Source organism: Xanthomonas euroxanthea, from assembly GCF_900476395.1.
Classification (GTDB): domain Bacteria; phylum Pseudomonadota; class Gammaproteobacteria; order Xanthomonadales; family Xanthomonadaceae; genus Xanthomonas; species Xanthomonas euroxanthea.
Genome location: NZ_UIHB01000004.1, coordinates 230,687 through 432,399 on the forward strand (window position 1 = coordinate 230,687; position 201,713 = coordinate 432,399).

The following is a 201,713-nucleotide window of genomic DNA, read 5'->3' on the forward strand; positions in this document are numbered from 1 at the left end:
AAACAATGCGTGATCAATCTGCCGACCGCCGAGCTGCTCGACACCGTGATCGGCATTGGCAACAGCAGCGGTGCCCAGATGGACAAGTTCGACCACTTCGGGCTGACTGCCGTCCCCGGCCAGCAGGTCGCGGCGCCAGCCATCGCCGAGTGCTACGCCAGTTTCGAATGCCGCCTGCACGACGGGCGGCAGATCAACCGCCACGCCCTCTTCGTCTGGGAAGTGGTGAGCGCGCAGGTGGCCAGGCGGCCTGCGCTGCCCAGGACGGTGCATTACCGCGGCGATGGCCGCTTCATGCTGTCTGGCAAAGAAGTCTCGCGGCGGCGCCTGTTCGCACCTGAAATGCTCTGATGACAGCGATGCGCATGTTCATTGCGCCACCTTGCCCTGCCGCACGCTGACCCTGCCCTGCCGTACTTCGAAGGTGAACGCGAACGACAGCGTCACCGGTACCGGTTCCTCGCTGATCGCGCCGCTGCAGTCGTCAAGCGCCGCCGGCTGCGCCACGCCGGCGGCAAACGTGCACAGTGCGGCCGGCACGAACCGCCATTGCTGCACCGTGGCACGCACTGCCTGCAGCAGATCAGCGTTGTCCGGCAGCAGACCGGCCGCGCATTCGTCGCGATCGGACATGGGGTCGACGCGCTGCACCGCGCCGTCGGCGGCCAGGATCACATGCGCGCATACGGTGGTCGGCGGCAGTGTCTGCCGTGGCGAGTCGGCCGGCAGCACCGGCGCATCGCTGCGCAGTGCGCGCGGCATCCGGAAACGCTGTGCCGGCGCCAGTGTGTAAGACCGGATGGAGCCGCCGCCGTCACCGCCCGACTGCGCGCTCAGCATGCGCTGGTCCACCGAATCTTCGCGCTGGCTGCGCTGCTGTTCCTGCACGCCCTGCGTTGCACATGCGCCGAGCGACAGCGCCAGGGCTGCAGTGCATATCGGAGTAAATCGCATCACGGCTTCTCCTGCATTGCGCAGCCTGCCGAGGCACAACCGGCAAGACGGCTGGACGCTGGTGCATCCGGGCGCGCGGCGCCGGCATCGGCAGCCGTGGACGTTTGCTCCGGCGCATCCAGTTCGAACTTCACCGGCACGCGCACCGTGGAAGCAATCGCCCTGCCATGTGCAGACGCAGGTGTCAGCCGCCAATGACGCGCTGCCTCCAGCACCGCTTGATCGAACACACCGGCCGGCGTGCTCTGCACGATGGCGATGTGCTGCGGTACGCCGCCAGGGTCGACCTCAATCTGCAGTTCGACAAAGCCCTCGATACCGCCGTCGACCGCGGCTGCCGGATACCTCGGCGGTTGCATCGTGGAAAAATCCACCGCGTTGCCCGCCGCCGGCGCCGGGTGTGCCGGCAACGCAATGCGCGCCGGCTGCACGGCCCAGGCAGCGGTGCTGATCGTCGCCGCCAGCAGCAGCACCATCACCACGCGCCAGCGCGCATGCCCGGCAGCTGCGGGTAAACCGCGCAGTGCCGCGATCCGTTGCGCCAACGGAGGCGACGCAGCCCAATGACAGACCAGTTGCGTGCAACCGGCACCAAGCTGGGTCTTGAGCATGGCCGTGGCGTAACTGCGGCGCTTGCCCGGATGTTGCGCCAGCACGGCCGCATCGCAGGCCAGTTCCTGGTCCAGCCGGAACGCACGCCAGGCCAGATGCATCAGCGGGTTGAACCAGCCGATGCAGAGCATCAGCGCTGCCAGCAGATTCGCATGCAGATCGCCGCGCCGCAGATGCATGCGCTCATGCGCCAGGATCAGCGCGCGCTCATCGGCGTCGTAGCGCACGCTGAAATCGGCCGGTACCACGATGCGCGGACGCCAGAGTCCCAGCGATGCAGGAAGGCCGACATCGTGCGTGGCCGACCAGAGCCGGTGGTCGAGCCGGTGCAACGGCCCCAGGCGGCGCAGGAAACGCCGTTGCCGCGTCCACACTCCGAACGCCATCACCACCGCGCCGCCCAGCCACGCTGCCGCCAGCCAGCTTGCCCACGCCTGGCCTTGGCCCTGCACGCTGGAGAGCGCCGGCAGGGCAGTCAGCGCCGGTAACCTCGGCACCGCCACGCCGAGAGACGGGCCTGGCAACACGGCCGCCACCAGGGCCAGCGGGACGCAGGACCAGATCGCATACGCCGCGGTGGCACCCGACAGCTTGCGCAGCGGGCGACGCAGGAACAGGCAGACCAGCAGCGCGACGGTGATGTACAGCGTTGCGCGCGACACCAGGACCCAGGCCTCAGGGTTCATCGTCCAGCTCCTTGATCAGTTGTTTCAGCTCCGCGATATCGGACGCGCTGAGTTTTCCGCGCTCGCTGAAATGCGCCACCAGTGGCGCCACCCGCCCACCGAACAGGCGTTGCAGCAACCCCTCGCTCTGTTGCTGCACCCACTGCTCGCGCGCCAGCACCGGCGAGTAGAGATAGCGCCGCCCTTCTTTCACCGCGCGGATGGCGCCCTTGCCAAGCAGGCGGTTGAGCAGGGTCTTCACCGTCGGCTCGGCCCAGTTGCTGTGGGCAGCCAGCGCGGCGACCACGTCGTCGGCGCTGCGCGGCGCCGCATCCCAGAGCACCTGCATCACCACTGCTTCGGCTTCGCTGATCGGCATGCGATTACATCCGTAATTTTTACCGATTACGCATGTAAAACTTTGACCTGTCAAGCCCGTCCCAACAGCGTTGCGGCAACGGGTGCATCAACCCGGTCTTGTCGGCAGTCCGGGTAACCACCCCGCCATCGCCTCGGCTACCCTGCACCGATGACTGACCATCTGACCGACCTGCCCAGCGCTGTTGCGCACATCCTGCAACGCCTCGACGGCCCGCTACGTGTCGGCGCGCCGCTGGGCATCGGCAAGCCGCACCGGCTATTGAACGCGCTATATGCGCAGCTCAAGCACACGCCCACGCGGCCACTGGCGCTGTATACCGCGTTGTCGCTCAACCCGCCCAAGCCGGGCACGGGGCTGGAGGCGCGCTTTGCGGCCCCGTTCATCGCGCGCCATTTCGGCGAGGATTTCCCGCGTCTTGCCTATGTCGATGACATGCTGCGCGATGCACTGCCGGCGCATGTGCAGGTGGAAGAGTTCTACATGCAGTCCGGCGGGCTGCTGCACTCCACCCAGGCGCAGGCCGATTACACCAGTCTCAACTACACCCACGCTGCTGCCGCAGTGGCGCAGCGTGCACCGAACCTGATCGTGCAGAAAGTGGCGCGCGAACCGGGCGCCACGCGGCTGTCGTTGTCGTGCAACAACGACATCACCCAGGACACGCTGGATGCGGTGCAGGCACTTGGCCTGCCGCGCCCCATGCTGGTGGCGGAAGTGGACACGCAACTGCCGTGGATCGGTGGCACCGCGGCGGTGGAGGAGGCCTTCTTCGACCTGGTCATCGACCTGCCCGGTCCGTCGCCGCGCCTGTTCGGCCTGCCCAGGCAACCGGTGAACAGCGTCGACTACGCCATCGGTCTGTATGCCAGCACGCTGGTCCGCGATGGCGGCACCTTGCAGATCGGCATCGGCACCCTGGCCGATGCGCTGAGCCATGCCTTGGTCTTGCGACACACCGACAACGCCACCTATCGGCGTGTGCTGCATGCGCTGGACCCGGAACTGGAACAACACCCTGCCGTGCGGGCCAGCGGTGGCCTGGCGCCGTTCGAGACCGGCCTGTATGGCTGCAGCGAAATGCTCAATGAAGGTTTCAAGCAGCTGGTGGACTGCGGCGTGATCCGCCGCAAGGTGCACGATGATCTGCCGCTGATGCAGCGCATCGCCGACGGTGGCGCCGACGCGGCCGATCACGCGCGCCTGGCACGCGAAGGCGAGTTTCTGCACGGCGCGTTCTATCTCGGCTCGCCGGATTTTTACCGCTGGCTGCGCGATCTGGACGCGGACACGCGCGATGCCATCGGCATGCGCCGCATCAGCCAGATCAACCAGCTGTATGGCGGCAACGAAACGCTGGAGCGCCTGCAACGCCGCGATGCGCGCTTCTTCAACTCCTGCATGATGGCCACCGCGCTCGGCGCGGCGGTGTCCGACGGGCTGGAAGATGGCCGTGTGGTCTCCGGTGTCGGCGGCCAATACAACTTCGTGGCGATGGCGCATGCCTTGCCGCAGGCGCGCAGCGCGTTGATGCTGCGGGCCACGCGCGATGCCGGTGCGCACGCAGCGAGCAATGTGCGCTGGAACTACGGGCACACCACCATCCCGCGCCATCTGCGCGACCTGTACATCACCGAGTACGGCATCGCCGACCTGCGCCACCAGACCGACCAGGACTGCGTGCTGGCGATGGCCGGCATCTGCGATGCACGCTTCCAGGACGCATTGCTGGCGAGCGCCAAGGCATCGCGCAAGCTACGTGGCGACCCTGCATTGCCTGCGCGTGCACGACGCAACACACCGCAGGCGCTGGAACAGGCGCTGGCGCCGTTCCGTCGCGATGGCAGCCTGCCCGACTACCCGCTCGGCAGCGACTTCAGCGAGGTCGAGCAGCGCGTGCTGCGCGCCCTGACCTGGCTCAAACGCGCAACGGCCGGCAACAGCGCCAAGCTGTTGACCCTCTGCCGCGCACTGCTGTCACGCGATACCGCCGATGCAAGCGGTGCCGCCGCTCTGCAGCGGATGGCACTGGATGCACCACGCAGCAGTGCCGAGCGCGTGCAGGCACGGCTGCTGGCATATGCCTTGCGGAAAACCGCAGTGCACTGAGCCGTCCGTGTCGCGAGACGCGAGGCCATGGCGCGTTTTCCGCAATATGACGCACGACGGCAACACGGCGGAAAGCCTTGCGTCAGATTTGGCCGCGATGATGGCGGGTACCTTCTTTCCGGCCTGGCTGCATGCGCTTGCTCCCCGCTGTTTCGGCGTTGAATCCACGCAATGACCGCAGAACGAAGCCATCGCGCGCGAAGCGAAGCAGCACACGCAGCGCAGCATGCCTTGGCCTGCTGCTGATGGCCGGCGCGACCGCGCACGCCGCTCCCCGCCTCACCGACCTGCAATACATCGGCAGCCATAACAGCTACCACGCCGGCTTCGCCCCCAGCGAAGCGACGCTGCTGCAACAACTGAGTCCGGAGCTGTTCGCGGCGCTGGATTACCGCCATCCGCCGCTGAGGCAACAACTGGACGATGGTGTCCGGCAACTCGAACTGGATGTCTTCGCCGATGCCAACGGCGGCCGCTACGCGCACCCGGCCATCGTCGCGCAGCTCGCCAAGGCCGGCTTGCCACCCGCAGCGCCAAGCGCACCGGCCGGGGTCATGGACAAACCGGGCTTCAAGGTCATGCATGTGCAGGATGTGGACCAGCGCAGTACCTGCCAGCCCTTGATCGCCTGCCTGCAGGAAGTGCGCGCGTGGTCGACGCAGCATCCCGGGCATGTGCCGATCTTCATCCTGCTGGAAACCAAGCAGGCGCCGATGCAACTGGCCTTTCCGACCGTGCAGCCGGAGCCGTTCGATCCGGCGGCGATGGATGCATTGGATGCCGAACTGCGCTCGGTCTTTCGACCCGGCGAGTACCTCAGCCCCGATCAGGTGCGTGGCAGCGCAGCCACGCTCGACGCCGCGGTGCGTGCGCACGGCTGGCCGGCGTTGGACCAGGCGCGCGGCAAGGTGGTGTTCCTGCTGGATCAACGTGCGGCCGGTGCCAGCTACCTGCCCGGGCATCCGTCGCTGCGCGGACGCGTGTGCTTCACCAATGCCGTGCCTGGCCAAGACGATGCCGCGTTCACCGAACTCAACGACGGCCCCGCCGAGACGATCACCCAGCTGGTGAAAGCCGGCTATCTGGTACGCACGCGGACCGACGCAGACCTGAAGGAAGCGCTGCGACACGACACCACCCGCCGCGACCGCATGCTGGCCAGTGGCGCGCAGTTGCTCAGCACCGACTTCCCCGCACACGAGCCGACCGGCAACGGTTATGTGGTGCGTTTCGACGGCGATGCCGTCGCACGCTGCAATCCGCAGCTGGCGCAGGCGCACTGCACGGGCGTCGACCTCAGGCATTGAGTCGCGATCGCGATCGTCGTCGCAATCCCGGCCCCAAGCACAGCGCTGTCGCAAAGGAAGGCGTCGGCGACGCACGCCCGTACCCGCGTCACGAGGGCCGGGCACCCCACGTTCTCCAACCACGCGAGCCAACTGCATGCAGCCCCCCCGCACCATCCATCGCCTGACCTGCGCCATCGCGCTGGCGCTGTCCGCCCCTGCGTTTGCCGAGACGCCGGAGCCTGCCACCACTACGCTGGATTCGGTGAACGTGCAGGCCAAGCACGCCGCCACACCGGGATCGCTCAACGAACAGCGCCTGTCCAGCAGCGTCAACAGCGTGATGAGCAAGCAGCAGATCGATGCGATCCCCTCGGGCGGCATCGCCGATGTGGTCTCGCATATGCCGGGCCTGTCGGCATACAGCGACATGCATCTGGGCCAGGCCACCACCGGCGAAAACGCCTACGTCAGCATTCGCGGCATGGACGCCAGCTACAACGCCTACACGCTCAACGGCTTCGGCATGCCGGAAACCGATTCGTCGACACGTGCGATCTCCTTGAACATGCTGGCGCCGTTCGGCATCCAGTCGGTGCAGGTGTCCAAATCCCCCACGCCCGACATGCCCGGCGATTCGATCGGCGGCGCGATCGACATGCGCACGCCCAATGCCTTCGACTTCGGCCAGGATCTCTACGCCAAGAGCACCGCGCAGGGCCAGTTCAACGCGCTGGCTTCGAAGCTGGGCGGCAAGCACACCGGCGGCACCTTCCAGCAGGAGCTGGCCTGGAAATTCGGCGATGGCCATGCCTTCGGCCTCTACGCATCGGCGTATTACGGCAAGAACAACAACATGGCGCAGGCGCCGGCGCCCAATAGCAAATACCTGCCGGCCGATCCCGCATTGGCCGCTGCAACCGACCTGCGCGATGTCGGGCCGTTGATCAGCACCCGCTACAAGTACAGCCTCTACACCAGCCAGATCGAGCGCTACGGCGGCAATCTCTCGCTGGATTGGCAAGGCGACAACAGCGCGCTGTATGCGCGTGCCATCTACGGCAGCTACGGCGTCACCGGACAACAGGACCAGTCCAGCGCGCGCCTGGAAACCTATCGCAACCAGCCCACCGCGGTGCGCGGCGGCTATTTCAACACGCACGATATCGACGAAAAACTGGCGACGCTGCAGCTGGGAGGCCAGACCACGCTGGAGCGCTTGCGCTTCGACTACGGCAGCTCGGTCGGTCGCGGCACCCGCAGCCGTCCAGACTACGTGTCGGCCAGCCTGTATGGCTTTACGCCCGGCAGCTTCGCCTTCGATCTCAGTAACCCGCGCTATCCCAGCATCGCGCCGAGCACGCCTGCCCTGCAGGACTTCTTCTACAACCTGGATTCCTCGTTGTTGTGGAAGGTGCAGGGGCATGACGCCGGCAGCCACGACAACCGCATCAACGCGCACACCGATATCACCTACCAGGTCGATGGCGATGTGCTGGACAGCGTCAAGCTCGGCCTGTCTGCCGACCACTCCGATCGCGGCGCCTACGATCACCCGTTCTTCCACAAGGACGGCAACTTCGTCACCAACGGGCCGTATTTTGGCGGACCCAATTACGCCTTCCCCACTGCAGGCGGGCCAGCGCTGAGCGCGATCCCGGGCCGCGTCACCTATAACGCCTTCGATGGCCGCTACGCCGGCCCGTTCAAGCTGCTGGACCGCAACTGGATGCTCGCGCAGGCACTGCCCTACAAGTACGTCAACGATCCCAACGGCGCCGGTGTCTATACCGCCAACGACTACAACGCCAACACCACCTCCAGCACCGAGGCGATCTATTCCGGTTATGCGATGGCCGCGCTGCATGTGGGCTCGGTGAGCGTGCTGCCCGGCGTGCGCTACGAGCTGACACGCTATTCGGCACAATCCTGGCAGTCCAGCGGCGACGGCAGCACCGGCAGCTTCGTCGGCACCGGCAGCACCTACGGACAGGTGTTGCCGGGCATCAGCGTCAACTATCGCCCGGATGATCTCACCGTCTACCGCGCCTCGTTGCGCCGCAGTTTCAGCCGCCCGGCATTCGGCCTGATTTCCGGCGAAACGGTGTACACCATCGACGACACCCAGCAGGTGGTGGGCATCTCCAAGCCCAATCCCGACCTGCATCCGAGCAAGGCCGACAACGCCGATCTCTCTGCCGAATTCTACGACCACAGCGGCGGTGTGCTCAGCGCATCGACCTATTACAAGCGCATCACCGGCTTCATCTACACCTCGCAATCGGCCACCAGCAACGACAACACGCTGGGCGGGCTGGTACCGACCGGCACCACCTTCGAAAACGGCGTGCCGGTGACCATGCCGCAGAACGGCGGCACCGCAACCCTCTACGGACTGGAGCTGGCAGCGAACAAACGCCTGCAGGGACTGCCGGGACTGTGGAGCAACGTTGGCGTCAGCGCCAACCTCACGCTGCAGCACAGCCAGGCGGACAGCAAACGCAGCGATCAACCGGAAAAGACCTGGCTGCCGCGTGCACCCGAGCGCATCTACAACCTGGATCTGTTCTACGACGATACGCATCTGCGCACCGACCTGAGCTACAACTACACCGGTCTGCAATTGCTTGGGCTGACCAGCGACCGGCTCAACTATTACCTGCAACCGGTCAAATCGCTGGACTTCACTGCGACCTATCATCTGCCGCACCACGTCGATGTGGGGGTGTCGGCCAAGAACCTGCTCAATGCTGCCACGTTCTACGAAACCCAGGGCAGGTCCAAGCGCTACATGGCCTATGACCCCGGTGCCGACGGCGCCTATGTGCAGACCGGGCGGGTGTACATGCTGACCTTGGGCTACACCTACTGACGGCGGATCGGCAGGCAGCTGCGGCGCGATGTCTGCCGCTGCAGGGACCGGGTTTGCACTTGCTCTCGAATCGATCGCCTGACTGACACCCGGGCGATCGATTGCTGCATCGTGCACGACGAACGCCATCGTCCGGGAAGAAACCCAGCCAGGCGGACACATCGCATCGACAGCTGCGCGGAAGAGAAATCACAGATATCCACGCACGATTCGCATCGAGACCGCGTCGTCAGTCAGTCCCGGTGCAGCCATTTCACACAGACCACGCAGGCGGCTCGGGCAAGGTGCGCACATGCCTCTTTCGGACCTGCTCATGCCACCACGCATCCACGCTCGCGCCTGCTTGCTCGCCCTTGCTCTGGGCACCTCCCTGTCCGCACTGGCGCAAGCGCCGCAGCCCGCCGCCGCACCTGCTGCGGCAGCAACGCCCGCTGCGACCGTCGTGCCGACTGGTCCGCGCTCGGACCTGCATGCGCAGGTGTTGCTGGATCGTGCGCATTTCTCGCCGGGACAGATCGATGGCGAGCGTGGCTCCAATCAACAGCGCGCCGTGTCGGGATTTCAGGCTGCGCACAAGATCAAGGTGACCGGCGAGCTGGATGACGCCACCTGGCAGGCCTTGCAGGCCGACAGCACGCCGGCGCTGGTGCAATACACGCTCACCGATGCCGATGTGGCCGGACCGTTCCAGCCGATTCCGAAGGGACCGGCCGAACAGGCCAAGCTGACGTCACTGGGCTATACCTCTGTGGACGAGGCGCTGGGCGAACGGTTCCATGCCGCGCCGGAGCTGCTGCGCCAACTCAACCCCGGCGTGGACTTGAACAAGGCCGGCGGCGTGATCCAGGTGCCGAACATCGACGGTGTCCCGCCGTTGGCCAAGCCGGCCAAGCTGGTGGTCGACAAGTCCGAATCGACGCTGCGCCTGTTCGATGCCGACGGCAAGGTGTATGCGCAGTTCCCGGTGTCTTCCGGCAGCAAGCACGATCCGCTGCCGATCGGCCGCTGGAAGGTGCTGGGCGTCGCGCGCGATCCGGTGTTCAAGTACAACCCCAAGCTGTTCTGGGACGCGAAGAAGGGGGACCAGAAGGCTACCCTGCCGTCCGGCCCGAACAATCCGGTCGGCCGCGTGTGGATCGATCTGTCCAAACCACATTACGGCCTGCATGGCACGCCGGAACCGGGCCATGTCGGCAAGACCGAATCGCATGGCTGCGTGCGCCTGACCAACTGGGACGTGGTCAACCTGTCCAGCGTGGTTGGCCCGTCCATGCCGGTGGTGATGCAGGAGTAAGCATGAAACTGCTGATGATGCTGGTGGTGGGCGTCTTGCTCGGTGCGGCCGGCTATTGGTGGCTGGAACGCGAGGCCCCGCAGGCAGCGGTGGCACCCACTTCTGCCACTGCGTCTGCGGTGGCAGCGCCGGCCCAAACGGCAAGCACTGGGCTAGCGGCATCCTCCGCTACTGCACCGGCTGCCGCTACACCGGACGTTGCCGCGTCGCCCTCCACCGGAACGGCAGGTGCCGCAGACGCGCCAGCCGTGGCGGCATCCGCGCCCTCGCCTGACGCTGCAAGTGCAGGTAGCGGCTTACTGATTCCGGTGCAAGGCATCAGCAGCGGCCAGCTGCAGAATACGTTTACCGACGCACGCAGCGAAGGCCGCGTGCACGACGCCATCGACATTCTTGCGCCGACCGGCACGCCGGTGATTGCGGTGGCAGACGGTACGGTCGAGAAACTGTTCAACAGCGAACGCGGCGGCCTGACCATTTATCAATTCGACCCGGCCGGCACGTACTGCTACTACTATGCGCACCTGGAGCGCTATGCCGACGGCCTAGCGGAAAAGCAGTCGATCAGGCGTGGCCAGATCATCGGCTATGTCGGCAGCACCGGCAATGCCGATCCTGCCGCGCCGCATCTGCACTTCGAGATCCATCGCCTGGGACCGGAAAAACAATGGTGGAAGGGAGAGGTCTTGAATCCCTATCCCGTGTTGCATGGCGATCAACCCCTGCAGTGATGCACGACGTGGCGATGCAGTCAGAGGCCTGCGCGTGATGCGCAGGCCTTCGCATTCAGATCAACATCCCGCCCGATACCTCGATGCGCTGCGCATTGATCCACCCCGTCCCCGGCGCAAGTAACGCAGCAACCACCGGCCCGATATCGTCCGGCAGTCCTGGCCGTCCCAGCGCCGTGACCGACGACACCATCGCGTTGACCTGTGCGTTATCGCGCACGGTCCCGCCGTTGAAGTCCGTTTCGATCGCACCCGGCGCCAGCGTATTGGCGCGAATGCCACGCGCCCCCAGTTCCTTGGCCAGATAACGGGTGAACACTTCCACGCCGCCTTTCATCATCGCGTAAGCCGATGCACCGGGCAGCGCGAAACGTGCCAGGCCACTGGACACATTGAGGATGCGTCCGCCATCGGCGATCAGCGGCAACAGCGCCTGGGTCAGGAAATACGGCCCCTTGAGATGGAGGTTGACCAGTGCGTCGAACTGCGCCGGCGTGGTGTCGGCGATGGCCGCATGCAACCCGGTGCCCGCGTTGTTGACCAGCGCATCGAACTGCGTGCGGTCCCAACCGGCCAGCACCTGCTTCAACTGCGCGGCGAATGCCGCAAACGACGCGGTGTCGGCAACATCCAGCGGCAATGCCTGCGCGCGGCGGCCGAGCTGGTGGATCTGCGCGACCACCGCAGCCGCCTCATCTGCCTGGCTGCGGTAGGTCAGCACGATATCGCTGCCGTCTGCAGCGAGCGCAAGCGCGGCATTGCGGCCCAGGCCGCGGCTGCCGCCGGTAATCAGGGTGATCGGTGTGGTGGTCGACATGGATGGACTCCGGTGCGTGTTGCATGCGATGTGGAGCGATCAACAAACCAGCCGTGATCGCGAGACGGGCGTGACAGCGCCTGACCGTGCCAAGACTATTGCGCTTGCCGCACCGCATAAATCAGTCCAACCTGATTGCACCGTTCAAGAACCTCGACCAATCGATGGACACCCTGGAGTCGCTGCGCGCCTTCCTGCGCGTGGCTGAGCTCGGCAGCTTTACGCGTGCCGCCGACACGCTGGGGCTACCCAAAGCCAGCGTCTCCACCGCCGTGCAGCGGCTCGAAGCCTCGCTCGGCACGCAACTCCTGCATCGCACGACGCGCCGCGTGCAACTCACCGGCGACGGCACCGCGTTCTACCAGCGCAGCCGCGACCTGCTCGACGACATGGACGAGTTGCAGAGCATGTTTCAGCGCGAACGCAGCCAGCTGCGTGGGCGCCTGCGGGTGGATATGTCCTCCGGCATCGCGCGCACATTCGTGATTCCCGCATTGCCCGGGTTCCTGGCGCAGCACCCGCAGCTGGAAGTGGAAATCAGCGGCACCGACCGGCGCGTGGATGTGGTGCGCGAAGGCTTCGATTGCGTGGTGCGCGTAGGCACGCTCGAAGACACCAACCTGGTCGCACGGCCGCTCGGTGCGTTTCGCATCATTAGCTGCGCCAGTGCCGGCTATCTCGCACGACGGGGCATGCCGCAGCGCCTGGACGATCTGGCACACCACGACCTGGTGCATTACGTGCCGACGCTGGGCCAGCGCTCGCCCGGCTTCGAGTACCACGACGGACACGCCTACCAGCTGCTACCGATGCGCGGGCCGGTCACGGTCAACAACGGCGATGCCTATCTCGCTGCGGCATTGGCGGGCCTGGGCATCATCCAGGCGCCGGCCAGCCCGCTGCGTCCGTATCTGGACAGCGGCGCACTGATCGAAGTGCTTGCCGACCTTGCATCGGAACCGATGCCGGTCACGCTGCTCTACGCGCAGCGTCGCCATCTGCCGCAACGCGTGCGTGCGTTCATGGACTGGGTTGCAGAGGTGATGGCGCCGCATCTGGAGCCGTTGCAGCCCTAGCCCGCCGTGGATGCGATTGCGGCACGTCGGCGCGCGTGCGGAAGCGGCCCTGCAGCACACCAACGCTGGCGGGACAGGCCATCAGCGCCTTGCGCACCAGATCGATTCCACTGAAGCACACCAGTTCCGGCATGCAGCGCAGGCAGTGCAATACGCGCAACAGACCTAGGATCGGCCTGCAGGCTACAGACAAGAAAACAGGCACCTGTTGCGAGGTGCCTGCATCGTTGCAGTGGCAGGCCAGGCGCTGAAAGCGCGCCCGGCCTGGTCAGCGATCAGAACGTGTAGTTGAAGGTCAGCATGCCGTTGCGCGATGCGCCCCATGCGCCATAGCCACCGTTGAACTGCGCGTAGTAGCGCTTGTCGAGCAGGTTGTCGACGTTGAGCTGCACCGAGAACTGCGGCGACAGACGGTAGCGCGCGAAGGCGCTGACCAGTGCGTAGGCGCCTTGCTGGAAGGTGCCGTAGGCCGGGTCCACGTAGTACGAGCGGTTCTGCCAGTTGACGCCGCCGCCCACGGTCAGATCGCTCCACGCACCCTGCGGGGTGTAGCTGTTGAACAGCTTGAGGGTGGTGCGCGGCAGATGCGTGTTGATCGAGGTGCCGTTGTCATCGCGTGCGGTGTAGTGCGAGACGCCGAAGGTGGTGTTCCAACCCTCGGTCACCCGCCCGGACACCTCGAAATCGAAGCCTTCGCTGACCACGCCGTTGGCGGCCTGGTACGCCGATTCACTGCTACCGGGCACGAAGCCGCCGGTGGCCACGCCCAGGTTGTCCTGCTCGATGCGGAACACCGCCAGCGAGGCATTGAGTCTGTCGTCGAACCACGCGGCCTTGACGCCGGCCTCGTAGCCCTTGCCGCTCAACGGATCCAGGTAGCCGCCATTGGCATCGCGCAGCGTCTGCGGATTGAAGATTTCGGTGTAGCTGACGTAGGTCGACCACACGTCGTTGATATCGTAGACCAGGCCGGCGTACGGGGTGACTTCAGTCTGGGTGTCGGAGAACGGCACCAGGCGTTGCGTGGTCGAATCGAAGTTGCGGCCATCGATCTGCCAATCGGTATAGCGCGCACCCACCAGCAGCGTCAGCGGATCGGCCAGCGAGAAGCGTGCAGCCACATAGGCGGCCTTCTGCTTGATGGTGCCGTCGCTCTGCACCGTGCGTGGGCTCCAGTTGGGTTCCGGGTACGCGCCGGTCCAGCCGAAGTAGCTGTCAAGTGCCGCCGGGAAATCGAAGGTGCCGTTATTGACGTACTCGCGGCGGTTGTAGCTGGCGCCGGCGACCAGCTGATGCTCGCGGCCGAACAGCTGGAACGGGCCTTCGGCATAGACGTCGGCACCATCGGCCTTGCGCTCGGTCAGGTAGTTGCCCGAGTACGGCACCACGCCGCCGCCGGTGGCGCGGTCGAACCCGAAGATCGTATAGAACGGATAGAACAGGTGATTGGCCGCTTCGGTCTTCTCGTGGCTCAGATTGGCCTTGAGGGTCCAACCGTTGTCGAAGCTCTGCTGCAGGCTGGCGAAGGTGCGCTGCAGGCGCGTGTCCCAGAACGTCCAGTCGGCTGCCGGGTTGAACGAACGATCGTAGCTCGTGCGGGTGCCATCGCTGTAGAACAGCGGGAAGCCGCCCCAGGTGACATCGTCCGATTCCTTCTTCTGGTACTCGTAACCCACGCTCAGCAAGGTGCTGTCGGTGAGGTCGGCGTCGATGATGGCCGAGCCGATCTTCTTGCGCAGGTTGTAGCGGTCCATGTCCGACTCGCCGTCCTGGTACACGCCGATCACCCGTGCGCGCACGTTGCCGCTGGGGCTGAGCGGCACGGTGACATCGGCCACGCTGCGGGTCTTGTTGAAATCGCCGCCACCCACCGACACTGTGCCGGTGAAGTCGCGGCTGAGCGCATGCTTGCGCACCAGGTTGATCGAGGCCGACGGATTGCCCGAGCCGGTGAGCAGGCCGGTGGCGCCACGCACCACTTCGACGCGGTCGTACAGCGCCACGTCCAGCGCCGAGTCACCGTAGCTCCAGGCCTGCTCCATGTAGGCCGGGATGCCGTCGAACTGGTAGTTGTCGATGTAGAAGCCGCGTGCGTAGAACTCCAGCCGCTCGCTGTCGCTCTGCGCCACCGAGATGCCGGTGACGTTGTTGAGCACGTCGGTGATGCTCTGCAGGTTCTGGTCGTCCATACGGTCGCGGGTGATCACGGTCACCGACTGCGGAATCTCCCGCAATGACAGGTCCATGCGCGTGCCGGCGGTGGTCTTCTCCACCGTGTAGCCCTTGGCCTGTTCCCCCTGCACGATCAGCCGGTCCAGCGTGGTGACCTCGGCATCGGGGGCGGCAGCAGGCGTCTCGGCCAGCACCTGGCCGGCGGCCATGGTGCACAGCGCGGCCAGCAGCGCGCGCGGCAGGACATGGCGGCGCGCGCCCACGGAAGCAAGACGCAATTCGGTACTACGGATCATCGGGGACTCCAACGCAGACGGGCCAGACCACGCGCTGCGAAGACGCCGCGCCGGCAACAGGGGGGGAACGCTGTGCCGGACCACCGGCAGCGCGCCATTTTAATGGGAATGATTCACATTTTAAACAGCCGGATTGACATTTTTTTAGCATCCGCTTGACACAAGCGAGCGCTACCTGGCTGTGGGGCCCGCAGATCGATCTGCATCCCCGCGGTCCGCCATCGCCATAGCGATCCACCAGCGCGGACCCGATCCGGCCGTCCCAAGGAGAGCAGCACGGCCCGTTTCGATGGACTGTCTGTCCAGACCAGGCAACCCCGTGCCGCCACGCATCGGGCACGATCCCAATCCGCCGATGCGGGATGCGCAGTTACAGGCGCTGACAAGGATCCGCGCATCAGCGCTGGCCGACGACGCGCACTGACGCGTGCAATGGGTCCGCTGCACGATGCCCCCCCTTTGCGCACGAGCCCCACAAAAAAAGCCGGCTTTCGCCGGCTTTCTTCAGGCAATACGCAAGGCCTTACAGCGCCTTGGCCGCCGCAACCACATGCTCGGCGGTGATCTTGAAGTACGCGTACAGCTGATCCGCCGGTGCCGAGGCGCCGAAGGTATCGATGCCGACCACGTCGCCATCCAGACCCACGTACTTACGCCAGAAGCCGGTCACGCCCGCTTCCACCGCCACGCGCTTGCGCACCGCATTCGGCAGCACCGACTCGCGATAGGCCGCATCCTGGCGATCGAATACATCGGTCGACGGCATCGACACCACGCGCGTCTTCAGGCCGGCCGCGTCCAGGGTTTGCTTGGCTTCCACCGCCAGCCCGACTTCCGACCCGGTGGCGATCAGGATCACGTCCGGCACGCCGCCTTCGGCCTCGGCCAGCACATAGCCACCGCGTTCGATCAGCTTGAGCTGCTCGTCGCTGCGCGGCTGGTGCTGCAGGTTCTGGCGGCTGAACACCAGGCAGCTCGGGCCGTCCTTGCGGGTGATGGCGGCCTTCCAGCTCACCGCCGATTCCACCGCATCGCCCGGGCGCCACACATCGTTGTTGGGGATGTAGCGCAGCGAGGCCAGGTGCTCCACCGGCTGATGGGTCGGGCCGTCTTCGCCCAGGCCGATCGAGTCGTGCGTGTACACATGGATGGCGTGGGCCGGATTCAGCGCACTCATGCGCACGCCGTTACGCGCGTAATCGCTGAACACCAGGAAGGTGGCGTCGAACGGAATGAAGCCGCCGTGCAGGGCCAGGCCGTTGGCGATGGCGGTCATGCCGAACTCGCGCACGCCGTAGTAGACGTAGTTGGCATTCGGGTCATCGGTGGCCACCGACTTGCTGGCCTTCCACAAGGTCAGGTTGGAATGCGCGAGATCGGCCGAGCCGCCGATCAGTTCCGGCAGCAACGGCGCAAACGCTTCGATCGCCAGCTGCGAGGCCTTGCGCGAGGCGATGGTCTGGCCGTCCTGCTGTGCCTTGGCGATATAGGCATCGGCCTGGGCGATGAAGTCGGCCGGCAGCTCGGCATGCGAGCGGCGGGTCAGCTCGGCAGCTTCGGCCGCATACTGCTTGCCGTACTTGTCGAACAGCTGCTCCCACTCGGCCTGACGCAGCGTGCCGGTGCCGTTGGCGCGCCAGCCAGCATAGATCTCCTCGGGAATCTCGAACGGGCCGTACGGCCATTCCAGCGCCTTGCGTGCGCCCTCGAGTTCTTCCTTGCCCAGCGGTGCGCCATGCGAGGATTCCTTGCCGGCCTTGCTCGGCGCACCGAAGCCGATCTTGGTGCGGCAGCAGATCAGCGTGGGCTTGTCGGTATTGTCCAGCGCAGTCTCGATGGCGGCCTTGATCTTCTCGGCGTCATGTCCGTCCACATCGCGGATCACATGCCAGCCATAGGCCTCGAAACGCTCCGGGGTGTTGTCGCTGAACCAGCCGGCGGTGTTGCCGTCGATGGAGATCTGGTTGTTGTCCCAGAACGCGACCAGCTTGCCCAGGCCCCAGGTACCGGCCAGCGAGGCGGCTTCGTGGGAAATGCCTTCCATCATGCAGCCATCGCCCATGAACACCCAGGTGCGGTGGTCGACGATTTCCAGCTCCGGGCGGTTGTAGCGCTGCGCCAGCAACTTTTCGGCCAGCGCGAACCCGACCGCATTGGCAAAGCCCTGCCCGAGCGGACCGGTGGTGGTCTCCACCCCGGGGGTTTCGCTGCGCTCGGGATGGCCGGCGGTCTTGCTGTGCAGCTGGCGGAACTGCTTGAGCTGCTCGATCGGCAGGTCGTAGCCGGACAGGTGCAGCAGCGCGTACTGCAGCATCGAGCCGTGGCCGTTGGACAGCACGAAACGGTCGCGGTTGAACCACTGCGGGTTGTTCGGGTTGTGCCGGAAGAAATCGTTCCACAGCACTTCGGCAATATCGGCCATGCCCATCGGCATGCCGGGATGGCCGGATTTGGCGGCTTCGACCGCATCGGCGGCGAGAAAACGGATGGCGTTGGCCAGCTGGCGGCGGGTGGGCTGGGTCATGGGCGTCTATGGAAGCGGAGGGGAACACCGCTGGAAGCGGAGACGCTTATTCTCCCACAGAGCGCGTTAGGGGGATGGGGAGTCGGGAATGGAGAATTGGGAATGGGGAATCGGATGCAGTGTTGCAGGTTGGCCGCTATCGCTGCTCGCACCGCAACTCTTCCCCCCGGTGTGGCATGACCTCCCATTACACGTACCGATCGCAACAGCCGGCTTTACCCATTCCCGATTCCCAATTCACTATTCCTCGCCCTTGGCAACCAGGGTCGTCAGCGCCAGATCGCCGGTCACGTTCAACGCCGTCCGGCACATGTCCAGGAAGTGATTGACGCCCAGGATCATGCCGATGCCGACCGGGTTGACCCCGACCATCGCGCAGATCAACGCCACCACCGGCAGCGAGCCGGAGGGCACGCCGGCGGTGCCGATGCCGCCCAGGATGCACACCAGCATCACCATGAACTGCTGGCCCAGGCTCAAGTCCACGTTGAAGAACTGCGCCAGGAAGATCACCGTCACCCCTTCGAACAAGGCGGTGCCGTTCTGGTTGGCGGTCGCGCCCACGGTCAGCACGAAGCGCGACACCCGCGGCGGCAGGCCCATCTCGTCGGCCACGCGCAGGGCGGTCGGCAGGGTGGCGTTGCTGGAGGCGGTGGAGAAGGCCATCATCGTGGCCTCCTGGGTCTGCCGGAAGAAGCCGATCGGCGAGCGCCCGGCGAACTTCACCGCCAGCCCGTAGCTGACCACCATGTGCAGGCCCAGCGCCAGCACCACCACGCCCACGTAAGCGCCCAGACGGATCAACAGATCGAAGCCGAACAGCGCGGCCAGGTTGAACATGAAACAGGCCACCGCATACGGCGCCAGCCGGATCACCAGGCCGATCAGGGTCATCGAGATTTCGAAGATGCCTTCGATGCCGCGCTTGAGCGTGGCCACTTTTTCATCGGCGGTCAGCACCATGCCCACGCCGAACATCACCGCAAAGAACATCAGCGACAGGATCGCACCGTTGCTGGACGCCGCAGCGATCACGTTGCTAGGCACGATCGACAACAGCATGTCCATGCCCTGCGGCTGGGTGCCGGAGCTGGAGATGATTTCGCGGGTGCGCTCGGCGTTCTGCTGGATCAACTGGTTGGCCAGTTGCGGATCCACGCCCGCACCAGGCCTGAGCACATTGACCAACACCAGCCCCAACAACACCGCCACGCCGGACAGCACGATGGTGTAGCCCAGGGTGCGCCACCCCACCCGCCCGAGCGCGCGGATGTCGCCCATTTCGGAAATGCCCATCACCAATGCCGAAAACAGCAACGGCACGATCAGCATGAAGATCAGATTGAGGAAGATCTGCGAGAACGGAGTGGTGACGTACCTGGTCACCATACGCACCCAGTCGGCATCGCTGCCCGCCAGGTAGTAGACCGCCAGACCCAGCAGCAGACCGACGGCGAAGCCAATGCCCATCTTCCAATGCAGGGGCAGGCCCGGGCGGCGCGCGGCGGGGGATGCAGTCATCTGGTCAGGCCTTGATCTGGACACAAGCTCCGGAGCTTAACAAACGCCATCGACGCGGCCACCTACCCGGCCGGCCGCCATGCGCCCGCCCGAGGGTAGGTGTCTCTCACAACATCAGGTGATGCAGGCGTTGGAGCGGGCGAGGCCCCTGCGACCAGCCCGCGGATCAGCCGCGCTGCAAGTGCTCTATCCGCAGTGCCCAGGCCTCATCGGGACGTAACGCGTAAGGCAACGAATCCATAGACCCGGGGCGTATCTAGTCGCGCCGGGATGCGTGAATCAAAAGCCCGATGAGAGTCGAGGGCGCGGTGTCGACGCTTCATGTCGAACGAGGTGCATCCAGCACCGCTCTTCCATGCACACCGACCAACTCGACAGGTCCTTGCCCGCCTACCGTCGCGGGACCTTACGCGGCATGGATGCCGCGTAAGAGCTTACAAGGACGTACTTGCAGCGTGTCCCGCGATGGTGGGCGGGCAAGGGCCCCGCAGCAAACTTGCAGCGGCGAGGGCACCGCACCAGACAATTGGTCGGGGCTCATCTAAAAAGCTGTCTGTCATGCGGCAAGCATCGGACGTGGCGTCGACGCTTCACGTCGAACGAGGTGCATCCAGCACCGCTCTTCCATGCACACCGACCAACTCGACAGGTCCTTGCCTGCCCACCGTCGCGGGACCTTACGCGGCATGGATGCCGCGTAAGAGCCTACAAGGACGTACTTGCGGCGTGTCCCGCGATGGTGGGCGGGCAAGGGCCCCGCAGCAAACTTGCAGCGTCGAGAGCGCGGTGCCCTCACCGCTTGCGGGACACGCCGTGAACCCACCCCTGGGGGACCGTGTGGCGGCATCCATGCCGTCACACGGTCCCGCAACCGGCGAGGACACCGCACCAGGACGTTAGTCGGCTGCTTTATTGAAAGCGTTTCGCTCGGCTTGCAGCGGCAGACGAGACATTTCCATATTTCGTGTCGAAAGCCTGCCTGTTGCTCGGCTTGCGCGGGGAACTGGTCGAACGCAACGTGATTCGAACAGCGAAAGCCATGCCTTGCTTGTAACTGCGCACACCGACCATCTCGACGGGTCCTTGCCCGCCCACCGTCGCGGGACCTTACGCGGCATGGATGCCGCGTAAAAGCTTACAGGGACGTAGTTGCAGCGTGTCCCGCGATGGTGGGCGGGCAAGGGCCCTGCAGCCACGCCGCAGACCAAACGCCTTGCCTTGGAAAACCGCCTTTCTTTAAGTAGCACAGCTTAAAGAACCAGCTGCACCCGCAGTCAGCGTGTCAAAACGAGGCGCAGCACGCTGGCTATCCAGGACCTGTCCACCGCTGCCAATGCAGCGACACCGATCAAGGCGCCGGCGGATACAGCGGCGCCAATACCTCCGGCTCCGCAGCCGTGGCGTGCCGCCAACGCGGTCCCTTGGCGAAGGCCTCGCGCAATGCCGAACGTGCACTGCTCACGTCACCATCGCCGCCCCAGCGGGCGCGCTGCATCTGCGCCACCGCCGCGCGCTGCGCCGGGTCGCTCAACGCGGCCAGCACGCTGTCGATGTCGGAAACGCCGGCCATGCCACATAGCACCGCGGCCACATCGTCCATGCCGCCGGTGTCGAGCGCGCGTCGCAATTCGGCCACACCGTGGGTCACACGCCGGCCGGGCGCAGCTGCATCGCCGGCATTGAGCACCGGCACCCCGTGCGAACCGCCGCGACGCCGTGACAAGGCCCACACCAGGGTGGCAATCCACAGCAGCGCAAAGCCCATCGCCGCAGCGATCCAGCCCCACGGCCGTTGCGTGGCCGCCGGTTGCTGCAGACTCAGCGTGCTGGCCGCAGGCGTGGTCGCCGGGTTACCCGGTGACGGACTGGCTGCCGGCGCGGGCGCCGGCGCCGCAAACGCACCGGTACCAGCCGCCACATCCAGCGTCAGATCCGGCAGCGAGGCCGTCTTGGCCGCCGCCGCGCCCACATCCCACCATGCTACCTGCAAGCCGGGCACCACCAGCGGACCGGCGCGGTTGGGCACGATCGAATAGCGGCGGGTCAGCCGCAGCTGCGGCGAGCCATCCACGAAGCGTTCTTCGTACTGCGCCGGCTCGGCAAACACCTGCGCATCGGGCACGCTCGGGGTCGGCAAATCGGGGAACTGCGCCTGGGTGGCGCCGCGCGCGCTGGCCTCCACCACGATCTGCGCCGCTTCGCCGGCGGTGGCGCGCTGCGGCGTGGTCGTATACCGCAGCTGCAGGCTGCGCAACGGCAACCACGGCTGCGGCGCATTGGCCGGTTGTGCACGGACCTGCAGCGGGATGCTGGCGCTACGCGCGCTCAGCTCGCCATTGCCGCGACCGAAGTAATCGTCGAAGAAGCCCCCGACCGAACGGCCGTTGAAGCGCGCCGACGGCAACACCAGGCGACCGCTGCGCTCGGGCACCAGCAGGTAACGTCGTTCGACCACGTTGTATTGGCGATTGTTGAGCACCTTGACCGAACTAACGTCATCGCCGATGCGCTGCAGCGATGCACCATCGGGCGCTTCCAGATCCAGCTCGCCGGACGCCAGCTGCGTGGCGAAATACAGCCGCACCACCACGCCCACACTTTGCTGCACATAGGGCTGCGGATCGTCCACCTGCGTCTGGACAAACGCATCCTCATTGCCTTGCGCCGCAGCTGCTGCGCCGGGCGCGCTGCTGCCGGCACCGCTTGCCGAAGCGCCCACCTGCAACCGCAACGGTTCGGTGCGCTCGTTACCGACGCGGATCGCCGGTACGATCAGCTCGCCGCTCTTGCGCGGCGTCAGCACCACACCGAACAGCGCGCGCACCGTCACCGACCCATTGGTCACCTGCATCTGCTGGTTGGCGCTCTTGGCCCCCAGGGTGAAATCGTTGCGCAAGGGCGTGTAATCCGGATCGACACCGCGTTGATCGGTTTCGATGTTCAACATCACCACGTCGCCGGCATTGGCGCTGTCGCGGTCCAGCCACGCGCGCGTGACGGCGCCCACCGGTGCACAGGTGAGCAGCATCACGCAGGTCAACATGCCGATCGCCGCGCGGCGCAAATGGTGTGTGCCGATCATCGTCCGTCCCGTTGCCTGCGTTCGTGTTCCAGCCTGAATTTGGTGCGCAACAAACTGCCCGGATCATCCGGCACCCGCCGCAGCCAGGCATCCACCGCCTGGCGCTGTTCGCGTTGCTCCGGCGTCTCGGTCGCCGCCGCTGCGGCGGCCTGCTTGCCATTTGCATCGGCGCTCTTGTCACCGGCCTGCGCCATCGCCTGCTGCATCTTTTGCCGCTGCGCGGCGTCGGCCTGCTGCTGCGCCTTGGCATCGGCCGATTGTGGCGCTGCGTCCTGCTTGCTCTGCTCGCCCTGGCCGTTTTTGGACTGCTGGTTATGCGAGGCTGCGTCCTGCGGTGTCTGCGCAGACGGTTGGTCCTTGCCATCCTGCTTGCCTTGCGAATCCTGCTTGCCTTGACCGTCCTGGCCAGGCGTCGAGTCGTCCTTCGCGTTCTTCCCGGACTGATTCTGGCCGGCGCTGTTCTTGTCGGCCTGCTTCTGGTCCTTGGACTGACCCTTGCCGTCCTGGTCTTTCCCGTCCTTGTTGTTCTGCTGCTGACGCTTGCGCGCCGCATCCACCGCCGCACGATTGGCGATGGCGTCGGGCTGATCCGGGTGTTGCTTGAGCGCGCGATCGTAAGCCGCAATCGCTTCGTCGTACTGGCCCTGCCTGGCCAGCGCATTGCCGAGGTTGTACAGCCCCTCATCGGTGGGCACCTCTTCGAAGGCTTTTTGTGCCGCGGCAAAATCGCCCTTGCGATAGGCCTGCACGCCGGCATCCAGGCGTTGCTGCTGCACCTGGTCGGCGCGTTGCCACAAGGTGCCGTCGGCAGCATGTGCGGGCTGGGCCAGCGGCAACACGCACACCAGGGCCAGGACCGCCACAACCGCACGCCGCCGGAACGCCAGCAGTGTCAGCAGCATCACCGGCAGCAGCAGCCAGTAACCTTCGTCCAGCCAGGTCTTGCCGCCAGTGGATTCGGCGGTTTCATCGGCCAGCGGCTGTTGCGCCGGATCGAGCACGCCCAGCGCACGCAGGTCCGCATCGTCGGCAGTGATACGCGCATAGCGACCACCGCCCTGCCCGGCAAGGTCGCGCAGGCTGCCCTCATCCAGTCGTGTCTGCGCGATCTCACCGGTCATGGTGCGATAGGCGGCGCCGCGCTCGCTCCCCACGCCGAGCGCAGACACGCTGAATCCACGCGAGCGCGCCAGCCGCGCAGAACTCGAGGCCGCACGGTCGGCACTGTCGCTGACCAGCAGGATCTCGCCTTGCTTGAAGCCGGCCTGCAGCAGCAACTGCGTGGCCGCATCGATTGCCGCATCGGCGCGCTTGCCGTCCACCGGCATCACCGATGGCGACAGCGCATCCAGGAACAACGCCACGTTGGCCTTGTCATCGGTCAACGGTGCAACGGTGAAGCTCTCGCCCGCATAGACCAGCAGTGCGACTTCCCCACCGGCCCGCTTGCGCAACAACGTGGCCAACTTGGCACGCGCCTGCAGCAGGCGCGAGGGCGGCAGATCGTTGGCAGTGATGCTGGACGACAGGTCCAGCGCCACCACCAACGGCATGCTGGAGCGATACACCGGCCGCTCGGTCTGCCGCCAGCTCGGCCCGGTCATCGCCAGCACCGCCAGCGTATAGGTCAGCGCAGCCAGCACGAATCCCAGCCATCCACGCCGACTGCCCGACACCAGCAGGGTCGGCAGCAGGTGTGCATCCACACTTTGCCGCCAGACATCGGCATCGCGTCGACGCAGCTGCCACAGCACCGCCGCCGGCACGATCGCCAGCAGCGCCCAGAGCAGACGCGGGCGCAACAGATGCAGCGACTGCAGCCAGCCAGCCAGTTCGGTCAGCGCGTTCATCGCCATCTCCGCGGCAACACGTAGGCGAGCAGCGCAATCATGATCGCAGCGCCCAACGGCCAGTAGTAACGTTCCACGCGCGGCTGCACCGACGGACCGAGCGCCTTGACCGGTTCCAGCCGATCCAGCTCGGCATAGATGCCGGCCAGCTCTTCGGTATCGCGCGCACGGAAGAAGCGCCCACCGGTTTGCGCGGCGATCTTGCGCAAGCCGTCTTCGTCGATATCGTCGTTGCCCGTGGCCGGAATCGGCACACCGAACAACGAATAGCCGCCATTGCCGCCAAAGGCAATCGTGTGCACCCGCACGCCCTGGGCCTTGGCAAGCTCGGCGGCCTTGAGCGGATTGAGCACGCCTGCGGTGTTGACACCATCGGTGAGCAACACCACCACGCGCTGGCCCTGCTTCTGCTCGCGCAGCCGTTTGACCGACAACGCGATCGCATCGCCGATCGCCGTTTCGCGCCCGGCCAATCCCACCACGCTGTCGGCCAGCTGGTCGCGCACGGAGGTCAGGTCGGCGGTCAACGGCGTCAACGCGTACGCCCGCTGACCAAATACCAGCAGACCGACCCGGTCGCCGTCGCGACGATCCAGAAAGTCCGACAACACCGCCTTGGCGGCGGTCAGGCGGTCCACCACCTTGCCGCCGAGCACCATGTCCGGCTCGCTCATGCTGCCGGACAGATCTACCGCCAGCATCATCTGGCGTGCCTCGCGCGGCGGCTGGATCACATCGCCCAATTGTTGCGGGCGCGCCAGCGCAGCGCACAGGAAGAACCAGCCCAGCCACGCCAGCCAGCGCGGCACCCGCAGCACCGGTGCACTCTTAGCCTGCGCAACCGCCTGCAATTGGTCGGGGTAAGGCACGCGCAGTGCAGCCGTATCGGCGCGGCGCTGCGGCCAGAACCACATCAGCAACGGCAGCGGCATCAACCACCATGCCCACGGCCATGCGCAGTGTGCCAGCGCATCCTGCCATTGCGACCACTGCAGCCAGTTCATCGCCGGCCTCGCATCAAACCCAGAAAGCGCTGCCGTGCCAGTGCCTGCACCGTATCCAGATCGGTCACCGTCGGCGTACGTTGAAAACCACCGTCCAGCAGCGCGCGACCCGGTCCCTGCGAAAAGGCCCGCGTCTTACTTTTGCGCCCATCCAGAAACTGCAGCCATGCCTCGCCCTGCAGCCGGTCGGCCTGCGCATCGACGCTGCGCGCTGCGCGCCGCAACAATATCGACAACGCTGCCAGGCGCTGTGCGGAAGTCGTTGCGCGCTGCAGTTCGGCATCGAATGCCGCCAGCCACAGACGCTGCCGCTGACGGCGGCGCCACCACCACCAGCCGACCGTGCCAAGCACCAGCACCACGGCCGTAATCACCAGCCACCAGCCCGGCGCCAGCGGCCACCACGACGGTGACGGCGGCAGATGGACATCGCGCAGCGGCAGCGATTGCGGTGCCATCGTCACAGGCTCCGCGCGGCAGCGCCGCCGCCCAGCCAGGCATCGCTGGCATCGTCGGTGGACAGGCGATGCAGGCGCACGCCGCGTGCCTGCAAGACCGAGGTCAACTGCTCCAGCGGCGCCACGAATTCGGCCTGCCAACGCGCCCGTCCGGCCTGCGTGGACAGATCGATCGCAATACGCTCGCCGCGCACATCGAAGCTCAGTGCTCGGGCCGGTGGCGCCAGCTCCAGGGGGTCGACCAGCACGATCACCACCACCTCATGATGCAGGGCCAGCCCCGACCAGCGCGTGGCAGAAATCCTGCTGGCGCTGCGCGCGTCGGCCAGCACGGTCAGTCGCGCGCCCGGGCGCAGCAGCCGCGCGGCATGGTCCAGTGCCACCTCCAGGCCCGCGTCGCCGGACGGCGGCTGCGCATACCAGCGCGCCAAGGCATCCAGTACCGGCAATACGCCGCGTTGCCCCGAGCGCGGCGCAATCGGCGCCTCGCTGGCAGTGCCGCGCAGGGCGGCGATGCGGTCGCCCTGCCGCTGCGCCAGCCACGCCGCAACCGCACCGGCACGTGCGGCCTGCACCGATTTGTAGCGCACCCGCGTGCCGAAGAAGAGTGCCGGCGAGGTATCGGCCACAATCAGACTCAAGCGTTCGCGCTCGGCCTGAAACAATTTCGTATGCGCACGCCCGGTACGCGCAGTGACGCGCCAGTCGATATGCCGCGCATCGTCACCCGCCACGTACTCGCGCGACTCGGCGTATTCCATCCCGCGCCCGCGCGTTGCCGCGGGCACCGGCCCGACCAGTCCATGGCGGCCACGCCCCGGCTGCCCGCGATGGATCGTGGTGCCGCGCAGCGCGATCAACTCCGCCAGCGTCGGCCGCAGTCCATCGCCGGCGATCGACGACGGCGCGGTGACAGGGGAAGAAGACGGCATCGAAGACATCGGATTCTGGTCAGAGGACGGCATACCTCGGCGACACGCTACCCGATCAGGGCAGCGGAATCTTTTCCAGCAGAGCGGCGACCAGGCGTTCGCCATCCCAGCCTTCGGCAGTGGCCTCGTAGCTGGGCAGCACGCGATGACGCAGCACGTCCGGGGCGATTGCGCGGATATCGTCCGGGGTCACGTAGTCGCGCCCGGCCAGCCATGCACGCGCACGTGCGCAGCGCTCCAGCGCGATCGACCCACGCGGGCTCGCGCCCCAGGCGATCCGCCGCGCCAATGCCGGGTCGTAGCGCTGGGCATCGCGCGACGCGAGCACGATCTCGATCAGGTAGCGCTCCAGCTGCGGAGCCAGATGCACGTCCAGCACGACACGCCGCGCGGCAAAGACATCTTCCAGCGGGATCTTGTCGGGCACCGTTTCGTGCTTTTCCAGGGTATCGCGCGCGGCTTCACGTGCCAGACGCAGGATCTCGGCCTCGGCATCAGCCTGTGGATAGCCGATACGGACATGCATCAGGAAGCGATCCAGCTGCGCCTCGGGCAACGGGAAGGTGCCCTCCTGCTCGATCGGGTTCTGCGTTGCCATCACCAGGAACAGCTGCGGCAGCGCATAGGTGTGCCGCCCGACGGTAACCTGGCGCTCGCCCATCGCTTCCAGCAGCGCCGACTGCACCTTGGCCGGTGCTCGATTGATCTCGTCGGCCAGCAGGATCGGATGGAAGATCGGCCCGGGCATGAACTCGAACCGGCTGTCCTGCGGCCGCCAGATCTCGGTGCCAGTCAGATCGGAAGGCAGCAGATCCGGGGTGAACTGCACCCGCGCGAAATCGGCTTCCAGCCGCGAGGCCAGCGCACGGATCGCGGTGGTCTTGGCCAGACCCGGTGCGCCCTCGACCAGCAAATGGCCATCGGCCAGCAAGGCGATCAGCAACCGTTCGACCAGCGCAGACTGGCCCACGATGCGCTGCGTCAGCGACTCGCGCAGCAAGGTGAATTGACGATGCAACCGGTCCTCGGCGGGCGCGGCAGCGGCTTCTGGGGGCAAGAGCGGCGGTGCGTTCATAGGCCCAGTGTGACCGATTCGAGCGCGATTGGTTCACTGAACGGCTTTGAGTTGTTCACTGAGTGAACCCAAGTATGACGCGCGTCACCCGCATCGCGACTTGGCAGGGAGGCAAGCTAATTGAACCAAAAGCCAGGACAGCAATAAGCTCTCGGGCCTGTTCAAGCTTGAGATCGCAGTAGCTATTTATAGCCGGAGCACGGCAAATCGCGCGCAATGGACAACTACCCACATCCAACACCGAAAAAAAGGCCGCTTTCGCAGCCTTTTATATTTATGCTATCTCAGGGAGTAGCGCTCGCCACACGCAGTACCTTTGGAGTTACGAAAACCAACAATTCGGCCTTCTCCTTGCTTCGCCCACGCTTCTTAAACAAATTTCCAAGGAACGGAATGTCGCCCAAGAATGGAACCTTTGCAATGCTCTCACGATCGGTAAACTCATAAACGCCACCAATGACTACAGTCTCGCCATCCCCAACCAGAACAGCAGTATTAACTTCGCGCCTATTTATTTCAGGGACCGTACCATAGCCCTGAAGCACGATGAACCTGGCAACTTCATCTTTTTTCACATTCATGTTCAAAAACACACGATTATCATTAGTGATCGTAGGTGTAACCTTGAGCTCTAACAACACTTCCTTGAATTGAACATTTGCCTGTGCCTGACCGCCATTGCTCGAGCCACTGATTGTCACATAACCGATTTCACGCCCCTGTTTAATCACGCCCTCACGCTGATTCGCTGTCACGATCCGAGGATTGGAAACAACCTCACCGCGTCCCTCTTCCTGCATTGCCGACAACTCCATGTCGAGAGCAAAGTTCCGCCCCAGCAAGGTGTAAGCAATTGAACCTGCAGTGCTAGTAGTGAATGTCCCAGCAGGCAGATTAAAGTTCAGTCCCGCAGGAACGTTATGTAATCCATCGTTAATAATAGATACATTATTCGTTGTGCTACCGCTGATAACGCTAGTGTTGTCGCCATACTGACGACGCCCGGCGATACCAAAGCGCGCCCCCAAGTCACGGGCAAATGTATCGGTCGCGATCACGATACGGCTCTCGATCAACACCTGATCCACGGGGCGATCGATATGCGAAATCAGCTCGCGCATCTGCGCGACCTTCTTCGGAATATCGCTGATCATCAACGTATTGGTGCGCTCATCGGCAACCAGGCGACCGCGAGGCGACAGGAATCCGTTGTCCTGCTGCCCGCCTTGCCCACCTTGACCACCGCCCTGACCGCCACCAATCCCCTTGGCCTCCGTCAGCGCCTTGAAGATCACCGCTGCGTTGTGGTAATTGATCTGCACGTAATCGGTGATCAGATCCTCGCGATTCTCGATCGCGATGCGGGCGTCTTCCTTGTCCTGCTCGAACTTGGCCAGCTCCGGCTGCGGGGCGACCCACACCACGCCGCCGTCGCGGCGCTTGTCCAGGCCCTTGGCGCGCAGCACGATGTCCAGCGCCTGGTCCCACGGCACGTTCATCAGCCGCAGCGTGACATTGCCCTGCACGGTGTCGGAGGCGACGATATTGAGGTTGGATTCTTCGGCGATCAGCTGCAGCACGGTGCGTACCGGCACGTCCTGGAAGTTGAACGTCACCGGGCGGCCGCTGTAACCGCGCGCAGCGATCTGCGCCGCGGCCTGGGTGACGGCTGCGGCGCTGACGCCACCGACCGCGGGCTGGCCCTTGCGCGGAGTGATTTCGACCACGTATTCGTTGCCGGTCTGGTAGGCCAGCGAATCGAACGCGCCCTTGGTCGACAGCACCAGCTGCGACCCCGAGCCGGACGGCTTGACCTCGACACGTTGCACCGGCGTTGCGAAGTCGGTGACGTTGAGCGGGCGCTGCAGTTCGGCGGGCAACCGCGCGTTGCTGATGTCGACCAGCACGTTGTCGCCCTGCGTACGCAGGTCCGGGCTGGCGCCTTGGCCGTCGAACTGCAGGATCAGACGACCCGTGCCATCCTCGCCCCGTTTGAAATCGATCTTGGACACCGCCAGGCTCGCCGGAGCGGTCTTGGCCGGATCCTGCGCGGGCTGCTTCAGTGCCGCCGCCGCGACCGCGCCACCACTCGCCAGCGCCAGCGCGAACCCCAACGCGCAGGCCCGAAGTGCCACGTGGCGTCGAACCGGACGCAGCCGCTGGGCATTGGAAAACGTCATCGTGCTATCCCCTATCACTTTATTGATCATCCAGCGCGAGCGCGGCCGGCCGTTCAAGCCATCCACCCGCACCGTCCGGCACAAGTTCAATCAGCTCGATGCGGTCTTCGTAGACCCCGGTGACCCGGCCATCGCTCTGTCCCAGATACACACCCGGCCGTACCCGGTAGGTCACCTTGTCCGGTGCCATGACCAGGGCAACCAGGCCCGCGCCGCCACCAATGGTCCCCACCATGTCGAGGGCGTCGAGCGGATAGGCTTCCAGCGGCTCCTTGCGCCGGTTCGGATCCGGACGCGTGCCATTGCCGCCTTCGGCACTGACCCAGGCATCGCTGAACGGGTCGCGCATCGACTGGGCCGCATATTCGAACGTCTCGAACTGCTGCATCACCGGCAATGGCTCCAACGGCGGCGCCGGACGTGCGCGCACCTCGGCAACCCAGGCTTCCAGATTCGGCGCATCGCCCGGGGTGCTGGTCACACCGCGCGTACACGCCGGCAATACAGCCATTAGCGCCACGCAGGACAGGATCTTGAGCAGTCTCATGGTCATTGGCCGCCCTTCTTCGCAGCGTCGGCCGCCGCCTTCTCCTGCTCGGCCATTTCCTCATCGTCCAGATAACGATAGGTCTTGACCGTGCCGGACAGTTCCAGCGCCCCGCGCGGCGTGATGCCGGCCTTGGGATCCTTCGGCTTGAGGTTGATGTCGTGCATGGTCAGGATCACCACGCGCGGCAGCGACGCCACGCCGCTGACGAAGGCACCGAACTGGTGGTAACTGCCCACCATGCGCAAGGCGATCGGCTTTTCGGCGTAGAACTCCTTCGGCGACTCCGGACCCGGCTGGAACAACTCGTTGGACAGGCCGCTGGACAACGCGGTCTGCGAGATGTCGATGATCAGATCCGGCATTTCGGTCTTGCTGGGCAGCTGGCGCAGCATCTGCTGCAGCACCTGCTCCATCTGCGCGAGCTGCTGCTTGAGCGGCTCCAGATTCACCGCACGGCCCTGCTGGGTCTCGAACTCGGTGCGCAGCTGCGTTTCGGTGCCTTCCAGGCTTTCGAGTTCATCGCGCTTGCCGCTGATCAGCAGGAACCAGGCCAGCACCATGATGAACAGGCCGACCACCACGCAGAACACGATGCGTGCCTGCTGCGGCCAGCCGCCGATGTTGTTGAAATCCAGATCGCTGAGCTTGAATGCTTTCTTACTCATGACGCCGCCCCCTCCTGCGGCCGATTGGCTGGCACAGGCGCAGCGGCCGGCGGCGTGGCAGGTGCAGGCGCTGCAGGTGTCGCCGCTGGCGCGCCCGCGGGTGCGGTCCCGGCCGGCGTTGCGCCCGGCGCTTGCGCGTCGACCGGTGCGGTGCCGTTCTTGTCAGCCTCGTTCGGATTGGCCAGCTTGACCTTGAGCGTAAATACGTACGGCAGCGCCGTGGTGTCCGTCGCAGATGCGGCAGGCTGCCCGGTTTTGTCCTGGCTCTTGGCCTCGATGATCGACAGGTCCGGATTGGTCATCCAGCCCGAGCCTTCCAGGTTGCGCATGTAGGCACTGACGCGCGCATTGGACTGCGAGCGACCTTCCAGGGTCAGGATGTCGCCGTCCTGCTTGATGTTGGTCAAGGCCACGCCATCGGGAATGGTGCGCACCAGCGAGTCGAACAGGTGCACCATCTGCGAGCGATTGGCCTGCAGTTCCTCGATCACCTTCTTGCGGGCGAGCAGACGGTCCTTCTTCTTGTCGAGCTCCTTGATCTCTTCGTTCTGCGCCTTGACCTTGTCGATTTCGGTGGTCAGGAACGCATTGCGCTCGGTCTGGCCGCTGATCTGCGCGTCGTAGTAGAACCAGATTAGTGCAGACAGCAGCACTCCGCCCAGCGCGGCGAAGCCCAGCATCGAATAGAACTCGCGCTCGCGCGCCTTCCGGCGCTCGGCGCGCCAGGGCAATAGATTGATTCTTGCCATCAGTCAAAGCTCCTCAGGGCCAGGCCGGTGGCAATCATCAATGCAGGTGCATCCAGCGCCAGCGCATGGGCCTGGACCTTCGGGCCCAGCGTCATCTGCGCAAGCGGGTTGGCGACCACGGTGGTCACGCCGAGCTGCTCTTCCACCATTTCCGGCAAGCGCGACAGCGCCGCGCAACCACCGGCCAGCACGATGCAGTCGACGCGATTGAATTCGCTGCCTGCGTAGAAGAACTGCAGCAAACGGCTGATCTGCTGCACCGTCGCCTCCTTGAACGGCTCCAGCACTTCGACCTCGTAGCTTTCCGGCAAACCGCCCTGACGCTTGGCCAGGCCGGCCTCTTCGTAGGTCAGCCCGTACCGGCGCATCACCTCGTCGGTGAGCTGCTTGCCGCCGAACACCTGCTCGCGGCTATACAGGCTGCGACCGGCGCGCAGCACGCTCAACGTGGTCATGGTCGCGCCGATGTCAACCAGCGCCACCACTGCATCGGCAGCCACCGGCAGCTCGCTGGCGACCAGGGCAAAGGCGTTCTCGACCGCGAAGGCCTCCACGTCCATGACCTTGGCGGTCAGGCCGCCCAGTTCCAACGCAGACTGGCGCAGTTCCACATTCTCCGAACGCGAGGCCGCCAGCAGCACCTGGACCATGTCCGGGCTGTTGGGCATCGGGCCGAGCACCTCGAAGTCGAGATTCACTTCCTCGATCGGGTACGGGATGTAATTGGTGGCTTCCAGTTCGACCTGCGCTTCCAGATCGCTGTCGTCCGGATCGGCCGGCATCGGGATCAGCTTGGTGATCACCGCCGACCCGGCCACCGCGGCTGCTGCATTCTTGGCCTTGCTGCCGGAACGGTTGATGGCGCGGCGGATGGCCTCGCCCACCGCCTCGACTTCGACGATGTTCTTTTCCACGACCGCATTCGGCGGCAACGGCTCTACGGCGTAATGTTCCACGCGGAAACGATTCCCGCTGCGCGACAGCTGCAGGAGCTTGACCGCAGTGGAACTGATATCGACACCAATAAGTGGCGACTGACTCTTGGGTAGAAGCCCCACGGAAACTCCCCTGCCGATGGGCACTTGGACGCAGTCTGCGCCCTCGTATTAATAATCAAATTTTAACAGTAGACAAGCCCTTCACGCGCGAGGCAATGGCCCCGCGACCGTGACCCCAGTGCTGTCTGCTGCGATCCCCAGAGTTCGGCCCCAGCCAAACCCGGCGTCATCTATACTCTGTGACCAAGAAATCTGCAATCGGAATCTCTCTCAACATGCCCCGTATTCGTCGTTGGCTGGGCTGGATCCTGGCCGCGTTCGTGGTGCTCGCCCTGCTTGGCGCTATTGCTGCCGGCGGCTTGTATTACGCCGTTTCCTCCAAGCTGCCGGACGTGCAGTCGCTCAAGCAGGTCGAACTGCAGGAGCCGATGTATGTCTACTCCAGCGATGGCCGCCTGATGGCCGTCTATGGCGAGACCCGGCGCTATCCCATCCAGATGAAGGACGTGCCGCTGCGCCTGAAGCAGGCCTTCCTGGCGACAGAGGATGCGCGCTTCTACGAGCACGGCGGCGTGGATTACAAGGGCATCGCCCGCGCGGTGTGGCTGCTGGCCAGCACCGACGCCAAGCGGGTGCCGGGTGGTTCGACCATCACCCAGCAGGTGGCGCGGCAGTTCTTCCTCAGTTCCGAGTACAGCTACACCCGCAAGCTGGCCGAGATCCTGCTGGCACGCAAGATCGAAAGTGAGCTGAGCAAGGACGAGATCTTCGAGCTGTATCTCAACAAGAGCTTCTTCGGCAACCGCGCCTACGGCGTGGGTGCTGCGGCCGAGTACTACTACGGCAAGAAGATGAGCGAACTGAGCCTGGACGAGATGGCCTCGCTGGCCGGCATCCCCAAGTTCCCGTCCAGCGGCAACCCGATCAGCAATCCGGAGCGTGCCCAGGAACGTCGCGATTACTACGTGCTGCAACGCATGGCCGACCTGGGCTTTGTCAGCCAGGCCGAAGCCGATGCGGCCAAGGCGGTGCCGATGCACGCCAAGCCGCATGAGCCGCCGGTCGAGGTCTACGCCCCGTACGTGGCCGAGCTGGTGCGCCAGGAAATGATCGCCAAGTACGGCGGCGATGTGCTCAACAAGGGTTACCACGTCACCACCACCATCGATGCCACGCTGCAGACCGGCGCCGATGCAGCGGTTGCCGACGGCCTGCGCCTGTACGACCACCGGCATGGCTGGCATGGCGTCGAACAGCATTTCGATGTCCCTGCCGACGCGGATGCAGCGGCACTGGCCAAGCATCTGTCCGGCGTGTTCACCCAGGGCGGCCTGCGCGCGGTGATCGTGGCGCGCACCAATGCCGACGGCGGCGTGACCGTCGTGCAGAGTGACAAGACCGAGCTGACCCTGCCGGCCAGCGCCAGCCGCTGGACCAACAAGACCCCGGCCAAGCTGCTGACGCGCGGCGACCTGACCCGCATCCGTGCCGGCGAAAAGGACGGCGAATGGATCATCGACCAATTGCCGCGCGGCCAGGCCGCACTGGTGTCGCTGGATGCCAACAGCGGCGCGCTGCGCGCGCTGGTCGGCGGTTTCAGCTTCGCCGGCAACAAGTTCAACCGTGCCACCCAGGCACGCCGCCAGCCCGGTTCCAGCTTCAAGCCGTTCGTCTATGCGGCCGCGTTCGAAAAGGGCTTCAACCCCGCCTCGATCGTGCTCGATGCCCCGGTGGTGTTCCGCGACCGCCGCGGCAAGACCTGGTCGCCGCAGAACGACGGCGGCGGCTTCCGCGGCCCGATGCGGCTGCGCGAGGCGTTGGTGCAATCGCGCAACCTGGTGTCGGTGCGCCTGCTGGACGCGATCAGCGTCGATTTCGCACGTAAATACATCAGCCAGTTCGGCTTCCAGGAAGCCGAGCTGCCGCCCAACCTGTCGATGTCACTGGGTACCGCGTCGCTGACGCCATTATCGGTCGCGCGCGGCTATGCGGTGTTCGCCAACGGCGGCTCGCGCGTGGACACCTGGATCGTGGACGAGGTGAAGGACCGCGACGGCAATGTCGTCTTCAAGGAAGTGCCGGCAGTGGCCTGCCGTACCTGCGCGTTGCAGGGCGGCAATGTCGCACCGGTAAGCCAGGTGGTGGACGGTTTCAACTTCGGCGCCCCTGCGCTGCCCAAGTCGATCGAGCCGACCACGGCCACGCCGGCGGAGACCGCCCCGGCAGCCACTGCCGAAACCAAGATCGCGCCGCGCGCCATCGACGAGCGCACTGCCTACCAGCTGGTGTCGATGATGCGCGACGTGGTCCAGCGCGGCACCGGCACCGCGGCCAAGGTGCTGGGGCGCGAGGACGTCGGCGGCAAGACCGGCTCGACCAACGATCACCGTGACGCCTGGTTCTCCGGCTTCGGCGGTCCCTATGCCACCACGGTCTGGGTGGGCCGCGACGACTTCCGCTCGCTCGGCTATCGCGAATACGGCGGCAAGGCCGCATTGCCGATCTGGATCGAGTACATGCGCGTGGCCCTGAAGGACAAGCCGATCGCCGCCAACGACCCGCCCGACGGCATGACCCAGGCCACCATCAATGGCGCGGTGGAATGGGTGAAGAACGAGGACCTGGATCGCCTGCAGGATTACGACTACGGCCTGCAGGAGCAGCAGGACGAGAAGGCGTTCGATATTTTCTGAGTGCCGGGAATCGGGAATCGGGAATCGGGAATCGAGAATGGGGAATCGGAACGGCGCAGGCCGGCCGATTCCCTGGGTTCGGCACGTAGCGGCAGCGATGGTGCAACGCATGCCAGCGCGTGCTTGCGGTCATCGAGCACGGTCCATCGGGCCTGCGCCCTGTGACCTTCGCCACACCGTCATGCCGCTGTTGTAGAGTCGAACCAGGTTCATGAGGGGAGCCCGGTCATGCATCACGCGCGCGAACACGCCGATACGCGAACCCGAGAACGGCGCCACCGCCTGGCGCACGAAGCGGCCCGGTTGATGGCCGAAGGCGGCATCCGCGATTTTCATCAGGCCAAGCTCAAGGCGGCCAGCCGGCTGGGCATCCACGACGACGCATCGCTGCCGCGCAATCGCGAGATCGAAGACGCCCTGCGCGAGCACCAACGCCTGTTCGCCGGACCTGCGCACGGGCTGCGCTTGCGCCGGCGCCGCGAAGCGGCGTTGCGCGCGCTGGAGTTTCTCGGCCCGTTCCAGCCGCGCCTGGCCGGCCCGGTGCTCGATGGCACGGCCGACGCCAATGCGCCGGTGCAGTTGCAGCTGCACAGCGACGATGCCGATGCCGTGCAGCGGTTTCTGGAAGAACACTACATTCCTGCCGAATTGCGGACGCGCCGGCTGCGCCTGGACCGCGAGCGGACTGCCGAGTTTCCGGTCTGGTTGTTCAGTGCCGAGGAACTGACCTTCGACCTGACCGTGCTGCCGTATGACGCCCTGCGCCAGGCGCCATTGTCGCAGCTGGACGAAAAGCCGATGCAGCGCGCCTCGGCCGCCCAGCTGCGTCAGTTGTTGGCAGAAGAGGACGGTAGCGACGCCCTGCCGCGCACGCGCTGATCGCAGCGCGCCATGACGCGTGACCACTGACCACAACGCCAACCCGCAAAAGCAAACGCCCCGCAATGCGGGGCGTTCGTTCAAGCAGAGAACCGCAGGCGTTTAGCGCTTGGCGCTGTCGGTGTAGTCGCGCTTGTCGTAGCCGGTGTAGATCTGGCGCGGACGGCCGATCTTCATTTCCGGGTCGACCTGCTGCTCCAGCCAATGCGACACCCAGCCGGCGGTGCGTGCAATGGCGAACATCACGGTGAACATCTCCACCGGAATATTCAGCGCCTTGTAGATCAGGCCGGAATAGAAGTCGACGTTCGGGTACAGCTTGCGCTGCACGAAATAGTCGTCCTTCAGCGCGGCTTCTTCCAGCTTCACCGCCACTTCCAGCAGCGGATCGTTGACGCCCAGCTCGCCCAGCACCTTGTGGGTCATCTCGCGGATGATCTTGGCGCGTGGGTCGAAGTTCTTGTAGACGCGGTGACCGAAGCCCATCAAACGGAACGAGGAGTTCTTGTCCTTGGCCTTGGCCACGGCGGACTCGACGTTGTCGGCGGTGCCGATCTCTTCCAGCATCTTCAGCACGGCTTCGTTGGCGCCGCCGTGTGCCGGGCCCCACAGCGCGGTGATGCCCGCGGCGACCGAGGCGTACGGATTGGCACCGGTCGAACCGACCAGGCGCACGGTCGAGGTCGAGGCGTTCTGCTCGTGATCGGCATGCAGGATGAACAGCAGATCCAGCGCCTTGGCCACCACCGGATTGATCTCCAGCGGCTCGCTCGGCACTTCGAACATCATGTGCAGGAAGCGGTCGACGTAGTTGAGGTTGTTGCGCGGGTAGCGGATCGGCCAGCCGATCGAATAGCGGTACGCGGCAGCAGCCAGGGTCGGCACCTTGGCGATCAGACGGATGGCGGCCTGACGGCGCTGCTCCGGATCGTTGAGGTCCAGGGTGTCGTGATAGAACGCCGACAGCGAGGCGACCGAACCGGCCAGCATGGCCATCGGATGGGCGTCATGACGGAAGCCACCGAGGAAGTTCTTCAGCGACTCGTGCATCATCGTGTGATGCGTCACTTCGTGGTCGAACTTCTTGAACTCGTCCGCGGTCGGCAGCTCGCCGTTCATCAGCAGGTACGAGACTTCGAGGAAGCTGGACTTCTCGGCCAACTGTTCGATCGGGTAGCCGCGATACAGCAACACGCCGTTGTCGCCATCGATGTAGGTGATGGCCGACTTGCAGCTGGCGGTGGCGGTGAAGCCCGAGTCGTAGGTGAACAGACCGGTTTCTTTGGTCAGCTTTGAGATATCGACGCAATCATTGCCAAGCGTGGGCTTGAGAACCGGCAGAACGACCGACTTGTCGCCGGCGTTGAGCGTGACCTGATCAAGATCGGACACTGTGTACGCTCCTTCAGTGGAAGGCGCCTGTCACCGGATGGGCAGGCACGTGATGGAAGTCCAGGGCATCGCCCCGGATCACGTCATTATCGCACAGCAGCATTTTGGCCGTCGCTTGGACAGAAGTCGTAGACGCCTCTGCCGAAGGCGTGAAAACGAAGTTGCCAAGGCCCCAAAAAACAACGGCCGCGCAATGCGCGGCCGCTGCCGGTACAGCCCGTCCTGCAAGCTCAGCGCGCGTAGCGCTTCTGGAACTTGTCGATCCGGCCGCCGGTGTCGATCACCTTGTGCTTGCCGGTATAGAACGGGTGCGATGCCGAGGAGATATCCACCTTGATCAGCGGGTATTCCTGGCCGTCTTCCCACTTCACGGTCTCTTTCGAGCTCATGGTGGAACGGGTCAGAATCTTGAAATCGGACGTCACGTCGTGGAAGACGACGTCGTTGTAGCTGGGATGAACGTTATCTTTCATGGACTTGGCGCCGGGCTGCCTGGATAAGCCGGGCATTATAGCGGCCTCCAGACGCCCGGCGCAAGATCGCCCTAACCCGCCGCCAGCGCCGCCCCGACCAGACCGTAGAATTGCCGGCGGTCGTACTCCAGCAACAGGTTGGCATTGTCGGGCGCGCCACCCTGCCGGTTCCAGTCCACCAGGGTCATCCCGCGGGTATGCGTACCGGTCAACTCGATATGGACCGGACGCTGCTCCAGCCGCTGGGCACCTTCCGGGTGCAGCGCGAACGCCATCGCCAGTGCATCGGCGGCGTACCAGTACTCGCCGCGGCTGTCTTCGGACCACAGGCGGGTCTTGCGCGAGATTTCCTCGTAGAACCGCGCCTGCGCCGAGTCGGCCGCCAGCCATTGCTCGACATCGCGATGCAGCAGGCCGTGGGCGATGGTGGCTTCCCAGTCGGCCACGTCGAACTGCGGAAAGCCGCGGAACACGATATGCGCCGCTTCCGGGTCGAAGCCGATGTTGAATTCGGCCGCCGCGGTGATGTTGCCGTGCCCGGTCAGCGCCCCGCCCATCACCACCAGCCGCGCCACCCGCTGCGGCAGGGTCGGATCCAGCGTCAGCGCCAGCGCCAGATTGGTCAGCGGACCGAGCGCCACCAGCAGCAGCTCGCCGGCGTATTCGTGCGACAGGCGCAGGATGGCCAGTGCAGCATGCTCGGTCTCGGCAGTACGCCTGGCCGGCGCCAGGCCGACATCGCCGAAACCGTCGATGCCATGCACATGCGCCGCGTCCACCGACGGATGCAGCAGCGGCTGCGGGCAGCCCGCGTAGACCGGCACATCCTCACGCCCGGCAATCTCGCAGACCTTCAAGGCATTGCGCACGGTGTGCTCCAGGCCGACGTTGCCGGCGGCGATGGTCAGGCCAACGACCTCATGCCGGGGGTCGTTGAAGGCCATCAGCAAGGCCAGCGCGTCGTCCACGCCCGGGTCGGTGTCGATCAGCAGCGGTATCTTTTTGGTCATGGGATTGGAGATTCGGGATTCGGGATTCGGGATTCGTCGCCGCATCTTCGCAAGGATCAGCGAGGCGCGCGAATCACCGGGACGCCAAGGCGGCAGCAGCCTTGCCTTTACGATTCCCGATTCCCGATTCCCCAATCCCCGCCACTCAAGCCGCGGCGTAACGCACCGCGCTGCCGATCCAGCGCGCGACCACACGGTCGGCAATCTCCGGCGCGTCGGCCAGCAGCCGCTCGGCAAGCACCTGCACGCGCGGCAGCAACCCGGCATCGCGGGTGAGATCGGCGATGCGGAAGCTGGCCAGGCCGGTCTGGCGGGTGCCCAGCAATTCGCCGGGGCCGCGCAGCTCCAGATCCTTTTCCGCGATCACGAAGCCGTCGTTGGTCTGGCGCATGGTTTCCAGGCGTTGCCGCGCCATCATCGATAGCGGCGCCTGATACAGCAGCACGCAACTGGACGCGGCCGCGCCGCGCCCGACCCGGCCGCGCAACTGGTGCAACTGCGCCAGGCCCAGGCGCTCGGCGTTTTCGATGATCATCAGCGAGGCGTTGGGCACGTCCACGCCGACCTCGATCACCGTGGTGGCGACCAGCAGGTCGGTGCGGCCCTGCTTGAAATCCAGCATGGCTTTCTGTTTTTCGGCCGCTTTCATGCGCCCGTGCACCAGTGCCACACGCACCCCGGGCAATTGCGCGGACAGGGCTTGGAAGGTGACCTCCGCCGCCTGCGCTTCGATCCTTGGCGGGCCGCTGGGCGCGTCCTTGCCGGGCTCCTCGCTTTCTTCGATCAAGGTGCAGACCCAGTAGGCCTGACGCCCTTCGGCGCAGGCGGCGCGGATGCGCTCGACCAGCTCCGGCCGACGCTCGGCACTGAGCACGATGGTCTGTACCGGGGTGCGCCCGGGCGGGAGTTCGTCGATGGCCGAAACATCCAGGTCCGCATAGGTAGACATCGCCAGGGTGCGCGGAATCGGCGTGGCGGTCATCACCAACTGATGCGGCACGCTGCCGGCAGCTGCGCCCTTGTCGCGCAAGGCCAGGCGCTGATGCACGCCGAAGCGGTGCTGCTCGTCGATGATGGCCAGCGCCAGATCGTGGAAGACCACCGCGTCCTGCATCAAGGCATGCGTGCCGACCACCACCTGCGCCTGGCCGGAGGCCACCTCGGCCATCGCCGCGGCGCGCGCCTTGCCGGTGACCTTGCCGGCCAGCCAGACGATGCGCACGCCCAGCGGTTCCAGCCAGCCACGCAGATTGGTGAGGTGCTGCTCGGCCAGCAGCTCGGTCGGCGCGGCCAGTGCGACCTGCTTGCCCTGCTCCACCGCCAGCATCGCCGCCAATGCCGCAACCACGGTCTTGCCGCTGCCGACATCGCCCTGCACCAGCCGCAGCATCGGCGATGGCTTGGCCAGGTCGCGGGCAATCTGTGCGAACACGCGCTGCTGCGCGCCGGTGAGCTGGAACGGCAATGCCGCACGCAGTTGCTGCACCAGGATGCCGTTGCCCGGCAGCAGCGGCGCGCGGAAGCGCTGCAGGGCGATGCGCTGGCGGCGCAGGCTGAGCTGATGCGCCAGCAGTTCTTCGATCGCCAGACGCTGCTGGGCCGGGTGCCCACCGGCGAGCAGTTGCTGCGGGTCGGTGTTCACCGGCGGGCGATGCATGGTCAGCAGCGCGGCGCGCAGCGAGGGCAGTTGTTGGTCCTGCAACCAGTGCGGCGGCAGCAGTTCCAGCGCGGCCTCTTCCGGCAACCGCTCCAGCGCCTGGCCGATGAGCTTGCGCAGCGTGGCCGGGCCCACGCCTTCCAGGACCGGATAGACCGGGTCCAGGCTGTCACCCAGCACGGCATCCTCGCCAGGTGCCAGCACACGGTAGCTGGGATGCACGATTTCCCAGCCATTCTGTCCCGGCTTGGGCGTGCCGAACACCCGCAACCGCGTGCCCGGTGCGAACTGCGCCACCTGCGCGGCGCGGAAATGGAAGAAGCGCAGCACCACGCTGCCGTGCGACTCGTCCGAGACCGCCACGCGCAACACCGGGCGAAAGCGGAAGCCGCGCTCCACCGCGTCCACGCGCACCTCGATCTGCGCCGGCACACCGCTCTGCAACTGCGCGATCGTGGTCAGCCGCGTGCGGTCCTCGTAGCGCAAGGGCAGATGCAGCCACAGATCCTGCAGCGTCAAGATGCCGCGCGCAGCAAATTTCTCGGCCACTTTCGGGCCGACGCCGGGCAGGCTGGCAAGCGAGGCCTGGCCTGCGACGGCCAGGCGCGGGGTGAGGGTCGCTGCGCGCGGCACGGCAGGGCGCTCGGATCAGCCGAGCTGGATCAGTCGAGCACCATCACCGCATCGACCTCGAAGCCGGCGCCCTTGGGCAGGCCGGAGACCTCGATGGTCGAACGCGCGGGGAACGGCGCCTGGAAATACTCCTGCATCACCGCATTGACGGCGGCGAACTGGCCCAGATCGGTGAGGTACAGGCCCAGTCGCACGATCCTGTCGAGCGAGCCACCGGCCGCTTCCGCAACCGCCTTGAGGTTGTCGAACGCGCGGCGTGCCTGCGCGCCGATGTCGCCGGGCACGATCTCGCCGGTGGCCGGGTCCAGCGGGATCTGCCCGGAGAAATACACCGTGTTGCCGGCGCGCACGGCCTGGGAATACGGACCGATGGCGGCAGGCGCCTGATCGGTATGGATGATCTGGGACATGGGAACTCCGTCAACACTGAAAACAAGCGCGCATTGTATCGGCGCATGCGGCAGGGGAGCGACTGGTGAAGGCGCAGGACCGGCTTGGTGACTCAGGTGCGGGCGCCTGACGCGAGCCGGTGGGTTGAAAGCCCCCAAGCCGCGGGGCGAGAAGGCACGGATTGCACGCCACCGGTGCGCCTGCCCGGGAGCGCCCGCATCGCGGGCCGGGCCGTGGCGTGGCGTGGCATGAGGGCTGGGGTGAGGGTACGGAATCGCCCTAGGTGATCGGCGCCGGGTTGAACAGGGCCAGGTCATTGTGCAGGCGATGCTGCTCGGTCCAGGTGCGCTGGCCGCTGGCCACGTCCAGATAGCGCTGGAACAGCTCCCAGCCCAGTTGCTCCAGCGTCTTGGCCCCGGTGGCCACGCCGCCAGCGTCGATATCCATCAGGTCGGACCAGCGCTGCGCCAGCTCGCTGCGGGTGGCGACCTTGATCACCGGTACCATGCCCAGGCCGTACGGGGTGCCGCGCCCGGTCGTGAACACATGCAGGTTCATGCCGGCGGCCACCTGCAGCGTGCCGCAGACAAAATCGCTGGCGGGCGTGGCGCAGTACTGCAATCCACGCCCCTTGACCCGCTCACCGGGCGGCACCACGCCGTTGATCGCCGACGAGCCGGACTTGGCGATCGAGCCCATCGCCTTCTCCACAATGTTGGCCAGCCCGCCCTTCTTGTTGCCCGGCGTGGTATTGGCGCTGCGGTCGGCCTGGCCGCGTGCCAGATAGCCGTCGTACCAGGCCATTTCGCGTACCAGCGCCCTGGCCACGTCCGCATTGGCGGCGCGCGGTACCAACAGATGGATGCCATCGCGCACTTCGGTGTTTTCCGAGAACATCACCGTGGCGCCGGCACGCACCAGCAGGTCGGCGGCCACGCCCAGGCCTGGGTTGGCGGTGACGCCGGAAAACGCGTCGCTGCCGCCGCATTGCATGCCCACCACCAGTTCGCTGGCCGGCACGGCTTCGCGGCGGCGCAGGTCCAGATGGCGCAGCCGTTCCTCGGCCATGGCCATGATCGAACTCACCATGTCGGCAAAGCCCAGGCTGGCTTCCTGCAGGCGATACACGCCACTGTCGTCCTCGGTGGCGTCGTCGGGCAGCAGACGCTCGGGTGCGAGCTTCTCGCAACCTAGGCCCACGATCAGCGCCTGCCCGCCGAAGTTGGGGCTGCGCGCAATATTGCGCAGCGTGCGGATGGGAATGATGGCCTCCGGCGCGGTGATCGCCACGCCACAGCCGTAGACGTGATTGACCGCCACGACATCGTCGACATGTGGATACCTGGGCAGCACCTCGGCGCGGATGCGCTCGACCGCATGCTCAAGCACGCCGACCACGCACTGCACGCTGGTCATGATGCCCAGGATGTTGCGAGTGCCCACGCTGCCATCGCGATTACGGTAGCCCTGGAAGGTGTAGCCCTCCAGCGGCTCGGGCTCCGGCGCCGGATGCAGCGACAGATCCAGCGTGGTCAGCTCGGGGGCCTGCGGCATGTCCAGCAACTGCTCGCTCACCCATGCGCCGCGCAGGATGTCGGCGTTGGCAGTACCGATGACCGCGCCCAGGCGGATCACCGCCGCGCCTTTGCGCAGGTCCACCAGGGCGATCTTGTGGCCCTGCGGAATATGCTCGATGGCAGTGAGACCGTCGGCGAAGGTGGCGCCGGCGGGCGCGCCGCCATCGTTGACGACAATGGCGACATTGTCGCGCGCATGGGCGCGGATGCTGAGCCAGGGCATGGCGTGCTGGGTTGCGGACATCAGGGGGCTACCTTGCAGGACATTGGGGGTGGAGTGCATTAGCGGTCGGGGCTGTCGAACTGGCGCCGGTACTGCAGGATCAACCGGTTTTCATCGACATTGCGCTGGTAGTTGGAGCGAAAGGTGCCGTTGAACCAGATGATGCTGAGGTGCTTGAAGCGCTCGCCCTGGAATTGATAGGTGGTCAGCACGTCGCGCGCCCACTCGCGGCCTTCGCCGGCATAGGTGGCCGGCCGTGCATCGTCGCCGCTGATGTAGCGCGCCATGACGCTGAGGCCGGGGATGCCGATGCTGTCGCCATCGATGCTGTAGCGCAGCTGCCAGCTGCGCTCGCCGCGTTCGAGAAAGTCGTTGATGAAGGTCCAGTTGAAGACGTTGCCATCGGTACCTCCCGGCCAGGGCATCGCGCTGGGTCCGGACAGCTTCTGATAGCCGGCGCCGAATTCATGGCCGCCGCTGCGCCAGGACAGCATGCTGCTGAACATGCGGTTGTCGATCGGGCCGGCGCGCGACTGGCCGACAGCGTCGGTGCGGAAATAGCGCAGATCCACGCGCAGGCGGTCCTTGCCGAACATGTGGGTCTGGATCAGGTTGTAGAGCTGCTGGCGGTAGATGTCCTCCATCAACCCGCCTTGATAACGCAGCTGGGTAGCGGGGGCCAGCGTGTAGGTGGCCGACACCAGATTGAACGCATCCGAATCCGGGGTACCGAGGAAGCGGCGGTTCTTGTTGGTCAGGGTGATCGGCACGCGCGAATCGCCGTCGCGGTACCAGGCGCTGGTAAAGCGGGCCAGCAGCAGGTCGAGCTTCGGGATGTCCTTGGATTCCAGCGTCACGCCCTGAAACGTCTCGGGCATGATGCGGGTGATGCTGGCACGCACCAGCGGCTCGTTGGGAATGAAGCTGCCCCATTTCAATTCGGTCTGCGAGGCGCGCAGCTTGAGCGTGGGCGCCACCCGGACCAGCGCATGCCGGGCGGTGCCGTCGTCGTCGTTGGGCAGCAGGCCGGTGCCGCCTTCGGCGCGTACGCCATCGAGCTTGAAATCGCCGATGCCCAGCAGGTCCAGGCCCGCGCCGACCGGACCGCGGGTGTAGCCGCTCCTGGCATCGACCACGAAGCCCTGCGCCCATTCGGCCCGCTTGCCCTGCCCTTCGCCACTGCGGAAGTCGCGGTTGTAGTAGAAGTTCAGCGCGGTGACCTCGGCGGTGGCGCCCTGCCAGAACCCCTCGTCGGGGTGTTGCGCGCGCGCGCGCCCGGCCGCGCCGACCGCCAGCAGCGCGGCGCCGCTGATTGCCATCATGCGTTTCATTGCTCGGTTCTCCACCTGCGGTGAACGCGCCGCCATGCGCTGCGGCCGGCACTCCGGCAGCAGGCATCGGGACGCCTCAGCGCACCAGGCACGGCCGCTTGTTGTCGAAGGTCCAGTTGGGGATCAGCGCCTGCATGGCGGCCGCATCGTCGCGCACGCCCAGGCCCAGGCTCTGGTAGGTGCGATGCGCGGCCTCCAGCGCGTCCATGTCCAGCTCCACGCCCAGCCCTGGCCTGGCCGGCACCTGGATCTGGCCGCCGGCAATCTGCAACGGAGCGCGGGTGAGGCGCTGGCCGTCCTGCCAGATCCAGTGCGTATCGATGGCGGTGATGCGCCCGGGCGCGGCGGCGGCCACATGGGTGAACATGGCCAGTGAAATGTCGAAGTGGTTGTTGGAATGCGAGCCCCAGGTCAGGCCCCAGTCGCGGCACAGTTGCGCCACCCGCACCGAGCCCTGCAAGGTCCAGAAATGCGGATCGGCCAGCGGGATGTCCACCGACTGCAACTGGATGGCATGGCCCATCTGGCGCCAGTCGGTGGCGATCATGTTGGTGGCGGTGGGCAGGGCGGTGGCACGACGGAACTCGGCCATGACCTCGCGGCCGGAATAGCCCTGCTCGGCACCGCAAGGGTCCTCGGCATAGGCCAGCACGCCATGCATGTCGCGGCACAGCGCGATGGCCTGCTGCAGCGACCACGCCCCATTGGGATCGAGGGTGATGCGCGCCTGCGGAAAGCGCGCGTGCAACGCGTGGATCGCCTCGATCTCGTCCTCGCCGCGCAGCACGCCGCCCTTGAGCTTGAAATCGCGGAAGCCGTACTTCGCATAGGCCGCTTCGGCCAGCTGCACCACCGCCGCAGGCGTCAACGCTTCTTCGTCGCGCAATGCTTCCCACTCATTGCGTGCAGCGCTGCCGTCGCGGTAACTCAGGCCGGTCTTGCGGCGGTCGCCGATGAAGAACAGATAGCCCAGCACGTCCACTGCATCGCGCTGCTGGCCTTCGCCGAGCAGCGCGGCGACCGGCTGGTCCAGGAACTGCCCCAGCAGATCCAGCAGCGCCGCCTCGATGGCGGTCACCGCATGGATGGTGATGCGCAGATCGAAGGTCTGCAGGCCACGCCCGGCGCTGTCGCGGTCGGCAAAGGCGGTGCGCACCTGGTTGAGGATGCGCTGGTAGTCGGCGATGGAGCGGTTGCGGATCAGCGCAGCGGCCTCGTTCAACAAACCGGCGATGGCAGCGCCGCCAGGCACCTCGCCCACGCCGGTGCGTCCGGACGAATCGCGCAACACCAGCACGTTGCGGGTGAAGTACGGCGCATGCGCGCCACTGAGATTGAGCAGCATGCTGTCCTGGCCAGCGACCGGCACCACGCGGATGTCGGTGATGCGCGGTGTGGTGCCGATGTTTGCAGCTGAGGTATGAATGGTCATCAAGAGTCTCCGAAGACGATCAACGCGGTGCGGTGACAGGCGCGGCCGGGCCACCCGGAGGCGCCTTCAGTTCGACGCGCTTGATCTCGCCAACCACGGCCAGATAGGACACCACCGCCAGCAAGGCATTGAGCCCGACGAAGACCAGCGCCCACTCGAAGCTGCCGGTGGTGGAGACGATGTAGCCGATGACAATCGGCGTGGTGATGCCGGCGATGTTGCCGAAGGTGTTGAACAGGCCGCCGGACAGACCGGCGATTTCCTTGGGCGAGGTATCGGCGACCACCGCCCAGCCCAAAGCGCCGATGCCCTTGCCGAAGAAGGCCAGCGCCATCAGCCCCACCACCATCCATTCGGCCTGCACGTAGTTGCAGCCGATCATCGTCACCGACATCAGCATGCCGACCACGATCGGCGTCTTGCGCGAGACGGTAAGCGAATAGCCACGCCGCACCATGCGGTCGGAGACATAACCGCCGAGCACGCCGCCGGCGAAGCCGCACACCGCCGGCAACGAGGCCACGAAGCCGGCTTCCAGGATCGACATGCCGCGTTCTTTCACCAGGTACACCGGGAACCAGGTCAGGAAGAAATAGGTCAGCGTGGTGATGCAGTACTGGCCGATATACACCCCCAGCAGCATGCGGTTGCACAGCAGTTGCTTGGCGTAATGCCATTGCGCGCCCCTGGGCTGGCTGCCTGGCCTGTTGCCCTGCTCCATGTCCACCAGCGCGCCATTGCGCTGGATGTAGTCCAGCTCCTGCGCAGACAGGCGCGGGTGTTCGCGTGGCGCATAGATGGTCTTGCGCCACAGCAACGCCAGCAGCACACCCACGCCGCCCATCACCAGGAAGACATGCTCCCACCCCCAGGCATGCACCAGCCAGCCCATCAGCGGCGCAAACGCCACCGTGGCGAAGTACTGCGCGGAGTTGAAGATGGACGCGGCCAGGCCACGCTCGGCGGTGGGAAACCAGGCCGCGACGATGCGGCTGTTGCCGGGAAACGAGGGTGCTTCGGCAATGCCCACCAGAAAGCGCAGCACGAATAGCGTGGTCACCGCCCAGGCCATCGGCACCCAGCCGATGAAGCCCTGCAGCGCGGTGAACAATGACCAGACCAGCAGCGACAGCCCGTACACGCGGCGCGAGCCGAAGCGATCGAGCAACCAGCCGCCGGGAATCTGCCCGGCCACATACGCCCAGCCGAACGCGGAAAAGATGAAACCCATCTGCAGCGCGTCGATGCCCAGTGCATCCTGGACCGCGGAACCGGCAATGGACAGGGTGGCGCGATCGGCGTAGTTGATCGTGGTCACCACGAACAACATCAGCAGGATCAGGTAACGCCTGCGCGGAACCGCCGCTGCGCCGATTGCCGTGGAACCGACCGTTTTTGAATCGATAGCCATCATCGTTCCTCACCTATGACGATGGAAGCGCACTGCGCTTCGGTACTTCGAGTGGGCCTGCGATTGGCGTGCCGGACCCTCCTCCGGCACGCCTCAGGCAACGTTGCGAGCGGGGCGGTCAGTCGTGGCCCAGTGCGCCGTCCACGCGCCGCCACAGGCCCAGCGGATTGCCGTGCGCCACGGCCGCCGGCAACAGCGCCGCCGGCAAATCCTGGTAGCAGACCGGTCGCAGGAAGCGGTCGATCGCCAGCGTGCCCACCGAGGTGCTGCGGCTGTCGGACGTGGCCGGGAACGGGCCGCCATGCACCATCGCGTGGCAGACCTCCACGCCGGTGGGCCAGTCGTTGACCAGGATGCGGCCGGCCTTGCGCTCCAGCACCGGCAGCAGCGCGGCCGCCAGCTCGGTATCGCCGTCGTCCATGTGCAAGGTGGCGGTGAGCTGGCCCTCCAGTTGTTCGCTCAATGCGCGCAACTGGGTGATGTCCTTGCAGCGCACCAGCAGCGACGAGGCGCCAAACACCTCGGCCTGCAGCGCTTCGTCGGCCAGGAAGGCATCGGCATCGGTACCGAACAACGCCGCCGGGCAACGCCCCGTGTCCGCCGCCGCGCCACGCGCCAGCGTGGCCACTCGCGGATGCGCACCCAACCGTTGCACGCCTTGCGCGTACGCCTGGCCGATGCCTGCGGTGAGCATCGGCGCCGGTGAGACTTCCTGCAGCGTTTGCGTTGCGGAGGCGATGAAGGCATCCAGCGCCGGCGAATCGATTGCCAGCAGCAGGCCGGGATTGGTGCAGAACTGTCCCGCACCCAGGGTGAGCGAGCCGACGAACGCCTTGCCCAGGTCGGACGCGCGTGCCTGCAGCGCCTGCGGCAACAGATACACCGGGTTGATCGCGCTCATCTCCGCATAGACCGGAATCGGTTCGCGACGTGCGGTGGCGATCTGCACCAGCGCCATGCCGCCGGCACGCGAGCCGGTGAAGCCCACCGCCTTGATGCGCGCATCGGCCACCAGCTGCGCGCCAATCTCGATTCCCGCATCGAACAGCAGCGAGAACACCCCTTCCGGCAGGCCGCACTGCGCCACCGCGGCCTGGATCGCGCGGCCGACCAGTTCGGAAGTGCCTGGATGCGCGCCATGCGCCTTGACCACCACCGGGCAGCCGGCCGCCAGGGCCGAAGCGGTATCGCCGCCGGCCACCGAGAACGCCAGCGGAAAGTTGCTGGCGCCGAACACCGCCACCGGCCCCAGCGCGATATGGCGCTGGCGCAGGTCCGCGCGCGGCAACGGCGTGCGCTGCGGCATGGCGGGGTCGATGCGGGCCTGCAGCCAGCTGCCTTCGCGCACCACGTTGGCAAATAACCGCAACTGCCCAACGGTGCGTCCGCGTTCACCTTCCAGGCGTGCGCGTGGCAGGCCGCTTTCGCGCATCGCGCGTTCGATCAGCGTATCGCCCAGCGCCAGGATCTGCTCGGCGATGGTCTCCAGAAAGCCGGCGCGCGCTTCCAGCGATGTGTCGCGATAGATATCGAAGGCCGCGTGCGCCAGCGCACAGGCCTGTTCCAGATCCTGCACGCTTACCGAGCCGAACGCTGGCTGCAACGACGCGCCGCTGGCCGCATCCACGCCATGGAATGGCGCACCGGTGCCTTGCACACAGCGCTGCCCGATCAGCGATTCACCCTGGATGGCATGCATCAGCGGCGCCCTCCGATCAGTTGCTTGAGATGCGCAAATTCGGCCTCGGTCAGGTCGGCCAAGGGCGAGCGCACCGGCCCGGCCGGGCGGCCCACCGCACGCATGCCGGCCTTGACGATGGACACCGCATAGCCGGCACGCCGGTTGCGCAACACCGTGTACGGCAGTACGAAGTCGTTGAGCTCGCGGTAGATGGTGGCGTGGTCGCGGGCGCGCACTGCGGCATAGAACGCCAGCGCCCATTCGGGGAGGAAGTTGAAGATGGCCGACGAATAGGTGGTGACGCCCATTTCCAGATACGGCAGTGCAAAGGTTTCGGCGGTGGGCAGGCCGCCCACGTACAGCAGCCGGTCGCCCAGCCGTGCGTAGATGCGGGTCATGCGATCCACGTCGCCGATGCCGTCCTTGTAGCCCACCAGGTTGGGGCAGCGTTCGGCCACGCGCGCCAGGGTCACATCGTCGAGCCTGGCGTTGGCGCGGCCGTAGACGATCACGCCCAGTGAGGTCGCCTTGCAGACGCGTTCGACATGCTCGGCCACGCCGTCGGCATCGCACTCGGTCAGGTATGGCGGAAACAGCAGGATGCCGTCGGCGTCGCTGCGTTCGGCCGCCTGCGCCATTTCGATCGCGATCGCGGTGCCGTAGCCGGCCGGCGCGATCACCGGCATGCGCCCGGCGGTCTGGGTCACCGCGGCACGCACGGCGCGGTTGACCTCGTCCAGGGTCAGCGAAAACAGCTCGCCGGTCCCGCCTGCGGCGAACAGGCCGGCCGCCGGGTGGGAGGACAGCCAGTCCAGGTTGGCGCGATAGGCCGGCTCGTCAAACGCCAGATCGGCATCGAAATGGGTGACCGGAAACGACAGCAACCCGGCGCCAAGCGCCTGGGCCATTTCGGACGGGGTATATCTGCTGCTCATCGGACAAACGCTCCTAGGCGGGGGATGGGCTGATCCTAGGAACGCAGATCATTGCTGGTCCAAACCAAATTACGTATTGTTTGATATTTAAATTGAATCAATCGCGGCATGGATGGTGCGAAAGTGCTGCAAATCGCTGCTTTGCAACGATTTTTCGTAGCCGTCATCGCGGTGGATGCTAGCGTTCGTTTCAACCGCCTGCGGCGCCTGTGCCGTATTCATCCCGGCCCCGCGCGTCGCGATGTTGCACGTGCAGCATCGATTCGCCCCCACTCCCCACCCAAAGGGACTGCCACCATGTTCGACCTGCCCCAGTTGCGCTGCTTCGTCGCGGTGGCCGACGAACTGCACTTCCGTCGCGCGGCCGAGCGCCTGAACATGACCCAGCCGCCATTGAGCCGCCAGATCCAGCTGCTGGAGCACAGCGTCGGTACCGCATTGCTGGAGCGCAACAGCCGGCATGTGCGGCTCACCCAGGCCGGGCGCAGCCTGCTGGCCGAAGCGCGCGCGATCCTGCGCATGGCCGAGAACGCCGGCCTGCGCGCACGCCGGATCGGCACCGGCGATGCCGGCAGCGTATCGGTGGGCTTCACCGCCGGCGCCAGCTACCGCTTCCTGCCCGAAGCCATCGCGCGCTGGCGCAGGCAGGCACCGGATGTGGACCTGCAGCTCAAGGAAATGGTCAGCCTGGCGCAGCTGGATGCGCTGGACGCAGGGCGGCTGGACATCGGCCTGCTACGCCCGCCGATCCAGCGCCCCGGCCTGCACAGTCGTTGCGTGGCGCGCGAGCCGTTGATCGCCGCGCTGCCCGAGGACTCGCCGCTGGCACAGCGGAGCAGCTTGTGCCTGCAGGACTTCGATGGGCAGCCGCTGGTCAACTACGCCCCGGACGAGGCGCGCTACTTCTACGACCTGCTGGCGCAGCTGTTCGGCAGCCGCGGCATCGCGCCACGCTCGGTGCAATACGTCAGCCAGATCCACTCGGTGCTGGCGCTGGTGCGCGGCGGCATGGGCATGGCGCTGGTACCCGAGGGGGCCAGCGGCCTGCGCTATGCCGGCATCGTGTACCTGCCGCTGCGCGATGAGGCGCCTGCCACGCCGGTGGAATTGCATCTGGTATGGAAGCAGGACAACGACAATCCGGCGCTGCGCCGATTGATTGCCTGAGCACGGCGAACCTGCGCCTGCGCGATTCAAGCAGGACTGCTCGCCGTAGTCACACAGCGACACCTGCTCCAAGAGCTTCGGCGTCGAGGTTGGCCGACACGCGCACGCCGGAGTGTCCTGAGGGCGGGTGCGGTGCATGCCATCCACGTCCAACGAACACCGCGCAGCGCCGTAACAGCGGGCATGACAAGCCGAGCGCAGACATCGCATCGAACAACCGCCAGGCACACGCAGTCCCCGCCGTGGCGGGCAAGCAGCGCTTCCGCCGCGGCGCCTGCAGTACAACTCACGATGCCAGCACTGCGCTGCATCAACCGTTTCACCCGCCCTGCAGGGCGCTACGCCGCAGAGAGAAAAGCGCAGCGCCTTCGCCGCGAACCGATCCGGGAGGCCGGCCCCCGGGCACGCCCCTGGACGCCTACTGCCGCCCCACGCTCTGCACCACATGCAGCCGCCGCAACCGGCGCATCACCTCGGCCAGATGGCGGCGGTCGCGCACCTGGATGTTGAAGCGCAGCACTGCGGCGTTGAAGTCGCGGTCCAGGTAATCCACCCGCTCGATATTGGACTGGCTTTGCGCGATCGCCGCGGCCAGCTGGGCCAGCACGCCGGTGCGGTTTTCCACCTCGACGATCAGGGCGGTGTCGTAGTCGCCACTGACGCTGGAATCCCAGTCGATCGGCACCCAGCGCTCGGGCGACTTGCGCAGCTCGGCCAGGTTCGGGCAATCCAGGCGGTGCACCACGATGCCCTTGCCGGCGGTGTGGTAGCCCATGATTTCGTCGCCGGGAATCGGCTGGCAACAGTTGGCGAAGCTGATCACGCCACGCTCGCTGCCGTCGATCAGGATCTTTTCGTGCGAATGCTTGGAGTGGCCGCCACCGCGCAATTCGGCGTAGGCCATCAGCGCCTGCGCGGCCTGGGTCGGCATCCAGTTGCCCAGCGCCACATCGGCCAGCAGCGCTTCCAGACGTGGATAGCGATGCTCGGTAAGGAAGGCATCCAGGCGCCCCTTGGGCAAGCGTTCCAGCGAGCTGTCCATCGCTTCCAGCGCGCGATCGAGCATGCGGTGGCCGAGCTGCACGGCATCTTCGTGTTCGAGTTGCTTGAGCTGGTGGCGGATCGCGGTACGCGCCTTGCTGCTGACCACGAACTCCAGCCACTGCGGCTTGGGCGTGGCCGAGCGCGCGGTGATGATCTCCACCGCCTGGCCGCTGACCAACTTGGTACGCAGCGGCACCAGTTTCTTGTCCACCCGCGAGGCGACCGCGCGGTTGCCCACGTCGGTGTGCACCGCATAGGCGAAATCCAGCGCGGTGGAGTTGCGCGGCAACGCCAGGATCTTGCCCTTGGGCGTGAACAGATAGACCTCGTCCGGGAACAGGTCGACCTTGACGTTGTCCAGGAACTCCAGCGACGAGCCTGCGGCGCGCTGCGAATCGATCAGCTCCACGATCCAGTCGTGCGCACGGCTCTGCGCGCTGTTGGGCGAGGCCGAGCCGACCTTGTAGGTCCAGTGCGCGGCCACGCCGCGTTCGGCGATCAGGTCCATCTCCTCGGTGCGGATCTGCACCTCGATCGGCGAGCCGTACGGGCCGAACAACACGGTGTGCAGCGACTGATAGCCGTTGGCCTTGGGAATGGCGATGAAATCGCGGAAGCGCCCGTCCAGCGGCTTGAAGGTGGCATGCACTGCGCCCAGCGCGTGATAGCAGTCGGCCACCGAGCGCACCACCAGGCGGAAGCCGAACACATCCATCACCTGGTCGAAGGACTTGTTCTCTTCGTGCATCTTCGAATAGATGCTCCAGGGCGTCTTGATGCGGCTGACCAGGCGATGTTCCAGCCCTTCCTTGGCCAGCCGCTGCGACAGCTGCACTTCCACCTGCGCCATCGATTCGCGCCGCACCACCGGCTGGCTGCGGATATGTTTTTCGATGATGGCGTGACGCCACGGATACAACGCGCGGAAGCCCAGGTTCTGCAGCTCGGACTTGATCAGGCTCATGCCCAGGCGCTGGGCGATCGGCGCGTAGATCTCCAGCGTTTCGCGCGCGATGCGGCCGCGCGCTTCGCTGCTCTGCGCACCCAGGGTGCGCATGTTGTGCAGGCGGTCGGCCAGCTTGATCATGATCACGCGCAGGTCGCGCGACATCGCCAGCAGCATCTTGCGGAAGCTCTCCGCCGCCGCTTCCTGGCGGTCGCGGAACTTGAGCTTGTCCAGCTTGGTGACGCCATCGACCAGCTCGGCCACCGCCTCGCCGAATTCCGAGGCCAGCTCTTCGCGGGTCAGCGGGGTGTCTTCGATGGTGTCGTGCAGGATCGCGGCGATCAGCGATTCCATGTCCAGGCCGAGCTCGGCGAGCACGCCGGCCACCGCAACCGGATGGGTGATGTAGGGCTCGCCCGACTTGCGGGTCTGGCCGGCATGCGCGCTGGCGCCCACTTCCCAGGCACGGCGCAGGATCGGCAACTGCTCCTTGGGAAGGTAGCTGGCCGCGCGTTCGAGGTGCAGGACGTAGTCGGGGATGGCCTGGTCGGAAGACGGAGACGTCACGACGGTCGCCTGGGCAGTGGGGCCTGGGTTCATGCCGGAAGACTATGCCAGCAACGCAGTCACGGCAAACGTTTGCACGCTGTACACAGCAACGCGGGCCTGAAACGGAAACAGCCCGCACGTGGCGGGCTGTTCAGATCGATCGCAGCGATGCGGACGATCAATCGTCGTTCTTGGACATGTCTTCGTCGGCGACGACTTCGGCAGCGGCCCATTCCAGCGCTTCGCGCTCGGCACGCTCGCGCTCGGCCTTCTCGACCTCGTCGATCAGTGCGTTGTCGATCCGGCGTGCGGCGATTTCGCGCAGTGCCATCACGGTGGGCTTGTCGCTGGCGTCGGCATTTTCAATCAACGGCTGCACGCCGTTGGCGAGCTGACGGGCGCGCTTGGACGCCATCATGACCAGCTCGAAACGGTTGTTCACGACTTCCAGGCAATCTTCTACGGTAATGCGGGCCATGCGGGCTCCCGGCGACCAGCAACGGCCGCGCATCGAATGAGGGAAAGGGGGCGGAGTGTACGCCCCGGCCGCCGTCACGGCAACCTGGGCCTATTCAGTTTCCTTTGGAATCAGGGGTTTGAGCCGCTCAGTCCAGCAGGGCCCGGATCAGCTCCGCATGCCGCTGCTGTTGCGCCTGCCGGCGCAGCCGGCTGGCGGTAAAGATCGCACACATCTCCGAGACAGCCGTCTCGAACGTCTCGTTGATGATGACGTAATCGAATTCCTCGAAGTGCAGCATCTCTTCGCGGGCGGCAGCCAGGCGCTGCGCCATCACGTCCTCGCTGTCCTGGCCGCGCTTGCGCATGCGCTCGTCCAGCGCCTGGCGCGATGGCGGCAGGATGAACACGCTGACCGCGTCGGGCACCTTCTGGCGCACCTGGCGCGCGCCCTGCCAGTCGATCTCCAGAAGCACGTCGTGCCCGGCGGCCAGCTGCGGTTCCACCGATTGGCGCGCGGTGCCCTTCCAGTCGCCGTGCACCAGCGCATACTCGAAGAAGTCGCCCGCCTCGATCATGCCCTGGAACTCGTCGGCGGAGACGAAATGGTAGTGCTCGGCATGCCGCTCGCCCGGCCGCGGCGCGCGCGAGGTGAACGAGATCGACAAGGCGATCTTGGGATCACGCGCCAGGGTGGCGTTGACGATGCTGCTCTTGCCGGCGCCGGAAGGGGCCGCAACGATATAGAGAGTGCCGCGCATTTTAGGGAATAGGGAGTCGGGAATAGGGAATGGGGCACCGCGCCAAGCAAGCAGGCCAAGGGTGAATCGTACCTGCTTTGACGATTCCCCATTCCCGATTGCCTATTCCCGGCTATTCGATGTTCTGCACCTGCTCGCGGATCTGGTCGATCAGCACCTTCAGATCCACGGCGGCGTTGGAGGTGCGGCTGTCCACCGACTTGGAGCCGAGCGTATTGGCTTCGCGGTTGAATTCCTGCAGCAGGAAATCCAGGCGGCGGCCGACCGGCTCGCGCTGCCTGAGCACGCGGCGGATCTCGGCGATGTGGCTGGACAGGCGGTCGAGCTCTTCGTCCACGTCCAGCTTCTGCAGCCACAGCACCAGTTCCTGTTCGGCGCGGCCCGGGTCCACCGGATGCGGCAGATCCGCCAGGCGTGCGGCCAGCTTGGCGCGCTGACCTTCGCGGATGACGGGAATCAGCGTGCGTACCTCGGCGGCGATGCGTTCGATCGCATCGACCCGCTCGCTGATCGCATCGGCCAGCTTGCCGCCTTCGCGCTCGCGCGCGGCCACGAAACTGTCCACCACCTCGTCCAGCAATGCCAGGGCCTGGGCCTGCAACGCCGGTGCGTCCACGTCCTGCACCTGCAGCACTCCGGGCAGCTGCAGCAGATCGGTGAAACCCACCTGCAGTTTGGGGAACATCCCGTCAAGGCGGGTGGCCAGGGCGCCCAGTTCCTGCAGCAGCGATTCGTTGACGGCCAGGGTCTGCGCGTTGTCCGGCGCGCGCAGGCGCAGCGCCAGATCCAGCTTGCCGCGGCTGTTTTTCGCCGCCACGCGCTCGCGCAGCAGCGGCTCCAGCGCACGCAGTTCTTCGGGCAGGCGCACGCCCACTTCCAGAAACCGATGGTTGACCGAGCGCAGCTCGCAACCGAGCGTGCCCCAGGGCGTGATGCGTTCGCCACCCGCAAACGCGGTCATGCTTCGAATCATCGTCAGTCCCGTACCTTCAAAGCGCGAATGGTACCCTAGCGGCCCGCGCTGGCTGACCGCCCCGCCACGCGCCGCCCCAGACCCACCTCCCGACTTCCGGACTCATCGCATGACCTTTTCCCGTCCCAGCGGCCGCACGGCCGACCAGCTGCGCCCGGTGCGCATCGAACGCGCCTTCACCCGTCACGCCGAAGGCTCGGTGCTGGTCAGCTTCGGCGACACCCGCGTGCTGTGCACCGCCAGCGTGGAAAACCGCGTGCCCGGGTTCCTGCGCGGCAAGGGCGAAGGCTGGGTGACCGCCGAATACGGCATGCTGCCGCGCTCCACCCATACCCGGTCCGATCGCGAAGCCGCGCGCGGCAAGCAGGGCGGGCGCACGCTGGAAATCCAGCGCCTGATCGGCCGCGCACTGCGCGCCTGCGTGGATCGCAATGCCCTGGGCGAACGCACCATCACCCTGGACTGCGACGTGCTGCAGGCCGATGGCGGCACCCGCACCGCCGCGATCACCGGCGCCTACGTGGCGCTGGCCGATGCGGTGAACCTGCTGCTCAAGCGCGGCGACATCAAGAAGCATCCGCTGATCGGCGCCGTGGCCGCGGTCTCGGTGGGCATCTATCGCGGCGAGCCGGTGCTGGATCTGGATTACCCCGAAGACAGCGACTGCGACACCGACATGAATGTGGTGATGAACGACGGCGGCGGCTTCATCGAGCTGCAGGGCACCGCCGAAGGCCACGCCTTCCGCCGCGACGAACTCAACGCGCTGCTCGCCCTCGCCGAACAAGGCATGAGCGAGCTGTTCGCCCTGCAACGCGCTGCGCTGGCCGGATGAGCCGACGCATTGCCCTGACCACCTTGCTGGTCGCCGACTACGATGCGGCGATCGCCTGGTACACCGGCGCGCTGGGTTTCCAGGTGTTGCAGGACCGCCCGCTGGACGATGGCAAGCGCTGGGTGGTGATCGGCCCGGGCGGCGCACAGGAGGCCGCGCTGCTGCTCGCGCGGCCGGGCGACGACGCCCAGCGCGCGCGCATCGGCGACCAGACCGGTGGGCGGGTGGATCATTTTCTCTACACCGACGACTTCTGGCGCGACCACGCGGCAATGCAGGCGTTCGGCGTGGAATTCCTGGAAACCCCGCGCGAGGAACCGTACGGCACGGTCGTGGTATTCCGCGACCTGTACGGCACCAAGTGGGACCTGCTGGAGCCCAAGCAATGAAACACCTGGTCCTGGCCAGCGGCAACGCCGGCAAGCTGGAAGAGCTGCGCGCCATGCTCGCCGACCTGCCGCTGCGCATCGTGGCGCAAGGCGAGCTCGGTGTGGAGGACGTGCCGGAAACCGGCCTGACCTTCGTCGAGAACGCCTTGATCAAGGCGCGCCATGCCAGCGTGGTCACCGGCCTGCCCGCCCTGGCCGACGACTCCGGCCTGATCGTCGATGCGCTCGGCGGCGCACCCGGCCTGTACAGCGCGCGCTACGCCGGCAGCCCGACCGATGCACAGGCCAACAACGCCAAGTTGCTCGATGCCCTGCGTGAGGTGCCGGCCGAGCGCCGCAGCGCGCGGTTCTACGCGGTGATCGTGCTGCTGCGTCACCCGGAAGATCCGCAACCGCTGATCGCCGAAGGCAGCTGGGAAGGGGTGATCACCACCGAACCGCGCGGCACGGGCGGCTTCGGCTACAACCCGGTGTTTCTGGATCCGGTGCATGGCCTGACCGCTGCGGAAATGGATACCGCGTTGAAGAACCGGCTGAGTCACCGTGCGGTGGCATTGGCCACGTTGCAGCACAAGCTGCACGCCCTGTCGCTGTGAACCATGGCCTGATGCAGTGCCCGACCTGATTCCACCGCCGCTGGCGCTGTACGTGCACCTGCCCTGGTGCGTGCGCAAGTGCCCGTACTGCGACTTCAATTCGCATGCGGCCAAGGGCGTGCTGCCGTTCGAAGACTATGTGGATGCGTTGATCCGCGACCTGGATGCGGACCTGCCGCTGGTGTGGGGTCGCGTGGTGCATTCGGTGTTCTTCGGCGGCGGCACCCCGAGCCTGTTCCCGCCCGAGGCGATCGACCGCTTCCTGCAGGCCGCCGCCGCGCGGCTGCGCTTTGCGCCGAATCTGGAAATCACCCTGGAAACCAATCCAGGCACCGCCGAGCATGGCCGCTTCGATGGCTATCGCGCCGCCGGGGTGAACCGGCTGAGCTTCGGTGTGCAGACCTTCGACGATGTGGCGCTGCAGCGGCTCGGTCGCATCCACGACAGTGCCCAGGCCGAGCGTGCAATCACGCTGGCGCAGGATGCCGGCTACGACAATTTCAATATCGACCTGATGTACGCGCTGCCCGAGCAGACCCTGGCGCAGGCCGAGCACGATCTCGAGCGCGCGTTCGCGTTGCAGCCCACCCATCTGTCGCATTACCAGCTCACGCTGGAGCCGAACACGGTGTTCTTCGCGCGGCCGCCCAAGGGCATTCCCGACGACGATGCGGCCTGGGATATCCAGGAACATTGCCAGCGCCTGCTGGCCGAGGCCGGCTATGCGCAGTATGAGGTGAGCGCCTACGCCAGGCCCGGGCGGCAGTGCGCGCACAACCTCAATTACTGGCGCTTCGGCGATTATCTGGGCATCGGCGCCGGCGCGCACGGCAAGATCAGCTCCGGTGCCGAACAGCATGTGTTGCGACGCTGGAAGCACAAGCACCCGCAGAGTTACCTGGCCAGCGCCGGCAGCACGGCATCGATTGGCGGCGACGAGATCGTGCCGCGCGAGCGGCTGCCGTTCGAATACATGCTCAACCTGTTGCGCCTGCACGAGGGCTTCGCGCTGCGCGACTTCGAAGTCTCCACCGGGCTGGCGGCGTCGGTCATCGAGCTGCCGGTGGCGCGCGCGATTGCGCAAGGCTGGATGACCGCGCAGGACGGACGCGTGGTGCCGACCGAGCTGGGCCGCCGCTTCACCAATGACGTGGTCGAGCTGTTTCTTGCCTAATCACGGCGATCGCGGCGCGGCACGGCAGCCAGCACGCCGCGCCATGATCGGTAGCGCACGCGACAGCACTGGCGCGCAGATCCAGCGAGTCGTGCCATGCGCGCCGTCCGCGCCAGAGTGGCGACCGGATCTTGCCAGGCACGTCTCGCGGCCGCGCGGTCGCTGACCGGTGGAAAAACATGCTACATAACGCACGCCTCGCACCGAGCCCGCCTTCACGGATGTCCACTCCCGCCTTTTCCCTGCAGCACACGCCCAGCGGTCCGATCGCCGATGCGCCGGTTTCCGTGCGCGGGCGGCGCCTGCTTGCCGCGCTGCACGCCCATTGCGTGCAGGCGCTCAGCGGGCCGCTGCGGCTGACCGTCGTGGAGCTGGAGCGTGAGCTGCTGCATCAGGCCGAGCATGCACGCAGCAGCCAGATCCAGGCCGAAGCCTATGCGCAGATGCGCGGCCTGCGCGATCACATCGATCTGTTTCCGCAGGCGTTCCTGCAGCAGCTGGCGCAGGACCTGGCCACGCTGCGCGATCGCCCGTCGCTGACGCCGGCAGCCGACGCATCAGCGCAAGCGCATCCGCAGATGCTCACCCTGGTGGAAGACACCGATATCGACCGCGATATCGTGCTCAGCGAGATTGCGCGCCGCGAGACCTCCCGGCGCGCCGATGCGCTGCAATTGCTGGCGCAGCGATTGGCGGTGATCGGCGCGGTGCCCGAATTCGAACTGGAAGCCGTGCCACTGGGCCCGTACGCCGTGTGCCGCGTGCTGCGCCAGTGCGGCCAAACGTTGGGATTGAGCCTGGATGGGCAGCTGACGCTCTACCGCGTGTTCGAGCGTCAGGTGATCGAACGGTTGAACGATCTGTACGAGCGTGCCAACGGCGCACTGGCGCAGGAAGGCATCCTGCCGGGATTGATCTATCACCCCTATCTGGTCAAACCCACCCAGGTGCAGACCCGGCGCGCCGCGCCTGCATCAGCCACCGCAGCGAAGGATGCTGCGGCCACCAGTGGGCGCGCGATGCCGCCGCGCGGCGGGCGACCTGCAACCGGCTGGAGCGGGCAGTCCGCACCGACGCCGTGGCAGAGCGCCTTGCTGGATCCGCCCGCTGTTCCGATGACACTGGCAACGGCCACCTACGGTGAGCAGGCGACACCAGCACTGAGCGATGCAGTGCTGGCGCTGGGCGGCCTGATGGCGTCGGCGCGGCAGTCGCAGGCGGCCGGCGAGGTCGGCGCAGCGGCGACTCAAGACACTGCACAGCACGGCGCAGCGCCTGCGACAGGCACGCAGGCAACACCTGAGAAAGCATCGGCCCAGCGTGCTTCCACGACCGTGCCCAAAGCCGCCCTCGGCGACGCACTGGCCAGCCTGCAGGGCGCGCTGGCGGCGCAGGCGGCGGCATCGCCGCAGCCTGCCGGCATCGATGCGGTGCAGCGCCAGGTGCTGGCGTTGCTGCGGGCCCAACACGGCCCCGAGGCTGCGCTGTCGCCGCAGGACACCGACACCTTCGATCTGCTCGGCCTGCTCTACGCGCAGATGCAACGCGAGGTCCGCCCGCAGACCCCGGCGCAGGCCCTGCTCGCCAAATTGCAGGTCCCGGTGGTGCGCGCGGCGTTGGCCGATACGCATTTCTTCGTGCGCGACCAGCACCCGGTGCGCGAATTGCTCAACACCGTAGCCGAGTCCGGCGCGGTCTGGCTGGGCGAGGACGATGTCGACCCGCAGCTGCTGCACAAGCTGGGCAGCGCGGTGGACAGGATCGTCACCGACTATCAGGGCGACGAGGCCGTGTTCGCCGCGGCCAATGACGAGATCCAGACGCATCTGCGCACGCTGGCCCGCAAGGCCGAGGTCGCCGAGCGGCGCCATGTGGATGCGGCACGCGGCAAGGAGCGGCTGGAGTCGGCCAAGCAGCAGGCCGAGGCGCGCATCGAGCAACTGTGCGAGCAGAGCGCCCCGCCGCGCTTCGTGCAGGCGCTGCTGCGTCAGGCCTGGTCGGACGTGCTGACGCTGACGCTGCTGCGCCAGGGCGAGCAGTCGCCCGAATGGGACGAGCGTCAGGCGCTGACCACCCGCATTGCCGAAGTCACCTGCCGCAGCAAGGGGCAACCCGCCGACATCGCGCTCGGCACCGAGATCGACACCGCGCTGCTGCAGGTCGGCTACCACCACGATGAAGCGGCGGCGATCGCGCGGCGCCTGTCCACGCCCGGTGGCGAGGACGAGATGACCTCGCGCACCGAACTCACTGCCAGGCTCAAGACGCGCACGCGGCTGGGTGACCAGGGCGACAGCGCGCCGCGCAGGGACATCGCCACCGCGCGTTCGCCAGCCGAGGAGGCGTGCTACGTGCAGCTGCGCAGCCTGCCGTTCGGCAGCTGGTTCGAATTCGTCATCAACCAGCAGGGCGACCTGCGCCGGCAACGGCTGTCCTGGTATAGCCCGATGACCGACAACGCGTTGTTCGTCAATCAGCGCGGACAGAAGGTCGGCGAGCACTCGCTCGATGGCCTGTCGCGGCTGATGGCCGGTGGCCAGGCACGCCTGCTGGTCGAAGAGAAATCGCGCCTGATCGACCGCGCCTGGCATGCCACCGTGCGCACGCTGCGCAGCCTGGCCGGCCAGGCGCCCGCTGCCGAGGCCACCCGATGATCCAGGACACCCGCCGCGCACCGCGCCGCCAGCCGTCCGACCTGGTACCGGTGACCGACATGCTCAGCGAGGCGCAGATCGGCCGGGTGGGTAATGTCTCGGAAACCGGCATGCTGCTGCTGGCCTCGGTTCCGCTGCAGGACGATGCCCTGTACCAATTGCGCTTCAGCCTGCCCGAGCGCATCGGCCGCGCCACCGAGATCGACGTCGGCGTGCATCTGTTGTGGACCGAAGCCGCGCACGCACCCGGACAGGCCTGGGCCGGCTTCCGCTTCCTGACCATGTCCGAGCCGCATCGCCAACGCCTGCGCGCCTGGATCGCCGAAGAACACATGCTGGGCTGAAGGACAGCATCACCACGATTACGGCAAAATCGCGACCTGTCCTTGCATCGCCGATCGAGCCCCGCATGCCCCAGCCGTCCTTGAGCCACCTGTATTCCGACCACCTGCGCACGCTGACCGCGCGCGCCGACGAGGCGCTGCAACGCGGCGGCTTCGACCACCTGGTCGTGCCCAGCGGCAGCCTGCATTACCAGGTGTTCGACGACCGCGATTACCCGTACGCGGTCAATCCGCAGTTCAAGGCCTGGGTGCCGCTGACGCGGGTGCCCGACAGCTGGCTGGTCTACACCCCGGGCAAGCGCCCGACGCTGATCTTCTGCCAGCCATTGGACTATTGGCATGTGGTGCCCGACGCCCCCAGTGGCTGGTGGGTCGAACACTGCGACATCCACATCATCCGCACCCCGGACCAGGCAGTGGCGCTGCTGCCCAGGCAGATCGAACGTTGCGCCATCCTGGGCGAGGCGCAGAGCGCGCTCGGTGCCTATGTGCCGAACAACCCGCAGCCGGTGCTCGATTACCTGGAGTATCAGCGCGCCTTCAAGACGCCCTACGAACTGGCCTTGCTGCGCATCGCCCAGCAACTGGCGGTACGCGGCCATCGCGCGGCCGAAGCGGCCTTCCGCGCCGGCCAGAGTGAGTTCGGCATCCACATGGCCTATTGCGCCGCCGTCGGCCAGGACGCCACCGAGCTGCCGTACGGCAACATCATCGCGCTCAACGAACACGGTGCGGTGCTGCACTACACCGAGCTCGGCCAGCAGCCGCCGCAGCCGCTGCGCAGCTTCCTGATCGATGCCGGCGCTTCGGCCTACGGCTATGCCAGCGACATCACCCGCACCTATGCCGCCGACCCCGGCAGCGAATTCCAGGCGCTGATCGATGCGGTCGATGCCGCGCAGATCCGCATGGGCCAGAACGTGCGCGCCGGGGTGGATTACAAGCAACTGCATGTGGATGCGCACCTGGCCTTGATGGGCATCCTCAAGGACTTCGGCATCCTCACCGTGTCGCCGGAAGCTGCGCTCGCCACCGGCGTCAGCGCCGCGTTCTTCCCGCACGGCCTGGGCCATCTGATCGGCCTGCAGGTGCACGACGTGGCCGGTTTTACGGCCAGTGACCGCGGCGGGCGCATCGAACGCCCGGACGGCCACCCGTATCTGCGCCTGACCCGCGTGCTGGAACCGGGCATGGTGGTCACCATCGAACCGGGCGTGTACTTCATCGACATGCTGCTGGACGAAGTGAAGAAAAACGGCCACGCCGCCAGCGTCGACTGGGCACGCGTTGCGCAGTTCACACCCTACGGCGGCATCCGCATCGAAGACGAGGTGGTATGCACCGATGGCGCCCCTGAAAACCTGACCCGCCCGGTGTTTGCCGCCCCCTGAGTCATTTTGCACAGCACGGAGCATTGCCATGCACGATCCACGTCAACCCTCGCATCCCGACCACCCGATGTACCAGCAGATCCAGCGCGGCGTGCATGCAATCGATGCGGCACATGGACGCGCACCCGACCAGACCAGTGACCGGCTCAGCGCAGCGCTGCTGCCGCTGGCCAAGGAAGGCGGCCTGTCGCGCGTGGACCACGTGCTGATGAGCGAGGCCAACCACCGCGGCGTGCACGGCGGCGAAAACGTGTTCGTGGTGCAGGGCGATCCGGCCAACCCGGCGCATCTGCGCGCGCACATGAAGACCGAGCAGGCATTGCGCACCCCGGAAGAGCAGTCGTTCGCGCGCGCGCAGCAGCTTTCCGCATCGAGCGAGCAGGTCCAGCAGCCCGAGCGCACCCAGACACCGCAGCTCAGTCAATAGCACGCCTCGCAACAGACGGCCCGGCGCGGCGCCGGGCAGAGCGTGTCTTGAGTAACAACGCCGGCGCAATCGCACGTGCCGGGCAATCGGAACACCACCTGTAGTGCGCGCGTTGCATTGCAGCGCAATGCAACGATCCGCGTCAGATCCGCTCACCATCGGCGTTGCCGCGCCCTGCGCCCAACGCGTCGCGATCCGCCATCTCCGCTTCGATCTCCTCGGCGCTGCGTGCCAAGGCATCGGTCAGCACCCGATGGCCGTCGGCGGTGATCAGCACATTGTCTTCGGTGCGGATGCCGATGCCGCGCCACCTGGCCTCCACCGTGGTGTCGTCGGCGGAGATATAGAGCCCCGGCTCGATGGTGAACACCATGCCGGGCTCGAGCAGACGCGAGTCACCGGCCAGCCGGTAGTCACCCACATCGTGCACATCCAGCCCCAGCCAGTGGCCGGTCTTGTGGCGATAGAAGCGTTTGTAATGGCCATCGGCGATATTGCGCTCCAGCTTGCCCTTGAGCAGGCCCAACTGCAGCAGTCCTTCGGTCAGGGTCTGCACCGCGGCCAGATGCCCGGCTTCGTAGGCCACGCCGGGGCGCGCCTGTGCAAGTGCGGCAGCCTGCGCCGCGCCGACCAGATCATGCAGCGCGCGTTGCGCGGGGGTAAAACGGCCGTTGACCGGGAAGGTGCGGGTGATATCGGCCGCGTAGCCGCGGTATTCGGCACCGGCATCGATCAGCACCAGCTCGCCATCGCGGCTGCGCGCATTGTTGGCGCGGTAATGCAGCACGCAGGCATTGCTGCCGGTGCCCACGATGCTGCCATACGCCGGCCATGCATCGGCGGCGCGAAACGCGCGCTCCACCTCGGCCTGCAGTTCGTACTCATGCATGCCCGGCCGCGCCATCCGCATGGCGGCGCGATGGGCGCGCACGCTGATGTCGGCAGCGTGTTGCATCAACGCGATCTCGTCGCGCGACTTGAACAGCCGCTGCTCGTGCAGCAGATGCCCGAGCTCGAGGAATTCGTGCGGCGGCTGCGCGCCGTGGCGCACCTGCTCGCGCACGCGCTTGAGCCAGCCGATCAGCTTGAGATCGAAATCCACGTCGCGCCCGAAGTGGTAATAGACGCGGCTGCGCCCCTCCAGCAGGCCCGGCAGGATCTCGTCGACATCGTCGATGGGATACGCATCGTCCATGCCGTAGCGCTCCACCGCGCCTTCCTGGCCCTCGCGCGGGCCATCCCAGGCTTCGCGCTCGGCATCGCGCTCGCGGCAGAACAGGATCGCCTCGCCATGCTTGCGGCCCGGCACCAGCACCAGCACCGCCTCCGGCTCGGGAAAGCCGCTCAGGTACCAGAAATCCGAATCCTGCCGGTACGGGTAGTGGGTGTCGTGGCTGCGCACCCGCTCGGGTGCGGCCGGCAGGATCAGGATGGCCTGATCGCCGGCCATCTGCATCAGTTGCTTGCGCCGACGCGCGTACTCGGCCGCGCCGATCCCGGTGAGCTTCTTCATGGCGCAGACGCGGTCAGTTCAACCGTTGGCGGAAGCGCGGCCCCATGACGCAGTCGCCATGCAGCAACAGCACCGCCACGCGCACGAACTCTTCGATCTCGGCCAGGGCGGTGTCGTCCTCATCGGCCGCATCGAAATCGTCGCTGGACGCCTGCGCCAGCCGCGCCAGGTCCTGCAGCGCCTCCTCCCCCTCTTCGGTCAGTGCCGGGCGCTGCTGCGCCGCCAGGCCGAAGCCGCCCAGAAAGGCGCGACACCAGTCGAACAAGGCATCGGTACGCGCCGCCAGCGGTGCACCGTCGTCGATCAACAGCAGCTCGAAGGCGAAATCGCGGTCTTCCAGCTGCGCCACCGTGGCCTGACGCATCTGGTCCAGCGCCCCTCCCTGCCTGGGCGCCACCTGCGCGGTGTCGGCCAGGATGCGCGCCAGCCAGTCGCCGCTGTCGGCACCCCCGCCGGAAAGCCACCCGCACAATCCACCATGCAACTCCGCTGCGGAGGAAGCCAGCTCCAGCTGGCGACTTTCGTTTTGCACGGCGGTTACATCGGGCAGATCCATCGGGTCATCCAGGCTGAGAGCGGAAGGTACCGGCACGGGCGCCGGCGATGTGACTCCCCAGTGTATCAAGGCACCCAGCATCGGCCGCCAGCGGTACGTTCCATGCAGCGTTCCACGCACATGACGCCGGCTGGGGCGAAGCCCGTGGCAGCCCTTGTCGGGATTGGCCCGACGGCAGGTGAGCGGGCGGCAACCGGGCGCTTGACCGGCGCGCGCGCGCGCCCCTATCGTGAGCAGATGGACAACGCCGCTGCCCTCGCCCAGATCCGCGCACTTGCCGCCCGTGTGGAGGCCCTGGTCGAGCGTAGCCAGCGGTTGACCGACGAGAACCGCAGCCTGCGCCATCAGCAGGAACAGCTGATCGGCGAGCGCGCGCAGCTGCTGACCAAGAACGAGCAGGCGCGCTCGCGCGTGGAAGCCATGATCGTCCGCCTGAAATCCCTGGAGCAGCACACGTGAGCACCAACGAGCCGGTCAGCGTGCGCATCCTGGATCGTGAATACACGGTTGGCGTCACTGCCGAGGAACGCGAGAGCCTCACCGCCGCGGCGCGCCTGCTGGATCTGCGCATGCGCGAGATTCGTGGCAGCAATCGCATGGCGGCGGTAGATCGTGTGGCGGTGTTGGCCGCACTCAATCTGGCGCACGAATTGCAACAGCTGCGCGATCAGCAAGCGCTCTACGACCGTGAATTGGCCAATACGCTGGACAGCTTGAATCGCCGCCTGGACAGCGTCTCCGACACACCGCGTTGAGGTGCGGTTCGCACTGTCGTCGCAAATATGAACTTTCAATTGCGCCGGCCGACGAATGGGCTAGCCATCGCGCAGCAGAGGTCTATACTTCACCTGCGTTCTCTGCTGTAAACGACAGCGTGCAAAACATTCGCCTTGTCCCTTAATTACGACCACGGGGGCGCGACGAAGCCGGGAGTGCAAGTCCGCCTTGTAGCGGGAAGCCCGATGGCCTCACAACGTCCCCACTTGAACCCCGGGTTCAAGGTCGTTTCGCCCGCATCGTTCACGGCGGAGAATGCAAATCTGAAACGGCGCCTTCGGGCGCCGTTTCTTTTTGTGTGCCTGAAACATGCGGCATGTGCACGCAGCGTGGCTGCGCCACTGCTGCGATCACTGCGCCCGGACATGATGCGCGCATGTGCAACGCGCAACCCGGCCACCGCTTCACGCACATGCGCTCAGCGACAGGCCAGAGCCGTGCAGGAGCTGGAAATCCGGCGATACACACGCACTAGGCAGGCGCACCCACGCCATCGACAATATCGGCCCGCCTATCGCTGCGAGACACCATGACCGACGACCGAGACGCCTTGCGCCAGCAGTTGCGCGCGCTGCGCCGCAGCCTGCCGGCGACGCAGCGACTGGCGGCCGCCGATGCGCTGGCCGAGCGCCTGCTGGCGCTGCCGTTTGCGCCGCAGACCGGTGCGGTGGCCGGGTACTGGGCGATGGATGGCGAAATCGCGCTGCACCGTTGGCAACTGAGTCTGCCGGCCGGCGTGCGTTACTGCCTGCCGGTGCTGGACGGGCGCGTGTTGCGCTTTGCGCCGTGGCGGCCGGGCCAGGGCCTGGTCAGCAATCGCTACGGCATCCCCGAGCCGGACGTGGAACGCGCCGACCTGCTGGCAGCCGAGGAGATGGCGCTGGTGGTCACGCCGCTGACCGGTTTCGATGCGCAGTGCCGGCGGCTGGGCATGGGGGGCGGCTGGTATGATCGCAGCTTCGCGTTCCGGCATCGCCAGACGCCGCCGCCCTGGCTGGTCGGCGCCGGCTTCGCCACGCAGCAGTTGCCCACCTTGCCCACCGAATCCTGGGACGTGGCAGTGGATGCGATCTGCACCGAACACGCCACCTTCCTGAAGGACGACGCCGTTTCCGTATGACTGCCCGCAAGCGCTACTGGTTGATGAAGTCCGAGCCGGACACGTTTTCCATCGATGATCTGGAGCGTGTCGGCACCGAGCCGTGGAACGGCGTGCGCAATTACCAGGCACGCAACTTCATGCGCGACGGCATGCATGTCGGCGACGGAGTGTTCTTCTACCACTCCAACTGCAAGGTGCCGGGCATCGTGGGCATCGCCAAGGTCGCCAGCGACGCGTATCCGGACGACACCCAGTTCGATCCCAAGTCCGACTACCACGACCCCAAGGCCACCCGCGAAGATCCGCGCTGGATGCTGGTGGACGTGGCCTTCGAACGCAAACTCAAGCGCACGATCGCACTGGACGAGATCAAGCTGCAGGCCGATGCGCTGGGTGAAGGCTTCCCGCTGATCGCCCGCGGCAACCGCCTGTCGATCCTGCCGGTGACCGCCGCGCAGTGGAAATTGCTGCTGGCGATGGAATAGCCGGGATTCGGGGATTGGGATTGGCCCACTGCCCGCCCGCGTTGCACCGCTTTGACGAATCCCGAATCCCGAATCCCCAATCACTAATCCCGAGCTCTTACCCATGTCCGAAGCAAAACGCCTGGCCGCCGAAAAAGCGATCGATTACGTGGAAGACGGCATGATCGTCGGCGTCGGTACCGGCTCGACGGTGGCCTACTTCATCGATGCCCTGGGCCGCATCAGCCATCGCATCAAGGGCGCGGTGTCCAGCTCCGAGCAGAGCAGCGCGCAACTCCGGCGCCATGGCATCGAGGTGCTGGACCTCAACCACACCGGCAATCTGTCGCTGTATGTGGATGGCGCCGACGAGTGCGACCCCAACCGCTGCCTGATCAAGGGCGGCGGCGCGGCGTTGACGCGCGAGAAGATCATCGCCGAGGCCAGCGAGCGCTTCATCTGCATCGTCGACCCGAGCAAGCAGGTGCCGGTGCTGGGCAAGTTCCCGCTGCCGGTGGAAGTGATTCCGATGGCGCGCAGCCTGGTGGCCCGGCAGATCCTGGCGCTCACCGGCGGCCAGCCGGTATGGCGCGATGGCGTGGTCACCGATAACGGCAACGTGGTGCTGGACGTGCACAACCTGCAGATCACCGACCCGGTGGCGCTGGAGCGCAGCGTGAACCAGATCCCCGGCGTGGTCTGCGTGGGCCTGTTCGCGCGTCGCCCGGCCGATGTGGTGATCGTCGGCGGCGAGCCGCCACGGGTGATCTGAGCGATCGCACACGGGCACGCGCACACGCATTTCCGGCCCGCATTGCGAAGTAATGGCGAGCGGGCCCTGATTGCACGCAATGATCCGCTCAACACGCCATAGCCGCTTGACGCACGCGGCCGCTTGGCAGATGGTGCGGCATCCCCGCCCGCTGGTATGCCGTATGCGCCGTCTTCGCCTCCTCGCCCTTGCGTCCTTGATCCTGCTCGGCGGCTGCGCCAGCAGCGGCGGCAGCTGGGTGGAATTGGCCGGTACCCGCTACCAGGTGGAGCTGGCGCAGAACGATGCCGATCGCGCCAAGGGCCTGATGTTTCGCGATGCGATGGCGGACGATCACGGCATGCTGTTCGTCCACGACCGCCAGGAGCCGCTGGCGTACTGGATGAAGAACACCAAGATCGCGCTGGACATCCTGTATTTCGACGATGAGCGCCGGCTGGTCTCGCAGCAGCGCGACGTGCCGCCCTGCTCGGCCGGCGATGCCTGCCCGCCCTACCCCAGCAAGCGCCCGGCCCGTTACGTGCTGGAACTCAACGCCGGCCAGGCCGCCAGGATCAACCTGCAGGACGGCGCCACATTGACCCTGAGCCCGGACATCCCAAAGCTCAAGTAAATCTCACACGGCAGGCCCTTGCTGTCAGGAAGTACCGGACTTGAACCACGCGCCAGTTGCCGACACTCTTGGCAGCATGGTCGACATGCTCCCACTTCCCCATTGGACCGCACTCGCCAGCCTGGACGACGACGCAGTGCCGTTGATGTCCACCGCGCTGCTGATCGCGCGCGACGAGTATCCGCAGCTGGACGCCGAGCTGTACGACACGCTGGTGCAAAGCCACGTCGAGCATCTGCGCCGCGAGGTGGAGACGATCGACCTGTGGCCGTTGAAGATGGCCGCGGTCAATCGCTACCTGTTCGACGAGCTGGGCTATTCGGGCAATCACGACGAGTACTACGACCCGCGCAACAGCTACCTCAACCAGGTCTTCGAGCGCCGCCTGGGCAACCCGATCTCGCTGGCGATGGTGCAGATCGAAGTCGCGCGCCGGTTGGGCATTCCGCTGGCGGGCGTGTCGTTTCCCGGGCATTTCCTGGTGCGTTTGCCGGTGGACGACGGCGTGCTGGTCATGGACCCGTTCAACGGCGGCCGCCCGCTGGGCGTGGACGAGCTGCGCGAGCGTGCGCGCCCACATCTGGGGGGCGAGATTCCCGACGACCGCGCCCTGGCGCAGATCCTCGACCCCGCGCCGCACCGCGCGATCCTGATCCGCATCCTGCGCAATCTGCACGGCGTCTACGCCGATGCCGAGCACTGGGACCGCGCCGCGCGCAGCGCCGACCGCATCCTGAAGCTGGTGCCGGACCAGCCCGAGGCGTTACGCGATCGCGGCATGGCCTATCTGCATCTGGGCCACCGCAACGGCGCACGCCACGACTTATCGCGCTACCTGCAGCTCAATCCCGGCGCGCAGGATGCGACCAATCTGCATGAGCACCTGGTCGAGCTGAGCAGTCAGCGCGCGCGCGCGCACTGAAACCACAGCTTGCCGCGTCGTCATCAGCGCCCGCCCGAATGGAGGCAGGCGATGTTGTGGCGCGCAAAACGCACCAATCCAGCTGAACGGGCAGCGCCTCAGTCGATCTCGACCATCTCGAAATCGTCCTTGGTCACGCCGCAATCGGGGCAGGTCCAGGTGTCGGGAACGTCCTGCCAGGCGGTGCCCGGGGCGATGCCTTCTTCGGGGATGCCGTCGGCCTCGTGGTAGAGAAACCCGCAGACGACGCACATCCAGGTGCGGTAGGTGGTCGTGGATGTCTCGCTCATCGGATAATCGCGGTCACGCAACGGTGGGACTGCATTGTCCCATCCCACCCACCGCTTCCGGAAGCGCTGCCATGCCCGACCTGCACAACGCCCGCGGCGTCTACCTCATCACACCCGACGAGCCCGACACCGCGCGCCTGCTCGCGCGCACCTTGCCGCTGCTGCCCGCTGTCGCCTGGCTGCAGTACCGCAACAAGCAGGCCAGCGCGGCGCTGCGCCTGGAACAGGCCAGTGCGCTGCACGAGGCCTGCGCCGCGCACGCCGTGCCGTTGATCATCAACGACGATGCGCAGCTGGCATTGCAGGTGGGCGCGCAGGGCGTGCACCTGGGCGAAGACGATGGCGAGGTGGCGGCCGCGCGTGCGCTGTTGGGCGAACAGGCCATCATCGGAGTGTCGTGCTATGACGAGATCGCGCGTGCGGACGCAGCGGTCGCGGCCGGTGCCAGCTACGTGGCCTTCGGTGCGTTCTTCCCCACCACCACCAAGGTGACGACACGTCGCGCAACGCCTGCGTTGCTACAGCAAGCTGGAGCGCTGGGAGTACCACGGGTGGCGATTGGCGGCATCGCGGCTGCGCAGGTGCCCGCGTTGGTGGCTGCGGGCGCCGAGTTGATTGCGGTGGTCAGCGGCGTCTATGCCGCGCCGGATCCGCTCGCGGCAGTACAGGCCTATCGGGCCGGGTTTGCACGGTAGAGTGGCTGGTAGGTAACAGACAACAGATAATAGATAACAGATAACAGATAACAGAGGTTACCGGCGACACGCCCACGCGAAGACACAAGAAACCGAGATTCGAGTCGAAGCGTCGTTTATCAAATGCAGTCACAAGCTGAGTGCGTCGAGTGCGCGGCGCCCTCACCGCTCGCGGGACACGCCGTGCATCCGTCCCTGGAGGCTCCGTGGCGGCATCCATGCCGCCAAGGGTCCCGCAATCGGTGAGGACACCGCACCAGACAGTTGGTCGGCGCTCTTGTGAAAAGCTGTCTCTCGTGCGGTATGCATTAAGACGTGAAGCCGTTGCTCCACGATCCAACGAGGCGCATCCAGCACCGCTCTTACCGTGCACACCGACCATCTCGATTGGTCCTTGCCCGCTCACCGTCGCAGGACCCTGAGCGGCATGGATGCCGCGCCGGAGCCTACATGGACGTACTTGCGGCGCGTCCCGCGATGGTGGGCGTGCAAGGGCCGTGCAGCCAACTCGCAGCGTCGTGTTCGCGGTGCCCTCACCGCTCGCGGGACGCGCCATGCATCCGTCTCTGGAGGCTGCGTGGCGGCATCCAGGCCGCCAGGAGTCCCGCAATCGATGAGGACACCGCACCAGGCAATTGGTCGGTGATCAGGCAAACCCTGCGTGTTGCGAGACCTACATTGAGACGCTGAGAAAGTTGGGAGCTTATTTATAAGCTTGCCTGTTACTCGAACTGCGATGGGGGATTTTCAGACGCAACGTGGTCCAAACAATGCACGCCCAGCCCTGCTCGCAACCACGCACACCGACCATCTCGACAGGCCCTTGCCCGCCCACCGTCGCGGGACCTTACGCGGCATGGATGCCGCGTAAGAGCTTACAGGGACGTACTTGCAGCGTGTCCCGCGACGGTGGGCGGGCAAGGGCCCTGCAGCCAAGCCGCAGATCAACCGCTCTACACCTGCCGCGCGTCGTACGTCAGATGATTGAAGCGGCTTGAGCGCCAGCACCCAAACGCCAAAAACAAGGCAGCGACGCGTGCCATCACGCGTCGCTGCCGGCGCTAACCTTATTACCTGCCTCGATCAGAAGTCGTAGCTCAATGTCACCCGGCCCGAGCGCGGTGCCTGATAGGCCACGACCTGGTCCCAGAGCGGGTTGGTGGTGTTGTCGGGCAGCTGCGAGAACGGGTAGATGTTGGTTGCAGTCTGCTCGTTGGTGATGTTGAACACGTCGAAACGCAGTGCCAGCTTGCCGGCGGCGAATGCCGGCTTGTAGGTCACGCCCATGTCGAGCTGCGCGATCCAGCCCAGCCGTCCCTGCGAGCCGGGAGGCGATGCCACGCCGGTGCCGGTTTCCGGGTTGTAGCAGTAGTGGTAAGGACCGCCGGTGATCGCGCTGCCACCGTAGCCGGCCGGATCGGTGCCGGTGTAGTTGTCGCCGTAGTAGTTGCCCAGGCAATTGTGTGGTGCGCCCGAGATCAGGCTGAAGTTGGCCGACGCCCCCCATTGCGGAGTGAACTGGTAGAAGCCGAATAACTTGAGCTGATGGCGGTGATCGTTGGATTGATCGCCGTTGAAGTGTTCCATCAGCGCCGCGTGGTCCCAGCTCTGCGTGGTGGAGACCGAGGCCTGGCCCTGATAGCTGCCCAAGGCGCCACCGGTGCGCCACAGGTCCGAACGCACCTGGCCTTCGGTGGTGCCGTAGCTATGCGACCAGACGTAGTTGACCTTGGCGTACCACTTGCCGTCGAACGGACGTTCCAGGTTGAACTCGACTGCCGAGTAGTTGCGCTTGAACTTCGGGAAACCGGCCGCTTCGCGGCTCACCGATACCTCATGGAACTGGCCATCGGTACCGATCACGCCCCAGGTATTGGTCTGGCCGGGGTTGATCAGCGATGCGCCGGCAACCTGCGAGAAATCAATGGTCACGCCCTGCGCGGCCGCAGCGGCGATCAATGCGGTATTGGAGACGTCGTAGTTCTGATCGTCGATACCCGCATTGAGGCGCCGATGCGTGCCGCGCACGCCCAGCACCCAGCCGGTCTCCAGCTGCTTGGTGAAACCGAGGATGACTTCGTCCTGGTTCTCGCCCTCGATGTCCTTGACCACTGCAGTGCGCACATCGGCGATGCGGCCGAAGCGCGAGTTGGCCGACACCGCCGACCCCAGCTGCTGCGCCAGGACCGGCGTGCCATCGGCATTGATGCCGCTATAGGTGAAGTAGGTATCGGTGGTGGTGGCCGGGGTGAACAGGCTCACTGCCGACAGCGGCAGGCCAAGGTAATAACGGCCGACGTTGCCGAATACCTTCAGGCTGGAATCGCCGTTGACGTCCCAGCTGAAACCCAGGCGCGGCGCCCAGGCGTTATCCACTTCGATGTACGGGTCGCCGAACGGGGTGTAGTTGGTGAATTCGTCCTTGCGCAGGCCGATGCTCAACAACAGGTTGTCGGTGACCTGCCACTTGTCTTCGATGTAGTAGGCGCGCTGCTTGGCCTCGTAGGAGTATAGGCTGGTGTTGATGTTGCGCACCACGTAGTAGCCGCTGGACCCATTGACCGGATCGACCAGGCCCGGGCTCGGCGCGCCGATGCCGCCGGCTTCGTTGGCCGATTGGCTGACCAGTCCGCCCGTCCGCACGCCATTGGGATCGTTGGTCTGGCCGTAGGTCCACGCAAAGCCGGGGCCTGACAGCACCGAACCCACATCGATACCTTCGGACTTCTGGTTGTCGATACCGAAGTTGAGCGTGTGGTGGCCGATACGCCATTCCAGATTCAGGCGCTGATTGTCTTTCTTGTATTCGCGGTCCGGTGAACTGACCGAGGTGACCAGCTGATTGCCGATGCGCGGGGTGCCGCCGGTGTAGGCCGGATTCTGCAACGCAGCGCTGTTGATGACCGGGCCGCCGGCCGCGTCGTAGTTGAAGGGCGTCAGCTCGTCGGGCGTCTTCATCTTGCCGTACAGCGCGGTCACGGTGAGGTTGTCGCTGAGATAGCCGGTGTACTTGCCGGTGAACAAGGTCGGGCCGGTCTTCCAGGTGGATTCGTCGGTGAAATAGCTGCCGCGCTGGCGATTGACATAGTCGTAGCGGTAGATCGACCCGTTGGTCTCCGCCTCGTCGCTGGCGCCGGTCACCTCGATCAGGTGGTTGTCGGTGATGTTCCAGTCCACCTTGGCGTACCAGCGTTTCTGCTTGTAGTCGTAATCGGTGAGGCCGCCGGTGCGTCCGTTGTCGGTGTCGCGATTGGTGCCGACGCGTACGCCGTCCGAATCCACCTGCTCGGCAGCCAGGAAGAAGAACAGCTTGTCCTGGATGATCGGTCCGCCGACATAGGCGCTGTAGGTGGTCTGGTTGGCTTCGGCCTCGCTGGCCGGCTGGTACAGGCCATTGGCCGCGCGCGCATAGCGGTAGGCGGCGTTGTTGATCGCGCTGCCCTGGCTGTCCGGGCGCCAGTAGATATCGCGCTGGTTGGCACGCAGGCCATTGGGTTCCCAGATGACGGCGGCGCCGAACTTCCACTCGTTGGTGCCGCGCTTGCCGATCTGGTTGATTACGCCGCCATTGGCGCGGCCGTACTGCGCGCCATAGCCGCCGGTGAAGATTTCCTGCTGGTCGATGGCGCCGTACGGCAGGGTCAGACCACCCAGGTTGTTGCTGATGGTGGTGGTATTGAAACCATTGAGGTAATAGGCGTTTTCGCTGGCGGCCGAGCCGCCGAAGCTGGGCAGCGAGCCACCGAGCGGGCCATTGTCGAAGCCGCCGCTGTTGACCACCACGCCCGGTGCGAGCAAAGCAATCGCCTCGGCGGTGCGGCCCAGCGGCAGCTGCTGCAGCTGCTCGGCGGTGACCACGGTGCGGGTGTCCACGCTGCTGACGTCGATGGTGGTCAGGCCCGCGGCGGTGACGGTGACGCTGTCCAGGGTCTGCATGCCGCTCCCCGAAGCGGCAGCGAACGAGACGTCGGTGTTGGCGCCGACGGTGATCGCGACGTTTTCGCGGGTTTCCACCACCGCGCCATCGCGCTTGACCGTGACCTTGTAGGTGCCCAGCGGCAGATTGCCGGCGGTGTACCGGCCGCGTGCATCCACCGGCACTTCGCGGCTGAAACCGCTGTTGTTTTCCACTAGCACGCTGGTGCCGCTGCTCTGTCCCACGCTGCCGACGATGCTGCCGCTGGTGGACTGCGCGTGGACGCTCCCCATGGCCACGACCAGCGCCAACGCCAAGGCACGCTTCTGGATACTACGGTTCATGTTTTCTCCCCAAGTCTGGAACTGTCGGCAACGCGACAAAAATGAACGGCGCCAATGGCTACCGGAATCACACTCTCTGAACATCTGCCGCAGCAGACCAATGACCACCGGTCATTTGCTCATGCCAAACCGTCGATACCCTTGCGTTCGATCATAGGCAGCCGGATCGCCCTACCCGTGCGCTCCGACGGGTAGGCAGGCATCTGGTGGGTAGGCGGACGGGGGCCGCAAGCCTGACAATGGCGGGTGCGCCGCCCGCAGTCGGGCAGCGCCGCCCCCAATCGGTACCACTCAAGGATCTGCGCGCATGAACCACACCCGCTCCCACGCCCTGTTCGCCCAGGCGCAGACGCTGCTGCCCGGCGGCGTCAACTCACCGGTGCGTGCATTCAAGTCGGTCGGCGGCGAGCCGTTCTTCGTGGCACGCGCCGATGGCCCGTATCTGTATGACGTGGACGACAACCGCTACATCGATTACGTGGGCTCGTGGGGGCCGATGATTGCCGGCCACAATCACCCCGCGGTACGCGAAGCGGTGGAGCGCGCGATCCGCGATGGCCTGTCGTTCGGCGCGCCGTGTGCGGCCGAGGTCACCATGGCCGAGACGATCCATCGGCTGGTGCCGTCCTGCGAGATGGTGCGCATGGTCAATTCCGGCACCGAAGCCACGCTGTCGGCGGTGCGCCTGGCGCGCGGCGCCACCGGGCGCAGCCGCATCATCAAGTTCGAGGGCTGTTATCACGGCCATGGCGACTCGTTCCTGGTCAAGGCCGGCAGCGGCATGCTGACCCTGGGCGTACCGACCTCGCCGGGCGTGCCGCCCGGCCTGAGCGAGCTGACCGCCACCCTCTCCTTCAACGACTTCGAAGGCGCCACCGCCATGTTCGACGAGATCGGCGCCGACGTGGCCGCGGTGATCATCGAGCCGGTGGTCGGCAACGCCAACTGCATTCCGCCGCAGGCCGGTTACCTGCAGCACCTGCGCACGCTGTGCACGCGGCACGGCGCGCTGCTGATCTTCGACGAGGTGATGACCGGTTTCCGCGTCGCGCTGGGCGGTGCGCAGGCGCACTACGGAGTGACCCCGGACCTGAGCACCTTCGGCAAGATCATCGGCGGCGGCATGCCGGTGGGCGCCTACGGGGGCCGGCGCGACTTGATGGAGCAGATCGCGCCGGCTGGCCCGATCTACCAGGCCGGCACCTTGTCGGGTAACCCGGTCGCGATGGCAGCCGGCCTGGCGATGCTGGAGCTGGTGCAGGAGCCGGGCTTCCACGCCCGCCTGAGCGAGGCCACCAGCGTGTTGTGCGAGGGACTGGAAGATGCCGCGCGCGCCGCCGGCGTTGCCGTCACCACCAACCAGGTCGGCGGCATGTTCGGCTTGTTCTTCACCGACGACATCGTGGAGAACTACGCGCAAGCCACCGCCTGCGACATCACCACCTTCAACCGTTTCTTCCACGCGATGCTGCAGCGGGGCGTGTATCTGGCGCCGTCGGCGTACGAGGCCGGCTTCATGTCCAGCGCGCACGATGCGGCGGTGATCGATGCCACGCTGGCCGCCGCGCGCGAGGCGTTTGCGGAAGTGGCGCACTGAGGCGCATCCAGGCGTGGCGTTGCCGGCGATGGGCCCGGCAACGCTGACCTTTGTGGTGCGTTGAAGGCGAGGTGTCATCGCCTGCGTCGCGGTGGCCGCTGGTGACGCTGGCCGCGCAGGACGCCCGGCATCGGTGCGGGCCTGAGACGCCTCTTAGGCCCGCGCCGACGCTGAACAGGCGCGGCGCCGGCGCTGCAACCGGCTCGATGGCGTCCAGACGGGCCCGGCCGTTCCTAGCAATGGCGCACACCCTGCGCCACCGCAGGCTCCATTCAGGCGGCGGCGTAGCGACAGGCTTTGCTTTTGTCTTGTGGCTGTCATACCTTTCTGAAAGGTGTCCATGGACGGGCATGGGTGGGGACCCTCGAAGCAGCCGATGGACGTTGTCGCCGGTCACGGTGACGCCTGTGCATCGCCGCTGTTTCATCACGATCTGCAGCGTGTCGAGCCGGCGCGCTGCCGACGCTTGCCAGGGCCGCCCTCGCCTCATGCTCAAGCCTGTTGCGTTGCTCACGCCGCGCCCCTCACCGCCGCGCGATTCCGCTCTTCCCGATTGGCTGCTCGCCAGCAAGCTGGAGCCGCCGCTGCCGCGTCCCGGTGCGGTGGTGCGCAGCACCTTGCTGGCGGCGCTGGATCAGGCACAAGCCCGGCCGCTCACCCTGCTGCTGGCGCCGCCCGGATTCGGCAAGACCACACTGCTGGCGCAGTGGCATGCGCAGCTGCGCGCGCGCGACCACGCCGTGGCCTGGCTGTCGCTGGACGAAGAGGACACCGATGCCACGCGCTTCCTTGGCCACCTGGCGTTGGCGCTTCAGCACGCAGGCGCCGATCCGGCACTGTGTGCGGCGGTGCTGCACAACCGCGACCAGGATCCGCGCGAGGCGGTGACGGTGCTGCTCCGCGCGCTACGCACTGCGCCCCGGCGCATCAGCATGATCCTCGACGATTACGACCGGCTCGGCAGCGGCATCGTCGACGAGCTGGTGCTGCGCCTGGTCGAGCACGGCGGCGGACGTCTGCACCTGTTGCTGGCGACCCGGCGCGTACCGGCACTGCCGCTGGCGCGGCTGGACCTGCAGGCGCAGCTCAGCCGTCTTGGCAGCGCGCAGCTGGCACTGGATGAGCCCGAAGCGCAGGCGTTGCTGGGCCCCCAGGTGCCGGCGCCGGTCGTGGACGAATTGCTGCGCTACACCGAAGGCTGGCCGGTGGCGCTGCATCTGGCGCGCTTGTGGCTGGAAGGCGGCGCGCAGCGTCAACAGGAGGTGGCCGCGCGCTTCTCCGGCCGCAGCGCGCAGATTGCCGCGTATCTGGCCGAGCAGGTGGTCAACGACCTGGATGCCGACACGCGCGACCTGCTGTTGCGGACCAGCCCCCTGGAGCGCGTCAACGCAGCGCTGGCCGATGCGGTGCGTCAGTGCGACGACAGCGGCCGGCTGCTGGCGCGCCTGGAACATTTCCACGGCCTGCTGGTGCCCATGGATGGCGAGCGCGAGTGGTTCCGCTATCACCCCTTGTTTGCCGACTTCCTGCAGCAACTGCTCGATCGCGAACACCCCGGTCAGGCCACCCAACTGCATCAACGGGCCGCACGCTGGTTTGGCGATCATCGGTACCTGGCCGACGCGGTGCGGCACGCATCGCGTGCCGATTGCAGCGACCTGGCCGCCAGCTACATCGCGCGCGCCGGTACCTGGCAACTAGTGCTGACCCACGGCACGCACGCGGTACGCGCTCTGCTGCGGCATTTCGAACACCGCACCATCCGCGACACCCCGGCGCTGAATCTCACCCAGGCACATCTGCACGCGAAGCTCGGCGAATTCAGCCATGCGCGCCTGCTGCTGGAACGCTTCCGCGACTTTCCGGCTGCGCTGCGCGAGCCCTTGCAACGCGACTACACGGTGGTGGTGGCGCTGTTGCGCGATCGCCTCGACGAGATCTGCGGCAATCCGCATGGTCTGACCCAGATCGCCGCGCAAGCCTCCGCGCTGGACGAGGACGACCACCTGGGCCGCGGCATGCTGCTGTGCATCTGTGCCACCACCGCCATTGCGCAGGGTGCCTTTGCAACTGCCGAACGCTACGCCCTGAACGCACGCGATGCGATGCAGCGCGGCGGCAGCGAACCAGGCGGGGGCCAGGCGCTGCTGGCGCTGGGCCAGAGTTTTTTCTATCGCGGACAGCTCGGTGACGCCGAAGCCTGTTACCGGCAGGCCCTGCACTGGTGCGCCCGCTCCCCGCAGCTGGATCGCGTGCTGGAGGCCGCCGGCCAGTGCCTGCTCGCACAACTGCACTACGAACGCGGCCACCACGACGATGCGGCCGACCTGCTGCATCCGGCACTGGAATTGCTGGAACAGCACGATGGCGGCATGGACGTGCTGGCCGCCGCCTACGACACCGCGCTGGGATTGGAGCGTGTGCGCGACCACAGCGGGCGTAGTGCCTTGGCGCTGCTCGAACACGTCGAGCAGATCGCGCACGGGCGCAAGCTGACGCGCCTGTCGGAACTGGCTGCAGCATGGCGTTTGATGCTGTTGCTGGAGCATCCGGGCAATGCCGCCATCGATGTGCTGATTGCACGCACCGGCGGCGAATCCGGATTGGCGCATACGCTGCGCTCGCCCCACCGCTGGCGCGACCGCGCGGCGATGGGCTTTGCGCTGGCACGCTGGCATCGGCTGGCCGGACGCAGCAGCGCCGCGCTGACCATCCTGGGCCAGATCGAACAGGCCTGCCTGGCCAACGACAACCTGTGCCACCTCGCGCGCACCCGCGCGCGCATCGCCCTGGTGCTGCAGCAACGCGGCGAACTGGTCGCGGCGCTACCGCACCTGTATAGCGCGCTCGACCATGTGGCACTGACGCAAAGCTGGCAGGCGATCGTCGAACTCGGACTGCCGGCCAAGGCGATGCTGCGCTCGCTGCGCCAGCACGACCCGCATACCGTCGGCGGCACCACACGCGCACTCACCATCCAGGCCCTGCTCGAACGCCTCAGCGGCGACGAGGACCCGGCCGGCGACATCTTCAGCGAGCGCGAGCTGGAAGTGCTCGCGCAACTGGCACGTGGGTATTCCAACAAGCAGATCGCACGCTGTTTGCATCTGTCGGAAAACACGGTCAAGTTCCATTTGAAGAATCTCTATCGCAAGCTGGATGCACGCAGCCGCGAAAGCGCGCTGGCGCAGGCCTTGCAACGCGGGTTGTTGCGCGCAGCCGATCCACCAGGCAATTCGGAAACGGTGCCGGGCTGACCTCCAGCTACGGCGCTGACGCGCGGCAAGACGCCACTTCGGGCGGCCGGAGGCGGTGATGACACCTGCACGCTGCGGCAAGCTGGTCTATCTCGGCATCCAGAAGCGGCCCGGTCACGACAACACATGGAGCCTGCCACAACAGCGCGCCTTCCTTTACGCGCAGTTCTCCGCGCACCGTCTACGACGGTCGCTGGCGCTGCCGTCCGCTCCGCTCACGATTGCCTGGAGCACGCGGCGTGACCGCGTGCCAGCTCCCTCGCCTATCGCTCCTGCCGCGGCCATGCACCTGCGGCAGCTGATACCTCATCCAAAACTCAGCGTGCCCTTCATCATCGCCCAGTGGCCGGGGAACGAGCAGAAGAAGGTGTAGTCGCCGCCCTTGCTCAACTTGCTGGTGGGAAAGCTCACCGTGGTGATCTCGCCGCCGCCGATGACCTTGGTGTGTGCGATCACGCGCGCGTCGGCCTTGGGCAGATAACTGTCGGCGATGGTGGAGCGTATGCCGGCATTGGCCACTGCCTGGAAGTCGGCGGACTTGGTCAGCACCCAGTTGTGGCCCATCACCGTGGCAGCCATCTTGCCGGAGTGCTTGAGCGTCAGGTCCACCTGCGTGCAGTCGGGCGCCAGCTTGATCGCGCTCTGGTCGAACTTCATCTGGTCGTTGCCGGTGATGGTCACCGCGCAGGTGCGCGCCCATGCCGACGGTGCCAGCAGCACCAATCCAATCACGGCAACTGTCGAAAACACTTTCAAAGGAACACTCCTGCAATAAGGGATGCGCGACGCCCAGCGCGCCTGGTCACACCAGCGCATCTGCAAGCGCCGATGTTGCCAGAGTAACGCCTCATGCGTAGCGGAAAAAAGCATCCATCGGATCATGTACATCGGCCGTGGCCTCCGGCAGCGGCAGCGGGCCGCGCTTGCCGGCAATCACCTGCACGAAGGCCTGCTTGAAGCGCGCCATCTCCGCATCGGTGCCGACAGTGATCCGCGACCAGGTCGGCCACACCGGCCAGCTGCGTCCGATGAACACGCCATGGGTGGCCATGTCGTCCTTGAAGCCGGCGGCCGGCCGCTTCACGTCGACCATGAAGCAGTTGCTCTCGGAGGTGGTGCAGGCATAGCCCTGCTTGGCGAGAAACGCTATTACGTCCTTGCGTGTGGCCGCGGTGCGTGCGCGCCGCTGCGGCACCAGCGCGGGATCGCGCAGGCTGGCCAGGCCTGCGGCAGCCGCGGTCACCGGCAGGCTGTTGACGCTGTAGAACATCAGCTTGGCCAGCAGGTCCGGGCGTGCGGCCGCGTAGCCCAGGCGGATGCCGGCCATGCCGTAGAGTTTGGAGAAGGTGCGCAGCACCACCACGTCTTCGCCCGCGGCAACCATGTCGACCACGCTGCTGGTGCTCTGCGCAAAGTGGATATAGGCCTCGTCGACCACCAGCACGCTGCCCTTGGGCTTGTGCGCCAGTGCATAGTCCAGGTCCTTGCGCGCGGTGACCGAGCCGGTGGGGTTGTTGGGATTGCAGATGTAGATCACGCCGGGGCTGGCGTCGGCGGCGCACATCGCCTGCACATCGTGCGAGAAGTCCTTGCGCAACGGCACCTTGATCAGTTTTGCGCCATTGCGGCTGGCGGCGCGCCAACCGGATTCGTAGGTGGGATCGGCAGTGACGAGCGCGGCGCTGGGCGAGGTGAACGCCAGCATTGTGTAGTCCAGCGGTTCGGTCGAACCGGCGTAGGCCATCAGGTGGTTGACCGGCAGCTTGAGCTCGGCGGCCAGGGTATCCATCAATTCCATCTGCACATCGCGCAGGTAGCGCCCACCTTGCGGCGCGATCTGCGCGATGGCCTTGACCGCAGCAGCCGACGGGCCATCGGGAAACTCGTTGGAGCCGATCATCACCGGCGACAACGCACCGGCCGCTGTCGGCGCGATCGCGGCGGAGCGTTCGGCGGCACCGGCCAGCAGCGGCAGCGCACTCGCACCGGCGGCGCCGGCAAACAGCGCGGAGTCGCGGAGAAACATGCGGCGCGAAAGAGCAGTTTTCATGACAACCTCCAGCAGGACGACAGCACGGATTCAAGGACGAACGGCGACCACTTCGATTTCCACCCGATACAACGGATTGCCGAGCGCGGCGATCTGGAAGGCCGAGCGCGCCGGCAGATTGGGCTGCTCCTTGGTGCCGAAGAACTGGCGGTACCCTTCCATGAAACCGTTGAAATCCATCTTGCCGCCCATGGCCGGATCACCGACCAGAAACACCTGCATCTTCACCACATCGCCCATGCCCAGGCCGAGCGTCGCGAGTTGCTGCTTGATCTGGTTCAACACGCTCACCGTCTGCGCCTTGGTGTCGCCATAGGCGGCGATCGAGTCCTTGGGCGCACTGGCATCCACCACCGCCGGCACCTTGCCACTGACGTAGACGGTGGCCTTGCCGGCGGGAATCTCCACGGCGGCAGCAATGGGGAAATCGCTGTTGGGTATCTTGTGGCGGACCACGTCGGCCGCATGCGCAGCGGCGAGGCCTGCAGACCACAGCAGGGCAGCAGTGAGAACGGTGGTCACTGGACGGAACATGGCAACTCCTTGCATGAGAGAGAAAGGGAGAATCAGTGGCGCAGCAATTTGACGTCGTCGACGGTGACGCGCTCGGCGTGATCGTTGCCGAAGTGCGTGCGCACATAACTCACCACCTCGGCCACCTGGCGGTCGTTGAGCATGGCGCCGAAGCCGGGCATGCCCGCATGGCCGTCGAGCACCATCATGGTGACGTAGGGGCCGGCGGCCAGCTTCGGGTTGCCGGCAAGTGCGGGATATTCGCCCGCGCCCTGCGCACCGCGCCCGCCCGGCATGTGGCAGCCCTGGCAGATCGCCTGATAGACGTCCTGGCCGGATGCCTTGGCAAAGCCCTGCTGCGGAAACAGCTGGGTGGCATCGGAGCTCTGCGCCCGCGCGTCGTATGTGCCTGGCGGCACCAGCAACGCAGCCATCGCAACGACAAAGCTGGCCGCGGCCAACCGTGATAACAGGCTCATGCGCGACCTCCTCCGGCCAGCACTTTGCGATGCAGACGGCCCACGACATCGTGCGCGGACAAGATCGCGCCTTCCTGCCAGGCCGGGATATAGGAGACGTGTTCACCGGCCAGCGCCAGGCGCCCGTCGATCTGGCACAGCGGCGTGTAGTGTTCGGCACGCGCCTGCTCGCTCCACATGCCGAAACAGCCGTGCGTGAACGGCACGCGGTGCCAGCCGACCGAAATGCCGTTCTCGAACTCGCGCGGATACTGCGGATGCAGTTGTGTGCCGTATTCGACCGCCTTGCGCACGCGCTGCTCCGGGGACATCGAGGTGAACTGGTAGGCATCCAGTCCCCACACATACGCACCGAGCAGCACGCCCTTGCCGGGGCTGTGATAGTTGGTGCTGGGATAGCTGATCAAGGTGATCGGCAGATCGGTGTAGCTGATGCCGCCGTAGATGGCCTCGTCCTCTTCCCAGAAGCGGCGCTTGAATTGCAGGCCCACTTTCACCGATGCCGCATACGGCACCTGGCCGATCGCGGTGGTCATCGCGTCACTGGCGGTGACCGGAATGCGGCTGAGCACCGACAACGGAATCGTGCAGATACACCAATCGGCGCTGGCGATGCGTTCTTCGCCGCCGTGCGCGGCGTCCTGCCAGGACACGCGCACACCGTTGCCATCCTGATCGATCCTGGTGACCTTGGCGTTGTAGGTGATGGCATCGCCGAGCCGGGACGCGAATGCCTTGCCGATCTGGTCCATGCCGCCCACCGGCTGGAACATGGTGGTCTGCATTTCGTAGTTGTTGCCGGCCGCCAGCGTGGTCCACAGACGCGAGTGCAACACGTCCTGCACGCTGAAGGGATCGGAGAACTCGGGCTTGCCCGACAGGCCGCCGCCGGGATAACGCGCAAAACCGCGCCGCTCGCTGCTGTCCTTGCCCTTGACGTAGCCGAACTTCTGGTCGAGCGCGCCCCAGGTGCGCAGGGATTCCAGCAGCACTTCCTGGTCTTCGCGGCTCACGGTGGTGTCCAGCGCCTGCTGCTGGGTGCACTTGGCCAGCAACTCGGACACGTGCCCCTTGTAATCGGCATCGATGGCGCGAAAGCGCTGCGGTTTGCCGCCGAAGCCATGCTGGCTATGCAACAGCGCGTTGTAGTTGACCTGGTTGAACGCCTCCAACGCCACACCGAATTGTTTGCAGTAACCCAGCACCGCCTTGTGGTGATGCGGGATGCGCCACGGCCCGGGGTTGAGGTACAGCCCGTCGTCGAACTGGCAATGTTGCATCGCCCCGCCGAGTTCGGTGTAGCGGTCGCCGCCGCGCAGCGTCCAGTTACGCCCGCCGGGGCGGTCGTTGTATTCCAGCAACTGCACGCGGTACCCCGCCTTGCGCAGTTCGAAGGCCGCCGCCATGCCGGCCAGCCCCGCCCCCAGGATCAGCACCGAGGCGCCTTTCGGGTCGCCATCCAGCTGCAGCGGTCCCTTGAAATCGGATTCGGCCGCCATGCCCAGGCTGCTCATCGCCTGATACATCATCGCGCCGCCAGCGGTCATGCCGATGCGCGCCAGCAGTTGCCGCCGTGTCATCGCCCCAGAGTGATTGCCTTGCATCAACGCTTAGTCCTTGCATGTCATGGATCGAGTCCGACGGACACCACCGATGGCGCGGCCGGCAACGCTGCCGGCCGCATCACTGCCTCAGAATTTGTAGGCCAGGCTGGCGAACAGCTGGCGCGGTGCGATCAACTGGTACGAACCGGAACTTTCGTTCGGGAACACCGCGCCGATCGCATCGTCCTTGTCGAACAGGTTGTAGACCGACAACTGCAGCCGCCCACCGGCCAGAAACCCGGCATCCTCGCCCTGATAGCCGACGCTGCCGTTGACGATGAAGGTGGCATCGACCTGGTCGGTATTGAGCGTGTCGCCGTAGCGCTTGCCGGTGTATTTGGTGTCGAGGTTGGCGAAGAAATGCTCGCCCTCCCAACCGCCGTTGAGGCTGAACATCACCTTGGGCGAGTCCGGCACGTCGTTGCCTTCCACCTGCACCAGGCTGCCGCTGACCGGGCCGAAATAGTTGTCCTGGAACTCGGACTTGTTCCAGGTCAGCGATGCCCCCAGCCGCCAGCCCGGTATCGGCTTCCACATACCGGACACTTCCGCCCCGTAGGTCTGCACGTCGCCGACGTTGGCGTAGACGGTGGGCGCGACCACCAGCGGGTCCGGGTCGGTCAGCGCGATGATGCGGTTCTCGTAATCGATCTTGTAGGCGGCGATGTAGCCGCTCCACTGGCTGGATTCGGCGCGGATGCCGATATCGATATTGGTGGACTCCTCCGGCGCAATATCCGGATTGAACGCCCCCGAGGTTAGCGCCAGCCGTGGTGCCGAGCTGAAGTTTTCCGCGTAGTTGGCGAACACCTGCACGCCCTCGGCAAGCTGGAAGCTGGCGCCGACCTGGGGCTGGAACCAGTCGCTGTTCTTGATGGTGACGTCGCGGCGCACGCCGACATTGAAATCATCGAGATTGGCGATGCCGTTGTAATCGCGTTTGACATCCAGCCCCTTGGCGCCGAATTCCATGGTGAGCCGGTCATCGAGCAGGCGCAGCGTGTCCTTGATGTAAAGCTGCTTCACCTCGGTGGAGAAGTGATTGTCGTAATAGACCACGATCGGCAGCGAGCCCTTCAGCAGCGCGCCGGTGGCCGGGTCCAGGTTGTACAGCGGGCGCACCTGATCGAAATCGTAGTTTTCGTACCACGCGCCGACTTCGAGCTTGTTGTGCTCGGTCTCCCATGACACTGCACTGGTTACGCCGTAGCGATCCCCGCCCATGATTTCCTCGCGCCGGGTCATCGCACCGACGCGGATGACATTGCCGTTGGCATCGACGATCTGCGGGTCGTTGATGGCGATATCGGTGCGACCCGGCGTGCCGGCGATGGCGTCGTTGTACAGGCCGGTGGCCGTGCTCGGTGGCGTGCCGCCGACGCCATAACCATGCTTGTTTTCGTAGTAGCCGGTGAAGGTGACACCGATCGCATCGTTGAACAGGAAATCGCCGTGCAGGCTGAGCAGCGAATCGCGGCGGCCGTTCTGCCATTCACTGTAATGCTCGGCATCCACTTCCGGATTGCCGGTGATGCGTTCATGCAGATCCCACGACACCGACCCGTCGGAGTTGTAGGACTGCACGTCGTAGTCCTTGCGGTTGTTGTAGATCCAGCCCAGGGTCAGGCTGCCCACGTCCCAGGCCTGGCGGATCTTGGCTTCGAAGTGATCGCTCTTCTGCGTGGCCGGCTCCATGTCCCACACCCCGCCCTGCGTGCGCGAGGCAGACAGATACGCGCTGGGGCCGCCGTCCCACCAGTCCGGCGTATCCAGGCGCACGAAGCTGCGCACCAGATCGTCCGAGCCGATGGTCTGGGTGAGGTTGCCGCTCCAGCTGTCGCCGCCCTTCGGTGGCAGGCTGGTGTAACGGATCGCGCCGCCCAATGCGTGGTACGAAGGCTGGGTGACATCGCCGGAGCCGGCCGACACGGTGACGTCGAGCAGGTTCTCGCTGGACACGTAACGGGTGATCGGGCCGCCTTCGCGGGTGTCGAAGGTTTCGATCGGGATGCCGTCCAGGGTCACGCCAATCTGGTTGGCGGAAAAGCCGCGGATGGTCATCGAGTCGCCGAACTCGTACAGCCCGAACGGATCGGTGGTCTGGACATTCACGCCCGGCAGGCTCGCCAGTAGCTGCTGCGGTGCCACGCCGGGCACCTGTGCCTGGATGTCGTCGACGGAGATGGAGGCGGTGGTGCGCGTGGAGCCGGTGCCGACCACGCTGACCGCGTCCAGCGTGCGTGCTTCCTGTGCCAGGACCGGCAGGCTGTGGGCGCCAGCCAGCACCAAGGTCATCGAAGCCAGCGTGCGACCACGCGTGGCGGTGGTGAGAATGGCGGCAACCGACGCCGCCAGTTGATCGGTGTTCAAGCGCTTGCGCATGCAATCGACCCCCTGGATGGTGTGACGTGCTGAGTGACCGGGCCCGCTCCCCAAGACCGGCTGACACCGCGGATGCGGCATGCATCGACCATACCCAGCACAGTTCCGCTGCACGCGCCGCGCGGAGGGTAGGGGCGGCGCGGGTGGGTAGGTAGCGACCGGATTCAACGATCTGAATAGGGACTGCCCCACCCACCTGCCGGCATCCGGACATACCAGGTCTTGCGCACTTGCCATGCCGCGCCGAATCGACAACGCTGCGCAGCCGCATCCCGAGTCCACCCATGCCGCCTGCCGCACCGTCCCTGTTACTGCTCGATTTCGACGGCGTGCTGGCCAGCTATTCGCGGCCGCGTCGTCTGGCTGCGCTTGCCAGTGCGGCGGGATGCACGCCGCAACGTGTGCAACAGGTCTTGTTCGAGCAGGGCCTGGAGCGCGCCTACGATGCCGGCGTGATCGACACGTCGGCCTATCTGGCGCAGCTCGGCGAGGGGCTTGGCTGCGTGATCGATCGCGCCACCTGGATCGATGCGCGCGTGGCGGCATGCCGCGCCGAGCCGGCGGTAGTGGCGCAGGTACTGGCGGTGTCGGCAACGACCGAGGTGGCGGTGCTCACCAACAACGGGCCGTTGATGGCGGAAGCGATCGAGCGGATCGTGCCAGCGCTGTTTCCGCTATTGCAGGGCCGCGTGCTGTGCAGCGGCGCCCTCGGCGGCCGCAAGCCGGAGCTGCCGGTGTATCAGCGCTCGCTCGCCCGGCTCGATGCGGCCGCGTCACGCACGTTGTTTATCGACGACCTGTTCGTCAACGTCCGCGGCGCACGTGCCGCCGGCCTGCATGCGGACACGGTGCGCGATGCGCGCGGCTTGCGGCGGGTGTTGAAGCGGTATGGGCTGGGGTGAAGGGCCGGGATTGGGGATTGGGGATTGGGGATTGGGGATTGGGGATTGGGGAATCGGGAATCGGGAATCGTTGAGCATCGCGGAACACCGATCACCCTCACGGATTACGCAAGACGCTGCTCGCAGCATTGAACGCGTCGGCGTCCACGATCAGGGACAGCGTTGGCGCCTTGAGTCGGTGTTGGGTTAACGGCGAACGCAGAAGCGAGCCCGTCGGGAGAGGGGTTGGGGTGAGGGCACGGTAGAGCGATAAAACTCAAACCTCCATGCCCCCCGCCGTTATCCAATCGCTGCTGCAAGAGGGCCGCATCGCGCGCTACGCAATCCACATCAGCTACGCACCGCGGTCTTCATGCAGATCCTGCAACTGCCGCGCAGGTACGTGCGGCAGCAACACCACGTGCCCTGACAGGGCCTGGCGCAAATCGGGAAACACAACGACCTGCGCCTCCTCCCCAACCGCGCTCACCGGCACAGCGCCGCCCGCAATGGCGCAAGGAAGCGCAGAGGTCGATCACTTCTGCGCGGCGTACTCGGCAACGGCCAGGCGCAGGCGCGCCAAGCCATCGGCCAACTCGGCATCGGTCAGATTCAGTGCCGGCACGAAGCGCAGCACATCCGGCCCCGCCTGCAACAGCAACACGCCATGGTTGGCGGCGAAATCCAGGATCGCGCCGGCCTGCCCGGCACGCGCCGGCGCCAGTACCGCGCCCAGCATCAGGCCGCGTCCGCGGATCTGCGCGAACAGGCCGAACTCGGCGTTAAGCGCCTCCAGGCCGGCACGCAGCGCCGCCGATTGACGCTCCACATTCTCGGCGATCTGCGGCGAAGCCAGCTTGCGCAGCGCCACCCGCGCCACCGCCGCGGCCAGCGGATTACCGCCGAAGGTGGTGCCGTGCGCGCCGAACTGCATGGTTTCGGCCACCTTGGGGCCGGCCAGCATTGCGCCGATCGGGAAGCCGCCACCCAGCGCCTTGGCCAGCGTCACGATGTCCGGCGTCACCTGCTCCTGCCAATGCGCGAACAGCGTGCCGGTACGGCCCATGCCGCACTGGATCTCGTCCAGCACCAGCAGCGCATCGTGCTGGTCGCACAGCGCGCGCACGCGGCTCAGGAAACCCGGCGCGGCTGGCATCACCCCACCCTCGCCCTGGATCGGCTCGACCATCACCGCGGCCACATCGCCCGAGGCCATGGCCGCCTCCAGCGCCGCCACGTCGTTGAAGTCCACATAGCGAAACCCGCCGGGCAGCGGCTCGTAGCCTTCCTGGTACTTGGGCTGCGCGGTCGCGGTGACCGCAGCCAGGGTGCGCCCGTGGAAGCTGCCGCGGAAGGTCACGATGACGCGCTTGTCGGCCGCGCGGCCGTGACTGCTGGCCCACTTGCGTACCAGCTTGATCGCCGCCTCGTTGGCCTCGGTCCCCGAGTTGCACAGGAACACCTTGTGCGCGAAGCGCGAAGCGGTCACCAGCTCTTCGGCCAGCTGCAGCGGCGGTGCGCTGAAGAACACGTTGCTGGTGTGCCACAGCTTGCCGGCCTGTTCGGTCAGCGCGGCCATCAGATCCGGATCGTTGTGCCCCAGCCCGTTGACCGCGATGCCGGCGGACAGATCCACATACTCGCGGCCCTGGTCGTCCCACACGCGACTGCCCTGGCCACGCTCCAGCACCACCTGGCGCGGGCGGTACACCGGCAGGTAGTAATGCGCGAGGGACAGGGGCGAATCGGCAGCGGTGCTCATGATGGTGGGTCGCGGAAGCGGAGGGAGAACGCGCATTCTCGCGCATTCGCCGGCCTGCGGCACAATGCGCGGATGCGCCCTTTCTCCGATCCCCAGCTCACTCCCGCCACCGACCACGGCTGGCGCCGGCAATGGTTCGACATCATCTACCGGCACGACACCCGTCCGTCGCGCAATTTCGACCTGATGCTGGTAGTGGCGATCCTCACCAGCGTGATGGTGATCATGATCGACAGCGTGCCGCGCATCCATTCGCATTCGGCGCACTGGCTGGTGCCGCTGGAATGGGCGTTCACGGTCCTGTTCACGGTCGAATACGGGTTGCGCCTGGCGGTGGTGCGGCGCCCGCTGCATTACGCGCTCAGCGTGTGGGGCGTGATCGATCTGCTGTCGATCCTGCCCAGCTACCTGTCGTTCTTCGTACCGGGTGCGCAGACGCTGCTGGTGGTACGCGTGCTGCGCATCCTGCGCCTGTTCCGCATCCTCAAGCTCACCCGCTACATCGAGGAAAGCGGGCAACTGGTGGACGCGCTCTGGCGCAGCCGGCGCAAGGTACTGGTGTTCCTGTTCAGCGTGCTCACCATCACCGTGATTGCCGGCGCCACGATGTATGTGATCGAAGGCCCGCAACACGGGTTCACCAGCATTCCGACCAGCATGTACTGGGCCATCGTGACCATGGCCACGGTGGGCTTCGGCGACCTGGTGCCGCAGACCACGCTGGGCCGCTTCGTCACCTCGGCCCTGATCCTGATCGGCTACAGCATCATCGCCGTGCCCACCGGCATCTACACCGCCGAACTGGCCAGCACGCTGCGCGAAGGCGGCCACGCCGGCAAGCGCGATACCCGCAACTGCCCGCGGTGCGGGCTGGAAGGCCACGCGCCGGATGCACGTTATTGCCGGCAATGTGCCGAGCCACTGCCGGAGAGTTCCAACGGCTGACGCGGTGCTGCGGACTTGACGCGACCACTGCGGCCACCGAGCAGTGGCCGCAGATAGAGCAGCTGATAGACAGCCTTGTAGATCAGCTGTAGCGCCGATGATCTGCGACTTTGCTGCAGGTCCTTGCCCGCCCACCATCGCAGGACACGCCGCAAGTACGTCCTTGTAGGCTCTGGCGCGGCATCCATGCCGCTCAAGGTCCCGCGACGGTGAGCGGGCAAGGACCAGTCGGGATAGTCGGTGCGCAAGGTAAGAGCAGTGCTGGATGCGCCTCGTTCGATCATGACGCATCGGCTCCATGGCTAGGCAAACCGCACGACAGACAGTTTTCAGATGAGCGCCGACCAACCGTCTGGTGCGGTGTCCTCGCCGGTTGCGGGACCGTGTGGCGGCATGGATGCCGCCACCGAGCCCCAGGGACGGGTTCACGGCGTGTCCCGCAGCCGGTGAGGGCACCGCGCCCTCGACCAGTTCTGCTTGAGACCATCTAACAACGCTGAAGGTCAGGATTTCAGCATCTTTGAGGCTTGCACAATTATCTGCTCGATGCGCTTAGGCAATGCGACACAGATGCATGCGCAGCATCAATGCGACATGCGATTGCTCATGTCGATCAGATCGTTGTAGCTGGCCAGCACGGCCTGGCGCGTGCCGCCCGGGGGGAGCGAGCCACTTTCCAGCAGCATCTGCTCGCTCTTGTTCAATGGTGTCTTGGTGCGGATACGCTCGACCAGTCGTCCCGACTCGCGTGCCAGCTTGTCGGCAGAACGTTCCATGTGGCCCCACATCGCATCGCCCTGGCCGACCTTGGCCTTCTGCGCCTCTTCCAGAATGCCCTGGTAGCGTGCGAGCTGGGATTGCGCTGCGGCAAGATCCGGCGTGTCGCTGTCGAGCACCTGCACCAGCTGCTTGCCTTCGCCGATGATCTTCAGGTGATACCAGGAGGCACTGCGGCCCTCTTCCTTTTCGATCGCATCGATCTGCGCCTGGCGACGCATGTCTTCGTTGCGTTCGAGTCCGGCATTCATGGCTTCGCCGGCCTCGAAGAACGCGTGATAGGCCTGCATCAACGGCGCGTGCAGCGCCTTCATGCCCTTGCCGTCATCGCGCAGATAATCCTCGCGGTCGTAGTAGCGCACCGCTTCGCCGATACGCTCGTTGAGCGTGGTGAAGCGTTCCTGATAGGTCTTGGCCACCGGATCGAGCTGGGGGTTGGCGGGCGTTTGCGCCAGTGCCGCGGTCATCGGCGCCCCGCATTCGTCCACGTGATGCGACAGCACCGTGCCCGGTGCATGGATACCGCTCTCCTTGCCGGTCGGGCCGGCCTCGGGGTCCTGCATCCAGCCGATGTATTGCTGGTAGCTCTCATGGATCGGCTGCTCGACACCGTTGAAGCACGTGATGTAGGCATTGATCTTGTCGGCGCCTTCCACTGCGGCGGCGGGCGCGTTTTTCTGGCAGCCGGCAAGCAGTGCGGCGAACGCGATCGCCGCGGCGAGCGGCGCATAACGAAGTTGATGGGTCATCTTGCGTTCCATTGATAGGTTGAAAAGAAGGTGGCGCCGCAGCGTGCGGCCGAAAGGCATCCGGCGCAGCCGGTCGCCCGGCACGCGCGCGATGGCTGGAAACAGCAGTGATTACTGACGATTGCTTTGGAACACCAGCGCGTTGTAGGTGTTGAGTAACTTGCGCGGCGAGCCTTCGGGCGCCAGCGAGGGGCTATCCAGCCAGCCCTGCTCCATCTTGCTGTAAGGCGTTTTTTCGACCACGCGCTTCACCCGCGCCTTGGCTTGTCTGCGGAAGGTTTCTGCAGCGGTTTCAAAGCTGTTCCAGTCCAGCTTGCCCGGCTCCTGGTCGGCCACCTTGGCGTGCGCTTCATCGGAGAGACGGTTGAAGCCGTCCAGCAGCGCGTTGGCACGCGCCACGTCGAACTGCTCCTCTTCCAGCGTATCGGCGATCTGCTTGGCGTCGAGCATCATCGCCAGCCGGTAATACTCGCGCGTGCGGCCTTCGCCCTGCTCCAGCGTCTTGAGCTTTTCGCGTTGCGCCGCGTCGTTTTGCACGTCCAGTTCGGCGCTGAAGGCGGTGCTGGCATCGGCGTAGGTGGACAGTGCCTCCATCAGCTGCGGGTGCAGCTGCTTGCCCTTGGCAAACTGATCGTCCTCGTAATCCTGGCGGGTGTAGTAATCGGCCACTGCGTGACTGATCGGCTGCAGTGCCTTCAATGCCGCGCGATAGTCGCTTGCTGCCTTGTCCAGCGCCGGCAGCGCTGGCTTCGCCGCAGCGGCCGCGCTGACCGGTGCGTCGCACTGCTGCATGTCGCCATCGTCGATATCGTACGGGCCGGTCATGCCGGACTCGTCACCGGTCGGGCCGGCGAACGGGTCCTGCATCCAGCCGGTGTAGTACTTGGCGCCGGCGTGCACCTTCGCGTTGACGCGGTTGAAGCAGTCGATATAGGCGCCGAGCTTGGCGGTCACGCCTTGCAGGGAATCCAGCTGTCCTCCGGTCGTTTTGGTATCGGCACCGTCGGCACCGGTTGCAGGCTGCTGCGACTTGCCGCCACAGGCGGCCACCAGGGCGGACACGCAGACCGCCAGAACAAGCACACGAAACTTCGGAGACACGCGCGGTACATCCTTGTTGGAAACGTTTTCAGCTACACACGATAGCAAACCCGACTGTGAACTGGGTGTGCTCGCCCCAGGTCCGGCCGCAGCCGGGCCTCCACGGCGCGACTGCTGGCGGGGCGCACCTACGCCTTGAAGCGCGGCAGCTGCGCGCGCCGAGGCTCGGTCGCGCTCCGTCTCCCGCCCACGAGCGCGGGCCGCGATGTTGGCCGCGCTCAGTCGAGAAACAGATCCGGCAACAGCGCACGCGACGGGTCGACCGCATAACCACTCAGGTCGGTGATGCCGGCCTGGGCCAGGACATCGTCGTCGATCAGGAACTGGCCATGGAATCCAGCCGCCTTGCGCGTCAGCACTGCATGCGCCGCGTCGGCCATGATCTCCGGCCGGCGACACGCGGCCGCGTCCACGCCGTCGATCATGTTGATCGCATCGGTGGCGATCACGGTGCGCGGCCACAGCGCATTGATCGCCACGCCTTGCGGGCCGAACTCGGCTGCCAGCCCCAGGGTCACCAGGCTCATGCCCATCTTTGCCAGGGTGTAGCCGGTATGCGCGCCCCACCACGCCGGGTTCAAGGACGGTGGCGGCGCCAGCGTGAGGATGTGCGGATTGGGCGCCTGCAACAGATGCGGCAGGCACGCCTGTGCGCACAGAAAACTGCCGCGTGCGTTGACCTGCTGCATCAGATCGAAGCGCTTCATCGGCGTGTCCAACGCACCACGCAACCAGATCGCACTGGCATTGTTGACCAGGATATCGATACCTCCGAAGGCATCGACCGTGGCGGCCACGGCCGCACGCACCTGGTCGTCGTCGCGGATATCGCATTTGAGTGCCAGCGCCTGCCCACCGGCCGCCGTCACCGCCGCGGCCGCGCTATGGATGGTGCCGGGCAACTTGGGATTGGCCACCGCCGATTTGGCCGCAATCGCCACATTGGCCCCATCCCGCGCCGCCCGCAACGCAATCGCCAAGCCAATCCCGCGCGAGGCACCGGTGATGAAGAGGGTTTTGCCGTTTAGGGTCATGGGAATCGGGAGTCGAGAATGGGGAATCGCAAAAGCTTAGCGCCTTGTACGTCCAGCAGCCGACGCACGATCAGCTGCCGCGATGCGCCCTACCGATTCCCTGCTCCCGATTCCCGATTCCCGGCACTTCAGGGCTTCGGCCCCTGCCCCTCGTTGTCTTCCCAGTGCAGCACGCGGCGGGTCACGAAGCGATAGACCGGTTTGCCGGTGGCGAACCACAGCTTGCGTACCCAGGAGGTGCGCTTGAGCACGCGGCGTTCCACCGGGGTGATCGCGGCCGGGCAATACATGCGCTTGTGCTTGAGCAGGTGGCGCAGGTCTTCGCGGGCAAGCAGGCGCATCCAGCGCGCACGGGGGTTGCCGCGTACCGCCAGCTGGAAATCGATCACCGCCGGGCTGCCGTCGTCCTGCACCAGCCAGTTGGCCTCCTTGGCCAGATCGTTATGCGCCACGCCGCGCCGATGCAACTGCTGCAACAACCTGCGCGCGCAGCGGAAGTAGGCCAGATCGCCACGCGGCGGGCGCCGGTACATCGCATCGCCGGCCAGATAGCTGCGATCCAGATGGCGCCCGTCCCAGCGCAACAGCCGCGGCGTGCGTGGCAAGCCATCCAGCTGGCGCAGGGCCAACGCTTCTCGCCGCGCCAGCCACCAGGCCACTCCGCGCAACAGCCACGGCGCCACGCTCAGGTCGCGCCGCACGAACAGGCGGTCGGCCTCGCGGATCAACAGGATGCGCCCGAAGGTATCGGACTTCAGCGGCAGATTAGCGGCGGGATCGTCACTCATCCCCCATTGTAGGCGGGGCGCCCGCATCGCCACAGCGCGCGTTGCCCCTGCGGTCTTGTCCGCTCGCAACCTGAGGTGAAGCGGCCGGGCCGATGTGATGACGGCGAAGTCACCTCGTCGCCATGCCCACCTATAATCGTGGGATGAATTCATGGATCGACGCCACGCTGGAGTGGATCGGACACCACCCCACCCTGGCTGGCGTGGCGATCTTTGCCATCGCATTTTCCGATGCGGTGATCGTGCTCGGCGCCATCGTGCCTGCACTGCCGTTGCTGTTCGCCATCGGCGTGCTGATCGGGCTGGGCCAGATCAACGGGCCGTATGCGGTGGCCTGCGCCGCCCTTGGCGCCTTCGCCGGCGATACGCTGAGCTTCTGGGTCGGCCACCGGTGGGGTCACCAGTTGCACACCTACTGGCCGTTCCGCCGCTACCCTCAGTTGCTGGAGCGTGGCGAGTTGCTGTTTCGGCGCAATGCCTTCAAGAGCATCCTGATCGCCCGTTACGTGGGCGCGGTGCGGCCGTTCGTGCCGGCCATCGCCGGCATGTCGCACATGCCGTTCAAGCGCTATCTGGTCGCCAGCGGCCTGGCCTGCATCTCGTGGGCGCTGCTGTTCCTGGTGCCCGGCTGGGTGCTGGGCACTGCCTACGACGCGGTGGCCGCGGTGGCCGGCCGCCTGTTCGTGGTGGTCACCTTGCTGGCCGCAGTGATCGGCCTGGCCTGGGCGATGGTGCTGTACTCCTACCGTTGGTCGGCCGGCCATCTGGATGCCCTGCTGGCGCGGCTGCTGGAGTGGTCGCATCGGCATCCGGTCCTGGGTAACTGGTCGGTCAGCGTGTTCGACCCGCGCCGCCGCGAGTCGGTGCCGCTGGCGATGATGGCGTTGATGCTGTTGCTGCTGGGCTGGGGCTGGTTCGTGTTGCTGATGGTGGTGCTGGCGCATGGCGAGCCGCTGCGCGTGGACCTGGCCGTACACGACCTGATGCTGGCGCTGCGCAACCCGCTGGCCGACTACCCGATGGTGGCGCTGGCCTCGCTGGGCGACTGGCAGGTGCTGCTGCCGGCGATCGCGGCGGCGATGGGCTACCTAGCCTGGCGGCGCCGCTGGATGGCGGTGACGCATTGGGTGATCGCGCTGGCCTTCGGCCTGGCGTTGACCCAGTTGCTGGGCGCCACCGTGCAGGTGGTGCGCCCGCCGGCGGCCAGCAGCGGTTTCGGGTTTCCGTCGGTGGCGGTCACCATGGCCACGATCGGCTTTGGTTTCTTCGCGCTGCTGATCGCGCGCGAGCTGCCGGGCCGGCGCCGGGTGTGGCCGTATCTGGTCAGTGGCGCAATGGTGTCGCTGATCGGCTTCGCGCGCCTGTACCTGGGCGCACACTGGCTCAGCGACGTGGTCGGCGGCATGCTGTTCGGCATCTTCTGGCTGCTGGTGCTGGGCATCGCCTATCGCCGCCGGGCCACCCGCGCGTTCTGGGTCAAGCCGGTCTCGTGGATCTTCTACGGTGTGTTCCTGACCTGCGCGATCGTGTTCGCGCCGCGCAATCTGGACACCAAACTGGCCAAGTTCGAACCGCCGCCGCCGTTGCTGATGGAATTGCCCGCCAATGACTGGTGGAACGGCCAGTGGCGCCTGCTGCCCGCACGCCGCAATGAATTCGACGACGACCAGCGCTGGCCGCTGGACGTGCAGCTAGCCGGCCCGCTGGCACCGCTGCAGCGCCAGCTGGAAGCACGCGGCTGGCGGGTGCAACCGCAGGCCGGCTGGGAACAGGCGCTGCACCTGCTGGATGTCAGCGGCCGCCCGGACGAGGTGCCGATTCTGCCGGCCACGCTGGACACGCAGGTCGAAGCCCTGCTGATGGTGCGTCACGCGGCGCCCGGTCATGTGCATGTGTTGCGCCTGTGGCCGGCGGCCGCGCGCCTGCAGCCCGGCGCCCAACCCTTGTGGGTGGGCAGCACCCAGACCCTGCGCTACAGCCGGCACTTCAGCCTGATCGGCCTGTGGTATCCGCTGCGCGGGGTCGACCCGGCACTGAGCGCGCTGCGCCAGGCACTGGACCCCCTGCCGCATCGCCTGGAACAACGTCGACGCTCGCAGGTGCCCGTGATCCTGATCGACAGCAGGTCGGGAAATGCGCTGCGGCCGGAGGACAAGGACAACGCTGCACCGCAGGCGGAAACCACCGCATCCCACCCGGCGGCATCGGCGTCGGCACACCAGCGCCGTTGATCGATCGGGCTACAGCGGCGATCGACCAGCGACCGCGCGCGCAGTACTGGAGATAAGAGCTACCTGCAGCGTGTCCCGCGCTGGCAGGCGGGCAAAGGGCCCCTGCAGCCAAGCCGCAGATCAGCCGCTCTACAACCGACGCATCTGCACCGTTCGTTTACCTCTCAAGCTAGCTGAAAGCGTGCGCTTCAGCGCCGCTTGGATGCGCACAAGCCGCATTGGTCGAGGCGCGATGCACTCACCACAACACGCCATCCACCGGCTGCATCGGTTCCGGCGCCTGTTCGCCGATTGCCTGCAACGCGTCGATTTCCACCGTGCGGCACATGCTGTCCAGCGGCAGGTCGTGGATGGTATTGGCGAACGGGTCGACCAATTCATCGCCGATCTTGAGCACCGCCAGGAACATCAGGCCAGCCACGGTCGACCCCACCGGCGTTGCGTATTGCAGCGTCTCCACCAGGCCGATCGGCAGCAGGACGCAGAACAGCCGCGTGAACAGGTTTGGATAGAACCGGTATTGATACGGCAACGGCGTATTCTTCAGGCGCTCCATGCCGCCCTGCGCGTTGGCGATATCCACCAGGATGCGCTCGACACTGGCTTGTTGAATGCTGTCGATCCAGCCATCGCGACGTGCCTGCTCGACGTTGCGTCCGGTGGCGTCGAGCAGGCCGTTGGCGACATTGGTGCGCGTGATCACCGCGGCCACTTCGTCGGCATGCAGGCGCGGCTCCAGCGCCATCGCCACCGGGAGCCGCCGTAGCTGGCACCGCAACGCATTGACGTAGGCGATCTGGCGCAACGCAATGCTGCGGCCCAGCGCTGCCGCTTCCGGCGCGGACAGGATGCTGATGCTCAAACGCACCAGATTGCGCGATGCATTGATCATCTGGCCCCACAGCACCCGCCCTTCCCACCAGCGCTGGTAGGTCGAGTTGGCACGAAAGCCCAGGAACAACGCCAGCGCCGAACCGAAGATGGTCAACGGCAATGCAGGCGCGCGGAACGGCAGCACGTAGTAGATGATCGTGATCAACACGTCCCATACGAACAACACCGCCAGGGTCCGCCAGACCTGACTGAATACATCCGCCACACGCGGTTTGACATCGATGATCAAGGCACACTCCGTGGATCGATAACGAGTGACGCCAATGCGCGCATCCACTGCAGGGATGCCATCGGGAGCGCACTCAAGCGTGGCGAGTGTGCCGTTGCAGGGGTGCAAGCGCGGTGATGGGTCACGCGCGCCGTTGTCTTAGTGTCACGGCATCCAGGCGAGCAACTGGTCCAGGCGCCGGTGCGGATCGTCCTGCTGCAACAGCGACAGACGCTGCTGCTCGGTCAATGGCAACAGTTCGGCCAGCCGCCAGCCGACCCATGCCGCCTGGTCCAGCAGCTCAGGCCCGGCGGAGGCAAATTCGCCGCCGACCTGTTCGAGCAGGCGCTCGAGCACGGTTGCCAGCAGGCCATGCTCGGGTCGCAGTTCGTCGTCGCTGTCGGGTTCGCACCAGCTCACCTCGCCGACCACCAGCCCGTTGTCACGAATGCGCGAACGCCGTACATGAAAGCGACGCGTGCCGCGCAGGCGCAACACCAGCACGCCGTCGGCGCCGACATCGAAATCCTCGATACGCACTTCGGTGCCGAATGCAGCCGGCGTTGCCGGCACGCCGACCTCGGTGCCATCCAGGATCAGGCACACACCGAAGCTGCTGCCCGTGCGGCCGCTCTCGCGCACCAGATCCAGGTAGCGGCGCTCGAACACGCGCAGGCCCATCGCCGCACCTGGCAACAGCACGCTGTGCAACGGAAACAATGGCAGGGCGCTGGTGTCGGCGGTGGTCGTGAGGTCGGTCATCGGGACAATTGCGCCAGAAAGCGACGCGGCGCGCCATCGAAACCGCCATTGGACATGAACACCACATGGTCGCCCGGCTGCGCAATCTCGCCCAGGGTCTGCAGCAGTGCTTCCACGTCATGCGCCACATGCGCATCACCGCGCACCTGCGCGATGATCGGTGCGGCATCCCAGGCCAGTTCGGGCCGATGCAGGAACACCACCGCATCGGCATCGCGCAACGACGGCGCCAACGCCTGCGCATGCGCGCCCGCCCGCATCGAATTGCTGCGCGGCTCCATCGCCACCAGCACGCGTGCCGCGCCGACCTTCGCACGCAGGCCCTGCAAGGTGGTCGCGATCGCGGTGGGGTGATGGGCGAAGTCGTCGTACACGGTGATGTCGCCTGCCTGCCCCAGCAGCTCCAACCGCCGCTTGACGCTCTGAAAGCGCGCCAGCGCCGGCATCACCGTCGCCGGATCCACGCCCACCGCATGCACGGCCGCCAATGCTGCCAACCCATTGAGCACGTTATGCCGCCCGACCAGCGGCCACTGCACCTGGCCGATCTCCACCCCACGCTGCAGCACCGCGAACGCGCTGCCGTCTGCGGCGATCAAGCGTGCGCTCCAGTCGAGCGCCGCATCGAAACCGAAGCGCTCCACCGGCGTCCAGCAGCCCATCGCCAGCACCTCGGCCAGGCGCGCATCCTCGCCGTTGACGATCAGCCGCCCGCGCGCCGGCACCGTGCGCACCAGATGGTGGAACTGGCGCTGGATCGCGGCCACGTCCGGAAAGATATCGGCGTGGTCGTACTCGAGATTGTTGAGGATCGCCACCAGCGGCCGGTAGTGCACGAACTTGCTGCGCTTGTCGAAAAAGGCGGTGTCGTATTCGTCGGCTTCCACCACGAACTCGCGCCCCTGGCCCAGCCGGGCCGACACGCCGAAGTCTTCGGCCACGCCACCGATCAGAAAACCCGGTGCGCGCCCGGCGGCGTCCAGCAGATAGCTCAGGATGGTGGTGGTGGTGGTCTTGCCGTGGGTGCCGGCAACGGCCAGGGTGTCGCGGCCCGGCAACACCTGCTCGGCCAGCCACTGCGCACCGGAGCTATAGCGACGGCCCGCGTCGAGCACCGCTTCCACTGCCGGGTTGCCGCGCGACAAGGCATTGCCGATGACGACATCGCTTGCATCTGCCGAGATATTGGACGGCGCGTAGCCTTGTGCCAGCGCGATGCCAAGGGTTTCCAGCTGGGTGGACATCGGCGGATAGATGGCCTGGTCACTGCCCTCTACCTGCCAGCCCAGTTCGCGCGCAAGGGCGGCGACACCGCCCATGAAGGTCCCGGCAATGCCGAGGATGTGGAGTTTGGTCATGGGCCGCATTGTCGCCGATCGCCGGAGTTGCGGGCCATTCCACGCAACCGCCGACCGTGTTGTCAGGAAACCCCTACCGCATTGTCAGGAATTTCCCGATATGAGAACTGCGTCACATCCATCACTATGCTGAACGCCAGTCGCAGCACCCCTTTGGTCCTACTCCCCAAGAGGCCAAATCCCCAGGGAGCTCATGCTGTGGGGCTCTGAGCAAGCTCATTACTGGCGTTATTCTGCCCCGGTCGTCTTGTACGCCCGGGGTTTTTCTCTTGCGCAATCAATGGGTTGTGACGCCACGCCGGCCGCCAGCGCATCTGTGCGGGCCAGGCGTACTGCCCGGCCCATCCACCCCGGCTCAGCGACCGAGCGCGGTGCCGATACGCTCCAGCACTTCATCCAGCGTGCCCACCCCGTCCACGCGTGCCAGCTTGCCGCGCTGTTCGTAGAAACCGATCACCGGCGCCGTGGAATCGGTATAGACCTGCAGGCGCTTGCGCACCGACTCGGGATTGTCGTCCTCGCGGCCCTCGGCCTTGGCGCGGCCGGCAATGCGCTCGACCAGCAATTCGCTGGCCACATCCAGCTGCACCACCGCATCCAGCGGCTGACCGATCTTGCCGAGCAGGTCGTCCAGCGCATTGGCCTGCGCCACGTTGCGCGGATAGCCGTCGAGAATGAAGCCCTTGGCGACATCGGCCTGACCAAGCCGCGCCTCCAGCATGCCGAGCAGGATCTCGTCGGAAACCAGATCGCCGCGTGCCATCACTTCCTTGGCCTTCAGGCCCAGCGGTGAGCCGGCGGCCACTTCGGCACGCAGCAGATCGCCGGTGGAAATATGCGGGATCCCAAACTTGTCTTTGAGACGTGTCGCCTGGGTGCCCTTGCCCGAACCGGGCGGTCCCAACAGAACCAATCGCATCAGTGGACTCCACTTTCGAATAAAAACGCGTTGCGGTTGGCGGCGTTAGACTCAGGTCTTCGCCAGCGCTGACCGTATGGTCGTGCAGCTTACCGCATCCGGGGAATGTCCCGGCACTGTCCCCTGCGCCATCGCCCATGTAAGGAGCCCGTCCCCCATGTCCACTGGCAACTTGCTGTACGCCCAATCCGGCGGCGTCACTGCCGTCATCAACGCCACCGCCGCCGGTGTGATCACCGAGGCGCGCGCACGCAAGGTCAAGGTACTGGCCGCACGCAACGGCATCCTGGGCGCCTTGCGCGAGGAGCTGATCGACACCTCGAAGGAGTCTGCCGCCACGATCGCCGCACTGGCGCAGACTCCGGGCGGCGCGTTCGGCTCGTGCCGCTACAAGCTCAAGTCGCTGGAAGAAGACAGTGCCAAATACGAGCGCCTGCTCGAGGTGCTGCGCGCGCACGACGTGCGCTGGTTCCTCTACAACGGCGGCAACGACTCGGCCGACACCGCGTGGAAGGTCTCGCAGCTGGCCAAGGCCTATGGTTACCCGCTGCACTGCATCGGCGTGCCCAAGACCATCGACAACGATCTGGCGGTGACCGACACCTGCCCCGGCTTCGGCTCGGCGGCCAAGTACACCGCGGTGTCGGTCCGCGAGGCCGCACTGGATGTCGCCGCCATGGCCGACACCTCCACCAAGGTCTTCATCTATGAGGCGATGGGCCGCCACGCCGGCTGGCTCGCCGCCGCCGCAGGCCTGGCCGGCCAGGGCCCGGACGATGCACCGCAGATCATCCTGCTGCCCGAGCGTGCCTACGACCAGGCCGCCTTCCTGGCCAAGGTCAAGCAGGTGGTGAACAAGGTGGGCTGGTGCGTGGTGGTCGCCAGCGAAGGCATCCAGGACGCGCAGGGCCGTTTCGTCGCCGATGCCGGCGGCGCGACCGACTCGTTCGGCCATGCGCAACTCGGCGGCGTGGCCTCCTTCCTGGCCGCGCAGGTCAAGCAGGGGCTCGGCTACAAGGTGCACTGGACGCTGCCCGATTACCTGCAGCGTTCCGCACGCCACCTGGCCTCCAAGACCGACTGGGAACAGGCCCAGGCCGTGGGCAAGGCCGCCGTGCAATACGCACTCAAGGGCATGAACGCAGTGATCCCGGTGATCGAACGCGTCAGCGACGCGCCGTACCGCTGGAAGATCGTGCCCGCCCCGCTGCACAAGGTGGCCAACCACGAAAAGAAGATGCCGCCCAGCTTCCTGCGCAAGGACGGCTTCGGCATCACCGATAAGGCGCGCCGCTACTTCGCCCCATTGATCAAGGGCGAAGCGCCGCTGGCCTACGGCAGCGACGGCCTGCCCAAGTACGTGACGTTGAAGAATGTGGCGGTGGCGAAGAAATTGCCGGTGTGGGAGGGCTGACAGGGGGAGCATAGCCTCCAGCCCGGGCGCCCGCGGCACCGCTGGCGCTTCGGCGGCGCAGGGGTGCAACCGACTCCGGCGTTGAAGCCAAGGGCGTGTGTGGATTGCCGTCCGATCCGGTTGAGTCCGTGCCGCACCCGCTGCCTACTGACCGGGGCTGGCAAAGGAAAGGGCTACGCAGGCAAATGCCGCGATCGACTGTAGGGATTTTCCTACACAAACGGGCAGAGCAAGCCGGGCCGCGCCCGAACGGCTCCCCCCAGGAGTACAGCCTGACCTCATTAGTAGAATTTTGGTTAAGTGTGTGCCACAGTTCGCACCAAACCTGCCTCATCGCGCATAAGGATCATGGCCCAGCAGGCAATCATCTCCAGTCTTCCCCGGTGGTCAGCCAGTGCCGCCAGGAAGGCCGTGTCCGGACGAAACGGCCTCACTCACTCGCGACGAGCGCATGATTTATAAAGCCGCATTGTCCCGCTGAACGCGCATCTGGCCATTCATTGCTGTTTCTGTTGCTGCTGTTTCCGCCACCCTTCTGTACCGAAAAGATCGACGAGACTCGCCATGACCGCACGCTCCCGCCGCCTCCGACCCCAACTTTCACGTCTTGCCGCCGGCTTGCTGCTGGCTGCAGGGATGCTCATCGGACCTGCCAATGCGCAAGTGATCGTCAACGATACGATCGGGGTGGCAAAAAACGCGGCCGAATATGCGGAACAGGCCAAGCGGTGGGCCGAGACGGCCAGGCAGTATCAGCAGGAGTTGGATCATTACAAACAGCAACTCATCAGTTTGACGAGCTTGAACTTTCTTCGCCCCCCCCTGGACGATAAGTTCGTCTTGCGGGAACCAGGCTATGGCCTTGAGTTCGCCTGCCCGGGAGCACAAGCCAGCGGCATTGCGGGCATTCTCGACCAGATCAAGTCCATCGCACCCACGATGAGTGGGAATATGGCGGAGGAGCAGCTGAAAGTCTGCGCCCGCATTGTCATGGCGCAAAATGCCCAGTACAACGAATCGGTCACCATGCTCAAGCGCTTGGTGCAACGTAACACCGAATTCGAGGCCATTGAGCGCCAGCGCGGTAGAGTGGGTACTAAACAGGGCGCATTGGCAGCCAACGATAACGAAGTAAAGCGTTTCACGGCACGTAATGCGCTCGAAATGAGTCATTGGGAAGCCAAGATGAAAGCCTACGACGTCTATATTGCGGGACTCAAGGATGACCAGACCCTGCTGGCCAAGCGCGCGCTGGAAGGCGACAAGGGCAATTTACTGGGGCAGGTCGTGCAAGCAGCAGCATTGAAGATTGCGCTGTCCAATTGAATTAGCGGGCAACCAAAGCCCAGATCACGACGCACAGGCAAACAGCAATGGACGTTTTTTTTCATGGCGCGGCAAGCTGGCTAAAGCCCCTCGCGGACGCCAACCTCGGTGACTTCGTCTTCTTCAAATTGGTCAACGATTACTTCAACCGGGAAATCCAGGATTTCGGCCTTGAACTGATGAAACGGGCCATGAAGTGGGTCAGCACGATCGCGCTGACAGTGACCACGCTGTGGATCCTGATTCTGGGTTACCGCATCGCCACCGGGCAGTCGCGCGAGAGTGCGATGGCCACCATGGTCAAAGCCGCCAAGGTCGCGGTCATCATCAGCATTGCCTCGGCCCTCGGGGTCAACGGCGCCATGCTGCACCAGACCATGACCCAGAACCTGGACAAGGAAATCCACCTCCTGTTCACCGGCGATGAGGGCACTGCCGCCGATGCCATCGACGAGAACTTGGCGTACACGCAGGTCGCAATGGCCACACTGGATGCGGTGCGCGTAGATCCGGCCCAGCCGGAAGTGCTCGAGAAAAAAGGTCGCGCCATGCTGATGGCAGGCTTCGGCACCGCCAGCCCACCGATGGCCGCCGGCGCGATGTTGTTGCTGTTCAAGTTCACCATGGCTTTCTTGATCGGCATCGGGCCGATCTTCATCCTGGCGCTGATCTTCGACCAGACCAAGGACCTGTTCAAGAAGTGGCTGTTCTACGTCATCGGTACGTTGTTCTCAATGTCAATGCTGTCGGTCGTGACGGCCATGGTGCTTAAGTTCACCGCCAAGGTCGCCGCCGCCTACTGGGTGGTCAAGTTCATCCCTCTGGCCAGTGCCGAAGGCCTCTCCAGCCAGGCCCTGCAGCAGGGCGGCATCGGCCTGATCATGACCATGCTCATCATCACCGTCCCCACCATCGCCGCCGCGCTATGGCAGGGCAATATGGGCACGTTCCTGTCCTACACTGCATTCAACAACACAGCAGCCCCGGGACCTCAGGGCCAGCCCGCTGGGTCGTATATGCCGCAGCAAGTTGGCAGAGATAGCACTAGGCAATCCAGCGAGTTCAATGGCGCGAACGGAACTAATGCAAATGCTGCGCGAATTCCAGAACAGAATACACCTTCTCCACAGGTTGGATACCGCGGTTTAGCAGGCACCAAAGATACTAATGTTAGCTGACTAGCACGGGTCTAACAGACTATGAGAATTTCGATCTTTCTAGTTTTTTTATCGTTTCTTTTTTCTGCGACTGCTCAAGCAGAGCAAGGCTGCCCTCCTGGCCAATACCCTATCGGTGGACAAGGCGTTGCTGCGTGCGCACCTATCCCCGGAGGGAATACTCAAAACACAATCGAGCCCCGCCCGCTTGGCAAGTGGATAAAGACTTGGGGGTCCGTTGCAATAGGGTCACTTGGCTTAGAAAGAAATCTCGGCGTAACCACTGGAAAATTATCCAAGAAGGAAGCTGAAAGCGATGCTCTAGCTCGCTGCGCAAAGCACGGCGAAAAAGATTGCAAAATTGGACTGACGTACAGAAACCAATGTATAGCTATTGGGGAGCCACAGATTAACGGCAAACCAAACTTAGTCGGGAATGTACAATTCTTTACCGACCAGACGATCGAGCAAGCCTCAGCTTCGGCGCAAAACGCATGTGAAAGAAGAAATCCAGCAAACCAATGCAAAGTAATTTACACAGCTTGCTCAGAGCCAATATTTAAATCTTATTAAACCTATCTCCTATGAACTGATAAGCCAGTTCTCGACTGCTGCGGATCCTCCAAACTCGTGTTATCGAGTCAGCGCAGCGTCAGAAGCATCCCTTGCGCGTCAAAGCCATGCATCTTCTCGCACGCAATGCCTGCAGTCAGCAGAAGCATCTTCAATGACCCCCAAGATCGTCGGCCGTTTTGCTTTCTTCCTCCTGCTATTCTTCTTTGCAGGATGCAAGCCCATGGATGCCCCATCCCCACAAGCTGACACAACGCGCAGTCGCTCCGATCCGATCTATCAGAAGAATCCGCATCCTACTCAGGCATATCGCATTACTTTGACGATCGAAGATGCGCCAGGGCCGTTCGAGTGGATCTCGGGCACAGCTTTCTACCAAATGACCAACCACAAGCAATGCACGCCTATCGAGTCCATTGCTGGTGTGTGGAGCAAGTCTGATGAGGATGGAATACCTATTCACTTTGAGAAGCTAGATGCATCCACATATACTGGGGTGATATATGCCGATGGCATGGTTGATGCGGACTATTATGGCAAAGGCGTGTGCACATTTGAGCTAAATGGGGTTGGCATCTCGCTAAAGGCGACCGGGAAAAACGAGGAAACACGGTTTCAGCCAGTTTTATTCAAGAACGAAATTTACAGTTCAACCCCCAAGATTACTTATTTCTGGAAAGGCCGTTACCCCAAAGAAGATGTTGACAACTTTCCCGATGGTGGGCGTCTTGCAGAAGATCAATTTAATGATAGCGCAAGAAAAAACATCTTTAGGGTGACATTGAGCACGAGAAAGGCAACGCCATGAGCATAACAAGCCAGCAGTATGCAGCGCTCTCGGACGATGTCTATAAGCCACCAAGGGAGACGGGGCCTAACAGCACACCTGAAAATATTGGTGGCATTTCTTATCGCCGTATGGAATACGTCGATAGCCCCTCGGGTTACCAAGGCATCATTTATCAGCGCGTTGATACAAACGAAATAATTGTCGCTCACCGCGGCACCGAGACTGAGCGGGAGCTCAAGCAAGATGGTGTCCACACCGATGGCGGCATGGTCGCCATCCGTCACAACCGCCAGGCAGCCGAAGCACTTGAGTTGACCAAACATGCATTGGTCTATGCACAAAAACTCGATAAGGACGGCGAGGTGGTTGACGTCACCGTCACCGGCCACTCCCTTGGTGGCGACTTGGCCCAAGTTACCGCTCATCACTATGACCTCAAGGGCGAGACCTTCAATGCATACGGCGCGGTCAGCCTTGATCGCCGTATTCCAGAGGGCGGCACCAATGTCATCAATCACGTGATGGCTGGCGATGCGGTCAGTGCCGCCAGCAAACACTACGGCCAAGTCAGGATCTACGCCGCGCCGCAGGAAATCACCGCCCTTCAGAAGGCAGGTTATGCCAACGACCGAAACGTGCTGGATGACCGCAGTCCGCTTGTCGCCATGGAGCTGGGCGAGTCGCATCGCATGCATAACTTTCTGCCTTTTGACGGCAACGGCAAGCCGGATCGCTCAGTGCTGGAAGATCCTAGGTCGCAGCAACTGGCGCAGCAGTGCGCGCCGATGATCGAAATGTATCGCGACGATGTGGCGCTCTCTCGCGGCGGCCTGACGCTGGCATCGCGCCACCTGCAGTCCATGAGCGTGGTCGATGGTATCAATCACCTGCGCGGCACGCTGGCCCCCGGTGCCGGTGCAGCGGAGATGGCAGCCGAGCGTTGGAGGGAAACGCAGCAGCGCATGGAGCGCGAAGACAAGCCAGTCTACGTAGCCCCTGGCTGGAAGCTGCCGCTCGGCACTACTCCCGAGCGCCGCGTAGATCCGGGCGCGGCGGCTCTGTCCAATGATCCGTTGTACCGTTCCATCCACAGCAAGTTGCCGCAGGGCACGTCCGACGCCGTAGCACTGCATGCCACTGTGGAATCCAAGCGCGCAGGCATCGTCAACGTCGACCAGCTGCGCAGCGTGACGGTGCAAGACGGCAATGCCTGGATCGTCAGTAACACGCCGGGCTTCCGGGCCAAGGTCGATCTGGCAGCCGAGGTACCGCCCGTGCAGGAAAGTCTGCGCCAGTCACAGGCGCTAGACAGCCAGCGATCCCAGGAGATGGCCCAGCCCTCGCCTGCACGTGTACTCTGAGAACCATTGTCCTTGCAGCAGGGAGCGCGATGCGTACGCAAGCCGTCACCGCACTAGCCTGCTTTTCGTCCGGCTCTAGATCTGAAAAGTGCGGCCTTGAGCTGATGGGGCGGGCGATGAAGTGGGTCAGCACGATCGCGCTGACGGTAACCACGCTCTGGATCCTGATTCTGGGCTATCGCATCGCCACCGGGCAATCGCGCGAGAGTGCGATGGCCACCATGATCAAGGCGGCCAAAGTCGCCATCATCATCAGCGTGGCCTCGGTGGTCGGGGCCAACGGGGCCAACGGGGCCAACGGGGCCATGCTGCACCAGACGATGACCCAGAACCTGGACAAGAAAATCCACGGTCTGTTCACCGGTGACGACGACAGCACCGCTGAGGATGCCATCGACGACAACCTGGCCTACACCCAGATCGCCTTGGCGGCGCTGGATGCCGTCCGGGTGGATGCCAGCGAGCCGGAGATGCTGGAGAAAAAAGGCAGGGCCGTGATGCTGGCGGGCTTCGGCACCGCTAGCCCACCGATGGCCGCTGGCACGATGCTGCTGCTGTTCAAGTTCACCATGGCCTTCTTGATCGGCGTCGGGCCGATCTTCATCCTGGCGCTGGTCTTCGACCAGACCAAGGACCTGTTCAAGAGGTGGCTGTTCTACCTCATCGGCACCTTGTTCTCGATGGCTATGCTGTCGGTGGTCACGGCCATGGTGCTCAAGTTCACCGCGAAGGTGGCCGCGGCCTACTGGGCGGTCAAGTTCATTAAATTCGGCGATGCCGAAGGCTTGTCCAGCCAGGCCCTGCAGCAAGGCGGCATCGGCCTGATCATGACCATGCTCATCGTCACCGTCCCCACCATCGCCGCCGCGCTATGGCAGGGCAATATGGGCACGTTCATGGCCTACTCGGCGTTTGGGACTGCAGCAAGCCCTGGACCCCAGGGGCAGCCAGCTGGGTCGTATATGCCGCAGCAAGTTGGTAGAAACTCCCATCAAATTAATGATCGTGATTCCGTGACAGCCCCGCAACAACAGGGACGCGCCATTGGATCAACAACAAATTCAGAACCAATACAAGTCTCGGGCTCGCGGGGTAACGCCATCAGGAATGATGGAAACAATAGCTAAATGCGGCCCAACATGTGCAACGATTATGAATAAAATATATTATAGATTTTTATCAATTTTACTCTTAGCCACTGGATGGACTGCGATGGCTGAGCAAGGGTGTCCCCCAGGACAATATCCAATCGGGGGCCAAGGCGTCGCGGCGTGTGCACCAATCCCGCAAGGAGGCTCTAGCCAACAAGAATCTCAACCACTCGGCAGGTGGATTAAAACTTGGGGAGCGATATCTCTCGATAAATCCAGTGTGGGGGCTCTGGGAGTATCAACTGGAAAGCTTTCTAAATCTGAAGCTGAGCAGGATGCTATTGCGGGTTGTGTGAAGGCCGGCGGGAAAGAGTGCAAGAAATGGAATTCCTATAAAAATCAATGCGCAGCCGTGGCCGAGCCCTATCAGAATGGTCATTCATCAGCAGGGACCATTCACTTCAGGACAGGAGCGTCACCAGAAAAAATAAAGGTAGAGGTTGAAAATATTTGTTCAGCAGAGAATAAAAATCAATGCAGAGCGATATACCAAGCTTGCTCAGAGCCAATTTTTGAAAGTTACTAGCACTTCTTTCGAAAAAATTATTTCCGCATAAAGCCATGTGAAATATCGCTAAAAAGGCGCCTCATTAACAAACCTACGCCCTTGTAAAACCGGCACCCAGTTCTTAACTCGGGTGGAAGGAGTGATTATGAGGTGGCCCTGTTAGTACACAACGATCCCTTCACGCTCTGCAAGCTAAGCGTACCGATTGCCGGCTTCCCGTCGATCCGGCCACATGGAGTTTTAAGGACATCAATACATGTTGTTTAAATGGAGCGTTAGCTCAGACATTTACATATGCCTGCATCTATTGCTTGTCAGTATCGTAGCCCGAAAAATCCAGCCTAACGTCGCACGTACTAGTTGGCATCTATTGCATGCATGCCATTTAACTTCCTAAGTGAGCGTAGGCTCACCTGTATCGCATTGGTCGATAGATTAGCTCTTGAGTATCCATGCCCCCCGCCCAATTTGGGGCACCTCCCTTGCGCGATGTCAGGGAGGGGAGCGCGAGTCGCCCTCATGTGTGCCTAAACTGCGTGTCTTCTAGCGCGCAATGCGTAGGCAACAGAAGCATCTCCAATGACCCCCAAGAATTTCGTCCGTTTCGCTTTCCTCTTCATGCCCTTCTTCTTTGCAGGATGCAAGCCCATGAATGCCCCCAGCGAACCCTCGTCCCCCTACAACGTCGACACCGATCCGGTCTATCAGAAGAACCCGCATCCGGTGCAGGCGTATCGCATCACCATGATGATTGAAGATGCGCCAGGGCCCTTTGACTGGATCTCAGGCACGGCGTTTTACGAAATGACCAACCGCGATGCCTGCACGCCTTTTGATCGTTCGCTGGGCATGTCGACAAAGCAAAAAGAGGATGCAATTCCCATACACTTCGAGAAGCGTGATGCATCCACCTATGTGACGATGATCTATGCCGATGGCATGGTCGATGTAGACTCCTACGGCAAGGGTATGTGCGCATTTGAACTCAATGGAGTTGGCATCTCATTGAAAGCCACTGGAAAGAAAGAGGAAACACGATTTCAGCCAGTCCTCTTTAAGAGCGAGATTCATAGCTCAGCACCCAAGATCACCTATTTCTGGAAAGGTCGTTACCCCAAGGAAGATATGGAAAACTTCCCGGATGGCGGTCGACTTTCTGTCGATCAATTCAATGATGACGCGCGAAACAATATCTTCAAAGTCACATTGGCTGCAGAGAGGCTTCAGTTATAAGCCTCACAGGCGGGCTCAGCGCGATTGCAGGGAAAAAAATAAAATTACACTAGAAGCAGAATGTAAAACTGTTTATACAGCCTGCTCTGAACCAGTTTACAAAGAAGTTGGCCTTTGGCGCATGCTCTTAATAGGAAGGTAAGATTTACATTAATTTCGTCCGTGCGTCAGGCCTTGGGAAACGAAAAACCCCATTTCCCGGATGTCGCAGCAAATGACAGGTACGCACGCCTGCGGCGTCAGCGGCACCTACTAATTGTAAGCGGCTGACAAAAGCGGCAGGCACCTGCCAGGTGAATGCGTATGGCGAGTACTGGGCATGCAAGTTATGTATGCCACTCGCGGACACCAGCCGCATCCGTCTGACGGCTGTGAAGCAGGCCTCCTCGCCGCGCCTATTGACAGGCCTTGCCTTCCATCGTCTGCTGCGCAGCGAACATCGGCACCTGCGGGATCTTTCCTGCAGCGGCCTGTTGCTTCGCATCTTCCAGGTAGATGCGCGACTGGCCTTGGCCGTCGAGCTGCGGCTTGGCCTCCACCGGCTTGCGCCAGACGCGCACCACCGCCTGCTGCGCGGGGCAGGCTGCGCTGGGGACGCGGATCACATCGTTGAAGATCCAGCCAGACGCCACGCTGGGCGTGGCCTTGGCGAAATCCACGAAGCGTGCACGCGGCTGGCAGGTGGGACTGCTGCGCACCACCGACAACGTATACGGCTGCGCGGCATTGCCGGTGAACACGCCTTCCAGGCGCGCGCAGGCCTCGGGAATCTGGCGCAGGGTGTGCACGGCGCCGACCGCTTGCGCGGTGCCGGCTGGACGCTGCTTCAATTCCGGCGTCGGTTCGGCAGCGAGCACTTGGGCGCTGAGCAAGACTGCAGCGATCGTCACGGCATATTTTGCGGCATGGTTCGACATCGTCACTCCTGGATCGGCTCGATCACGTTGGCCGCAGGCTGTCATGCCGCAACTGAACGACGTGCCAAAGCCGCAGTGGTGGCAGCGGCGCAAGCCGCGGCGCATACTCGCCCGCAATCCGGCCACCTGAACATCGCGACGCGCATCACGGTCCCCATGGCCGTCGAGTCCGTATTCGCCACTCCACTCGCTGCGTGCATCGCCCTTGGTTCGTCCGACCGGACGACATCCATTCTCTGGGAGGGGTCATGCTGGAACACTACGGGTTACTACTTGCGCTGGGGTGTGCAGTCCTGGCAATCGTCTATGGCGGTGTGTCGGCACGCTGGGTGATCGCGCAGCCGAGCGGCAATGCACGCATGCAGGAGATCGCCGCCGCAATCCAGGAAGGCGCACGCGCGTATCTCAATCGGCAATACCTCACCATTTCGATTGCCGGCGGCGTGCTGTTCGTCCTGGTCGGGCTGTTCCTGAGTTGGTACACCGCCGTCGGGTTTGCGATCGGCGCGGTGCTGTCGGGGCTGGCCGGCTATATCGGCATGAACGTGTCGGTCCGTGCCAACGTCCGTACGGCCGAGGCCGCGCGGCATGGCATCGGCCCTGCGATGGATGTGGCGTTCCGTGGCGGTGCCATCACCGGCATGCTGGTGGTCGGCCTGGGACTGCTCGGCGTCGCCGGTTACTACGCGCTGTTGCAAGCGGTGGGACTGCCGCTGGAGCGCAACCTGCATGCACTGGTGGGGCTGGCATTCGGCTCGTCGCTGATTTCGATCTTCGCGCGCCTGGGTGGCGGTATTTTCACCAAGGGTGCGGACGTGGGCGCGGACCTGGTCGGCAAGGTGGAAGCCGGTATCCCCGAGGACGATCCACGCAATCCGGCGGTGATCGCTGACAACGTGGGCGACAATGTCGGCGACTGCGCCGGCATGGCGGCGGATCTGTTCGAAACCTATGCAGTCACCGTGATCGCCACGATGCTGCTGGGCAGCCTGACGCTGGCCGAAACCGGGCCGCAGGCGGTGCTGTACCCGCTGGTGCTGGGTGGTGTCTCCATCATCGCTTCGATCGTGGGCGCCTCGTTCGTCAAGGTCAAAGCAGGCGGCTCGATCATGGGTGCGCTCTACAAGGGCGTGATCGTCTCCGGCGTGCTGGCCGCACTGGCCTACTGGCCGATCACCCAGTCGCTGATGCGCGACAACACGCATGGCGCCACCGCGTTGTATGCCTGCGCCTTGATCGGCCTGGTGCTCACCGGCCTGATCGTCTGGATCACCGAGTACTACACCGGCACCCAGTACAAGCCGGTGCAGCACGTTGCCGCCGCAAGCACCACCGGCCACGGCACCAACATCATTGCCGGGCTTGGCGTCTCGATGAAATCCACTGCGCTGCCGGTCATTGCGGTGTGCGCGGCAATCTGGGGCGCGTTTCATTTTGGCGGCTTGTACGGCATCGCGACCGCAGCGACTGCAATGCTGTCGATGGCCGGCATGATCGTGGCGCTGGATGCATACGGGCCGATTACCGACAACGCCGGCGGCATCGCCGAAATGGCCGAGTTGCCGCCGGAAGTACGCAACATCACCGATCCGCTGGATGCGGTGGGAAACACCACCAAGGCGGTCACCAAGGGCTATGCGATCGGCTCGGCCGCGCTGGCCGCGCTGGTGCTGTTTGCCGACTACACGCACAACCTGCAGGCGGCCAATCCCGGCCAGGTATTCGCCTTCGACCTGTCCGACCACACCGTGATCATCGGTTTGTTGATCGGCGGCTTGATCCCGTATCTGTTCGGTGCGATGGCGATGGAAGCGGTGGGACGCGCGGCAGGCGCGGTGGTGGAAGAAGTGCGTCGCCAGTTCCGCGAGATCCCCGGGATCATGGCCGGCACCGCCAGGCCGCAATACGACCGCGCGGTCGACATGCTGACCCGCTCGGCGATCCGCGAAATGATCCTGCCCTCGCTACTGCCGGTGGTGGTGCCGGTGGTGGTCGGGCTGCTGCTGGGGCCGCGGGCACTGGGCGGATTGTTGATCGGCACGATCGTGACCGGCCTGTTCCTGGCGATTTCGATGACCACCGGTGGCGGGGCCTGGGACAACGCCAAGAAGTACATCGAAGACGGCCACTTCGGCGGCAAGGGCAGCGAAGCGCACAAGGCCGCCATCACCGGCGATACGGTAGGCGACCCGTACAAGGACACCGCCGGGCCGGCGATCAATCCGCTAATCAAGATCATCAATATCGTGGCCTTGCTGCTGGTACCGCTGCTTTGAGGGCGACGTGCCGCAAGCCGCGGGCTGACCGAAGGTGACGAGGCGGGGCCCGGAACGCGCCGACGCACGCCCCGGGTCCCATACGCCGCGCCAGGCCCGACGACTGGCTGCGGCGCTTACCTGACCACCGCGGACAAGCCTCATCGGCCTGCGGCCTGCGATGCTGGCGTGCTGCATAGCTCGATCGCCCAAGCCGCGCCTGCCCGCTGCTGCCCGGACGCAGTCACTGCACCAGGCAGCCCGCACCGCAACAGCCTGCGGTGCGGCCGGTCCTCAAAGGCAACCGATCAGGCCGTCATAGATCGGCGGCGCGCCACCGGGCAGTGGCTCGAACAGCGGATTATTCACCGACAGGGTGCGATACATCTCGTCCAGGCGCGTCCCGGCCTTCAGTGGCGCCGTGCAGCGCCAGACCCGGCTGTCCGAGCGCAGATACCCGCTTTGGGGGTCGACGCTGACCTCGCTGGCGCCGAAGGTCCAGATGCAGCTGCGCACCACCCCGCTCACCCGATGCACCGAGCAACGGAAGCGCAGCGGCTGGTAGTCGCTGAATTCGCCGCCGCAAAAGGTATCGCCGCAGATCTGGTCGAAGTCGTGCTCCAGGCGCTGTTCCAGATCGACAAAGGCCTCCCAGCCCTCGCCGTTGGCGGGCCAGTCCACCGCGTCGACGAAGACCGGCGGTGACGCAGGCGTCGCCGCACCAGCGAGCTGGGCGGCACCGCAGAGCAGCAGCACAACAAGCAAACGCACAGGCTTGAACATGGCAGTTCCCGAGCAGTGGAGGAGCCTGCAGCGTGCGCCGCGCCGCGCGCCGTGTGGATCGGAGAGCTCCCCGGGATGAATGCGGGCTATGCCGCGTGTGGCGGTCAGAACATTGCCCATTCAGTGTCGCTGCACCGCAACAGCCGAACGCGTAGAATCGCGCTCCACACACTAGATGACGTCTCGGGAGTTACGCGCATGGGTCTTGAACTGGTCACCTCCGGCAAGAATCTGCCGGAAGAAATCAACGTCGTCATCGAAATTCCAAAGGATTCGGAGCCGGTCAAGTACGAAGTGGACAAGGCCAGCGGCGCGATCTTCGTCGACCGCATCCTGTCCACTCCGATGCGTTACCCCTGCAACTACGGCTATGTGCCCAACACCCTATGTGGCGACGGCGACCCGGCCGACGTGCTGGTGGTGCTGCCGCTGCCGTTGGTGCCCGGCTCGGTGGTGCGTTGCCGTCCGGTCGGCGTGCTGCGCATGAGCGATGAGGCCGGTAGCGACGAGAAGATCCTGGCGGTGCCGATCGAGAAGATCTTCTCCGGCTACGCGCATATCGAGGATATCGACCAGGTGTCCAGCCACTGGATGGAGCGCATCGGTCATTTCTTCGAGCATTACAAGGACTTGGAGAAGGGCAAGTGGGTCAAGCTGGATGGTTGGGGCGGCGCGGCCGAGGCCAAGCGCATCCTGGTGGAGTCGGTGGAACGCTATAATTCCGACGCACCCTGATTCAACGACCGTGATGCAGCCCCGCAACCGCGGGGCGATCGGGATCACGCTTTTGGCGTGATCCCGGTGACCGCCAGCGGCAGATTGGGTACATTGCCGACAGCGTTTGGCCGGTGTCTGCCACCGGTGACTCTTGGGGAAGTGTCTTGCGTATTCTGTTTGTTGGGGACGAAGCCAGTCTTCCGTCCGAACTGAGCGACTACGTCGCTGATCTGGGTGATCAATGGCAGGTGCAGCAGGTGGCCGATGGTAATTCGGCCATCGAAGCGGCTGCGTTGTCGCCGTTCGATGCGGTCATCGTCGCCCCCGTCTTGCCCGATCTTACTTCCGCCACGCTGCTGGGGCAGATCCGTACACTGCGGCCGGACACCATCCGCATCGCCTTGATCGATGCCCGGGATGGCCAGCGCACGCCGCCGGCGCGCATCATTGGCGTGGCGCACCGCTTCCTGCCGATGCCGCTGGCCCCGGAAGTCCTGCTCGAAGCCATCACCAGCCTGGAAGAACTGCGCGATCTGCTCAGCAATCCGCGTTTGCGCGCTGCGATCGGCCGGATCGAAAAACTGCCGTCGCCACCGCACCTGTATCTGAGCCTGATGCATGCCCTGGAAGAGGACGAAGGCACCGATGCGGCCGATATCGCCAAGCTGATCGCCGGCGATCCGGCGATTGCGGCCAAGGTACTGCAGCTGTGCAATTCGGCGTTCTTCTCCGGCGGCCGCAGCATCACCGATCTGCGCACGGCAGTGACCCGCCTGGGCGTGGCCACGCTGCGCGACCTGGTCCTAGCCAGCGAAGTGTTCTCGGTGCAGACCCTGACCCCGGCCGAGCGCAACGCGATGCAGCGCCGCGCCCTGCTCTCTTCGCGCCTGGCGGCCAAGGTGTTGCCGCCGACCAGCGCAGAACTCGGCTCCACCGCCGCGCTGCTGGCCGACATCGGCCTACTGCTGCCCGGTGTGCGCGACGAGCGCGAACCGGCCCTGGAAGGTGGCGACGATCGCCTGGGCCACACCGAGGCCGGCGCGTACCTGCTCGGCCTGTGGGGCCTGCCGATGCCGATCATCGAAGCGGTGGCCTTCCATCGCCACCCGCAGCGCTCCAGCCTGCGCAGTTTCTGGGTGACCGGCGCGGTGCATGTGGCGACCGCATTGGCCAGCGGCGAAACCGTGGACGAAGAGTACCTGTCCAAGGTCGGCGTGCTCACCCGCCTGCCGGCCTGGCGCGAACAGGCCGATACCTTGCTGGGGCTTGCCGAGGCCTGAGAGCAGCACCAGGTTGATGCAACAGGAAAGGCGCGACGTGGTCGCGCCTTTTTTCTTTGGCTGTTTGCGAAACGCCCACGCTGACATGGCGCAATGCGACTTGTCTGCGCACGCATCGCGGCGCTTGCGATCTGCACAGATATCGCAACATGACGCGCGCGGCAACGTGCAGCAAACCATCAAGCACGCTTGTCATCCCAGCGCGCGCAGCAGCTGATCAGGCAGGCAGGGACACAACGCACATGGCAGCGATAATGTTTGCCAGGCCTTGTTCCTTACTCGATCTCCGGAAACAAAAAAAACGGGCCTTTCGGCCCGTTTTTTCTTTACGACACTTCGATGATCAGAAGCGCTGGTTGTACTGCACAAACAGGAAGCGGTCGTAGTCGAGCATCGGATCGATCGCAGCGGTGCTGCTGTTGGTGATCGAGTAGGTGATCGGCGGCTGCTTGTTCCAGATGTTGCGGGCACCAACGGTCACGCTGCCATCCCACGGAGCCTGCCAGGTAACCGAGACGTCCTGGTAGGAGATCGAGCCCTTCTTGTTGGAACCGGTGCCACCGGCCCAGCCCGGATTCGGCGTCTGGTAGTTCGGGTTGTTGCACTCGATACCTGCGGCTGCATCCCAGCAGTAATCACGGAAACCGCCGTAGTAGCGCAGGTTCCAGTTGGCCGACAATGCACCCAGCGACCAGTCCAGACCCAAGGTGGCACGCACGCGCGGGAAGTTCCAGTAGCCAGCCGAGTTGGCCCATTCGGCACCTGCTTCGGCCTGCGACTTGTAGGTCGCCAGGTAGTTGGTGTCCAGGTTGACGGCGAACTTGCCGTAGGCGGTTTCGGGCATGCGGTAACGCACGCCGAAGTTGTAGCCTTCGGTTTCCAGACGACCCAGGTTGACGTTGCCGCGGCTCAGCGTGGTGACCTGGCCGGTGACCGCATCGCGACCGTAGTCGGCGCAGTAGCTGGCCAGGCTGTTGAGGTAGCAGTTGTTCAACACATCATTGGCCGTCAGCGACGTAATGATGTTGGAGATCGAAATGCGGTACCAGTCCAGCGAGAAGTCCAGGCCCTGCACCCAATGCGGGCTGTACACCATGCCCACGGTGCGGGTGATGCTGTATTCCGGCTCGAGCTCGTCGTTACCCACGCCCGAGTTGAACGGCGCGTTGCCCTGCACATCGCGACGCGTCACCGGGTTGCCCGCGGTATCGGTCTGACGGAAACCTGCCGGCAGGCCTTCCCCGGCGCAGCGTGCTGCCACGCCTGCATTGCCCAGCGAGCCAAAGGTCGCATCGCACGGATCGGTGAAGGTATCGAACGTCTGCGAACCGCCGCCGAAGGTGTCCGACAGCGTCGGCGCACGGAAACCGGTGCCGTAGGTACCACGCACCAGCAGGTCGTCGATCGGCTTCCAGGTGAAGCTGAACTTGCTGTTGGTGGTGTCGCCGAAGCGGCTGTAGTTGCTGTAACGCGCGGCCACGTCGAACGACAGTTCCTTGGCGCCCGGCAGATCCTTCAACACCGGGATCAGCAGCTCCAGGTAGGCTTCGTTGGTCTGGTAGCGACCTTCGGTTGCCTGTGCAGCCAGGTCGGTGGTGTAACCGGCGCTGGACAGCTGATCCGGATAGTCGTAACCGCTGATTTCGCGGTGTTCGACGCCTGCGGCGAAGCCCAGTTCACCAGCCGGCAGGTCGAACAGGCCGCCGGTGACGTTGGCGGTCCACTGCTTGCTCAGGCTCTGCTGCGTGGACTGACCCAGCGCATTGATGTACTGCAGCGCGTTGGGCGTGGAGGCCGACGGGCCGCCCAGGATGTTGAACGGGGTGCACTGGCCCAGCGCATTGCTGGTACCCAGCGCGATCGGGGCCGCTGCGGTACCGCACTGCACCTGACCCTGCGCATTGAGGAACGACGGGCCCAGTGCCTTCTGCAGCGCCAGCAGGTTGATGTTGCCGCGCGAAACCTGCGTCACATCGTACTTGTTGTAGTTGAAGCCCACGTCCCAGTTCCAGCCGTGGCTGCCAACGTCGAACACGCCTTCCAGCGCCGCATCGAAGTGCAGGGTCTTGACGTTGCTTTCGGTGGTGCGCGGCAGTTCAACCGTGCGACGGAACCAGCTGTTGATGTCCTGGCCGATCGGGTTGTAGTAGCTGGCACCGCTGATCGCCACCGGGAACTGCGGCTGCGAAGAAGCCTGCAGCGGGTAGCCGGCAATCTGACGGTTCGAGTCGCGCTCGGAGTACATCGCCGTCGACTTGAAGGTGATGCTGTCGGTGATGTTGTAGCTGCCGGTGGTGAAGATCGATTTGTTGCGGCTGGACTGCTGCAACATCATCTGGTCGACGGAGTTGTAGTAGTCGTCGGTGGTGATGTCGTTGTGGTAGTTGGCGATGTTGCGCGAATCGGCGCCCACGCCACGGCCGTCGAACGAACCGGTGTGGTTGAGGATGTAGGTGTCGCCATTGGCGGTGAAGCGGCCCCACGGACCGGTCGCGCTCAGGCTGTCTTCGATATGGTTCGGGCCGGCCGAGTAACGGGTCAGCGCGCGATCCTTGGCCCACACCGGATCTTCGTTGGTGTAGTTGGCACCGAACACCAGCGAGGAGCGGTCGGTGGTGGTGCCGGCGGTGAAGGAGTACTGCTCCTTGGAACCGTCGCCACGGCCGTTCTGGCCGAAGTAGGCCGACGCTTCGGCACCGTCGTAGTTCTGGCGCAGGATGATGTTGACCACACCGGCCACGGCGTCGGAACCGTAGATCGCCGAGGCGCCGTCCTTGAGGACTTCGATGCGCTCGATCAGCGAGCTGGGAATGGTGGACATGTCGGTCAGGCCGTTCAGGCTGCTGGTCCAACGCTTGCCGTTCACCAATACCAGGGTGCGGTTTTCATTCAGGTTGTACAGATTGACGTACTGGCCGCCCTGCTCCGAATCGGACGTCAGCACTGCAGCCTTGCTGTAGGACTGCGTACCGGCAATCGACAGGTTCTGCAGGATGTCACCAACGCTGACCAGGCCCGACTTCTGGATGTCCTGCTGGGAGACGGTGAACACCGGCTGTGCGGTTTCGACGTCGACCGAGCGGATGCGCGAGCCGGTGATTTCGATGCGGTCCAGCGTCGTGGTCGACGGGGCGGACTGCTCTTGTGCATTGGCGGCAAAAGCCGGCGTCAACGCGATCGCAATACCGGCGGGCAACAGGCCCAGCCGCACTGCGGAGGTGCGAAGGTTCATCAATCTCTCCAGGGTTCGTTAGTGGCGCGTTAAGCGCCCCTGTGCAAATTACGATTGCGTGAACATCGTCGCTTTGCGCGTCACGTTCCGTGGCTTTGCCGAATCTGGCGGATTTGTCGTTTGGTCCCGGTAATGCGATGCGGAGACTCCGAAACGCGCACGAAACGCACGCGCGAAGCTGCAGCAATTGTCGAAGCCGCTTGCGGCCGCAACCTCACCGATCATCATCGAGGTATCGCGCAGCAGATCGGAGGCGCGCTCCAGGCGCAGACGCGCCGACAGGGCCTGCGGGCTTTCCTCGTACAGGCTCTGGAACGTCTTGGACACATACCAGCTGGAGAAGTTGGTCAGCTGCGCCAGCTCGGCGATGCGCACCACGCGGTCACTGTTGCCTTCCAGATACAGCCGGGCGCGTTGCATGCGACCGAACACCTGACGGCGACGGCTGCGCGAACGGCCCGGGCAGCGCTGCTCCTGCGCGATGAAGTCGCGCTGCATCGCGGCCAGGTGCAGCAACAGGGGGCGTGCCGACGCACTGCCGCTCTGTGCGGCCGCGTTGCGCCACAAGCGCAGTGCAATCCGCAGATCGCCACGTGACAGCTGGCTGCGCCCCGGATACAACGTGGCGTCGGTCAGTTCGGCCAGGGATTGCAGGCTGTCGCCATCGAGGCTGACGCCGACACAGAGCGCGCTGCGGTCGGCCTGTACGGTGGGATGCGATTCCTTGTCGAAGGCGATCCAGTCGCCGGCGCGCAGACGGAAACGCCCTTCCTTGGACTCCACCCAGGCGCGGCCGCGCAACTGCACCCACAGTGTGAAGGTGGCGGCGGCAGTGCGGATACTGCCCAGGCGCGAGACGGCCAGACAGGTCGTCGACGTTGGCTCGCTGGTGCCGTCCAGTGAGAGTGCGAGCCCGCGATCTGCGGTGATGACCTGTTGCATGGTGGCAGCCCCCTGTACAAAAGAGGGCGTAGTGTTTTGCCGAATCTGGCGTGAGTCAGGAAGTTCCGACGAAGGTCTGCCGAAATTGCGACGAAGTCTTTCCGAAGAACTTACGAGGCGATTTTTCTCAGCACGATCAACAGGTTGGATACCACACCCAGGGGCGTCGCCAGGCGTTCCGGCAACGGCATGAAGGCGATCGAACTGCCATCTTCTTCCGCCAATGCCACATACAGCGCGCCGCTGCGCTGATCCACGCTGAAGCCGTTGATGGTGGTGTACTTGGCCGCATCCAGGCACCGCCCGGCACCGGCGCGCAGGTCGCTGTCGTGGGTGGCACAGGTGTCGGTGGACGACAGGTAATGCAACTGGCCTCGCGCACCGGGCGCCCAGCTGCGGTAACGCCAGCGCGATGGCTGCTGCGGATCGACTTGCTGCAAGGTGTCGGCCGCCAGCGACGGGGCGACCTGCCATAACCCGCCGCCGGTCAGGCGCGTCAGCAATACCTGGCCACTGACGCGATCCAGCCGCAACTGCGAAACGTCCTGCAGCGACGCCAGCGCGCGCCAGGGAGAGCTGCGTCTGTCGTAGAGCGTGGCAAAGGTGCGCCCGTCATCCGCTGCAGCCACGACCAGCAACCGGTCGGGATCGGGAAGATGGATCGCCTGCAACGGTCGCGCCTGCGGCACCGGCAACCGCAGCACCCTGCCCGTGCCTGGGGTCACTTCGAACAAGGCCGCATGCCCTTGCGCATCGCTGCCGCTGACCAGCACGCGTTGCGAATCGGCCGACCAGTCGGCGGCCTGGCGCGCATCCGGCCGCAGGCCTTCGATCAGGCGCACCGAGCCAGGTTTGCCGACATCGCCCCACCACAGGCCGTACGCACCGGAGCGGTTGGAGGCAAAGATCAGCTGGTGCCCGTCCGGCGCGATCATCGGCTGGTCGTCGCGCCCGCTGGAGGGAAACAGCCGGCGGCGGATGTAGCCGCCATTCATGGGGTCGTGAATGACCTGATACACGCCAAATTGCGGTTTACGCTGCACGAACACCAGATGGCCATGCGCCACATCCGGCGCCTGCGCATCGTCCACACCAAGGTCATGCAGGCTGCGGTCGACCAGATCGAGCCGGTAGAGCCGCGCCTCGCTGTCCACACGACGCCCGAAGATCAGGCCGCTGCCGTCGGGCAACCAGCTCCAGCCGCGGACATCCGCGTTGTCATGGGTCAGCCGTTCGGCGGTTCCGCCGCTTGCCGGAATGCGCCACAGGTCGCCAAGCTGCGGATTGCGCAGAAACACGATCCAGTGGCCGTCCGGCGAATAGCGCGGCGTGTAGTCGAAGTCGCTCGGCTGCGCGCTGTAGCTCAGCGGCTGCCATTGACCGGTTTCCAGATCCAGCCGCCGCATGTGCGGCGCCCCGTGCGCGCCGGTCATGCTGCCGAACAGCAACGCACGGCCGTCTGGCGACCAGCTGAAACTCAGCATGTCCGCGCCGTCGCAGCGCGCCACCTCGCGTGCGGCAGCCGGGCCGCTGGCGGCGGCAATCATGACGCGGCAGCCACCATCGGGCGCCTGCCGCGAGAAGGCGATCTCGCGCCCGTCCGGCGACCAAGCCGGCAGCCGATCGGAGATGCCGGCCGCCGGCGTATCGAGCACGCGCGGATAAGCGTTGTTGGTGGTCTTGACCAGGATCGAGGTGCCTGCGCGATCGCTGGTCAGCGAGGCGTAGGCCACCATCGCCCCGTCCGGCGACAGGCTGGGCGTGAGATCGAAACCGCCGCCTGCAGTGATGATCTGATACGGGCGCTTGGGGCTGCCCAGCACTGCCGAGGCCGCCGCGGTATCGCTGGCTGGCGCACGCATCCACAGCGTCCGTGCCGCCAGCCCCAGCACCACCAGCAAGGTCACGCCGGCCACTGCCAGTGCCATCCAGCGGCGCCGCTGCGCGGCCGCCGGTGCGGACCGAACCAACGGCAGCGGCTGCCGGGGTGCCGCGTCACGCTCCAGGGCGGCAGCGGCCGCGATGCCGGCCGTGGGATCGCGATCCTCAAGTGCCGTGCTCGATACCGTTGCCACCGATGGCCCCGCGACGGCATCGGCGGAGCTATCCGAGCGTTGCTCCCACGCCACCGGCGCCAGCAGGCGATAGCCGGTCTTGGCGATGGTCTCGATATGCTCGAAGCGCTGGCTGCCGTTGCTGGCCAACGCCTTGCGCAGTTGCGTGACCGCCTGGGTCACCACGTCGTTGGTCGGCAAGGTGTCGGGCCAGACCTCGGCCAGCAACTGCTCGCGGGTCACCACCTGACCCGGCTGCCGCGCCAGCGTCAGCAACACCGCCAGGGATTTCGGTGCCAGACGCGCGGCGCGCCGGGCGCCGGGCGCATGCACTTCGCGCGAGGCAACATCGACCACGCACTGGCCGACACGCAACCGGCCCGATGGCATCGCATTAGTGTGAGGAACACTCATCGGCAAGAACACGCACCGGCATGCAAGGACTACAAAGAACGCATCACGCACTTCGCGCGAAGCGCCAAATTCAGCAAAGGACCACAACCAACTGTGTCATGCATCCATTTGGTGCAAATTTTACTCTATGCCCCGTTGCTTCCCTACGACAGGTGGCGACGTCAGGCTCTCTCTCTCTCGCCGACGAATTCAAATAATTACGATGTCCCCTTCGCGCCTCTGGCGCGATTTTTTTATCTGCGATTCAGAAAAATGCGCTGAAATGCTTGCCGGCTGTAACCGCTTGCAATGCAGTCGCAGCGCGGCACTTGCGCACCACGCTGCGATCTGCCTAAGCCGAAGCTGAATTTTTCTTAAGCGAACTATCGGCCCGCTGCAACGCAACATTGCTGGCGCGTGTCAGGTGGCGCGATACACCTGCGCACCCTGCGCCAGGAACTGCGCCGACTTTTCCTCCATTCCCGCCGACAAGGCATGCGCTTCGCCCATACCGTGCTCGGCCGCGTAATCGCGCACGTCCTGGGTAATCTTCATCGAGCAGAAATGCGGCCCGCACATCGAGCAGAAGTGCGCCAGCTTGTGCGCGTCCTTGGGCAGGGTTTCGTCGTGGAACTCCTTGGCCTTTTCCGGATCCAGCCCGAGATGGAACTGGTCATCCCAGCGGAATTCGAAACGCGCCTTGCTCAAGGCGTTGTCGCGCACTTGCGCACCGGGATGGCCCTTGGCCAGGTCCGCGGCATGCGCGGCGATCTTGTAGGCCATGATGCCGTCGCGTACGTCCTGCCGGTTGGGCAGGCCCAGATGCTCCTTGGGCGTGACATAGCAAAGCATCGCGGTGCCGAACCAGCCAATCATCGCCGCGCCGATCGCGCTGGTGATGTGGTCGTAGCCGGGCGCGATATCGGTGGTCAGCGGCCCCAGCGTGTAGAACGGCGCCTCGCCGCATTCGCGCAGCTGCTTGTCCATGTTTTCCTTGATCAACTGCATCGGCACATGCCCCGGGCCTTCGATCATGGTCTGCACATCGTGCTTCCAGGCGATCCTGGTCAGCTCGCCCAGCGTTTCCAGCTCGCCGAACTGCGCTGCGTCGTTGGCATCGGCAATGCAGCCCGGGCGTAAGCCATCGCCCAGCGAAAACGCCACGTCATAGGCCTTCATGATCTGGCAGATGTCTTCGAAATGCGTGTAGAGAAAGTTTTCCTTGTGGTGGGCCAGGCACCACTTGGCCAGGATCGACCCGCCGCGCGAGACGATGCCGGTGACCCGTTTGGCAGTCAGCGGCACATAGCGCAGCAGCACACCGGCATGGATGGTGAAGTAGTCCACGCCCTGCTCGGCCTGTTCGATCAAGGTGTCGCGGAAGATCTCCCAGGTCAGCTCTTCTGCGCGCCCGTCGACCTTTTCCAGCGCCTGATAGATCGGCACCGTGCCGATCGGCACCGGCGAGTTGCGGATGATCCATTCGCGGGTCTCGTGGATGTGCTTGCCGGTGGACAGGTCCATCACCGTGTCGCCGCCCCAGCGGATCGACCACACCAGCTTTTCGACCTCTTCTGCAATCCCGGACGACACCGCGCTGTTGCCGATGTTGGCGTTGATCTTGGTCAGGAAATTGCGACCGATGATCATCGGCTCGCTTTCCGGGTGATTGATGTTGTTGGGCAGGATCGCGCGGCCGCGGGCGATTTCCTCGCGGACGAATTCCGGCGTGATGCGGTGCTGGATCGCAGCGCCGAAGGCCTCGCCCGGATGCTGCTTGCACAGGATCGCGTCGGTCACCGCCTCCAGGCGCTGGTTTTCGCGGATCGCCACGAACTCCATTTCCGGGGTGATGATGCCGCGCCGCGCGTAATGCATCTGGGTGACATTGGCACCGTCGCGTGCCACGCGCGGCAGGCGCCGCGCAGGAAAACGCACGGCATCCAGGCGCGCATCGTGCTCGCGACCGCGGCCGAAGCTGGAACTCAGGCCGTCCAGCGCCACGGTGTCGTCGCGCTCGGCAATCCAGCGCGCGCGCAGCGGCGCCAGACCGGCGGCAAGATCGATCGCCGCGCGCGGGTCGGTATATGGCCCGGAGGTGTCATAGACACTGAGCGGTGCATTGTCCTCACCGCCGAACAAGGTGGGGGTGCGGGTCAATACGATCTCGCGCATCGGCACCTGCAGGTCGGCGCGCGAGCCCTGCACGAAGATCTTGCGGGACCCTGGAATCGGCTGGGTCACAGCCTCGGACAGCGACTGGGCTTGTTGCTGCAAAACGGTAGGCGCGGCATTCATGGCGTTCGTCCTGTGTGCTGGAAAACCAGCACCCACGGCGCTGGCTCTGCGAAGGAGTCGCAGGCGGACGAAGCGGCGGCGCTCAATGGCGATGCGCCCGTGCACGGCACGGACCATCGCATCTAACGAAGCTTCCCTACGCCGGTATCAGCCGGATCAGGTTCGAAGGGACTATCTCAACCGCAGCGCACTGCGGTACCCCCACTTCGGCGGCGATTAAACCACATCGCACCCTGCGCGGCTAAAAAATATCGCCAGCTGTCGGCACCGCGCTCGGCGATGAGATGCACGTTTGGTGCAGGCCGTTGCGTGCAGCGGCCGCGCTCGCCTGGCGATGACCAACGCAGTGTTGTCACGTTCGGCAGCGACCGCTGTCCGTGTATAGCAGCACACGCGCAGCGTCGCTGCGGCACTACAGGAGCGCCCTCGCACTGCACGCCTCGCACTGCAACACAACGCGCATTCGCGAACAGCGCGTCTGCCAACGCGTTCGATTCGGCCTGGGCCATCCCGAGACGCTGCAGCCACACGTAGACGCCCAGCGCTTCTGATCGCACCCATGAGCCGCCGGTCCGCTGCCTGGACACGCCGGTTGTCACAACGACCACTTTGGGGAAGTCGTTGTCCACGTGCCAGGACTGCCACGTCACCGGCCGCCTGGCACGCAGCAGCGCGGTGGTGCCATGCACGGACATTTCCACGGCACATCACACCGCTAGCCTGCAGTCACCACAACAAGAAAACCTGCTCTCTCTCCCTGCCGCCGATCTTCGGCGGCTTTTTTTTGATCCACTTGCCACAGCTATCGCCGGTTCGTTATCTTTCTGTGAAACAGGGGAATGGACGACGCAGATGCAAGGGATGCACCGGTTTGGCTGGGCAGCGATGCTGCTGATGGGGGTTTTTTCAGGGACTGCGCAAGCCGCGTCCCCGCCGCCTGTAGAGGCCTTCGTCGAATCCGGCCCGATCTCCTCGCCGGCGATGTCGCCCGATGGGAAGCATCTGGCGGTCAGCGCGGACCTGGGCGATGGCAACTACGCGCTGGTGGTCTACCGCATTGCCGGCATGCAGTCCACCACGATGCTGCGCCTGCCGCGCTATGAATTGCCGGTGCGCATTGCCTGGGTCAGCGACCGCCGGCTGGTGATCGGCAAGGGGCGCAAACTCGGCTCGCTGGAAGAGCCCATGCCGATGGGCGAGATCATCGCCACCGATCTGGATGGCAGCAATCAGCGCTATGTGTACGGCTACCTGCAAAGCACCCGCAACGCGGGGCTGGAGCGCGGGTTCGGCTATATCGAGGGCCTGCCGAGTCGCCGCAACGGGCACTTCTACATGCGACGCCTGTCGCTGGACTCGCGCCACTCGATGCTCTACGACGTCGACGCCAGCACTACTACCCATCGCCTGATGGCAGACGTCGACGTCCCCGATCTGCGCTTCGTGCTCGACCACGATGGTGTGGCGCAATACGCGTACGGCACCGACGACAACGATAACCCGTTGCTGTTCCGCCGATCGGGCAATGGCTGGTCGCCGATGTCCCAGGTCCAGGCCAACTGGCGACCGATCGCATTTGCACGGCAGCCGGGCCGCGTCTACGGCTGGTATAGCGAGGCCGGGGGCCCTGCAGTCCTGGTGGCCAGCGATCCCGACGGCCACCAGCGCAGCGTGCTCGCGTCGGACCCGTTCTACAGCGTGGACGATCTGCAGTGGGGTCCGGCGCCGCAGACGCCATTTGCTGCACGACTTGGGCCAGGGCGGCCGACGCTGCGCTATTTCGAGCAGGACACTGCCGAAGCGCAACTGCACCGGAGCCTGAGCCAGACCCTGGCCGGCCAGTACGTGGACTTCGTCAATTTCACCGAGGACGGCAGCGGCCTGCTGCTACGGGCCTATAGCGACCGCGATGCAGGTGCCTGGTACATCTTCGACCGGCCGAGCAACACGCTGAAACTTGTCATCAAGGCACGCAGTGCATTGCCGGCGGCGCAGATGAACGAGCGTCGCATGGTGACGTTTCAGGCCAGCGACGGGCTGATCCTGGACGGCGTGCTCACCGTCCCCGGCACCGCCGCACGCGGTGAACGGCTGCCGATGATCCTGCTGCCGCACGGTGGCCCGCATGCAGATGGCGATGGCTGGGCCTTCGATACCGACGCCCAGTTCCTGGCCAGCCGCGGCTATCTGGTGCTGCAGGTCAACTATCGCGGCGGCCTGGGGCGTGGCAACCGGTTCGAGCGCGCCGGGTATCGCCGATGGGGCGAGCGTATCCAGGACGATCTGGTCGACGGCGTTCGCTGGGCAGTGGGCCAGGGACTCGCCGATCAGACGCGCATCTGCAGCTATGGCGCCAGCTTCGGCGCGTATGCCGCCATGATGGTGCAGGTCAAGGCGCCGGAGTTGTTCCGCTGCGCGGTGGGCGTGGCCGGCATCTACGACCTGCAGATGATGTACAGCAAGGGCGACATCAATCGCAGCGACTACGGGCTGAATTATCTGGAGCGCGCCATTGGCCGTGATACGGCTGAACTGGCGGCGCACTCCCCGGTGATGCTGGCTGATCGCATCAAGGTGCCGGTGCTGCTCGTGCACGGCGAAGAGGACGAGCGAGCTCCCTTCGCACAGGCCAAGAGCCTGCGCGCGGCATTGACGCGCAGCGGCAACGCGCCGCAATGGATGTCCGTTCCCAAGGAGGGACACGGTTTCTACAAGGAGGCCAACCAGATCACGTTCTATCGCACCCTGGAACGTTTTCTTGCCGAGCAGTTGGGTGGCAACACTGCGACGGCGACATCCAGTGCCGTATCCGCCGCGCCGCAGTGACGCGGCGCGCTAGTCCAGCGTATAGCCCACCCGCAAACCGCCCCAGTGCCTGCGGCCGACGTAGATCGGCACCGACAGGTCGAACATGATCTGGCCGGTGTCGCGGCGGTAGACCTGCAGGCGATACGGGTCGGTGTGCGCGCCCACGCTGCGGCCGACGCGGTCGGTGAACTTGCGCTTGGTGCGGTTGCCGACCAGATCGCGCTTGGGATCGCCGGTCAGCGGCTGGGTGAAGCGCAGGTTGTGCGTGGGCACATAGCCGTCGGGATTGGCGCAGATCGCGAACACGATCCAGGGATGCGCATCCAGCAGCGGCTCCTGCAAGGCGGGTAACACCTCGTCGCAAAGCGCATCGAAGTCGGTGCTGAACTTGGCGGGCTCCACGCCGGCAATCGGCGTGTAGGTGCGTGCGAACAGCGCCGCTTCGTCGATCTGGCCGCGTGCGATGGCCTGCGCCAGGGCGGTGCCGATGCGAGCGGCGGCGGCCACGGCGAGTTCCTTGACGCGCGCGTGGCGGGGAACTGCCAGCGGATCGGCCGGCAGACGGAACAGGCCCACGCAGTCGCGCAGCGTCTCGGTACCGCGCTCCAGCGCCTCGCTGCGTTCGGCCACATGCGCGGCATGCTGCAGGTTGCTGCGCCCCAGCGCCACCACGCCATCGACGGCACGTTCGATGCCGCGAATCTCGCCGTCCTGCGCCTGGATCCGCCCGGCCACCGTGGTCATCGCGCTGCTGGCCTGGCCGAGCACGCGGGTGATGCCATCGAGCACCGCTTCGGTGCCGCGCGCCGAGGCCGCGCCCTCGCCCACCGCGGCGCTGGTTTCGGCCAGGATCGCGCGCACGTCGCGCGCTGCCGCTGCCGCCCGTTCGGCCAGGCGGCGGATCTCGGTGGCGACCACCGCAAAGCCGCGCCCGGCATCGCCGGCGTGCGCCGCTTCGATGCTGGCGTTGATCGACAGGATGTTGGTCTGGAACGCCACCGAGTCGATGACTTCGATGACCTCGCCGGCACGCGCCGCACGACGTTCCACCTCGTGCATGGCCTGGCCCAGCGCATGTGCGGCAGCGACGCCCTGGCGTGCGCTTTCGTCGGCGCTGGCGGCCAGCGCAATCACCTGCGCCAGATCGGCGTTGACGTCCTGCAGGCTCGCAGCAAGGCGCTCCACCGCGGTGCGCGCGCCATCCAGCGCGTCGGTCTGCGCCTGCGACTGACGTACCATCTCGTCGTTTTCGGCCACCAGCGGCGGCACTTCGGCAGCGATCTGCACCGACAACGCCACTGCCTGGCGGATCGCTTCGGCCAGATTGCCGAAGCCGGCCTGCAGCCGGCGCCCCATGTCGGTCTCGGACAAACCGGGCGGCAGCAACAGCTCCAGCTCGCACCCGGCCAGTGCCTGGGCGGTGCGCTCGAGTACGGTGCGGTCTTCATGTTCGGCCTGCAGGCGCGCCACCAATGGCTGCAGCAGCGGCGAGATCGGCACCGGCCGGCTGTCTTCGGCCAGGCGGGTGGCTTCGCGCAGCAGGATCGCGGTTTCCACATGCGGCAGCGACAGCATCCAGCCCCCGTGCTCGCGGTCGCGCACATAGCGCACGCGCCGGGCCGGGTCGTCGCCGGGGGCGGCCCATACGCCGTCTTCGCCGGCCAGATCGGCTGCACTCAATCCCCACACCACCGACACCGGCGCGCCCTGCAGCTCGCTGGCGGTCTTGCCCAGGACGTCCAGGCCTGCGCGGTTGCAGGCCACCACGCAGGCCTCGGCCGATAGCCGCAGCAGCGCGACCGGTGCATCGGGGAGCAGCGCCGCCTGCGTTTGCGACGGCGAACCGGGCTGTTGCATCGAGCTCATGGGCGTTCCTAATCCATCACCATCATTAGCGGCGCGCCGCGGCTGCAATTGAGCGGCGCCATGCATCTGCAGGCGCCTGCTCAGTAACCGGCGGCCTGCCCGTCCTTGCGGCTTTCCGAGGCGCCGTAATACACCCCGCTGGCCGGATCACGCGCGATCGCCTGATATCCGCCATACGGGCCATCGGCAAAGATCACCCGGTGGCCCTTGCGCATCAGCGCGCGAATGGTGTCGTAGGAGAAGCCGGTTTCCAGATTGACCTCGCCGCCATCGCTCATCGCGGTGGCCTGGCCGGTCGGCTCGGTGGAGCCTTCGTGCTGGATGCGCGGCGCGTCACCGGCTTCCTGCAGATTCATGTGGAAGTCCACCAGGTTCATCACGATCTGCACGTGACCCTGCGGCTGCATCGCCCCGCCCATCACCCCGAAGCTCAGCCACGGCTTGCCGTCCTTGGTGACGAAAGCGGGAATGATGGTCTGGAACGGCCGCTTGCCCGGCGCGTAGCCGTTGGGGTGATCCTTCTTCAGCACGAACATCTCGCCACGGTCCTGCAGGATGAAGCCCAGCCCCGGCGGGGCCATGCCGCTGCCCATGCCGCGGTAATTGGACTGGATCAACGACACCATCATGCCGTCGGCATCGGCCACGGTCATGTAGATCGTGTCGCCCTCTTCCAGCTGCTTGGGCGTGCCCGGCTGCACCTCCTTGAGCGCCTTGTCCATGGAGATCAGCGCGCGACGCTGCGCGGCGTAATCCTTGGAGATCAGCCTGGCCAGCGGTGCCGGCTGGAACGCCGGGTCGGCATAGAAGCGCGCGCGGTCGGCGAAGGCCAGCTTCTTGGCTTCGGTGAACAGGTGCACGTGCTCGGCCGAGCCGTACGGGATCTTGGAGAAGTCGTAGCCCTCCAGGATGTTGAGCATCTGCAGCGCGGCAATGCCCTGGCTGTTGGGCGGCAACTCCCAGACATCAACGCCACGGTAGTTGGTGGACACCGGCTCCACCCACTCGCCGGTGTGGCTGGCCAGATCCTCGTAGCTCAGGTAGCCGCCATTGGCCTTGAAATAGGCGCCGATGGTGCGGGCGATATCGCCTTTGTAGAACGCGTCGCGGCCGCCGTCGGCGATCTGCTGCAAGGTGTTGGCCAGGTTGGGGTTCTTCCACAGCTCGCCCTTGCGCGGGGCATGGCCGTCAATGGTGAACTGCTCCTTGAAGCCGGGGTATTGCGACAGGCGCGGCACCGAGCGGTCCCAGTAATAGGCGATGGTTTCGGCCACCGGATGGCCTTCGCGGGCATAACGGATGGCCGGGGCCAGGTTCTGCGCCATCGGCTTGCGCCCGAAGCGCTCATGCAACGCGAACCAGCCATCCACCGCGCCCGGCACCGACACCGGCAGCGGGCCGGTCGGCGGAATGTCCTTCAACCCACGGCGCTGGAACTCGGCCAGGGTCAGCGACTTCGGCGAGCGGCCCGAGCCGTTGTAGCCGTAGAGCTTGCTGGTCTTGGGATCCCAGACGATGGCGAACAGATCCCCGCCCACGCCGTTGCCGGTCGGCTCCATCAGCCCCAGCGCGGCATTGGCGGCGATCGCCGCATCCACCGCCGAGCCGCCGCCCTTCATCACATCCAGCGCGATCTGGGTGACCAACGGCTGCGAGGTCGCCGCCATTGCGTGCGGGGCGATGACTTCCGAGCGGGTGGCAAACGGCTGCCCGGTGATCCGGTCGGCAGCACTCAGAGGTGGCGCAAGCAGCGCCAAGGCAGACACCAACAACACAGCTACGCGACGCATGACAGACGATCCCCGAAACACCACATGTGAGTGGTCAACCATACCAGCGGGTCGGGCCACATCGTTCGGCACGCACTGCCTGTCAGCACAAATGCCGCGCATTTAGTGACGCGTAGCGCCTGCCGCTGGCCCGTACCGATCCGGTTTCAACAGCAACCATGCTGCTGCCACGCGGTTTTGCGCGATACAGCGCCCATTGACGCGGCCGTTTCACGCGCAAGGGTTGACACCCCACCAGCAGCGATGGTTATCTCGGTCTCATGCCGCACCGCCACACCACCTCGAACGCCCCAGTGTCCGCGCCCATCGGCGCGTCGGCAGCGTCGCTTCTCGTGCTCGTACTTATTACCTCGCCAACCGGTGCGGGACGGGACTTCGTGTAGGCAACAGACACACAAGGCTTCGATCAGACCCCGCACCGGCAACGGCGCGGGGTTTCGCGTTTCAGGGACCACCAAAAGTTTCGAATGACATGAACGACATCACTACCATCGCCGCAATGCCCATCACGCGTGCCCACCGGCGCGCTGGTGATTGCGCGTGCATGCGCAGTGCCATCGTCCATCCCCATTTTGCCTGGCCGGCCAGTGTCTGCACTGCCGGCTGATTTCTTTCCCACTGCCAAACCCCGCAAGGACTACTCCATGAGCAACGACACCCAACCGAAAATCGCGATCATCGGCTACGGCAGCCAGGGCCGCGCACATGCGCTGAACCTGCGCGATTCCGGCTTCGACGTCACCGTCGGCCTGCGTGCCGGTGGCCCGACCGAATCCAAGGCCCAGGCCGATGGCTTCACCGTGGTGGCGCCGGCCGAGGCGGTGAAGAGTGCCGACCTGGTCGCGATCCTGACCCCGGACATGGTGCAGAAGAAGCTCTACGAGGAAGTCATCGCCCCGAACATGAAACAGGGCGCCTGCCTGCTGTTCGCGCATGGCCTGAACGTGCATTTCGACATGATCACCCCGCGCGCCGACCTGGACGTGGTGCTGGTCGCGCCGAAGGGCCCGGGCGCGCTGGTACGTCGCGAGTATGAAATCGGTCGCGGCGTGCCGTGCATCTACGCGGTCTACCAGGACACCAGCGGCAAGGCCGAGCAGTTCGCGCTGACCTATGCCGGCGGCCTGGGCGGGGCGCGTGCCAACATCATCAAGACCACCTTCAAGGAAGAGACCGAGACCGATCTGTTCGGCGAGCAGGCAGTGCTGTGCGGCGGCGCCTCGTCGCTGGTGCAGGCCGGTTTCGAAGTATTGGTGGAAGCCGGTTACCAGCCGGAGATCGCGTATTACGAAGTGCTGCACGAACTGAAGTTGATCGTGGACCTGTTTTACGAAGGCGGCATCACCCGCATGCTGGAATTCGTGTCCGAAACGGCGCAATACGGTGACTATGTCAGCGGCCCGCGCGTGATCGACGCCAGCACCAAGGCGCGCATGAAGGACGTGCTGACCGACATCCAGAACGGCACCTTCACCAAGAACTGGGTGGCCGAATACGAAGCGGGCCTGCCGAACTACACCAAGTTCAAGCAGGCCGATCTGGAGCACCCGATCGAGGAAGTGGGCAAGAAGCTGCGCGCCAAGATGGTGTGGCTCAACGGGCAGCAACAAGCCGCCGCCGCACCCGCGAATCAACAAGCGGCGTAATGCCGCCGCACCCCCACCGCTAACACCGAAGGTCCGCAACGCATGAACACCTCCGCACACAGCACGCCCCGCAACGGCGCGCGCTGGCTGACGCAGGCCCTGGAAGCCGAAGGCGTGGAAACGCTGTTCGGTTATCCGGGCGGCACCATCATGCCGTTCTACGACGCCCTGGTGGATTCCAGGCTCAAGCACATCCTGGTCCGTCACGAACAGGGCGCCGCCCTGGCCGCCAACGGCTACGCCCGTGCCAGCGGCCGGGTCGGCGTGTGCGTGGCCACCTCCGGCCCGGGCGCGTCCAATCTGGTCACCGGCATCGCCGATGCGATGCTCGATTCGGTCCCGATGGTGTGCCTGACCGGCCAGGTCGCCACGCCGCTGCTGGGCACCGATGCGTTCCAGGAACTGGATGTGTTCGGCATGACCATGCCGATCGTCAAGCACAGCTTCCTGGTGCGGCGCGTGGAGGATCTTCCGGGCATGGTGCGCGAAGCGTTCCGCATCGCGCGCGAGGGGCGTCCCGGGCCGGTGCTGATCGACCTGCCCAAGGACGTGCAGATTGCCGACGCGTCGCATCTGCCCGATCACGTGCCGGCGGCGGTGTTGCCGCCCCCGGCGCCGGAAGATGCAAAACTGGCGCAGGCCCTGGCGGCCATCGCCAGCGCCGAACGCCCGGTGGTGTACGGCGGTGGCGGGATCGCGCTGGCCGGCGCGGTGGAGGCGTTCCGGCGCTTTGTCGAAGCCACCGGCATCCCCACCGCGCTGACCTTGCGCGGCCTGGGCGCGTTGCCGCATGCGCATCCGGATTATCTGGGGATGCTGGGCATGCATGGCACGCGTGCGGCCAACATGGCGATCCAGGAATGCGATCTGTTGGTCGTCGTCGGCGCGCGCTTCGACGACCGTGCCACTGGCAAGCTGAGCGAATTCGCACCCTTCGCACGCGTCATCCACCTGGATGCCGACGCCTATGAAATTTCCAAGCTGCGCACGGCCGACATCGCCGTGCCCGGCGATGTGGCGGTCAGTCTGAAGGCATTGAGCGCAGCACGTGGCAATTGCCAGGCATGGCGTACGCGCTGCTTTGCCAACCGCGAGAAATTCGGCGCGCGTTACGACGCGCCCGGTACCGATATCTACGCGCCGGCGTTGCTCAAGCGCCTGAGCGAAGTGGCCCCGGCCGACACCATCATCGCCTGCGACGTGGGCCAGCATCAGATGTGGGTGGCCCAGCATTGCCGCTTCAACGATCCGCGCAACCACCTCACCAGCGGGGCGCTCGGCACGATGGGCTTCGGCCTGCCGGCAGCGATGGGCGCGCAGTTCGCCTGCCCCGACCGCACCGTGGTGCTGGTCTCCGGTGACGGCAGCTTCATGATGAACGTGCAGGAGCTGGTGACGATCGCGCGCTGCAAGCTGCCGGTCAAAATCGTGTTGCTGGACAACAGTTCGCTGGGCATGGTGCGGCAGTGGCAGGAGCTGTTCTTTGCCGAGCGCTACAGCGAAATCGACCTGTCCGACAATCCGGATTTTGCGGCGTTGGCGCAGGTCTTCGGCATCCCGGCCAGGCGCATCATCGCGCGCGGCGACGTGGACGCGGCGCTGGCCGAATTGCTGGCGCAACCCGGCCCCGGCCTGCTGCACGTGGCCATCGACGCACGCGCCAATGTGTGGCCACTGGTGCCGCCCAACAACGCCAACAGCACCATGCTGGACAGCAATCCCGCACACGCGGCCAAGGAGACATCGCATGCGTTACCGGCTTGATCTGGTGCTGACGCCGGCCGAAGGCGCCCTGGTGCGCGTGCTCGGCATGACCGAGCGACGCGGCTTTCGCCCCTGTGCCATCCAGGGCGCCTGCGCACCGGACGATGCCGGCCGCTGGCATCTGCAACTGGACGTGGACAGCACGCGCCCGCCGGAGACGCTGCGCCTGCAGCTGGAAAAAGTGTACGACTGCGAGTCGGTGGTGATCACCGCGCTGGACTCGGTCGAGGTTGCGGCATGAACGCCCAGACCTCGCGCGACCAGCAAATCGCCATCCGGAGGTGTCTTCTTCCGGATCGGCCGTGCGCGTGCCGCAATGCCTGATTCCGGCCGCCCCTCCCCGCAGGAGCCAGACGTAGGCGACGTGGCCGTCAGCGTGGCCGACGTCCTGGCCGCGCAGGCCCGCCTGCGCAAGTATCTGTCGCCCACGCCACTGCATTACGCCGAGCGCTTCGGTGTGTGGTTGAAGCTGGAAAACCTGCAGCGCACCGGCTCCTACAAGGTGCGCGGCGCATTGAACGCGTTGCTGGCGGGCCTGGAACGCGGCGACGAGCGCCCGGTGATCTGCGCCTCGGCCGGCAACCATGCGCAGGGCGTGGCGTGGTCGGCATATCGGTTGGGCGTGCAGGCCATCACGGTGATGCCCTACGGCGCGCCGCAGACCAAGATCGCCGGCGTCGCCCACTGGGGTGCCACCGTCCGCCAGCATGGCAACAGCTACGACGAAGCGTTTGCGTTCGCGCGTGAGCTGGCCGAGCAGAACGGCTACCGCTTTCTGTCCGCCTTCGACGACCCGGACGTGATCGCCGGGCAAGGCACGGTCGGCATCGAACTGGCTGCGCATGCCCCTGACGTGGTGATCGTGCCGATTGGCGGCGGCGGGCTGGCCTCCGGTGTGGCGCTGGCACTGAAATCGCAAGGTGTGCGCATCGTCGGCGCGCAGGTGGAGGGCGTCGATTCGATGGCCCGTGCCGTGCGCGGCGACTTCCGCGAAATCACTCCGGTCCCCACGCTGGCCGATGGCGTGAAGGTCAAGATTCCCGGTTTTCTGACCCGCCGCTTGTGCTCGAGCCTGCTTGACGATGTGGTGATCGTGCGCGAGGCCGAATTGCGCGAAACCCTTGTGCGCCTGGCGCTGGAGGAACACGTCATCGCCGAGGGCGCTGGCGCGCTGGCACTGGCTGCCGGTCGTCGCGTTTCAGGCAAACGCAAGTGCGCGGTGGTCTCTGGCGGTAATATCGACGCAACTGTTCTGGCCACACTCTTGTCCGAGGTGCGGCCGCGGCCGCCACGCAAGCCGCGTCGTCGCAATACCGAGCGGCTGCGCAACGAACGCAGCGCCAAGTCACTTCCCGAAACACCCGTCCTTTCCCGCCCATCCGCAGTCGCTTCAACGCCTGTCACCGCCATCGCCGTAGAGGAGTCATCCTGGTGAACACGACCGTATCCAACCAGACCCCGCGTATCCGAATTTTCGACACCACCCTGCGCGACGGCGAGCAATCCCCCGGTTGCAGCATGACGCCCCAGCAAAAGCTGGTGATGGCGCGCGCGCTGGACGAGCTCGGCGTGGACATCATCGAAACCGGTTTCCCGGCCAGTTCGCATTCCGACCGCGAGGCGGTGGCGATGATCGGCCGCGAGTTGCGTCGCCCCACGCTGGCGGTGCTGTCGCGCTGCCTGCAGGCCGATATCGAAACTTCCGCACGTGCACTGGAAGCGGCCGCCAATCCGCGCCTGCATGTCTTCCTGTCCACCAGCCCGCTGCATCGCGAGCACAAGCTGCGCATGAGCCGCGAGCAGGTGCTGGAATCGGTGCACAGGCATGTGACGCTGGCGCGCGGCTATATCGACGATGTCGAGTTCTCCGCCGAGGACGCCACGCGCACCGAAGAGGATTTCCTGGCAGAGGTAGCGCGCGTGGCGATCGCCGCCGGTGCCACCACGATCAATCTGCCGGACACCGTGGGCTTCACCACGCCGGAAGAAATCCGCGGCATGTTCTCGCGCCTGATCGCCAGCGTGGAAGGTGCCGACAGCGTCATCTTCAGTGCGCACTGCCACAACGATCTGGGCCTGGCGGTGGCCAATTCGCTGGCGGCGATCGAAGGCGGCGCACGCCAGGTCGAATGCACCATCAACGGCATCGGCGAGCGCGCCGGCAATTGTGCGCTGGAAGAAATCACCATGGCACTGAAGGTGCGCGGTGCGTTCTACAACATCGATACCGACATCAATACCCCACGCATCGTCTCCACCTCGCAGTTGCTGCAGCGCCTGGTCGGCATGCCGGTGCAGCGCAACAAGGCGGTGGTGGGCGGCAATGCGTTCGCGCACGAGTCGGGCATCCACCAGCACGGCATGCTGCGCCATCGCGGCACCTACGAAATCATGCGTCCGGAAGACGTGGGCTGGGAGTCCTCGCAGATGGTGCTGGGCCGCCACAGCGGCCGTGCGGCAGTGGAGCAGCGCCTGCGTGCCCTGGGATATCTGCTGGAGGAAGAAGAGGTCAAACTGGTCTTCGAACAGTTCAAGGCATTGTGCGAAAAGCAGCGCGTGGTCACTGACGCGGACCTGCAGGCATTGATGCAGGATGCCACCGTGCAGGAAGGCTACCGCCTGGCGTCGATGACCATCAGCGATGTCGGCAGCCGTGCCAATGCGCTGGTGGAATTGTCCGATCCGGAAGGCAACCGCGTGGCCGAAACCGCGCAGGGCAATGGTCCGGTGGACGCGCTATTCGGCGCGTTGGCCTCGGCCACCGGTGTGAAGCTGGAGCTGGACAGCTACCAGGTGCACAGCGTGGGCATCGGCGCGGACGCACGTGGCGAAGCCAGCCTGAGCGTGCGCCACGACGGCGTGGAATACGAAGGCACCGGCACCAGCAAGGACATCATCGAAGCCAGCGCACTGGCCTGGCTGGACGTGGCCAACCGCCTGTTGCGTCAGCGCGAGCGCGGCGTGGTCGCGGGCAAGACGGCTGCGGTGGCGTAATAACGGTAGTTTGCTAGACGATGAAGACCTGACGGCCGGCAGCGTGATCTGCTGGCCGTTTTGGTTTTGGTGTTCCAACTTTCTTGCAAGTGCGTCGGGCTGCTGCGGGCGCGTGCACTCGTACCGACACAGAACAACCTCGCACACGAGATCTGCCGGTTTTGTGCGAATGCTTCGGTCTGCTGCGGGCGCTTGCACGTGTACCGGCGTGGGACACGCCGCAAGTACGTCCATGTAGGCTCTGGCGCGGCATCCATGCCGCTCAAGGTCCCACACCGGCACCCGCGCAAGCACCACCAATTGCTATCGGTTGCGGAAAGAAATGCGGAGGGCATGTTGAGCTGGAGGTCCTTCGGAGCGTCCATCCTGGCGACGTGAGCAGATAAATGGCTTACCGATTACATCGGCTGGGAAGTCTGCAGGCATCAACACGTGCTTGAAGCATTGCTTGCCGATCAGCGATAGCAATGGTGGAAGCGTGGTGTCGCGTCCGGGGGCGGGACCGTGTGGCGGCATGGATGCCGCCACCGAGCCTCCAGGGACGGATTCACGGCGTGTCCCGACACTGGATGCGGCGCCGCGCCGCCGACCAACTCCGCACACCGACCGGCCTTGTGTACGACATCTGGCGTTCCATGCGAGTGCTCCGGTCTCCTGCGGGCGCTTGCACACGTACCGGCGTGGGACACGCCGCAAGTACGTCCGTGTAGGCTCTGGCGCGGCATCCATGCCGCTCAAGGTCCCACGCCGGCACGCGCGCAAGCACCACCAATTGCTGTCGCCAGCTGAGGACCTGGATGCGGCATCGCGCTACTGACCAACACCCGCATGCCGGCCACTCCTGCGCACCACAACGCTTCAGGAATGCGGGCGCTGTTACAGCGCGGCCACCACTGCGTCCCCCATTGCCACGGTGCCGACCTTGGTCGTGCCTTCCGACCAGATATCGGCGGTGCGCAGGCCCTGGTCGAGCACCTTGCCGACAGCCTGCTCGATGGCGTCCGCTGCAGCCGATTGCGCGAAGGTGTAGCGCAACATCATTGCCACCGACAGGATGGTGGCCAACGGATTGGCAATCCGCTTGCCTGCGATGTCCGGCGCGGAGCCATGACATGGCTCGTACATGCCCTTGTTGTTGGCATCCAGCGAGGCCGAAGGCAGCATGCCGATCGAGCCGGTGAGCATCGACGCCTGATCGGACAGGATGTCGCCGAACATGTTGTCGGTCACGATCACATCGAACTGCTTGGGCGCGCGCACCAACTGCATCGCCGCGTTGTCCACGTACATGTGCGACAGCGCAATGTCCGGATAGTCCTTGGCCACCTCTTCGACGACCGCGCGCCACAGCTGGCTCGATGCCAGGACGTTGGCCTTGTCGACCGAGCACAACTTCTTGCCGCGCAGGCGTGCCATCTCGAAGCCGGCCTTGGCGATGCGGCGGATCTCGCTTTCGCTGTAGGGCAGCGTGTCGTAGGCCTGACGCTCGCCATTTTCCAGCGTGCGCGTGCCACGCGGCTGACCGAAATAGATGCCGCCGGTGAGCTCGCGCAGGATCAACAGATCCAGCCCCGACACTACCTCAGGCTTGAGCGTGGAGGCATCGGCCAGCTGCGGATACAGCAGCGCCGGACGCAGGTTGGCGAACAACCCGAGCTGCGAGCGGATCTTGAGCAGGCCGCGCTCCGGGCGCAGCGATGGATCGATGGTGTCCCATTGCGGGCCACCCACCGCACCCAGCAGCACCGCGTCGGCGGCGCGTGCGCGCTCCAGCGTTTCGTCGGCCAGCGGGCTGCCGTACTTGTCGTAGGCCGCACCGCCCAGTTCGTCATGTACCAGGCTGACACCCAGCCCATGCTGCGCATCGATGCGCGTCAGCACCTTGACCGCTTCGGCCATGATCTCCGGGCCAATGCCGTCGCCGGGAAGAATCAGAATCTGCTTGCTCATGCAATCCTCGTCAGTGAAATCAACACAGCGCAGCACGTCCTGACGCAACCGGGGCGTTGGCACGTGCCGGCGGAATTACTGCAGCGCGCCGAACAGCCACGGTTGACGCGCGCGATGCCCTTGCTCGAAGCGGCCGATCGCATCGGCGTCCTGCAGGGTCAGACCGATGTCGTCCAGCCCGTTGAGCAGGCAGTGCTTGCGGAACGCATCGATCTCGAAGCCGTATTCCACGCCATCGGGGCGGCGCACGCGCTGTGCGGCCAGATCCACGGTGAGTCGGTAGCCCTCGGTGGCCAGGCATTGCGCGAACAGGGCGTCCACTTCTGCTTCGGCCAGCACGATCGGCAGCAGGCCGTTCTTGAAACTGTTGTTGAAGAAGATGTCGGCAAAGCTGGGCGCGATCACCGCGCGGAAGCCGTATTCGTCCAGCGCCCACGGCGCGTGTTCGCGCGAGGAACCGCAGCCGAAGTTCTCGCGTGCCAGCAGGACGCTGGCGCCCTGGTAGCGCGGGAAATTGAGCACGAACTCCGGGTTGAGCGGGCGCTGGCTGTTGTCGCGGCCAGGCTCGCCGACGTCCAGGTAGCGCCATTCGTCGAACAGGTTCGGCCCGAAGCCGGTGCGCTTGATCGACTTGAGGAATTGCTTGGGAATGATCTGGTCGGTATCGACATTGGCGCGATCCAGCGGCGCCACCAGTCCGGTGTGTTGGGTGAAAGGGGTCATTGAAAGGCCGGGAATTGGGAGTAGAGAATGGGGAATTGGCAGAGCGGAGACGGGACGGATGTTGCGATTCTCTATTCCCGATTCTCGATTCCCTGCAACGCACGCACATCAACAAAATGCCCGCTGACCGCCGCTGCTGCGGCCATGGCCGGGCTGACCAGATGGGTGCGGCCGCCGGCGCCCTGGCGGCCTTCGAAGTTGCGGTTGGAGGTGGAGGCGCAGTGTTCGCCGCTGCCCAGCTTGTCCGGGTTCATCGCCAGACACATCGAACACCCCGGCTCGCGCCATTCGAAGCCGGCGTCCAGGAACACCTTGTCCAGGCCTTCGGCTTCGGCCTGCGCCTTGACCAGGCCCGAGCCCGGGACCACCAACGCCTGCTTGATGGTGGCAGCGACCTTGCGGCCCCGGGCCACCGCAGCGGCCGCGCGCAGATCCTCGATGCGCGAGTTGGTGCACGAGCCGATGAACACGCGATCCAGGCGGATCTCGGTGATCGGCTGGTTTGCCCGCAAACCCATGTATTTCAGCGCGCGCTCGATCGAATCGCGCCGGGTCGGATCCTGTTCGGTTGCCGGGTCCGGCACCTGCTGGTCGACCGCCAGCACCATTTCCGGCGAGGTGCCCCAGCTGACCTGCGGCTTGATGTCTTCGGCACGCAGCTCCACCACGGTGTCGAAGTGCGCGTCAGCATCGGAAACCAGCGTGCGCCACAGTGCGACGGCGGCCTCCCAGTCGGCGCCCCTGGGCGCAAACGGGCGGCCCTGCACATAGGCAATGGTCTTTTCGTCCACCGCCACCATGCCCACGCGCGCACCGGCTTCGATGGACATGTTGCAGATGGTCATGCGCCCTTCCATCGACAGGGCGCGGATCGCGCTGCCGGCAAATTCCAGCGCATGGCCATTGCCGCCGGCGGTGCCGATCCTGCCGATCACCGCCAGCACGATGTCCTTGGCAGTCACCCCGAACGGCAGCGTGCCCTCCACCCGCACCTGCATGTTCTTCATCTTCTTGGCGATCAGGCATTGCGTGGCCAGCACATGCTCGACCTCGGAAGTGCCGATGCCGTGCGCCAGCGCGCCGAACGCGCCATGCGTGGAGGTGTGCGAATCGCCGCAGACCACGGTCATGCCCGGCAGGGTGGCGCCCTGCTCGGGGCCGACCACATGCACGATGCCCTGGCGCGCATCGTTCATCTTGAACTCGAGGATGCCGAAATCGTCGCAGTTCTCGTCCAGCGTCTGCACCTGCAGGCGCGAGACTTCATCGGAGATCGATTCCAGCCCGCCCTGGCGCTCGGCCCGCGTGGTCGGCACGTTGTGATCGGGCGTGGCGATGTTGGCATCGATGCGCCACGGCTTGCGCCCGGCCAGGCGCAAGCCTTCGAACGCCTGCGGCGAAGTCACTTCATGCAGGATGTGGCGATCAATGTAGATCAGCGACGAACCATCGTCGCGGCGCGTGACCTCGTGCAGGTCCCACAGCTTGTCGTACAGCGTCTTGGCAGTCATTGCGGCGATCCGGTTGGCGGATGGTGGAGTGCCCACCTGGCTGCGTTCGATGCTAGGAGCTTGCCTTCGATAACGCAAATTCATATTGTTTATTCAACAAATGAAATTTGGGAATGGCAATGGACCTGGCAAGCCTCAGCGCCTTCGTGGCGATTGCCGAAAGCGGCAGCTTTTCGGCCGCCGGCGAGGCCCTGCACCTCACCCAGCCGGCGGTGAGCAAACGCATCGCCTTGCTGGAAGCACAACTGTCGGCGCGGCTGTTCGACCGCCTGGGCCGCCAGGTGGTGCTGACCGAGGCCGGCCAGGCCTTGCTGCCGCGTGCGCAACGCATCCTGGCCGAGCTGCAGGACACCCGCCGCGTGCTGGAGCATCTTGGCGCGGCGGTCGGCGGGCGGCTGAGCCTGGCCACCAGCCATCATGTCGGCCTGCATCGCCTGCCCGCCCTGCTGCGCCGCTTCGCCGCAGAGCATCCACACGCAGCGCTGGACATCCAGTTCCTGGATTCGGAGCTGGCCTATGCCGCGGTGCTGCGCGGCGAGGTGGAGCTGGCGGTCACCACGCTGGCACCGGACACGCGTGCGCCACTGCGCGCGCAACCGATCTGGCATGACCGCCTGCAGTTCGTGGTGGCGCCCGATCACCCGCTGGCCGCGTTGCGCGCGGTGTCGCTGGAGGATGTGGTGGCGCATCCGGCGGTGCTGCCGGATCCGGGCACGTTCACCCATCGCATCGTCGCCGGTCTGTTCGCCGGGCATGGGCTGGTGCCGAGCCTGCGCATGACCACCAACTATCTGGAAACGATCAAGATGCTGGTGTCGGTCGGCCTAGCGTGGAGCGTATTGCCGGAACGCATGATCGATCACCAGATCGTGGCGCTGCCGCTGGCCGATGTGATGCTGTCACGCGAGCTGGGCTGCGTGACCCATGGCGGGCGCACCTTGTCGCGCGCCGCGCAGGCGTTTGTTGCCTTGTTGAACGCGCAGGCGGACCAGTTGCAGGAGTAAGCGCGGCAGCGCCATGCCCCTGGCAACGCGACAGGCTTACTGATCCACCAAGCGGTCGCGCCCCAGCCGCTTGGCCTGGTACAGGCGGCGGTCTGCCAGTGCCAGCAGTTCGCGGCGGCTCGGTGCTTCATCGCTCATCGCCATGCCCATGCTGGCGGTGCAGCGCACCGTCGTGCCCTGCGTCTCGATGCCGATCGCCGCCAGCCGCTGGCGCATGCGCTCGAACAGCGCGCGTGCCTGTGCAACGTCCACCCCCACTGCCGCGAGCAGAAACTCTTCGCCACCGTGGCGCGCGGCGAAGCACTGCGCCTGATCCTGCTCGTTGAATGCTTCGCCGATCGCGCGCAGCACCGCATCGCCGACCTCATGGCCGTACTCGTCGTTGATGCGCTTGAAATGGTCGATATCCATCAGCACCAACGCCAGCGAGGGACCACCGGCGCGCGCATCATCGAACCATTGCTGCAGGACGCGCTCGGCCTCGCGCCGATTCGGCAAGGCGGTCAGCACGTCGTGGCTGGCGCGGTATTCGAGCTGGCGCATCAGGGCTTCGCGCTCCTGGCTGGCCTGCTGCAGCGCGAGGTTCTTGTCGCTCAACTCACGGGTGCGTGCGTCGATCACCGTATTGAGTTGGCGCTGACGACGGCGGTAGCTGGCGGTGCGCCACAGATAGAGCCCGTAGATCAGGCTGCCCAGCCCGAGGATGCCCAGGGCGATCACTTCGCCACGCCGCCACCACGGCGGCGCCAGTGCGATCACCAGGCTGGATTCGCCCACCAGCGCGGTCTGCCGCCAGTCCACCGGCAGCGACATCGCCTGGACGCGGAAACGGAAACGGCCCGGCGGCAGATTGGTGTAGACCGCTTCGCTGGCGCTGTCGGCGTCCACCCAGTCCGGGTCGAAGCCTTCCAGCCGGTAGCGGTAGCGCACCTTGTCCGGGCCACGATAATTCAGCCCCGCATAGACAATGGCGATGCGCCGGGTCTCCGCGCCGAAGCGATGCAAGCCATTGAGCGGCTGCACCGTGCCGTCGACCAGCAGCCGCTCGAACACGATCGGCACGCGATGGCCTTGCAAGGTGCCCACGCGCGCCGGATCGATCACGCCCAGGCCCGCAGCGGTGGGAAACAGCAACTGCCCGGACTGGGTCATCCAGCCTGCCGGCGCGCTGCTGCCATTGCCCTGATTGCCGGGCATGCCGTCGCTGCGATCCACCACCTCCACACTCAACTGCTCGCGCGTGCCGGCATCGAGCTGGTCGAAGTCGCTGCGCGCGATGCGGAACACGCCGTGGTTGCTCGACAACCAGAAATAACCGCGGCCGTCGTCGATCACCCGGAACACCTTGTCGCGCGGCAGCCCGACCCGGTGGTCGTAGACGCGGAAGGTCTCTCCACTCAGGCGCAGCAGGCCGCGATCGCTGGCGATCCACAGGTCGCCATTGGTATCGCGCAGGAAGTCGAACGCGTTCTGCCCGGGGAAATCCTGCTCGCCCAGCCATGCGCGTGTACTGCCATTTGCCGACAGCGCAGTCATGCCACGATCGGTGCCGATCCACACATTGCCCTGCGTATCGCGATACAGCACCTGCACCGAGCCATCGGGTACGCCGTCGGCGGCGGTGAAGCGGCGTGCCTTGCCATCGCGCCAGCGCACCAGCCCGGCGGTGGTGCCGATCCACAGCGTCTGGCCATCGGGCAACACCGCGCGTACCGACAGCGACGGCAGGCCGTCGGCCGCACCAATGCGTGCCAGCACGCGCCCTTGCGCATCCAGGCGCACCACACCCTGGCTGTACGTGCCGGCCCAGACGCCGCCATCGCCGGCATCGGCCAGGGCCAGCACCGATTGCTCCAGCACGCGGCCGCCCTCGTTCGGCACCACCGACACGCGGCTGATCCGGTTGTTGTGCCAGCGGTCCAGGCCCACCGCGCTGCCCACCCACACGGTGCCGTTGCCGGTCTGCAGCACCGTGCGCACGTAGTCCGAGGCCAGGCCGTCTTCGTGGGTGACGCCATGCGCGGCGCCTTCGGCAATGCGGAACAGGCCGTGCGTGCTGCCGACCCAGATCAGGCCCTCGGCGTCTTCCAGCAACGCCGGGCTGGCGACGCCCGAAATGGCGATCTGTTCATCCGGCGTACCCGCGCCGCCATGCACCACCAGCGTGCCCGACGGCAGGCTCATCCACAGATGTCCGCGCCGATCCAGCAGCAATGCATCCACCCGCTGGCCTTGCCGGAAACGCTGCAGTCCGCCACCGCGGCTCCACCACCACACGCCGTCGTCGCCAGCGACCAGCAGGCCGCCCTGACGATCGCTGGCCAGCCGTCGCACCGGTGCGGCGCGCATGCCATGTGCCTTGCCCCAGGCCTCGGCCACAATGCCATCGCGGGGCAGACGATAGAGCCCGACTTCGGTGCCCACCCATAAATCGCCATCGGCATCGGCCGCCAGCGCGGTGATGCGCGCGCGCGGCAGGCCGGCCTGGCGCCCGACGTCCACCACCCGCCCGTCCGGCTCGATGCGGTACAGCGTCTGCGGCGTGCCCACCCACAATGCGCCACCGGCGCAGCGCAGCAGTGCACTGACTGCCAGGTGCCGCGCCGAAGCATCACCCAGCTGCTGCCAATGGCCATCCTGGTAGTGGTAGACCCCATCGAAGGCGGTGCCGAACAACATCCCGCCGGCGCTGTCGCGTGTCACCACGAACACGCCCCCCAGCTCGACGCCCGGTGTGTTCTGACGGTCATACACGGTGAAGTCGCGGCCGTTGAAGCGCGCCACACCTTCCCAGGTGCCCAGCCAGATCAAGCCATCGGCGCCCTGCGCCACCGCGTGCACCAGATTGTGCGGCAGGCCGTCGTCCATGCTCCAGCGCGTGACGGTGTGGTACGCGGTATGGGTCGGCGGCTGGGCGCCGGCCGGCCAGACGCCGAACAGCACGCAGGCCAGCAATGCCCATCGCCACAGCAGCCCGGTCCGCCGCACGCATGTGCTGCGGACGCAGCCCGTCTGCGCATGCGCCCCGACCCTGTCCACGCTCCCCATCCCCTCGTTGTGCTGCCAAAGGGGCTGCCGACGTGCGCCGACAGACCGTTAGCCAATCTATCACCGGGGGTTTTTCAACGCGCTAGGTGGATTCCCCACACCGATGGGATGCACCATGACACCGGGAGGCATTCAGCCGAAACAATTACCGGACATAACCAAGCTGGTGCGCAGCTAACGCCTGGGCGCGGCCGTTCCTGAGCGCTTGCCTGCATTCCACCGGCAGCGAGTATAAATATAGAACCCGATGGTCTAGTATTGGCAGCATGTCCAGCTCGCCCCCCCTCAAGTCCAAGGCCAGGAGCAACGGCCCCGGACGGCCCAAGGATCTTGGGAAACGCGCCGCCATTCTTGGCGCTGCCCGCACCATGTTCATGGAGCAGGGGTATGCCGGGGTCAGCATGGATGGCATCGCCGCCCAGGCGGGCGTGTCCAAGCTCACCGTCTATAGCCATTTTGGCGACAAGGAGAGCCTGTTTTCCGAGGCGATCCGTGCGCAATGCCAGCATATGATGCCGGACGACCTGTTCGATCATGCTCCCGAGGGCGCGCTGCGCGATCAGCTGATCGAAATCGCCGATGCCTTCTTCGCCATGGTCAGCACCGAGTCGGCCATTGCCACCCACCGCATGATGATGGCGCCCGGTACGGGCGACGTGCATGTACGCGAGATGTTCTGGGATGCCGGCCCCAAGCGAACCCAACGGGCGCTGGCCGATTTCCTGTCCGCACGCGTGGCCGACGGGCAGCTGAAGATCGACGATGTGGCACGCGCCGCGTCCCAGTTCTTCTGCCTGCTCAAGGGCGAGCTGTATGCGCTGATGATGTGCGGCCTGCACGGCCAGCCCACCCGCGCGCAGGTGGACGAGCACTTGCAGGCCAGCGTGGATTTCTTCTTGAGGGCGTATGCGCCGCGCTGACCGCCCCCGGCCTTTGGTGGCGATGACTTCCGGCACTGCGTCGTTTGCCGGCGCGCAGCGATGCTAGATGCGCCAGTTGCCCCGTGCACCGGTAAAATGCCTGCCCCACCGCGTTGGATAACCGCACCATGACGATCGATTTCTCCCAGGCCCGCGAAAAGATGGTCGAACAGCAGATCCGGCCGTGGGACGTGCTGGACCTGCGCGTGCTCGACGTGCTGGCGCGCCTGCCGCGCGAGGCCTTCGTGCCCGAGGCCTACAAGACCCTGGCCTATGTCGATGTGGAAATTCCGCTGTCGGCCGGCCACAAGATGATGAAGCCGGTGGTGGAAGGCCGCATGTTGCAGGCACTGGACCTGCAGCCGGGCGAAGACGTGCTGGAAATCGGCACCGGCAGCGGGTTTTCCACCGCCTGCCTGGCCGCGCTCGCCCGCGAAGTGCTGAGCCTGGAGATCGATCCGGCCCTGGCCGCCGCTGCCCGCGCCAATCTGGACAGCAGCGGCCTGGGCAGCAACGTGCGGATTGAAACCGCCGACGTGTTCGGCTGGCAGAGCGAGCGCCGCTTCGATGCCATCTGCGTGACCGGCGCGGTCGATACGCTGCCGACGCAATGGCTGCAATGGCTGCGGCCGAACGGGCGCCTGTTCGTGGTCCGCGGTCACGAACCGGTGATGGAAGCGGTCCTGGTCCGTGGCGACGTCAACGCTCCGCGCATCGAATCGTTGTTCGAAACCGACCTTGCCTATCTCCAGGGCGCCGCACCGACGCCCCGATTCCAATTCTGATTCTGATTCCCAAGGAAGCTTCCCCGATGATCCGCCGATCCCTCGTCCTGGCGCTGGCCGCCGCCCTGTCTCCGATGGCCGCGAACGCCACCGATCTGCTGCAGGTCTACGAAATGGCCCGCAACGGCGATCCGCAGCTGGCAGTGGCCGAGTCCACCCGCTTGGTCAATCGGGAGGGCGAAGTGCAGGCGCGTGCGGCGTTGTTGCCGCAGTTGGACGGCACCGCCGGGTACACCCAGTCGCACCGCGAGTTGGAAGGTGTGGATGGGCGCTCGACCACCAAGCAGCGTCAGTACGCGATCCAGGGCAGCCAGACCATCTTCAACTGGGCGCAGTTCGCCAATCTGCGTGCGCAACGCGAAGTGGCCAAGGCAGCCGACTTCACATTGGAATCGGCCAACAACGACCTGATCACCCGCACCTCGGCGGCATATTTCCAGGTCCTGGTCGGCATCGAATCGCTGGCGGCGGCAGAGACCAACGAAGCGGCCGCCAAGAAGCAGTTCGATTACGCCGACAAGCGGCTGGAAGTGGGCCTGGCCCCGATCACCGACGTGCATGAAGCGCGTGCCCAGTACGACCAGGCGCGTGCCGACACGATCAATGCGCGCAACACCTTGAAGGATTACTACCAGGCCTTGACCGAACTCACCGGCCAGCCGGTCACGTCCTTGCGCGCACTTCCCGAAGACTTCCGCCCCGAAGTCCCGGCGGCGTACAGCAATGTCGATCAATTGGTGGCCACTGCCATCGCCGACAACCCGGCGCTGAAGTCGCAGCAGTTGCAGGTCAGCGCGGCTGAGGCACAGGTCAATGCCGCACGTGCGGGCCATTACCCGACCTTGAACCTTGGTGCCAATGTCGGCCGCAGCAACAGCTGGGGAGGCGCAGGCACCATCGATCAGGCCGCAGGCAACTTCACCACGCAGGGTCGCGATATCGACACCGACTCGATCGGCCTTACGCTGTCGATTCCGATCTTTGCCGGCGGTGCTACCCAGTCGGCCGTGCGCCAGGCGTTGTCACGCCGCGATATCCAGCAGGACACCTACGAGCAGCAGAAGCGCGCGCTGGACCGCAATACGCGCAATGCCTACCAGACCGTGGTTGCCGGCATCAGCGAAGTGGAAGCCCGTCGCCTGGCCGTGGTCTCCGCGCAGGCCGCATACGACGCCTCGCAGGTCGGCCTGGAAGTCGGCACGCGCACCGTGCTGGACGTGGTACAGAACCAGCGCACCCTGTTCCAGGCGCAGCTGAACTATGCACAGTCGCGCTACACCTTCCTGCAGAACCGCCTGCTGCTGGGCCAGGCGATCGGCAAGCTCAACATCACCGACCTGCAGGATGTGAACCGGCTGCTGTCGCAGGATGCCGAGTCCAAGCTGCAGGGCAGTGGCTCGCTGCAATAAGAAGATCTCGGCATGATTGAAGAGGCGGGCACAGGCCCGCCTTTTTTGTGCGTGATGCGATGTGAAGCGATCGCATGTCGGCCGATCATCCGCGGCTTGGCTGCGGAGCCGCCTTGCCCGCCCATCATCACGGAACAGGCCGGGAGTCCGTGGCGGCATCCATGCCGCACAAGGCCTTGCGACGCTGGCTGACAAGGATCATCAAGGAGGGTCGGCGTGCCTGCTCCAGGGGCCCTGCACACTGCGACGCAGCCGCAGTGACATCCTCAGGACGCGGCACCCTCGCTCACCACCGGCGGCAGGTGCGGCGCGATCTGCACCAGCGTCCTCGCCACCGCGCCCTTGCCGTTGGCGACCAGTGCCAGCCCTGCCGCGGCCATCGCCTCACGCTGGACAGGGTCGCCGAGCAGGCGCGCCAGATCGTGGTACACGCTGTCGGCATCTTCGCAGATGGTCACCGCCTCGGCCTCGCGCATGCGCCGCGAAATCTCCGAGAAATTGTGCAGATGCGGGCCGGTGACGGCCGGCGTGCCGACTGCCGCCGGCTCGAGCAGGTTGTGCCCGCCGATCGGCTGCAGACTGCCGCCGACGAAGGCCACCTGTGCACAGGCGTAGAAACTCATCAGCTCGCCCAGGGTATCGATGACAAACACCTTGTCGCGCGCGCGCGGCCATTGCTGGCTTTTACGCGTGGACACGGCCCAGCCACGCTCGCGCGCCACGGCCTCGACCTTGGGAAAGCGCTCCGGGTGGCGCGGCGCCCATAACATCAGCAGATCCGGAAACCGCAGCAGCAGGCGCGCATGGATGTCGGCCACGGCCGCCTCCTCGCCTTCGTGCGTGCTGGCGGCAATCCACACCGGCCGCGTGGCCGGCACGTGCGTGTGGAACTGCGTGACCAGGGCCTGCAGCTGCGCAGGCGCGGCGATATCGAATTTGAGATTGCCCAGCGCGATCACCTGGTCGGGCCGCGCACCCAGCGTGACGAAGCGTTCGGCATCGTCGTGCGACTGCGCCGCCACGCAGGTGACGGTGCGCAGCGCGCGGCTGATCAACGGTGCCAGCAGGCGATAGCCACGCAGCGAGCGCGCCGACAGCCGCGCGTTGAGGATGTACACCGGAATCCCGCGGTCGCGGCAGCCGAACAACATGTTCGGCCACAGCTCGGTTTCCAGGATCAACGCCAGGCGCGGGCGGAAATGCTCCAGGAAGCGACCGACGCTGCCGGGCACGTCGTAGGGCAGATACACGTGGTCCACTGCATCGCCCCAGACCGCGCGCACGCGCTCGGAGCCGGTGGGGGTAATGGTGGTGATGACCCAACGGATATCCGGGCGCTGCGCACGCAGGGCGTTGACTAGCGGCGCGGCGGCATTGACCTCGCCCACCGACACCGCATGCACCCACACGCGCGGGCGACCGCAGGCGTGCGTGTAGGAGGCATAGCGCTCGTTCCAGCGGTTGAAGTATTCGCGGACGCGAAAACCGCGCCACACCAGGTGGTACACCGTCACCGGCAGCAACAGGTACAACAGCGCCGAGTACAGTCCGCGCAACAGCCATTCGATCGGGTCTTTCCGCATCGGTGCAGGATACGGGAGCGTTGCGGCGTGCGCATGTGCACGCTGCCGCGCGCGCATGATCCCTTAGAATTGGCCCATGTCCGAGCCCGCCAACGTCGCTGTCCGCCCTTCCCTGCGCAATCCCAGGCACTGGCCGATGTACCTGGCCCTTGCCGTCATGGTGATCGCCGGACGCCTGCCCTGGATGCTGCAGCGTGCGCTGGGGCGTGGCGTGGGCTGGATCGCGATGCGCCTGGCCGGCACGCGCCGGCGTGCTGCCGAGGTCAACCTCAAGCTGTGTTTTCCCGAACAGGACGATGCCTGGCGGGCGCGGCTGTTGCGCGACAGTTTCGATGCGCTGGGCGTGGGCCTGTTCGAATTCGCGCGCGCCTGGTGGGGCAGCATCGATGCGATCCGCCCCGGCGTGCAGGTCGAAGGGCTGGAACACCTGCAGCGCCTGCAGGAACAAAAACGCGGCGTGTTGCTGGTCTCCGGCCACTTCATGACGCTGGAGATGTGCGGGCGGCTGCTATGCGATTACGTACCGCTGGCCGGCATGTACCGCAAGCATCGCAACCCGGTGTTCGAGTGGGCGGTCAAGCGCGGGCGGTTGCGCTATGCCACGCACATGTTCGCCAACGAGGATCTGCGCGCCACCATCAAGCACCTCAAGCGCGGCGGTTTCCTGTGGTACGCGCCGGATCAGGACATGCGCGGCAAGGACACCGTGTTCGTGCCGTTCTTCGGGCATCCGGCCTCCACCATCACCGCCACCCATCAGCTGGCGCGGCTGACCGGTTGCGCGGTGGTGCCGTACTTCCATCGGCGCGAAGGTGGCCGCTACCTCCTCAAGATCGCACCGCCGCTGGCAGACATCCCCTCCGACGATGTGATCGCCGATACCACGCAGGTCAATGCGGCGATCGAGGACATGGTGCGCGAGGCGCCGGACCAGTACCTGTGGATCCATCGGCGCTTCAAACGCCAGCCGGGTGGGCGCAGCGATTTTTATCGTTGATATCGCGTATCTGGATGCAGGCGGCGTGTGCCGCCGCAGCACCGCAAGATGCAGGGAGAATCAGCGCGGCGGCGGCTGATCTGCGTCGTCGTTGAGCAAGGCACCGGCATACAGGCCGGCCAGCATCAGGCTCAGCCCGCCCCAGAAGCTGGAATAGAACGCCAGATGCGTGTTGAGCGGGAACACCGTGGCCACCAGCGCGATCATCGCCGGGCGTGCCTGCTCGCGCGCGGCCAGGCTGGAATAGCGCCACGCGCGCCAGGCCTGCGCCGCACCGGCCAGCCACAGCAGCAACCCGATCACCCCGGTTTCGGCCAGGATTTCCAGCACGATCTGGTGCGCATGGAAGGCCGGCCCATCGCCCCAGGCCGGCGCCTGCGCGGGTGCCGGATTGCAGGCCGGATACGCCTGCCGGAAGCCGCGGGCGCCCACCCCATTGAGTGGATGCGCGTGGATCATGCACAGCGCTGCGCCCCAGATCTGCGCACGCCCGGACAAGGCCTGGTCGACGCCCTGCTGGTCATCGCTGAAGGCCAGCGCGGTGCGCTGGATCCGCTCGCGCGCCTGCGGCGCCACCGCCACCACCCCGGCCGCCAGCAGCGCGCCGACCACCGCCACCGCAAGCAGGCGGCGGCCACCCAGCAACTGCCAGCCGGACAGCAGCACGATCACGCCGTAGGTGATCCACGAGGCCCGCGACCCCGCCAGCACCAGCACCACGCCGACCGCCGCAGCAGCGCCCGCCCACGCCCAGGCATTGCGCCGCCCCAGTGCCAGCAGCAGGAAGGGCGACAGGCTTGCAAGCGTCTGACCGAACTTGAGGTTGCACGGCCCCAGCACGCCGCTGAGGCGGTCGACCAGGGCCAGCTCCTGCGGCGTGCACAGGCCATGCCCGCTGATCAGCTGCTTGATCTGATCCAGGCCGAAGAACAACGGGCTGCTGCCGAACACGGCCTGCAGCAGCGCATCCAGTGTCCACACCCCGCCGATCACCGCCAGGCCGGTGAAGGTGCGCCGACGCCGCTGCGCATTGGCCACCGCGATCGCGCACAACCACATGAACGGCAGATAGCGCAGATCGGTGGCCGACTTGCGCAGCGCGCGCCCCACGTCCACCGCATCGAACGCCGACAGCATCTGCGGCAACCAGTACGCGAAGAACAGCACGCTGGTCAGCGCCCAGGCCGCACCACTGAGCAGCCGGGTGCCGCCACGGAAGCGCGCATGCAGCAGGCGGTAGGCCGCAAACAGCGCACCCAGCGACAACACCGTCTCGGCCAGCCCGGGTGTGGGCCATAGCGCCACGAACAGGAGCACCCACAGCGGCGCCCAGCGACCGGCATCGGGGGTCAGCGCGGACGCAGGTGGGATGGCCTCAGCGGCGGAGTTCGTCATAGACCTTCAGGGTGGCCGCTTGCATGGCCTGCAACGTATAGGGGAGCACGGCGGGCGGTGTCGGCGCCTGCCGCAGCAACTGCAGCGCCTGGGTGCGCAAGGCATGGGCATCGAAGGCCGGCACGGCGCCGCCGGGTTGCAACTCGGCCAGCAGCTCGCCGACGCCGCCGTGCGCCCAACCCAGCACTGGCCGGCCCACCGACAGGGCCTCCACCACGGTGCGGCCGAAGGCCTCGGGCTTGCGCGACAGCTGCAGCACCAGATCGCTGGCGGCATAGGCCTCGGCGATGCGTGCGGTGGGTTCGGTGAAGGCGACCGCCTCGGCCACGCCCAGTCTGGCGGCCTCGGCTTCCAGCTCGCGCAGATAGGCATCACGGCCCGGCTCGCGCGCGCCTGGCAGCCACAACCAGGCCGGCACGCCGGCAGCGCGCACGTCGGCGAGCAATTGCAGGCCGTCGACGTGCCCTTTCAGGCGCGTGCCGCGCCCGGGCAGCAGCAGCAGTGGTGCATCGGCCGGCAAGTCGGGCAGCACGGTCTGTGCCCAGCTGCGCGCGCGGCGGTCCGGCTGCGGGCGACGCGGAAACTGGGCGATATCGACACCGCGCGGGATCGTGCGCAGGCGCGCGGTGTCGGTCTGCGGATAGTGCGTGCAGACGTACTCGCGCACTGTCTGCGAGACGCAGATCACCCGCTCGCCATAGGTCATCACCGCGCTGTAGCGGCTGGGCGAGTTGAGCCCGTGCACGGTGGTGACGAAGCGCGGCCGGGTGGCCTGCGGCATGCCGCGCAACGCGTACCAGCCCAGCCAGGCCGGCAGGCGCGAACGTGCATGCACGATGTCGGCCCCCAGTTCGGCGAACAGCCGGCGCAGGCCGACCACGTGACGCAAGGTCAGCAGCGACTTGCGCCCGATGTCCAGCGTGAGATGTTCGCCGCCCGCCTCCAGCAGCGGCTGGACCAGGCGGCCGCCGGCCGAGACCACCACCGCGCGGTGGCCGGCGCGCACCAGCGCAGCGGCGATTTCCAGGGTGGAGCGCTCGACGCCGCCGGACTGCAGCGCCGGCAGCAGTTGCACCACGGTCAGGCGGTGCATCCGGCCAGGATCAGTCGGCGAGCACGAACAGCGCGCCGCAATACGGGCACTTGGCTTCGCAGTTGGGCTCGTCTTCGATCGGCAGATACACGCGCGGATGCGAGTTCCACAACGCCATCTGCGGCGTCGGGCAGCTCAGCGGCAGATCGCCGCGATGCACGGTGTAGCGCGATTCGGCATTGGCGGGCGCGGTGGCGGTCTGGCTCATGGCGGCACGATCGTAGAGACAAGGCAGAGCGCGGATTCTAGCAGCCTGCGTGGTGATCGGCCCATTGACCGGCCACACCGGTTCGGGTGGTGATGCTCTCAACAGCCGCCCCGGGCGCTGCCAGCGTCGGGGAGCAATGCGGCAGCCCTGGCTGGCCTGGCCTTGCTGGGCCGGCAGCGCCAGGCAGCCATACCCGGACATCGCGCTTATCATCGCCGGACAATGGCGCACCGCCCCGGCGTGCGCGTGCCAGGCTCGCCTGCCTCGGCAGGCCGGACCTGCCCTGCGGCATCGCACCCAAGGAGACATCGCCACGTGACCTCGTCTGTTGTGTTGCTGCATCCGCGTGACCTGTGGTTCCGGCTGGTCGTTGCCCTGGGCGTCGCTGCGCCGTTGTCGGTGAGTGCGGCGACCGGGTTGTCGACCTCGTTTGAAGCCGGCCAGCCGTTGCCGGTGAGCGCGGCGGCGGGCGATGTGCAGATTGCCATCGGCACCGGTCCGGCCGCGCCGTATGCGGCCAAGCCGAACGCCGGCTACAGCGGTGCGCATGCCCTGCGGTACGACAGTCGTGGCGCAGGTGGGCGGCGCACCTTGTTGACCGGCGAGATCCCGATCGGTGCCGATACCACGCTGTCCTGGCTGGTATTGCCCGAGAGCGTGGGTGGCGAGCATGTGGCATCGACCTATGTGTCGCTGGACCTGCTGCTGGACGACGGCACACGCGTGTCGGCCAGTGCTGCGCGGGATCAACATGGCGTCGCGCTCGGTGCGCGGGCGCAAGGCGAGTCGAAGACGCTGTATCCGCAGCAATGGGCGCGCAAGGCGGTGCGGCTGGGTGACGTGGCCGGTCTGCGTGGGCGCCATGTGCGTGCGATCGAGCTGGAAGTTGCACCGCCGGCAGGCGCGCCCGGTGCCGGCTGGATCGACGATATCGCCATTGCCGAGGTACCGCTCACGCCGGCAACGCGTCCGTCGGATTGGGTGCTGACCACACGCGGCACGCAGTCCAATGGCACGTTCTCGCGCGGCAACAATTTCCCGGCAACAGCGGTGCCGCATGGCTTCAACTTCTGGACGCCGGTGACCGATGCGGGCGCGCTGACCTGGCTGTATCGCTGGAACGAACACAACGATGCGGACAATCGCCCGCGCCTGCAGGCGTTGTCGCTCAGCCATCAGCCCAGCCCGTGGATGGGCGACCGCCAGACCTTTCAGGTGATGCCGTCGCTGGCGGCCGGCGTGCCGCCAGCCGATCGTCGACAGCGTGCGCTGGCGTTTTCGCATGCCAATGAAACCGCCCGCCCCTATCGCTACGCAGTGCAGCTGGACAACGGGATCCAGGCCGAGATCGCGCCGACCGACCATGCCGCGTTGTTCCGCTTTCGCTTTCCGGCGCAGGGCGATGCCAATCTGGTGTTCGACAATGTGGACGCGCGCGGCGGGCTGCGGCTGGATGCGGCGACACAGACACTCTCCGGCTATACCGATGTACGTAGCGGGCTGTCGACCGGCGCCACGCGCATGTATGTCCATGCCAGCTTCGATACGCCGTGGGAAACCAGCGGCCTGAGCGACACCGGCCGGCCCACCGGCTGGATCAAGTTCGATCCAGGCAGCACCCGGCAGGTGCAGATGCGCATTGCCACCTCGCTGATCTCGCTCGAGCAGGCCAGGCACAACCTGGCACTGGAAATCGCACCACAGACAACATTCGAGCAGGTCGCCGCGCGGGCGCAGCAAGCCTGGGATGCGGTGCTGGGACGCCTGGAGGTGCCCGACGCCACCGCCGACCAGAAGACCACGCTGTATTCCAACCTGTACCGGCTGCACCTGTATCCCAACTCCGGCCATGAGAACGTCGGCAGCGCCAGCGCACCGGACTGGCGTTACGCCAGCCAGAGCAGCTGGTCGGACGACAACATCGATGGCAGCGCGGTGCGCAGCTTTGCGCCGATCCGCGATGGCCGGGTCTATGTCAACAACGGCTTGTGGGACACCTTTCGCACCGCGTGGCCGGCGTACGCCTTGTTCGCGCCCGACGATGCCGGTGCGCTGGTGCAAGGCTTTCTGGAGCAATCGCGCGCGGGCGGCTGGGTGGCGCGCTGGTCGTCGCCCGGGTATGCCGATCTGATGGTCGGCACCAGTTCCGACGTGGCCTTTGCCGATGCCTGGCGCAAGGGCGTGCAGGGCTTCGATCCGCTCGAGGCGTATGTTGCCGCACGCAAGAACGCCACCGTGGTGGCGCCCGACAGGCATGTCGGCCGCAAGGGCATGGCCCGTTCGACCTTTCGCGGTTATGCCGATACCGACACGCACGAAGGCATGTCGTGGTCGATGGAGGGCGCGCTCAACGATTTCGGTATCGCCAACATGGCCGAGGCGCTGGCCGGGCAGGCAAAGACGGCCACGGCGCGCGAGCGTTACACGACCGAGGCGGTATATTTTCGTCAGCGCGCGGCGGGCTATTCGGCGTTGTTCAATCCGGCGATCGGTTTTTTCCAGGGCCGCACACCGGACGGCCATTGGCGCGTGGACGCGGCACGGTACGACCCGCGCGTGTGGGGCCACGATTACACCGAGTCCAGCGGCTGGACGTTTGCATTCACCGCACCGCACGACGGTGAAGGCCTGGCGGCGTTGTATGGAGGACGCGCGGGCCTGGCAGCGAAACTGGATACGTTCTTTGCCACCCCCGAGACCGCCGAGGCCAGGTTCGCCGGCTCCTACGGCACCACCATTCACGAGATGACCGAAGCGCGCGATGTGCGGATGGGCATGTATGCGCACAGCAACCAGACCGCGCACCATATCCCGTGGATGTATCTGTACGCCGGGCAGCCGTGGAAGACGCAACGCATCACCCGCGAGATCCTGGCACGCCTGTACCTGGGCAGCGAGATCGGCCAGGGCTATCCCGGTGATGAGGACAACGGCGAAATGTCGGCGTGGTATCTGTTCGCGGCACTGGGCCTGTATCCGTTGCGCATGGGCACGCCGGAATACGTGATCGGCTCACCGCTGTTCAAGCATGCCAGCGTGCGGTTGCCCGATGGCGGGACGCTGACGGTCAATGCGCCGCAGAATTCGCCGCAGAACGTGTACGTGCAATCGCTCAAGGTCAACGGAAAGCCCTGGCGCAAGACCTGGTTGCCGCATGCGGACATCGCCAGGGGCGCGACGCTGGACTTCGTGATGGGGCCTGCACCCTCGCGCTGGGGCACCGGGCCGAACGATGCGCCACCGTCGCTGACCGCTGCGGGCAAGCGCCCTGCCCCGTTACGTGATGTGCTCGGAGACACGGCGCGCATCACGCTGGCCGATGGTGGCGAGGTCGCTGCCCTGCATGACGACGATGCGGGAACCGTCGCTGCAGTTGCATCGACATCGACGCTGACGCTCAGTGGCATGGCGCGCGGCACGCCCACGCTCTACACACTGACCAACGGCAACGCGGCCATTGCGGCCAGTGGCTGGACGTTGGAAGCGCGTACGGCCGATGGTGCGTGGACGGTGGTCGATCAGCGCCGTGAGGAAGCGTTCGACTGGCCGTTGCAGACGCGGCCGTTTCGTATTGCCACACCTGGTGCGTATACCGACTATCGGCTGCGATTCAGTGCGCCTGCGAAAGTGCAGCTGGCGGAGATCGAGTTGCTGGGAGCGGAACCTGCGGTGCGTTGAGGCGCCGGTCTCGCAGCGCTGATTGTGCTGCTTTCTGCAGGCAGGCGACTGCAGGATGCAGGCACCCGCTCAGCGGTCGGCAGATTTGCACGAGGGATGCGGGAGCGAGGTCACACTGCAATGTCAGCAGCGCTGGTGAGCCTAACCCCCACCCACCCCCCGCTCCGCGCGCCGGCCCGCGCTTGCGGCGCGGGCGCTTCAAGGCACGCGTGCCAGTGGCGCGCAAGCAGTGCCTTGTCGCCCCGATGGGAGAGGGGCGTTGGCGCGGCACGTGGGGTGCCGCTAACGGATCGGTCTTTGATGTTTCCCGGTGGGGGGATCTCAATCGCTATTTTTTTCGCTGGCGGTCTTCTCGGCATCGCGCTGCCGGCGGATCTGCGCATCCACCGCCGCGATCGCGGTCATGTTCATCACCCGGCGCGAGGTGGCGCTGGTGGTGAGGATGTGCACCGGCTTGGAGATGCCCATCAGGATCGGGCCGATCGCCACGCCGTCGGTGAACACGCGTACCAGGTTGTAGGCGATGTTGGCCGCTTCGAGGTTCGGCAGCACGAACAGGTTGGCGCGGCCCTTGAGCGTGCTGTTGGGCATGATCTGCTTGCGCAGTGCTTCGTCCCAGGCGGTGTCGCCCTGCATTTCGCCATCGATGTTGAGCTCGGGCTTGCGCTTGAGCAGGGCCTCGCGCACCTGGCGCATCTTCAGCGCATCGCGCGAGTCGTGGCTGCCGAAGTTGGAGTGCGACAGCAGCGCGATGTTGGGTTCGATGCCGAACAATTTCAGGCGGTACGCGGCCTGCAGCGTCGCTTCGACCACCTGCTCCACGGTCGGGTCTTCCTGCACATGCGTGTCCAGGAAGAAGAACACGCCCAGCTGGTTGATCACGCCGGTCATCGCCGAGGTGGAGCTCACCCGCGGTTCCAGCGGAATCACGCTGCGTGCGTAGCCCAGCTTCTTGTGGAAGCGGCCGACCACGCCGGACAGCATCGCATCGGCTTCGCCACGCGCCACCATCACCGCGGCGATCAGGGTCGGACGCGAGCGCATGAGCTCCTTGGCGGCAGTGACGGTCACGCCGCGACGCTCGGTGAGCGCGTGGTAGTACTGCCAGTATTCGTTGAAGCGGGGATCGTCGAGGATGTTGGTGATCTCGAAATCCACACCGGCGGTCAGGCGCAGGCCCATGCGTTCGATACGCGCTTCGATCACGTCCGGGCGGCCGATCAGGATCGGGAAGGCCAGGCCTTCGTCGACCACGTTCTGCACCGCGCGCAGCACCACTTCCTCTTCGCCTTCGGCATACACCACGCGCTGCTTGTCGGCGCGCGCACGGTCGTAGACCGGCTTCATCATCAGGCTGGTGCGGTAGACGAACTGGCCGAGCTTGTCGCGGTAGGCCTCCATGTCGGCGATCGGGCGCGTGGCCACGCCCGAATCCATCGCCGCCTGCGCAACGGCGGACGACAGCTCCACCAGCAGGCGCGGGTCCAGCGGACGCGGAATCAGGTATTCCGGGCCGAAACTCGGGGTTTCGCCGCCGTAGGCCGCGCCCAGGTCGGAGGCCTCGCGCCGTGCCATCGCCGCGATCGCCTTGACGCAGGCGATCTTCATTTCTTCGTTGATGCCGGTGGCGCCCACGTCCAGCGCACCGCGGAACAGGTACGGGAAGCACAGCACGTTATTGATCTGGTTCGGGTAGTCCGAGCGGCCGGTGCCGATGATGCAGTCCGGGCGCACCGCCTTGGCCGCTTCCGGGGTGATTTCCGGGTTGGGATTGGCCAGCGCGAAGATCACCGGCTGGCGCGCCATCGTGGCGACCATTTCCGGCTTGAGGATGCCGGCCGCCGACAGGCCCAGGAAGATGTCCGCGCCCTCGACGATCTCGGCCAGGGTGCGCTTGTCGGTGTCGCGCGCGTAGCGCTGCTTGTCCGGGTCCAGGTCGGTGCGGCCGGTGTGGATCACGCCATCGCGGTCCAGCGCCAGGATGTTCTCCGGCTTCAGGCCCAGAGAGACCAGCATGTTGACGCAGGAGATGCCGGCCGCGCCCATGCCGGTGGTGGCCAGCTTGACCTCTTCGATCTTCTTGCCGGTGACTACCAGCGCGTTGAGCACGGCGGCGCCGACGATGATCGCGGTGCCGTGCTGGTCGTCATGGAACACCGGGATGTTCATGCGCTCGCGCAGCTTGCGCTCGACGATGAAGCACTCCGGCGCCTTGATGTCTTCCAGGTTGATGCCGCCGAAGGTCGGCTCCAGACTGGCGATGATGTCGACCAGCTTGTCCGGGTCGTTCTCGTTGATCTCGATGTCGAACACGTCGATGCCGGCGAACTTCTGGAACAGCACGCCCTTGCCTTCCATCACCGGCTTGGACGCCAGCGGGCCGATGTTGCCCAGGCCCAGCACCGCGGTGCCGTTGGTGATCACCGCCACCAGATTGCCGCGCGCGGTCAGCTCGCTGGCCTGGGTGGGTTCTTCGACGATCGCCTCGCAGGCGAAGGCCACGCCCGGCGAATACGCCAGCGACAGGTCGCGCTGGGTCAGCATCGGCTTGGTCGCGGTGACCTTGATCTTGCCGGCCGGCTGCTGGCGGTGGTAGTCGAGGGCGGCCTGTTTGAAGTCGTCGTTGGACATCGGCGTTGTGGGTCTCGAAGGCGCAGGAGGGCTGAATTCTACCCCCCTGCCTGAACATGGGCCTGTCGCGCAGCTGTCGCGGCGGCAGGAAGATCGCATGCCACAACGCGGCATGCATTGCGGCCAGTGCTGGCTGGATGTGGAAACGGCCCTGCATCCCGCCGGCAGCGCCGACGGAATGCAGGGCCGTAGGAAGCATCAGCGCGCGCTGATCGGGGCGACGACGTCGGTCGAGGCCACCGGTGCCTGCAGCGGCGGCGAGCCGCCATCCAGCACCAGCTTGAGCTGATCGCGGTCCAGCGCATTTTCCCAGCGCGACACCACCACCGTGGCGACCGCGTTGCCGATGAAGTTGGTCAGCGAGCGGCACTCGCTCATGAAGCGGTCCACGCCCAGGATCAGCGCCATGCCGGCCACCGGCACGTCCGGCACCACCGACAGCGTGGCGGCCAGGGTGATGAAGCCGGCGCCGGTCACGCCGGCCGCACCCTTGGAGCTGAGCATCGCCACCGCCAGCAGGGTGATCTGCTGGCCCAGGGTCAGGTCCACGTTGGTGGCCTGGGCGATGAACAAGGCGGCCAGGGTCATGTAGATGTTGGTGCCATCCAGATTGAACGAGTAGCCGGTCGGCACCACCAGGCCCACCACCGACTTCTCGCAGCCGGCCTTTTCCATCTTCTCCATCAGCGATGGCAGCGCCGACTCCGATGAAGAGGTGCCCAGCACCAGCAGCAACTCGGCCTTGAGATAGCGGATCAGCTTGAGCACCGAAAAGCCGCACAGACGGCAGACGATGCCCAGGATCACCAGCACGAAGAACAGCGAGGTCAGGTAAAACGAGCCCACCAGCCAGGCCAGGTTGACCAGCGATTCCACCCCGTACTTGCCGATGGTGAAGGCGATCGCACCGAATGCACCGATCGGCGCGGCCTTCATCAGCATGTGCACCAGGCGGAACACCGGCGCGGTCAGCGCTTCCAGGAAGCTCAGCACCGGCTGGCCACGCTCGCCGACCAGGGCCAGCGCGATCCCGAACAGCACCGCCACGAACAGCACCTGCAGGATGTTGCCATCGACGAACGCGCTGACCAGCGTGGCCGGGATGATGTCCATCAGGAAGCCGACCAGGCTCAGCTCGTGGGACTTCTGCACGTAGGTGTTGACCGCGCTCTGGTCCAGCTCGGCCGGGTTGATGTTCATGCCGGCGCCGGGCTGCACCACGTGCGCCACGATCATGCCCACGATCAACGCCAGCGTGGAGAAGAACAGGAAGTAGGTCATCGACTTGGCGAAGACCCGGCCCACCGTCTTGAGGTGGGTCATACCGGCGATGCCGGTGACGATGGTCAGGAAGATCACCGGGGCGATGATCATCTTCACCAGCTTGATGAAGGCATCGCCCAGCGGCTTGAGGCTTTCGGCGAAGGCCGGCTCGAAGTGGCCCAGCAGGGCACCCAGGACGATCGCCACCACCACCTGGAAATACAGCTGACGGTAAAAGGGGACGGGCGCCGGCAAGGGGCCGGCAGGCTTGCTGATGTGCATGACACCACTCCGAGGGAACATAGAGGGGGCCTGAGCAGGCACCCGGTGCGGGCATTCTGGCCGTACGTCGCAGCCCGGGCCGATAGCCCATTGGTACTACGCACTGTCGCCGCGCTGAACGTCGCCTTACACTTCAGCGGCGTCGCCACCGGCCGTTAATTCCATTTAACGCAGACACCGATTGTTGTGTCGTTGGCCGTCCGGAACCTGCGCGCTTGCTGAAGCTGTTCAGTGCGACCGCCATGGCAGGACGCCCGGCCCTTTCTCCTTGCCGAAGACCACACCTATGCGCCTCAATCCGCTCGTTCTCGCGTTGGCCATCGCCGCCGCGCCCGCAGCCGCCAATGCGGCCACCTCGCTGGAAAACTGGCCCACCAAGTACACCTTCGGCGATGGCACCGAGCTCGGCCTGACCGGCAACTACGCCTACGACGACAACAACTTCTCCGGCGACGACCGCCTGGAAGACCGCACCGACTTCCGCCGCAAGGAGTTCGGCGCCACCCTCAGGAAGAAGGGCGTCTACGACGCCATGGTGTATTTCGACTTCGAAGCCAAGCTGTGGCTGGACGTGTTCTTCCGCGTCGAGACCAAGGCCGTGTTCGGCCAGGATTACGGTCGCGTGCGGCTGGGCTACATGAAGGTGCCGGTGGGCCTGGAAGCGGTGCAGAGCTCGCGTGCGGGCAGCTTCATGGAACTGGGCCTGCCGGTCCAGGCGGTGTTCCAGGGCCGTCGTACCGGCGTGGAATGGACGCTGGAGCGCCAGCAGTATCTGCTGCAGGCCGGCGCGTACGGCGGCAAGGATCTGCAGGGCGACAACCCGGGCACCACCCAGGCCGTGCATGCCGCCTGGACCCCGTTCAAGGCCGAAGGCAATGTGCTGCACCTGGGCCTGGCCGGCTCGGTGGAAAACCCGCGTGGCTTCAGCGACGGCCGCGGCGTGTCGTTCAGCCCGCGCGTGCGCCTGCGTGCCCGCCCGGAAGCCGGCCTGACCGACGTGCGCCTGATCGACACCGGCACCATTCTCGACGTGGACCACGTGATCCGCGCCGGCGTGGAAGCGGTGTGGATCCACGGCCCGTTCTCGCTGCAGAGCGAAGCGCTGCGCGCCGAGGTGGCACGTAACGACAACCAGCCGCATTACATCGCGCAGGGCCAGTACCTCTATGGCACCTGGACGCTGACCGGCGAGTCGCGCAGCTATGCCGGCGGCGTACCGGGCAACATCAAGCCGGCGCACGACTACGGCGCGGTCGAGCTGACCGCCCGCTACAGCCGCCTGGACCTGGAAGACAACCGCGTCAGCGGCGGCCGCCAGCACGACACCACCATCGGCGCCAACTGGTACCTCACCAGCCACTTCAAGTTCCAGGCCAACTACAGCTGGGTGGATGCCACGCGCAACGGCGTGCATGAAACCCCGCACGTGATGGAGCTGCGCGCGCAGGTGCAGTTCTGAGCGTGATGGCGCACAGCTAACCCGGGCCTGGTCGGCCGCGCGCTGCCTTCGCTTCGACGCGCCAAGGCGGCAACCCACACCAGCGCACGTGCCCCTGCGGCCGCCTCCTTTCGGGGATGCGGCCGCAGGCGTTTGTGGCTGCGGCGGTGTCGGCGCCTGGCGCAGGCCCGGTGCCGATAGCTGCACGATGCAGCGGCGCACCGCCATACTTGTCGGCATGTACGCCTCGCAACGCCGCCGTCTGCTGCTCACCCTGACCATCGTGCTGGGCGGCATGCTGGTGGCGATGGTGGCGGCCGGGCACTTCGTCGAACAGAACGCCCTGCACGAGGAAAGCGCCACCGTACGGCGTCAGCTGCGCCTGTACGCGCAGGCCCTGCAGCAACGCGTCGATCGCTATCGCACCCTGCCGCAGATCCTGGCACTGGACCCGGAACTGCGCGCGGCCGTCTCCGGGCCGTTATCGGCCGCGCAGGTGGAACGGCTCAATCGCAAACTCGAGCGCGCCAACAACGTCACCCAGTCCTCCACGCTGACGCTCATCAACCGCGACGGCCTGGCATTGGCTGCCAGCAACTGGCGCGGGGCGCGCAGCAACGTGGGCGTGGACTACGCCTTCCGCCCGTATTACCAGCAGGCATTGTCCAACGGCAGCGGCAGTTTCTACGGCATCGGCATGACCACCAGCGAGCCGGGTTACTTCCTGTCGCAGGCCATCGTCGATGCCGGCGGCCAGGTGCAGGGCGTGGTGGTGATCAAGATCGCGCTGGCCGCGCTGGAACGCGAGTGGCTGCAGACCCCGGACATCGTGCTGGCCTCCGACGCGCACCAGGTGGTGTTCCTGGCCAGCCGCCCGCAGTGGCGCTACCGCATGCTGGCGCCGCTGAGCCTGCGCGACCGCAGCGAATTGCGCAGCACCCGCCAATACGCCGACCAGGGCCTGCTGCCGCTGCGGCGCCGGCTGATCGAGCAGACCGGCAACGGTGGCGTGCTGGCCGAGGTCAGCGACCCACCGCTCGCCGGCCCGGTGCTGTGGCAGACCCTGGAGGTGCCCGAAAGCGGCTGGCGCCTGCATCTGCTGCACGACACCCGCGCCAGCGCGGCGGCCGGTCGCGCCGCTGCGATCGCCGCCGCCGGTGCATGGTTGGCGCTGGCCTTGCTGTGGTTGTTCGTGCAGCAGCGGCGGCGCCTGTCCGCCCTGCGCCAGCGCAGCCGGCACGAGCTGGAAACGCTGCTGCAACAACATGCCGAAGAGCTGCGCACCGCGCAGGATGGCGTGGTCACCGCCGCGCAACAGGCCAATGCCGGCCTGAGCCGCAGCCTGGAACACCTGCCGCAGGGCGTGGTGGTGATCGACGAGGCGCTCAAGCTGGTGGCGTGGAATTCGCGCTATGTGGAACTGTTCCGCTTCCCGCCGGAACTGCTCAAGATCGGCCGCCCGATCGAAGACCTGTTCCGCTTCAACGCACGCCGCGGCCTGCTCGGACCGGGGCCGATCGAAGCGGCGATCGAGCGCCGCCTGAACCATTTGCGCAGCGGCAAGCCGCATATGCGCGAGAGCGAGAAGGAAGACGGCACGGTGCTGGAAATCCGCGGCAATCCGCTGCCCGATGGCGGATTCGTCACCAGCTATGCCGACATCACCAGCTACAAGAACGCCGCACGCGAACTGCGCTCGCTGGCCGATGCGCTGGAACACCGCGTGGCCGAACGGACCCGCGACCTGGCCGCGGCCAAGCGCGAGGCCGAGAGCGCCAACCGCTACAAGACCCGCTTCGTCGCCTCGGCCGTGCACGACCTGCTGCAACCGCTCAACGCCGCACGCATGTTCGTCTCGGTGCTGCGCGGGCAGGTGCGCGAGGCCGGCAGCGCGCGCGTGGTCGACAACATCGAAGGCGCGCTCGCCGCGCAGGACGCCATCCTCAACAGCCTGCTGGACATCTCGCGGCTGGAGGCCGGCAGCCTGAAGACCCGGGTGCGCGACTTCGCCATCGCCCCGCTGCTGGAAACCCTGGCCCGCGAGTTCGGCATCCTTGCCGAAGACCGCGGCCTGGTGCTGGACTGGGTGCCCACCTCGGCGGTGGTGTTGAGCGACGAGAACCTGCTGCGGCGCATCCTGCAGAACTTCCTGTCCAACGCCATCCGCTACACGCCGCGTGGGCGCGTGCTGATCGGCTGCCGTCGTCGCGGCGGCTGGCTGCGCATCGAAGTGCATGACCAGGGACCCGGCATTCCCGAGGCCTTGCAGGACGAGATCTTCGAAGAATTCCGGCGCCTGGACGACGGCGTGGCCAACGACCGCGGCGCCGGTCTGGGCCTGGCGATCGTCGAGCGCATCGGCCGCCTGCTCGGCCACCGCATCAGCCTGCGTTCCACCCTGGGCAGCGGCAGTGTGTTTTCGGTGACCGTGCCGCTGGGCGAGCGCGCCTCCATCGCCAGGCAGTTGCCACCGCCCATCGCCAGCGCTGAAACCGCCAATGACCCGATCCTGCACGGCTGCCGCGTGTGGTGCGTGGACGATGACCCGCGCGTGTGCGAGGCCAGCCGCGCGCTGCTGCAACGCTGGGAATGCCGCGTGGACTTTGCCGGCGGCCCCGACGAGGCATTGGCCGCCGCCAACGCCGACGAGGTGCCGGAGCTGCTGTTGCTGGACGTGCGCATGGGCGAGCACTACGGCCCGATATTGCTGCCGCAATTGGTGGCGCGCTGGCAACGCGAACCGCGCGTCATCCTGGTCACCGCCGAACCCGACCCGGCGCTGCGTGAACATGCGCTCGACCTGGGCTGGGGGTTCCTGGCCAAGCCGGTGCGGCCGCCGGCGCTGCGTGCCCTGATGACGCAGATGCTGTTGCGGCGCGGGTGAGCTGCACCGTCGCGCAGCATCGACAGGCAACAACGGGCTGCGTTGGGTGTGTCGCGACGCTTCCGGCCTGCTTGCCGCCGAGAGGCCGCATGATGGCGCGCCGTGCTGCACGCGTCCCATGCGGCGATTTCCTGGCCCTGCGCGGTCTGGCGAGTTTCGCCGGATCGTTTCAGCGTACCGAAGTGCGTGCTGCCTCAAGCGCGCGTTGGCGATGGCGCTACAGTGCGTGTGTCCATTGCTGCCCACGTCTGCATCGTGCACAGCTCACCTGCCGATGTTTCTCCCCCGGAAACTTGTGGAGCCCTCATGTTCAGGCCTGCCTCCGTGATGTTGACCGCGTTGCTCGCCGCAGGTTGCGCGGCGGATATGCCCGTGCAGGCGTCCACGCCATCGGCGACCGTGCCGCCCTCCGGCCCGGTGCGCGCTGACATGGACCCGTACACCTTGCAGACCCTGGACCGCGTGCTGCACCAGGCATCCACGCATCGCGGCGTGAGTCCGGGGCATCTGATCAAGCTGCTCTCGGCGGAATTTCTCGGCACGCCGTATCAGGCCAACATGCTGCAGGGCTCGGCCACCGTGCCGGAGCGGCTGATCATCGACTTCAGGGGCCTGGATTGCTTCACCTATCTGGACTATGTCGAAGCGGCGCGCCACGCCCATTCGCAGCAGGATTTCGTCGATCGCGTGGTCCTCACCCGCTACGTCGATGGCGTCATCGGCTTCACCTCGCGCAAGCACTTCTTTTCGGACTGGGTGGCACGTTCCTACCCGCTTGCCGACGACATCACCGCAACGCTCAGCCCCAGGGCCGTGAGCGTGGACAAGACACTCAACCTCAAGGCCGACGGCAGCAACTATCTGCCCGGATTGCCGCTGGTGCAGCGGTCCATCACCTACATCCCCGCCGCCGATGTGGACAGCACGGTGGTCCGGCAACTGCGCACCGGCGACTATGTGGGCAGGTACTCGCCGGCGCCCGGGCTGGATGTCAGCCATGTCGGCATCTTCGTCATGACCGACCGGGGCCCGGTGTTGCGCAATGCCTCATCGCGCCCGGAAAACGGAAAGGTCGTGGACTCGCCGTTCATGGAGTACGTCGCCCGCACGCAGGGCATCGTCGTCTACAGGGCCAGGCCCTGATCCCGGTCGCGATGCGGGCAACCGCCAGTCCGGCGGCAGGCATCGTCTCGATCCGCTCCGCCGGTGCATTGCCGGAGCCACACCGTGTCGGTGTGCGTGGGCGAGCCCTCACCCATCTCTCGCTGCAGCGCGCACTGGGTGAACGTGCGATGCCAACGCAGCGTGCGGATCTGCACGATCGCCGCTGAGCGATCGCGTGGAGGTCGGCGCGACGCCGGCACTCGCGCACCAGCCGGCAGCGTGCCCGGCACCCGGGCGACTGCACCTGCTACACTATCGAGAACGATTCCCATTTGACTTTGCCTAGCGGAGCATGTCGCGTGCTCCGTCAGCGCCCTGGAGTTCTTACTCGATGAAGCTTTCCGCCCATGGATCGGCCGGCATGCCGTTCGTTGCCACCCTCTGCCTGTTCGCCTCCGCCACCGCTTCGGCCCAATCGGACGTCACCGACACGCTCGACACCGTGGTGGTGGCCGCCTCGCGCTCCAACATGACCGTGGCCGAGTCGCCGCAGACGGTGCTGATCATCGACAAGGCGCAGATCCAGCAGCAGTTGACGATCTCCAGCAATTCGTCCGACGTGCTCGCCAACCTGATTCCCTCGTACACGCCCAGCCGCGGCAAGATGAACGGCAGCGGCGAAACCCTGCGCGGGCGCACGCCGTTGATCCTGATCGACGGCGTGCCGCAGTCCAACCCGATCCGCCCCACCGGGCGCGAAGCGCACACCATCGACTACGCAATGGTCGAGCGCATCGAAGTCATCCAGGGCGCCAATGCCATCAACGGGCTGGGTGCCACCGGCGGCACCATCAACATCATCACCCGGCGCCCGCAGGACGGCTCGCTGAATCAGCACGTCGACGTGCAGGCCACCGCGCCCACCTCGGAAACGCGTGCGGAAACCACCAGCGGCGAGACGCGTTACCGTGTGGATGGCCGCGCGGACAAGCTCGATTACCTGTTCTCGGCCAGCTACAGCGACCAGGGCCTGTATGTGGACGGACAGGGCCGGCCGATCGGCGCCGACAACACCCAGGGCGACCTGATGACGTCCAAGAGCTACGACGTGCTGGCCAAGCTCGGCTACGCGCTCACCGACACGCAGCGCCTGAGCGTCAGCGTCAACCGCTACCGCATCAAGAACGACAACGACTACATCGGCATCCCCGGCAACCGTGCGCAGGGCCTGCCCACCACCTCGGTGCGCGGCACCCCGCAAGGCACCGCGCCCTGGAACGATGTGCTGACCTCCAGCCTGTCGTACACCCACGACGATCTGGCCGGCATGCAGCTGAGCGCGATCGTGTTCAACCAGGAGTTCGAAGGGCTGTTCGGCGCCGACAACTCGTCCACGTTCCAGGATCCGCGCATTGCACCGGTCGGCACGCTGTACGACCAATCGCGTTCGGTCGCTTCCAAGTGGGGCAGCAAGATCAGCCTGACCAGGGACGACCTGCTCGACAACCGGCTCAAGCTCACCGGCGGCGTCGACCTGCTGGCCGACACCGGCAAGCAGGATCTCTACGGCACCGGGCGTACCTATGTGCCCGAATCGGACTACCGCAACCTGTCGCTGTTCGTGCAGGGCGAATACAAGCTGCTGCCCGAGCTGACCCTGCATGCCGGCGTGCGCCGCGAAGAAGCCGAGTTGAAGATCGACAGCTACCAGACGCTGTGGCGCTACAACCGCGTCGCTGTCGAAGGCGGCACGCTCGACTTCAACCAGACCCTCTACAACGCCGGCCTGGTCTACACGCCGCTCGAAGGTGTGAGCTTTTTCACCAGCTATTCCGAAGGCTTCGGCATGCCGGACGTGGGCCGCGTGCTGCGCGCGATCAACACGCCGGGCACACGCGTTGCCAGCCTGAGCACGCTGGAGCCGATCCTGACCAAGAGCGTGGAAGCGGGCACCCGCCTCACGCGTGGCGCCTTCGATGCGGACCTGAGCTACTTCCAGTCCAACTCGGACCTGGGCACGCGCGTGGTGCCGATCAACGGCGCCTTCATGATGAGCCGCGAAAAGACCCGCGTGCAGGGCGTGGACGCCAGCCTGGGCTATCGCCTGGATGCGGCGCATCGGCTGCGCCTGTCCTACGCCTACACCCGTGGCCGCTACGACAGCGACAACGACGGGCAGCTGGACGCACGCCTGGACGGGCTCAACGTGGCGCCCAACCGCGTGATTGCCTCGTGGTCGGCGCAGTGGACGCCGAAGCTCTCCTCGTTCGTGCAGGCCCAGCATGCCTTCAGCCAGTCCTTCGACGAGGCCGACAAGCGCTTCAGCGGCTACACGCTGGTGGATGCGACGTTCAATTACGCGCTGCCGCGTGGCGCAGTGCGCATGGGCGTGTCCAACCTGTTCGACAAGCAGTACATCACCTATTACTCGCAATCGGCCCTGGTCGAACCGCTGCGCTACTTTGCCGGGCGTGGCCGCACCATTACGCTGGGGTATTCGCTGGATTTCTGATGGCGTGGCGTGATTGCCGGCAGCGCGCGACCGATACGCCCGCGCAAGCGTGCTGCTGCGCCTGCAGGTCGAGCCGTAGCGCCGTTTAGATGCAGTCAGCAGCCACGTTAGTCGAGTGCGCGGTGCCCTCGCCGCCCCAGACAGTTGGTCGGCTGCTTTACTGAAACCATGCGCACCGACCATCTCGACTGGTCCTTGCCCGCTCACCGTCGCGGGACCTTGAGCGGCATGGATGCCGCGCCAGAGCCTACACGGACGTACTTGCGGCGTGTCCCGCGAGGGTGGGCGGGCAAGGACCCTGCAGCCAACTGACAGCGTCGAGGGCGCGGTGCCCTCAACGGTTGCGGGACACGCCGTGAATCCATCCATGGAGGCTCGGTGGCGGCATCCATGCCGCCACACGGTCCCGCGACCGGCGAGGACGCCGCACCAGATAGGTTGCTGGCTGCTTTATTGAAAACCATGCACACCGACCATCTCGACTGGTCCTTGCCCGCCCACCATCGCGGGACCCTGAGCGGCATGGATGCCGCGCCAGAGCCTACACGGACGTACTTGCGGCGTGTCCTGCGATGGTGGGCGGGCAAGGGCCCTGCAGCAAACTCGCAGCGTCGAGGGCGCGGTGCCTCACCGCTTGCGGGACACGCCGTAAACCCGTCCCTGGGGGTTCGGTGGCGTCATCCATGCCGCCACACGGTCCCGCAACCGGCAAGGACATCACAACAAAAAGTTAGTCGGTTGCCTTGCTTAAAAAACCATACGCACCGACCATCTCGACTGGTCCTTGCCCGCTCACCGTCGCGGGACATTGAGCGGCATGGATGCCGCGCCAGAGCCTACACGGATGTACTTGCGGCGTGTCCCGCGAGGGTGGGCGGGCAAGGGCCCTGCAGCGCAGTCGCGGATATCAGCATCTTGGTCGCTCAATCGCCACCCCAGAAAGGCGCATCTGCGCCCGCTACGCGCGTGTTCGTTGGCGCCCTGCAATCGACGCGGCAGCGCCCCACGCACATCGAATCGAACGCTGCGATGCATGCATGCGGCTGCGGCTGCGGCTACGCGACGATGCTGCGTTGACGATCCGGAGGATCGGGCAAGGATGCCGGATCACCAGGCTCACGCCGACCCGGCGGCCCGCGGCACAGTGCATTGCACGACGCACAACGCCACTATCGGGAGACACACCGCATGAGTCAGACACTGTCGCTGGACCACTATCGCCTGCTTGGCCGCTCCGGGCTGCGCGTCTCGCCGCTGTCGCTGGGCACCATGACCTTCGGCGAAGCCTGGGGCTGGGGCGCGGATGCGGGCGAAGCCAGGCGCATCTTCGATGCCTATGCAGACCGCGGCGGCAATTTCATCGACACCGCGGTCAACTACACCAACGGCGGCGCCGAGCGCATTCTCGGCACGCTGATCAAGGACCGCCGCGAGCGCTTCGTGCTGGCGACCAAGTTCACCATGGCGCGCGATGCGGACAACATCAATTCCGGCGGCAATCATCGCCTCAACCTGATCCGCTCGGTCGAGACCAGCCTGCGACAGCTCGACACCGACCGCATCGACCTGCTGTATCTGCACGCCTGGGATTTCACCACCTCGCCGGAGGAAGTGATGCGCGGGCTGGAGCATCTGGTGCAGTCGGGCAAGGTGCTCTACCTCGGCATCTGCAACACCCCGGCCTGGCGCGTGGCGCAGTTGCAGACATTGGCCGATCTGCGTGGCTGGTCGTCGCTGGTGGCGCTGCAGATCGAATACAGCCTGGTCGAACGCAGCGTCGAACACGAATTGCTGCCGATGGCACGCGAACTGGGCCTGGGCGTATTGCCCTGGTCGCCGCTGGGCGGCGGCATCCTGACCGGCAAATACAGCCGCGCCGATCTCTCCGACGACAACGCGGCAGAGGTCTCGACCAGCCGCAAGGGCGTGATCGCCTCGACCGGGCATCTCAACGCACGCTCGCTGGAGATCGCCGATGTGGTCGGTGCGATCGCCGAGGAACTGGGCGCCTCGCGCGCGCAAGTTGCGCTGGCCTGGACCTTGCGCAACCCGGCGGTGGTCTCGCCGGTGATGGGCGCGCGCACGCTGCAGCAGGCCGAGGACAACTTCGGCGCGCTGGAGATCGTGTTCAGCGACGACCAGCTGGCGCGGCTGGATCAGGTCAGCGGCCTGTCGCCGATCTTCCCGGAGCGCTTCATCGGCCGGCCGATGGCGCAGCAGCTCATCTATGGCAGGCACACGCTAGAGCTGCGCAACTGAGCAAACGGCAGGCGCAGGCGCACAGTCACCACCGCCGTCGCTGCAATGCGCCTGGTCGCTGCAAACCCGCGCCGACCGCGATCCGCAGCGCCGCTGGCCGGCAACGATCAGCCCTCGCCTTCGGGCTCCAGCGCCTTGACCAGCACCGCCGCCTGCGTGCGGCTGTAGCAGTCCAGCTTCTTCAGGATGGCGGTGACATGCACCTTGACGGTGTTCTCGGCCAGCCCCAGTTCGTGCGCGATCTGCTTGTTGAGCAGGCCGTCGGCCAGGCTCAGCAGCACGCGGAATTGTTGCGGGGTGAGCTGGGCCAGCTTGGAGGCCAGCTGCGCATCGGCCTCCGAGCGCTCGGCGGTCATCGGCGGGAACCAGGTGCCGCCCTCCAGCACGCTGGCCACCGCAGTGCCGATCGATTCGGCCGGAGTGGATTTGGGAATGAAGCCGGCCGCGCCGAACTGCTGCGCGCGCCGGATCACGCGTGGGTGATCGTTGGAGGAGATCACCACCACCGGGATATCCGGATGCTCGCCCCGCACATGCAACAGCGCCGAGAAGCCGCGTGCGCCCGGCATCGCCAGGTCCAGCAGCACCAGCTCGGCCTGTGGGTGCGAGCGCAGCATCGCGCTCAGCGTGGCGGCGCTGGAAGCCTCCACCACATCGGCCTGCGGCAGGGTCTGCTGCAGCACATGGATCACGGCGGCACGGAACAGCGGGTGGTCGTCGGCGACGAGAATGGTGAGATCGGCCATCCCCCAAGTCTGGCACATGGCCGTGTGGGTTTCCCGCGCCCGGGCGTCCACCGCCACCCCGTTGCGCAGGCGTCAGGCCTGCCGGCAGCCAGCGTGTGCGTTGTGAGCGCCGCTGCCACGTCCCGCAGACGCAAGGCCCGTAGCGCGCGCCGCGCTGGCGCACAGCCGTGCTCGCGGGTCGTCAGCGCCCGCCCTGGCGCGGCGGCTGCGTGCTGGCGCGCCAGGCGTCCAGAAACTGCCGGCGCTTGAGCTTGTCCAGATACACCAGCAGGCCCGGGCCCAGCGGGATCGGGCGGAACGGCGGCTGCGCCGAGCCGCCACGCCCGCCGGCGGCCGGCAGGATCGGCATCAAGCGCGCCTCGCGCGAAAGCACCTGCTGGCCGCGCGGCGACAGCAGGTAGTCCAGGAACCGGCGCGCCTCCGGCGCATGCGGCGCGGTCCTGGGGATCACCGCCGTACGCAAGGCCACCAGCGTGTAGTCCTGCGGCTGCACGATGCCCAGCGGCGCGCCGGCGTCGATCCGCGTCTGCGCATAGGAGCCCAGCACGTTGTAGGCCAGCAGCAGCTCGCCCCGGCTGACGCGGTCGAGCAAGGTGCCGGTGCGTTCTTCCAGCCTGACCTGGTTGGCCCCCAACGCGGCCAGCAGCGCACCGGCGATGCTGCCGACCTGCCCGTCCTGGGTGGCGAACAGATAACCCACCCCGCTGCGCTCAACATCATAGGTGCCGACCCGGCCGCGCAGCGGCGCGTCGGGTGCGCGCAACAGGGCCAGCAGCTGCCGGCGTGTACGCGGCACGCGTGAGGCCGCCAGCTTGCGCGTGTTGTAGACGATCGCCACCGGCTCGTAACTGATGCCGAATACCTCGTGCCGCCACTGCGCCCACGCCGGCAACGCCTCGGTCTGCGCGGAGCGATGCGCCAACGCATGACCATCGTTGACCAGCTTGGTCTGCAGATCCATGCTGGCGCTGATCAGCATGTCGGCGGCAGGTGTGGCCTTGCCTGGATGCAGATAGCGGTCATAGATATCCCAGGCGATCACGTCCTCGTAGATCACCTGGGTGCCCGGATGCAGGCGCTGGTAGTCCTGGATGACCGCGCCGAACACTTCCAGATCGGTGGAGCCCTGCACGCGCAATTGCGCCTGCACCGGGCCATGCGCGGGAAACACCCGTACATCGCCGGGCGCGGCGCTGGCAGCGCCATGTGCCAGCAACACCGCCAACAGCAACAGCCTGCGCATCACCGCGTCCCTCCAGGAAAATGCAACGAGGCGATCAGCCCGCCGCCGACGCGGTTGCTCAGATCGATGCGCCCGCCGTGCGCTTCGACCACGCGCTTGACGATGGCCAGCCCCAGCCCCGCGCCGCCGGCCGGTGCCTCCGGCCCGCGGACGAAACGCTCGAACACGCGCTCGGCTTCGGCGGCGGGAATGCCGGGGCCGTGATCGGCGATGGTCAGCACGTGATGGCTGCCGTCGCTGGTGAGCGCCACCTGCAATGGTGCGCCGGCGCCGTATTTGCAGGCGTTGTCGATCAGGTTCTTCAGCGCCTCGCGCAGCAGCAAGGCATCGCCACGCAGCAGCGCCGGCTGCGGGTCGATCGCCAGGTGCACGCGCGGGGCGCCGTCGCCACGCGGCAAGGCCTCGTGCAAGGCCTGATGCAGCACCTCGGCCAGATCCACGGTGGCAAAGCGTTGCAGGTTGGCGCGATGGATCACGCTGGCGTCGCTGAGCAATTGATTGAGCAGCCGGCTCATGTGGCTGGCATTGCGCTCGATCGCCACCAGGCTGCGTTGCATCTCGCGCGGGTCGTCGTCGTCCATCGCCAGTTGCGCCTGCGCGCGCAAGGCAGCCAGCGGCGTGCGCATCTGGTGCGCGGCTTCGGCCATGAAGGCGCGCAGGGTTTCGTTGCTGGACGACAGCCGCGCCATGAAGCGATTGAGCGCGGTCACCATCAACTGCATCTCCTGCGGTGCCGGCGCGCTCAGCGGCTTCAGGTCGGAGGGCTCGCGCCGCGACAGATCGCGCTCGATGCGCTGCAACGGGCGCAGGGCGCGATACACGCCCAGCCACACCAGGCCCAGGGCGAGCAGCGACAGCACGCCGATCGCCACCAGCGCGTTGAGCACCACATCGCGTGCCACCGCATCGCGCGCGCGCCGGGTCTGACCGACCTGCACGCGCACCTCGCCCTGCCCGGAGGCCGATGCCACCCGATGCATCACCACCGCAAAACGCACCGGCTCGCCGCTGTAGTCGGCATCGAACAGCACCGGCCGCTCGTCGCCGGGCGCGCGCGCCGGCAACGGCAGCCTGTCCTCGCCGGTGATGGTGCGGCCTTGCGCATCGAACACGCGGTAGAACACGCGGTCTTCCGGTGCCATGCCGAGCAGGTCCAGCGAGGCGTACGGCAGATCCACCTGCCAGTCGCCGCCGACCAGCGCCACGCTGTCGATGATCGACAGCGCCGAGGACACCAGCAGATGATCGTAGGAACGGTTGGCGGCGCGCTCGCCGTAATCGCGGGCGGCAAAGAACAGCACCACCGCGCCCAGCAACGACAGGCTGCCCAGGTACAGCAGCAGGGTGCGCCGGATCGACGGTGCCACCATCCGCGGCTCAGCCATCGAGGCCGGGCTCCACCGGCGCATGCGGATCGGCTTCCTCGAGTTTGTAGCCGGCCCCGCGCACGGTGACGATGCGCAACGGCGCGCCCGCCAGCTTGCGACGCAGGCGGCCGACATACAGCTCGATCGCATTGGGCCCGGCATCGTCGTCGAAGCCGAACAAGCCGTTGCCGATCTCGTCCTTGCCCACCACCTGGCCCAGGCGTCCGATCAGGATCTCGAACAGGCGGTACTCGCGGTTGGGCAACTCGATCGGCGCCCCGTCCAGCACTAGCGTGTGCGCGGCGTTGTCGAACACGAACCCGCCGATCTGCACCACTTCGCTGGCCTGCCCGCGATTGCGCCGCAGCAGCACCCGGCAACGCGCCTCGAACTCGCGGAAATCGAACGGCTTGCCCAGGTAATCGTCGGCGCCGACATCCAGCGCCTGCACGCGGTCCTCGATGCCGTCGCGCGCGGTCAGCATCAGCACCGGCGTGGTATCGCCACGCTCGCGCATCCCGGCCAGCACACGCAGTCCATCCAGCTTGGGCAGGCCGATATCCAGCACCACCAGATCGAAGCTCTGATAGCGCAGCACGCTCGCCGCCGCCAGGCCATCGGACTGCCAATCCACCGCATGCCCGCTACGGCGCATGCGCCGCACGATGGCATCGGCGAGATCGGCGTTGTCTTCGACTAGCAGCAGGCGCATTGGGTGGGAATCGGGAATGGGGAATCGGGAATCGGAACAGCAGTTGTCCGCGGCCGGAAGGTAACAGCCCTCGCGGACAAAAGCTCTTAACGCTCTTGCGATTCCCCATTCCCGACTCCCCATTCCCGCGCCAACGACAGGTCCATGACAGCTTCGCCGGACTAGGCTGCTGCCAACGCGCCGCAGCGTGCTTGTGCGGTGCATCGCTGAACGTGATTCACACATGTACCTGGGAGGGTCTGTGAGCAACGACACCTTGCGTCTGCGCGTCTTCACCGCCTGTGCTGCGCTGTGCCTGGCACCGGCGGCGCAGGCGGCCGAGGGCGACGGTCCGGTCACCGCCGAGGTGGGTGGGCGCGTGCACTGGGACTTCACCATGTTCGACAACGACGAACGTGGCACCCCCGAGCGCAACGACACCCAGTTCCGCCGCGCGTGGCTGGATGTGGCGGGCAAGTTCTACGGCTTCACCTACAAGGCCGAAGCGGAATTTGCCGGCCTGCAATACGAGTCCGGCAGCCGCGGCATCCTGGCGCGCGATGTGTATGTCGCCAAGAAATTTTCCGCCGGTACGCTGACCGTGGGCCAGTTCAAGCAGTACTTCTCGCTGGACGACCGCACCGGCTCCAACTACGGCCCGTTCCTGGAACGCGGATATGCGGCCACCACGCTGGCGCCGATCTACCGCAAGGCGATCTCCTGGCAGGCCAATCGTCCCGATGCAACCTGGTCCACGGCGGCCTACAGCCTGGAAAGCATCGACAACTCCTCCACCAAGGGCGGCGCGCTCGGCACCCGGCTGACCTTCGCACCGGAGATGGGCGAGGCGCGGCTGCGCCACCTGGGCGTGTCGCTGGCGCACGAGCGCTATTCGCATCCGGGCAGCGGCGGCGCGGCGCCCCTGCTGATCCGCCCACGCCCGGAAAACGATCTGGCCAACAACAGCCGCATCACCCTGGCGCGCTTTGCCGATGGCCGCGATACCGATTTCGACAAATGGTCGTTGGAGTACGCCGAAGTGCTGGGCCCATGGTCGTGGCAGAGCGAATTCAGCGGTGGCCTGCTCGACGACGGCTCCCAGCATGCCAAGGTGTTGGCCAGCTACGGCCTGGTCAGCTGGTTCGTCACCGGCGAGTCGCGCGGCTACGACCGCAAGACCGGCCGTTTCAGCCGCATCAACACGCCCAACCGTCCCTCCGGCGCGTTCGAGCTGGCCCTGCGTTACGACTACATGCGCGGCGACCAGCACCTGGATGGCCAACCCGATTTCATCAACGCCAGCACGCAGTCGTGGACGCTGGGCGGCAACTGGTACTTCAAGCCGAACCTGCGCGTGATGCTCAATGTGATCGACAGCCGCAACCGCGACCGCAGGGTCGATGCGGTGGTCGATCACACGCTGGCGGTGACCGGCCGGTTCCAGTACGACTTCTGATGACGTGCATGCGCGCACCGGCATTCAAGGCGATTGGCAGCACCGGGCGCGTTGCGCCGCGCAAGCGCACCGTTGCCGTCACTGCTGCTCCGGCGCATCGAAAGCCGTGGCCGGTGCGACACACGACGATGCGCTCAGCCGGCGCTAATGCTCCGCATCCACGGCATCGCCGCTGCATGCGCAGCGCAGCGGCGCGCTCCACTCTCCCCCTGTTGTATGCCTCGAAGGATGTGCCCGCATGCTGACCGCGCTCGGTTTCGGAATGGTGATCACCTTCATGTACCTGATCATGAGCAAGCGGCTGTCGCCGCTGGTGGCTCTGATCACGGTGCCGATCGTGTTCGCGCTGCTGGGCGGCTTCGGCACCGGCATCAACGAGATGATGCTCGACGGCATCAAGAAGATCGCGCCCACCGGCGTGATGCTGATGTTCGCCATCCTCTACTTCGGGGTGATGATCGACGCCGGCCTGTTCGATCCGCTGGTCGGCCGCATCCTGCGCCTGGTCAAGGGCGATCCGCTGAAGATCGTGATGGGTACGGCGATCCTGGCGATGCTGATCTCGCTCGACGGCGATGGCTCCACCACCTACATGATCACCGTGTCGGCGATGCTGCCGCTGTACCAGCGCCTGGGCATGAACGCGCTCAACCTCACCTGCGTGACCATCCTGGCCAGCGGCGTGATGAACCTGACCCCGTGGGGCGGCCCCACCGCGCGCGCCGCCACCGCCCTGCATGTGGATCCGGCCGACGTGTTCGTGCCGCTGGTGCCGGCGATGGCGATGGCGATCGCCGGCATCCTCACGCTGGCCTGGTATCTGGGCATGCGCGAACGGCGCCGCCTGGGCGTGGTGCGCCTGCCGGCCGACGGCAACTGGCTGGACACCAGCATCCCGGAAGAAAGCGATGCGCTGCCGCGGGTGGAAGACACCGAGGACATGAAGCGGCCCAAGCTGCTGTGGGTGAACCTGCTGCTGACCCTGGCGCTGATGGCCGCGCTGGTGGTGGGCGTGCTGCCGATGCCGGTGCTGTTCATGATCGGCTTTGCGCTGGCGCTGATGATCAACTATCCCAACCTGGCCGAGCAGCGCCGCCGCCTGGTCAATCATGCCGGCAATGTGCTGTCGGTGGTGTCGCTGATCTTCGCCGCCGGCATCTTCACCGGCATCCTGTCCAACACCGGCATGGTCGAAGCGATGTCGCGCAGCTTCCTGGCGGTGATCCCGGACAGCTGGGGCCCGTATCTGGCGGTGATCACCGCGATCGTCAGCATGCCGTTCACGTTCTTCATGTCCAACGACGCGTTCTACTTCGGCGTGCTGCCGATCCTGTCCGAGGCCGCCGGCCACTACGGCATCACCCCGGTGGAAATGGCCCGCGCCTCGCTGGCCGGGCAACCGGTGCATCTGCTCAGCCCGCTGGTGCCATCGACCTACCTGCTGGTCGGCCTGGCCAAGGTCGACTTCGCCGACCATCAGCGCTTCACGCTGAAGTGGGCAGTGCTGATTTCCCTGCTGATGCTGGCGGGCGGGCTGGTGTTTGGCCTGTTTCCGTTGGCGCGCTGACGCCCGCCGGGAATGGGGAATCGGGAGTGGGGAATCGTAAGGGCGGCGCTGTGCTGTCGTGTCGATTACTGACTTCCACATGGAAACCCAGAGACCGCAAAGGCGGCTCCTGCGCTACCGATTCCCCACTCCCGATTCCCCATTCCCAAACTCCGAAGGAGTTCAAGCAATGACACTTCGCATCGCATACGTCACCAGCGGCATGGGCAGCGTGGGTACCGCGATCTGCCAGAAGCTGGCGCGCAGCGGGCATACCGTGGTCGCCGGTTGCGGGCCCAATTCGCCGCGCAAGACCTCCTGGTTGCGCGAGCAACGCGAGCAGGGCTTCGAGTTCGTCGCCTCCGAGGGCAATGCCGCCGATTGGGATTCCACCGTGGCCGCCTTCGCCAAGGTCAAGGCCGAGGTCGGCGAAATCGATGTGCTGGTCAACAACGCCGGCGGTAGCCGCGACACCTTGTTCCGGCAGATGAGCCGCGACGACTGGAACGTGGTGATCGCCAGCAACCTGCACTCGCTGTTCAACATCACCAAGCAGGTGGTCGACGGCATGACCGCGCGCGGTTGGGGACGCATCGTCAACATCGGCTCGGTCAGTGCGCACAAGGGCCAGATCGGGCAGATCAATTTCGCCACCGCCAAGGCGGCGATGCATGGTTTCAGCCGCGCCCTGGCGCAGGAAGTCGCCTCGCGTGGGGTCACCGTCAACACCATCTCGCCGGGCTATATCGCCAGCGCCTCGATCAGCAGTTTCCCACCCGACGTGCTCGACCGCCTGGCCACCTCGGTGCCGATCCGCCGGCTCGGCAAACCGGCCGAAGTCGCCGGGCTGTGCGCCTGGCTCGCCTCCGATGAAGCCGCTTACGTGACCGGCGCCGATTACGCGGTCAACGGTGGCCTGTACATGGGCTGAGAGACGCCACGAAGACGGCAGGCGGTCTTCAGGTGCGTGCTGACAGCGCGCACGCACCGGCCGGTGAGTGGTACATGCCGGTTCCGAACACCGACCGCCGCCAGGCGGGGCGCACCGTCATTGTCATGGGCGCGCTGAAGCTGCACCGCTCCAAGCATCTCCGCTCCAAGCATCACCAGATGCAGCCTCACCACACAGCAGCCTCACGCTCGTCGTGGCCGCGGTGATGCACGCCGCGCCTGCCCTGCGCTTGCATGCGGGTGCGTGATGGCGCCTGACCAGCACGCGCAAGCGACCGCCACTGCGTCGATCAACCCGCCTCCAGTGCGAACTGATTACACTCGGGTTTTTCCGCACTGCGCTGACATGGCCAAACCTTCAGAACGCGCCACGCCGGGGCCCCGCCCGCAGATGGCCGACATCGCCCGCATGGCGGGGGTTTCCGAATCCACCGTGTCGCGCGCCCTGGCCGGCAGCCCGGTGGTGGCCGAGCGGACGCGTGCCTATATCAAGCAGATTGCCGCCGATGCCGGCTACCAGGTCGATCCGATCGCGCGCAGCCTGCGTGCCAAACGCTCCAATACGGTGAGCGTGGCCGTGCCGATGATGCATGCACTGGACCAGCCGCTGTCGGACCCCTTCATGATGACGATGCTGGCACTGCTGGCCGAGGAACTGACCGGGCGCGGCTACAGCATGCTGCTGTCCAAGCTGGACCGGCATCAGGACGGATGGGTGGAACAACTCGCACGCGGCAGCCGCTCCGATGGCGTGATCGTGCTGGGGCAAAGCTCCGAGCATGCCGCGCTGGACGAAGCCGCACGCGATGGCCTGCCGATGGCCGTGTGGGGCAGCCGCATCGATGGGCAGTCGTACATCAGCGTGGGCAGCGACAATTTCCAGGGCGGCGCGCTGGCCACCGACCATCTGATCGCCAGCGGCCGTCGCCGCATTGCCTTCCTGGGCGATGACCAACTGCCCGAGGTTGCGCCGCGCTTTGCCGGCTATCGCCATGCGCTGCAGCGGCACGGGCTGGACTTCGATACGCGGCTGCACGCGCGCAGCCACTTCCTCAGCGAAGACGCCTACCGCCTCACCCGCGCCATGCTCAAGAAGACCGATCCGCCGGACGGGCTGTTCGCCGCCTCCGATGTGATTGCGGTCGGTGCGATCCGCGCCCTGGTCGAAGCCGGGCACCGGGTGCCGCAGGACATCTCGCTGGTGGGCTTCGACGATATTCCGCTGGCCGCCTACAGCCAGCCACCGTTGACCACGGTGCGGCAGGACCTGGGCCTGGCCGCACGCCTGCTGGTGGACCGGCTGCTGGCGCTGATCGGCGGCGAAGCGGTGGAGTCGGTGGAGATGCCGGTGAAGCTGGTGGTGCGTGAGTCGGCCTGAGGCTGGGATTGGGGATTGGGGAATCGGGAATCGGGAATCGTAGGAGCGTGTGCCGGCGGCGGGGTGCACGCAATCGGTTGCTGCTGCCACGTTGCTTTTCTTAGTGCCGCAGTGCGGCACCGCCCCGGCGGGCTAGGCCGCCACGGCGCTGGGCTTGCGGACGCGTACGCATAGCATCGCCACTGCGGCGGCCAGCATCAGCGCGCCGGCCAGGCGGATCACGTTGCGCGGGTCGCCATGCAACAGCCACGCGTAGTACAGCGGCAGGGTGACGATCTGGATCAGCATCGGCAGCACGATGAACAGGTTGAACAGGCCCATGTACACACCGGTGCGCTCGGGCGGAATGCTGTCGGCCAGCATCAGGTACGGGTTGCCCATCATGCTGGCCCAGGCCAGGCCGATGCCGATCATCGGCAGCAACATCAGCCAGCGGTCCTGGATGCCCGGCAACACCCACATGCCGACCCCGGCCGCGACCAGGCAGGCCGCGTGCGTGTACTTGGGGCCGATGCGGCGCACCACCGGCACCATCGCAAACGCGGCCAGAAACGCGATGAAGTTGTAGAACCCGCCGATCTGCCCATTGACCAGGCCGGCCTCGCGGAAGCCATGCGAGTTGGCGTCGGTGGTGCCGAACAAGCTGGTCGACAGCGACAGCACGATGTATTGCCAGTAGCAGAAGATCGCATACCACTGGAACAGCATCACCGGCGCGAGCTGGCGCATGGTCGGCGGCATCGCGCGCAGGGCGCCGTAGATCTCGCGCACGGTGGCGCCCAGGCCGGCACCGGTCTGGCGCATCCGCGCGATCTCTGCCGGCGCGATCGCCGGCTCGCGCACGCTGCGCGCGGTGAGCAGGATCGAGGCCGCAGAGAACCCCGCACCGATCACGAACGCGGCGATGGTGACGTAGGGAATATGGTGCGCGTTGGCGGCGTCCTGGTTCATGCCCATCCACACCAGCAACGGCGGGGTGAGATAGGCCAGCGTCTGCGCAAGCCCGGTGAACGCGCTTTGGGTCAGATACCCCAGCGGCCGCTGCGGTGGCGCCAGCACATCGCTGACCAAGGCGCGGTAGGGCTCCATTGCCACGTTGTTGGCCGCATCCAGGATCCACAGCAGGCATACCGCCATCCACAACGCGGTGCTGAACGGCATCGCCAGCAGGCACAGGCTGCACACCAGCGCGCCCAGCACCATGTACGGCATACGCCGGCCCCAGCGGGTCACCGAGCGGTCGCTCCACGCACCGACGAACGGTTGCAGCACCAGCCCGGTGATCGGCCCGGCCAGCCACAGGTACGGCAGGCTGGCGTGATCGGCGCCCAGATAGTTGTAGATCGGGCTCATGTTGCTCTGCTGCAGGCCGAAGCTGTATTGCACGCCGAAGAAGCCGGCGTTGAGCGCCAGGATGCGCGCGAAGGAGAACGGGGTGGCGGTCGACGACATGCAAGGCCCTGGGCATCGGTGCGGCTCCCAGTGGCCGCAGCGCACTGTACCCTGCCGCCTCTGCAATCGATTGTAACGCTGCGCCGCAGCACGCCTTCGCTTTCAAACACACAAGCTCGCAGGCGCTGAAACGATGCTGCAGCGCAAGATTGCAATCGATTGTATTGCAGCGTATTACTGCGCTCGCACTGCAGGCCACACGGCCACTCCCTGGGAGGGGACGATGCAGGCGTCGGCCTACCACCATCCGTGAAAGAGAGAACCGCAATGCCCACCTTGCACACCCTGCGCCTGCATGCCCTGGCCTGCGCGGTCGTTTCCTGCCTGTGCGCGCCCGCCACGCTGGCGCAGGACGCGGCCACCGCCACACCCGTCACGCCGCCGGCCGCCGACAGCGCCGCGGTCAACCTGGATTCGGTGTTCGTCACCGGCACCTCCACCGCCACCACCAAGTTGAAGTCCAGCGTGTCGGTCAGCACCGTCGGCGCCGAGGCGATCGAACAATCGGCGCCGCGCAGCACCGCCGAAATCTTCCGCAACATTCCCGGCATCCGCTCCGAATCCAGCGGTGGTGAGGGCAACGCCAACATCGCCGTGCGTGGCCTGCCGGTTGCCTCCGGCGGCGCCAAGTTCCTGCAGCTGCAGGAAGACGGCCTGCCGGTGATGGAATTCGGCGATATCGCCTTCGGCAACGCGGACATCTTCCTGCGCTCGGATTTCACCCTGGACCGCATCGAAGCCATCCGCGGCGGCTCGGCATCGACGTTCACCAGCAATGCGCCCGGCGGCATCATCAACTTCATCAGCAAGACCGGCGACACTGCAGGTGGCAGCGTCGGCGTGAGCCGCGGCCTGGACTACGACAACACCCGCGTTGACTTCGACTACGGTGCGCCGTTCGCCGAACACTGGCAGTTCAACATCGGCGGCTTCTTCCGCCAGGGCGATGGCGTGCGCGATGCCGGATACACCACCGACAAGGGCGGCCAGCTCAAGGCCAACCTGACCCGGCTGTTCGAGAACGGCTACGTACGTGTCTACGGCAAATACCTCAACGATCGCGCCGCCGGTTATCTGCCGGTGCCGACCTCCGTGCGTGGCCGCGACGGTTCGCCGGACCTGGGTGGTTTTGCCGGCTTCGATCCGGGCAATGACACCTTGTACAGCCGCAATTTCCGCAGCGATGTCGGCCTGGACGGCAACAATCGGCCGCGCCGCACCGACCTGGGCGACGGCATGCATCCGATCTCGCGCACCATCGGCGCCGAGGCCTGGTTCGACCTGGGCAACGGCTGGAACCTGAGCGAGAAGTTCCGCATCGCCGACAACAGCGGCCGCTTCGTCAGCCCGTTCCCGGCCGAGGTTACCGATGCCGCCACGCTCGCCGCCTCCATCGGCGGCGCCGGCGCGCAACTGGTGCAGGCCAGCGGCCCGGACGCCGGCCAGGCCTACACCGGCAACGCGATCCGCACGCATCTGTTCAACGTGGCGATCAACGACCTGGGCAACGTCACCAACGACCTCAGCGTCTCGCGCGAGTTCGGCAGCGACGGCCGCACGCTCAACCTGCGCATGGGCTATTACAGCTCGCGCCAGACCATCGACATGGACTGGACCTGGAACTCCTACGTGCAGAGCCTGGGCCGCGATTCGCGCCTGCTCAACGTGGTCGATGCCGGTGGCGTGTCGCGCTCGCAAAACGGTTTGTACGCGTACGGCACTCCGTTCTGGGGCGATTGCTGCAACACGCGCAGCTACGACGTGCGCTACGACGTCAACGCACCCTATCTCGCGCTCACCTTCGACAGCGGCAAGTTCAGCATCGACGGCAGCCTGCGTTACGACATGGGCGATGCACGCGGCAACTATGCCGGCACCGCGATCGCACAGAACCTGGACGTCAACGGCGACGGCGTGATCCAGCCGGTGGAACAGCGCGTGGCCACGGTCGACACCGCCAACGCGCGGCCGGTGGATTACGACTGGAATTACCTGTCGTATTCGCTGGGCAGCAATTACCTGATCAACGACGACCTGGGCGCGTTCGCGCGTATCAGCCGCGGCGCACGCGCCAATGCCGACCGCCTGCTGTTCGGCGTGATCCGCGACGATGGCTCGGTTTCCTCCGACGAAGGCGTCAACGTGGTCCGCCAGGCCGAAGCCGGCCTGAAGTGGCGCCGCGACGGGCTGAGCCTGTTCGCCACCGCGTTCTCGGCGCACACCGAGGAACAGAACTTCGAGGTCACCAGCCAGCGCTTCTTCAACCGCAGCTACGAAGCGCACGGCGTGGAGCTGGAAGCCAGTTACCGCCATGAAGGCTTCACCGTCAACGGCGGCCTGACCTGGACCGATGCGGAGATCTCCAGGGACCAGATCACCCCGGAAAACACCGGCAACGTGCCGCGTCGCCAGGCCGATGTGGTGTGGCAGCTCACCCCCAGCTACCGCGGCGACGGTTACCAGTTCGGCGTCAACCTGATCGGCACCACCGATGCCTACACCCAGGATTCCAATCAGCTGAAGATGCCCGGCTATACGCAGGTGAACCTGTTCGGCGACTACCGCGTCACCGACGCACTCACCGTCGCGCTCAACGTCAACAACCTGTTCAACACCTTCGGCCTGACCGAGGCCGAGGAAGCCAGCATCCCGGCCAACGGCATCATCCGCGCGCGTTCGATTGCCGGCCGCACCACCAGCATCAGCCTGCGCTACGACTTCTAAGGACCCCTCGCCGGGTTCGTCCCGGCGCCTGCCAATGAGCACCTCCCCCACCGATCTCACTGCAGTGCGCGCGGCCTTTGCCGCGCCGCTGGACCCGCAGCGTGCGAGCACGCTGTTGCCACGCTTCGACCGGCACGCGCCGCGCCTGCTGGATGCCCTGCACACCCTGTACGGCGCACGCCCCGACACGGCGGCCTGGCTGACGCAGTGGATGGCTGCGTTGGGCAGCCTCGCACAGCAGCGCCCGCAACCGCTGCAACAGCTCGACACCACGCGCCAGCCCGGCTGGTTCGGCGAGCAGCACATGCTGGGCTACAGCGCGTACGTGGACCGCTTCGCCGGCACGCTGCAGGGCGTGGCCGAACGCGTGCCATATCTGCAGGAACTGGGTGTGCGCTATCTGCACCTGCTGCCGTTCCTGCGCGCGCGCGCCGGCGATAACGATGGTGGCTTTGCGGTCAGCGATTATGGCCAGGTGGAGCCGAGCCTGGGCAGCAACGATGATCTCGTCGCGCTGACCACACGCCTGCGCGAGGCCGGCATCAGCCTGTGCGCCGATTTCGTGCTCAACCATACCGCCGACGATCACGCCTGGGCGCAGGCGGCGCGGGCCGGCGATGCGCGCTATCTCGACTACTACCATCACTTCGCCGATCGCACGCAGCCCGATCAGTACGAAGCCACGCTGGGGCAGGTCTTCCCGCATACCGCACCCGGCAATTTCACCTGGGTGGATGCCACCAGCCAGTGGATGTGGACCACCTTCTATCCCTATCAGTGGGATCTGAACTGGAGCAACCCGGCGGTGTTCGGCGAGATGGCGCTGGCGATGCTGCAGCTGGCCAACCTGGGCGTGGAAGCCTTCCGGCTGGATTCCACCGCCTACCTGTGGAAGCGCCCTGGTACCGACTGCATGAATCAGCCCGAGGCGCACACCTTGCTGGTGGCGCTGCGCGCAGTCACCGATATCGTGGCGCCGTCGGTGGTGATGAAGGCCGAGGCCATCGTACCGATGACGCAATTGCCGCCCTACTTCGGCAGTGGCGCGGACCAGGGCCACGAGTGTCACCTGGCCTATCACAGCACGCTGATGGCGGCCGGCTGGTCGGCGCTGGCATTGCAACGCGGCGACATCCTGCACGATGTCATCGCGCATAGCCCGCCGCTGCCGGCCAACTGTGCATGGCTGAGCTATGTGCGCTGCCACGACGACATCGGCTGGAACGTGTTGCAGCACGAAGCGGCGGGAAATGCCGCGCAGCCGCCATTCGCGCTGCGCGATGTCGCGCGCTTCTATGCCAACCAGATGCCGGGCAGCTACGCGCGTGGTGAGAGCTTCCAGAGCAGTGGCGACGGCGTGCACGGCACCAATGGCATGGCCGCGGCACTGGCCGGGATCCAGGCCGCACAGGCATCGGGCGATACGGCGGCGTTGCGCATGGCGGTGGATCGGCTGGTGTTGCTCTATGCCATCGCGCTGGCGATGCCGGGCGTGCCGTTGATCTACATGGGCGACGAACTCGCCCTGCCCAACGACGGCAGCTACCGCGACGATCCGCAGCGTCGGCACGAAGGCCGCTGGCTGCATCGCCCGGCAATGGATTGGCAGCGTGCAGCACAGCGCGAGGTTGCAGCCAGCGTGAGCGGCACGGTGTATCGCCGGTTGCGTGGATTGATCCGGCAACGTGCCGCGCTTCCCGCACTGGCTGCATCTCAGGCACTGGGCAGCATTGCACTGGGCGATTCACGTCTGTTTGCGTTGACCCGTGGCGATGACTTTGTGGCCGTGCACAACTTCGGTGAGCAACCGCTGACGGTGGAGCTTGCCGCACTTGGGGGCGGCCGGTGGACGATGTTGGCGGATGGCAGCGAGGCGGCTACCGAATCGCTGGGCGATGTCATGCCGTTGGTGCTGCCGGCTTATGCGGTGCGCTGGCTGGAGCGCATTGCTTGAAAGATATGGTGCAGCTTCGCAGCGCTTCTGCGGGGCGGACGATCTGCGGCCAGAGCGGACGATCTGTGACTGGCTGCAGGGCCCTTGCCCACCTAACCATCGCGGGACACGCCGCAAGTACGTCCGTGTAGGCTCTTACGCGGCATCCATGCCGCGTGAGAGCCCGCGACGGTAGGCGGGCAAGAGCCAATCTGGATGGTCGGTGCGCTTGATTACAAACACCGGATTGCATCGGGCTGTCGGATGCCGCTGCATTCGGATGCCGCTGCATTTTGAAGGCGCACGATAAAATCGCTAAGAACTCCTGCGCTCAGCGTCGGAAGGATGCGGCCGCAGCTCGGCACCGGTGTATCCCACGCGTACACGCCGGTTGCTCCGCACCTTCCGCGCCCCGCCGACGAATGATCGCTACGCTTTGTTCGCCGCTCCAGATCAAACGCCGCACTGTCTTTCCGGTGGCCGTCCTTGCGCCACCATGGGACAACCGAAGAATCAGCGCTTCGACAATTCGAGCAACGCCTCGGCAGCCTTCTCCGACGAAGCCGGGTTCTGGCCGGTGACCAGCATGCCGTCGGTGACCACGTGCACGCCCCAGTCGGCGCCCTTCTCGTAGCGGCCGCCGAGCTCGGTCAGCACGTCTTCGACCAGGAACGGCACGATCTTGGTCAGGCCCACGCCCTCTTCTTCGCCATTGGTGAAGCCGGTGACGCGGCGGCCGTTGACCAGCGGCTTGCCATCGCTGCCCTTGACGCGGCGCAGCGCGCCCGGTGCGTGGCACACCAGGCCATGCGGCTTGTTGGCCACGGCGAACGCTTCGATCAGCGCGATCGAATCCGCGTCTTCGGCCAGATCCCACAACGGACCATGGCCGCCCGGGTAGAACACCGCATCGAAGTCCTCGGCCTTCACGTCTGCCAGGCGATGCGTACTTGCCAGGGCCTTTTGCGCGTCGGCGTCCTGCTTGAAGCGCTTGGTCGCTTCGGTCTGCGCGTCGGGCTCGTCGCTCTTGGGATCCAGCGGCGGTTGGCCGCCCTTGGGCGAGACCAGGGTGATGTCGGCGCCGGCATCCTTGAACACGTAGTACGGCGCGGCGAACTCTTCCAGCCAGAAGCCGGTCTTCTTGCCGGTATCGCCGAGCTGGTCGTGGGACGTGAGCACCATCAGGATCTTCATCGCATTGCCTCGTATCAGGGCCCGTCTCGGGCGAGGCAATCAGTGTCCGGATCAGCCCGTTGCAACATCGTGTAGAACGCGTCTGCGCGACGCATTCGGTTCAGCGCCACGTGGGGCGGCGATGCAATCAAGGCGGGCGGCTGCGCCGCCCAGCATCCACGAGTGAGGTGCGACTAGCGGCAGCGCGCTGCGCGCTTGCACCCTGCACGGCGCCTGTTCGCAAGCTGGCGTAACGACGCTCAGACATTCATCGCCGGCGGCTGCAGCTGATCCATGCGGATGCGGTTGGCGAACAACGAAAACGCCAGCATGCCGGCCAGCCCGCTGACCCGGCTCACCCACGGCGGCAACCAGCGCGGTGCGACCAGCACGCCGCTGTCGAACAAGGGCGCAAGGCGCGCCACATCGCCCAGCGCCATCTTGCCGGCGAACAGGTAGCGGCATAGCTGCAGCTGGTCGCGCTGCAAGGCATGCCGGAAGAACGTATGCACCGCGACCAGCCCGCGCAGGTACACCGTGTCCTTGGTGAAGGCGCCGCCGCCGGAGGTCGGCACGCCGCGGAATACCCGCTGCGCCGAGGAGAAGCTCTCCGCCGCGCTCTGCCCGCCTGCAGTGAAATAGCGGAATACCTCAATGAAATCCGCGCCCGAGCGCGCCATCGCAATCGCCTCGATGCGCAGGCTGATGCGCTTCATGCGTTCGATGTCGATGCTGCCGGTGATCTGCTCGGCAAAGGTCGCCAGGCCTTCCTGCGTGGCGGTGGTGCGCGGCGAGGAAATGCCCAGGCTGGGCAGGTGCAGCTGCGCGCGCCCGTTGAGCGCGGTGAGCGAATGCACCAGGGCCTCGTGATGGAACAGCTGCGCACGGTCGTAATCGCTGAAGGTGGCGCCCGTGCGCAGGCGGATGCGGTGTGCACCTGCGGCCGCCTTGGCCAGCAGATCCGGATCCAGCGTGACGGTGATGACGCGCCCTTCGAAGAACGCGTCCAGATCGTTCTGCAGCTGCATGCGCAAGGCGGTGGCCGACACCGGCACCTGCTCTTCGGGCGCCAGCAGCTCGCGGTCCAGCTCCTGCGCAATCTGGATGAAATGCCGCGCCGCCTCGCGCGTGCTCGGGCCGTTGCCCGGCATCGGGTCGTCGGGCACGCCGAACAGCTGCGCCGAGTAATCGCTGACTGCGGAAGTGCCCAGCGACTCCAGCAGGCCGGCGGCCAGATCCCAGCTATGGGTCGAATCGATCAGGTAGGCGCCGATCGGATGGTGCGGGTCGGCCGCCCTGGCGATCGCGGACAGTTCGCGCCGGGTGTCGCCAAAGTCCAGCGCCGGGTACCCCACCTGCGGCAGCTCCGGTTGCCCGCGCGCCACGCTCTGCAGGAACGGCTCCTGCAGCGAGCGCGGCCAGCTCGCCAGGGCGAGCAGGCGCACGCCACGCACGGCCTTGACCAGGCGCGCATCCAGCGCCGCGTGGTGGACGATGTCCGGCGGGCCCTTGCGCGATGGCATGTTCAGCGTCGCCCGGTGCGATCGACGCTGGCGGGCCGCCGGCCCGATCCCTTGCCCCGGTTGTTCTGTGCCAGGCGCGTGGCGAGCTTTTCGGCCGCCGCGGCCACTTCCACGCGCAGCTTCATGTAGTTGGCCACCCGTTCCGGGTCCAGCGTATCGGCCTCGATCGCCGCACGCACCGCACAACCGGGCTCGGCGATATGCGCGCAATCGTTGAAACGGCACTGCGCCGCCAGCGCTTCCACATCGGAGAAGCCACCCTCGGCCAGATCCTCTTCGCCGGTGGGCTTGAGCTCGCGCATGCCGGGCGTGTCGATCAGGCAGGCACCGGACGGCAACGGAATCAACGCGCGATGGGTGGTGGTATGCCGGCCGCGCGAATCGTTCTCGCGCACCGCATTGGTCTTCATCTTCTGCGACCCGAGCAGGGTATTGGTCAGCGTCGACTTGCCCGCGCCCGACGAGCCCACCAGCACCGCGGTACGGCCATCGCCCAGCCATGGTCGCAGCGCTGCCACGCTGTCCGGATCCTTGGCGTTGACCGCGCGCAGCGGGATGTTCTGCGCTTCCAGCTCCTCCAGCACCGCCAATGCGTCCTCGGCGTATTCGGTCTGGTCGGCCTTGGTCAGCACCACCACCGGCTCGGCACCGCCGCCGCCGACCAGCAGCAGATAGCGTTCGATGCGGCGCGGATTGAAGTCCGCATCCAGCCCGCACACGATGAACACCGTATCGATGTTGGCCGCGATCACCTGCTGGTGGTAATGCTCGCCGGCCGCACCGCGCTTGATCGAGGTGCGCCGCGGCAGCAAGGCCACGATGCGCTTGCCCTCCATCAGCACCCAATCGCCCACCGACGCCCGCTCATGGCTGGGAAACCGCGGCCGCTGCCACTCCGGCAACGACTCGGCCTTGAGGCCGACCTCCGGCGTATCCGCCACCACATAGCCGGTGCGGTGCTGTTCCACCACCCGCGCCGGCAGCGCCTGCGGATGCGTGGCGAACAGTGCCTGCCAGGCCGGGTCTTCGGCAGGGCCAGGCCAGGGCCAGCCGATGGATTGGAGGGTGGGGTAGTTGGGGGAGATGGGGCTCATGGGGCGATTCTACGCCCACTGCTATTTGCGACATCCACCACGTGCAATGCCACGTGGATTTTTGCCAGACCCCGCAAAAGCCATGACGGCTTTTGCGGGGAAAGGATTCAGCACCAATTGATCGTCAGACTGCAGCGATCATGAGATGCGGCTGATTGCCGCGTTCGCTCCAGGACTGCGCAAAAACCTCCTGCCCAGCTTCGCCCTGTGCCATCGCACCGATCAACTGACTCAACTCCGCCCCACCGACCAGACTGTCAACCTGGTCTGCGGTGAGTTCGCTCCAGTTCTGGTCGTATAAGCGGTCGACACGATTGGTCGCTTCCGTGTACCAATCTTTGAACGTCAAGCTACCTGACTGGTCAGTCAACGTTGCGACCATGTCATCGCCAGCTCGGGCGAAGCTGAATTGATCGAACCCGGCTCCGTTCAACTGCAATATATCTTCGCCATAGGCATCGACATTCACGATGGTGTCGTGGCCTTGGCCAGCGGTGTAGCCATAAAAGTCATCGCCATCGCCGCCAACCAGCGTGTCGTCTCCACCGTTGCCGTCCAACTCATCAGCACCATCACCACCGTACAAAACGTCGCGGCCGGCACCGCCAGAGATCGTGTCATAGTCCCCAAGACCGCTCAGCACGTTGTCTTGTGCATTCCCTGTCAACCAATTGCGGAACTCATTACCGGTACCGTTTATGGCGTCACCGAGCAGAATCAGCGACTCCAGATCTTGCGTCAAAATAAAATCGATACTGGCAGCTACCGTGTCGCCATTGCGATAAGGGTGTTCGCCCATCGCGGGAATCCCAGGCGCTCCTGGCGCACCGACGGAAGAGCTCGTCACGTTGCGCGACAACTGCACGGCCATTGACATCGGAATCGAAGGCGCCTCCCCCTCGGTTTCGATGATGACATCTCCAACACTGTCGACATAGTAAAGATCGTCGCCACCACCGCCCTCCATGCGATCATCACCCGCACCACCGATAAGGGTGTCGTTGCCCCATGCACCGATCAAGGTGTCATTCCCTGCAGCACCGTCCATCCAGTCGGCTTGGTAAGAGTAATCGTCCACAGCCGCTGCGGTCAGGATATTGGCTCCGGCATTACCCTGCAGGGTATTGGAGTCTCCATTGCCAGTCCCGTTGAGATCGGCAGTCCCATCAAGGATCAACTGCTGCAAGTTTATGCCCAGCGTGTAGTCGATACCGCTGATTACCGTATTGATATCTGTTCGCCAAAAATCTTCCAATCCGCTGTTGTATCCATTATCGAAGATCGAGTCACCAGCATCATCCACCACGTACGTATCGCTTCCCCTGCCGCCACGCATCATATCCGCGCCGGCGCCACCGTCGAGTAGATCGTCACCGCTTTCGCCTTCCAATTGGTCGTTACCCTCCAATCCAGATAGCCGATCATTGCCGATGCTTCCACGCAGGATGTCGCTGCCCGTAGTTCCATTCAGGGCTAGGTCCGGGCTCACGGCATTGGCATGCAGCCATGCGGAATCCCATACAGTTCCGTTGGCGAAGGTCACTGACTCGATCGCTGCCATGCCGCTTTCGCCGAAAAATCCAACGATGGTGAGCGGCGACTGCCCCTCCACATACATCTGCAAGTCATAGCCCAGCTTGTAGAGGGTAAGATCGCCAGGAGATAGGTCAGCATTGAAAACTATCCGGTCTGTTCCGCCGCGGTCTTGTATTGCCTGGATTCCGTAGCCCTTGCCGAACACGTAGGTATCCCCGGCAGTGCCACCAGAAATGTGTACATCACCTGGCCCGAGGTCGAACCAGGTGGCTCCCGCCATTTCATAATTATAATCGCGCCCAGTACTCTGAATGCCGATGACGTAGCCGCCAGTAGCATAGAAATTGGTATAGCTAGAACCGCCAATGGTGACTTCGATAGGCTCGAGAGGTGCGCCAAGTTTCTCCACAATCTCGTCTTGGCCCCAAATGCTGCCATCGGCGAAGTGCAACGCATTGATCGGGCCGCCACTGCCCCATTGCTCGGCTGTCAGAAAGTGTCCCAACACCATCAACCGGTCGGTGTATCCCTCGATATCGATTACCAAGGCATCCCCCGAACGCGCGAGGCGAATGTTTTCCGTGGTGATTCCTTCACCAAGCTCAATCAAATCATGGTCGGGTTCCGCTGTTCGCCAATTACTAATGAAATCAAGCCCAGAGCCAATGCCGAAGCGATAAATATCGTTCCCGGTATCGCCACTAAGGATATCCGAACCACTGCCTCCCACCAAAATATCGTTACCTGCACCACCCGACAAGCTGTCATTTCCGGCACCACCATAGATGGTGTCGTCGTTCTCCAACCCTTGGACAATATCGTTACCCAAACCGGAATCGATAAATTCATCCTTTGGATAAAAAATTATAATATTGTCGTTACGGTGCGATCCCCGCATGGATTGATATAATATTTCTTGCACATCCCAAACAGTGCCATCGGCGAATATGACCTGCTCGATAGGATCAAGCGTAGGGATCCCAGGGGATCGTATGTCGTAAAATCCTCCCAATGTAATTGAGTCACTGGTCCCCTCAATGATGAGTTGCAAAGAACCCCCATAAATATCATTGTTATAAACGACAATATCTTCCTTCAGTACACTGGCATCAAACCTAACACTCCCGCGCCAACCAGGCGATCCCAGGATGAAGTCGCTACCGCCACCACGGCCAAACTCGTAGATATCTGCCCCCGCACCTCCATAGAGCACGTCATTACCGGCTCCGCCGTTCAGAATATCCGCGCCTAGTCCTCCATAGAGTGAGTCATTGCCTGCACCACCTATCAGAATGTCATCACCGCCATTTCCGTAAATATAGTCATCACCTTCCCCGCCATCCAGATAATCGTTATACCACACCCCCATCTGCCAATAATAATAAATGTGGAGAAAATCCCCTATCAAAGTATCCTGACCATTGCCACCATAAATTGTATCGTCCCCCAGCATTCCAACTAGAAGATCATCACCGTCATACCCGTAAATCTCATCGTTCCACGAATTTCCTTCGATCTCATCCGCGCCGCGCCACAACATCTCTGGCAAAAGCTCGCTGCCGTCGGCCAGCAAGATTCGTGCGGTCGGCCCACTCGCGCCGGCGTACCCCTCAATGGTGAGGCTCTGACCGGTCTCGGTAACGGTCATTATCAGAGCGCCGTTCTTTAGCGCGTAATACATATCCGCTGGATTGACGATATCAACTAGTTGTACTTGCCGAACATCGGCAGCAGGATCGAAGGTAATGGTGTCGTTGCCGTAGCCAGTGCCGTAGCGGAAAACGTCGGAGCCCGCTCCGCCGGACAGATGGTCGTCGCCGGCTCCGCCGTCGAGAAGATCGTTGCCATCGCCACCTTCGAGCAGGTCGTTTCCGCCCCCTCCGAATACAAGATCGTTGCCGATTCCGCCATTGAGCGAATCATTGCCATCTTGGCCGTAAATTCTGTCGTTACCAGCCTCGCCATACAGTTCGTCGTCTTGGCCGCTGCCTTGCAACTCGTCATCGCCCGCAGTACCACCACCAAGTAAGCTCAGAGCATCAGCCCGATCCATCGTCGAACCATCGCCAAAGACGATCCGGTGCCCGCCACTGTCGCGTGCAAGAAAGCCTTCCAGGCGAAGCGATTGGTCTGTACCGAATGTCATCACCAGTGCGCTACCGCTCCGCCGGAACGTTGCCTGATTCCTAGAAAGGCCGGTGAGCGTGATGGTGTCGCTTCCCGCCGATTGGCTACCCAAACCAATCACCTCATCATGACCATCACCGGCCTTGATAAGATAAGTATCGTTTCCTTCTGCACCGACAAGGGTGTCGTTGCCGGTGCCACCATCGAGTTGATCGTCACCCCGACCGCCGTCGAGGTAGTCATCACCTGCATCGCCAGCGATCTTGTCGTTGCCAGAGTAAATACCAAACTGATCGTCACCGTACAAAATGTCGCTGCCTTCGCCGCCGACGGTCTGGTCATTGCCGGCGCCGCCTATGACAATGTCATCGCCTTTATCGCCAGATAGCGTGTCATCTCCATCGCTGCCTTCAAGATAGTCGTTGCCGTTTCCTCCATTGACCTGATCATTTCCTTCCGCAGCGGTCACGGTGTCGTTGCCATCTCCCCCATTTATTAAATCGTTGCCGCCACCACCATAAATGCTATCGTTGCCATCACCTGCATCTACATAATCGTCGCCTTCGTCTCCATCAATCACGTCATTTCCAAGACCGCCTCTGATTGAGTCATTTCCAAGCTCGCCATCGATAACATCATCACCTTGATTTCCGTCAATATTGTCATCACCATCTCCTCCAACCAAAGTATCTTCCCCACTGCCTCCGCTTAAACGATCATTACCAGCCCCGCCGTAAATGAAATCCCGGCCTTCGTCGCCGATTAAGTTATCGTCGCCATCCTCTCCAAATAACCTATCGTCGCCTGTGCCGCCTATCAACGTATCGCCCCCCCCACCCCCTTGCAGTTCGTCATCATCAGCGTCTCCCAAGAGAGTGTCGTTTCCCGCTTGACCTTGCAGAAGATCTTTTCCCGATCCTCCGCTGAGATAGTCGTCGCCAGCGTTACCTTGAATCTCGTCGTTGCCTGCCTCGCCATATATCCGGTCATTCCCATGGAATTGAAGAGCTAGGTCGCTACCGGACGCGTCTCCCAGCAATAGATCATCCCCATCGCCGCCACGTATGACATCATCACCTCCGAGACCGATAATCGTGTCAACGCCTGACCCACCATCGATGACGTCATTACCATGCTGGGACTCATCAATTCCGACGGCATCACCCAAGATGTAGTCTGCACCGTCCCCTCCTAAAAGAGTATCGTTACCGCTATCGCCATAGATTCGGTCGTTACCCGCACCTCCATCAATGTAGTCGTTCCCTGGCAATCCCGCAGACACATAGGAGTATGTCAGGCCGTAGTCGACACGGTCTCCTTGAAGGATGTCGTCGCCTTCTCCTCCACTAATGACATCATTGCCACCCTGGCCAAATATTCGATCCTCGCCAGTACCACCTAGAATAATATCGTTTCCTGACGTATTGGCCCTGTCTGAAATTTGAGTGGCCATGAAGCTCCAGATACCATCAGCGGAAGAAAAATCGTCTCCGAAAATAAGATCATCGCCATCTTCCCCATCAATATAGTCATGATCGCTTCCACCGAGAAGCAGGTCGTTTTGCGCCCCTCCCAGGAGGGTATCATTACCTTCACCACCGTAAGCAACGTCGGAACCATCGCCGCCGTCAATGTCATCATTCCCGCTCGGTAGAATATTTGGATTCGTTTCCACCCAAGGATCCTGGCCGTTTGTATAATAAGCTCTCACGGAAAAATTAAAGATATTCTGTGTTGCATCTGAGCCGACGGGAGTATTTCCTGAGACTTCGCTTAACCATCCATTTCCTACCGATATAATCCCTGTTCGAGCTGCAGACTCACTATACCAAGCGTCACGCTCGCTTGAGCCCAGCTCATCTTTTGGCTTGCGCCATGCCATGAGCATTGACGATCCAATCAATATATCGTCACCCAAGCCGCCAAGGAGCCGATTGGCTCCTGGCCCACCAAGGATTAGATCATTCCCATGGCCGCCATCTATCCAATCATCACCATATCCACCGGCAATTCCATCATTCCCGCCCAAACCAGAAATAATGTCATTCCCGCTTCTGACTTCGTCTGGACCTCCATCACGGCCGACCAAATCGTCATCGTTTGTCTGGGAGACCGGATTCTCCGGGCTCCCGGGCTGGCCCAGTCCCGGCAGGGTAATATTTAGAACGCCGTTTGACCAATTCTTGACGACGATGCGGCCGCCGCTTTCACGATGCGTGATGATTAGTGTCGATTTATCACCATTCGGAACGGATTGCAGACGAAAGACGCCATCATGGGTCTCCCACCCAAGACCATCGCGCGAGACCGTGTTTACCGAAAGGTCTCCGATAGCAACGCCTTCAAACGTAATTTTCCCTATGCCATCAGTATCAATGATCGTATCTTCAGTGATTTCATCTAGATCACGGACTCTGAATTCATACGTATCAAATCCCTTTCCGCCCTGTAATAAGTCCGATCCGCGCCCGCCGTGCAAATGATCATCTCCCAAGCCTCCATTGAGGGTATCTGGGCCCGCATATCCAACCAAAAAGTCGTCCCCATCACCCCCACTTAACTTATCGATGAGGTCACCACCGTATAAGGTATCGTTTCCCGACCCGCCTATCAGTGTACTGGAATAACTTTTATCATACTGCGCGCTCAGCTGATCATCCTGCTGAGTTCCAAAAGCGAGATAGTCGTTCAGTCCAGGTAGGTAGGCGCTACCTCCATTTTTGATTTGAAAGACTATCGATTGATACGCATCCTCTCGCATATCTTCAGGTTCTTTCGCGAAATCAAAGAAGTATTCCGCAACGTCGTCGGCGACATTCCCACCTAATACCCCTGCGATTGAACCGATAACGGCGATCCCTGCAAGTACTGGCCAGGAAGCGACGCCCGAGGCAACCGCTACACCGGTAAGTACTCCGGTAACGACCGCATTAACCCAAGAACCGGCGTAAACAGCCATAGCTGCTGTCAGATCACCTTGCGCCGCTTTTGTAATGACGTCTAATTCATCAAGCCCCTTAGATGCAAATTTGAAAAACTTCTCAGAGCCACCACCAAGCGCTATTCGTGTACCCTCCTTGTCTAACGCACTTATAACTCCGGACGCAAAATCCTTTAACGCTACGGCAGGATCTTTTTCTTTATCTAACAAGTCGAGCTGACGGCTTGCGTCAGCTATCATTCCTTCGGTCCACGAATTTAATATTGCATTACCGTCTGCGGCAAATCTATCGGCGTAGGATTTCAATAGCTCTATATTCTGCTCAAGTGTTTCAGAGTAGAGATTAAAGAGCGTAGTGGGTTCTACATTGGAATCGCCGTGTAATGCTTTTGCATCCGCGAAAGCTGACTCGATGTTGCCGGCAAGCGCTGCAGATATTTCGGTGAGAAACATCGCATATCTGTCATTTTCATCTTGATTCATAAGAAATTCCTTTTTTATTTAATTACCGAGGATAATTTCGGAAATTGATTTAATGGCAATGGGAATTCACAACATTGATTAGAACTAGTTAGACTCCAATCGCGCCATGTGTTTGTGAGCATCTTTAAATGTAAAAAGATCCAATTTTCATCGCACCTTCTGCAGTCCAGAGCACATTCAAGGGTTTACATTTCAACTCTTGATGCAACGTGACGATTGACGATGAATTTTGGGAAATCCATTCCCCCTATCGCCCGACGCTCCACGTCCACAAATCGCCCCTCCCCCAGCCAGACCTGCTCCTTCCATTTCATCTTTACTTGCAGCCAGACATACGCATCATGACCCAGGCCAAACCGACGAGCATCAGCAGTTTCATAACTTCATCTCTCTCTCAAAGATTCCGAGCCATGCATTCGTAAGGGACTCAATAAATAGTCAATCACACGCCGCTTTCCAGTTTTAACCTCAGCACTCAAGCTCATCCCGGCACTCATCCGCACCTTGACCCCATCGATCGCCAGCGTGCTGCCGTTCAATTTGATGCGTGCAGGAAACACCAGGCCCAGCTTTTCGTCGTGCGCGGCATCATGCGAGACGCTGGCGACCGTGCCGGTCAGGTAGCCGTAGCGGGTATAGGGGAAACTGTCGACCTTGACGGTGACCGGTTGGCCGGGACGCATGAAGCCGATGTCCTTGTTCAGGACGGTGACCTCTACTTCCAAGGCTTCTTCGGCAGGCACGACGACCAGTAACGGCTGTGCGGGCGTCACCACACCGCCCACGGTGTGCACGGCCAGCTGCTGGATAGTGCCGTCCACGGGCGCGTGCAGGGCCATCAGCTTGTCGCGCTGGCCGGTCTTGGCAACGTCCTGGGTCAGTTGGCCGGCT

General features: G+C 65.3%; 146 protein-coding genes, 2 other RNA genes and 1 riboswitch (1 of these 149 cut by a window edge). Of the genes, 68 read left to right on the forward strand and 80 right to left on the reverse strand.

Annotated features, from left to right (window positions below):
• Positions 1 to 351 carry the 3' portion of a flavin reductase family protein gene (locus tag CPBF1521_RS13420; RefSeq protein WP_115677307.1) on the forward strand. Its footprint begins 207 nt before the window's first position, so only the last 351 of its 558 coding nucleotides appear in the window; its start codon lies beyond the left edge, outside the window; its stop codon occupies positions 349 to 351.
• An 18-nt stretch (positions 352 to 369) separates the two neighbouring features.
• Here CPBF1521_RS13420 and CPBF1521_RS13425 read toward each other — a convergent pair whose 3' ends face one another.
• From CPBF1521_RS13425 to CPBF1521_RS13435, 3 genes are read right to left on the reverse strand one after another with little or no spacing between them, the layout of a single operon-like run.
• Positions 370 to 954, reverse strand: coding sequence for a hypothetical protein (locus CPBF1521_RS13425; protein ID WP_115677308.1), 585 nt, complete (start codon positions 952 to 954; stop codon positions 370 to 372).
• Positions 954 to 2,252, reverse strand: coding sequence for a TonB family protein (locus CPBF1521_RS13430; protein ID WP_115677309.1), 1,299 nt, complete (start codon positions 2,250 to 2,252; stop codon positions 954 to 956). The genes CPBF1521_RS13425 and CPBF1521_RS13430 overlap by 1 nt, the downstream gene beginning before the upstream one ends.
• Positions 2,242 to 2,610 carry a BlaI/MecI/CopY family transcriptional regulator gene (locus tag CPBF1521_RS13435; protein ID WP_126947566.1) on the reverse strand — a complete coding sequence of 123 codons (369 nt, stop codon included), beginning with the start codon at positions 2,608 to 2,610 and terminating at the stop codon, positions 2,242 to 2,244. Before CPBF1521_RS13435 ends, CPBF1521_RS13430 begins: the two co-directional genes overlap by 11 nt.
• Before the next feature lie 150 nt (positions 2,611 to 2,760).
• On the opposite strand from CPBF1521_RS13435, the gene CPBF1521_RS13440 reads away from it, so the two are divergent.
• The 5 genes from CPBF1521_RS13440 to CPBF1521_RS13460 all read left to right on the forward strand — a co-directional run bounded on the left by CPBF1521_RS13440 (position 2,761) and on the right by CPBF1521_RS13460 (position 10,902).
• Positions 2,761 to 4,719, forward strand: a complete 1,959-nt coding sequence (locus CPBF1521_RS13440; RefSeq protein ID WP_181901228.1) for an acetyl-CoA hydrolase/transferase C-terminal domain-containing protein — start codon at positions 2,761 to 2,763, stop codon at positions 4,717 to 4,719.
• A gap of 131 nt (positions 4,720 to 4,850) precedes the next feature.
• Positions 4,851 to 6,026, forward strand: a complete 1,176-nt coding sequence (locus CPBF1521_RS13445; protein ID WP_115677311.1) for a phosphatidylinositol-specific phospholipase C1-like protein — start codon at positions 4,851 to 4,853, stop codon at positions 6,024 to 6,026.
• Between the two features lie 136 nt (positions 6,027 to 6,162).
• Positions 6,163 to 8,877, forward strand: coding sequence for a TonB-dependent receptor (locus CPBF1521_RS13450; RefSeq protein WP_115677312.1), 2,715 nt, complete (start codon positions 6,163 to 6,165; stop codon positions 8,875 to 8,877).
• A gap of 370 nt (positions 8,878 to 9,247) precedes the next feature.
• Positions 9,248 to 10,171 carry a L,D-transpeptidase family protein gene (locus tag CPBF1521_RS13455; RefSeq protein ID WP_181901239.1) on the forward strand — a complete coding sequence of 308 codons (924 nt, stop codon included), beginning with the start codon at positions 9,248 to 9,250 and terminating at the stop codon, positions 10,169 to 10,171.
• A gap of 2 nt (positions 10,172 to 10,173) precedes the next feature.
• On the forward strand, positions 10,174 to 10,902 hold the full coding sequence (locus tag CPBF1521_RS13460) for a M23 family metallopeptidase (protein ID WP_104584811.1): 729 nt from the start codon (positions 10,174 to 10,176) through the stop codon (positions 10,900 to 10,902).
• A gap of 55 nt (positions 10,903 to 10,957) precedes the next feature.
• On the opposite strand, the gene CPBF1521_RS13465 is transcribed toward CPBF1521_RS13460, so the two are convergent.
• Positions 10,958 to 11,719 carry an SDR family NAD(P)-dependent oxidoreductase gene (locus CPBF1521_RS13465; RefSeq protein ID WP_104584809.1) on the reverse strand — a complete coding sequence of 254 codons (762 nt, stop codon included), beginning with the start codon at positions 11,717 to 11,719 and terminating at the stop codon, positions 10,958 to 10,960.
• A gap of 98 nt (positions 11,720 to 11,817) precedes the next feature.
• Between CPBF1521_RS13465 and CPBF1521_RS13470 the strand changes: the two genes are divergently transcribed.
• Entirely contained in the window at positions 11,818 to 12,795 is a 978-nt protein-coding gene (locus CPBF1521_RS13470) for a LysR family transcriptional regulator (RefSeq protein ID WP_167766618.1), read from the forward strand.
• Between the two features lie 275 nt (positions 12,796 to 13,070).
• Here CPBF1521_RS13470 and fhuE read toward each other — a convergent pair whose 3' ends face one another.
• From fhuE to CPBF1521_RS13545, 14 genes are all read right to left on the reverse strand, one after another.
• The gene (gene fhuE / locus CPBF1521_RS13475; protein ID WP_115677314.1) at positions 13,071 to 15,263 is read right to left on the reverse strand and encodes a ferric-rhodotorulic acid/ferric-coprogen receptor FhuE; all 2,193 of its coding nucleotides are present in this window, start codon (positions 15,261 to 15,263) and stop codon (positions 13,071 to 13,073) included.
• A gap of 523 nt (positions 15,264 to 15,786) precedes the next feature.
• Complete coding sequence (gene tkt / locus CPBF1521_RS13480; protein WP_104584804.1) at positions 15,787 to 17,787, reverse strand: transketolase; 2,001 nt, start codon at positions 17,785 to 17,787, stop codon at positions 15,787 to 15,789.
• Between the two features lie 240 nt (positions 17,788 to 18,027).
• Positions 18,028 to 19,308, reverse strand: coding sequence for a dicarboxylate/amino acid:cation symporter (locus CPBF1521_RS13485; protein ID WP_181142079.1), 1,281 nt, complete (start codon positions 19,306 to 19,308; stop codon positions 18,028 to 18,030).
• Positions 19,309 to 20,656: 1,348 nt separating this feature from the next.
• Positions 20,657 to 22,390, reverse strand: coding sequence for a BatD family protein (locus CPBF1521_RS13495; RefSeq protein WP_104584799.1), 1,734 nt, complete (start codon positions 22,388 to 22,390; stop codon positions 20,657 to 20,659).
• A complete protein-coding gene (locus CPBF1521_RS13500; protein ID WP_104584795.1) occupies positions 22,387 to 24,240 on the reverse strand; it encodes a tetratricopeptide repeat protein in 1,854 nt (617 codons plus the stop codon). Before CPBF1521_RS13500 ends, CPBF1521_RS13495 begins: the two co-directional genes overlap by 4 nt.
• Positions 24,237 to 25,244, reverse strand: a complete 1,008-nt coding sequence (locus tag CPBF1521_RS13505) for a vWA domain-containing protein (RefSeq protein ID WP_115677316.1) — start codon at positions 25,242 to 25,244, stop codon at positions 24,237 to 24,239. The genes CPBF1521_RS13500 and CPBF1521_RS13505 overlap by 4 nt, the downstream gene beginning before the upstream one ends.
• The gene (locus CPBF1521_RS13510; RefSeq protein ID WP_115677317.1) at positions 25,241 to 25,702 is read right to left on the reverse strand and encodes a DUF4381 domain-containing protein; all 462 of its coding nucleotides are present in this window, start codon (positions 25,700 to 25,702) and stop codon (positions 25,241 to 25,243) included. The genes CPBF1521_RS13505 and CPBF1521_RS13510 overlap by 4 nt, the downstream gene beginning before the upstream one ends.
• A 2-nt stretch (positions 25,703 to 25,704) precedes the next feature.
• Entirely contained in the window at positions 25,705 to 26,667 is a 963-nt protein-coding gene (locus CPBF1521_RS13515; protein ID WP_104584787.1) for a DUF58 domain-containing protein, read from the reverse strand.
• A gap of 22 nt (positions 26,668 to 26,689) precedes the next feature.
• On the reverse strand, positions 26,690 to 27,709 hold the full coding sequence (locus CPBF1521_RS13520) for an AAA family ATPase (RefSeq protein ID WP_104584784.1): 1,020 nt from the start codon (positions 27,707 to 27,709) through the stop codon (positions 26,690 to 26,692).
• A gap of 284 nt (positions 27,710 to 27,993) precedes the next feature.
• Positions 27,994 to 29,889 carry a type IV pilus secretin PilQ gene (locus CPBF1521_RS13525; protein ID WP_115677402.1) on the reverse strand — a complete coding sequence of 632 codons (1,896 nt, stop codon included), beginning with the start codon at positions 29,887 to 29,889 and terminating at the stop codon, positions 27,994 to 27,996.
• Positions 29,890 to 29,908: 19 nt separating this feature from the next.
• Complete coding sequence (locus CPBF1521_RS13530) at positions 29,909 to 30,442, reverse strand: pilus assembly protein PilP (protein ID WP_104584778.1); 534 nt, start codon at positions 30,440 to 30,442, stop codon at positions 29,909 to 29,911.
• On the reverse strand, positions 30,439 to 31,104 hold the full coding sequence (locus tag CPBF1521_RS13535) for a type IV pilus inner membrane component PilO (RefSeq protein WP_104584775.1): 666 nt from the start codon (positions 31,102 to 31,104) through the stop codon (positions 30,439 to 30,441). Before CPBF1521_RS13535 ends, CPBF1521_RS13530 begins: the two co-directional genes overlap by 4 nt.
• Complete coding sequence (locus CPBF1521_RS13540) at positions 31,101 to 31,853, reverse strand: PilN domain-containing protein (protein ID WP_115677319.1); 753 nt, start codon at positions 31,851 to 31,853, stop codon at positions 31,101 to 31,103. Before CPBF1521_RS13540 ends, CPBF1521_RS13535 begins: the two co-directional genes overlap by 4 nt.
• A complete protein-coding gene (locus CPBF1521_RS13545; RefSeq protein WP_115677320.1) occupies positions 31,853 to 32,911 on the reverse strand; it encodes a pilus assembly protein PilM in 1,059 nt (352 codons plus the stop codon). Before CPBF1521_RS13545 ends, CPBF1521_RS13540 begins: the two co-directional genes overlap by 1 nt.
• A gap of 215 nt (positions 32,912 to 33,126) precedes the next feature.
• Between CPBF1521_RS13545 and CPBF1521_RS13550 the strand changes: the two genes are divergently transcribed.
• Together CPBF1521_RS13550 and CPBF1521_RS13555 are read left to right on the forward strand one after the other, a co-directional pair.
• Complete coding sequence (locus CPBF1521_RS13550) at positions 33,127 to 35,544, forward strand: penicillin-binding protein 1A (RefSeq protein WP_115677321.1); 2,418 nt, start codon at positions 33,127 to 33,129, stop codon at positions 35,542 to 35,544.
• 228 nt (positions 35,545 to 35,772) lie between these two features.
• Positions 35,773 to 36,423, forward strand: coding sequence for a hypothetical protein (locus tag CPBF1521_RS13555; protein WP_115677322.1), 651 nt, complete (start codon positions 35,773 to 35,775; stop codon positions 36,421 to 36,423).
• A gap of 102 nt (positions 36,424 to 36,525) precedes the next feature.
• On the opposite strand, the gene CPBF1521_RS13560 is transcribed toward CPBF1521_RS13555, so the two are convergent.
• The 11 genes from CPBF1521_RS13560 to kdgD all read right to left on the reverse strand — a co-directional run bounded on the left by CPBF1521_RS13560 (position 36,526) and on the right by kdgD (position 50,568).
• A complete protein-coding gene (locus CPBF1521_RS13560; protein WP_115677323.1) occupies positions 36,526 to 37,815 on the reverse strand; it encodes a citrate synthase in 1,290 nt (429 codons plus the stop codon).
• Between the two features lie 230 nt (positions 37,816 to 38,045).
• On the reverse strand, positions 38,046 to 38,288 hold the full coding sequence (locus tag CPBF1521_RS13565; protein ID WP_024938126.1) for a type B 50S ribosomal protein L31: 243 nt from the start codon (positions 38,286 to 38,288) through the stop codon (positions 38,046 to 38,048).
• A 71-nt stretch (positions 38,289 to 38,359) separates the two neighbouring features.
• The gene (locus tag CPBF1521_RS13570; protein WP_115677324.1) at positions 38,360 to 39,298 is read right to left on the reverse strand and encodes a nucleoside hydrolase; all 939 of its coding nucleotides are present in this window, start codon (positions 39,296 to 39,298) and stop codon (positions 38,360 to 38,362) included.
• A 145-nt stretch (positions 39,299 to 39,443) separates the two neighbouring features.
• On the reverse strand, positions 39,444 to 41,588 hold the full coding sequence (recG, locus tag CPBF1521_RS13575) for an ATP-dependent DNA helicase RecG (protein WP_115677325.1): 2,145 nt from the start codon (positions 41,586 to 41,588) through the stop codon (positions 39,444 to 39,446).
• 29 nt (positions 41,589 to 41,617) lie between these two features.
• Positions 41,618 to 41,998: a RidA family protein gene (locus CPBF1521_RS13580; protein ID WP_042597620.1), complete on the reverse strand. Its 381-nt coding sequence runs from the start codon at positions 41,996 to 41,998 to the stop codon at positions 41,618 to 41,620.
• A gap of 259 nt (positions 41,999 to 42,257) precedes the next feature.
• The gene (garD, locus tag CPBF1521_RS13585; RefSeq protein ID WP_115677326.1) at positions 42,258 to 43,799 is read right to left on the reverse strand and encodes a galactarate dehydratase; all 1,542 of its coding nucleotides are present in this window, start codon (positions 43,797 to 43,799) and stop codon (positions 42,258 to 42,260) included.
• A gap of 38 nt (positions 43,800 to 43,837) precedes the next feature.
• Positions 43,838 to 45,109 carry an OprD family porin gene (locus CPBF1521_RS13590; protein ID WP_115677327.1) on the reverse strand — a complete coding sequence of 424 codons (1,272 nt, stop codon included), beginning with the start codon at positions 45,107 to 45,109 and terminating at the stop codon, positions 43,838 to 43,840.
• A gap of 76 nt (positions 45,110 to 45,185) precedes the next feature.
• A complete protein-coding gene (gene gudD, locus CPBF1521_RS13595; RefSeq protein WP_115677328.1) occupies positions 45,186 to 46,541 on the reverse strand; it encodes a glucarate dehydratase in 1,356 nt (451 codons plus the stop codon).
• A gap of 19 nt (positions 46,542 to 46,560) precedes the next feature.
• Positions 46,561 to 47,955 carry an MFS transporter gene (locus CPBF1521_RS13600; protein ID WP_328589298.1) on the reverse strand — a complete coding sequence of 465 codons (1,395 nt, stop codon included), beginning with the start codon at positions 47,953 to 47,955 and terminating at the stop codon, positions 46,561 to 46,563.
• 115 nt (positions 47,956 to 48,070) lie between these two features.
• A complete protein-coding gene (locus CPBF1521_RS13605) occupies positions 48,071 to 49,651 on the reverse strand; it encodes an aldehyde dehydrogenase (NADP(+)) (protein WP_115677329.1) in 1,581 nt (526 codons plus the stop codon).
• On the reverse strand, positions 49,651 to 50,568 hold the full coding sequence (gene kdgD / locus CPBF1521_RS13610; protein ID WP_115677330.1) for a 5-dehydro-4-deoxyglucarate dehydratase: 918 nt from the start codon (positions 50,566 to 50,568) through the stop codon (positions 49,651 to 49,653). The genes CPBF1521_RS13605 and kdgD overlap by 1 nt, the downstream gene beginning before the upstream one ends.
• Positions 50,569 to 50,865: 297 nt before the next feature.
• Here kdgD and CPBF1521_RS13615 point away from each other — a divergent pair, with 297 nt between their 5' ends.
• Positions 50,866 to 51,735, forward strand: coding sequence for a LysR family transcriptional regulator (locus CPBF1521_RS13615; RefSeq protein ID WP_115677331.1), 870 nt, complete (start codon positions 50,866 to 50,868; stop codon positions 51,733 to 51,735).
• A gap of 418 nt (positions 51,736 to 52,153) precedes the next feature.
• Here the strand turns inward: CPBF1521_RS13615 and CPBF1521_RS13620 are convergent, their stop codons facing one another.
• The 4 genes from CPBF1521_RS13620 to CPBF1521_RS13635 all read right to left on the reverse strand — a co-directional run bounded on the left by CPBF1521_RS13620 (position 52,154) and on the right by CPBF1521_RS13635 (position 56,464).
• On the reverse strand, positions 52,154 to 54,325 hold the full coding sequence (locus tag CPBF1521_RS13620) for a RelA/SpoT family protein (protein WP_104584756.1): 2,172 nt from the start codon (positions 54,323 to 54,325) through the stop codon (positions 52,154 to 52,156).
• 127 nt (positions 54,326 to 54,452) lie between these two features.
• Positions 54,453 to 54,752 carry a DNA-directed RNA polymerase subunit omega gene (gene rpoZ / locus CPBF1521_RS13625; RefSeq protein ID WP_002812428.1) on the reverse strand — a complete coding sequence of 100 codons (300 nt, stop codon included), beginning with the start codon at positions 54,750 to 54,752 and terminating at the stop codon, positions 54,453 to 54,455.
• Positions 54,753 to 54,879: 127 nt separating this feature from the next.
• Positions 54,880 to 55,491 carry a guanylate kinase gene (gene gmk, locus CPBF1521_RS13630; protein WP_104584754.1) on the reverse strand — a complete coding sequence of 204 codons (612 nt, stop codon included), beginning with the start codon at positions 55,489 to 55,491 and terminating at the stop codon, positions 54,880 to 54,882.
• A gap of 112 nt (positions 55,492 to 55,603) precedes the next feature.
• Positions 55,604 to 56,464: a YicC/YloC family endoribonuclease gene (locus CPBF1521_RS13635; protein ID WP_024938120.1), complete on the reverse strand. Its 861-nt coding sequence runs from the start codon at positions 56,462 to 56,464 to the stop codon at positions 55,604 to 55,606.
• A gap of 109 nt (positions 56,465 to 56,573) precedes the next feature.
• Between CPBF1521_RS13635 and rph the strand changes: the two genes are divergently transcribed.
• From rph to CPBF1521_RS13675, 8 genes are all read left to right on the forward strand, one after another.
• Entirely contained in the window at positions 56,574 to 57,299 is a 726-nt protein-coding gene (gene rph, locus CPBF1521_RS13640; RefSeq protein WP_024938119.1) for a ribonuclease PH, read from the forward strand.
• Positions 57,296 to 57,688, forward strand: coding sequence for a VOC family protein (locus CPBF1521_RS13645; RefSeq protein ID WP_115677332.1), 393 nt, complete (start codon positions 57,296 to 57,298; stop codon positions 57,686 to 57,688). Before rph ends, CPBF1521_RS13645 begins: the two co-directional genes overlap by 4 nt.
• A complete protein-coding gene (gene rdgB, locus CPBF1521_RS13650) occupies positions 57,685 to 58,284 on the forward strand; it encodes an RdgB/HAM1 family non-canonical purine NTP pyrophosphatase (protein ID WP_180496747.1) in 600 nt (199 codons plus the stop codon). The genes CPBF1521_RS13645 and rdgB overlap by 4 nt, the downstream gene beginning before the upstream one ends.
• Positions 58,285 to 58,300: 16 nt before the next feature.
• Entirely contained in the window at positions 58,301 to 59,458 is a 1,158-nt protein-coding gene (hemW, locus tag CPBF1521_RS13655) for a radical SAM family heme chaperone HemW (protein ID WP_104584746.1), read from the forward strand.
• Between the two features lie 221 nt (positions 59,459 to 59,679).
• A complete protein-coding gene (locus tag CPBF1521_RS13660) occupies positions 59,680 to 62,112 on the forward strand; it encodes a DUF1631 domain-containing protein (protein WP_115677334.1) in 2,433 nt (810 codons plus the stop codon).
• Positions 62,109 to 62,456 carry a PilZ domain-containing protein gene (locus CPBF1521_RS13665; RefSeq protein ID WP_104584744.1) on the forward strand — a complete coding sequence of 116 codons (348 nt, stop codon included), beginning with the start codon at positions 62,109 to 62,111 and terminating at the stop codon, positions 62,454 to 62,456. Before CPBF1521_RS13660 ends, CPBF1521_RS13665 begins: the two co-directional genes overlap by 4 nt.
• Before the next feature lie 65 nt (positions 62,457 to 62,521).
• Positions 62,522 to 63,847, forward strand: coding sequence for a Xaa-Pro dipeptidase (pepQ, locus tag CPBF1521_RS13670; RefSeq protein ID WP_115677335.1), 1,326 nt, complete (start codon positions 62,522 to 62,524; stop codon positions 63,845 to 63,847).
• A 28-nt stretch (positions 63,848 to 63,875) separates the two neighbouring features.
• The gene (locus CPBF1521_RS13675) at positions 63,876 to 64,274 is read left to right on the forward strand and encodes an XVIPCD domain-containing protein (protein ID WP_115677336.1); all 399 of its coding nucleotides are present in this window, start codon (positions 63,876 to 63,878) and stop codon (positions 64,272 to 64,274) included.
• 142 nt (positions 64,275 to 64,416) lie between these two features.
• Here the strand turns inward: CPBF1521_RS13675 and CPBF1521_RS13680 are convergent, their stop codons facing one another.
• Together CPBF1521_RS13680 and CPBF1521_RS13685 are read right to left on the reverse strand one after the other, a co-directional pair.
• On the reverse strand, positions 64,417 to 65,787 hold the full coding sequence (locus tag CPBF1521_RS13680; RefSeq protein WP_115677337.1) for an aminopeptidase P N-terminal domain-containing protein: 1,371 nt from the start codon (positions 65,785 to 65,787) through the stop codon (positions 64,417 to 64,419).
• A gap of 13 nt (positions 65,788 to 65,800) precedes the next feature.
• Complete coding sequence (locus CPBF1521_RS13685; RefSeq protein ID WP_024938111.1) at positions 65,801 to 66,343, reverse strand: YecA/YgfB family protein; 543 nt, start codon at positions 66,341 to 66,343, stop codon at positions 65,801 to 65,803.
• 237 nt (positions 66,344 to 66,580) lie between these two features.
• Here CPBF1521_RS13685 and CPBF1521_RS13690 point away from each other — a divergent pair, with 237 nt between their 5' ends.
• From CPBF1521_RS13690 to CPBF1521_RS13725, 8 genes are all read left to right on the forward strand, one after another.
• Entirely contained in the window at positions 66,581 to 66,802 is a 222-nt protein-coding gene (locus CPBF1521_RS13690) for a TIGR02449 family protein (RefSeq protein WP_024938110.1), read from the forward strand.
• On the forward strand, positions 66,799 to 67,098 hold the full coding sequence (locus CPBF1521_RS13695) for a cell division protein ZapA (protein WP_115677338.1): 300 nt from the start codon (positions 66,799 to 66,801) through the stop codon (positions 67,096 to 67,098). Before CPBF1521_RS13690 ends, CPBF1521_RS13695 begins: the two co-directional genes overlap by 4 nt.
• A 96-nt stretch (positions 67,099 to 67,194) precedes the next feature.
• Positions 67,195 to 67,379, forward strand: a non-coding RNA gene (gene ssrS / locus CPBF1521_RS13700) — 6S RNA.
• A gap of 270 nt (positions 67,380 to 67,649) precedes the next feature.
• A complete protein-coding gene (locus tag CPBF1521_RS13705) occupies positions 67,650 to 68,240 on the forward strand; it encodes a 5-formyltetrahydrofolate cyclo-ligase (protein ID WP_115677339.1) in 591 nt (196 codons plus the stop codon).
• On the forward strand, positions 68,237 to 68,707 hold the full coding sequence (locus CPBF1521_RS13710; protein ID WP_167766572.1) for an EVE domain-containing protein: 471 nt from the start codon (positions 68,237 to 68,239) through the stop codon (positions 68,705 to 68,707). The genes CPBF1521_RS13705 and CPBF1521_RS13710 overlap by 4 nt, the downstream gene beginning before the upstream one ends.
• 103 nt (positions 68,708 to 68,810) lie before the next feature.
• Positions 68,811 to 69,458 carry a ribose-5-phosphate isomerase RpiA gene (rpiA, locus tag CPBF1521_RS13715; protein ID WP_104648848.1) on the forward strand — a complete coding sequence of 216 codons (648 nt, stop codon included), beginning with the start codon at positions 68,811 to 68,813 and terminating at the stop codon, positions 69,456 to 69,458.
• Positions 69,459 to 69,621: 163 nt separating this feature from the next.
• A complete protein-coding gene (locus CPBF1521_RS13720; protein WP_026064588.1) occupies positions 69,622 to 70,071 on the forward strand; it encodes a DUF192 domain-containing protein in 450 nt (149 codons plus the stop codon).
• Between the two features lie 40 nt (positions 70,072 to 70,111).
• Positions 70,112 to 70,993: a SirB1 family protein gene (locus tag CPBF1521_RS13725; RefSeq protein ID WP_104648847.1), complete on the forward strand. Its 882-nt coding sequence runs from the start codon at positions 70,112 to 70,114 to the stop codon at positions 70,991 to 70,993.
• Between the two features lie 98 nt (positions 70,994 to 71,091).
• Here the strand turns inward: CPBF1521_RS13725 and CPBF1521_RS13730 are convergent, their stop codons facing one another.
• Positions 71,092 to 71,331, reverse strand: coding sequence for a rubredoxin (locus CPBF1521_RS13730; RefSeq protein ID WP_047124717.1), 240 nt, complete (start codon positions 71,329 to 71,331; stop codon positions 71,092 to 71,094).
• Between the two features lie 23 nt (positions 71,332 to 71,354).
• Between CPBF1521_RS13730 and thiE the strand changes: the two genes are divergently transcribed.
• On the forward strand, positions 71,355 to 71,978 hold the full coding sequence (gene thiE / locus CPBF1521_RS13735) for a thiamine phosphate synthase (RefSeq protein WP_115677340.1): 624 nt from the start codon (positions 71,355 to 71,357) through the stop codon (positions 71,976 to 71,978).
• A 1,083-nt stretch (positions 71,979 to 73,061) separates the two neighbouring features.
• Here thiE and CPBF1521_RS21510 read toward each other — a convergent pair.
• A complete protein-coding gene (locus tag CPBF1521_RS21510; protein WP_016903025.1) occupies positions 73,062 to 76,238 on the reverse strand; it encodes an outer membrane beta-barrel protein in 3,177 nt (1,058 codons plus the stop codon).
• Between the two features lie 307 nt (positions 76,239 to 76,545).
• Between CPBF1521_RS21510 and hemL the strand changes: the two genes are divergently transcribed.
• Positions 76,546 to 77,835: a glutamate-1-semialdehyde 2,1-aminomutase gene (hemL, locus tag CPBF1521_RS13760; RefSeq protein ID WP_104648844.1), complete on the forward strand. Its 1,290-nt coding sequence runs from the start codon at positions 76,546 to 76,548 to the stop codon at positions 77,833 to 77,835.
• Positions 77,836 to 78,323: 488 nt separating this feature from the next.
• A complete protein-coding gene (locus CPBF1521_RS13765) occupies positions 78,324 to 81,092 on the forward strand; it encodes a winged helix-turn-helix domain-containing protein (protein WP_115677341.1) in 2,769 nt (922 codons plus the stop codon).
• 306 nt (positions 81,093 to 81,398) lie between these two features.
• Here CPBF1521_RS13765 and azu read toward each other — a convergent pair whose 3' ends face one another.
• The 6 genes from azu to CPBF1521_RS13795 all read right to left on the reverse strand — a co-directional run bounded on the left by azu (position 81,399) and on the right by CPBF1521_RS13795 (position 88,108).
• Positions 81,399 to 81,848 (reverse strand): azurin, encoded by a 450-nt coding sequence (gene azu, locus CPBF1521_RS13770; protein WP_115677342.1) that lies wholly within the window; start codon positions 81,846 to 81,848, stop codon positions 81,399 to 81,401.
• 91 nt (positions 81,849 to 81,939) lie between these two features.
• Positions 81,940 to 83,142 (reverse strand): pyridoxal phosphate-dependent aminotransferase, encoded by a 1,203-nt coding sequence (locus CPBF1521_RS13775; RefSeq protein ID WP_115677343.1) that lies wholly within the window; start codon positions 83,140 to 83,142, stop codon positions 81,940 to 81,942.
• A 30-nt stretch (positions 83,143 to 83,172) separates the two neighbouring features.
• On the reverse strand, positions 83,173 to 83,676 hold the full coding sequence (locus CPBF1521_RS13780) for a RidA family protein (RefSeq protein ID WP_104584059.1): 504 nt from the start codon (positions 83,674 to 83,676) through the stop codon (positions 83,173 to 83,175).
• Positions 83,677 to 83,708: 32 nt separating this feature from the next.
• Positions 83,709 to 84,134, reverse strand: coding sequence for a c-type cytochrome (locus tag CPBF1521_RS13785; RefSeq protein WP_104584058.1), 426 nt, complete (start codon positions 84,132 to 84,134; stop codon positions 83,709 to 83,711).
• Positions 84,131 to 85,738, reverse strand: coding sequence for a flavin monoamine oxidase family protein (locus tag CPBF1521_RS13790; protein ID WP_164739759.1), 1,608 nt, complete (start codon positions 85,736 to 85,738; stop codon positions 84,131 to 84,133). The genes CPBF1521_RS13785 and CPBF1521_RS13790 overlap by 4 nt, the downstream gene beginning before the upstream one ends.
• 87 nt (positions 85,739 to 85,825) lie before the next feature.
• Positions 85,826 to 88,108, reverse strand: coding sequence for a TonB-dependent receptor (locus CPBF1521_RS13795; protein ID WP_181901241.1), 2,283 nt, complete (start codon positions 88,106 to 88,108; stop codon positions 85,826 to 85,828).
• A 296-nt stretch (positions 88,109 to 88,404) separates the two neighbouring features.
• Between CPBF1521_RS13795 and CPBF1521_RS13800 the strand changes: the two genes are divergently transcribed.
• The gene (locus CPBF1521_RS13800) at positions 88,405 to 89,022 is read left to right on the forward strand and encodes an HAD-IA family hydrolase (RefSeq protein WP_115677345.1); all 618 of its coding nucleotides are present in this window, start codon (positions 88,405 to 88,407) and stop codon (positions 89,020 to 89,022) included.
• Between the two features lie 514 nt (positions 89,023 to 89,536).
• Here the strand turns inward: CPBF1521_RS13800 and CPBF1521_RS13810 are convergent.
• Positions 89,537 to 90,763 (reverse strand): acetylornithine transaminase, encoded by a 1,227-nt coding sequence (locus tag CPBF1521_RS13810; protein WP_115677347.1) that lies wholly within the window; start codon positions 90,761 to 90,763, stop codon positions 89,537 to 89,539.
• Between the two features lie 72 nt (positions 90,764 to 90,835).
• On the opposite strand from CPBF1521_RS13810, the gene CPBF1521_RS13815 reads away from it, so the two are divergent.
• Positions 90,836 to 91,708, forward strand: a complete 873-nt coding sequence (locus CPBF1521_RS13815; RefSeq protein WP_104584053.1) for an ion transporter — start codon at positions 90,836 to 90,838, stop codon at positions 91,706 to 91,708.
• A 584-nt stretch (positions 91,709 to 92,292) separates the two neighbouring features.
• On the opposite strand, the gene CPBF1521_RS13825 is transcribed toward CPBF1521_RS13815, so the two are convergent.
• From CPBF1521_RS13825 to CPBF1521_RS13840, 4 genes are all read right to left on the reverse strand, one after another.
• Entirely contained in the window at positions 92,293 to 93,234 is a 942-nt protein-coding gene (locus CPBF1521_RS13825) for a YiiG family protein (protein WP_235858456.1), read from the reverse strand.
• 111 nt (positions 93,235 to 93,345) lie between these two features.
• Positions 93,346 to 94,335, reverse strand: coding sequence for a YiiG family protein (locus tag CPBF1521_RS13830; RefSeq protein ID WP_115677350.1), 990 nt, complete (start codon positions 94,333 to 94,335; stop codon positions 93,346 to 93,348).
• Between the two features lie 218 nt (positions 94,336 to 94,553).
• Positions 94,554 to 95,369, reverse strand: coding sequence for an SDR family oxidoreductase (locus CPBF1521_RS13835; protein ID WP_104584049.1), 816 nt, complete (start codon positions 95,367 to 95,369; stop codon positions 94,554 to 94,556).
• Between the two features lie 128 nt (positions 95,370 to 95,497).
• Positions 95,498 to 96,157: a serine/threonine-protein kinase gene (locus tag CPBF1521_RS13840; RefSeq protein WP_115677351.1), complete on the reverse strand. Its 660-nt coding sequence runs from the start codon at positions 96,155 to 96,157 to the stop codon at positions 95,498 to 95,500.
• A 143-nt stretch (positions 96,158 to 96,300) separates the two neighbouring features.
• Here CPBF1521_RS13840 and CPBF1521_RS13845 point away from each other — a divergent pair, with 143 nt between their 5' ends.
• Positions 96,301 to 98,388 carry a bifunctional DedA family/phosphatase PAP2 family protein gene (locus CPBF1521_RS13845; protein ID WP_115677352.1) on the forward strand — a complete coding sequence of 696 codons (2,088 nt, stop codon included), beginning with the start codon at positions 96,301 to 96,303 and terminating at the stop codon, positions 98,386 to 98,388.
• 238 nt (positions 98,389 to 98,626) lie between these two features.
• On the opposite strand, the gene CPBF1521_RS13850 is transcribed toward CPBF1521_RS13845, so the two are convergent.
• The 4 genes from CPBF1521_RS13850 to CPBF1521_RS13865 form a co-directional block, all read right to left on the reverse strand.
• Positions 98,627 to 99,511 (reverse strand): bestrophin family protein, encoded by an 885-nt coding sequence (locus CPBF1521_RS13850; protein ID WP_104648831.1) that lies wholly within the window; start codon positions 99,509 to 99,511, stop codon positions 98,627 to 98,629.
• 144 nt (positions 99,512 to 99,655) lie between these two features.
• Positions 99,656 to 100,252: an LON peptidase substrate-binding domain-containing protein gene (locus CPBF1521_RS13855; protein ID WP_104584045.1), complete on the reverse strand. Its 597-nt coding sequence runs from the start codon at positions 100,250 to 100,252 to the stop codon at positions 99,656 to 99,658.
• Entirely contained in the window at positions 100,249 to 101,619 is a 1,371-nt protein-coding gene (mpl, locus tag CPBF1521_RS13860; protein WP_180496755.1) for a UDP-N-acetylmuramate:L-alanyl-gamma-D-glutamyl-meso-diaminopimelate ligase, read from the reverse strand. Before mpl ends, CPBF1521_RS13855 begins: the two co-directional genes overlap by 4 nt.
• 346 nt (positions 101,620 to 101,965) lie before the next feature.
• Positions 101,966 to 102,529 (reverse strand): adenylate kinase, encoded by a 564-nt coding sequence (locus CPBF1521_RS13865; protein ID WP_104648828.1) that lies wholly within the window; start codon positions 102,527 to 102,529, stop codon positions 101,966 to 101,968.
• A 157-nt stretch (positions 102,530 to 102,686) separates the two neighbouring features.
• Here CPBF1521_RS13865 and CPBF1521_RS13870 point away from each other — a divergent pair, with 157 nt between their 5' ends.
• The 9 genes from CPBF1521_RS13870 (at position 102,687) to CPBF1521_RS13910 (ending at position 112,042) form a co-directional block, all read left to right on the forward strand.
• Complete coding sequence (locus CPBF1521_RS13870) at positions 102,687 to 103,943, forward strand: 6-phosphofructokinase (protein WP_115677354.1); 1,257 nt, start codon at positions 102,687 to 102,689, stop codon at positions 103,941 to 103,943.
• Between the two features lie 564 nt (positions 103,944 to 104,507).
• The gene (locus CPBF1521_RS13875; RefSeq protein ID WP_181901230.1) at positions 104,508 to 105,269 is read left to right on the forward strand and encodes a hypothetical protein; all 762 of its coding nucleotides are present in this window, start codon (positions 104,508 to 104,510) and stop codon (positions 105,267 to 105,269) included.
• A gap of 47 nt (positions 105,270 to 105,316) precedes the next feature.
• A complete protein-coding gene (locus CPBF1521_RS13880) occupies positions 105,317 to 106,447 on the forward strand; it encodes a TrbL/VirB6 family protein (RefSeq protein ID WP_115677355.1) in 1,131 nt (376 codons plus the stop codon).
• A 21-nt stretch (positions 106,448 to 106,468) separates the two neighbouring features.
• Positions 106,469 to 106,999 (forward strand): DUF4189 domain-containing protein, encoded by a 531-nt coding sequence (locus tag CPBF1521_RS13885; protein WP_115677356.1) that lies wholly within the window; start codon positions 106,469 to 106,471, stop codon positions 106,997 to 106,999.
• Between the two features lie 223 nt (positions 107,000 to 107,222).
• Positions 107,223 to 107,807 carry a hypothetical protein gene (locus tag CPBF1521_RS13890; RefSeq protein WP_115677405.1) on the forward strand — a complete coding sequence of 195 codons (585 nt, stop codon included), beginning with the start codon at positions 107,223 to 107,225 and terminating at the stop codon, positions 107,805 to 107,807.
• Positions 107,804 to 109,150 (forward strand): Tle-like phospholipase domain-containing protein, encoded by a 1,347-nt coding sequence (locus CPBF1521_RS13895; RefSeq protein WP_115677357.1) that lies wholly within the window; start codon positions 107,804 to 107,806, stop codon positions 109,148 to 109,150. The genes CPBF1521_RS13890 and CPBF1521_RS13895 overlap by 4 nt, the downstream gene beginning before the upstream one ends.
• A gap of 29 nt (positions 109,151 to 109,179) precedes the next feature.
• On the forward strand, positions 109,180 to 110,277 hold the full coding sequence (locus CPBF1521_RS13900; protein WP_115677358.1) for a TrbL/VirB6 family protein: 1,098 nt from the start codon (positions 109,180 to 109,182) through the stop codon (positions 110,275 to 110,277).
• Between the two features lie 25 nt (positions 110,278 to 110,302).
• A complete protein-coding gene (locus CPBF1521_RS13905; protein WP_235858457.1) occupies positions 110,303 to 110,827 on the forward strand; it encodes a DUF4189 domain-containing protein in 525 nt (174 codons plus the stop codon).
• Between the two features lie 630 nt (positions 110,828 to 111,457).
• The gene (locus CPBF1521_RS13910; protein WP_115677406.1) at positions 111,458 to 112,042 is read left to right on the forward strand and encodes a hypothetical protein; all 585 of its coding nucleotides are present in this window, start codon (positions 111,458 to 111,460) and stop codon (positions 112,040 to 112,042) included.
• 395 nt (positions 112,043 to 112,437) lie between these two features.
• Here CPBF1521_RS13910 and CPBF1521_RS13915 read toward each other — a convergent pair whose 3' ends face one another.
• Positions 112,438 to 112,959, reverse strand: coding sequence for a hypothetical protein (locus CPBF1521_RS13915; RefSeq protein ID WP_115677360.1), 522 nt, complete (start codon positions 112,957 to 112,959; stop codon positions 112,438 to 112,440).
• 248 nt (positions 112,960 to 113,207) lie between these two features.
• Between CPBF1521_RS13915 and CPBF1521_RS13920 the strand changes: the two genes are divergently transcribed.
• Positions 113,208 to 115,235 carry a sodium-translocating pyrophosphatase gene (locus CPBF1521_RS13920; RefSeq protein WP_104648824.1) on the forward strand — a complete coding sequence of 676 codons (2,028 nt, stop codon included), beginning with the start codon at positions 113,208 to 113,210 and terminating at the stop codon, positions 115,233 to 115,235.
• A 273-nt stretch (positions 115,236 to 115,508) separates the two neighbouring features.
• Here CPBF1521_RS13920 and CPBF1521_RS13925 read toward each other — a convergent pair whose 3' ends face one another.
• Positions 115,509 to 115,997 (reverse strand): hypothetical protein, encoded by a 489-nt coding sequence (locus CPBF1521_RS13925; protein WP_104584040.1) that lies wholly within the window; start codon positions 115,995 to 115,997, stop codon positions 115,509 to 115,511.
• A 198-nt stretch (positions 115,998 to 116,195) separates the two neighbouring features.
• Between CPBF1521_RS13925 and ppa the strand changes: the two genes are divergently transcribed.
• Both ppa and CPBF1521_RS13935 read left to right on the forward strand, forming a co-directional pair.
• Complete coding sequence (ppa, locus tag CPBF1521_RS13930; protein WP_002804918.1) at positions 116,196 to 116,732, forward strand: inorganic diphosphatase; 537 nt, start codon at positions 116,196 to 116,198, stop codon at positions 116,730 to 116,732.
• 113 nt (positions 116,733 to 116,845) lie between these two features.
• Positions 116,846 to 117,994: an HDOD domain-containing protein gene (locus tag CPBF1521_RS13935; RefSeq protein ID WP_164739760.1), complete on the forward strand. Its 1,149-nt coding sequence runs from the start codon at positions 116,846 to 116,848 to the stop codon at positions 117,992 to 117,994.
• Positions 117,995 to 118,337: 343 nt separating this feature from the next.
• On the opposite strand, the gene CPBF1521_RS13940 is transcribed toward CPBF1521_RS13935, so the two are convergent.
• The 4 genes from CPBF1521_RS13940 to thiC form a co-directional block, all read right to left on the reverse strand.
• On the reverse strand, positions 118,338 to 121,226 hold the full coding sequence (locus tag CPBF1521_RS13940; protein WP_164741120.1) for a TonB-dependent receptor plug domain-containing protein: 2,889 nt from the start codon (positions 121,224 to 121,226) through the stop codon (positions 118,338 to 118,340).
• A gap of 48 nt (positions 121,227 to 121,274) precedes the next feature.
• Positions 121,275 to 122,168 (reverse strand): helix-turn-helix domain-containing protein, encoded by an 894-nt coding sequence (locus tag CPBF1521_RS13945; protein WP_104584037.1) that lies wholly within the window; start codon positions 122,166 to 122,168, stop codon positions 121,275 to 121,277.
• A gap of 110 nt (positions 122,169 to 122,278) precedes the next feature.
• Positions 122,279 to 124,612, reverse strand: a complete 2,334-nt coding sequence (locus CPBF1521_RS13950) for a winged helix-turn-helix transcriptional regulator (RefSeq protein ID WP_115677362.1) — start codon at positions 124,610 to 124,612, stop codon at positions 122,279 to 122,281.
• A gap of 423 nt (positions 124,613 to 125,035) precedes the next feature.
• The gene (gene thiC / locus CPBF1521_RS13955) at positions 125,036 to 126,913 is read right to left on the reverse strand and encodes a phosphomethylpyrimidine synthase ThiC (RefSeq protein ID WP_115677363.1); all 1,878 of its coding nucleotides are present in this window, start codon (positions 126,911 to 126,913) and stop codon (positions 125,036 to 125,038) included.
• Positions 126,914 to 127,028: 115 nt separating this feature from the next.
• Positions 127,029 to 127,126, reverse strand: a riboswitch (TPP riboswitch).
• Between the two features lie 672 nt (positions 127,127 to 127,798).
• Here thiC and CPBF1521_RS13960 point away from each other — a divergent pair.
• Entirely contained in the window at positions 127,799 to 129,739 is a 1,941-nt protein-coding gene (locus tag CPBF1521_RS13960; RefSeq protein ID WP_235858461.1) for a prolyl oligopeptidase family serine peptidase, read from the forward strand.
• 9 nt (positions 129,740 to 129,748) lie between these two features.
• On the opposite strand, the gene CPBF1521_RS13965 is transcribed toward CPBF1521_RS13960, so the two are convergent.
• On the reverse strand, positions 129,749 to 131,587 hold the full coding sequence (locus CPBF1521_RS13965; RefSeq protein ID WP_181901232.1) for a methyl-accepting chemotaxis protein: 1,839 nt from the start codon (positions 131,585 to 131,587) through the stop codon (positions 129,749 to 129,751).
• Between the two features lie 80 nt (positions 131,588 to 131,667).
• Complete coding sequence (ggt, locus tag CPBF1521_RS13970) at positions 131,668 to 133,377, reverse strand: gamma-glutamyltransferase (protein WP_115677365.1); 1,710 nt, start codon at positions 133,375 to 133,377, stop codon at positions 131,668 to 131,670.
• Between the two features lie 644 nt (positions 133,378 to 134,021).
• Here ggt and ilvC point away from each other — a divergent pair.
• The 5 genes from ilvC to CPBF1521_RS13995 all read left to right on the forward strand — a co-directional run bounded on the left by ilvC (position 134,022) and on the right by CPBF1521_RS13995 (position 139,781).
• Positions 134,022 to 135,023, forward strand: a complete 1,002-nt coding sequence (gene ilvC, locus CPBF1521_RS13975) for a ketol-acid reductoisomerase (RefSeq protein ID WP_024940100.1) — start codon at positions 134,022 to 134,024, stop codon at positions 135,021 to 135,023.
• A gap of 42 nt (positions 135,024 to 135,065) precedes the next feature.
• The gene (gene ilvG / locus CPBF1521_RS13980) at positions 135,066 to 136,787 is read left to right on the forward strand and encodes an acetolactate synthase 2 catalytic subunit (RefSeq protein ID WP_115677366.1); all 1,722 of its coding nucleotides are present in this window, start codon (positions 135,066 to 135,068) and stop codon (positions 136,785 to 136,787) included.
• Positions 136,771 to 137,028: an ACT domain-containing protein gene (locus CPBF1521_RS13985; RefSeq protein ID WP_104584030.1), complete on the forward strand. Its 258-nt coding sequence runs from the start codon at positions 136,771 to 136,773 to the stop codon at positions 137,026 to 137,028. The genes ilvG and CPBF1521_RS13985 overlap by 17 nt, the downstream gene beginning before the upstream one ends.
• A 123-nt stretch (positions 137,029 to 137,151) precedes the next feature.
• Entirely contained in the window at positions 137,152 to 138,222 is a 1,071-nt protein-coding gene (locus CPBF1521_RS13990) for a threonine dehydratase (RefSeq protein WP_232099345.1), read from the forward strand.
• Positions 138,219 to 139,781: a 2-isopropylmalate synthase gene (locus CPBF1521_RS13995; protein WP_104584028.1), complete on the forward strand. Its 1,563-nt coding sequence runs from the start codon at positions 138,219 to 138,221 to the stop codon at positions 139,779 to 139,781. The genes CPBF1521_RS13990 and CPBF1521_RS13995 overlap by 4 nt, the downstream gene beginning before the upstream one ends.
• 876 nt (positions 139,782 to 140,657) lie before the next feature.
• On the opposite strand, the gene leuB is transcribed toward CPBF1521_RS13995, so the two are convergent.
• The 3 genes from leuB to leuC form a co-directional block, all read right to left on the reverse strand.
• Positions 140,658 to 141,731, reverse strand: a complete 1,074-nt coding sequence (gene leuB / locus CPBF1521_RS14005) for a 3-isopropylmalate dehydrogenase (RefSeq protein WP_115677368.1) — start codon at positions 141,729 to 141,731, stop codon at positions 140,658 to 140,660.
• 75 nt (positions 141,732 to 141,806) lie between these two features.
• The gene (leuD, locus tag CPBF1521_RS14010) at positions 141,807 to 142,454 is read right to left on the reverse strand and encodes a 3-isopropylmalate dehydratase small subunit (protein ID WP_104584025.1); all 648 of its coding nucleotides are present in this window, start codon (positions 142,452 to 142,454) and stop codon (positions 141,807 to 141,809) included.
• A gap of 71 nt (positions 142,455 to 142,525) precedes the next feature.
• The gene (gene leuC, locus CPBF1521_RS14015; RefSeq protein WP_115677369.1) at positions 142,526 to 143,965 is read right to left on the reverse strand and encodes a 3-isopropylmalate dehydratase large subunit; all 1,440 of its coding nucleotides are present in this window, start codon (positions 143,963 to 143,965) and stop codon (positions 142,526 to 142,528) included.
• A gap of 119 nt (positions 143,966 to 144,084) precedes the next feature.
• Between leuC and CPBF1521_RS14020 the strand changes: the two genes are divergently transcribed.
• On the forward strand, positions 144,085 to 144,969 hold the full coding sequence (locus CPBF1521_RS14020) for a LysR family transcriptional regulator (RefSeq protein WP_115677408.1): 885 nt from the start codon (positions 144,085 to 144,087) through the stop codon (positions 144,967 to 144,969).
• A 36-nt stretch (positions 144,970 to 145,005) separates the two neighbouring features.
• Here CPBF1521_RS14020 and CPBF1521_RS14025 read toward each other — a convergent pair whose 3' ends face one another.
• Positions 145,006 to 148,017: a ligand-binding sensor domain-containing diguanylate cyclase gene (locus tag CPBF1521_RS14025; protein WP_181901233.1), complete on the reverse strand. Its 3,012-nt coding sequence runs from the start codon at positions 148,015 to 148,017 to the stop codon at positions 145,006 to 145,008.
• A 266-nt stretch (positions 148,018 to 148,283) separates the two neighbouring features.
• Here CPBF1521_RS14025 and CPBF1521_RS14030 point away from each other — a divergent pair, with 266 nt between their 5' ends.
• The 3 genes from CPBF1521_RS14030 to CPBF1521_RS14040 all read left to right on the forward strand — a co-directional run bounded on the left by CPBF1521_RS14030 (position 148,284) and on the right by CPBF1521_RS14040 (position 151,131).
• On the forward strand, positions 148,284 to 148,937 hold the full coding sequence (locus CPBF1521_RS14030; RefSeq protein WP_104584022.1) for a TetR/AcrR family transcriptional regulator: 654 nt from the start codon (positions 148,284 to 148,286) through the stop codon (positions 148,935 to 148,937).
• Positions 148,938 to 149,065: 128 nt separating this feature from the next.
• Entirely contained in the window at positions 149,066 to 149,722 is a 657-nt protein-coding gene (locus CPBF1521_RS14035) for a protein-L-isoaspartate O-methyltransferase family protein (protein ID WP_104648815.1), read from the forward strand.
• Between the two features lie 26 nt (positions 149,723 to 149,748).
• Positions 149,749 to 151,131 carry a TolC family outer membrane protein gene (locus CPBF1521_RS14040; RefSeq protein WP_104584020.1) on the forward strand — a complete coding sequence of 461 codons (1,383 nt, stop codon included), beginning with the start codon at positions 149,749 to 149,751 and terminating at the stop codon, positions 151,129 to 151,131.
• Between the two features lie 266 nt (positions 151,132 to 151,397).
• Here CPBF1521_RS14040 and waaA read toward each other — a convergent pair whose 3' ends face one another.
• Complete coding sequence (gene waaA, locus CPBF1521_RS14045) at positions 151,398 to 152,714, reverse strand: lipid IV(A) 3-deoxy-D-manno-octulosonic acid transferase (protein WP_115677410.1); 1,317 nt, start codon at positions 152,712 to 152,714, stop codon at positions 151,398 to 151,400.
• Positions 152,715 to 152,790: 76 nt separating this feature from the next.
• Between waaA and CPBF1521_RS14050 the strand changes: the two genes are divergently transcribed.
• Positions 152,791 to 153,711: an LpxL/LpxP family Kdo(2)-lipid IV(A) lauroyl/palmitoleoyl acyltransferase gene (locus tag CPBF1521_RS14050; protein WP_104648812.1), complete on the forward strand. Its 921-nt coding sequence runs from the start codon at positions 152,791 to 152,793 to the stop codon at positions 153,709 to 153,711.
• A gap of 60 nt (positions 153,712 to 153,771) precedes the next feature.
• Here CPBF1521_RS14050 and CPBF1521_RS14055 read toward each other — a convergent pair whose 3' ends face one another.
• From CPBF1521_RS14055 to CPBF1521_RS14065, 3 genes are read right to left on the reverse strand one after another with little or no spacing between them, the layout of a single operon-like run.
• On the reverse strand, positions 153,772 to 155,106 hold the full coding sequence (locus CPBF1521_RS14055; RefSeq protein ID WP_104648811.1) for an O-antigen ligase family protein: 1,335 nt from the start codon (positions 155,104 to 155,106) through the stop codon (positions 153,772 to 153,774).
• On the reverse strand, positions 155,087 to 156,199 hold the full coding sequence (locus CPBF1521_RS14060) for a glycosyltransferase (RefSeq protein WP_115677370.1): 1,113 nt from the start codon (positions 156,197 to 156,199) through the stop codon (positions 155,087 to 155,089). Before CPBF1521_RS14060 ends, CPBF1521_RS14055 begins: the two co-directional genes overlap by 20 nt.
• Positions 156,200 to 156,209: 10 nt before the next feature.
• Entirely contained in the window at positions 156,210 to 156,407 is a 198-nt protein-coding gene (locus CPBF1521_RS14065) for a zinc-finger domain-containing protein (RefSeq protein WP_006451050.1), read from the reverse strand.
• A gap of 315 nt (positions 156,408 to 156,722) precedes the next feature.
• On the opposite strand from CPBF1521_RS14065, the gene CPBF1521_RS14070 reads away from it, so the two are divergent.
• Positions 156,723 to 160,085: a GH92 family glycosyl hydrolase gene (locus CPBF1521_RS14070; protein ID WP_115677371.1), complete on the forward strand. Its 3,363-nt coding sequence runs from the start codon at positions 156,723 to 156,725 to the stop codon at positions 160,083 to 160,085.
• A 321-nt stretch (positions 160,086 to 160,406) separates the two neighbouring features.
• On the opposite strand, the gene CPBF1521_RS14080 is transcribed toward CPBF1521_RS14070, so the two are convergent.
• Positions 160,407 to 162,716: an NADP-dependent malic enzyme gene (locus CPBF1521_RS14080; protein WP_115677373.1), complete on the reverse strand. Its 2,310-nt coding sequence runs from the start codon at positions 162,714 to 162,716 to the stop codon at positions 160,407 to 160,409.
• Between the two features lie 198 nt (positions 162,717 to 162,914).
• The gene (locus CPBF1521_RS14085; RefSeq protein ID WP_104584014.1) at positions 162,915 to 164,261 is read right to left on the reverse strand and encodes a dicarboxylate/amino acid:cation symporter; all 1,347 of its coding nucleotides are present in this window, start codon (positions 164,259 to 164,261) and stop codon (positions 162,915 to 162,917) included.
• Between the two features lie 286 nt (positions 164,262 to 164,547).
• Here CPBF1521_RS14085 and CPBF1521_RS14090 point away from each other — a divergent pair, with 286 nt between their 5' ends.
• The 5 genes from CPBF1521_RS14090 to CPBF1521_RS14115 all read left to right on the forward strand — a co-directional run bounded on the left by CPBF1521_RS14090 (position 164,548) and on the right by CPBF1521_RS14115 (position 174,458).
• Positions 164,548 to 165,720, forward strand: a complete 1,173-nt coding sequence (locus tag CPBF1521_RS14090) for an OprO/OprP family phosphate-selective porin (protein ID WP_104648808.1) — start codon at positions 164,548 to 164,550, stop codon at positions 165,718 to 165,720.
• Positions 165,721 to 165,937: 217 nt separating this feature from the next.
• Positions 165,938 to 168,583 carry a hybrid sensor histidine kinase/response regulator gene (locus tag CPBF1521_RS14095; protein WP_104584012.1) on the forward strand — a complete coding sequence of 882 codons (2,646 nt, stop codon included), beginning with the start codon at positions 165,938 to 165,940 and terminating at the stop codon, positions 168,581 to 168,583.
• 366 nt (positions 168,584 to 168,949) lie between these two features.
• Complete coding sequence (locus tag CPBF1521_RS14100; RefSeq protein WP_235858462.1) at positions 168,950 to 169,726, forward strand: DUF1460 domain-containing protein; 777 nt, start codon at positions 168,950 to 168,952, stop codon at positions 169,724 to 169,726.
• Between the two features lie 352 nt (positions 169,727 to 170,078).
• Entirely contained in the window at positions 170,079 to 172,199 is a 2,121-nt protein-coding gene (locus CPBF1521_RS14105; RefSeq protein WP_235858459.1) for a TonB-dependent receptor, read from the forward strand.
• Positions 172,200 to 173,387: 1,188 nt separating this feature from the next.
• Positions 173,388 to 174,458, forward strand: a complete 1,071-nt coding sequence (locus CPBF1521_RS14115) for an aldo/keto reductase (RefSeq protein WP_115677377.1) — start codon at positions 173,388 to 173,390, stop codon at positions 174,456 to 174,458.
• A gap of 107 nt (positions 174,459 to 174,565) precedes the next feature.
• Here CPBF1521_RS14115 and CPBF1521_RS14120 read toward each other — a convergent pair whose 3' ends face one another.
• The 4 genes from CPBF1521_RS14120 to CPBF1521_RS14135 form a co-directional block, all read right to left on the reverse strand.
• Positions 174,566 to 175,204: a response regulator gene (locus CPBF1521_RS14120; protein ID WP_024938967.1), complete on the reverse strand. Its 639-nt coding sequence runs from the start codon at positions 175,202 to 175,204 to the stop codon at positions 174,566 to 174,568.
• Positions 175,205 to 175,385: 181 nt separating this feature from the next.
• A complete protein-coding gene (locus tag CPBF1521_RS14125) occupies positions 175,386 to 176,447 on the reverse strand; it encodes an ABC transporter substrate-binding protein (RefSeq protein WP_115677378.1) in 1,062 nt (353 codons plus the stop codon).
• Positions 176,447 to 177,832, reverse strand: coding sequence for a sensor histidine kinase (locus CPBF1521_RS14130; RefSeq protein WP_104584008.1), 1,386 nt, complete (start codon positions 177,830 to 177,832; stop codon positions 176,447 to 176,449). Before CPBF1521_RS14130 ends, CPBF1521_RS14125 begins: the two co-directional genes overlap by 1 nt.
• Positions 177,825 to 178,526 carry a response regulator gene (locus tag CPBF1521_RS14135; protein ID WP_104584007.1) on the reverse strand — a complete coding sequence of 234 codons (702 nt, stop codon included), beginning with the start codon at positions 178,524 to 178,526 and terminating at the stop codon, positions 177,825 to 177,827. Before CPBF1521_RS14135 ends, CPBF1521_RS14130 begins: the two co-directional genes overlap by 8 nt.
• A 241-nt stretch (positions 178,527 to 178,767) precedes the next feature.
• Here CPBF1521_RS14135 and CPBF1521_RS14140 point away from each other — a divergent pair, with 241 nt between their 5' ends.
• From CPBF1521_RS14140 to CPBF1521_RS14155, 4 genes are all read left to right on the forward strand, one after another.
• On the forward strand, positions 178,768 to 179,961 hold the full coding sequence (locus CPBF1521_RS14140) for an OprO/OprP family phosphate-selective porin (RefSeq protein WP_104584006.1): 1,194 nt from the start codon (positions 178,768 to 178,770) through the stop codon (positions 179,959 to 179,961).
• A gap of 238 nt (positions 179,962 to 180,199) precedes the next feature.
• A complete protein-coding gene (locus CPBF1521_RS14145; RefSeq protein ID WP_104584005.1) occupies positions 180,200 to 181,528 on the forward strand; it encodes a CitMHS family transporter in 1,329 nt (442 codons plus the stop codon).
• Positions 181,529 to 181,697: 169 nt separating this feature from the next.
• Positions 181,698 to 182,438, forward strand: coding sequence for an acetoacetyl-CoA reductase (phbB, locus tag CPBF1521_RS14150; RefSeq protein WP_016904744.1), 741 nt, complete (start codon positions 181,698 to 181,700; stop codon positions 182,436 to 182,438).
• Between the two features lie 366 nt (positions 182,439 to 182,804).
• Positions 182,805 to 183,836: a LacI family DNA-binding transcriptional regulator gene (locus CPBF1521_RS14155; protein WP_104584004.1), complete on the forward strand. Its 1,032-nt coding sequence runs from the start codon at positions 182,805 to 182,807 to the stop codon at positions 183,834 to 183,836.
• Between the two features lie 132 nt (positions 183,837 to 183,968).
• On the opposite strand, the gene CPBF1521_RS14160 is transcribed toward CPBF1521_RS14155, so the two are convergent.
• The gene (locus CPBF1521_RS14160) at positions 183,969 to 185,288 is read right to left on the reverse strand and encodes an MFS transporter (RefSeq protein WP_115677379.1); all 1,320 of its coding nucleotides are present in this window, start codon (positions 185,286 to 185,288) and stop codon (positions 183,969 to 183,971) included.
• Between the two features lie 267 nt (positions 185,289 to 185,555).
• Between CPBF1521_RS14160 and CPBF1521_RS14165 the strand changes: the two genes are divergently transcribed.
• The 3 genes from CPBF1521_RS14165 to CPBF1521_RS14175 all read left to right on the forward strand — a co-directional run bounded on the left by CPBF1521_RS14165 (position 185,556) and on the right by CPBF1521_RS14175 (position 190,390).
• A complete protein-coding gene (locus CPBF1521_RS14165) occupies positions 185,556 to 188,012 on the forward strand; it encodes a TonB-dependent receptor domain-containing protein (protein WP_181901234.1) in 2,457 nt (818 codons plus the stop codon).
• Positions 188,013 to 188,046: 34 nt separating this feature from the next.
• Complete coding sequence (locus tag CPBF1521_RS14170; protein ID WP_115677381.1) at positions 188,047 to 189,966, forward strand: alpha-amylase family protein; 1,920 nt, start codon at positions 188,047 to 188,049, stop codon at positions 189,964 to 189,966.
• A gap of 348 nt (positions 189,967 to 190,314) precedes the next feature.
• Positions 190,315 to 190,390, forward strand: a non-coding RNA gene (locus CPBF1521_RS14175) — sX9 sRNA.
• Between the two features lie 68 nt (positions 190,391 to 190,458).
• On the opposite strand, the gene CPBF1521_RS14180 is transcribed toward CPBF1521_RS14175, so the two are convergent.
• The 5 genes from CPBF1521_RS14180 to CPBF1521_RS14200 form a co-directional block, all read right to left on the reverse strand.
• Positions 190,459 to 191,139 carry a type 1 glutamine amidotransferase domain-containing protein gene (locus CPBF1521_RS14180; protein ID WP_104584000.1) on the reverse strand — a complete coding sequence of 227 codons (681 nt, stop codon included), beginning with the start codon at positions 191,137 to 191,139 and terminating at the stop codon, positions 190,459 to 190,461.
• A gap of 239 nt (positions 191,140 to 191,378) precedes the next feature.
• The gene (locus CPBF1521_RS14185) at positions 191,379 to 192,641 is read right to left on the reverse strand and encodes a flavohemoglobin expression-modulating QEGLA motif protein (protein ID WP_115677382.1); all 1,263 of its coding nucleotides are present in this window, start codon (positions 192,639 to 192,641) and stop codon (positions 191,379 to 191,381) included.
• Between the two features lie 2 nt (positions 192,642 to 192,643).
• Positions 192,644 to 193,735 (reverse strand): ribosome small subunit-dependent GTPase A, encoded by a 1,092-nt coding sequence (gene rsgA / locus CPBF1521_RS14190; RefSeq protein ID WP_115677383.1) that lies wholly within the window; start codon positions 193,733 to 193,735, stop codon positions 192,644 to 192,646.
• 124 nt (positions 193,736 to 193,859) lie between these two features.
• The gene (locus CPBF1521_RS14195; protein WP_115677384.1) at positions 193,860 to 200,822 is read right to left on the reverse strand and encodes a calcium-binding protein; all 6,963 of its coding nucleotides are present in this window, start codon (positions 200,820 to 200,822) and stop codon (positions 193,860 to 193,862) included.
• A gap of 383 nt (positions 200,823 to 201,205) precedes the next feature.
• On the reverse strand, positions 201,206 to 201,713 hold a 508-nt coding region (locus CPBF1521_RS14200; protein WP_115677385.1), incomplete at its 5' end, for a beta-barrel domain-containing protein.

Coding starts and splice junctions, on each gene's coding strand:
- CPBF1521_RS13425 (WP_115677308.1), bottom strand. CDS start 954: ATGCGATTTACTCCGATATGCACTGCAGCCCTGGCGCTGTCGCTCGGC.
- CPBF1521_RS13430 (WP_115677309.1), bottom strand. CDS start 2,252: ATGAACCCTGAGGCCTGGGTCCTGGTGTCGCGCGCAACGCTGTACATC.
- CPBF1521_RS13435 (WP_126947566.1), bottom strand. CDS start 2,610: ATGCCGATCAGCGAAGCCGAAGCAGTGGTGATGCAGGTGCTCTGGGAT.
- CPBF1521_RS13440 (WP_181901228.1), top strand. CDS start 2,761: ATGACTGACCATCTGACCGACCTGCCCAGCGCTGTTGCGCACATCCTG.
- CPBF1521_RS13445 (WP_115677311.1), top strand. CDS start 4,851: ATGCGCTTGCTCCCCGCTGTTTCGGCGTTGAATCCACGCAATGACCGC.
- CPBF1521_RS13450 (WP_115677312.1), top strand. CDS start 6,163: ATGCAGCCCCCCCGCACCATCCATCGCCTGACCTGCGCCATCGCGCTG.
- CPBF1521_RS13460 (WP_104584811.1), top strand. CDS start 10,174: ATGAAACTGCTGATGATGCTGGTGGTGGGCGTCTTGCTCGGTGCGGCC.
- CPBF1521_RS13465 (WP_104584809.1), bottom strand. CDS start 11,719: ATGTCGACCACCACACCGATCACCCTGATTACCGGCGGCAGCCGCGGC.
- fhuE (WP_115677314.1), bottom strand. CDS start 15,263: ATGATCCGTAGTACCGAATTGCGTCTTGCTTCCGTGGGCGCGCGCCGC.
- tkt (WP_104584804.1), bottom strand. CDS start 17,787: ATGACCCAGCCCACCCGCCGCCAGCTGGCCAACGCCATCCGTTTTCTC.
- CPBF1521_RS13485 (WP_181142079.1), bottom strand. CDS start 19,308: ATGACTGCATCCCCCGCCGCGCGCCGCCCGGGCCTGCCCCTGCATTGG.
- CPBF1521_RS13495 (WP_104584799.1), bottom strand. CDS start 22,390: ATGATCGGCACACACCATTTGCGCCGCGCGGCGATCGGCATGTTGACC.
- CPBF1521_RS13500 (WP_104584795.1), bottom strand. CDS start 24,240: ATGAACGCGCTGACCGAACTGGCTGGCTGGCTGCAGTCGCTGCATCTG.
- CPBF1521_RS13505 (WP_115677316.1), bottom strand. CDS start 25,244: ATGAACTGGCTGCAGTGGTCGCAATGGCAGGATGCGCTGGCACACTGC.
- CPBF1521_RS13510 (WP_115677317.1), bottom strand. CDS start 25,702: ATGGCACCGCAATCGCTGCCGCTGCGCGATGTCCATCTGCCGCCGTCA.
- CPBF1521_RS13515 (WP_104584787.1), bottom strand. CDS start 26,667: ATGCCGTCCTCTGACCAGAATCCGATGTCTTCGATGCCGTCTTCTTCC.
- CPBF1521_RS13520 (WP_104584784.1), bottom strand. CDS start 27,709: ATGAACGCACCGCCGCTCTTGCCCCCAGAAGCCGCTGCCGCGCCCGCC.
- CPBF1521_RS13525 (WP_115677402.1), bottom strand. CDS start 29,889: ATGACGTTTTCCAATGCCCAGCGGCTGCGTCCGGTTCGACGCCACGTG.
- CPBF1521_RS13530 (WP_104584778.1), bottom strand. CDS start 30,442: ATGACCATGAGACTGCTCAAGATCCTGTCCTGCGTGGCGCTAATGGCT.
- CPBF1521_RS13535 (WP_104584775.1), bottom strand. CDS start 31,104: ATGAGTAAGAAAGCATTCAAGCTCAGCGATCTGGATTTCAACAACATC.
- CPBF1521_RS13540 (WP_115677319.1), bottom strand. CDS start 31,853: ATGGCAAGAATCAATCTATTGCCCTGGCGCGCCGAGCGCCGGAAGGCG.
- CPBF1521_RS13550 (WP_115677321.1), top strand. CDS start 33,127: ATGCCCCGTATTCGTCGTTGGCTGGGCTGGATCCTGGCCGCGTTCGTG.
- CPBF1521_RS13555 (WP_115677322.1), top strand. CDS start 35,773: ATGCATCACGCGCGCGAACACGCCGATACGCGAACCCGAGAACGGCGC.
- CPBF1521_RS13565 (WP_024938126.1), bottom strand. CDS start 38,288: ATGAAAGATAACGTTCATCCCAGCTACAACGACGTCGTCTTCCACGAC.
- CPBF1521_RS13570 (WP_115677324.1), bottom strand. CDS start 39,298: ATGACCAAAAAGATACCGCTGCTGATCGACACCGACCCGGGCGTGGAC.
- CPBF1521_RS13580 (WP_042597620.1), bottom strand. CDS start 41,998: ATGTCCCAGATCATCCATACCGATCAGGCGCCTGCCGCCATCGGTCCG.
- garD (WP_115677326.1), bottom strand. CDS start 43,799: ATGTCCGCAACCCAGCACGCCATGCCCTGGCTCAGCATCCGCGCCCAT.
- CPBF1521_RS13590 (WP_115677327.1), bottom strand. CDS start 45,109: ATGAAACGCATGATGGCAATCAGCGGCGCCGCGCTGCTGGCGGTCGGC.
- gudD (WP_115677328.1), bottom strand. CDS start 46,541: ATGACCATTCATACCTCAGCTGCAAACATCGGCACCACACCGCGCATC.
- CPBF1521_RS13600 (WP_328589298.1), bottom strand. CDS start 47,955: ATGATGGCTATCGATTCAAAAACGGTCGGTTCCACGGCAATCGGCGCA.
- CPBF1521_RS13605 (WP_115677329.1), bottom strand. CDS start 49,651: ATGCATGCCATCCAGGGTGAATCGCTGATCGGGCAGCGCTGTGTGCAA.
- kdgD (WP_115677330.1), bottom strand. CDS start 50,568: ATGAGCAGCAGATATACCCCGTCCGAAATGGCCCAGGCGCTTGGCGCC.
- CPBF1521_RS13615 (WP_115677331.1), top strand. CDS start 50,866: ATGTTCGACCTGCCCCAGTTGCGCTGCTTCGTCGCGGTGGCCGACGAA.
- CPBF1521_RS13620 (WP_104584756.1), bottom strand. CDS start 54,325: ATGAACCCAGGCCCCACTGCCCAGGCGACCGTCGTGACGTCTCCGTCT.
- rpoZ (WP_002812428.1), bottom strand. CDS start 54,752: ATGGCCCGCATTACCGTAGAAGATTGCCTGGAAGTCGTGAACAACCGT.
- gmk (WP_104584754.1), bottom strand. CDS start 55,491: ATGCGCGGCACTCTCTATATCGTTGCGGCCCCTTCCGGCGCCGGCAAG.
- CPBF1521_RS13635 (WP_024938120.1), bottom strand. CDS start 56,464: ATGATTCGAAGCATGACCGCGTTTGCGGGTGGCGAACGCATCACGCCC.
- rph (WP_024938119.1), top strand. CDS start 56,574: ATGACCTTTTCCCGTCCCAGCGGCCGCACGGCCGACCAGCTGCGCCCG.
- CPBF1521_RS13645 (WP_115677332.1), top strand. CDS start 57,296: ATGAGCCGACGCATTGCCCTGACCACCTTGCTGGTCGCCGACTACGAT.
- rdgB (WP_180496747.1), top strand. CDS start 57,685: ATGAAACACCTGGTCCTGGCCAGCGGCAACGCCGGCAAGCTGGAAGAG.
- CPBF1521_RS13660 (WP_115677334.1), top strand. CDS start 59,680: ATGTCCACTCCCGCCTTTTCCCTGCAGCACACGCCCAGCGGTCCGATC.
- CPBF1521_RS13665 (WP_104584744.1), top strand. CDS start 62,109: ATGATCCAGGACACCCGCCGCGCACCGCGCCGCCAGCCGTCCGACCTG.
- pepQ (WP_115677335.1), top strand. CDS start 62,522: ATGCCCCAGCCGTCCTTGAGCCACCTGTATTCCGACCACCTGCGCACG.
- CPBF1521_RS13675 (WP_115677336.1), top strand. CDS start 63,876: ATGCACGATCCACGTCAACCCTCGCATCCCGACCACCCGATGTACCAG.
- CPBF1521_RS13680 (WP_115677337.1), bottom strand. CDS start 65,787: ATGAAGAAGCTCACCGGGATCGGCGCGGCCGAGTACGCGCGTCGGCGC.
- CPBF1521_RS13685 (WP_024938111.1), bottom strand. CDS start 66,343: ATGGATCTGCCCGATGTAACCGCCGTGCAAAACGAAAGTCGCCAGCTG.
- CPBF1521_RS13690 (WP_024938110.1), top strand. CDS start 66,581: ATGGACAACGCCGCTGCCCTCGCCCAGATCCGCGCACTTGCCGCCCGT.
- CPBF1521_RS13705 (WP_115677339.1), top strand. CDS start 67,650: ATGACCGACGACCGAGACGCCTTGCGCCAGCAGTTGCGCGCGCTGCGC.
- CPBF1521_RS13710 (WP_167766572.1), top strand. CDS start 68,237: ATGACTGCCCGCAAGCGCTACTGGTTGATGAAGTCCGAGCCGGACACG.
- rpiA (WP_104648848.1), top strand. CDS start 68,811: ATGTCCGAAGCAAAACGCCTGGCCGCCGAAAAAGCGATCGATTACGTG.
- CPBF1521_RS13720 (WP_026064588.1), top strand. CDS start 69,622: ATGCGCCGTCTTCGCCTCCTCGCCCTTGCGTCCTTGATCCTGCTCGGC.
- thiE (WP_115677340.1), top strand. CDS start 71,355: ATGCCCGACCTGCACAACGCCCGCGGCGTCTACCTCATCACACCCGAC.
- CPBF1521_RS21510 (WP_016903025.1), bottom strand. CDS start 76,238: ATGAACCGTAGTATCCAGAAGCGTGCCTTGGCGTTGGCGCTGGTCGTG.
- hemL (WP_104648844.1), top strand. CDS start 76,546: ATGAACCACACCCGCTCCCACGCCCTGTTCGCCCAGGCGCAGACGCTG.
- CPBF1521_RS13765 (WP_115677341.1), top strand. CDS start 78,324: ATGCTCAAGCCTGTTGCGTTGCTCACGCCGCGCCCCTCACCGCCGCGC.
- CPBF1521_RS13775 (WP_115677343.1), bottom strand. CDS start 83,142: ATGAAAACTGCTCTTTCGCGCCGCATGTTTCTCCGCGACTCCGCGCTG.
- CPBF1521_RS13780 (WP_104584059.1), bottom strand. CDS start 83,676: ATGTTCCGTCCAGTGACCACCGTTCTCACTGCTGCCCTGCTGTGGTCT.
- CPBF1521_RS13785 (WP_104584058.1), bottom strand. CDS start 84,134: ATGAGCCTGTTATCACGGTTGGCCGCGGCCAGCTTTGTCGTTGCGATG.
- CPBF1521_RS13790 (WP_164739759.1), bottom strand. CDS start 85,738: ATGCAAGGCAATCACTCTGGGGCGATGACACGGCGGCAACTGCTGGCG.
- CPBF1521_RS13800 (WP_115677345.1), top strand. CDS start 88,405: ATGCCGCCTGCCGCACCGTCCCTGTTACTGCTCGATTTCGACGGCGTG.
- CPBF1521_RS13810 (WP_115677347.1), bottom strand. CDS start 90,763: ATGAGCACCGCTGCCGATTCGCCCCTGTCCCTCGCGCATTACTACCTG.
- CPBF1521_RS13815 (WP_104584053.1), top strand. CDS start 90,836: ATGCGCCCTTTCTCCGATCCCCAGCTCACTCCCGCCACCGACCACGGC.
- CPBF1521_RS13825 (WP_235858456.1), bottom strand. CDS start 93,234: ATGACCCATCAACTTCGTTATGCGCCGCTCGCCGCGGCGATCGCGTTC.
- CPBF1521_RS13835 (WP_104584049.1), bottom strand. CDS start 95,369: ATGACCCTAAACGGCAAAACCCTCTTCATCACCGGTGCCTCGCGCGGG.
- CPBF1521_RS13840 (WP_115677351.1), bottom strand. CDS start 96,157: ATGAGTGACGATCCCGCCGCTAATCTGCCGCTGAAGTCCGATACCTTC.
- CPBF1521_RS13845 (WP_115677352.1), top strand. CDS start 96,301: ATGAATTCATGGATCGACGCCACGCTGGAGTGGATCGGACACCACCCC.
- CPBF1521_RS13855 (WP_104584045.1), bottom strand. CDS start 100,252: ATGACCGACCTCACGACCACCGCCGACACCAGCGCCCTGCCATTGTTT.
- mpl (WP_180496755.1), bottom strand. CDS start 101,619: ATGCGGCCCATGACCAAACTCCACATCCTCGGCATTGCCGGGACCTTC.
- CPBF1521_RS13865 (WP_104648828.1), bottom strand. CDS start 102,529: ATGCGATTGGTTCTGTTGGGACCGCCCGGTTCGGGCAAGGGCACCCAG.
- CPBF1521_RS13870 (WP_115677354.1), top strand. CDS start 102,687: ATGTCCACTGGCAACTTGCTGTACGCCCAATCCGGCGGCGTCACTGCC.
- CPBF1521_RS13875 (WP_181901230.1), top strand. CDS start 104,508: ATGACCGCACGCTCCCGCCGCCTCCGACCCCAACTTTCACGTCTTGCC.
- CPBF1521_RS13880 (WP_115677355.1), top strand. CDS start 105,317: ATGGACGTTTTTTTTCATGGCGCGGCAAGCTGGCTAAAGCCCCTCGCG.
- CPBF1521_RS13885 (WP_115677356.1), top strand. CDS start 106,469: ATGAGAATTTCGATCTTTCTAGTTTTTTTATCGTTTCTTTTTTCTGCG.
- CPBF1521_RS13890 (WP_115677405.1), top strand. CDS start 107,223: ATGGATGCCCCATCCCCACAAGCTGACACAACGCGCAGTCGCTCCGAT.
- CPBF1521_RS13895 (WP_115677357.1), top strand. CDS start 107,804: ATGAGCATAACAAGCCAGCAGTATGCAGCGCTCTCGGACGATGTCTAT.
- CPBF1521_RS13900 (WP_115677358.1), top strand. CDS start 109,180: ATGCGTACGCAAGCCGTCACCGCACTAGCCTGCTTTTCGTCCGGCTCT.
- CPBF1521_RS13905 (WP_235858457.1), top strand. CDS start 110,303: ATGAATAAAATATATTATAGATTTTTATCAATTTTACTCTTAGCCACT.
- CPBF1521_RS13910 (WP_115677406.1), top strand. CDS start 111,458: ATGAATGCCCCCAGCGAACCCTCGTCCCCCTACAACGTCGACACCGAT.
- CPBF1521_RS13915 (WP_115677360.1), bottom strand. CDS start 112,959: ATGTCGAACCATGCCGCAAAATATGCCGTGACGATCGCTGCAGTCTTG.
- CPBF1521_RS13920 (WP_104648824.1), top strand. CDS start 113,208: ATGCTGGAACACTACGGGTTACTACTTGCGCTGGGGTGTGCAGTCCTG.
- CPBF1521_RS13925 (WP_104584040.1), bottom strand. CDS start 115,997: ATGTTCAAGCCTGTGCGTTTGCTTGTTGTGCTGCTGCTCTGCGGTGCC.
- ppa (WP_002804918.1), top strand. CDS start 116,196: ATGGGTCTTGAACTGGTCACCTCCGGCAAGAATCTGCCGGAAGAAATC.
- CPBF1521_RS13940 (WP_164741120.1), bottom strand. CDS start 121,226: ATGAACCTTCGCACCTCCGCAGTGCGGCTGGGCCTGTTGCCCGCCGGT.
- CPBF1521_RS13945 (WP_104584037.1), bottom strand. CDS start 122,168: ATGCAACAGGTCATCACCGCAGATCGCGGGCTCGCACTCTCACTGGAC.
- CPBF1521_RS13950 (WP_115677362.1), bottom strand. CDS start 124,612: ATGCCATCGGGCCGGTTGCGTGTCGGCCAGTGCGTGGTCGATGTTGCC.
- thiC (WP_115677363.1), bottom strand. CDS start 126,913: ATGAATGCCGCGCCTACCGTTTTGCAGCAACAAGCCCAGTCGCTGTCC.
- CPBF1521_RS13960 (WP_235858461.1), top strand. CDS start 127,799: ATGCTGCTGATGGGGGTTTTTTCAGGGACTGCGCAAGCCGCGTCCCCG.
- CPBF1521_RS13965 (WP_181901232.1), bottom strand. CDS start 131,587: ATGAGCTCGATGCAACAGCCCGGTTCGCCGTCGCAAACGCAGGCGGCG.
- ggt (WP_115677365.1), bottom strand. CDS start 133,377: ATGCGTCGCGTAGCTGTGTTGTTGGTGTCTGCCTTGGCGCTGCTTGCG.
- ilvC (WP_024940100.1), top strand. CDS start 134,022: ATGAGCAACGACACCCAACCGAAAATCGCGATCATCGGCTACGGCAGC.
- ilvG (WP_115677366.1), top strand. CDS start 135,066: ATGAACACCTCCGCACACAGCACGCCCCGCAACGGCGCGCGCTGGCTG.
- CPBF1521_RS13985 (WP_104584030.1), top strand. CDS start 136,771: ATGCGTTACCGGCTTGATCTGGTGCTGACGCCGGCCGAAGGCGCCCTG.
- leuB (WP_115677368.1), bottom strand. CDS start 141,731: ATGAGCAAGCAGATTCTGATTCTTCCCGGCGACGGCATTGGCCCGGAG.
- leuD (WP_104584025.1), bottom strand. CDS start 142,454: ATGACCCCTTTCACCCAACACACCGGACTGGTGGCGCCGCTGGATCGC.
- leuC (WP_115677369.1), bottom strand. CDS start 143,965: ATGACTGCCAAGACGCTGTACGACAAGCTGTGGGACCTGCACGAGGTC.
- CPBF1521_RS14020 (WP_115677408.1), top strand. CDS start 144,085: ATGGACCTGGCAAGCCTCAGCGCCTTCGTGGCGATTGCCGAAAGCGGC.
- CPBF1521_RS14025 (WP_181901233.1), bottom strand. CDS start 148,017: ATGGGGAGCGTGGACAGGGTCGGGGCGCATGCGCAGACGGGCTGCGTC.
- CPBF1521_RS14030 (WP_104584022.1), top strand. CDS start 148,284: ATGTCCAGCTCGCCCCCCCTCAAGTCCAAGGCCAGGAGCAACGGCCCC.
- CPBF1521_RS14035 (WP_104648815.1), top strand. CDS start 149,066: ATGACGATCGATTTCTCCCAGGCCCGCGAAAAGATGGTCGAACAGCAG.
- CPBF1521_RS14040 (WP_104584020.1), top strand. CDS start 149,749: ATGATCCGCCGATCCCTCGTCCTGGCGCTGGCCGCCGCCCTGTCTCCG.
- waaA (WP_115677410.1), bottom strand. CDS start 152,714: ATGCGGAAAGACCCGATCGAATGGCTGTTGCGCGGACTGTACTCGGCG.
- CPBF1521_RS14050 (WP_104648812.1), top strand. CDS start 152,791: ATGTCCGAGCCCGCCAACGTCGCTGTCCGCCCTTCCCTGCGCAATCCC.
- CPBF1521_RS14055 (WP_104648811.1), bottom strand. CDS start 155,106: ATGACGAACTCCGCCGCTGAGGCCATCCCACCTGCGTCCGCGCTGACC.
- CPBF1521_RS14060 (WP_115677370.1), bottom strand. CDS start 156,199: ATGCACCGCCTGACCGTGGTGCAACTGCTGCCGGCGCTGCAGTCCGGC.
- CPBF1521_RS14065 (WP_006451050.1), bottom strand. CDS start 156,407: ATGAGCCAGACCGCCACCGCGCCCGCCAATGCCGAATCGCGCTACACC.
- CPBF1521_RS14080 (WP_115677373.1), bottom strand. CDS start 162,716: ATGTCCAACGACGACTTCAAACAGGCCGCCCTCGACTACCACCGCCAG.
- CPBF1521_RS14085 (WP_104584014.1), bottom strand. CDS start 164,261: ATGCACATCAGCAAGCCTGCCGGCCCCTTGCCGGCGCCCGTCCCCTTT.
- CPBF1521_RS14090 (WP_104648808.1), top strand. CDS start 164,548: ATGCGCCTCAATCCGCTCGTTCTCGCGTTGGCCATCGCCGCCGCGCCC.
- CPBF1521_RS14095 (WP_104584012.1), top strand. CDS start 165,938: ATGTACGCCTCGCAACGCCGCCGTCTGCTGCTCACCCTGACCATCGTG.
- CPBF1521_RS14100 (WP_235858462.1), top strand. CDS start 168,950: ATGCCCGTGCAGGCGTCCACGCCATCGGCGACCGTGCCGCCCTCCGGC.
- CPBF1521_RS14105 (WP_235858459.1), top strand. CDS start 170,079: ATGAAGCTTTCCGCCCATGGATCGGCCGGCATGCCGTTCGTTGCCACC.
- CPBF1521_RS14115 (WP_115677377.1), top strand. CDS start 173,388: ATGAGTCAGACACTGTCGCTGGACCACTATCGCCTGCTTGGCCGCTCC.
- CPBF1521_RS14120 (WP_024938967.1), bottom strand. CDS start 175,204: ATGGCCGATCTCACCATTCTCGTCGCCGACGACCACCCGCTGTTCCGT.
- CPBF1521_RS14125 (WP_115677378.1), bottom strand. CDS start 176,447: ATGCGCAGGCTGTTGCTGTTGGCGGTGTTGCTGGCACATGGCGCTGCC.
- CPBF1521_RS14130 (WP_104584008.1), bottom strand. CDS start 177,832: ATGGCTGAGCCGCGGATGGTGGCACCGTCGATCCGGCGCACCCTGCTG.
- CPBF1521_RS14135 (WP_104584007.1), bottom strand. CDS start 178,526: ATGCGCCTGCTGCTAGTCGAAGACAACGCCGATCTCGCCGATGCCATC.
- CPBF1521_RS14145 (WP_104584005.1), top strand. CDS start 180,200: ATGCTGACCGCGCTCGGTTTCGGAATGGTGATCACCTTCATGTACCTG.
- phbB (WP_016904744.1), top strand. CDS start 181,698: ATGACACTTCGCATCGCATACGTCACCAGCGGCATGGGCAGCGTGGGT.
- CPBF1521_RS14155 (WP_104584004.1), top strand. CDS start 182,805: ATGGCCAAACCTTCAGAACGCGCCACGCCGGGGCCCCGCCCGCAGATG.
- CPBF1521_RS14160 (WP_115677379.1), bottom strand. CDS start 185,288: ATGTCGTCGACCGCCACCCCGTTCTCCTTCGCGCGCATCCTGGCGCTC.
- CPBF1521_RS14165 (WP_181901234.1), top strand. CDS start 185,556: ATGCCCACCTTGCACACCCTGCGCCTGCATGCCCTGGCCTGCGCGGTC.
- CPBF1521_RS14170 (WP_115677381.1), top strand. CDS start 188,047: ATGAGCACCTCCCCCACCGATCTCACTGCAGTGCGCGCGGCCTTTGCC.
- CPBF1521_RS14180 (WP_104584000.1), bottom strand. CDS start 191,139: ATGAAGATCCTGATGGTGCTCACGTCCCACGACCAGCTCGGCGATACC.
- CPBF1521_RS14185 (WP_115677382.1), bottom strand. CDS start 192,641: ATGCCATCGCGCAAGGGCCCGCCGGACATCGTCCACCACGCGGCGCTG.
- rsgA (WP_115677383.1), bottom strand. CDS start 193,735: ATGAGCCCCATCTCCCCCAACTACCCCACCCTCCAATCCATCGGCTGG.
- CPBF1521_RS14195 (WP_115677384.1), bottom strand. CDS start 200,822: ATGAATCAAGATGAAAATGACAGATATGCGATGTTTCTCACCGAAATA.